Below are 216,410 nucleotides of genomic sequence, written 5' to 3' on the forward strand. Positions count from 1 at the left end.
CGGCGGCGTGTGGCGCTCCCGGGGCGCGGGCGCGGAGATGGTGTCGCCGCCGGAGTTCAACTATCAGGGCGCGACGCTGACGCTGCCGGTGATTCGCGTGACCGGCGGCGCGCAGTCCGCGGGCGGCGCGCCGACCGCTCGCGTGACGGGCAACGAGGCGGCGTCGAACCGCTCGGTGTTCCCGGGGCCGGGGCGGTCGAACCCGCTGGAGAACGGCACCGTCACCGTCGCCGTGGAGAGCGACTACTACCGCGGCTGGGCGTCGTTCTTCCGGTCGCGGACCAGCGGGAACGTCTCCGTGCTCCCCGACCAGAACCGCGTGGAGCTGGAGCTCGTCGCGCGCGGCGGCGGCGGCCAGTTCACGCTCAGCGACACGCCGCGGCGGCTCCGCGGCGTCGCCGAGACCGACCCCATCGAGTCGCTGTCGTTCACGCTCCGCCCGAAGAACCCCTCGGGGTTCCGGCCGATGGACTGGTCGATGGTCCTCGACAACGGCGGCGACCAGCAGTTCCGCGTCCACATCCCGCGCGGGAAGCCCTGCGAGGGCGAGCCGTTGCCCGTGACCGCCACCTACGAGGACGGCGGGACGACGCACACGTGGGAGAACGACTCCGCGGTGAACGAGTCGGGGACCTCGTTCGTCGCCGACTGCGACGGCGACGAGCCGGTGTTGCATCTCGACTTCACCGGGAACACGTCGCTTCCCTACGAGGGCAGTGACCCGCCGATAGCCAACGACTCCATCGGCGCCATCGTCGACTACGCGTTCGCCGAGATGGGGCCGACGGTCGACCTCCGCGTCGAGAAGCAGGGCAACGGCAACTCCGCGGGCGTCCAGCTGGACGAGTCCAGCGGCGAAGTCGTCTACGACTCCTCCGGCGACCGCGTCGTCACGTTCCTCCACGTCACGGAGAACGCGGTGAACGTGACCGTGGACTGACTACGAGAGTTCGACGTCCACGAAGACCGCCTGCACGTAGACGTCGTCGCCGAGCGCGCACTCGACGCGGCCAGTCCGTCCCTCCGCCGGGCCGTCGCAGTTCGCGCCCAACTCCCCTTCTAGGTATCGCTCCCACGCGGCGGCCCGCGGCGACTCGACGGTGAGGTTCGTCGCCGTCGTGAAGCGCTCGACGTCCCGCGAGGCGACGTCGGTCCTGACGAGCAGGCGCCGCGTGCCGTCCGTCGAAATCTCGCGGCTCGCGGCGCGCGTGACGACCAGCGGGACGAGCGTGCGGTCGCCCGCGGAGACGCGCGGCTCGCCGAACAGCACCGCGCGGTCGCCGTACTCCCGGAACAGCGCGCCGTTCGAGTAGACGAGGCGGTCGCCGTCGTCCGCGCGGTAGACGAGCGGGCTGGTGGTGACCTCGTAGTAGCCGCTGTCGGCGGTCGTGACGTTGAACGTGACTTCCTCGCCGAACCCGAGCGCGCCGTCGGACAGCAACACCTCCGTCGTGCGGCTGGGCGCGCCGCGGACCGCGAGGTCGTCCACGTTCGAGTCGAGGACGTCGAACGCGCGCTCGGTGTTCGCGAACTGCTGGGCGTCCCGCGCGCCGGTGAGCGCGTCGTATCCGCCGACGTAGACGACCGCGACGGTGGAGACGATGATGGCGAAGACGAGGACGAACCCGAGCGCGTCGCTGACCCCGCGGTCGCCCGAGGCGCCGCCGACGCGCACGCTACGCATCCTCGACCTCCAGTTGGTCGCCGTCGTAGCCCACGGCGAAGTCGCCGCCCGAGACGGTCGCGTTCTCGACGGGCGTCTCCGTCTGGAACTCGACGGTGACGGTGACGTCCGAGCGGTCGGCGTCGAGGACGACGGTGTCGTTCCCGGACTCGTTGACCCGCACGTCGTACGCGACGCCCGCGACGCGCGGCGGCGCTTCGACGGCGTACCGGACGCTGCCGCCGTCGCTGGCGCGCGCGAGCGTGTCCGCGGCCGCGAGGTCCGCCGCCACGCGGTCGCCGACGACGCGGAGTTCGGTCTCGACGGCGCGGTCGCGCTGGGTCTCCACGAGCGACCCCGCGGAGAACAGCAGCATCGTCACGAGGATGGCGGCGACGCCGATGTTCAACACGTACCCCAGCGCCGTGGAGACGCCGCGGTCGTCGCGGCGCAGGCTCACATCCGCCACAGTACCACCTCCACTTCGACGACGGCGTACGCGTGGCCGGGCGCGTTCGGCGCGAAGTAGCGCTCGCCGGTCGCGTCGTCGACGTCCGCGAGCGTCTTCGCCGTCGGCTCGAAGCGCGTGCCGTTGCGCTCCGTGACCGACTGGTTGTCGTACAGCGTCACCAGCCGCGTCGCCGCCACCGCGTCCGCGCTCGGGTCGCCGTGGTGGACGACCCGGCGGGTGCGGCGGTCACCGTTCGCGTCCACGTAGTAGGCGTTGACGTTGTACGCGACCGCGCGGTCGCCGAACGTCTCCTCGACGGCCAGCAGGAACGACGCGTTCGGCGGCTCGCCGACGTAGTAGCCGTTGGCGCTCCCGTTCGCGAACGACGCGCCGGTGCCGTTCCAGTAGCGCAGCGTCCGCGAGAGATTGCCGTTCGCGCGCTCGGTCTCCAGCAGGCCGGAGGCGGCGCGCTCGTGTTGGGTCTCGATGTGCTGGCTGGCCGTGCTCGCGGTCAGCGGCGTCACCGCGGTCGCCTGAATCGTGAACGCGACCGTCGCGACCACCAGCAGCGCGGCGGCGACGCCCTCCAGCGTGTGCGCTTGCCCCCGCATGCTACCACACCCTCACGACGAGTTCGTAGCGGTCGCCGCCGACGGTGACGCTCCGCCACGCGACGGTGGCGTCGGCGTCCCCGGGAAGCGACTGGCCGGCCGCCGCGCGCACGTCGTCGATGGTCGCCACGTCGCCGGTCGTGTTCGTCAGCGTGACGTTCACCGACTTGTAGTCGCGCATCGCCAGCTCGCCGACGGCGTCGCCGTCCTCGAAGAACGCGGCCGTCCGCTCCGCGTCGAGGTCGTAGGGGTGGTTCGGTGACGCGAGGCGGTCGGTCGCGAGGTCGTCGGCGACGCGGTTCGCGGAGACAGGGTCGCCGACGTCCGGGTCCGCGAACGGCGTGATGATGCCGGGGACGAACGCGAACGCGAACGCCACGGTCACGAGGAAGATGCTGACGCCCGCGGCGAAGTCCATGGTGGTCTGTGCTCGGGACATGTCAGGCGAACGAGAACGCGACGAGCGCGACGGTCGGCAGCGCGACCGCGAACTTCACGCCCGACAGCAGGCTGGCGTCGCGGATGTACCCCGCGACGAACCCGGAGATAACTCCCTGCATCGTCACCGCGTGGAAGAACATCATCCCCAGCAGCTCGGTGTCGATATCCCCGCCGAAGCTCAACTGGCCGCCGGCGCCGCCCGCGCCCCCGGTCGAGGTCTCCAGCCCGCTCATCGTGCCGAGGAACTTCACCTGGAGGATGAGCATCACCGCCAGCAGCGTGAGGTACGTCATGATGATGATGACGACCTGCATGCGGGCCCGCGAGCGGCGCTCGCGCTCGATGTCGTCCTGATTCTCGCTGGCTTGGGCGGCCGTCGAGAGCACCGCCGTAATCTGGCTGGACGCCTCCTGGGCCTTCGTGATGAGCTTGACCGTGCGGGCGAGCCGCGGGATGTGGTACTTGTTGTTGAACTCGACGAGCGCGCGCTTCAGACTCGTGCCGTAGTTCACCTTCGCGTACATCGTCTCGAACTCCTCGCCGAGCTTCCCGCTGGTGGTCTCCGACACCGCGCCGATGGACTCCAGAATCGTCATTCCGGTGTCGTTCGCGGAGGAGAGCTTCCGGAGGTTGTCCGAGAGCTTGTTCGTGATGCGGCGCCGCGAGCGCACGTTCCACTCGCGGAACACCGCCAGCGGGAACCCGACGAGGTACAGCGGGAGGTAGGCGTAGAGGAACGTCCCCCAGATTGGCGCGTCAACCATGCCGTCCAGCGTCGTCGGCGCGAGGCCCGCGAGGAACGCGTTCGCGACGAGCACGAGCGTCACGGGCACGGTGAACGCGAGCGTGAACAGCGGGTTGTCACGGAAGAAGCGCGCGGGGTGGCGCATCACCTGCATCGTCTCGTAGGTGCCCTCGCGGCGCTTCACGCGGTCGAAAATCGAGTACTCGCCGACGAAGCGCTCCACGAGGCCGAGGCTGAGCAGGCCGGGTTCGCGGCGGCCGGCGTCCTCGCCCTCGAACTCGAGGTAGCCGTCCCCGATTTCGTCCTGCTTGACCGTGGAGACGAGCACGAGAAAGCCCAGCCCGACGATGGGCGTCAGCACGTAGACGGTGGCGTAGAGGAGGCGCATCTGGGCCTGCCCGAGCATGCTCATGATGACGAGGATGATGATGAGCAGCAGCGGGAACAGCGACAGCGTCATGTACATCTCGCCGAACAGCTCCAGCGTGTCGAGCGTGAGCTCCTGTTGCTGTTTGGCGGTGCGCATGTGCTTGTCCTTCTTGTCCGAGAGGAACTCCGTCATGTCTCCGCCGGAGTTGATGATGGAGAGCATGTCCGTCAGGAACTGGCTGAGCTCGTCGCTGGGCGTCTCCATCGAGCGGTTCCGCACCGCCGTCCGGTAGTCGGTGTCGAAGTACTCGGTCTCCTGGACGATGCTGCGGAACTCCATGGCGACCTCGCCGTACGTGTCGTCGGCCTTCGCCATCGCCTCCAGAATCTCCAGTTGGTTCATGCCGCCGATGGACAGCGCGTACATGAAGGAGACGGCGTCCGGCAGCAGCATGTTGATCTCGCGCTCCCGGGAGCTGGACCGCATGTACGGTACGGAGAGCAGGCCGCCGAACCCGACGGTGAAGCCGACGAACCCGAACAGGAGTCCGGTGCCGACCACCAGCGCGGGAATCTTCAGCGCCTGCACGATGGCCAAAAGCGTCTCGTTCGGGACGGGGACGCCGATGAGCGTCTCCGTCTCCACGAGCCCGGTGTAGAAGAGGCCGTAGCCGAGCCCGAGCCCGAGCAGCCACAGGAGGACGCCCGCGACGACGCCGACGCCGATGGCGCGGGAGACGAACAGCTCCACGGGGTCGTCCATGCGGGCTTCCGCGAGCTTCGTCTCCACGTCCGCGACGAAGTCGCTGCCGTCGCTGAACGCCCACTGGTAGACGGGGAAGAACGCGTCCGCGACGGCGTCCGCGCCCTCGCCGAACGACTGCGACCCCGTGCTCATTCGGCGTCCTCCTCACGTTCCGCGCGGTCGCCGTCGCCGGCGGCGGGCTCGAACGCCCCGAACCCGTCGGTGTCGCTGACCGGCTCTATCGCGGGTTCGAGGTCGTCGCCCGCGAACGGGTCCGTCCTCTCACGTTCTGCGTCGCTTCGCTCGCTGCCGGGCGCGAACTCGGCGTCGGTCACTTCCTCGATGGCGGCTTCGAGGTCGTCGGCGTCCAGTCCGCGGGTGTCCGCGACCACGTCCTCGTCGGCGGCGTCGGGCGTGAGCGCGGTCGCCAGCGAGTCCGCGGACTCGCCCTCGAACTCCGCGAGCACGCCGCCCTCCTCGCGGGCGGTTTCGAGGATGTCCTCGGCCTCTTCGAGCACGCTCTCGGAGGGGTTCGGGCGCGGGACCATCGCCTCCTTGTCGGGGTCTACGTCGATGAGCACGCTCTCCATCCCGCGGAGGTCCTCTAAGGCGTCCTCCAGTCGGCCGTTGGCGACGAGCGTGAGGATGGTCTCGGGGTCGTTGATGTACGCCTGCGCGGTCGCGGCGACCTGCGCGTACTCGTTGAGCCCCTGCTCGATGAGGTACGCCAGCAGGACGCGGCGCTCCTGCAGTTGGCGGTCGAGTTCCATCTGGGTCCAGCCGCGGTCGAACTTGATGTCCTCCAGCGTCGAGGAGTCCGCGGTCTGCCGGTAGGAGTCGTCCTCGGGCTCCCACTGGAAGACGTCGTTGACGTTGATTTCGTCGTTCTCCGGGTCGTAGCGGTTGATTTCGGTAATCGAGCGGTTTCGCCGGACCTTCTGTCCGCGCACCCGCGTCTGAGACTGCACCGACACGAGGTCCAGCGCCGTGAACAGCGTCTTCGAGACGTTGATGGGTTCGGTGGTGAAGCGCTTGAGGACCTCGCCGACGTTGTCCGCGTGGAACGTCGTGTACGTGGTGTGGCCGGTGGACATCACCTGGAAGAGCGTGCGGCCCTCCTCGCCGCGCACCTCGCCCATCACGATGTAGTCGGGGCGCTGGCGGAGCGCGGCCTCCAGCAGGTCGAACTCGTCGATGTCGCCGGTCTCGTCCTCGCCGAAGCTCGGGCGCGTGACCGACGCAATCCAGTTGCGCTGGGGCAGTTCGACCTCGCGGGTGTCCTCGATGGAGACGATCTTCGCGTTGCTCGGGATGAACAGCGAGACGGCGTTCAGGCTCGTGGTCTTCCCGGACGCGGTGCCGCCCGCGAACACGAGGCTCTTGTGGGACTCGATGCACAGCCAGAGGAACGCCATCTCGTCGAGGCTGAACGTCTGCCAGTTGATGAGGTCCACGGGCGTGAACGGCACGTCCTTGAACTGGCGGATGGTGTAGTTGGTGCCGTGGTCGCTGACCTCCTGCCCGAGCGTCAGCTGGGCGCGCGAGCCGTCCCGGAGGGTGGCGTCCACCTGCGGCTGGCGCTTCGAGATGCCCTTCCCGGAGCGCTGCGCGAGCTTCACCACGAAGTCGTCTAAGCTCTCGCGGCCGTGGTAGACGTTCGTGATGAGGTTCTCGTAGTCGGTGTGGTAGACGAACACCGGCGAGTCGTAGCCGTCGCAGGAGATGTCCTCGACGTTGATGTCGTGCTTGATGCCGTCGATGCGCTCGTAGCCGATGAAGTTCCGCTGGAGGACGTACAGCAGGGTCTCCACCTGGTACTGCGTGAGCGCGTCCGGGTCCTCCGCCAGCACCGCGGGCTCGGGGCGCGCCATGATGCCGTCGAGGTGGGTGTCGTCGGGTTCGACCGGCGGCTCCCCGCGCCCGACGGCCGCCAGCAGTTTGTCGACGAGCGACTGCTCGCGCCCCACCGGGCCGTCGTAGAGGTCGTAGCGCTCCAGCAGCTTCCGCGTCTCGCGCTCGATGACGCCGCGGCGCTCGGCCTCGTCGCCGGCGGCCGCAACGTCGTTGCTGGCGTACTTGATGGCGGTCCGGAGCTTCTCCGTGAGGAACTCCTGGAGGTCCTCCTCGATGGGGTTCCGGTAGGGCTCCACGAGGTAGTACTTCTTCTCGTTCTCGCGGTCGGAGTGGAAGATGACGACGAACGCGTACGGCTTGTTCACCCAGTAGCGCTCGACCTCCCGGAAGTGGCGCTTCTTCTCCATCGGCACCGCCTTCTCCAGGTCGTAGCGGTTCGCGATGGTGGTCTTCCCCTCGATAGTCGAGAAGAACGCGTCCTCGTCGATGTCCTCGTGGATGTCGACCGTGCGCTCGTCTTCGAGGTCGAGCATCTTGTCGGCGGCGTCGTCTTTCACCGAGAGCCACTGCTCGACGTTCTCCGGGTCGAAGCCGAGGTGCTCCACGGGGTCGAAGCGGACGATTTCGCCGTCGTCGTCGCGCGGTCTCGTCCAGTCGTTGTCGCCGACGTAGTAGTACTCGCGCTTGAAGTGCTCCCACATCCACTCGTCTTTCGCGACCGGCGTCGTCTCGGGGTCGGTGAACTCGTCGAAGTAGTCGTGGAAGTTGCTCGCGCGCCGCGCCGCCGTCGCGAGCACGTCGCCCTTCTCGTCGGGGTCGAACCCGAGGTCGCCGCTCGGGTCGGCCTCGACGGCGTCCCACTTCGGCTCCGGCGGGTCCGCGCCGAGTTCGTCCCACTCGGGGTACGGCGGCTCGACGGTCTCCCTCCTGCCCGCGTCGGCGGCCGCGAGCTCGTGTCTCGTGCGCTCGCGGCGCTGTCGGACGCGGTCGGCGGCGTCGTCGTCGCCGTACTCCTCCAGATAGTCCACCCAGGAGTAGTCGCCGACCGTCGCGCCGACGTCGTACTCGCGGACCGCGGGCGCGAGGTCTTCCCAGTCGTAGTCGCGGTTCCGCGCCCCCGGTGTGCCCTCCGCTGGTGTGCCGTCGGTGCCGCCGCCGGTCGTCGCCCCGCCGGCTTCGGCATCGTCGCCTGCCATTGGCTGGTACTGGCCGGGCAGCGTCAAAAAACCCTTGCGACCAATTACCACGCTCCTTGACACGAACCGGCGGCCGCTACCGGTACTCGTCCACCACGGTGACCTCGCCGTCCGACACCTCGATGTCCACCAGCGCCGTCACGTCGTGGGGCGACTCGGCCATCGCGCTCTCCGAGCCGACCTTCCGGATGACCACCACGACGTCCGCGATGTCCGCGCCGATGCCGTCGAGAGCGTCCGTGAGCGCGCGCAGCGTCCCGCCCGTCGATAGCAGGTCGTCCAGCACGAGCACGCGGTCGCCCTCCTCCACGTCGTTGACGTACATCTCGCCCTCCGAGTAGCCCGTCTCCTGGTGGATTTCGACCTCGCCCGGGAGGCCGTACTCGCGCTTGCGCACGACGGTCACCGGGAGGTCCGTCTGCAGGCTCACCGCCGTCGAGATGTGGATGCCCATCGCCTCCGGGGTCACGATTTTGTCCACGCCTTCGAGGTCCGCGACCCGGGTGATGCCGACGACGACCTCCCGCAACAGCGCGGGGTCGAGCATCGGCACGCCGTTGCTAATCGGGAGGACGACGTACTCGTAGCCGCCCTCCTTCTCGATGACGGGCGCCCGCTGGAAGGACTCGCGTAACCGCTCCATACCCCGCGTTCGCCCGTCGAGCCAAAAGGATGCGGGGTTCGTGTATTTTCAGCAATTACGCTGGTTTCACCACTAACGCTCTTTGCGGTGGAGGCCCTACGTCCACCCGAGATGTCCATCGACCGCGAAACCTTCGAGAACGCGAGCGAGGACGAACTCGCGGGACTGTCCGTTCCCGAGCGCGTCCTCGGCTTCCTCGCGAGCCACGACGGCCACGCGTTTGAAGCGAGCGAGATTGCCGCTCGCCTCGAACTCGACGACGGAGCGGTCAGTACCGCCCTCACGCGGCTCAAGGACCGCGACCTCGTCGAACACAAGGCGACCTACTGGGCGGTCACCGACGACGAGCAGCGACTCGCGGCGTACGACGGCTACGAGCGCGCGACCTCGCTGTTCAACGAGCAACTCGGAGAGGAGAACGCGGACGCTTGGCGCGAGCAGTCGCCCGAGGGAGCGCACCCGAGCGTCGACGACGAACAGTGAGCGACGAGGAACCGACGCCGACTTTCGAACCGGGCGACGTCGTCTACGGCGCCGACCCGTTCGACGGTGACAAGCAGGCGCGCCCGTGGCTCGTCCTCTCGAATCACGAGGACCGACCGTTCCACGGCGAACAGTACATCGCAGTCACGCTGACGACGAAGTCGTGGCTGGATGGCCTCCTCGAAATCCCGGACGACGACTGGATACGTGGTGGAACGCCCGAACAGAGCCGCATCGTTTCGTGGGGCGTCCAATCGCTCAGTTCCGACGACATCGCGTTCTGGCAAGGACGGCTGACGCAACGCCTCGTCGACGACGCCGTCGCGTCACTGGTCGACGAACTCCGCCAGTAGCTACCGGGCTGTCGATTCGCCGCTCAGACCGACACGTCCGAGAAGTCGAAGAACGCCGTCTCGTAGCCCTCGTGGCGCGAAATCTGCGGGGGCGTCTCCACGCTCACGGTCGCGTTCTCGATTTCCTCGCCCGCGGAGACGACCGCGCCGTAGTGGTAGCCGAGGTCGGCGTCGAGCGTCGGCACGAGGTCGCCGTCGAAGACGCGCTCGCCGCCCGCGTCGGCGGTCGCGGACAGCGACGCGCTCGGGAGCACGAACCGGTTGTGTGGCGTGCGCAGCGACGCCGCCACGTACGTCTCGTCGTCGCCGGCCGCGAGGTCGCCGAACTCGCTCGTGGTTCCGACGACCAGCTTCGCGCCGCCTGTCTCGCCGCTCCCGATGACCCGAATTGGGAACGAATCCTCCGGAGGCACCTGCGAGAGCGTCGCGCTCTCCATGTCCATCGGGTCGACGGCGCCTTCCGTGCCCTCGCGGTCGGCGGGGATGTCCTCGAACGGGAGGTCGTCGAGCGCGCCGCGGTCGAACGTGAACGAGAAGTCGAACTCCACGGGGTCCGTGGCGACCGACTCGCCGCTCGACCGGCGCGTGGTCGGCGGGACGACGCGCACGGTCACGTCGTAGTTGCCCTCCGGGCCGAGCGCGACGTTGTCGCCGTGGTGGACGCCCATCTGCTGGGAGAGCATCTGCCACGGCGTCACCGACGACGTCTCGTCCTCCGGGCCGGTGTGCTCGATTTCGACGTTCGCTTCCGGTAGCACCGTTCCGGTTTCCGTGTCCCAGACGGCGACCATCAGGTGCACGTCGTCCTCGCCGCGGACGTTCACGCGGTCGGTGTCCGTCGTGCGCACCAGCCAGAAGCGGTGCGGGAACGTGTAGGTGAGCGCGCACGCGTACCGGCCGCTGGTCTGCATCCCCGCCATCTCCATCCCCTCGACGTGCGAGGGGACGTAGGCGGCCTCGGGGCGGTTCTCGGGGAGCGGCGGCTCGCGGGTCGCCCGCTCGGTTTCGAGGAAGCCCAGACAGCCCGCACTCGCGGTCAGTCCCGCAGCGCCCGCGGCCGCGAGGAACGCGCGCCGGCTCGGCTTACGCATCGCCGCCCTCCGGGGTGGGGAGCGCGCGCTTCGACCGCGGCGGCAGCAGGTAGTTGCCGCGGTGGGTGACCGAGAGGTACTGGCGGATGCCGTTGTTCTGCGTGCGCCCGACCGGCGTCTCGCCGCTGACGTCGGTGGCGTTCATCGCCTCGCGGGTGCGCTCGAAGTCCGCGATTTCGCGCTGGAGCGCGAGGAAGTGCACGCCCGCGCGCCCGCCGTCCGTCGAGTCGAAGTCCCGCCGGAGGATGACCGGGCGGCCGTCCTCGCGGACGCGCTGGAGCTTCTGGCCGTGGCCGACGACGCCGCGCTCGCTACCCGTCTCCACAGGGTCGCCACAGCCGCCGAGCTGGGGGCTGTCGCCGAGGTTCTCGCCCGTCTCCTCGACCGCGCCGCTGTCGGCGTGCGCGGGACAGAACATCTGCGCGACGCGGGACTCCCTGTCGTCCTGCTCGTACCACTGCGTGAGGTTCAGGTCGATGTGGGAGACGTGCTGGGTGGTGCCGCCCGCGAACGGCCCCGACTGGATGGTGACGCGGTCCTCGGTCGCCTGACTCTTCTCGAAGTCCGACTTGAAGCCCATGTACAGCGGCGCGTCCTCGGGCACGGGCTCGGAGTCGGGGACGCCGCCGGTGTCCTGATTCTCCGCCGGCAGGCCCTCGCCGACGAACCCGGAGCGCCGGTCAGCGACCGTGAACGCCTCGGTGAGCGCGGCCTTGACTTCGACGCCGTTGGCGGTGTCGCGGTTCCCGCGCATCGCTTCCTCGGCTTCGAGGACGGCGCTGGCGTGGTCGCTGGCGAGGTGGAGGAGCGCGTCGGGGTCGTCCAGCGCGGGGTCTTCGAGGTCCGAGAGCGGCCGCGGCTCCGGGAGGTCCACGGCGTCGGGGAGTTCGGCGTCGAAGCGCTGGAAGTACGCCGGCGAGTAGCCGAGCGTGAACAGCAGGCCGTCGTTCGAGCGCTCGTAGGCGCGTTCGAGCGCGCGGAGCGCGGTTTCGACGGTCTCGCGGGCCTCGTCGGTGGGTTCGCCGTCGAGGTCGAGGTGGACGAGCGCGTGGTGGCGCGGCGGCAGCGCGTTCCCCGCGTCGTCCCGCGAGAGGGCGTCGTTCCACGCGTGCTGGCGCTCGGGCAGCGACGCGGGGTCGTCCACGCCGGCTGGAATGTCGGCGTCCTCGCGGTCCACGCAGGCGGCGAGTGCGCTCGCGCCGCCGATGGCGACCGCGGACTTGAGGAACGCGCGGCGGCTCACGCCGCGGGAGTCCGGGAGCATACGCGAGGGCTAGGCCTTCACGCGAAAAGCCGTTCTGGTGCGCGCGTCGAATTCGACGCGCGCACCAGAACCCGCAAGCCACTGCGCGCGAGAGACCGACTATGCATCCGCTCCGCGCCACGGGCCGCGCCGGCGCCCTCCTCGCCGCCGTCGCCGCGCTCGCGAGCCCGGCCGCCGCCCACTCCGGCACCACGCACGCCGGCACCCCGCACTGGCTGTTGTTCGCGCTCGCGTTCCTCGGCGTCGGCGTCGCCGTCGTCGCGATGGCCGCGTACCGCCGCGGCCGCATCGCCGGCACGACGGGGGCCGCCGCGGGCCTCGTCGCCGCGCTCGCCGGTGGGTTCGGGCTCGTCGGCCTCGTCGAACTGCAGGTCGTCGCCGACACCGGCCCCCAGATTCGCTCCATCTACCCGACGCTGAGTCTCGTCGTCGGCGCCGCGATGGCGGTCGGGAGCCTCGTCGTCGGCCGCCTGCGGTGGCCCGACCGCCCGCGCTACGTCGCGCTCGGCGTGTTGCTCGCGGCGTGGGTCGTCTACCCCGTCGTGATGCCGAACGGCGGCACCTACCACGCCCTCGGCTACGCGCTCGTCGCGACCGTCGTGTTCGCGGTGGGCTACGTCCTCTACAGCGACGCGTGGGGCGTCGTCCAGAGCCTGCGCCGCGACCGCCGGCCGCTCGGCGCGGGCCTCGCCGCGGGCGCGCTGTTCGTCGGCTTCTTCGCGTTCTCCGCGGGGACGCTCACCCTCAACCCCGACGCCGGCATCGGCGCGCCCACGGAGTCACTGGTGGTGTTCCTCCCGGTCGCGGACCCGCTGGTCGCGTGGCCGGCCGTCGAGTTCGTCTTCCCGTCGGTCCCGCTGGCGGGGTTCGTCTCCGTCGGCACCGTCGTGCTGATGGGGCTGCTCGGGAGCCTCGTCGCCGTCAACGTCGGCGTGCTCGTCCAGCAGGCGCGCGCCGACAGCGCCGCGGACGGCGGCACGTCCGCGCTCGGGATGGTCGCCACGACCGGCGCGACCGCGTGCTGTTGCTGTGCGCCCGCGTTCTACGGCGTGCTCTCCGTGCTGTTCGGCGCTGCCGCCACCCCCGCGTACTGGGCGTTCCTCGACCCGACCTCGCCCGTCGGCGGCGTGTTCTTCGCGGCGAGCGTCGTGCTGTTGCTCGGGAGCATTATTCGCGCGACGGGCGGCGCCCGGTCGGTCGCCTAGTCGAGGAAGTCGTCGAGCAGGCGCTCGAAGCGGTCCACGAACCGGTCGGCCACCGAGGGGTCCACGTCGGCGAGCAACTGGACGGTCGCTTCGGGCCGCACGAGGGCCAGCGTGACGCGGTTGCGCGCGTCGCGGCGCTTCTCTACGACGTCGCGGGCGGTGAGCGCGTCGAGGTGGTGTTCGAGCGTCGAGCGCGCGACGCCGACGCCCTCGGCGACCGCGGCCGGCCGCGAGGGGCCCGCGTCGAGGAGGTACGAGAGCGCGTCCCGGGCGGTCTCGCGGCGCGCGAGCGCGACGACGCCGCGCTCCCAGTCGTCGTACTCGGGCGGGAAGTAGTGCGTGCGCCCGGAGACGCGTTCGACCGCGAGGTCGCCCGCGCTGACGAGGCGGCGGGCGTGGTGCTGGACCTGCCCGGGCGCGAGGTCCGTCCCCCGAACGACCGCGTTGAAGTGGACGCCGGGGTCGTCGCGGACGTGCGCGGCGATGCGGTCGCGGGCGTCGGTCACCGCCCGCCACCTCCGGCGGTCGTCGCGGCGACCGAGCGCGCGTACCAGACCGCGGCAATCACCAGTCCCGCCATCAGGACGTCGAGGCCGTGTTCGAGAACGTGGTGGACGTCGCCCGCGAGCAGGCCGCCGACGCTCGCGCCGGCGACGACCGAGCGCGCCAGCAGTGCCGCGAGCGCGAGCGCGACCAGCAGGTAGGGGCGGGAGCGCCGCCGCAGGAACGCCACCAGCGCCGCGGCCGTGAGCAGGGCTGACGCCACGCCGGCGGCGGCGAGCGCAAAAACGAGCGGAACGTCCAGTCCCGCGGTCTGCGCGTGGGCGACGGGGAGCACGCCCGACGGTTGGGCGGCGGCGAGTGTAGGTCGTTCGGTTCCGCGGGCCAGCCCGTGCGCTCGCCTACCGTGGTGGCGGACAACGCTTAACACCACGCGGCGCCACCTTCCGGTATGGACGATATTTTCGTCGGCCGACTGATGTCGGACAGCATCCACACCGTCACCCCGGACACGCTCGTCGAGGACGCCGCCGACGTGATGCGCGACAACAGCATCGGCTCGGTCGTCGTCGTCGACGAGAACGGCCACCTCGAAGGCATCCTGACGAACACCGACTTCGTCACCATCGTCGCCAAGAGCAAGCCGAAGGCCCAGACCACCGTCGAGCGCTACATGACCACGGACGTCGTCACCACGACCGCACAGGAGTCCATCCGCGACGTCGCGGACGCGATGCTCGAACACGGCTTCCACCACATGCCCGTCGTGGACGACGACGACAACGTCATCGGGATGATTACCACGACCGACCTCGCCTCGTACATCTCCACCGTGCAGACGCCCAGCCCCGCCTGACGCGCCGACAGTTCTGCGACCCGGCGAGCCTCGCCGCGTGACCAACTACCACGCCCCCAGCGCGCGAACACGTACTCGCATGGCAGATTCTCACAGTCACGACCACGAGCCGGGCCACCACCACGAACACGTCGATGCGACCGTCGAGGACCACGACGACTGGGCGCGGCGCCGCCGCAAGGGGATACCCACCGACAAGCAGCTGCTGGTCGTCGCGTGCATGGACGAGCGCATCCCCGTCGAGGACGCGCTCGGCATCGAGCTCGGGGACGCCCAGATTTTCCGGAACGCCGGCGGGAAGGTCACCGACGACGTGATTCGCTCCGCGGCGCTGACCACCCAGTTCTTCGACACCGAGGAGATAATCGTCGTCAACCACACCGACTGCGGGATGATGAGCGCGCCCGACGACGCCGTCGTCGAGGGGCTGGAGGAAGCCGCCGGCGGCGACCTCGACGACGTGGACCTCGACCCCGCGCTCTCCGAACTGTCGATTGGCGACGCCTCCGTCGCCGACTGGGTGCGCATGACCGACGACATCGACGAGGCGTGCGCCGCGCAAGTCCGGTACCTCGACGAACACCCGCTCGTGGACGCGACCGTCCACGGCTACGTCTACGAGGTCGAGAGCGGGACGCTTCGCTACCCCGGTGGGCGCATCGCCGAGGACATCAGCACGCGCGTCGAGGACTGACGCTCACTCGGTGGCGAGCAGCCAGCCCGCGAGGACGGCGGCGGCCGCGAGCGCCGCGAACAGCACGCCGAACGCCGCGCGGAAGCCCGCGCGCTCGGAGGCGAACCCGACGACGGCGGGGGCGACCGCGCCCGCGCCCATCAGTATCGTCCGCGCGACGCCGAGCCCGCCGCCCGCCAGCGAGTCCGGCACCACGTCCACGAGGTAGACGCCGCGAACCGGCCGGAAGCCGTGGCTCCCGAGGCCGAACGCCACGACCGTCGCGCCGAGCGCGAGCGGCGAGCCCGCGACAAGCAGGCCGAACAGGCCCGCGGTCGCGAGCGCGAGCGTCGCGGCGACGACCGCGAGCGGGCTGAACCGGTCGCTGAGTTCGCCGGTCGTCAGCTGGACGAGGCTCACCGCGAACAGCGCGCTGTACAGCAGGCTCGCGGTCGCGCCGTCGAGGCCCGCGGCGTCGGCGAGATACAGCGGGAGGAACGCGACGACGCCGTTGTACGCGAACGAGAAGCCGACCGTGACCAGCAGGAACGCGCCGAAGCGCCGGTCGCCGAGCAGCGCGCGGTAGTCCGCGAGCGCCGCGGCGCCGTCGGTCGAATCCCCGGCCTCGTCTCCGTCAGTCGCGGCGACGTCGTCGGGGGTGCGAAGCCAGAACGCGACCGCGAGCGCGAGTCCGGTGACGCCGCCGCCGAGGAAGAGTGCCCGCCACCCGGGGTCGGCCGCGACGGCGACGACGACCGCGGGCGCGACCACGCCGCCGAACGCCCCGAACGTGTCGTGGACGCCGAGCGCGCGCCCGCGCCGCGACGGGTACAGCGTCGCTAGCAGGTCCACCGCGACGGTCTTGTGGACGCCCGTCCCGACGCCGACGAGCACCATTCCCCCGATCAGCACCGCCAGCGGCCCCGGTATCGACAGGAGCAGCGCCGCGACGCCCGCGACTGTCACGCCCGCGGCGACCACGCGCGCGGCCCCCACGCGGTCGGCGACCACGCCCGCGGGGAACTGCAACAGCGCGTACACCAGCATCATCGCCGTGAACGCCGCGCCCAGCACGCCGTTCGAGACGCCGTAGAGGTCGCGCAGCTGCGGGAACAGCGGCGGGAACGCGTACCGCAGGAACTTCGCGAGGAACCAGATGCCCGACGCCACCAACAGCACGTCGAAGCCAGCTCGCTCCCCGTCGGTCGTTCCGGGTGCGTGCATCGGTTCGTGCGGGACCACTCGGGTCGCGCGGAAATACGTCCCGGAGCGATTCCGGGCTGCGCTCCGTTACGTCAGAACCCCCAGCGCAGGCCCGCCATCGTCCCGAGGATGGCGACCATGAGCGCGAGCTCGACGAGGCTCAACATTCCGTACTTCTTGTTCAGCGAGGCGAGGCGCTCGTGGTCCGTGTCGTCGGCGGCGATTTCGTCGAACATCCCGGACGTGAACGTGTGGAGCGGGCCGAAGCCGAGCGCGAGTAGTGCGGCGGCGAGCGCGAGCGCCGCCCACAGCGACGGCGTCGGCGACGCCCACAGCCCCATCATGCTCGCGAGCCCGATGCCGGACCCGACGACGCCGACGGACACCGGCTCCATGAGGAGGTTCATCCGCGGGACGAACCCCGCCGCGAACTCCGCGTTCGCCTCCTCGGAGAGGCTCCCCATGACCGGCCCCAGAACGACGGCGCCGAGCACCGCCGTCCCGAACCAGAACGCCCCGAGGAAGAGGTGGACGGTGAACATGACTCGGGCGTCCCCCGAGACGTACCCGAGCACGGGCAAAATCAAGGGGACGACGACCGCGCCGGCCGCGAACGGCCGGCTGGCGGCGTCGACCATCGAACTGTAGCGTTCGCGCCTGTTCGCGGGTCGCTGTGCGTCCGTCAGTGACATCGATCGAGCCCCCTCACAACGAATGGTAGCTGAACTGACACTCGGATAAGTGATGGGGCTAGAACAACTGTTGGCGGGCTGCGAGCGTCAGTAGAGTCGCTCGGTGGCTATCTCCGCGCCCTCGGCGAGCGCGTCGAGCTTCTTCCACGCGATTTTGGGGTGGACCATGCCGAGGCCGGCCTGCGTGCCGAACCCGCAGTCGGGCGCGGCGACCAGCGGCGTGTCGTCGTCGACGGCGTCGGCGACGCGCTCGATGCGGTCCGCGATGGTCTCGGGGTGGTCGACGACGTTCGTCTTCACGTCCACGACGCCCGGAATCAGATCCCAACCGTCCGGCACGGGGTGTTCGGCGAACGCGCGGTACTCGTGCTGGTGGCGGGGGTTGGCCTGCTCGACGCTGAGGCCCGTGATGTCGGCCTCGTAGATTGCCGGCAGCAGCTCCGCGAGCCCCGTGTCGAGGTGGTGGGGGCCCTCGTAGCTCCCCCAGCAGGTGTGGAGCCGGACCTGCTCGGCGGGGACGTTCGACAGCGCCTCGTTGAGCGCCTCCACGTGGAGGCGGGTCGTCGCCTCGATTTCGTCGAGGGAGGCGTCCGCGTACTCGCCGGTGTGACCGACCGTGAGCAGCTCCGGCGCGTCGATTTGGAGGGTCGTCCCGGTGTCGGCGACGAGCTCGTACTCCTCGGCCATCGCGTCCGCGACGGCGAACAGGTACTCCTCGTAGTCGCCGTAGTAGTCGTCGACGTGCGTCGCGGTGACGACGCTCGGCGACGCCGACGTGACGAACGTGTCCTCGAAGTCCGCATCGACGTCGTCGAGGGCGGCCTCGAAGCCGTCGAGTTCGGCCTTCGCGTCCTCGTGGCCGGTGTACTCGACGGGGCCGGTGACGACCGGCTGCATCGAGAGGTCGATGACGTCCGTCTCGAACGTCTCGGCGGCGTAGTCGGGGAACTCCTGGAGGTCCGCCCACAGCTCCTGCTCGCGCTCGCCGTCGATGCCGCTGAGGCGGTCCGCGACGTACCAGTTGAACGAGACGCGGGACTGCTCGCCGTTGTTCGCGACGTCGAGGCCGACCTCGGCCTGCCGCTCGACGACGTCGCGCGTGGCGTCCGCGACGGTCGCGTCCCACTCGTCGGGGTCGACTGTCTCGCCGTCCTGGCGCCGTTCGAGGAGGTCAAGCAGTGCCGGCGGTCGGGGGAGGCTACCGATGTGCGTCGTGCGAATCCGGTCGTTCGCCGTCATTAGATACTCACGTGAGTAATACGCACTCGAATAAATATAACCAACGGTATTCGAACTCGCCGCCGTCGGGTATTGGTTCGGTCTTCGTGTCGGCGCCGAGAGCGCGGTCGGACCCGCCGAAACACAGCTATTATTGGCGTACGGCCGCCCCCTTCGAGTGTACCTAATGGGTTTACGTACCGCGGTTCGGCGGGAAGTGACGGCGCTGTGGGGCGGCGGGAAGGGCGTCTCCCTCGTCGCCGTCGCCACCGGCTGGGGCCTGCTGAACGGCGGGCGGATGGTCTACCCAGTCATCATCCCCTACCTCCAGACCGACTACGGGCTCTCCCTCACGGTGTCGGGCCTGCTCGTGACCGTGCTGTGGTTCTTCGCGGCAATCGGCCAGCTCCCCGGCGGGATGCTCGCCGACCGGTACGACGAGCGCGCGCTCATGGCCACCAGCACCGTGGTCGTCGCCGCCGCGCTCGGCCTCGTCGTCACCTCGTCGTCGCCGCTCGTCCTGTTCGCGGCGACCGCCGCGTGGGGGCTCGGCCACTCGCTGTACCCCATCGCCCGAATCACGATCCTCTCGAAGCTCTACACGCAGCGCCTCGGCAGCGCGCTCGGCGTCACGATGGCGACCGGCGACATCGGACAGACTGTCCTCCCGCCGATTGCCGCCGCGCTCGCCGCCGCCGTCGCGTGGCAAGCCGGCCTCGGCTTCGTCGCACCGCTGCTCGTCGTCGCCGGCGTTCTCGTCTACGCCACCACGCCCGACGACGCCGACGAGGACGGAGACGCCGACGCGGACGACGACGAGAGCACGCAGTCCCTGCGGGACGCCGTCGACGTCCTCGCGGAACTCCGCACCCCCGAAATCGGGTTCATGACGGTCATCCTCTTCCTCTACATGTCCATCTGGCAGTCGTTCACCGCGTTCTACCCGACCTACCTCACGTCGGTGAAATCCCTGTCCACCCAGCAGGCGAGCGTGCTGTTCGGGTTCTTCTTCGCGGTCGGCGTGCTCGTCAAGCCGCTGGCCGGCGCCGCCTACGACCGCGTCGGGATGCGCCGCTCGCTCATCGGCATTCTGCTCCCGGCCGCCGCGGGCTTCCTCCTGTTGCCCGTCGTCTCCGGCGTCTGGCCGCTCGTCGGCGTCACCGCGCTCGTCAGCACGATGCTCGGCACCGGCGCCGTCACGCAGTCGTTCCTCGCGGAAGCGTTCTCCGAGGCGACGCAGGGCACCGGCCTCGGCGTCATCCGCACGCTCACCGCGTCGCTGGCCGCCGCCGGCCCCGTCGTCTTCGGCGTCGTCGGCGACCACGGCTACTTCGACGAAGGCTACGTCTTCCTCGCGGTCGTCATGGCCGCCGTCATCGCGCTCACGTACCGGATGCCCGAATCGACCTGAGTGCAGGTGCGTGTCGTCCGTTGCTCTGGACGCACAACTCCGTGGTTGTGGACTAATAGGCCTCCTCGAATTCTAAAAAGCTCTGAAGGATATCGAGAAGTAAAATAACAGACATTCCCCAAGCAGCGTGTTTATAGGGCAAGTAGCCGTGGGCAATCTTGTTTCGGATATTCTGACCCGATAGCTCGCAGTATCGGAATTGAATGTATCTGACCCAAGCCTCTCTAACCTCGTCTTCGATTTGATAAACTAAGCTTGATAGGGGCCTACGACCGAGTTCACCAGTCTCTTCATCTCTACTTAGGATGCTTTTTCCATTCGCTGCAGCTAGTTCTCTCGTAACTGCTTCAAATTGAGTCATCCCAAGATGAACCGCCGCAGAATGATTATTCTCAAATAGTTGTATAATGAAATCGGTCAGATAGGCGTGTGTATTAGCGGGAAGAGTCTTCCTTCTATTAAAAAGAATAAACAAGTCGGGCTCAGTAATTAGTCCGCGATTTTGTAACCGATACCAAATGTCCTGTCTGATATTTTGAGTGAACTGGACTGAGAATCTGTAGGTCTGAGGAAATTCTACACCTTGTTCTTGTGAATAAGACTCTCCTGCTTCAGAAATGGTTCTACCCTGTACTATCGACATTATTCCGCCTGACGAACGCCGTCTTGCATCTTCGATACTTGGGACAAGTAAATCTCGATGATTGACAAGCCACTTGATTGCAAAAATGGTACTCCGTTCCTGTGACCATTCCTGAAATTGGTCAACAATATCTTCTACGGCGGAATCTAGTTCATTTAGTTCTTCATCTGATGGGGTATGCGAGAACTCCGCCATTTGCTCAATACTTTTCTTGTTCCCATCAATAAATTCGGACTCCCATTGAGATCTCTGCTGTTGGCTAACCCACTGATCGCATTCAGCTATCGCCTCCCTTGCGGCGGTAGCCCGATGTGAATGATTCCCCTTCTTTTGATAAAATTCAATCTCCCTATTATACGTGTCAATAATCGAGTTAATGGCAACGCGTGCATCTAGTTCCTCATTATCTCGTATTTCGTGTATCTTCCGCCAAATTTCCCGAGAACTTTTGAAATCATTCTGGTTTTGTTTCTTTTCTGCTACTTCATGGAGATGCTGAATTAGCGCCTTTAGAGCTTCCTCACCAGACACAGAATGTATGTTCTCGATGACTGCATCTACGATGTCGAAGACGTATCCAATCGGGATTGAATCTCCTTTTTCAATTAGAAAGTGTATGCCCAATTTGAGTTCCGCGGCTAATTCATTCTCGTGATTCAAACTACTCAATAGCTCGATCCGGGCCGTAATCAGAGTATAAAAAACGGAATCCCAATCCTCTTTGATGGCCTCGTCTATTGATTTACGAAGAGCATCCAGCGCAGGTTCTGCTCCATCTCGATAGTCACCACATTCTATCCATTTTGAAAGTCCAACTATAGAATCGAGAATTGAGTGTTCAATATCGAATTCAATAATATCCGCCCGGATTTCTTCTGGTGAACGACCCCAGTCCTGACGGAGTTCTCTTATGACCGAGGAAAGTGCGACATCAAACTTCGAATTTTGTGGCCCAGAGTTCAGCAAAGACTCTAGTTCTTCTGATAGTCGCATCTTCCTATCTGATAATATTGGAACATTATCGTTCCACCGGTTCAAAAATGGCTTGGTGAATCAATAGAAACGAATTAGCGAATTGGCCCTACAGTGATTCATTCGGATTCTGGTGGCCCTAACATAGCTTCGGTAAAGCCGTAAGTGAGGACGAGAGCGCCCAGTAGCACCCATACCCACACAATATTGGTCATTTGTCCTGAAGATGAAACCTGAACAAGAACACCTGCAATCGACCCACCTAATACAGTTTTTACGGCTTCCCTCGTCAATCTGGCCCAATTCAGATTTCGAGGGCTAACCTTGAAATCGAACATATGCGTTCTGTGAAGCAACTAAAGTTAGAGCTGGCGAATATCTAATCATCCGCACATAGATCGGAGAACCGAACGCGTGAAGTTCCTCACGTGGGCGCGGTAGCGCGCCACGTCGGTTACTGCCGAATTAACACACGCGTAGCTCCGTGACACAAACACACGTGGACTCGTCGGGATTTGAACCCGAGGCCTTCCCCGTGCCAGGGGGATGATCTACCACTGATCTACGAGCCCTCGAACGCATTCCAACGTTTTCCGCGGTCGTTGATAAACCCCGCGAATTCGTCCGGCGGCGTCGCGGGGAGATGAAAACCCTTTACGTGCCCGAGGGCGTTCTCGCCTGTAGGGAACCACACGGCCGTAGATCCGACAGCGCCGCGCTGGCTCGGGCGCAAATTGCGTCCGCTGGCGTGGCTTGGGACTGCGGTAGTGTTCCGGCACCAGTCGGTGCCGTCAGCGTTTCGTGTAGTTCCAATCCGAACAATGGCACGAATGCACACGCGCCGCCGCGGGTCGTCCGGCTCGGACCGCCCGGCGGCAGACGAACCACCGGAGTGGAGCGACGTAGACGAAGACGCAATCGAGGACCGCGTGGTGGAGCTCGCCGAGCAGGGGCACGACCCCTCGCAGATCGGCCTGAAGCTCCGCGACGAGGGCGTGCAGGGCACGCCGATTCCGGACGTCAAACTGGCGACCGGGAAGAAGGTCACCGAGATTCTCGAGGAGAACGACGCCGAACCGGACCTCCCCGAGGACTTCCGGAACCTGCTGGAGCAGGCCGTTCGCCTGCGCGAGCACGTTCAGGAGAACGGGCAGGACCACCAGAACAAGCGCGCGCTCCAGAACACGGAGTCCAAGATTCGTCGCCTCGCGGACTACTACCGCGGCGACGAGCTCGACGAGGACTTCAAGTACTCCTACGAGAACGCGGTCGAACTGCTCGAATAGATGGCGACGACGGGACGCACCACAGCTGCGACCGAGCCCGACGCCGAGTCGGTGCTTGCCGACGCGGAGTTCGTCCGCGTGGCGGCGGCGCCGACCGGCGGGAGCATCGCGGCCGCCGCGATGCTCGCCGGGGCGTGCGGCGAGCACGACGTACCGTATCAGGTGCGCGTGACTCGCACCGCGCCGTCGGCGCCGGACGCGGCAGAGACGTCCCTCGTGGCCGTCGGCGTCGAGTCGCCGGCCGCCGACGCGTCGTTCGTCGAGGACGCGCCGAACGCGGCCTTCGACGCGGCGCGGGAAGCCGGCGCGGACCCCGACCCAGTGGTGGCGTTCGCGGGCGCGCTCGCTGACGGCATGGAGCCGTCCAGCGACGTCCGGGAGGCCGCCGGGTTGACACGGCGTTCAGGCGTCGGGATTCCGACTGCGGACCTCGCGGCTGGTCTCGCGCACTCGACGCGCGTTCACGCGTCGTTCTCGGGGGACGAGCAGGCGGCGGGCGCGACGCTCGCCGAACTCGGCCTCCCGCCGGAACTGGACGAGGCGGCACAGCGCCGCCTCGCCTCGGCAGTCGCGCTCGACGCGACCGGCGAGACGGCGCGCGCCGCAGACCGCGTCGCGGACGTCCTTCGCCCGCACGAGACACCCGCCGGCCCCTTCGAGACCGTCGAGGGGTTCGCGGACGTGCTCGGCGCGCTGGCCTGGGACGCGCCCGGCTTGGGCGTCGCACTTGCGCAGGGAGCGGTCGACGAGCCGACCGCGCTGGACGCGTGGCGCGACCACGCGACCGACGCGCACGCGGCGGTCCGACGCGCGGACCCGTCGCGGTACAGCGCCGTCGAAGTCGTCGAGGCCGACGCCGCGCAGCCGACCGTCGCGCGACTCGTCCGGGACTACCGGGCGCGCGAGCGAGCGGTGCTCGTCGTCGGTGACGACACCGCCGCGCTCGCGACGACCGACGCGGACGCCCGCGACGTCCTCCCGAACGGCGTGGGGACGGCGACGCTGGCGGTCGCAGACGCCGAACCGAATCTCGTAGAGACCGTGCGGGGTGAACTGTGACGCGGCACGCGACGATCACGACCGCGGTACCGAACCCGGAGCTCGTCGCAGCCGCCGTCCGCCCCGACAACACCGCCGAGATGGACACGCAGGTCACCGAGGACGCCGTCGTCACGCGCATCGAGCGCGAGGACACCGGCGGCCTCCAGTCGACCGTCGACGACTACGTCGTGAACGTCACGGTGGCACGCGAAGTCGCACAGCACGCAAACCGACACACGACAAACGAATCATGAGCGAACGTTCCGTATCCAAGCAGAACCAAGAGAAACGGTGGTACACCGTGCTCGCGCCGGAGGAGTTCGACCGGCAGGAGCTCGGCGAGACGCCCGCCGAAGAGCCAGAACAGGTCTACGACCGAACCATCGAGACGACGCTCGACGAACTCGTCGACGGCGGCGAGAACAACGTCAAGCTCACCTTCCAGGTGGACGACGTCGGCAGCGACACCGCCTCGACTGAGTTCGTGAAGCACGAGCTCACGCGGGACTACAAGCGCAGTCTCGTGCGCCGCGGGTCGTCGAAGATCGGCGTGACCATCACGGTCCTCACGACGGACGACTACCGCGTGAAGATTCAGCCGGTCGCGTACACCACGAAGCAGGCCGACCAGAGCCAGCAGAAGGCCATCCGCCGCACGATGATCGACCTCGTCGAGGAAGCCGGCGAGGAGCGCACGTTCGAGGCGCTCATCGACTCCATCACGGAGGGCCGGCTCTCCTCGGCCATCTACGACGAAGCGAACACGATCTACCCGCTTCGCCGCGTGGAAGTCCAGAAGGCGACGCTGGAAGCGCCGCCCGAGGAAGTCCACGAGGAAGAGGAGACGTCCGTCGGCGTCGAAGACGAAGCCTAACCGCTTCCGAACACGTCCAACACTTTTCGCGCGCTACGTCGCCAGCGACGCCGCCGGCGGTCGCGTCACTCGGTGACGACGACCTTCCCGAGCATCCCCGCGCCCTCGTGGGGGATGCAGACGTAGTAGTGGTCGCCGGCCACCTCGAAGGTGTGCTCGTAGGTCTCGCTCGGCCGGACGATGCCGCCGCTGCCGATGCTGTTCTCCCACGCCTCGCGGGCGGCCTGCTCGCTGTCGAAGCCGCCGGACGCCCAGTACTCCGCGCCGTCGGGGATGCCGTCCCCGTAGGCGGTGACGGTGTGGTTCCGGGAGCCGGTGTTCGCCCAGACGACGGTGTCGCCGACTGCCGCCTCGAACGTCGGCACGTCGTTCCCCTCGACGGCGGGCTCGGGGACGAACGCGTTCGACTGCATCCCGATGTCGTACTCGGAGCTGGACAGCGACGGGCCGATACAGCCGGCCAGCGCCGCTGCGACGCCAGCCCCTGCTGTGGCGAGGAACGCCCGGCGTTGCATACTCGACAGTCGGTCCGTCGGCCATTTATACGACGCGGTCGCGCCGACGCGACCCCGAACCGGTGACAGCCCGGCGACACGACGACGGCTGGGATGTAAACACGTAAGGACGCCTGCCGAGATGCGTCGAACATGCAACCCCGCTTCGTCGGCCGGTTGGGCGTCGCGGACGCCGTGACAGCGGCGAACGCGGCGCTCGGCTTCGTGGCCGTCGTGGCGGCGACCGTCGACGTGGCGCTGGCCGCGCGGCTGGTGTTGCTCGCCGCCATCGCGGACGGCCTCGACGGCGTGCTCGCGCGCAAGTACGGCGGGACGCCGGCCGGCGAACACCTCGACTCGCTGGCGGACGTGGCCTCGTTCAGCGTCGCGCCCGCGTTCCTCGTCGCTGTCGTCGCGCGGAACGCGTGGGGCTTCGAGAGCGCGTGGGGGGTCGTCGCGCTCGCGGCGTGCGCGCTGTTCGTCGCCGCGGGCGTCGTCCGCCTCGGGCTCTACACGGCCTACGACACGGGCAACGACCACACGGAGGGCGTGCCGACGACGCTCGCCGCGACCCTGCTGGCGGCGGGCGTCCTCGCCGGCGTCGGCCATCCGCGCATCGTTGTCGCCGCCGTCGCCGTACTCACGCTGCTGATGGTGTCCCGAATCACGTACCCCGACCTCTACTCGCGGGACGCCCTCGCGATGGGCGCCGTGCAGGCCGCCGCCGTGCTCGCGCCCACGCTCGGCCCGCGGCTGTTCCCGCGCGCCCTGCTGGCGTGGGCGACCGCGTACCTCCTCCTCGCACCGCGATTCTACTGGCGGGGCGAAGGGAAACGCTCATAGGCGCGCTAGCGGAAGAACGTAGTATGAGCGACGGGGACGAGGAACCCGAGGAGTCGGCCGACGCGCCGGCCCCGGACGTGGACGTAGAAACGCTTCAGGAGCGTCTCGACGACGCCGCCGACGCCCTCGAGAGCGCCGAGACGGAGGCCGACCTCGACGACGTCGAAGCCATCCTCGACGGCGTCGAGTCGGACCTCGAAGCGGCGGACCTCCCGGAACCCGACGAGGACGACGAGGAGGACCCCGCCGACGAAATCGAGTCCCGGCTGTCCGACCTCCGCGACGACCTCGAAGCCCAGCGTGGGCCGTACGCCGAGGACGTCGTCGCGGCAATCGAGGACGCCCAGTCCACGCTGGAGTCGACGCGCTGGACCGAGCAGGGCGAAGACGAACTGCAGGCGGCGGTCAGCGAGTACCTCGACGCCGCCGCCGACCCGCTCGGCGAAGCGTTCGCCGGCGGCGACGTCGCCGACCCGGAGGCGCTCGCGGAGGAACTCGACGCGGTCGCAGAGGCCGTCGACGCCGCGGGCCTCGACCCCGACGAGGACGCCGAGACCATCGAAGCGCTCACCGAGGCGACCGACGCGCTCACCGCGGGCGTCGAGGACGCCCAGGAGTGGGACGACCTCTCGGTCCGGCAGAAGCTCCGCGCGGAGGGCTACTACGAGGTCATCAACCAGAAGCACAAGGACTTCCCTCCGGAGTGGACGGCGCTCAAGCAGTGGGAGAAGCGCGAGAACGTCGAGATGATTCTGCTGTGCCTCGAACACATGGGCGACTCCGAGTTCATGGAGCGCCACTGCTTGGAGGCGCTCAAGCGCGTCGCCAGCGAGGAAGCCCTCGAGGAGGTCGGGCAGCGCGCCGCGCGCCGCGACACGCTCGCCGTCGAAATCGTCGGCCGCATCGGCAGCGAGGACGGCATCGAGCACGTCGTCGACTTCGTGGACGCCGAGGGCAACCCCGAGCTCCGCACGACCGCGCTGAAGTCTCTGGGCGAAATCGGCAGCGAGGAGTCCACGCAGGACGTCGCCGACCAGCTGGTCGCGGACAACGACAGCGTGCGCAGCCGCGCGGCGCGCTCGCTTGGCCTCATCGGTGACACGCGCGCCATCGACCCGCTGACGGACGTCCTCGCCGACGACGACAGCGACACGGTGCGGGCGTCCGCGGCGTGGGCGCTCGTCCAGATCGGCACCGAGCGCGCGCTCGAAGCCGCCGCCGAGTACGCCGACGACCGCGCGTACATCGTCGAACAGGAGGCGCAGAAGGCCGCCGATGCGCTCGACGCCGACGCCGCCGAAGCCGCCGCGTAGCTCCCTCGTTCTCGCCGAACTTTAAGGCCGAAGCCGGGACCAACCGCTCCCGTGCTCGCGCGCCTCGCGGTCGCCGCACTGCTCGCGTCGGCGACCATCACGGCCGTCGCGCCCAACCCTGCCAGCGACGGCGACGCCGGTGAGTTCGTCGCCGTCACGTTCGACGAGCCGACGAACACGACCGGCTGGACGCTCGCCGACTCCAACGACGCCGCCAACCTCCCGAACCGCACGCTCTCCGGGGCGGTCGCGCTCTCGACGCAGCCAGCGGCCGCCCGCAACCGCACCGACCTCCCGGTCGTCGGGCTGAACGGCTCGCTGGCGCTCGCGAACGGCGGCGAGACGGTCGAACTCCGCGCCGGGAACGCGACCGTGGACGAACTCGCGTACGCGAACGCGCCGACTGCCGAGCGGTGGAACGGGAGCGAGTGGACGCCGCTGGGCGCGTCCTCGTTCGCGCCGTTCGCCGCCGCGAACGTCTCCGTGTCCGCGTTCGCGCTCCCGGACGCCGCCGGCCCGCCGATACAGACGCTCGAATCCGCCGACCAGCGGCTCTTCCTCGCCGGCTACACGTTCACGTCCGCACGCGCCACTCGCGCGCTCGCCGCGGCCGCCGAGCGGGGCGTGGACGTGCGCGTGCTCGTGGAGGGCGGCGTTGCGGGCGGCGCGCCCAGCCCGGAGGACCAGCGCCTCGACGCGCTCCGTGCCGCGGGCGTCGAGGTCCGCGTCCTCGACGGCGAGCGCGCCCGGTACAGTTTCCACCACGCCAAGTACGCCGTCGCCGACGACCGCGCGGTCGTCCTCTCGGAGAACTGGAAGCCCTCGGGCAGCGGCGGCCACGGCAACCGCGGCTGGGGCGTCACGGTCGCTGACTCGACAGTTGCCGACCACCTCGCGGGCGTGTTCCGCGCGGACACGAACTGGGCGGACGCCAAATCGTGGGAGACCGTTCGAGAGAACTTCACCGTCGTGGACGGCGAGCCCGCCACGGAGTCCTACCCCACGCGGTTCCCGCAGGTGGACGCCGAGGCCGACGGCGTCCGCGTGCTGGTCGCGCCCGACAACGCGCGCTCGGGAGTCCGCGACCTCGTCGCGTCCGCCGAGGAGTCGCTGGTCGTCGAGCAGGCGAGCCTCGACCGGAACGGCGCGTTCACGAACTGGACCATCGACGCCGCGCGGCGGGGCGTCCGGGTGCGCGTGCTACTCTCCGGGAAGTGGTACGTTCGCGCGGACAACCGCAACACGACGGAGCGCCTGAACCGCGTCGCCGCCGAGGAGAGCCTGAATCTGGACGCGAAGCTCGTGGAGCCGCGGTCGCGCTTCGAGAAAGTCCACGTCAAGGGCGCCGTCGTGGACGGCGAGCGCGCGCTCGTGGGGAGCCTGAACTGGAACGAGCACGCCGCCACCGAGAACCGCGAAGTCGTGGTCGTCGTTGAGGACGACGCGGTCGCGGACTACTTCCAGCGGGCGTTCCGCGCGGACTGGCGCGGCGGCGCGTGGCGGCTTCCGGTCGCGCTCGCCGCGGTCGTCGCCGTCGCCGCGGTCGCCGCCGCGGCCTGCGCTCGGCGCATCGAGTTCGGCGGCGACAGCGACGTCGGCCGCGACGGCTTCTGGCAGGAGAGCAGAGAGTGACTACCGCTTCGGCGCGGTGTGGAGTTCCTCGTCGAGTTCGGCTTCCGCCATCTTCTCGATGAGCGCGTCCAGCACTTCCTCGCGCATCCCGGGGACGAAGCGGATGGAGCCGACGACGAGGTGGCCGCCGCCGGAGACGCCTGCGCCCGGCAGCTCCTCGTTGAGCTCCTCGACCATCGTCGGGATGTCGAGGCGCACGCCGTCCGACCGGAGGACCGCGAAGTCCGGGCCGTAGCCGATGGTGATGACGGGTTCGCCGGTCTCCTCGACCTTGCGGTCGTGGATTTCGCCCGTGGTCTTTCCCGGCGCGGGGTACGTGAACCGGTGGGCGTGGTTCTCGACGTCGATGCGGTAGAGGTTCGCGCCGTTGGCGACGCGCTCGTGTTCGACGTGCGGGGTCGCCGCGTCCAGTTGCTCGGCGACGTCCTCGGCGGCGCGGTTCGCGAGGAACGGCACGAGCTCGCGGTGGCGCTCCTCGTCGCCGTTCACGTTGAGGATGTCGTTGATGAGCTGCGTGCCGGGGTCGTAGCGCAGCATGTACGCCTCGTAGTCCAGCGCCTCGCTGATGTTCTGGAGGAACTCGTCGTCGTAGCCGGCCTCGCGGGCGAGTTCGAGGTAGTCGGTCATCTCGTCGGCCTTCGAACGGTCCGACAGGCCAGCGACGGCGGGGACGTGTTCGAGCTCCTCGGTGAGCCCGGGGTAGATCATGCGCGCGAGCTCGACGCAGAGCATCCCGGTCGTGATGCGGTAGTCCTCGCCGTGCAGGTAGGGGTTGACGTGCTCCTCGACGAGCGGGTCCACGGCGTCGGGGTCGGGGTGGTGGTGGTCGACGACGACGATGGGGATGTCGTAGTTGTTCAGGGCCTTGTACGCGGGCGTGTCCTCCTCGGTGCTGCCGTTGTCCAGCATGAGGAGCAGGGGGAGCTTCTGTCCGTGGCGCGCGCGGTCCCCCAGCGCGAAGTTGAGGTCGCGGGTGGCGTCCTCCATCTCGTAGTAGGGGGCCTTGCTGGGGAGGCGCTTGAGGAGGTGGCGGGCGGCGTCGGCGTCCTGGTGGGCGTCCTCGATGAACTGCGTGAGCGCGTACTGGACGGGGACGCTGGCGGCCATGCCGTCGCCGTCGGCGTGGTGGCGCATCCGAATCGGGCGCCCTTCCAGTACCGCGCGGCGGAGCGTGCGCGCGACCGACCGAAGCTCCGGCAGCATCCCCTCCAGCGCCGGCCAGTCGACGAGCGGGTCAACGTCGATGGGTTCGGCGCGCTCGGCGAGCGCGGCGTCCAGCCGGCCCGCGACGTCGGCGGCGGTCTCGCCGTCGAGCACGTCGATTTCCGTGACTTCGATTTGGTAGGTGCCCTCGCGCTCCTCGACGTCGCCTTTCACGTGGACGAGGTCGCCGACTTCCACGACCGGGTGCGCGCGGACGCCGGCGGCCTCGAAGGCCGTACACGGGACGGCGCTGGTCTCGTCGCGCACGCGGAAGATGGTCGGGCCGCCGGTCTGCTTGATCTGGACGACCTCGCCCTCGACGTGGACGGTCTCGCCGACGTGGTCGCCGACGGTCTCGGCGTCGATGCGGTCGTAGCTGTGCTCGCGCTCGACGGTCTCGTAGTCGTCGAGGGCAGCGAGTTCGAAGCTCAGGTCGCCGTTCTCCCGGACTTCCGTGAGCTTCACGACGACGTCGTCGTCGACGGCGAGGTCCTGCTCGCCGTCGAACGTGGACTCGTGGACGAGCCCGGAGACGTGCTCGGAGAGGTCGACGAAGACGCCGTAGTCGACGACGCCGTTGACGGTCGCGTGGTAGTACTCGCCGGATTCGACCTCCTGCGTGGTACACGAGGAGTGGAGGTCGACGACGACCGGGCGGTCGGGCCCGTCGCCGGAGGAAGCGTCAGTCATCTTGTGCCTAGATTCGGCGCCGCCGTTTTTAACGCTTTTCAAGGGCGTCTCGCGGGCGAACGCGCAAAACCGGCTGGCGAGCTCCGGCGGTGTTCCGGAAGCCTCAACAGTCACCGCCGCGGAGTATCGGGTATGCTGTTCGGTGGGCGTCCCGACGTCGTCGGCATCGCGCGGGAAGCCCTGGAGTTCGCGATGGAGGCCGCCGAGGACAGCCATCCGAACGAGTACCTCGGCCTGCTCCGCGGCACGCCCGCCAAGGAGTTCGACGCCGGCCCCGACGACGGCTACGTCGTCACGGACGTGTTGATGGTGCCGGGCACGGAAACCAACCCCGTGAGCGCGACGTTCAACTCCAGTCAAGTCCCCAACGACATGCGCAACGTCGGGAGCGTCCACTCCCACCCCAACGGCGTGCTCGCGCCCTCCGACGCCGACCGCGCGACGTTCGGCAAGGGCGACGTCCACATCATCCTCGGCGCGCCCTACGACCCGAACTCGTGGCGCGCGTTCGACAACGAGGGCGAACCCCGGAGCCTCGACGTCTACGACGTCGCGCTCCCCGAACCCGAATCGTTTTTCGACTTCACGCAGGAAGACATCGACGAGGAACTGTGAGACGAGTCGTCGCGCAGGGGACCTTCGATTTGATTCACCCCGGCCACATTCACTACCTGGAGGACGCCGCCGCGATGGGCGACGAACTGCACGTCATCGTCGCGCGCCGCGAGAACGTCACCCACAAGGAACCGCCCGTGCTCCCGAACCGCCAGCGCCGCGACGTCGTCGCCGCCCTCGACGCCGTCGACAAAGCCCGCGTCGGCCACGAGTCCGACATCTTCGCGCCCATCGAGGACATCGACCCCGACGTCATCGCGCTGGGCTTCGACCAGCACCACGACGACGACGCCATCGAAGCCGAACTCGCCGAGCGCGGCGTCGACTGCTCGGTGGAGCGCGCGTCGGCCCGCGAAAAGCGCTACGACGGCGAACTCCTCTCGACGGGCACCATCATCGACCGGATTCTCGAGCAGCGCGGCTAGTCGGGCGGCTCACTCGATGCCGATGCGGCCGACTGCTCGCGGCAGGCACCCCTCCTCGGGCTCGATGTACGAGTAGTGGTCCGCCACCAGGTCCGTGACGTCGACGTCCTCGTAGCCGGCGGGCGCGTTTGCCGACCCTGCGAGTCCGCCGTGACCGACTGCGCGCGTCCCGTCCGAGAGGCGGTAGACCCAGCCGAGGACGCGGTCGTTCCGACTGTGGAAGTTGTAGACGGGCGCATCGACCGCCGCGATGGCGGAGCCGTATCGCCCGTCGGTCCCGACGCTGTCGTTCGGAATCGCCCCGCCGAACAGCGACACCGAGGCGAGGGCATCCGTCTGCCCGCGGTCGGCGAGCCTGCGGAGGGCCGCCCCCGTCACACGGGCGCCGAGCGAGTGCGCGAACAGGTGGAGCGGTCGCCCGTCGTCGTCCGCCCACGCCGCCACCCAGTCGGCGAGCGGGGCGGCGTTGGCGTCCGCGTTCTGCTTCGCCGGCCCCCAGTCCACGTTCGACGTCCACGAGTAGCCGACGACCGGCGGGCCGTCAGCTTCCGCAGTCGCTCCCGCCGCCGCGAGCCCCAGCCGAGCGGTGTAGGCTTGGTCGCGGGCCGACTCGGCGTCCGCGTTGAGCCCGTGGACGTATAGGACCACTTCGTCGGCCTCGTCGAAGTCCCACGAGCCAACTCGCTCTGTCGGGTCCGCGGCGTCGAGTCGCCCCCGGGTCGTCACCATCGGCTGCGTCGCCGGCGCCTCGTACCCGCCGAAGTCGCCGCTCAGCGACTGCGCGACGTAGAACCCGCCGCCCCCGAGGAGGCCGACACCGCCGGCGGCGGCGAGGAGGAGCCGCCGCCGAGTGATGTACCCGTTCGAGTCGTCCTCGTCGTCGTCAGCGCGGTTCGCGTCCGGTGCCTCGGGGGAGGAGGTCGGTCCGTCGGGGTCGTCCATTCGTGTGTTCCCTACGTGGTGTCGGCCTATCGGTTCGTCTAATCAGGCATCATCTGCTGGCTTACTGACAGCCGCGTCCCGGACCCAGCAGGGCGGAGCCGGTCTACAGCCCGAGTTCGCGGCCGATGACGAGGTGCTGAATCTCGCTGGTGCCCTCGCCGATTTCCATGAGCTTTGCGTCGCGGAAGAACCGCTGGGGCGCGAAGTCCGTGGTGTAGCCGTAGCCGCCGAGCGTCTGGACGGCGTCCTCGGCGACCTCGCGGGCGGCCTCGCTGGCGTCGAGCTTCGCGAGCGCGGACTCCCGCGTGACGGACTCGCCGTCGTCGTAGCGCGTCGCGGCCTTGTGCGTGAGGAGGCGCGCGCGCTCGGTCTTGCGGTGCATGGAGACGAGCTTGTTCCGGATGGCGTCGAACTCCGAGATGGGCTGGCCGAACTGCTCGCGCTCGACGGCGTACTCCTTGGCGGCCTCGTAGGCGCCCTGCGCGAGGCCCGTGGAGAGCGCGGCGATGGAGATGCGGCCGCCGTCGAGGGTCTTCTTCGTCTGCTCCCAGCCGTCGCCCTCCTCGCCGAGCAGGCGCTCGGCGGGGATGCGGCAGTCGTCGAAGGTGATTTCGCAGGTGGGGGAGGCGTTCAGCCCCATCTTCTCCCACTCGGTGGTGACCTCGAAGCCGTCGTCCGCCTCGGGGTCGACGATGAACGTGGAGATGCCGCCGTAGCCAGCCTCGGGGTCCGTGACCGCCTTCACGAGCACACTGCCCGCGACGGAGGCGTTCGTGATGAACTGCTTCGTGCCGTTGAGCACGTACTCGTCGCCGTCCTTCTCGGCGGTCGTGTCCATGTCGCTGGCGTCGCTCCCACTATCGGGCTCGGTGAGCGCCCACGACCCGAGGTACTCGCCCTCCGCGAGCGGGCGAAGCCACTTCTCTTTTTGCTCCTCGGTGCCGAACAGCTCGATTGGCTTCGACGCCAGCGAGACGTGCGCGGCGTACGACAGCCCGATGGAGCCCGAGACCCCGCCGAGCTCCTCCGCGACGAGCGCGTACATCAGCTGGTCGCCGCCGAGCCCGCCGTACTCCTCGCTAACGGGCACGCCCATCATGTCGAGGTCCGCGAGCTCCGCGAACACCTCCTCGGGGAACCGGTGTTCCTCCTCGATGTCCCACGCGATGGGCTCGATTTCCGCCTCCGCGAACTCCCTGACGGTGTCCCGAATCATCCGGTGTTCGTCGGGAAGGTCGAAGTCCATACTGCAAGCTTTGCCACCGCCAGCATAAACACACCGGAACGACCGTGAACGATTCCCGCGCTCGTTCGGTATGGCGGGGCTCTGCGGCCGGTCGTGTTGTTCACTGCGCGCTGTCGTCTACGCGGCTCACGGCTCGCTTCGCTCGCCGTTCGCTCTAACGTGGGCTCGCTTCGCTCGCCCACGTCCCCGCCGGAATTTTATTCGCGCGCCCCCTCTCGTCGGTGTGAGCATCCGCCAGTTCGTCCGCGGCACCGTCCCGTGGGACTCCTTGGAGGCCGTCGCCCGCGAGGTCGCCGACCGCTACGACCAGGAGGAAGTCCGGGTGACGTTCCTGGAGACGGACAACTGGCTGTCGACGCCCTGCGTCGTCAACGACCGCTGGTTCGTGAAGGTAATCTCCGGGCAGAACGCGCTCGTCCACGCGCTGTTCACGGGCGCGCGGAACCTCGGCGCGTTCTCCAGCGGCCGCGAGGGGTTCTTCGAGCCGTTCGACGGTCCCGTCGAGATGGCCGAACACGAGCTCGAAGCCACGCGGAAACTCCGCGACATCGGCGTGAACGCTCCCGAGCCCGTCGAGGCCTTCGAGGTCGAGGGGCTCGGCGTGCTCGTCTTGGAGTACCTCCCCGACTTCCGGCCGCTGGACGAACTCCCCGCCGAGGCCGTCGAACGCCACGCCCCGGAGCTGTTCGGCGCGCTCGCGACGATGCACGAGAACGGCGTCGCGCACGGCGACCTGCGCGGCGAGAACGTCCTCGTCTACGAGGACGACCTCTACTTCATCGACGCGACGAACGTCGCGGGCGACGGCCTGGAGGGCGCTCGCGCGTACGACCTCGCGTGCGCGCTGGCCGCGCTCGAACCGCTCGTCGGCGCTCGCACCGTCGTCGAGGTGGCGCTTTCCGCCTACGACACCGGCGACGGCTCGCGGACGCGCGCAGACAACGCCGCGGCGCTGCTGGACGCCCAGGACTTCCTGAGCTTCGTCCAGATTCGGCCCGACCACGCCTTCGACGCGGCGTCGCTGGCGGGCGAAATCGAGAAGGCCGCCAGCGGCCGGGGCGACGCGACGCGGTGACCGGCCGGCCGCACAAGGTGTACCTTTTTCACCACGCCGGTCGCAGTTTTTGCCGATGGCGTACCAGCATTACATCGACGGCGAGTGGGTCGACGGCCACGGGACCGAGACCTTCGAGAGCGAGAACCCCGCGACCGGCGAGACCCTCGGCGAGTTCCACCGCGGCACCGAGGCCGACGTCCGCGAGGCCACCGCGGCCGCAGACGAGGCCTTCGAGGAGTGGCGCGAGCTCTCCCACATCGACCGCGCGGAGTACCTCTGGGACATCTACCACGAGCTCAAGGAGCGCCACGAGGAGCTCGGCGAGGTCGTCACCAAGGAGTGCGGCAAGGAAATCAGCGAGGGGAAAGCCGACGTCACCGAGGCGTGGCACATGGTCGAGTGGGCGGCTGGCGACGCCCGCCACCCGAAGGGCGACGTGGTTCCCTCCGAGATTCCGAGCAAGGACGCCTACATGCGCCGCAAGCCCCGGGGCGTCGTGGGCTGCATCACGCCGTGGAACTTCCCGGTCGCGATTCCGTTCTGGCACATGGCCGTCTCGCTCGTGGAGGGCAACACCGTCGTCTGGAAGCCCGCCGAGCAGACGCCGTGGTGCGGCCAGATCATCGCGGAAATGTTCGAGGAGTCCGGCATCCCGGACGGCGTCTTCAACATGGTACAGGGCTACGGCGACGCGGGCGCCGCCGTCGTCGACGACGACCGCGTGGACACCGTGCTGTTCACGGGCTCGGCGGAGGTCGGCCACGAAATCGCCAGCGAGGTCGCCAGCGACCCCGGGAAGCTCGCGGCCTGCGAGATGGGCGGGAAGAACGGCATCGTCATCACGGAGGAGGCGGACCTCGACGTCGCGGTCCACTCCGCGGTGATGTCCTCGTTCAAGACGACCGGCCAGCGCTGCGTCTCCAGCGAACGGCTCGTCGTCCACGAGGACGTCTACGACGAGTTCAAACAGCGCTTCGTCGAGGTCGCCGAGAAGGTCGCGGTCGGCGACCCGCTCGACGAGGACACGTTCATGGGGCCGGCCATCGAGGCCGAGCACGTCGAGAAGATTCGGGAGTACAACGACCTCGCCCGCGAGGAAGCGACGAACGTGCTCGTCGACCGCACCGAACTCGGCGACGAGGAGATTCCCGACGGCCACGAGGACGGCCACTGGGTCGGCCCGTTCGTCTACGAGGTCGACTACGACCCCGACCTCCGCTCCATCAAGGAGGAGGTGTTCGGACCGCACGTCGCGCTCATCGAGTACTCCGGCGACATCGAGCGCGCGGTCGAAATCCACAACGACACGCCGTACGGGCTCGCCGGCGCGGTCATCAGCGAGGACTACCGCCAAATCAACTACTACCGCGACCACGCCGAAGTCGGGCTGGCGTACGGCAACCTCCCCTGCATCGGCGCGGAGGTCCAGCTCCCGTTCGGCGGCGTGAAGAAGTCCGGCAACGGCTACCCGAGCGCCCGCGAGGTCATCGAGGCCGTCACCGAGCGCACCGCGTGGACGCTCAACAACTCCAAGGACATCGAGATGGCCCAAGGTCTCTCCGCGGACATCAAGACCGAGGACGACTGAGCGGCTTCTCGCCGCTTCTGTTTCTGTAACGCTGACAGCCGCTGCTCGTGAGTACGTGAGAGAGGAAGGCGGAAGGGTGGCGGTTGACTTCCCGCGGACTGCGGCCGTGGGCCGGGACACGGCCGCGTCGGCGGACGCGGAGCGGACGTGGACGCGAGGTTCTTGCCGGTTCGACGAGAAAAGCGTCGACTACCGGCAACTGGTGGTACGCCGCGACGCCACTTAAATTCACGTATCGCGGGTCCGCGGGTCAGTGCCGGCGGTCGTCCAGCGCGGGGAACTCCTCGCGGACCGTCGCGACGCGCTCGGGGTCGAGGTCGGCGTAGACGATGCTCGGCTGGTCGCCGGTGCTCGCGACGGCGTTCCCCCACGGGTCGTACACCGTCGAGCGGCCGACCAGCTCCGCGTCCTCGAAGTCGCCGCTGCCGTTGACGGCGGCGACGTACGCGAGGTTCTCGACGGCGCGCGCCTGCGGCAGGAGCGTCCAGTGTTCGACGCGCGGGTACGGCCACGCCGACGGCACGAGCAGGAGATCGACGCCGCGCTCGACCAGTTCGCGGTACAGCTCCGGGAACCGGAGGTCGTAGCAGGTCGTGACCGCGGCCGTGAACTCGCCGAGTTCGGCGGTCGGCACGCGCTCGCCGGGCGTCAGCAGTTGGGATTCTGCGGACTCGTAGCCGAACAGGTGGTGTTTCCGGTACGCGAGCAGCCGCTGGCCGTCCTCGTCGAAGAGCACGCTCGTGTTCGCCAGCCCCTCCTCGTCGGGGCCGCCCTCGGTCTCCGCGAGGTCCTCGACGACGCTACCTGCCAGCAGCGCGACGCCCTCCTCGGCAGCGGCGTCGCGGACCGCCGACAGCGACGGCCCCTCCAGCGGCTCGGCGGCGCGCTGGTAGGCGTCGAACGCGAAGAAGCCGACGTTGAACAGCTCCGGCAGGCAGACGAGGTCCGCGCCCTCGTCGGCCGCCTCGCGGATGGCCGCCACCGCGCGCTCGACGTTCGCGTCCACGGCGGCGCCCTCGACGTCGATTTGGGCGAGCGCGACGCGCATCTCAGGCGTCCGCCTCCAGCGCGGCCTGCAGGCCGCCGAGTTCGTCGTCGAGGTTCCGCTTGAAGAACCCCTCGACGCCCGGTACCTTGCCGTCGACGACGAACCGGTTGGTCACCCGCGAGCCGCCGTTCGCGGACTCGACCTCGTGCTCGCCGGTGACGTCGAAGATGCGGGAGTTCCCCACGAACTTCACGTACCGCGGCGGCTCCACGTCGACGTCCCGCGTCTCGACGGGTATCGTGCTCCGAACGACGGGAATCGGGAGGCGGACGTGCCACGTCGTCGTGTCGCCCTCGTGCTCGTAGCTGTCCACGACGCTGATGGCGCCCGCGCGCTTCTCGGGGTCGGCGATGAACGCCCACACGTCTTCGGGCGACACCGACACCTCGAACGTGCGCTCGACCCGAACTGTCATACGCGGGGTTTTCCGCCCGCGAGCAAAAAGCCGCCGGTTACGCCGGTTCGACGCGCCACGTCGTCGACTTCGAGCGACTCCACTTCTCGATGTCGACGTCCTCGGTCTTCTCCGCGAGTTCGGGGAGCCGCACACCGACCTGCTTCGAGGAGAGGCCGAGGTGGTTCGCGATGTTCTTCGAGCGGAAGTACCGCTCGCCCTTCTCGACGCTCTCGCGGAGGAACTCCAGAATCCGGCGTTCCTCGTCGGTGTATTCGTCGGTCATTACGACGGAACTACGCACTTTGTCCGTTTATCCCTTGTGTTACCCCCAGACGTGGAGGGCGGCGACGCACAGCGCCGACAGGGTGACGGCGCCGGCGAAGCCGAGTGCGGTCTGGAACTGTCCGGGCGCGACGAACGTGTACGCGGCCGCGGCGACGGCGAGCAGGCCGAACGCGAGGCCGACGCCGACGCCCATGTCCGTTTCCTGCGTGGACCCAGTCGTCATGGCTGGGCGTTGCGTGTGGTATCCCTTAACTGGTTCTACTCGGTGCGACCGCGGAGGCCGACAGGCTTTCACCGTGGAAGCACACCGAATCGAGCATGGACGTCCGCGCGCTGCTGTTCGGGAGCACGATACGGGTCGCCGTCACGCTCGTCGCGGGGCTCGGGCTGGTCGTCGGCGGCGCGTTCGTCGGCGGTCTCCTCGGCGTGCCGAGCGTCGAGCAGATTGACAACCAGTTCGGCGAGGTCAACGACACGCACACCGAGGTCCAGACGGACCTCGTGATTCACAATCCGAACCCGGTCGGCGTCCGGCTCGGGGGGACGAGCGTGAACTACACGGTCGCGATGAACGACATCCGGATGGCCAGCGGGGACAAGCGCGGCGTCGGCGTCGGCACCGGGAACTCGACGGTGAACCTGACGACGTTCCTCCACAACGAGCGCATCTCCGCGTGGTGGGCGAGCCACGTCCGCGGCGGCGAGCACACGAACCTCACCGTCTCCGCGACCGTCCAGCCCGGGTTCGTCGGGCAGTCGGCGACGTTCCAGCCGGCCGCCGAGACCATCGAGACGGACCTCCTCGGGCAGTTCAACTCCACGGAGGACCGCCCGGTGAACGCCGACATGCCGCTCGTCGAAGACCCCGTGCTGGTCGTCCAGCGCACGAACGCCTCGTGGGGGACGGTCACGGACGCCGAGACGCCCATCGACCTCGAGTTCGAGGTCTACAACCCGAAGGCGTCGCCCGTGGTCGTCTCGAACGTCGGCTACGACATCTCGATGAACGACGTGCCGGTCGGGTCCGGCGAACTCGAGGAGACCGAGTCTATCCCGGGGAAGAGCGCCCGCTTGGTGGAGACCCCGACGGTCATCGACAACGAGAACCTCGACGAGTGGTGGGTGACCCACGTCGAGAACGACCAGACGACGGAGCTCCGCATCGAGTTCTACGCCGAACTCGAACTGCCGGGTTCGACGGAGACGGTTCGCGTGCCGCTGGACGAACTGACGTACACGCAGACCATCGAGACCGACATGTTCGGGAACGAGGACGGCTCGGGCGGCGGTGACGGGAGCGGCAACGAGACGGCCGCTGACGGCACGACCACCGCGACCACGACCAGCGACGGTTCGACGACCACCACTGACAGCACGACCACCGACAGCACGACGACTGACGGGACGACTGCGGACGACGGCACCACGAGCGACGACGGGACGACCACCGACGACGGGTTGCTCGCGCGCGGCTCGCTGGCGGCCTGAAGCGCGGTCGCGGTCCGGGGATAGATTTTTACGCGCCGCGTCGCTTCCAGCGAACATGAACCGGAGTACCCAGGCTCCTGGTCGCGTTCTCCGAGGGTGAACAGTCAATCGCCGTCGAGCCCGACGGCACCGAGATTCGCGTCACCGTCGACGGCGACACCATCGAGCTCTCCCGCGAGCACGCCGCCGAACTGCGGGACGCCGTCGGCGACGCGCTGACGAGCCGCGAGGAGTTCTTCCGCACCGCCGCCGTGCACCGCGAGGACGGCAGCTACGTCGTCGAACGCCGCGGCGCCGACTCCACGGGCAACTCCGCCGTCTTCGACAGCTTCGAGGAGGTCCGCCGGCTGTTCGAGCGGCTCCCCGAGACGTTCGGCGCGCAGAACCTCGCGGCGGCCGGCTTCACGGGGTCCCGGCGGCACATGCTCGTGCGGCACTTCGCCGAGCACCCGGCGTTCCCGTGCACGCTGGCCTCGCGGAACCCCCTGCGGGGTGAGAAGACGGACTAGCTGATGGTGGTGTGACTGGACTGCTCGTTGAGCGCGAGGTTCGCCGCGATTTCGGCGTTCCGCATCGCGTACTCGGCGGTGTGCTGGAGGCTCACCAGCACCTCCCGGACTTCGAGGATGTCCTCGTTGTCCATCTCCGGGAGGTCGTCGAGGATGTCGCCCTCGCGGTCGCCCAGTTCCGCGAACAGATCGCGGACCTCGACGGTCGCGTCGTAGTCCCGCGTGACGACGGCTTCGACGGCGGCGGCCGTGATTTCGTCCACTTGGTCGGTGAACTCCCGGATGCGCCGCATCGTGGACTGCTCGACGGCGAGCGTGTTGTCCTCGCTTTCGAGGACGATTTCAGCGATGTCCTCGGCGTTGTCCGCGGTGAGTTCGAGGTTCTTCGCGACCGACCGGTAGCCGATGAGCGGGAAGCCGTCGTCGAGGCCGACGGCGCGCGCGAGGTTCGGGTTCTGGTAGGCGGTGAAGATGAGCCGCAACAGGAGGACGAAGATCTTGTTCGCCTGCCGCTCGCGGTTGAGCGCGCGCTGGGCCATGTCGGGGCTGCCGTGCGCGAGCGCCTTCACGGCCTCCTCGCGCATCGTCGAGCCCGTGCTCTCCAGGCGCTCCAAGAGGTTGTCGAGGTCGAAGTCCTCGGGGTCGACCGAGCACCGGATGGTGATGCGTTCGGGCGTCTCCTCGACGACGCCGAGGCCCATCAGCTGGGTCTCGGCCTTGTAGACGGCGTTGATGTGCTCGGAGTCGAGGGCGTCCTCGCTCTCGACGTGGATGATGCGGCGCCCGAGGACGTACTGGCCGACGATGGCGCGCTCGACGGCGTCGGCGTCGAAGTTCTCGGCGTGAATCGTCGCCTCGGTCTCCTCGCCGTGCGCGGACTCGGGCGTCACCGTCAGCGACCCCTTCCCGCTCTCGCGGACCGTGACCTCGTCGCCCTTCTCGACGTCCTGCTTGCGCGCCCACTCCGCCGGGAGCGTCATCGCCAGCGTAGACGGGCCCAGCCGTTGGACTTTCCGGGTTTCCATACGCCCGGAACGCGCTGGAATGACCTTAATCTTGTCCCTCTAACCTTATACTTGCCTTAAGGTACAAGCAGACGGGCAAAACGGCCCCCAGAATTCCGAGAGCCTTTTGCCCGTCCCGCCCCTGGGAGTAGTCATGGGTTTTGGTAGCTACGACGAGTCCGAGCAGGAGAACCAGAACACGGACATCGACGAGGACGGCGCGGTCAACGTCCACGAGAACGACCACGACGGCAGCGTCAACTTCGACACCGACGCCGACAGCGACGAACTCATCGACCAGCTCCAGTCGATGAAAGACGACTAACGGCTCTCTCTCCGTCTGTTCTGCTCTCCGGCGCCGCTACACCACTTTCATCATTCGCTCCTCGAAGCGACCAGTTCTGACCTTCGTCCAGCCGCGCAGCGACTCGTCGACGGCCTCGTCGCCGGTGTCCACGCGCAGCACGCCGGTCTCGTCGAGCTTCCGCGGTGAGGCGACGACCTGCACCTCGCTGCGCTCGATGACCGCCGGCGAAATCTGGTGGTTGCCCCGGCCGAAGACGAATCCTTGCCCGCCGATGGGGGAGACGAAAATCACGTTCTCGTCGCCGAGCGCGGACAGAATCTCGTCCTCGCTGCCGTCCCGCACGACGAGTTCGCCGTCCCGGTAGACGTCCACGCCCAGCGGCGACCCGTCCACCCCCAGCGCGTCCGCGACGTCGCCGAGCGTCCCGCCGGGGCCGAGCACGTACGTCACGCCCGACTGGACTTCCTCCGCGACCGCTTCGGCGAGCGCGTCCGTGCTCCCCGCGTGGACCTGCTTGGCGGACTGGAGGTCCTCCGCGACCGGCACCTCGACGACGCCCCGGAGTCGCGTGCGCACCTCGCCGCCGCGGTACGCCTCCTCGTCGATGTCGTTGACCTCGCGGGCTTCGGTGTCCTCGAACGTCGCGGCGACCCGGCCCGCCGCCTCCGGGCGCACCGCGAACACCGACGAGTACACTTTCACGCCCGCGGGCACCCCGAGGACGGGAGTCTCCGCGTCCTCAGAACGCGAAGCGTTCTGATGGGCTGCGGAAGACGACTTCGTCGTCTTCCGAACGTCCACCTCGTCGAGTGCGGTCGCGACGTCGGTCGCGGTGCCGTCCCCGCCGACGAACAGAATCAGGTCGACGCCGCGGTCCACGAACGCGCGCACCGCGTCCGTCGTGTCCGCGGCCGTCGTCTCCTCGCTCTCGGGCTCGCCGACGACCTCGGGGTCGAAGCCCGCCGCGCGCGCCTCCTCGGCGCCCATCTCGCCGCCGTACGTCAGAACCTCGGTGTCGGGCGCGCGCTCGCGGAGCGCTTCGAGGGCGTCACGAGCGCGCTCCGGCGCGCGCGGCTCCGCGCCGCGCTCGCGGGCCGCCTCGACGTTCCCGTCCGTCCCCTTCAGACCGACGCGACCCCCCATCCCGGCGATGGGGTTCACGACGACGCCGACAGTTCGCATACTCCAACTAGGGTGTTCCCGCCGAAAAGCCGACCGGTCGGTCCCGCCAAAAGTCTCATTGTGGCCCGGCGTCGTGCCTACGACGATGCCGACTCCTGACACCGACATCGTCGCCGCCCTCCACGACGCTGTCGGAGACGCACTCCGCGTCGCCGGGTTCCACGACGGCACCGAGTGGCACGTCGAGTACATGCGCGAGGACGTCCGCGAGGCGTACGGCGACGCGTCCATCGACGACATCGCCGACGACCTCGTCCTCGACGTGCTCTCCTCGCCCCGCCAGGAGTCGCTGTACGACCTCGGCAGCCTCCAGGCGACCTCCCGGCTCTTCGAGGACGGCCTCGTCGTTCACGTCCCCACCGACGAGCGCTCGGGGTACCTCGTCTCTCTGGACACCGGCAGCGACGCCACCGGTCGGGACGTCGTCGACGTCGTGCGGGACGCGACCGAGTGAACCAACAATTAAGACCGGGCGGCCGGAACTACCGTCTATGAACTACCTGCTGGCTGCAACCGAGGGTTCCGCGCTCCCGATCAACGCCGTCGGCTGGACCGTCACGATAGTCGGCCTCCTGCTCGCGGTCGCGTGGACCGCGTACCTCTACCGCTAGACGCGTTCGCGCAGCCACGCCGCGGCGTCGCGGACCGTCTGCTCGTCCTCGTGTTGAATCTTCACGCGCACGCCGTCGCCCGGGTAGCTGCCGACGGTGACGCCGAACTCCGCCTGTAGCTCCGCCAGCGGCGCCACCAGCGCGCTCTCGGGGGCGTCCACGTAGACGAACTCGACGTGGTTGGTCGTCCCCGTGAACTCGCCGGCGACGGACTCGAACATCGCCTTCATCTCGTCGGGGACGCCCGGGAGCACGTACGCGTTCTCGACGACCGCGCCCGGCGCCACCCCGACCTCGTTCTCCAAGAGCCGCGCGCCCTCGGGGAGGTGGGCGGTGCCGTCCGTGAGCTCCGCGAACTGGTAGCGGTCGTGGTTCTGGAAGTACGAGACCGCCTCCGGGTGTTCGGCCATCTCGCGGTCGAACGCCGCCGCGACGCCGTCCATCGTCACGTCGTCGTGGGTCGGGCCGAGGCCGCCCGTGACGACGACCGCGTCGTAGCGGTCCGACAGCGCCCCGACTTCGCCGGCGATGGCGTCCCGGTCGTCGGGCACCACGAGGACGCGCCGCACGGTCGCGCCCCGCTCGGTGAGCCGCGTGCCCAGCCACGACGCGTTCGTGTTCTCCGTGTCCCCGGCGAGGAGTTCGTCGCCGACTGTGACCACCGCAACCTGCATGCCCGCCCGTAGACGGCGGACGGTGAAAAGTAACGTCCCCGCGGCTATCGCTCGTAGTCGAGGCCGGCTTCCTCGCGCTCGCGCTCCAGCCGCCGGATGCGCAGCCGGTAGTAGACGACGCCGCCGACCGCCACCAGCGACAGCGCGCCGAGGAGGCCCCCGAAGATGTAGAGGTCCCGCACGAGGTAGTAGTCGACGCTGACGGTGGCGCTGGACAGCGACGACCACCGCAGGTGGACGCGGTTGTCCTCAACGGACTGCTCGTAGCCGCCCGGCGAGACGTCACCGAAGACGGGGAACGACACCCGCATTCCCGGCGGCAACACGACCTCGTGGCTCCCCTCGAAGTCGAGGGGCGCGTTCACCGACCGCGTGCCCGCCGACCCCGTGTACGCGAACGTCCCGTTGGCCGCCGGCAGGTCGATCACCGTGCGCTGGTCGCGCGTGGACACGTCTATCGCGTCCGCGCCGACGACGGTGCCGTTCTCGTAGCGGAACTGCACCGCCGAAATCGAGACGGGGTTCCGGGCGGCGAACCCGCTCGTGGACGCCAGCCGCACGCGCTCGCTGCCGTTCACGTCCGCGACGGTCTTGTACTCGCCGCCGGTGACGTTTAGCGTGACGTCGGCGTCGTGGCTCCAGTCGTAGGTCGCGTTCTCGGCGAGCTGCTCGTCGCTGGGCGCGGGCGTGCCGCCGAGACCGGTGCCGGCGCAGCCCGCGAGCGCGACGAGCGCGAGCACGCCCAGCGCCACCTTGAGCCTGCTCATGGAACGACTGCCAGCAGCTCCGAGGGGAGGTACTCCCCGACGGCCGCGAGCAGGCCGGGCGGGTCCGTGCCCTCGCGGCAGACGACGCTCTGTTCGAGCAGGCCGAGGCGTTCGACCGTGACGATGTCCTGGGCGTGGCCGGCGCGGTTGACCGTCGCGCGCACCTCGCCGCGGGTCGCGCTGTTGACGTTCAGCCGGCCGGTGCCGCGCGTCCAGTCGTAGAGGCGGTCCTGCTCGACGTCCGCGAGCTCGGGCGTCTCGCCGTACGTGAACCGCAGCGGCACGTGCTGGACGAGCCCGAAGCGCTCGCGAATCTGAGCCGGCGACCCCGGCCCGAGCCCGAGTTCGTCGGCGGGCACGAGCACGTCCTCGCCCGCGTCGACGACGAACCCGTCGTCGTCCCACGATTCGAGCGTGCCGACGTACGTCTCGCCGTCCTCGAAGCCCTCGGTGATTTCGCCCCACGTCTCCGCGAGGACGTTCCGCGCGGCAACCTCGTCGGGACCCTCCAGCGTCACCGTCGGGAAGTCGTCGTGGCGCACGCCGATGTCGTACTCCACGTCGAGGTCGCCGACGTCGTTGTCCACCTGCGACCGGAGGCTGTCCAGCGCCCGCTCGCGGGCGTCGCCCTCCACGTAGAGCTTGGTTGCGAGGACGACCATCAGGCCCTCACGCCGAGTTCACTGCGGAGGTTCTCGATGCGCTCGTCCATCGCCTCCACGAGGTCGGTGTTCTCCATCGCTTCCACGGGCGACCCGCACTCGGGGCACTCGAAGCCGAGGTCCATCGCCTCCCCGAACTCGAAGCGAATCGAACACACCTCACAGAGGTAGAACTCGTTGTTCAGCTCGTACTCGCGGCGCTCGACGAGCGCCTCCAGCAGCCGGTCCATCTCCTCGCGGAGGTTCTCCGGGACGTTGTCGTACTCGAACGTCCAGAGGTAGGTGAGCCACCCCGAGTCCTCGTCGCGGACGCGGCGGTACGTCGCGAGGTCGTTCTCGTAGAGGATGAACAGCGCCCGGCGCACGTCGTTCAGTTCGAGCCCGAGCCGCTCGGCGAGCTCCTCGTCGGTCACCTCGCCGTCCGGCGGGGACACCGCCACCGGCATCCCCTTCGGCCCGACCAACTCGTGGAGGTACTTCTGAACCACGGGGTCGTCGAGTAGCTCCTCAAAAGCCATTACGTCAAAACGGGGTCCGCGCCGGCATTAAGTCTTGTCACTCCCCCGTCTGACGCCGCGACGCGTCAGTCCGCGCTCGCGGCCGCGGCGTCGGCTGTCTGGTCGTCGCGCCACGTGAAGTAGCTGGCGAGCGCGGGGCCGCTGACGTTGTGCCAGACGCTGAACAGCGCTGGGATGAGCGCGGCCGCGGGCTCGAACAGCGACGTCGCGAGCGCGACCGCGAGCCCGCTGTTCTGGAGGCCGACCTCGAAGGCGGTCGTCCGCACGCGGTCCTCGGACATCCCGAACAGCCGGCCGACGCCGTAGCCCGCGCCCAGCCCGATGCCGTTGTGGATGACGACGGCTGCGAGCACGAGCGCGCCCGCGGTGAGGATGTTGTCGACGTTCGCGCCGACGACGCCCGCGACGATGGCGACGATGGCGGCGACGCTAATCACGGGGAAGACGTCGACGCCGACTTCGGCGGCTTTCGGCGAGTAGCGGTCGAGGACGTACCGAATCCCGAAGCCGAGCACGACCGGGATGATGACGATTTGGACGATGCTCGTGAACATCTCCGCGAACGTCACGTCGATAGACTCCCCGAGGATGAACAGCGTCCACGCGGGCATCACGATTGGCGCCGCGAGCGTCGTCACCGTCGTGATGGCGACCGACAGCGCGACGTCGCCGCGGCCGAGGTACGACATCACGTTCGAGGCGGTGCCGCCGGGCGCCGCGCCGACGAGAATGAGGCCGACGCCGATGGCGTCCGGCAGGTCGAAGAGGAGGTAGAGCGCGTACGCCGCCAGCGGCATCACGAGCCACTGCGTCACCGCGCCGATGCCCACGTCCACGGGGCGCTCGACGAGGCGCTTGAAGTCCGCGGGCTGGAGGGTCAACCCCATCCCGAGCATGATGATGCCCAGCAGGGGGTTGACGTAGTCGAGGACGGGCACGAACGCGCTCGGATAGACGAGCGCGAGGCCCGCCGCCGCAATCACCCAGACGACGAAGTACTTGCTCGCGACCCGTGCCACCCGCGAAATCCCGTCACTGACACTCATACGCACACGGCGGCGGTCCGGGGACAGAAAGCTTCGCCTACTGGCAGTATTGCGGTCCGCGCACCGTCACTCCTCGTCGACGTCCTCAGAAGCGCTCTGCGCTTCTGACGGGCTACGGGAATCGCTTCGCGATTCTCGAACGTCCACGACGTGCTTCCCCAGTTCTTCGGGAACCACGCGACGCTCTGCGTCCTCGTACTCCTGTTCGAGCTCGCGGCCGTCGAACAGCCGGTCGAGGAAGACGGCGAGGCCCGCCACCTCGCTGTGTGGCTGGTTCGTCACCGCGAGGTTCCAGTCGGCGTGTTCGTACACGTCTCCCGGGACCTTCTCGCCGCCGACGACCACGAGCACCGGCTGGTCCACGTGAGCGTCGCGCACGTCCGCCTCGACGTCCTGCACGCGCTCGCCGTACATCGTGAGGTGAACGACGACGCCCTCCCAGCCCTCGATGGTCGCATTCAGCTCCTCCGTGAGTTCGACGTCGAACGGGCCGCCGAACCGGCCCGTGATGTCCCGGACCGTCTCGGCGGACTGCGTGGCGTTGTCCGGGAACAGCACCCGGTCGGCGCCGAGCGCGCGCGCCGTCAGGCCGACGTGCGTGGTCATCCGGTCGTCCCGGCCCGGCCGGTGGCCGTACCGGAGCACCGCGACCTCGGGGTATCCCTGCATACGTCCGCAGAGTCGGCCCGCCGGGGTACGCGTTTCGACTCGCGCGGTCCGCGTCAGTCGTCGGCGTGCGCCAGCTCGAAGGGGTACGGCGGCAGCCGGAGGTCCTCCAGCTCGGGGAGGTGTTTGACGTTGTAGACGACCTGGAGGTCCTCGGTGGTGGGGACGCCGTTGCAGGACAGCCGGATGTCCCGGTCGACGAGCTCCGGGGAGAGGATGTGGTCGGTCGGCTGGGAGAGGTCGCCGTCCACGACCACGACCGCGCAGTTCGCGCACGCGCCGCCCCGGCAGGCGTACGGCCACGCGAACCCGCGGTCCTCGGCGGCCTCCAAGAGTGACTCGCCGGGCGCGACGTCGAACTCGCCGTGGTTCACGGGGTCGAGGCCGGCGTCGGCGGCGCGCTCGAAGAGGTCGTCGTCGCCCAGCGACCAGCCGTAGTCGTCCAGCACGGCGTAGTTCAGGTACTCGACGTGGGACTCCTCCCACGGCCGGAAGTCGCGTTCGGGGTCGACGCCGTAGTCTCTCGGTGACTCCTCCGTGAAGCCGGCTTCCGTGGCGATGTCCGTGCCGTCGTCGGCGTCCTCGCTGGTGACGTTCTCGTAGGCCGCGCGCACCAACTGGAACTCCGCCGCCGACCCGCCCTGGTCGGGGTGGGCTTCCTTGACGCGCTCGCGGTACGCCCGCTCGATTTCTCCCTCGCTGGCGTCCTCGTCGACTCCCAGCACGTCGAAGGGAGAATCCATACACGAGTGGACGGGCCACACGTTGAAAAGTCTCTCCGCGGACGCGCTCGTTGCCGGAGTCCGTCGCGCGCATCGGAAAACCCTTGCCGGCCCGACGGGTGTCGCCTACTATGGACCTCACAGGCAAGCGCGTCGTCGTCACGGGCGCGGCCGGGCTCGTCGGCTCCCACCTCGCCGCCGCGCTCGCGCCCGACAACGACGTGCTCGCGGTGGACAACCTCTCGAAGGGCACCCGGGACCGCGTCCCGGACGGCGTGGAGTTCGCGAAGCGCGACGTCCGCGACCCCGACGACGTCGCGGCCGTCATCACCGAAGACGTGGACGTCGTCTTCCACTTCGCGGCGTACACGGACACCAACTACGGCGAGCCCCGCCAGCTGTTCGAGGAGAACACAGAGATGACGTACAACGTCCTCGAACGGATGCGGGAGGTCGGCGTCGACAAGCTCGCGTTCACCTCGTCCTCGACGGTGTACGGCGAGGCGCCGATGCCCACGCCCGAGGACTACGCACCCCTCGAACCCATCTCGGTGTACGGCGCGAGCAAGCTCGCCGACGAGGGACTGATTTCGACGTACGCGAACTCCTACGGCGTCCAGTCGTGGGTGTACCGGTTCGCGAACATCGTCGGGCCGCGCCAGCGCGGCAACGTCGTCCCGGACTTCATCGAGAAGCTACTGGAAGACCCCGAGACCCTCGAAATCCTCGGCGACGGCCGCCAGGAGAAGTCCTACCTGCACGTCGAGGAGTGCGTGGACGCCATGACCCACGTCGTCGAGCACGCCGACGACGACTACAACGTCTACAACCTCGGCACGCGCACCACCACCTCCGTCAACCGCATCGCGGACATCGTCGCCGACGAACTGGGCGTCGACCCCGACTACGAGTACACCGGCGGCGACCGCGGCTGGACCGGCGACGTCCCGAAGATGCGCCTCTCCATCGAGAAGCTCTCGGCGCTCGGCTGGGAGCCCAGCCAGTCCAGCGACGAAGCCGTCCGCGAGGCCGCCCGCGGGCTCGTCGAGGAACTGCGCGCGGAACGCGCCTGACCTCGTTCCTGTCACTCGGACTACTTCTCGGGAACAAACCATATGGCGAAGCGGCAAAGAGTACGACGTAATGGGCTACGACGCCGCTGCGTTCCTCCCAATCGAGGAAATCCCCGAGGGTTCGAACCTCCTCGTCGGCGGACCGCCGCTGACGGGGAAACGCGAGCTCGCGCTCTCGCTGGTCGACGACGGCTGCGAGCGCGGCGAGGGCGGTATCGTCGTCGGCACGCACGACAGCACGAAGACCATCCGGAAGCGCGCGCCACACGTCTGGGAGCAGGTGAAGAGCGGCCGCGCCGGCATCGTCGACTGCGTCACGCGCCAGCGCGGCGAGTCGGTCCGCGACCAGGACCTCGTGAAGTACGTCTCCTCGCCCGGCGACATCACGGACATGGGCATCCGGCTCGGCGGCCTCTTCCAGCGGCTCGAACGCGACTGCGACCGCGTCCGCTTCGACATCTCCACCATCTCGACGATGCTGATGTACGCCGACGTGCGCCGCGTCTACCGGTTCCTCCACGTCTTCGCCGGCCACGTCGAGCGGCTGGACTGGCTCGGGCTCGGCGTCCTCGACACCAGCAACCGCGAGAGCTTCGACACGCTCGCGCCGCTGTACGACGGCATGATTCAGACGCGCAGCGAGGAAGACGGCCGGGAACTGCGCGTGGTCGGGCTCGACGGGTCGCCGACCGAGTGGGTGTCCTACTAGTCGAACTCGCTGGCGAAGTCGTCGGCCGCCTCGGCGACGTCGCCGTGGTCGGCGAAGTTCTCCTCGACGTACTCCAGGAGCGCGTCGACGAGTCGGCCCGTGTCCTCGATGGTGTCGCGGTCGAAGGAGACGATGACGCCGGACCACTCGTCGAGGGGCACCTGGACGACGACGACCTCGTGGAACCACCGGACGGTCGCGTCGAGGTGGCCGAAGCGCGCGAACTCCGGCTGTTCGAGCGGGTCGTCGAACCCCTTCAGTACGAAGTTCTTCGCGATTTCCTCGAACTCCGCTTCGGTGTACTCCTCCGAGAGGGCCTCGCGCTGGTAGACGGTGTCGAAGTCGTCGCCTTCGTAGTGGACGGCCGACCGGAGGTCACCGGCGTCAAGCTCGCGCAGATAGCTCGCGAGCGATTCGGCGGGCATACGCTACCGTTCGGCGCCACGGATGGTTAATCTTCCGTCGGTCGAGAGACGGAAAATCGCCCGCACAGCCGAAGGTTCAAACGGCCGTCGCACCTTCGCTGGAGTATGCGTATCGAACTGCGGGTGTGCAAACACTGCTACGAGGGCGAACACGGCAACCCTGAGAAGACTGCGGTCACGAAGGACATGGTGACCATCGCGCGCCGCGTCCGCGAGTACAAGGACCTCATCGGACTGGACGCGCTGTACGTCACGATGGTCGAGGAGGGCGACCCCGGCGGCGCCGAGGAACTCCCCGCCATCGTCGCGAACCTCGACCACGACCAGGTGAACCTCGCGGACACCCAGCTCGTGATGGAGGACGACGACGGCAACATGCTCGTCTACCCCGAGCCCGAGGACATCCTCGACGTGCTCACGCGGAACATCGACCAGATCAGCCAGCAGACGCGACAGGACGTCACCGTGGAGCTCTCCGAGGAGTCCGCGGAGCTACTGACGGCGTAGCGACCGCGAGAAGAAACTCGTTTTCCGCGCGATTCAGGCGACCAGCGGCCACGCCAGCGCCACGAGGAACACCGACACCCCGAGCGCGCGCATCAGGTCCGAGGTCGGGTCGATGCCGTCGTCGAGGTCGCGGCCGATCCACCAGACGGTGAACACGCCGCCGACGGCGACGAGCAGTGCGAGCGCGACGTACACGAGGTCGAGTACACCAGCCATGATATCAGCTAACACGACGAGCGACTTAAGCGAACCGGCTGACGCCGAAAAAACGGAGCCGCGGTGTGGTTACTCGTCGCGAGGCTGGCCGCCGTCCGCGGCCGCCTCGGGCTCGGAGTCGTGTTCGTCGCTGGCGACCTGCTGCTCGTAGCGAGCGCGCAGGACGTTGCCGTACGTCGAGAGCACGACGCCCAGCAGCAACACGAACATCCCGACGTTGATGCCGATGGTGAGCAGGACGCTCGTCGGTCCGCCGCCGACCGTCAGGCCGGCGGGAACCGGATAACCGGAGTCGAAGATGCTCCCGACGAGCACGCTCACGATGCCGATGACGACGGCGGCGCCCGCGACGTTCACCGCCCACTTCCACGTGGGGCGCAGCGAGAGCAACTCGATGCCCGTGCCCTCGTGGTCCTCGTGTTCTTCGTGGGGCATCATCGACTTCGGCACGAACGCCTTCATCTCCACGGGGTAGAACGCGGGGTGGAACCCGTGCTCGAAGATGTGGAACATGATGCCCATCACCATCACGACCCCGAGCAGGCCGTGGAAGGTGACGAACGCGGTCGCGGCGGCCTTCGTCTGGAAGAACTGCGCGAGCCCGACCTTGCTCCAGATGAGCAGCCCGGAAATCATCAGGAGGACGAGCTCGACGGTGAAGATCCAGACGACGCCCTTCCCGACGTACGACAGCAGCGGGACCTCGTCAGAGGAGTAGCCCGCGAACTGGCGCGCGTTCGGGTGGCGTTCGTCGGCGCGCCCGAGGACGAACTGCACGTCCTGGATGAACGCCTTTGCGTCCGTCGGCGTCGGCAGGACTGCCTTGAAGTTCTTGCGCCGTCCCGGCCCGATGAGCATCAGCGTCACCCAGAAGACGGTGAGCACGATGAGGCCGAAGCCGGCGATGCGGTGGAGCGCGAGCACGCCGGCGTTGCCGCCCATGAACTCGACCATCCACCAGAGTTCGTCGTTGAACATCACGGAGTAGCCCGTGAAGAACAACAGGAAGACGTCCAGCGCCAGCAGCGAGTGGAAGTACGTCGTGACGCGCGTGAACTTCCCGTGGTCCATGTTCGTCACGCGCTCTCACCTCCGCTGTCGGCGTCGCGGCCGCCGTCCGTGGCGACCTCCGCGGGCTCGTCGTGGTCGCGCATCCGCGCGCCGAGGCGCCGGAACGCGCCCCAGTGCACGAACACGAGCGCGAGGATGAACACGCCCATCAGGACGTCGACCGCGTGGATGACGACGATGAGCGCGTCAAGCAGCGGGTCGGTGTTGCCGGCGACGAAGTCCGCGCCGACGCCGCCGCCCTCGACGGTGGGGTTGACGCGGTACAGCGTCTCGAAGCTCGCGTCGAAGGAGCCGTTGACGTACCAGACGGAGGCGACTGCGACGACGATACCGACGACGGCGCTGACCGCGATGGCGAGCGCCTCCGACATGCCGCGTGCGTCGTCGCGGCGAGCCATCAGTTGAACACCTCCGCGTCCTCCCCGAAGATGACCTCCATCGCCTCGTCGTTGAAGAACGGGTCGCGGTCCCGCTTGTCGAGCTCGTCGGCGATCTGACCGGGCTGGCCGACGAGGATGGCGTCGGTCGCGCACTCCTCGGCGCACGCCGGGCCCTTCCCGACGTTCTGGCGCTCCTCGCACATCGTACACTTGTCCATGATGCCGCCGGTGCCGACGACCGCGTTCCCGCCGTCGTCCTCGTCGGGGAACTGCGGGGCGCCGAACGGACACGCCGACAGGCAGTACTGGCAGCCGACGCAGAGGTCCTCGCTGACCTGCACGAAGTCGTCGTCGTTCTTCTGGAGCGCGTCGGTCGGACAGACCGACACGCAGGGCGCGTTCTCGCAGTGGTAACACTGCATCGGGATGGCGGTCTCGCCGGGGAACGCGCCGTCGTCGAGGGCCTTCGAGCTGTTGGCGTTGTAGCCTTCGTCGGCCTGCTCGCCCTCGAACATCGTGGAGATGCTGATTCGCTGTTCCTCCGGGCCGATGTCCCACGTGCGCTTGCACGCGACGACACAGCCACCGCAGTCGATACAGGCCTCGACGTCGGGGAAGATGCGGGCACCTTCGCCGGTGCTGATGACCCCCTGGCTCAAGACCTCACGTTGTGATTGTTGGTTCGATGACATTGGTTACTGAACGGGCTTGTTCTCCCGGACGTCGAAGTCTTTCTGCCGACCGATGTTGGCCTCGTCCTGGGGGAACGAGAACGTCGACAGGTCGACGTCCATGTTGAGTTCGTCGACCACGTCCTGGGTCGCTTTCCGGACGCGAACCATCGCGGCCTTCGTCTCCTGCATCTGCGTTTCGACGTCGTACCCCGGCGACGTGATGGAGTTCACGCTGTCACCGATGGCGAACGGCGCCATCCCGTCCGGGTACTCTTCGAGGAGGTTCTCCCCCTGGAAGATGCCGCCCCAGTGGTAGGGGAGGAACGTCTCCTCGGCGTTCGGTCGATTCGTCACGCGGGCTTTCACCAGCACCGAGCCGCGGTTCGTCGTCTCGACGACCACGAGGTCGCCGCCGTCCACGCCGAGTTCCTCGGCCATGTCCGGGTGAATCTCCGCGTACATGTGCGGCTGGAGGTCCGCGGTGAAGATGTTCGACCGCGTCTCCGAGCCGCCGCCCTGGTGTTCGACCTGTCGGCCGGACGTCAGGATGGTGTCGATGGCGCCGTCGGAGTCGGCGATGCGGCTCATCGCCCGCGACTGGACCTCCGAGTTGTTCTGGTCCAGCCGGTAGACGTTGTGCTGCTGGCCGTTCGCCGGCCACTCCTCGGTCAGCCCCGGTTCGGGGCTCTCGATGGGTTCGCGGTGGACCGGCGTCGGGTCGAGGAACTCCCACGCGACAGCGCGAGCGCGACCGCGCCCCGTCGGCGGGTCGGGCTGTGCGTTGTCGAACTGCTCCCAGAAGTCGAGGTCGAAGTCGAACTCCTCGCGCTCGTTGAGCGCCACCGCCGCGTCGTACGGCGAGTGGTCCTCGCTGAGCGCGTACTCGAACGGGAGCGACGGTGCCGAGGGGTTGTTGAGGTCCTCCGGGAGCGCCGTCGCGAAGCCCGGATACTCGGGGACGCCCTCGATTTCGCCGTCGTGCCAGTCAGGGGAGAACGACGTCCGGAGCATGTTCAGGGCTTCGTCGCCGCCCTGGTCGTAGGTCTCCTGGAGCGGGTACTCCTTGTCCGTGTCCATCGACGCCCAGTCCTCGGGCGACGGCGCCTCCGTCCCCCAGCGGGAACGGAAGTCCTGGCCGCCCTCGCGGGGGTCGACTTCGTCGGTCCACAGAATCGGCGTGCCGGGGTGGCCGTCACCCCAGCACGGCCACGGGAGACTCCAGTATTCGCCGCTTACCGGGAGGTCCGTGTCGTGCGCCTTCGTGTCCTCCTCGGAGAACGCGTAGTCGTACTCGCGGTGTTGCTGGAGCCGCTCGGGGCTCTGCTGGTAGCCGATGGTGCGCACGCCGAGGTTGATCTCGCGCAGCGCCTCCTCGTACGTGGACTTCCCGTTGAACATCTCGGGGCCCGAACCCCAGTCGAAGTGCTCGCCGAAGCCGAGGCGGTCGGCCAGCTCCTGCATGATCTGCATGTCCGGCTTCGCCTCGTGGCTCGGCGGCCGCACGGGCTCGCTCCACTGCACCGCGCGGTGGGAGTTCGTGACCGAGCGGTAGTGCTCGTACTGGCTGGCCGCCGGCAGCAGGATGACGCCGTCGTCGCGGTCCGGCAGCACGGACGCGAGCGACGGGAACAGGTCCACGACCACGAGCAGGTCGAGGGCCTCCATCGCCTGCCGCATCCGCGGCATCTCCGAGATGGAGTTCGAGGAGTGCCCCCAGAAGAACGCCGCCTTCACGGGGTTCTCCTGGTAGATGGGCGACTCCAGGAGGCGGTCCTCCTGCGGGAGCGCCGCTTCGAACCAGCGGGCGACGGTGAGCCCGTTCTGGTACATCAGCGAGCGGTCCTCCGCGGAGGCGCCCGGGTCGCCGCCCTGCTGTTCGTACAGCTCGGGCGGCATCGTCTCGAACTTCTCGTAGAGGTCGTCGAAGCTGACGTCGCCGGAGGTGGTCGGCGTCTTGTTCCAGACGTCCGCCCAGTACTCCCACGAGCCGCGGCTGGAGACGCCGTAGTAGCCGGGGAGGATGTGGCTGGCGACGCCGAGGTCCGTCGCACCCTGCACGTTCGCGTGGCCGCGCATCACCTGCAGGCCGCCGCCCGAGTGGGCGGCGCTCCCGGAGGCGAGGCTGGTCAGCGCGTACGAGCGGATGTTCTGCGTGCCGTTGTTGTGCTGGGTGCCGCCCATCGCCCACTCGATCTGGACGTTGGGCTTGTTCTCGATGATGAGGTCGCCGAGCTCGCGGACGCGGTCCGCGCTGATCCACGTGATCTCCTCGACGGTCTCGGGGTCGTAGTCGTCGAGTTCGCCCTCGACGTCCGGCCACCCCTGCACGCGCTCCTCGAGCATCTCGTCGTCGAGTTCGCCCTGCTCGCGGAGGTACCGCATCAGCCCCATCATCAGCGCGACGTCCGTCCCGGGACGCAGCCGGTAGAAGTCGTCCGCGTGAGCGGACGTCTTCGTGTACCGGGGGTCCACGGAGACGACCGTGCCGCCGCGGGCCTGCCCCTCGAGGATGTGCTGCATCGCGATGGGGTGGGCTTCCGCGGGGTTCTGCCCGATGATGATGTTGAGGTCGAAGTTCCGGTAGTCGTTGACCGTGTTCGTCATCGCCCCGTACCCCCACGTGTTCGCGAGACCGGTGACGGTCGTGGAGTGGCAGATACGGGCCTGGTGGTCGATGTTGTTCGTGCCCATGAAGGAGGCGAGCTTGCGCGACGCGTACGCCTCCTCGTTGCAGTGGTGGGCGCTCCCGAGGAACATCAGGGAGTCGCGGCCGTACTCGTCCCAGATTCGCTCGAGCTCCTCGGTAATGTGGGAGTACGCCTCGTCCCACGTGATTTTCTTCCACTCGCCGTTTTCTTTCCGCATCGGGTGTTTCAGACGTCGCTCGGAGTGTTCGCTGCCGTAGATGGCAGCCCCCTTCGAGCAGAGCGACCCGTTGTTAATCGGGTTCTCCTCCCAGGGCTCCTGCCCGACGAAAGCATCCCCTTCTCGTTCTCCGCGGAACCCGCAGCCGACCGCGCAGAAGTTACAGATGGTCTTGGTGAGCGTCGAGTCGTCGCCGGAGACGTCGGCGCCACCGCTTTCGCCGTCCTGAGCGAGCGTCTGGCCGGTTATCCCGCCGCCGAGGGCGAGGCCGCCTGCGAGGGCACTCGCCTTCATGAACGACCGACGGTCTAGGTCCAGAGAGACCGGTTGTGTACTCATGGTTTAGAGCCTGTCACCGTGTAACACGATTAATGGTGGAGCAGCCACTTTAGTGTTCCTGCCTGAGTCCGGCATTCTGTCGTCCTGATTACCGGAAGGAAGCGGTCTCTGCTGGTTCTTCGCGGGGGGCAGCCGCAACCCCTTTCGGTGGTCGCGCGTAACGACGAGTGAATGAACGTCGGGGCGTTCGTCTGTGGCTGCGGTGGTTCCGTCGACCTCGACCTCGAAGGCGTCCGCGAGGGCGTCCGCGACGTCGACGTCGTCGCCAGCGGTGCGAACCTCTGTACGGAGGGCTTACCGAAGGTGCGACACGTCGTCGAGGAGTACGACCTCGACCACCTGATAGTCACAGCCGAGAGCGACAACTGCAAGCAACGATACCGAACCGTGCTCGACGACGCCGGGCTCCATCCCGAGGCAATCTCGTTCGTCAATCACCGCGAGCGCGGCGCGTGGGTCCACGACGAGACCGACGCAACCGACCTCGTCGCGCGGAAGATAAACGCCGCGTACGCGGGCCTCCGCGAGGAGGCGCCGCCGCGGTCCGTCTCCCGGGAGGCCGGCGACGACGTCGTGGTCGTCGGCGACCCCGAGGCCGCCGAAGCGCTGTCGGACTCCGCGGACGTCACGCTGCTCGCGGACGGCCGGGACTTCGCGGACGCCGACTACGACCTCCGCGACGTCACGCTCGCCCGCGGGCGCGTCACGGACGTCGACGGCGTCTACGGCGAGTTCGAGATTCAGGTGCAGGCCGGCGTCACCGAGGACTGCATCGACTGCATGGAGTGCGTCAAGCAGGGGCCCGACGAGTACGTCACGAGCAAGCCCGTGGACGTGCTGCCGGGCGCGCCGGACGGCGACTGGGTGGACTGCTGTCCGACCGACGCCATCCACCCCGAGGAGCGCACCATCGAGGCCGACCAAGTGGTGTACCCGGACGCATCCCGGGCGACCCGCGGCGGCCGCATGGGCTTCTACACGGGGCCGGTGGACGCCGCGACGGTCGCGGCCGTCCAGGACCTCATCGGCGGCATCGAGAAGCCGCAGTTCCTCGACGTGGAGATGGACGTCTGCGCGGCGGGCGGGTCCAGCCAGCAGGGCTGTACCGCGTGTTCGGACGCCTGCCCGCACGGCGCCGTCTCCCGCCCCACCATCGACAGCGTGGAGTTCGACGAAGTGGCGTGTGAGGGTTGTGGCGCGTGCACGAGCGCGTGCCCGACCGGCGCGGTGCGCGCCCGCGAACCCTCGAACGAGCGCATCGCCCGCGAGGTCGAGTCGATGCTCGTCGAGACCGACGACTCCGGGCTGCTCTCCTCGTCCGAGGAGGGCATCGAGACCGGCGTCGTGGCGTTCGTCTGCGACGAGCGCGCCGCCCGCGCGCTCGACGACTTCGGCCGCCGCGCCCGCCAGCGGGACGGCATCGAGTACCCGCCCCTGCTCCCCGTCGAGGTGCCGTGCGCGGACACCGTCGGCGAAGCACACGTCCTGCACGCGCTCGCCGCGGGCGCGGACGGCGTCGCCATCGTCGGCTGCGGCGGCGACTGCCTGCACTCCGGCCCGGACCCGAAGGCCGAACTCGTCACGCGCATGAATCAGGCGACCGAGGACCTCGGGCTCGGCAAGCGCACCGCGTTCTTCGCGCCCGAGCCCGGCGAGCCGGAGGCGTTCGTCGAGGACGTCAGCCGGTTCGTCGAACTCGGTCTCGACCCGTCGCCGGTGCCCGCCGGCCACGAGGCCGACGGCGTCGCGGACCCGACGACCGCCAACCCCGAGTTCAACACCCACGACTGGGCGCTGGAGAGCGTGCGCGCCATCGTCCCGCACACCGACCCGCGGGACGTCGTCCGCGGGCTGGAGTCGTTCGGCCGCGTCGAGGTCAACGAGGACTGCACGTTCACGCCGACGTGTTCGAACCTCTGCCCGACGGACGCGCTCCGCCGCGAGGAGGCCGGACTGGAGTTCGACCACGAGCGCTGCGTGAACTGCGGGCTCTGCGAGGAGGGCTGCATGGAGGACGCCATCCGCGTGGACGGCGGCCTCGAACTCGGCCTGCTCCCCGAGAACAACGACGGGGACGCCTGGACGACCGTCGCGGACGGCGAGATGCGGGAGTGCCGCCGCTGCGGCAAGCCGTTCACGAGCGAGGCGTCCGCACAGAAGATCAGCGACGAAGTCGGGGACGTCGTCGCGGGCATCGCGCCCGACGCCGACGGCGACGTCTTCGAGTACTGCAGCGACTGCCGCGCGAAACTCGTCTACGACCGATAACCATGAGCTTGGACCAGCAGGCACTCTACGACGCGCGACTCGAACTCGTCGACTACCTCGTCGACGCACTCTACGACACCCCCGAGGAGGCGTTCGTCGAACAGCTCCTCGACGGCGGCCTCGACACGCCCGCCGACTCCATCAACGACGACCTCGATGCGGGCTTCGAGTACCTCCACGAGTTCGTCGAAGCCAACGAGGGCCGCGACCCCGCCGAGGTGACCGACGAGCTCGCAAAGGAGTTCACGCGCGTGTTCGTCGGGCCGCGGCCGCCCGTCCAGCCCCACGAGACGTACTACCGCGAGGACACCGACTTCCTCTCCTCGGGACTCGCGGAAGTGGACGCCAGCTACGGCGCCGCGGGCTGGAAGGTCCCAGAGGACGTCAGCGAGGAGGCCGACTACGTCGGCGTCGAACTGCTGTTCGTCCGGAACCTCCTGCGCCGCCAGCAGGCCGGCGAGGAGGAAGCCGTCGGCTTCGAGCGCGTGTTCCTCGACGAGCACTTCTCGACGTGGCTGGACGCGTACCTAGACGACGTCGTCGAGAACACGGACGAGCCGTTCTACCTCGCCGCGGTCCACGTCCTGCGTGGGTTCGTCGAGTTCGAACGCGACCTCGTCGCGTAAAAGATTACTCGTCGTCGCTGGGTTCTTTCTCGGCGTCGTTGATTTCGCCGGGGGCGACGGCGTGGTCCGTGACGTCCTCGCCCTTGTACTGCATCGCGCGACCCTTCGGTTTCCAGCCGGACTCCTTGTGTGCCATACAGTAGCGTAGCGGCGGGGGCGTAGAAAACGTTGCGGTCGCCTACTCGACCGGCGGCGCGTTCGGCGGACGCTCCTCCTGGTCGTAGTTGTCGAGGAACACCGTCGCGAACAGGTCGGTGTGCATCGACAGCACGGCCGCGGGCTCGGTGCCCGCTCGTTCGGCCTGCTGGTCGAGGAACGCCGCGAGTTCCTCGGTCGGCTCGTACGTAATCGTCCGCTCGTCGACGTCGAACTCGACGTCCTGCTCGCCGGAGACGAGGTGTTCGACCTCCAGCAGCGCCTGCTCGACTTTCGTCTCGAGGGCGTCCTCGCGGTCGGTCATGCGTCGCTCGGCCCACTCGTCGGCGGCCGCGACGAGGCGGTCGCTGGCTTCGAACTGCATCAGAAGCTCAACCCCTCGCCCTCGAAGGCGACCTGCCACGTCGTCACTTCCTCGCAGACCGGGCACTCGCGGGTCGTCGCGTTCGTCTCACAGCCCGGCATGCGGGTCATGTTCTCGCACTGCGCGCACTCGTACATCATTGCGGCGGGAACGACTCCGGCGTGGGCTCGTTCTCGCCGGCCTCGCCGTAGACGTAGACGACGGCCGCGCCGAACCCGAGCAGCACGAGCAGTCCGAGCGCGCCGCCGACGAACGTCTGCCCGACGTAGGGGCCGGTGACGCCCGAGTACGCCTGCGTGAGGTTCACGACGTTGAGCGCGGTGACGACGGTCCACAGCAGGGCCAGCAGCACCGCGACGGGGAGCCACCCGGTCTGGTCGATTGCGTTTCTGAGACTCATGTCCCGGTGGAAGTGCTCTCGCGTAAAAAATCATTCCCCCGCGGAACGTCGCGCTGCCGTTCAGTCGTCGAGTTCCCAGCCGGCGCTCTCGGCGGCGTCCGCGAGGTCCACGAACTCCCACCCGGCGTCCTCGGCAATCCACTCCTCGCCCTCGGTGCCGACGACGACCATCCGCTCGGAGTAGAACATCGAGTGCTCGCCGATGGCCGCGAGCCGCTCGGCGGGGCCGTCCCCGGAGCCGTTGAAGAAGTCGATGTCCAGCTGGTGCTCGCGCAGGAAGGAGTTGATGGCGTGCGCCGGCACGTCGCCGACCAGCCCAATCCAGTCGGACCACTCGTTGGTCTCCGCGAGCGCGATGCGCGGGTCGTCGAGGCGCTGGATGGCCTCGTACGTGTACGCGGTCGCCATGTCGTCGACGCCGCCGCCGTGCGGGCCGCTCGCTTCGGGCGCTTCCGCGCGGTCCTCCGCTGGCCCGGCGCCGCCGCCAGCGCCACCGTGGTCTTTCGGGATGCCCGCGGGGCTGTTCGAGGACTCGTAGGGGACGTGGGGGATGCGGTCGCCCTGCGAGTCGCCGGCCGGCTCCTCGGACTCCGTGGCCGACCCGCCGCTGCTGGCGCTCTCGCCGGCGGCCGTCTCGCCGACGTCGCCGTCGATGTCGGCAGAGGCGTCGTCGCGCCACAGCCAGTCGCCGTCGTTGCCCTCGTCTTCCTCGGTCTCCACCTCGACGTCGTCTAGGTCGATTCGTTCTGTCACTGTGTAGCCTCCGTCAACTCCAGTCGTTCGAGCGTCGATTCCGTCGGCACGCCCTCACTGTCCCAGCCGCGGGCGTCGTAGTACGCCTCAAGCATCGCGTCGAACCGCTCCCGGTCGATGGCCGCGCCTTCCGCGGGGCCGTCCGGTAGCGGCACGGTCATCGCCTCGGGGAGCGCGTCGTCGTTGCGGTCGTGGCCCTCGCGGACGTTGAACAGCCGCGTGAGGTTCCACGCGCGCTCGCCGAGGTCCGCGAGCGACTCCGCGGTGGCGTCCACGCCGACTGCACGCAGCCAGCGCGCGCCCTGCTCGGGTGCGGCTTCGCCCGCGAAGTCGTCGGCGACCAGACACCAGCGCGCGCTGCGGGCGTTCTGCTCGCTGACGACCGCGCGCACGCGGTCCGCGTCGCTCCACGACTCCGCGGCGACGGCGGCCTCCTCGATGGGGCGAGCGCGCCGGTGGCACGCCCCGCGGTCGCTGGTCGCGTACGCCAGCGCCATCGCGGGCGCCGCCCGCGGGTCGTAGGTCGGCAGTTCCATCGCCTTCACCGCGGGAATCATCTGGTCGAAGCCGAGGCGGTCGGCGGCCGCGACGACGCCGTCCGCGAGCGCGTCCCCGAGGTCGGTCTCGCGGGTGGCGACCTCGCGGATGAGCCGGCGCGCGCCCTCGGGGTCGCCGAAGTCGACGTCCCTGTCGAGGGCGCCGCGCTCGCTCGCGCGGGCGGCGAACGCGACCGCGCTCCCGGCGCTGATGACGTCCACGCCGAGGCGGTCGCAGAGCCCGCCGAGTTCGGCGACCGCGTCGAAGTCGCTGATGCCGAGGCCGGCGCCCAGCGTGATGGACGCCGCGCCCCGCGGCACCGTCTCGCCGTCGCCGTCGGGCACGCGGAAGCCGCCCGGGACGGCCTCGCCCGGCCGCTCGCGCCCGACGCTGGCTTCGCGGACTGCTTCGATGCCGACGCCGTCGGCGCCGTCGAACGTCCCGGACTGCCATCCCCGCGTGGGGAGCGCGCCCACTTCGTCCGCGAAGTCCACGGATTCGAGGGTCTCGCTGGCCGCCTGCCAGCGCCCGACCTCCGCGTCCGCGAACTCCTCGTCGGCGGCGTCCAGTTCCGGCGGCGTCTCCGGCGCGTCGCCGCGCGCGACGACGGCCTTCAGGCCTTTCGCGCCCATCACGGTGCCCGCGCCGCCGCGGCCGGCGTGGTGGTCGCCGCCGTCCGTCGCGACCGTCGCGAACCGGACGCCGTGCTCGCCAGCGGGGCCGACGCACGCGACCGCCGCGTCCGGATACTGGGCGTCGGTCTCGGCGGCGTCCATGCCCGCGAGTTCGGGGGCGTCCTCGATGCGCGCGGTGCCGTCCTCGACGACGAGGACGCCGGGTTCGTCGCGCTCGCCCTCGACGAGGACGAGCAGGCAGTCGTCGAGGCTGCCCGCGAGCCGCGCGGCGAAGTCGCCGCCGGCGTACGAGTCCAGGAACGCGTCCGTGAGCGGGGACTTCGTCACGACCGCGAACCGTGGTTCGCCGGGCGCGCGCCCGGTCAGCGGGCCGACCGCGAACGCGAGTAGATTCTCGGGGCCGAGCGGGTCCACGCCCGCCTCGGTGTCCGCGAGCAGGTACCGGGCGGCGAGCGCCTTCCCGCCGACGTAGCGGCGTCGCCACTCGGGCGGAATCTCCTCGCGCGACACGGTCCCCTCGCCGAGCCGCACGCGCAACACGTGGTCCCCGACCATGCCCGTAGGGAACGGCTTCGCGGGGTTAAGCGTTGTCGCTCCGGAGCGTTCAAGCGGTTGGCGCGCCGACGTTCCCGCGTGCGCTCAGCAGTCGTGCTCGCGGGCGGCCGCTCGACTCGGTACGGCGACGGCGACAAGGCGCTCGCCGACCTCGCCGGCTCGCCGATGCTGCGCCGGGTCGCCGACCGCCTCGCCGACGCCACCGACGAGCTAGTCGTGAACTGCCGGGACGACCAGCGCGACGCCCACCGGGACGCCCTCGACGGCTACCCGAACCCCATCAGGGTCGCTGAAGACCCCGAACCCGACGAGGGCCCGATGGCGGGCATCGCTGCCGGCCTCCGAGAGGCCAGCGGCGAGTACGCGCTCGTCGTCGCCTGCGATATGCCGTTCGTGGACCCAGCGGTCGTCGACCTCCTCTTCGACCGAGCCGCCGGCCGCGACGCCGCCGTCCCCGAGATGGACGACGGCTGGTACCAGACGACGCAGGCGGTCTACCGCGCGGACGCGATGGCCGCGGCCTGCGCGGACGCCCTCGACCGCGGCGACCGCAAGATTCTCGCGCCGCTGGAGTCGCTGGACTGGGTCGCCGTCCCCGAAGCAGACGTGGCGGCGGCTGGCGACCTCGAATCCTTCGAGAACCTCAACACGCGCGAGGCCGTGGCGGAAGCGGCCGAGCGGTTCGCCCCGCAGTAGCGCTGCGAGAACTGTCCCGACTGCATCGGTGAGCGAGCGGAGCGTGGTCCCCCGACATGTTGCGCGATGAGTAGTTTTTACAGCTAGCGCGCCGTCGTCGGAGTGATGGCTACGGAGGCTACCGTCACCGTTCCGTCCGACCAGTTCCCCCTCGACACTGTGTTCGCGCAATTCCCGGACGTGACGGTCGAACTGGAGCGATTGATTCCGTCACAGGACGTCGTCATCCCCTACTTCTGGGTTCGCGGCACGGAAATCGAGGACGTCGAGGCCGCGTTCTCCGAACACCCGGGGGTGAACCGCATCCAACTCGTCGACTCCGTCGAGGACGAGTACCTCCTGCGCGTGGAGTGGTCGCTCGAGTACGACGACTTGCTGAGCGTGCTGACGGAGACCGGCATCCCGCTCATCAACGCGACCGGCACGAACCGACAGTGGACGTTCGACATCCGGGGGGACACGCGAAGCGACATCGCCGCCTTCCACGCTCGCTGTCGAAAGCTGGGAATCCCGATTACGCTGACGGCCCTGCACGAACTGACGCCCGTGGACGCGGACGCGGCGGCCGCGCTCACGGACAAACAGGAGGAAGCGCTGGCGCTCGCCTACGAACGCGGGTACTTCGAGTCCCCCCGGGAGGTGACGATGGGAGAAATCGGCGACGAACTCGGCATCTCCCAGCAGGCCGTCGCCTCCCGCCTCCGGCACGGAATCAAGCACACGCTCGAACAGACGCTCTCGGAGCCCGAGCGGCCGAACCAGTAGTCAGGTAAAAAGCACGTTGTATAGCCAAAATCAACGCTCACCGGACTGGCCGGAGAAGGATGCGTACGGGGAGACGGGTGGGCGGGCACTCGTCGCTCTCGATAACCAACCATGGTCGAATGTCAAGAATGCGGCGGAGGTGGCGCGAGGGTCGTGCGAGTGACGTACACGTCGGGTGAAACCGAGGAGCTGCGGCTTTGCTCGCGTTGTACGGATACATACACGACGGGGGACTTCGTCTCCAGCGTCTCGGCAACTACACCCACTAATGAGTAGCACCGAGCCGAGTCAAGGCGGCGAACCGCAAGCGGTGGCGGAGTGTACGGCCTGTAGTGCGATTTTCCCCGCGCAAGTGACCGGTGACGGCGGCCTCCGACCCATCGGCCTCGAAGACGGAACCTGTACCTGTGGGAACGTGGAGTTCCAGTCGATAATCGAAGCCTAGGCTACCCGTCCGTAGCAGTCGGTTCACCCGCTCGCCGAACGAAGGCGTTAGACGACGGTCTTCACGGGGTCGTCGGCCTTCAGCGACGTGACGACGACGCGGGGGACGTCCGCGCGCTCGTGGACGCCCTCCGCGATTTCGGTGGCGGTCTGGACGAGCGCGGCGTCGTCGGCCATGTTCACGAGCGGAATCACGGTCGCGCCCTCTGGTACGTCTCGCATTCCGCCCTCGGGGTGGGCGAGCACGCGTGCGACGTCCTCGGGGCGAATCTCGTCGCCGACCGAGAGGTCCGTGATGGCGGCGACGCGCTCGGGCCGGTGGGCGACGGCCTCCGAGAGCGGTTCGCCGACCGCGCGCACGCTCGCAATCGGCACCACGACGTCCGCGCAGTCCGGAATCTGTGGCTCGTGTTCGCCCGGCGCCTTCAGCCGGCGGGTGCGCGCACCGTCGGCTTTCACGAGGACGGCGCTCGGGGCGGCGTCGGCGACGCCCGCGATTCGCTCGCGCTCGTAGCCGCGGTAGCGGTCCTCGCGCTCCTGCTCGGGCACCACGCCCAGCGGCCACTCGGCGTTCTCGCGGACGGCCGCGGACGGGTCGTCCGTGACGACGACCCGGGCGACGTGCTCGTCGAAAATCGGGATGCGGACCGTCGCCGTCACGACGGCGCGCTCGATTCGGTCGGCGAGCGCGTACAAAAGCGACTTCTTCCCGCCCGCACCGACCGCGCAGACGACTCCCTCGGCGTCGACGGCGTCTTCGAGCTCCATTCAGTTGGCCAACAGGAGGTGGTCGTCGTCGAGTTCCGCCACCGCGTCACGGACGTAGCGGTTCTCCCACTTGCGGCGCGCGCGCAGCTCGCGGTCGCCGCGCGGCGTGACCCCGTACTCGTTGGTGCGCTCGTCTCGTTGCCCCTTCTCGATGAGGCCCTTCTCGACGAGCGTGTCGAGGTTCGGGTAGAGCCGCCCGTGGTTGATGTCCGACTCGTAGTACTGTTCGAGCTCCTCCTTGATGTCGAGCCCGTTGGGCTCTTCGAGGCCCGCCGTCACGACGAGGAGGTCGCGCTGGAAGCCGGTGAGGTCGTCCATGGGTCTGGTTGCAGGGAGGTCCGGTATCGTATTAAGTTCGGTGGCCACGCGGCCGTCAGAAACCGGCACGAGTCGCCGACTCAGGCCTCGACGCGCGGCGGCGTGAGGAGGTCCGAGTCCGCGAGCGCGGCGCACGCGCCGACGATGGTGAGCACGCGTTCCTCCGTGAAGAACTCCGGCTCGTGGGCTTCGGCGTCGATGATGCCCACTACGTCGTCGCCCGCGAGGATGGGACAGCAGAACTCGCTCTGGACGCTGTCGTCGCACTCGTAGTAGGGGCCGTCGTAGTCTGCGACGTCCTCGACGAGCACGGCGTCGCCCGTGAGCCCGACCGTGGAGTTGTTCGAGCGCTCGGCGAACGACTCGGTGAGCGGGAACTCCGCGCGGGAGTGCTCGCCGACGTAGGCTTCCTTAACGAGCACTTCCTCGCCGTCGGGGTTGGTGGCGCGGCGGTAGACGCCGAGCCAGTCGGGGTTGGTCTCCTCGGCGAGCCGCCGCACCGTCTCGTCGAGCGCGACTAGCCGCGCGGTGTTGGGGTGGTCGCGGAGGCGCTCGGGCTCGTACTCCAGCCCGCAGATGGGCGCGAGGTTGTACGGCTCCTCCGCGAGGCCGACGCCACACGAACCGTCCGGCCCGAGTTCGGGCACGGGGTAGACGTAGCAGTCCTCGACGGTGTCGGCGTCGACGGTCGCGTGCGGCGGGCGGGCGACGAGCGCGGCGCCGCGCTCGGCGGCGTTGGTCGCGCGGTCGGCGTACTCCGGGAGGTCCACGGCCCGGAGGTAGGACTCGTGGTTCATACTGTGTCGTTCGTCGCGTGGACGTATATGAGCGTTCACTCTGGCAAGGCGCCGGCGTCGAGCGCGCGCTGGCCGCGCTCGGTGATGCGGTAGACGACCTCCCCGGTGACCGGCTCGACGAGGTCGCGCTCGGCGAGCACCTCGAAGCGGGCTTCGACGTGCGGGGCGTGCATCCCGATGCGGTTCGCGACGATGGCGGGGTACTCGGCGCTGTGGCCCGCGAGGAACGTCAGGATGGCGACGTCCGCTGGGCGGCTCCACGCTGGTCGGCCCGGCGCTGCCTCGTGCATACCTCAGTATGGGTCGTGCTACCACATAACACTATCGTCGAACGGGACTCCGCTCACGTCGTGACGACGGTGACCGCGCCGTCGAACTCGAGGATGATGCGCTGGGTGACGTCCCCGAAGATGGCCTTCCCGGCGGGCGAGCGCTTGCGGCCCGCGAGGAAGATGTGGTCGGCGTCGCGCTCCTCGGCCAGCGCCAGCACCTCGTCGCCCTTCTCGCCGAGCCGGCCGACCGGCTCGTACGCCACGTCCACGTCCTCGAGGACGTCCCGCCCGACGTCGTTCGCGAACTTCTCCGCGCCGTCGAGCGCGTCGTCGACGGTGTAGTTCACGTCGAGGCTCGGGACGCTCATCATCGACTCCCGGCGCTCGGCGTACTCCGAGTCGGTGGTCACGTGCACCAACAGCAGCTCCGCGTCGACCCCGGCAGCGAGTTCGCCGGCTTCTTCGACGAGGGCTTTCGCGGAGTCGGAGGCTTCGACGACGGCGATTGCTCGGTCCATGTTCCACCGCCGTCGGCGACTCACCTTAAATGCCGGGGGCGGGCCCGCGGTTGGCACGTGGCAGCCGAACGCATTTGTACGAGGGGAGGGACCGTCGATGTATGAGCCTCCGCGAGGTGCTGGAGACGGTCCGGGGGCGCGAGAAGACGCTCACGGTGTACACGGAGCCGGGAACCTGCGTCGTCCCCGAACTCCGGGAGTACTTCGCGTCCCAGAACGTCGCCATCGAGGAAGCCGACGCCGGCAGCGACCCCGAGCACGCGGTGCTGTCCGACGACGGCGAGTTCCTCACCGCGGTCGGCATCGACGCGCTCCGCTCGCTGACCGACGGCAGCCTCCGGTCCGTCGGCGAGAGCGCGGCGTACGGCCGCCTGCTCTCGCACCTCGACCGCACCACGTTCACGTCGTACAACCACCGGCAGATGCTGCAGGCGTCCCGCGAAATCGAGGACCGCGCGTGGCGCACCGGCGAGGGGCGGCTGTACGCGGGCTTCCAGCGGCTGTCGAACTTCGCGGCGGAACGCCCGACCTACGAGCGCCTCGCCGGCACGGGCCTCGACGTGCACGTCTACGGGCTGCCGGACGCCACCACCGGCGTCCCCGACGGCGTGACCTTCCACGGCAGCGCGATTCCGGACGTCGCGTCGCTGTGGTTCGTGGTCTTCGACGGCGGCGACGACCCGCGGCAGGCGTGCGCGCTGCTCGCCGAGGAGCGCGAGAACGGCTTCTACGGCTTCTGGACGTACGACACGAGTCTCGTGGACGACGCGCTGGACGCGCTCGGCGCCGCCCAGCGGTCGGCCTGACCGGAGGGTAACGCTTTCCCAGTGGCGTGCGAACCCCCGCTCATGCGAGTGTTCGACGTCGCACGACTCGTCGACGGGCGCAGCGATGACGCCGTCGAGGACGCCCGACTCGTCGTCGACGACGACGGCACCGTCGCCGCGGTCGGTCCGCGCGAGTCCGTGGACGCACCGCCCGACACCGACCACGTCGAGTTCCCGGACCGCACCGTCGTCCCGGGGTTCGTCGATGCGCACGTCCACCTGCAGGGCGCGCGCTCGATGGACGTCGCCGACTGGACGACCATTCCGGACTCGCTGGCGGCCGCGCGCGCCACCGAGGACCTCCGCTCGCTGGCCCGCGCGGGGTTCACGAGCGTCCGCGACCTCGGCAGCACCGTCGGCGTCGGCCTCCGCGAGGCGGTCGCGGCCGGCGAGATTTCGGGGCCGCGCGTGTTCACGAGCGGGCGCGCCATCTCACAGACCGGCGGCCACGGCGACATCCACGGCCTCCCCCACGAGTGGGTCGCGGACGGCACGCCGCTGTCCACGCTCGCGGACGGCGCCGACGAGTGCCGCCGCGAAGCCCGCAAGCGAATCCGGGACGGCGTCGATTGCCTGAAAATCATGACGACTGGCGGCGTGTTGAGCGAGCGCGACGCGCCCGACCGCCGGCAGTTCACGGACGACGAAATCACCGCGATGACCCGCGAGGCCGACCGCGCCGGCGTCGCCGTCGCCGCCCACGCGCAGGGGAGTGCGGGCATCGAGGCCGCGCTCCGGAACGGCGCGACCACCATCGAGCACGGCTTCTATCTGGACGACGACTGCGTCAGCCTCCTGAAGGAGTGCGGCGGGACGTTCGTCCCGACGCTCTCTATCATGCACCGCATCACCGAGCGCGGCGGCGACCACGGCGTCCCCGAGTGGGCGCTGGAGAAAGCCCGCGACGCCCACGACGCCCACGTCGAGGCCGTCGAGCGCGCGCACGAAGCCAACGCCGCCATCGCCGCCGGCACCGACTTCATGGGGCCGGAGCTGGTCCCCCACGGCGAGAACGCCCTCGAAATGGAGTTGCTCGTGGACGAAATCGGGTTCTCGGAGATGGAGGCGCTTCAGGCGGGGACGCGGGTCGCCGCGCGCACGCTCCCGCGGGACGACGTCGGGACGCTGACGGAGGGCGCTCGCGCGGACTTCGCGGTGCTGGAAGACGACCCGCTGGCGGACATCTCGGCGGTGCGGCGGGTCGAGGCGACGTACGTGGACGGCCGGCGGCTGGACGTGTAGCTACTCGTAGCGCCGCGACCGCACCGCGGTCACGAGCGCGACCAGTAAGACGACGAGCGCGTACGCGCCGACGACAGCCTCGGTGGCGTGGTCGAACGTCTCCGCGACGCCGAACGCGAGCGTGACGAGGCCGAACACGGCCAGCGCCAGCCCCAGCAGGCGCGCGAGCGCGGCGGGGTCGCTTGCGGTCTCGGGGTCGTACAGTGGCACGCCGTCCATCGACTCGCGGCGGCGCAGCGCCAGCCCCGCGGCGACGAGCGCGACCCCGAGCGCGCCGTACAGCACGCCGGCGACCAGTCCCATGCGTGGTAGTTCCGGAGTGCGGGCTTAATGCTTTACTGCTGTCGGGCGACCGCACCGCGAACGTTTACCCGGAGGCGGTGGTAGCCGTCCCCATGTGGGACCTCACGCACGAACTCGGCTCCGGGCTGCCGTACCCCGGCGACCCGCAGGCAGCGGTGACGCCGCACGCGACGCTCGACGCGGACGGCTACCGGGCCGCCGAAATCGAGTGCTCGACGCACTCCGGGACGCACGTCGACGCGCCCGCCCACTTGCTCGCGGACGGCGCGACCCTCGGCGCGTACGACGTCGAGACGTTCGCGTTCGACGCGCGCGTCGTGGACTGCACGGAGTTCGGTGCGCGCGACCCGATTCCCGCCGACCGCGTCCCGGACACCGACGCCGACCTCGTCGTCTTCCACACGGGCTGGAGCCGGCACTGGGGGGAGCGGCGGTACTTCGACCACCCCTACCTGACGGCCGCGGCGGCGGCGCGCTGTGCGGACCGCGGCTGTCACGTTGCCCTCGACGCGCCGAGCGTCGACCCGTCGCCGTCCGAGAACGCCGGCGACGACGAGCCCACCGGGTATCCAGCGCACCACGCGCTGCTCGGGGACGAGCGACTCATCGTGGAGAATCTACGGAACCTCGCGGCGCTCCCGCAGCGGTGTACGATTCGCGCTCTCCCGCTGCGCGTGGACGCGGACGGCGCGCCCGTGCGGGCGGTCGCCGACTAGGCCTGCTCGGCGGTGCCGCGGTCCTGCACGAACCCGGACTTGAACGCGATCCAGCCGAGCACGCTGATGAACAGGATGGGCGGGAGGATGACGAACCCCCACAGCGGGTTCAACCCCCAGATGAGCAGCAGGACGACGTCCGCGATGCCGAGCAGGAGGAACGGGATGATGGCGAGGAGCGCGTACCGGCGGCTCCCGCCGGCGTCGTCGGCGTCAGTCGGTATCGGCGCGTCCATGCCCGAGGGTTCGCGAGCGGCCACCAAAAGCCCACGCTTTGCGCGGCCGCCGACCGCGAGCGCGGATGCTACGCGAACCGACCTATCACACTCCGTAGCCGAGCTCGCGGCCGGGTCGCTGTGAGCGCCGACAACGCCGGCCGTTCGCCCGGCGCAACGCGGCGGTTCGCTCGCCGGTCGCGCTCGCCGGCCGTTCGACTGTAGCTTGTAACGGGTCGCCCGCGCACAACTCGACCCAGTCTTCTTCCGAGCGACGCCCCAGACGCCCGACACGCGATGTCTCGGTACGACTCCGACAACCGCGGCGCCCACGGGACGACGGCCGGCACGGGGACAGAGGGTATCGGGCGGTTCGTCGAACAGAACGCCCTCCCGCTGAAAGTCGCGGCGTTCTACGCCGTCGCACTCGCCGCCGGCCTGCTCGCGCGGCGCGTCGTCAGCGGCCCGAACGTCGAGATACTGCTGTCCATCGCCATCTGGTTCACCGTCATCTTCGCCGCCTGTACCGCGCTGCTGGGCGGCGTCATCAGGCTGTTCAGCGCCGTCCAGCGGCGCCGCCACGACTACGAGTAACCGGCCGGCTTTTAGGCGCGAGCGCCGTGCGTCCGCGTATGCCCGACTACGTCTCCGAGGAGACCGTCGAGACGGTGACCGGGACGGTCGCCCGCGCCGGGGGGACGCGCCGCCACGAACTCCGCCTGCCCGCGGACGCGGCAGACGACTTCCCCGCCGGCGAGGTCGTCCGCGTCGTCCTCGACGGCGACGAGTACCACGCGCAACTCCGCCGCCGCGACGACGGCGCGCCCGTGATTCGCGGCGCGTACGACACGCCCTCGCTCGCCCGCGACCCCGGGAGCGCCACCAACCACCTCGCGGCGTGGCTCGACGACGGCCCGCTGGAGGCCGGGCGCTCCGTCCACGTGGACGTCGTCGAACCCGGCTTCAAGTACGGCGTGCGCGTCCCCGGCGAGTCAGCCACGTACGCCGCGACCGAGCCGCCGGACTCGAGCCTCTCCGCGATTGCGGAGTCGCTGGACGAGTAGTCACCGCAGGTCGCGGAACACGACCCGGTAGTCCCGCGGGTCGAAGCCGTCGGCGATGTCGTCGGCCCTGTCGCGGAGTTCGCGCACGCGCTCGGGGTCGTGTTCGCCCGCCGCGCGGCGCTCGCTGGCCTCGTGTAGCGCCGTCACCGCGTCCACGTACGCCGACAGCGAGCGCAAGCGCTCGACGACCTCGGTCAGGTCGTCCCCCGAGACCGGTTTCCTGAGGTACGCGTCGTACCCGATGCCGACGACGTCCTCGTCGGGCTCGTTCGCCGTCACCATCGCCACCCGGCAGTCGTACCCCTCCTCGCGAATCGCCGCCAGCACGTCGTCGCCCGACACGCCGGGCATCTCCCGGTCGAGCAACACGACGTCGACGGCCTCGTCGATGGCGGCGAGCGCCGCCTCGCCGCCGTGCGCAGTCCGCACCTCGTACTCGTCGCCGAGTCTGTGTTCGTAGACGTCGAGGTACTCCTGCAAGTCGTCGACGGCGAGCACAGTCGCGTCGTCACGCCCCCGGCTCATAGCTAGTCGTCCTGACACGCTACCCCGGACGCTGTAAGTGTTGTCCTACTCGCCACGACAGCCGGTAATCTCGAAGCGGGCGCCGCGGTCGGCGTCGCCGTCCCGCGGCACGGCGTCGATGGTCCAGCCGTGGGCGGCGGCGATGCTCTCGACGATGGCGAGCCCGAACCCCGTCCCGTCCTCGGCGGACGTGAACCCGCGCTCGAACACCTCGTCGTGGCTGCCGTCCGGGAGCCCGGGGCCGTCGTCGGTGACGGCGAACCCGTCCGCGTACGCGGTGACTGTGACTGCGACGCCGTCGTCGTCGGCGTGCTCCACGGCGTCCTCAGAACGCTTCGCGTTCTGGGGGTCTGTGGAACCGTGTTCCACAGCATTTCGGAAGAGGTTCTCGAACAGCTCCTGGAGCCGCGACGGGTCCGCGTCCACGACGAGGTCCGTCTCCACCGCGAGCGTCGCGTCCGGTGCGTCCACGCAGTCCCACGCGTCGGTCGCCACCTCCGAGAGCGCGACGGCCTCGGTCTCGTCCACGAGCCGGCCCTGTCGCGCGAGCTCCAGCACGTCCTCGACGAGCGCCTCCATGCGGTCGAGCGCGTCGCTGGCGCGGTCGAGGTGCTCGTCGTCGCCGCCGTCCGCGAGGTCGAGGCTCCCCTGCGCGACGTTGATGGGGCTGCGGAGGTCGTGGCTGACGACGCTGGCGAACTCGTCGAGGCGCTCGTTCTGCCGTTCGAGGTCGCGCTCGCGGGCCTTCCGCTCGGTGATGTCCCGAATCGAGGCCAGCACCGCGACGTCGCCCTCGTAGTCGATGCTGGTCGCGCTGAACTCGCAGAAGCGCACGTCGCCGTCGGGCCGGCGGATGCGGCTCTCGAACGTCTGCCGGCGGCCGGACTCCGCGGTCAGCTCGCCGACGACGCGTTCGACTTTCACGCGGTCCTCGGGGTGGAACAGCTCGCGGGCGTCGGCGGCGAGCAGTTCCTCGCGGGAGCGCCCGAACAGCGCGGACGCGCGCTCGTTGACGAACGAGAAGCCGCCGTCGGCGTACGTGACGACGGCGTCGTGGCTCTGCTCGACGAGCGTCCGGTACTTCTGCTCGCTCTCCCGGAGCGCGTCCGCCGAGCGCAGCCGGCGCAGCGTCGCGGAGACGTGCGCCATCAACAGCTCGACGAGTTCGACGTCCGACTGGGAGAACGCGGCGTGCTCCCGGGAGCCGGCCTGAAACACGCCGATGTCGTCGATGGGCACGCTCAGGACGGACGTGTAGTCGGGGTTGGCGGGCTCGGCGTCCTCGTGGGCCGCGACGTCGTCGACGACGATAGAGGAGTTCTCCTGGTAGGTGCGGCCGGCGATGCCGCTGTCGGCGGGGAGCCGGTGGGAGTCCCCGGACTCCAGCCCGGTCGAGGTGGCCTTCGGGACGAGGTAGCCGTCCTCGACGACGTCGATGCCGCAGATGTCGAACTCGAGGATGTTCTCGGCGGCGTCGATGGCGAGGTGGTAGATGCTGGTGGCGTCCTCGCAGCCGACCATCGCGGCGGCGATGCTGTGGAGCTTCTCGAACTGCCGGCGCTCGGTGCGCAGCGAGTCCCGCAGGCGGTCGCGCTCGCGGACGGCGTGCAGCCGCGTGACGCCCTGTCCGACGGCGCGGCCGACGGCGGCGAGGCGTTCCCGCTCGGCGTCGGCGGCCTCGCGCTCGTCCGGGCCGAACGCGAGCGTCCCGTAGTAGTCGTCGGCGTCCACGACGGGGACCGCGGCGGCGAACGTGTCGTCGTACGGGACCCACGTCACGGCGCGCTCCGCGACGCCCGGCGAAGCCGCGTCGTCGGCGAGCGGCTCGGGCGTGCCGTGCGCGTCGTCGGACCCGGACGGCGTCGGCCCGCTCGCCGCACTCCCGAGAGTCGGCGTGACCGTCTGCGGCTCGGGCGGTTCGACGTCGGGCTTGCTCGCCGTCGCCGGCTCGCGCTCGGTGTCACAGAAGCAGGCGAAGTCGTAGCCCGCGTCCACGACGGCCTCGCAGACGCCGGCGCGGAGGTCGGGGACCGCGTCGGCTCGCTGGACGGCTCGCGTCACCGCGCCGACGAGGGGGCGGTCCGGCGCCATCTGGTCAGTCGCTGCCCGCGTTCTGGTCGGGGACGTCGCGGAACGCGACGCGGAAGTCGTCGAACCCGAAGCCGTCCACCGTGTCGTCGATGCGGCCCCGGAGCTCCTGGATGCGGGCGACGACCTCCTGGTAGGAGTCGTCGAGTTCGAGGTCGCCGTCTTCGGCCTCGGACTCCAGCAGCGCGCGCTTCGACGCGAGCGCGTACAGCTCCTGGAGGCGGTCGTCGTACGCGGAGCGGTCGAGCAAGGTCTCGACGACGTCGTGGAGGTCCTCGCGGTCGACGGGCTTGAGGAGGTACTCGTCGAAGCCGAGTTCGACGACGTCCGCGTCCGGGCGGACGCCCGTGACCATCGCGACGCGGCAGTCGTACTCCGCGCGGCGGATGCGGTCGAGGACGTCCTCGCCGGAGAGGCCGGGCATCCGTCGGTCGAGCAGGACCACGTCCACGTCGTCGTCGAGCTGGCCGAGGGCGCCTTCCCCGGTGGTCGCGGTCTGGACGGCGTACCGCTCGGAGAGCCACTCGGCGTACACGTCAGTGAGCGCTTCGTCGTCGTCGACCACGAGTACGCGTGCCCCTTGCTCTGTCATGCGTGGGTGTCGGTCTGTCCTGTATCGAGAGTGACCTGAGTTAAAGGTTTCTCAAGCTACGGGTCCCGCTGGAAACACCCCGACGACGCCGGTCGTGGTACCGACTACCACCGTAACAGTTTTGTGTCTTCTCCTTACCCTCCGGTTACCGCGCCCGAATCGTTAGGGCGGCCCAAAAGTCGGCTATTCTCGCTTCTTCTGCGCTCTACTCGCTCTTACGGGTGTGTCAAAGGTGCGCAAAACCACGAAAGGTTTAAGTACTTATCGCTCCTACGAATGAGTACGACAAGTCGGGGGGCGACCGGCGCCCTCCACCCGGCGCTTCAACCATCATGAGTGACACCACAATCCGCACGTACTCCAGTGACCGACAGCAGAACGAGAACGAATCCGAGACCGAGGTAGAGTCTGCCGACGAGACCGTCACCTGTCCCGAGTGTGGCGGCCGCGTCGTCAACGACGAGGAACACGGCGAGTCCGTCTGTGCCGACTGCGGCCTCGTCATCGAGGAGGACAGCATCGACCGCGGCCCCGAGTGGCGCGCGTTCAACTCCAACGAGAAGGACCAGAAGAGCCGCGTCGGCGCCCCCACCACGAACATGATGCACGACAAGGGGCTCTCGACGAACATCGGCTGGCAGGACAAGGACGCCTACGGCAACAGCCTGTCCAGCAATCAGCGACAGAAGATGCAGCGCCTCCGCAAGTGGAACGAGCGCTTCCGCACCCGCAACAGCAAGGAGCGCAATCTGAAGCAGGCGCTGGGCGAAATCGAGCGGATGGCCTCCGCGCTCGGCCTCCCGAAGGAGGTCCGCGAGACGGCGTCGGTCATCTATCGCCGCGCGCTCAGCGAGGACCTGCTGCCCGGCCGCTCCATCGAGGGTGTCGCCACCAGCGCGCTGTACGCCGCGGCCCGACAGATGCAGACGCCGCGCTCCATCGACGAGGTGGCGAACGTCAGCCGCATCGACGCGATGGAGTTCAAGCGGACGTACCGCTACATCGTCCGCGAGCTCGGCCTCGAAGTCGCGCCCGCCGACCCCGCCAGCTACGTCCCGCGGTTCGCCTCCGAGCTGGACCTCCCGGACGAGGTCGAGCGCCGCGCCCGCGAGCTGCTGGACAACGCCAAGGAGGACGGCGTCACCAGCGGGAAGTCGCCGGTCGGCCTCGCGGCCGCCGCGATTTACGCCTCCAGCCTGCTCACCAACCACAAGGTGACCCAGAGCGAGGTCAGCGACGTCACGGACGTCAGCGAGGTCACCATCCGGAACCGCTACCAGGAGCTGCTGGAAGCCACGGAAGTCGCCGCGTAACGCGGCCGACTGCGGTCACTGGTGGTGGTCCCGACGACGTTTTTTCGCGCTTTTCACGCCGCGTAGCCGACGGCTCAGCCCTCGTACGCTCGCTCGCCGGCTCGAACTTCGGCGTCGAGGCGGTTCTCCGCGGGCGGGAGCGCACACGCGAACTGGTCGGCGTACGCGCAGAAGGGGTTGTACGCGAGGTTGAAGTCCACGACGACGTCGTCGCCCTGTTCGGCGTCCGCGGCGTCGACGTCGAGGTAGCGGCCGCGGTGGTACGTCTCCGCGCCGTTGGTCTCGTCGGCGAACGGCACGAACAGCGAGTCCTCGCCCTCGACGCGGTACGCTTCGAGGGTGCGGTGCTCGCCGTCGAGCGTGAACCCGAGCACGCCGACGCGCTGGTACTCCGCGGGCGGGCCCTGTGTCGTCTCCAGGGAGACCTGCTCGGTGCTCTGCGCGCGTCCGAAGCGCGCGACCACCCGGAAGTCGGGGTCGGGCTCGAAGTACGCCAGCCCGTCGAAGTCCTCGCGGTCGCCGACCGGAATCGGCGACTGGGGGTGCTCCGCGAAGAACTCGTCTTTCTCGGCGCGGTGCTCGCGGACGCGCTCGCGCCACGCCGCCTCGTCGAACGCCGGCTCGTCGGCCGTCATGTCCGGTCGTGGGGCCGGGAGCGTGGTAACTGTGGCGACTCCGCGAGGTGACGAATCCCTTTTCACCTCCGAACGCCTCGTACCGGTATGAACATTCTCGACGGGGGCGAGGGCGGCGGCCAGTTGGTCCGCACCGCCCTCGCGCTGTCCGCGGTCACAGGCGAACCGTTCCGGATGCGACACGTCCGGCGCGCTCGCGCGAACCCGGGCTTGCAGGCCCAGCACTGCGCGGCAATCGAAGCAGTCGCGGCCGTCTGCAACGCCGAGACGGGCGGCGTCGAAGTCGGCTCGGAGTCGTTCACGTTCGAGCCCAACGAGGACATCGACGAGGACGCCGACCCGGCCGACCAGGGCGTCCTCGGCGGCAGCGTCTCCGTGGAGGTCGGCACCGCGGGCAGCGTCCCGCTGGTGTTCGACGCCTTGCTCCCGGTCGCGGTCGCGCTCGACGAGTCGTTCACCGCGCGACTGGAGGGCGGCACGGACGCGAAGTGGGCGCCGCCGTTCGACTACTTCCGGCGCGTCAAGCTCCCCGTCCTGCAGGAACACGGCCTCGACGCCGACGTCACCCTGAACCGCCGCGGCTTCTACCCGCGCGGCGGCGGGAAGGCGACGCTGACCGTCGAGCCGTCCACGCTGGACGCCTTCGACGTCACCGAGCGCGGCGAGCGCGAGTCGCTGACCGCGTACTCCGTCGCCGAGGAGTCCGAGAGCGAGGACGACGTGGCGGAGCGGCAGGCCGAGCCCGCGCCCGACGCAGCCGACGTCGAAACCGAGTACGTCGAGGCGGACTGCTCGGGGTCGGCGCTCGTGCTCGCCGCCGAGTACGAGCACTCGACGGCGGGCTTCGCGGAGCTCGGCGAGATGGGCGTCGAACCGGAAACGGTCGGCGAGAACGCCGTCGAGCGCTTCGAGGCCTTCGAGGACGGCGACGCCGCCGTTGACGAGTACCTCGCCGACCAGCTGCTGCCGTTCGTCGCGCTCGCGGGCGGCGAGGTCCGCGCGCCCGAGGTCACCTCGCACGTCGAGACCTGCATCGACCTCCTCGCGGAGTTCGGCTACGACGTGACCGTCGAGGACGAGGGCGACACCGTCCTGCTGTCGGCGTAGTCGCGGCTCCTTTCTACAGAACGAGCGTCGCGAGCCCGGCAGTCGCGGCGCTAATCGCGAGCCAGCCGGCGAAGTTCCACCACGGCACGCCGCGGACGCGCGGCCCCGGTACGTCGTCGGTGTACGTCCAGCGGCCGTCTGCGACGCCGCGGTGATCCACGAGCGCGTCGTAGCCGGTGGCGAGCGCGGCCGCGAGCGCGACCGCCGGCCATCCACTCGTGACCAACAGCGCCGCGCGAAACGCGACGTAGACCGCGCCCGTCCACCCGAACAGCACGTAGACCGGAACGCCGACGACGTTCGGGCCGACGTGGTGCTCCAGCCACCCCAGATTGACGACGACGGCTTCGGCGACGAACGCGATAGCGGCGCCGCCAGCGAAGAACACGAGGACGGCCGCGGGCGGCCACGTCAGCGCGGCGTGCCCGAGCGCGACGAGGCCGACGGCGGCGACGCTGGCGGCGAACGCGCGATTGCTCGGCATACCGGGAATCGGAGAGCGGCCGGGAAAAAGCTAGTCGGTGAGGCCGTAGCCGCGCCGGAACAGCCAGACGTCGACGGCGAGCACGGCGACGGTGAGCGCGGACAGCACGACGAGCGCGGTGTCGGGCTCGATGTCGGAGACGCCGATGATGCCGTAGCGCACGCCGTTGACCATGTAGACCATCGGGTTCAGGTAGCTCGCGGTGCGCGCGAGCCCGTCGAGGGCGTCGAGGCTGTAGAAGACGCCGCCGAAGAACACCAGCGGCCGGAGGATGAACTGGTTCAGGACCGTGAGGTGGTCGAAGTCCTCCGCGACGAGCCCGCCGATGACGCCGAACGCCGCGAACAGCGTCGTGATGACGCCCAAGAACGCCACCGCGTAGAACGGGTGGGCAAGCGTTCGGACGGGCGTGAACAGCGCGCCGATGACGGCGATGAGAATGCCGATGAGCACGCCCCGGAGCGCCGAGGACACGACGTACGCGACGACCATCTCCCAGTACGCCATCGGGCTGGTGAGGGCTTCGTGAATGTACTCGTTCCAGCGCCCGTGGAAGATGGAGAACGAAGCGTTCTCGAAGGCGTTCGACACCGCGCCCAGCACGGCCAGCCCGGGGAGGATGAACTGGATGTAGGGGACGCCGCCGATGTCGCTGATGCGCGCGCCGAGGATGACGCCGAACACGCTGAAGTAGAGGACGTTCGTGATGAGTGGCGGCAGGAACGTGTTGTACGGCCGCCGGACGAACCGCAGAATCTCGCGGCGCGTCAGCGCCTTCAGGCCCGTCGAGAGGCTCACGGCGACACCTCCTGTGTCTCGCCATCCCGCTCGCCGTCGTCGTGGGTGCCGGTGCTGCCGTCGGTGGCGTCACCGCCAGTCCGGGTGATGTCCACGAAGACGTCTTCGAGGCTGGTGCGCGCCACGTCCACGTCGACGACGCGGTGGCCGGCGGCCTCCAGTTGGCGGACGGCGACCGGGACGACTTCGCTGCCGCTGCTCGCGCGAAGCGTGACGGTGCGGCCGTCCACGGCGACGCTGTCCACGCGGTTGTCGTCGATTGCGGGGGTCGCGGCGGGCGCGGCGTCGAGCGTGAGCGTCACCTCGTCGGTGCCGCGCTCGGTGAGCTGGTCGGGCGTCGCAACCGTCACCTTCCGCCCGGAGTCGATGATGGCGACCTCGTCGCAGAGGCGCTCGGCCTCCTCGATGTAGTGGGTGGTGAGGAGGATGGTGGTGCCATCGTCGTTGAGCCCGCGGATGACCTCCCAGAGGTCGTGGCGGAGTTCGACATCCACCCCGGCCGTGGGTTCGTCGAGGATGAGGAGGTCGGGGTCGGTGACCATCGCTCGCGCGAGCATGAACCGGCGCTTCATCCCGCCGGAGAGCCAGTCGAAGCGCGTCTCGGCCTTCCCGTCCAGCCCCACGGTTTCGAGGGCTTCGGCGGCTCGTTCGGCGGCCTCCTCGTCGGAGACGCCGTGGTAGCCGGCCTTGTGCATCAGCACCTCGCGAATCGGGAAGAAGCGGTCGACGTTGTACTCCTGGGGCGCGAGCCCGATGGCGTCTCGGGCCTCCCGGTAGTCGTCCTCGACGTCGTACCCGAACACTTCGGCGGTGCCACTGGTCTTGCGGACGAGCCCGACGAGCGTGTTGATGAACGTCGTCTTCCCCGCGCCGTTCGGTCCGAGCAGCCCGAAGAAGGAGCCCTCCGGGACCGTGATGGAGAGCCCGTCGAGCGCGCGGACGTCCCCGTACTCCTTGACGAGGTCGTCGGTGCGTATCGCTGGCGGCATTTAAAATACGGGAGGACGGTGACGCGGTTAAGGCCACGGAAGTCGGCGGCGGGTTCTGCGTCAGCCCGTGTTCTGCATCCCCGCGGCGACGCCCATCACGGACAGCCGGAGCGCGCGCTCCGCGCTGGGACTGCGGTGTTTACGGTCCAAGAGTTCCACTTGCAGGAAGTTCAGGGGATCGACGTAGGGGTTGCGGCGGTCGAGGCTCTCGCGGAGCCACGCGCGGTCCACGAGGTCGTCGCGGCCGGTCACCGCCAACACCTCGTCGCGGGCCTGCTCGTACTCGGCGTCGATGCGCGGCTGGAAGCGCTCGCGGAGGTCGTCGGGCGCGAGCGCGGCGTACTCGTGGGTGATTTCGGGTTCGCTGCGCGCGAGCGCGAGCGCCGCGTTGTCCAGCGTCGTCCGGAAGAACGGCCACTCCTCGTACATCTCTTCGAGGAGGGCGTCGTCCTCGCAGGCGGCCAGCCCCGCGCCGAGGCCGTACCAGCCCGGAATCACGCACCGCGTCTGCGTCCACGAGAACACCCACGGAATCGCGCGCAGGTCCTCGACGGCGCGCTCGCCCGTCCGGGAGGCGGGCCGCGACCCGAGGTTGAGGTCCTCGACGACGTCGATGGGCGTCACCGCCTCGAAGTACTCCACGAACCCCTCGGAGTCGAGGAGGTCGCGGTACGCCTCCCGGGCCGTCTCGGCCATCTCTTCCATTGCCGCGACCCACTCGTCGGGAACGTCTGGGTCGTCCTCGGCGATGGCGGCGTGGCGCGCCCGCACTTGGGCGTTCAGCATCTGTTCGAGTTCGCGCTCGGCAATGCGGGGGTTGCCGTACGTCTCAGCGATGGACTCGCCCTGCTGGGTGAACTTCACGTCGCCGGTGACCGTCTCCTTGGGGAGCGCGAGCAGCGCCTCGTTCATCGGGCCGCCGCCCCGCGAGATGGAGCCGCCGCGGCCGTGGAAGAAGCGCACGTCCACGCCGTGGTCCTCGCAGATGGCGGCGAGGTTGCGCTGCGCACGGTCCAACTGCCAGTTCGCCGCGAGGAAGCCGTTCTCCTTGTTGGAGTCCGAGTACCCCAGCATAATCTCCTGCGTACTCTCCCGAGCCTCGACGAGCGCGCCGTACGCCTCGTTCTCGAACAGCGTCCCCAGAATCTCGCGGGCGTTCGACAGCGCAGAGCGGGTTTCGAGGAGCGGCACGACGTCGAGGCCGGCGTGGTCGGGCAGCGAGAGCACGCCCGCCTGGTCCGCGAGGAAGACGACCTCCAGCACGTGACTGGGCTCCTCGGTCATGCTGATGCAGTACGCGTCGATGGCGTCCGGGCCGTACTCGCGGTGCCAGTCCGCGAGCGCGTCGAAGCGCCCGAGCACGCGCGCCGTCTCGTCGTCCACGCCCTCGGTGTCTTCGAGGTCCACCACGGGGTCGTCCTGCAGGACGGCTTCCGTGAGGAACTCCACGCGCTCGTCCTCGCTCATCCCGTCGTAGTCGATGCCCTCGCGGGCGAGCGCCTCGCCGACCGCGTGCGTGTGCTTCTCGCGGTGGTCGCGGAGGTCCAGCGCCGCGAGGTGGAAGCCGAACGTCTTCACGCGCCGCAGGAACGGCGCGACGTGCTCGTCGGCGACCTTACCCAGTCCGGCCTCGCGGAGGCCGTCCTCCAGCGCGCGCACGTCCGCCAGCAGTTCGTCAGCGTCCGCGTAGCCGCCCGGCTGCACGTCGGTCACGCGGTCCACGCGCTCCCGGACGACGGCGACGACCTGCCGGAACAGCTCGTCGGGGTAGCGCTCGGCGACCTGCTCGACCACCCGGGGAACCTCGTCGCTGGCGTCGTCGAGGAGGTCGGCGGCCGCCGCGCTGTCCACGCGCGTGCCGTCCATCGAGAGCGCGCCGAGCAGGTCGTCGAGGTCGTCGAGGTAGCGCTCGGTGACGAGGCGGCGCTGGCGGTCCAGCACGCGCTCGGTCGTCTCGGTGGTGACGTAGGGGTTGCCGTCGCGGTCCGAGCCCGCCCACGACCGGAACGCCAGCACTTCCGGAACTTCGGGCGGGTCGTCGTAGCGCGCGGCGAGCGCGTCGTCGAGGTCCGCGTACACGTCCGGTACCACGTCGTAGACCGCGTTCGCGAGGTAGAACTGGACGTCCCGGGCCTCGTCGAACGGCGTCGGCTGGCGCTCGCGCACGCGCCGGGTCGTCCACAGCGACTCGACGTTCGCCTCGACGCGCCGCCACGTCCGCTCGCGCTCGCGGGGCGTGAGCCGGTGTTCGTCGAGCTCTTCGAGGAGTTCGCGGATGCGCTTGAGGTGGGCCTTGACGGTCTTGCGCCGCGCTTCGGTCGGGTGCGCGGTGAACGTCGGGACGACGTGGACGTCGTCGAGAATCTCGCCGACCTCGTCGGCGCTGGCGCCCGCGTCCGCGAGCACGTCCACCGCGCCGCGCACGCTGTCCGCGAGCGTGCCTTCGGCCTCGCTGCGGCGGAGTTCGCGGACGCGCTCGCGCTCCTCCGCGAGGTTCACGAGCTCGAAGTAGCCCGCGAACGCTCGCGCGAGGTCCTCGTAGCCGTCCACGTCGGCGTCGGCGACGACCGCGCGGAGGGCGTCGCGGTCGTCGCTGTCGCCGCGTCGGTAGTCGATGGCGGCGGTGCGGGCGGCCTCCACCGCGTCGTAGGCCGCCGGCGACTCGTGGGCGCGCATCGCGTCGCCGAGCGTGGCGCCGAGTTCACGGACGTCCTCGCGGACGCTTCGGCTGTGCAAATCCATACCACGCAGGTGGTCGTCCGGGGTTTTCAAAACCCGGGTACCCACGCCATATTGCCACTCGATTGCGAGTAAAGAATTAGTCGGGGCTCGCCCACGGCGCGGGCGACGGGGACGACTCGGGCGCCACGGAGACGTTCGTCTGGTAGGTCACGCGGTCGTCCCGCACGGTGACGTCCACGGTCGCGCCGTAGAGCGCCGGCACCGCCGTCGGCGACCCGCTCCCGCGGCTCGCGTACGTCCCGCTCGGTACGTCGGCCTCCGCATCTGGGACGTCCACGACGAACCCGTACCGGCCGCTCGCGTTCCCGCCGTTCTCGACGCTGACGTCGTAGGGCGCGCTGACGTTCTCGGCGAACGTCCAGTTCGCGACCCGCGTCCCGTTGACCGTCCCCTCGGTGACGTCGAGCGCGACGGTCTCGGCGGTCCGCGTGTGCGTCGCCACCAGCGAACCGTTCCGGAACGCGGAGACGTTCGTCGCCGAGCCCTCGTCGATGACCGCGACGCGCCACGACGCACTCCCGTCGGAGACCTCGAAGGTCAGCGGGTCGCCGCTGGCCGGCGTGACGACCGCCTCGAAGCGCCGCGTCTCGTTCACGTCCACGGCCGCCGTCCAATCGTCGGCGCCGCTGTCGTTCGAGAAGTTCCGCGCCGTCGGCTGGGCGATTCGCGTCCCGTTCTCGACGCTCTGGACGGAGGCCGCCGTGATGGTGCCGCTGCTGGCGGTCAACAGCGACGCGTTCGCGTCCCACCGCCCAACGCCGGCTTCCAGCGCCGCGCGCACGGTCGTCGCGTTCGCGTCGTCGTACGTGTTCGCCTCCACGAGCAACCCCCCGACTCCGGCCTCGACGGCGCGCTCGTGGCCGACCACGTCGTCGGTCTCGCCGTGGTTCCGGGTCGCGAGGTTCTCCGTGAACACGACCGCGTTCAACACCAGCGCCAGCACCACGAACGCCAGCGCCAGTCCGAGCCCCGCGACGAGCAACAGCTGGCCGCGGTCCCGGTTCATGTCTCGGGGAGAAGCGGCCGGCGCACAAAAGGATTGTCGCGCTACCCCGTGCGCGCGGTGCTGACGAGCGCGACGCCGACGCCCATCACGACGCCGCCGACGGCGAACCCGGGGCCGAGCGCCTCGCCGAGCAGGAGCGCGCCGAGCACGCCGCCGACCAGCGGCTGCGCGAAGAAGCACGCCGCGACCACGGTCGCCGTGGTGCGCTCGACGCCGCGGTACCAGAGGAACCACGCGGCCGCCGTGCTCGCGACCCCGAGGTACGCGACCGCCCCGACGACGCCCGGCGTGACCGGGACCGTCGCGCCGGTCACCGCGAGTTCGACGGCGGCGAGCGCGCCGAGCATCGGGACCGCTGCCAGCGAGCTGTACGTCGCCGCGACGAGCGCGCCGTGCGTCCGGACGAGGCGCGCGCCGTCCACGGTGTAGGCGGCCCACGCCGCGCTCGCGACGAACAGCACCGCGACGCCGACCGCGTTCCCGCCGCCGATGGAGAGCCCGTACTGGCCCGCGACCACGAGCGCGGTGCCGACGCCCGCCAGCGCCATCCCGACCGTCGAGCGCCACGTCAGCCGCTCGTCGAGCATCGTGACGCCGAGCAGCAGCGTGAACACGGGCGTCAGCATCGTCAACAGCGACCCCTGACTGGCGGTGGTGCGGTCGGTGCCGACGAACTGCGTCGCCAGCGTCAGCGCCACCCACGCGCCCAGCCGGAGGAAGCCGCGGCGGTCCCGCGCGGAGAACGACGGCGACCGACCGAGCGCGCGCAAGGCGGCGTACAGCGCGACGGCGCCGACCACGATTCGGAGGAACGCCAGCGTCACCGGCGGCACGGCCGCGAACCCCCACTTGCTGACGACGTACATCCCGCCCCAGAGGCCGGCGGCGGTCAGCGGCGCGGCGGCGTCCCGGAGTCCCATACTCGCCCCGCAGACGCCCGCTCCCTAAGTCCCATCGAACCCCGGGAGGCTTTACCGACACCGGCCGTACCGCCGGCCATGCGAATCGTCGTGTTGGGCGCGGGGTCGCTGGGGTCGCTGCTCGCGGGCGCGCTCGCCGCGGCGGACGCGGACGTGACGCTGCTCGGGCGCGAGGGCGAGCACGTCCGTCGCGTCCGAGCCGACGGCCTCCGGTTCACGCACCCGGACGGCCGCGAGGAACAGATTCCGCTGGACGCGGCGACCGACCCGGCGGCCGCCGCGGACGCCGACCTGCTCGTCGTCTGCGTGAAGAGCTACGACACCGGCGACGCGCTCGCCGGCGTCGCCGACCACCTCGACGACGCCGACGTGCTCACGCTCCAGAACGGGCTCGGGAACGCCGAGACCATCGCCGAGTACGTCCCCCGGGAGCGCGTGCTCGCGGGGACGACGACCCACGGCGCGGTCCGCGAAGCCCCCGGCCACGTTCGGCACGCCGGCCGCGGCGACACCACTGTCGGCCGCTACTTCGCCGAGAACGACGCCCGCGTCGAGGCCGCCGCGGACTGCCTGACTGCGGCGGGCATCGAGACGACCGTGACCGACGACCCCGAATCGGCGGTGTGGACGAAAGTGCTCGTGAACGTCGGCATCAACGCGGCGACAGCGCTCGCGCGCGTGCCGAACGGCGCGCTCGTCGAGTCCGAGAGCGGCGAGCGCGTGCTTCGGCGCGCCGTCGAGGAGGCCACCGCAGTCGCGCGCGCCGAGGGCGTCGCCGTGCCCGAGGACGCCGTCGAGCGCACCCGGGCGGTCGCCGAGCGCACCGCGACGAACCCCTCGTCGATGCGCCAAGACGTCGAGCGCGGCCGGCGCACGGAAGTCGAGGCGCTGCACGGCGCGGTCGTCCGGCGCGGTGCCACGCACGGCGTGGAGACGCCGGTCAACGAGACGCTCGCGGACCTCGTGCGGCTCGCCGAAGAAAAGTGAACTGCGGGCCGCCTACGACTCGTTGCGGACGATTTCGTAGGAGAACTGCATCGCGTTCTCCGGCATGACTTTCACCGACCAGTCGCCGGACTCGGGGTCGGGGAGCCGGTACTCGAAGGTTTGGCTCTCGCCGCCGTTGGCGTACGTGCCGTCGGTCGCCGCGCGCTGGCGGGAGCTCCCGAGGTCGACGCTCCCGCGGTTGGAGACGCTGACGCGCTCGGCGCTGACCTCCGTGCCGTTCGGCGAAACGAACGTCACGTCGAAGTTCGCGGGCTCGCTGTCCGCGCTCCGGTACCGATTCGCGGACAGGTCGAGGGTGACGTTCTCCGCGTCGTCGCTCACCTCGAACGACGTCTGGAACGGCTCGTCGGGCTGGGTCCACACCTGGAACCGGACGCTGACGCGCTGCCAGTGCGTGGACTGGTCCGAGCGCGCCGGGTCCTTCAGCCCGAGGTCCAGTTCCGCGCGGTAGTCGCCGCGGTCGGCGTCACTCGGCGGCGTCACCGTGACCGAGATGGTCGCGGTCTCGCCGGGCGCAATCTCGTTGGGGGCGCTGATGTCAACCCACGAGCGTTCGAGCGTGTCCCGGTCGTTGTACGGCCGGTACTGGTCCTCGGTGACGAGTTCGGGGCTCACCGGGACCGCCTGGTCGCCGGTGTTCTCCACGACGATCTCGCGGGTGAACGAGTCGCCGGCCTGCACCTGCGAGTGGACGTACGTGTCCGAGACGACGCGGACGTTGGGCTCCTGCCAGACCTCGACGTTCAGGGAGACGCCGTTGACCGGCTGGGCGGGCCGCCCGGGGTAGGAAATCGTCTCGTTCGTGAGCGCGATTGTGCCGCCGTAGCGGTTGAGCTCGGCGCCCTCGGGGACCGAGACGGTGACCTCGAACTGGCGCTCCTCGCCGGCGCCGATTTCGAGGTCGGAGCTCCCGATGGAGACCCACGACTCCTTGACGGGGCGCTCCCCGCGCGGCGGCACGAACAGGTGCGGGGAGATGGTCACGGTCTCGTCCTCGCCGTTCTCGACGGTTATCGTGACCGTGTCGCTCTCGCCGGGCTTGAGCCGGAGGCTGCGGTACTGTTCGTCGACGTACAGTCGCGTGTAGTTCGTCGCGCCGTCGGACTGCTGGGCCGCGTCCGCGTCGGTGTCTGCTGCGGGCGCGGGCGAGTCGGCGGCGGGGCTGTTCGGCTGGGCGAACGCCGTCGCGCCCGCTGCCGAGACGACGAGCACGGCAGCGACGGCGACGGCGGTGATGGTTCGCGCGTTCATGTGTAGCTGCCAGTCCCGGCAGCGCTGTCGCTGTGTCGCGGTACCAATCAGGGCTCGCGGGGACCAGCGTGCGTACTGTCGGGAGTTCGACTATTAGTAGTTCGGTTAGGTCAAACGCCCGTAGAACGTGCGACAGGCTCTTGTAGGTGCGACGGTCGTCCGACGTCAGGCCTCGCTCGGACGCGGGCAGTCGTAGGTGTCGCGGACGGTGTCCGCCAGCACCGAGTCCTTGTGCAGGACGAGATAGACGATGACGAAGTCGTGCTCGAGCGGCCGGAAGACGAACACCTCGTGCTCGCAGTCCTCCTCCTCGTCGAGGCGGTCGACCAGCGGCTCAAGCGGGAGTGCGCCGGTCCGTATCTCCTCGAAGACGTCGCGCTCGCCGGGCTGTTCGGCGAACGCGTACACCGCGCCGTTCGGTTCGCCGTCCGCGCTGAACGTCGGGCGGCCCTGCACGCCGGCGCCCTCCTGTCGGGCCTGCTCCATCGTGTCGAGGGCGGCCTCGAACAGCCCCGTGACGGCGTCGGCGTACGTGAACAGCGTGCGCTTGCGGACGTCGACGGCGGCGAAGCGCGCGTCGCCGTCGTCCCACGCGAGCGTGGCGTCGACGAGGTAGCCGGGTCGGAGCGCGTCCACGTCCTCGGCGAGGTCGTCGTAGCCGGTGGCGGCGACGCGGACCGGCTCGTGGTCGGCGCGGTCGAGCAACAGGAGGTCGTCGGCGTGCCCGGGGGCGGCGCCGAGCACGCGGAACGTGCTCTCCGTCGTAGTCTCCATGCGCCGGGATTGCGCGCGAGAAGGGATAAGGGCGTCCGTCCGCGTCAGTCCGCGGAGACGCGGCCGGCGTCGTCGCCGTTGGCGGCGCGGCGGCGCTCGGTGTCGACGACGCGGAGGTCGCCGTCCAGCGTCACGTCCATCGCTTCGTCGTCCAGCACGATGGTCACCGTCACTCGGGTCGGGTCGGCGTCGTAGGTGGTCGAGGCGTCGGTCACGCACCACGGGAGCGTCCAGTGTTTCCGTGTGTCGAGTTCGACGCCGTGGTCGGCGTGGAACGCCACCACCGCGGAGTTGTCAAGGAGGGAGAGGCCGACCGGCGAGGTGATGGTGTGCTGGCACTGCCGGCACGTGTGGTCGACGCGCACGTCCAGCCCGAGCGCGTCCTCGTCGTCGGGGACGACGTTCGTGTCCACGCGGCCACCGCACTCCGGGCAGACGCCGTCGGCGGCCAGACAGTGGAGGTGACGCACGCGCTGGTCGAACGCCGCCTCGATTTCGGTCGTCGAGCGGTCGCGGAGCCCTCCCGGAGGGAACGCGTACCGCCCGTAGACGCTCTCGCAGTCCGCACACCGGACGGTCAGGCGCTCGTCGGCGTACGCCGCTTCCAGCGAGCCGCCGCAGTCGAAGCACTCGCCGGTCACCGGGAACTCCAGTTCGACGCGCTCCGTGAACGTCCCCGCGAGGATGGCGCGCACGACCTTCTCGCCGGCGTACTGGAACTCGTAGCCGCCCTCGACCTGCCGCACGAAGTGGTCGGTGAGCTTCGAGAGGTGGTAGTTGAACTGCGCGCTGTCCTTCATGCCGACGCGCTTGCGCAGGTCGGAGAACGCGACCGGCTGGTCGGGCGCCAGCCACAGCTCCTGGAGGATGGTGATTCGGGTCTCGTTCCCGAGCAGCGCGAACGCCTCGGCGGGCGGCAGGCTGTCGTCGAGACTGCCGTCCGGGTCGAGGGGCGCGCCGTCGAGGGGCGTGTCGGAGCCGCTCATGCCCACACGTACGCGGACTCCCGGCATAAACGCTGGCAAAGCCGCGACTCAGGCGACTTGGACGGCCAGCGCCGCCGCGGCCGCCGTCGCGAACACGCCGAGGGCGAACAGCCCGACGTTCCAGCCGGTGCTGTCGGCGGTCGTCACTCCCAGCGAGTAGCGCTTGCTCGACGCCGGCCACAGCGCGGCGACGCCCATCGGCGTGAGCGCGTCCGCCAGCAGGTGCGCGAGAATCGCGAACGCCGCGGCCCCGCCGGCCCCGACGGCGAGTACGACTGCCTGCGCTGGTGCAACCGCGAGGCCGGCCGGGCTCGCGAGCAGCCACGCCGCGCCGCCGGCGGCGACGCCGACGACGCCCGCGAACAGCAGCGTGTGGGTGACGCCGCGGTGCGAAATCAGCGGGAGGTCGTGGTCGGCGTCGGGCAGCGGCGTCAGCGCGAGCACGACCGCCAGCCCCGCTCCGGCCGCGACGACGCGGTCCAGCGACCCCAGCACGAACAGGACGGGAGCGTACGCGAGCAACGCGACGCCGTAGTGACCACTCCGGTACACAGTGGGTCCTCGGGCCAGAGCAAGTAGAGCGTTCCGAGCGTCAGGGCTGGCGCACGAGCAACACCGCACCGGCGACGAACGCCAGCACGTACGCGGGGTGGCCCTGCGCGTACGCCACCACTTCCGGGAGCGCCGTGCTCACGTCGCCGGTCGCGACCGCCGCGTCCAGCGCGTGGTCGGGCGCCTGCGCCCACAGCCCGAAGTGTGCAATCGCGGCGAGGCCGAACACCACGCCGATGAGCTGGTACGCCCGTCCCGCGAGCGCGTTCCCGAGCGTCTCCGTGATTCCCATGCGTGAGTGGTGGCGCCGCCGGTAGAAAAACCGTGCGCAGTCGCGCGGCTCGCGGCTCGAAGTCTACCGGGTACGCATAGCGGGCGCTGCGTCGCGTCGCGTCTCAAAGAAAGTAAACGTCGGCCGTCACTGAGAGCGACGGCGGATAGGACTTAGTTGCGGACGAGGTTCGTCGCGCGCGGGCCCTTCGGGGAGGACTCGATGTCGAACTCGACTTCCTGACCCTCTTCGAGGTCCGGACCGCCGACGTCCTCCATGTGGAAGAACACGTCCTCGTCGTCGTCCACGTCGTCGCTGTCAGTCGAAATGAAACCGTAGCCGCCAGTGTCGTTGAAGAAGTCAACCTTGCCTTCTGCCATTACAAACAACCGTAGGGCCGCTCGCGGGATAACCCTTCCGAGAGTCGAGTTACCACGACCCCCCGGTGGACGTTCGTCGCCGGCGTCGCCGTCAGCGGCGCCACTCGACCACTGTTAAGGGCGTCCGCGAGCGAGCTACCGGCATGTCAGCGTTCGAGGCGCGCACCCGCGAGTGCCAGCAGCGGCTCCGGGAGCGCGGCGCCGGCGGCGTCGTCCTGTTCCCGAGCCCGAACCTCTACTACCTCGGCGGCTTCCGCGAGGAGCCCGGCGAGCGCCACTTCTTCCTGTTCGTGCCCGTGGAGGGCGACCCGGCGTTCGTCGCGCCCGAGCTGTACGGCGACCAGCTCCGGGCGGCGACGTGGGTCGAGGACGTCCGGCTGTGGGGGGACGCCGAGGACCCCACCGAACTGGTCGCCGAAGCGGCGAACGACCTCGGGATGACCGACGGAGAACTGCTCGTGGACCCGACGATGTGGGCGCGGTTCACGCAGGACCTCCGCGCGACGCTCCCGGACGCGACGTGGGGGCTCGCCGACGAGGTGCTCGGGCCGCTGCGCGTGCGGAAGGACGACGCCGAACTGGACGTGCTCGGGCGCGCCGCGGACGCCGCCGACGCCGCGATGGCGGACGTCCGCGACCTCGGCGCGGACGCGATTGGAATGACCGAGCGCGAACTCGCGGGCTTCGTCGAGGACCGCCTCGCCGCGCACGGCGGTGACGGCACCGCCTTCGAGACCATCGTGGGGAGCGGGCCGAACGGCGCGAAACCCCACCACCACCGCTCCGAGCGCGAGGTCGAGCGCGGCGACCCCGTGGTGTTGGACTTCGGGACGCGCGTGGACGGCTACCCCAGCGACCAGACGCGCACGGTCGTCTTCGACGGCGACCCACCGGCGGAGTTCGAGCGCGTCCACGAGGTCGTTCAGGAGGCCCAGCAGGCCGCGGTCGAAGCGGTCGAACCCGGCGTGTCCGCGGAGGACGTAGACGCCGCCGCGCGCGAGGTCATCGCCGACGCCGGCTACGGCGAGGCGTTCGTCCACCGCACGGGCCACGGCGTCGGCCTCGACGTCCACGAGGAGCCGTACATCGTCGAGGGCAACGACCGCGCGCTCGCGGAGGGGATGGTGTTCTCGATAGAGCCCGGCGTCTACCTCGGCGGCGAGTTCGGCGTGCGAATCGAGGACTTGGTGGTCGTCACAGAAGACGGCTGTCAGCGGCTCAACGACACGCCCCGGGGCTGGCGCGCGTAGCGCTGGGGCCGCGAGCCCGTATTTCGCTCCGAAATAGTTGCGCTTTTGTCCGGGCCACGCCGACCACGAGGTAGTCGTGGTCCCGAACCCGTTCAGTCGGCTCCTCCGCGAAATCGGGCTGGCGCTGGCGCGCCTCGGCCTCATCTCCGAGGAGCGCGCGCGCCGGACGTCGGAGCTGGCGTGGCCCCGCATCGTCACCGGCGTCGCGCGCATGTCCAAGAGCGCCGCGGACGTCGCGATGGTCGGCGTCGTCCTCGGGGGGACGGCCATCGCGGGCGTCGGGTACGCCGGCCCGTTCTGGGGCGCGGCGTTCAGCCTCGGCGGCGGGCTCGCGGCCGGGACCATCGCGCTGGTCTCCCAGCGGTTCAGCGCCGAGGCCTACGACGAACTCGGGCAGGCGATTCGGTCGAGCACGCTGCTGGTGTTCGCGACGACGCTCCCGGTCGCCGCGCTGTTCTACCTCTTCCCCGTCGAGCTCATCGACCTGCTGACCGACGACCCGGTCGCGGTCGCGTACGGCGCCGACTACCTCCGCGTGCTCGCGTTCGGCGTGCCGTTCGCGGGCCTCAACCTCGTCGGCAGCCGCGCGCTCATCGGCGCCGACGACGCGTGGACCGCGATGGTGTTGCGCGCGGGCGGCGCGGTCGTCAACGTCGGCCTGAACGCCGTGTTCATCTTCGCGCTCGGCTGGGGCGTCGAGGGCGCGGCGCTGGGGACCGTCGTCAGCAACGTCGTCATCGTCGCGGCGTTCGTCGTCGGCATCACGCGCGGCCGCCTGCCGCTGGTCGGCGCGTTCCCCGTCACCGTCTCGCCGTTCGGCGGCTACTGGGACCGCGAGACCTGCAGGGACGTTGTCACCATCGGCCTCCCCGTGGTCGGCCGCAACTCCGTCTGGACGGGCGCGCGCTTCCCCCTGCTGGCGTTCGTCGGCCTGATTAGCTCCGAGGCCGTCGCGGCGTACGTCGTCACGCGGCGCATCTGGGGCATCATGAACGCGCCCGGGTGGGGGTTCGGGCTCGCGGCGTCCAGCCTCGTCGGGCAGGAACTCGGGAAGGGCGACGAGTCCACCGCGGAGGCGTACGGCCGCGAAATCGTCGTGTTCTCGGTCGCCACGTACGCGCTGTTCGCCGCGCTCGTCGCGGTCTTCGCCCGGGACATCGTCGTGTTGTTCGTCGAGGACCCCGCCTCCGCGAGTGTCCCCATCGCGGTCGGGATGGTGTACGCGGCCGCGCTCGCCATCATCCCGCAGGGCGTCACCGCGGCCGTCGCGGGCGCGCTCGACGCCACGGGGGACACGCGCTGGCCGTTCTACAGCCGCGTCTTCGGGATGTTCGGGCTGGCGATTCCGCTCGTCTACCTCGGCGCCACCACGTCGCTGGGCATCTTCGGGGTCTACCTCGCGTTCTTCGCGGAGACGGTCGCGCCCGCGGTCATCAACTACTACCGCTTCGCGACCGGGAAGTGGAAGGCCATCAGCCGCGGCTACCGGCCCGAGGCGGCCGCCGACGACTGACCGGTCGGACTTCTGGGTGCGCTCGACCGGGCGGCCGGCGCCCAGCGAAAGAAATACAAACTAGATTGTTCTAACTCAACTTAGTCTGATGACAGCGACAGAGACCGTCCACGACCGCGTCGACTTCGCGACCGAGAGCCTCACGCCCGCCCAGATAGCCGCCGGGCTGGCGTTCGTCGCGCTCGCGGGCTTCGCGCTCCTGTTCGCGCAGGACCCGATGGTCCACGACGCGATGCACAACTTCCGCCACGCGGCCGGCGTCACCTGCCACTAGCGATGCTGTACGACTACCTGAAGCGCGGGACGAAAGCCGGCGCCGTCGGCGGCCTCGCGTACGGGCTGTTCGTCGCGTTCGTCGGGAACGCCCTCGTCGCGTTCGCCGAGACCTTCGAGGGCGGCCACTCTCACGCGCCCGCCGTCCCCGCGGCCGCGACGCAAGCCGTCAGCGTCGCCGCCGGCGTCGCCTTCGGCGTCCTGCTCGGCGCGGTCGCGTTCGGGGTCGCGTACTACTTCCTCGAACCCGCCATCCCCGGCGCCGCCGACACGAAGCGCTACGTCCTCGCCGCCGCCGGCTTCCTCACCGTCTCGGGCGCGCCGTGGGTCCTGTTCCCGCCGCAGCCGCCGGGCGTCTCCCAGTCGCTGCCCACGGACGCGCGACTGCTGTGGTACGGCGCCATGATGGTCACCGGCGCCGTCGCGTCGGCCGCCGCGGTCTACGCGTACCGCCGCGCGAGCCGCGCGTTCCCGACGCCCGCCGCCGCAGTTCTCGCGCTCGCGCCGCTGGCGCTCGTCCCCGCCGTGGCGCTGCTCGCGCCCGCTAACACGGTCACGAGCCCGGTCCCGGACGCGTTCGCCAGCGCGTTCCGCGCCGTCACCGCCGTCGGCCAGCTCGGCCTCTGGGTCGTCACGGCGAGCGCGCACGTCTGGCTCGGGCGCCGCGCCGACGACGCCTCGCACGCCGACCGCGAGGAAGCGCCCGACGCACAGCCGCTCGGCGCGCGATGAACGAGCGCACCTCGGAGGTGCTCGCGGAGGGGTTCACCGACCTCGTGGTCGTCTGCACGAACGACCGCGACGCCGACTACGCCTGCTGCGGCGGCGTCGGCGGCGACGAGGTCGCGGCGGCCGTCCGCGAGTGGCTCCGCGAGCGGGACGCCTTCTGGACGCACGTCTACGTCGTCGAGACGTCCTGCCTCGGCCTCTGCAGCAGCGACGGCGCCGCGCTCGCAGTCCAGCCGCGCAACGAGTGGTACTCCGGCGTCGCCGCCGACGAGGTGCCGGCGCTGCTGGCATCGGTGTTCGGCGCGGACGCCACCGACCTCGGCGCGCCCGCCTGAGAAGAGCCGTGGGGGGGAGTCGAACCCCCGACCGGTCGATTACAAATCGACTGCTCTGGCCACTGAGCTACCACGGCGCGCGTCGCCACTTCGACGTACAGGCAACGACGAAATAACCCCTTTGATACCCGCCGGGTTCGCCGGTCGGGACCGCCCGCGGGGGCGCGAAGAGTACGGCATTTACGCCACCGCCACCTTCTCCGGGTATGGTCGCGCCGCTCGCCGTCGACATCGACGGCACGCTCAGTCGCCCGGACCGCTCCATCGACAGCCGCGTGCTGGACGTGCTCCGGGAGTGGGACGCGCCGGTCGTCGTCGCCACCGGGAAGGCGCTGCCGTACCCGGTCGCGCTCTGCCAGTTCGTCGGCGTCGAGGAGCGCGTCATCGCGGAGAACGGCGGCGTCGCGTACGTGAACGACGAGCTGTTCTACTTCGGCGACAGGGACGCCGCCGCGGCCGTCCGCGAGGGGTTCGCGGACGCGGGCTTCGACCTCGGCTGGGGCGAGTCGGATCTGATGAACCGCTGGCGGGAGACCGAACTCGCGGTGAGCCGCGAGCGCCCGCTGGACGTGCTGACGGACCTCGCCGACGAGCACGGCCTGAGCGTCGTGGACACGGGGTTCGCGTACCACGTGAAGGCCACCGAGCCGAGCAAGGGCGCGGCGCTGGAGGTCGTCGCGGCGGAACTCGGCTACGAGCCCGCGGACTTCGCAGCGGTCGGGGACTCCGCGAACGACGTGGAGCTGTTCGGCGTTGCCGGCGAGTCGTACGCCGTGGCGAACGCCGACGACGCCGCCCGCGGCGCCGCCGACGTGGTGCTCGACGAGTCGTACGCCGACGGCTTCCTCGAAGCCGCGCGCCGCGTCCGCGGCGAGTAGCGAATCGGGGAACCGTTTAGTGGCGCCGGACGAACCCCCGGACATGGACTTGGCCGCGCGGCTCGCGGACGCCCCCTCGCCGACGATGACGATGCTGCCCGACGGGAGCATCGACCGACGGTTCGGCGTGCTGAATCGGGGCCACGCCCCGGAGAGCCGCGAGGCGTTCGTCCGGGAGCTGTCGGGCGGCCAGCGCTCGTTCGTCACCGAGCACCGCGGCGTCGAACCCGGCGGGCAGGCCGTCAACGCCGCGATACAGGGCCACGAGCTCGGCGCCGACGTCGCCCTCTACGGCCACCTCGACCACGAGGTGTTCGGCGTACTCGACGCGGACGCGCACTCGATGGGTGCGCCCGCGTCCGTGAACGTCTACGAGTTCGAGGACGCCGCGATGATGCTCACCACCGAGTCCACGGACATCCGCACGTGGACGTACGACGACCTCGTCGCCGCGGGCGGCGAGACGGCGCTGGACGCCGACGCCGTGGTGTGGACGAACTGGTCGTCGCTGGCGAACTCCACGGACGCGCTCCGTCGCGCGGCCGACCGTCCGGGCGAGGGCGGCGTGCTCGTCCTCGATCCGGGCGGCGTCGCGGTACGAACGCCCGCCGAGCGCGAGGAGTTCGTGGACGCGCTGGGCGCGCTCGCCGGCCGCTACAGCGTCGTCGTCAGCGCGAACGACGAGGAACTCGATTCGCTGGCGTCGGCGGTCGGCGTCGAGAGCGGCGTCACCGAGCAGGCCGAGAGACTCCGCGAACTCGCGGGCGTCACGGGGGTCGTGATGCACGGGGACGAGCGCGCGGTCGCCGCCACGCCCGGGGGCGTCGTCGCCGCGCCGAACTTCGAGACGGCGGACGTCTCCCGGTTCACGGGCGCCGGCGACCGCTTCTCGGCGGCGCTGGGGTTCGCGCGAGCCTGCGAGTGGGACTGGGGGCCGTCGCTCCGGTTGGCGAACGCGTGCGCGTCCTTCTACGTCGGCACGGGGCTGACCGGCGACCGCGCCGCCATCGCGGAGTACGCCGCCGAGGCCGCGACGCTCTCCGGCGGGAGCCACAACGATTAACGGCGAGTGTCCCGATAGAATTGCTGATGAGCGGTGACGCGAGGCGCTCCGGCGGCGCGCCCGCCACGGGTGGACGCCGCGAGGGGGCGACGCTCGTTCTCGGCGACGCGGACCACGACGCCGCCTGTCGCCGGCTCGCCGGAGACAGCCCCGACTCAGCGTACCGCATCCGCGCGACCACCGACGCCGCCGGCGGGCGCTGCTGTGCGGACGTCGCGGACCTGTACGACACCGGGGTCTACGACGACCTCGCGCTCTCGGAGGCGGGCGTCGTGGTGTCGGACACGATTGCGAACCTCGACGCGGCGGCCGGCCGGCTCGTCGTCTGCGTGGACGGCCTGCCGCGCCCGACCGACGAGTCCGGCCGCCGCCAGCTCCTCCAGTTCCTCCACGCCGTCACGCACCGCGTCGCGGACGCGGACGGCCGCTGTCACGTCCACCTCGCCGCCGACGCCGACGACGACCTCGCGGCGGTCGTCGAACCGCTGTTCGAGACGGTCGTGGACGCCAGCGACTAGTCGTCGGCCGCGAGGTCGTCGGCGCGGTCGTCCTCAAACTCCGCGCTCTCGGGCACGTCGCTGGTGTCGTGGACGCCGACCGGCGGGAGGTTCACGTCCGCGGCCGGCGACGCCGAGAGGTCCGTGTCGGCGTCGATGTCCTCCATCTCACCGTCGGCGTCGCGGGCGTCCTGGTCGATGCGCATCGAGCAGAACTCCGCGCCGCACATCGAGCAGAAGCGCGCGTCCTCGTAGTTGTCCCCGGGCAGCGTCTGGTCGTGGTAGTCGCGGGCGCGCTCGGGGTCGAGCGCGAGGTCGAACTGCCGGTTCCAGTCGAAGTCGTAGCGCGCCTCCGAGAGCGCGTCGTCCCAGTCCCGGGCGCCCGGGAGGCCCGCCGCGACGTCGCCGGCGTGCGCGGCGATGCGGTAGGCGGCCATCCCGTCCCGCACGTCCTCGGCGTCCGGGAGGCCGAGGTGTTCTTTCGGCGTGACGTAACACAGCATCGCGGCGCCCGCGCGGGCCGCTTCCGTGGCGCCGATGGCGCTCGTGATGTGGTCGTAGCCGGGCGCCACGTCGGTCACGAGCGGCCCGAGGACGTAGAACGGCGCGCCGTCGCAGACCTCCTGCTGGCGCTCGACGTTCTCCCGAATCTCGTCCATCGGGACGTGGCCCGGTCCCTCGACCATCACCTGGACGCCGTGGTCCCACGCGACCCGCGTGAGTTCGCCGAGGGTGTCCAGCTCCGCGAACTGGGCGTCGTCGCCGGCGTCGGCCAGCGACCCCGGCCGGAGGCCGTCGCCCAGCGAGAACGTCACGTCGTGCTCGCGGAATATCTCGCAAATCTCCTCGAAGTGCGTGAACAGCGGATTCTGCGCGCCGTTCTCCTCCATCCACTGCGCGAGAATCGACCCGCCGCGGGAGACGATGCCGGTGGTGCGGCCGTCCGTCAGCGGGAGGTGTTCGGCGAGCACGCCCGCGTGGACGGTCATGTAGTCGACGCCCTGCTCGGCCTGCTTCTCGATGACGTCCAGCAGGAGGTCGGGCGTGATGTCGGCCACGTCGTCGACGCGCGTGACGGCCTCGTAGATGGGGACCGTCCCCACCGGGACCGGCGAGTGCTCGATTTGCATCTCCCGGATTTCGTCGAGGTTCGCGCCGGTCGAGAGGTCCATCACGGTGTCCGCTCCATAGTGGACCGCCGTGTGGAGCTTCTGGAGTTCCTCCTCGCGGCTGCTGGTGGTCTCGCTGTTCCCGATGTTGGCGTTCACCTTCGTGGCGAACTCCCGGCCGATTATCATCGGGTCGAGCGAGGCGTGTTCGTGGTTTTTCGGGACGACGGCCTGCCCGTCGGCGACCTGCTGGCGGACGAACTCTGGGTCGCGGTTCTCGCGCTCGGCGACTCGTTCCATGGCGGGCGTGACCGTCCCGTCGCGGGCGTGTTCGAGCTGCGTCGGCATAGATAACTAGGTTGTAAAACTAGGTAATAAAACGTGGTGGTGGCCCGGGCCGAGACGCGCGAGCGCGGGAGAAAGCGGGTCCTCAGGCGTGCGGTTCGAACACTTCCTCGTGGAGCCGGTCGGCGACCGTATCGAGCAGCGTCTGGAGGTTCTGGGTGTCGTAGCGGTTGTACTCCACGAGCCGGTCGAGGGCGGCCTCGTCGCCGTCCTCGTAGCGGTGCCAGAGCCGCACGGCCTCGCGGCCGTCGACGTCCATCCCGCCGCGGTCGATGCCGAGGTCCTGCTCGACCTGCTTGAGCCCGCCCGTCAAGTCGAGGCGGCGACAGAGGTACATCAAGTCGAGGTGCGGGGCATCGAGTTCCACGTCGTAGTTGTGCTCGACGAACGGCTGGTCGAAGCGCTTCCCGTTGAACGACACCACGAGCGAGGCGTCAAGCAGTTCCGCGAGGTTCTCGCTGGTGAGGTCGTCGCCGCGCACGAGCGTCTTCGTGCTGTTGCCGCGGTGGACGCTCACCGTCGTCACGTCACTGGAGCGCTTGTCGAGACCGGTGGTCTCGATGTCGAAGTACGCCACGTCGTCGGCGACGTTCTCGTAGAGCCGCCAGAGCGCGTTGTTCGGGAACGCCTCCGCGAAGAAGTGGGTGTCGCCGGCGTCCAGCGCCGCGCGGGCGTCGTCGATGAACGCGTGGACGTTCTCGGCGGTCGCCTCGCCGACGCCGGGGGCGCTGGCGTCGAAGTCGTCCCAGTGCGTGACGCCGTGCTCCCAGAGCCGCCGCTCCGTCGTCTCACCGACGCCGGGCGCGGGGATGAACGAGTTCTCGACGCGCATACTACTCGGTGGACGCCTGCGGTACAAAGGCGTCGCGGTCCCGCGGTCGCGCCTATCAGTCGAGGGCTTCCCGCACGAACGTCTTGACGCCGCGTCGGAGGCGCTCGCTGGCCGCCTGCGGGGAGACGTCGAGGTCGTCGGCGACGTCGGACAGCGACGCCTGCCGGGGGACGTCGTAGTAGCCCAGTTCGGCCGCGGTCACGAGGGCTTCGCGCTGTTTCGCGGAGAGGCCGTACTCGTCGCCGAGCGCGCTCTCGGTGTCGCTGTAGACGCCGCGCAGCGTGGCGTCGACGCCGCGGGCCTCCACGCGCGGCCGGAACTCCGAGAGGCTCTCCCGGTCGGGGAAGCGGAGTCGCGCGTCCACGCCGTCCGCCGAGGAGGTGACGTCGAGGCGCGAGGCCTCCATGCGGTCGTCCACCGGGTACAGCGAGACGGGCGTCTGCTCGCTGACCGCGACGCGGTAGAGCCGGTGGTCGCCGGCGTCCTCGACGAGCGTGTACTCCGCGACCGTCTCGTCGCGCCCGAGGGCGGCCTCGAACTCGTCGAGGTCGCCGTCCGACGCCCACACGAACAACACGGGCTCGTCGGGGTCGGCGGCGACGGCCTGTTCGACGTCGAGACGGACGTCGCTCTCCTCCAGCGACGACATCAGCGGCAGTCCCGGGTGACGGAACGTGAATTCGGCGATGACCCCCACGTCCTCACCGAGAACCCGCTCACGGATATATCAAACGGCTGTTATTATTCACGATAATTAGGGCGGCGGAGTGGACGGACGTTGCAGAAACGGGCCACGGCCAGCCCGCGTGACTACGAACGTCGAATCGTGGGACTGCGACGGCCCTGAACCTCATCCCTTCCCAGTAATGGATTCAAGTACGGGTGGCGAGCACGACCTCTCTGGTCGCTGTCTCGTCGCCGCCCGTTCGGCGGAAGGCTTCAGTTCGTGCGCCCCCTAGGTCGCGGCGTGCGTCGCATCGCCCTCGCCGTCGTCGTCGGCGTCCTCGCGCAGGCCGCGCTCCTCGCTGTCGTCTCCGGGATGCCGCACCACCACCCGAGCACCGCGACCCTCGCGTTCCGCGTGGTCACGGTCGGCGGCGTCGGCGGCTTCGTCGCGGCGACCGTCGCCGGGCGCGCGCCGTTCCGCACGGCCACCGCGACCGGCAGCCTCGCCGGCGCCGGCGTCGGCGCGTCGTTCTGGTGGCTGTTGTTCTACGGCGACACCACCGGCGTCTTCCACCACCTGCACTACGCGCTCGCGACGACGACCGCGCTCGTAGACCCGCTCGTCGCCGCACCCCGGGTCCTCGCTGCGAGCGTCGCGCTCGCCGTCGCCGCCGCATTCGCCGCCGGCGGGCTCGTCGGCGGCTACGCGGCGGACCGCCGCCCGTAGTCACGCCGTCGCCGCGCGCGACGCCACTAGTCCGCCCAGCCACGTGCCCACGAGTCCGACGACCGTGCCCGCTGGCTCGCCGGCGACCGCGCGCACGCCGGTCGAAACGAGCAGGTAGCACGCGCCGACCGCGCCGCAGGCCGCCAGCGCCCACGCGACGCCCGCGAGCCGGCTGTCGAGGCGCTCGGTCCACGAGTCCGCGTAGACGTTCGGGACCGCGACGCCGGTGAGAATCACGAGCGCGAACGCGTCTCGCTCGCCCGGCACGTGCGAGAACAAAAGCGAGACGGCGGCGAGCGCGACGGCGACCGACGCGGCCGTCACCGCGAACTCGACGCTGCCGAGCCACGACCGGAACCGCGCGAGCGCGTTCATACCGTCCAGTTTCGCGCCGGCGGCTTCAACGTAGCGGCGAGTCGCGCGGCGCGCGGTGAGACCGCAACGCGTTAGGGGCGGAGGCGTCGTACGTGGTGACGGTATGACGCTACTGTCCGCCGACGCGGTCGTCTGCGACGCCGAGCGGGTCATCGAGGACGGCGCGGTCGTCGTCGCCGGCGACCGCATCGAAGCCGTCGGCGACCGCGGGGACCTCGCGGACGCGTACCCGGACCACGAGCGCGTCGAGTGCGACGTGCTCGCGCCCGGGCTCGTCGGCGCGCACGTCCACTCCGTGCAGAGTCTCGGCCGCGGCATCGCCGACGACGAGGAGCTACTGGACTGGCTGTTCGACCACGTCCTCCCGATGGAGGCGTCGATGGGCGCCGACGAGATGCGCGCGGCCGCAGACCTCGCGTACCTCGAACTCATCGAGTCGGGGACGACGACGGCCATCGACCACCTCTCGGTCGCGCACGCCGAGGAGGCGTTCGACGCCGCCGCCGACGCCGGCGTCCGCGCGCTGATGGGGAAGGTCCTGATGGACAAGGACTCCCCGGACGGCCTGCTCGAAGACACGGACGCCGCGCTCGCCGAGACGGAAGACCTCATCCAGCGCTACGACGGCACCGACGGCGGCCGCATCCGGTACGCCGTCACGCCCAGATTCGCCGTCTCCTGCACCGAAGCGTGTCTGCGCGGCTGTCGTAACCTCGCCGACGAGTACGGCGTGCGCATCCACACGCACGCCAGCGAGAACCGCGGCGAAATCGAGACCGTCGAGGACGAGACCGGGATGCGCAACGTCCACTGGCTCGATGAGGTCGGCCTCACGGGCGAGGACGTGGTGCTGGCCCACTGCGTGTGGACCGACGAGACCGAGCGCGAAGTGCTCGCCGAGACCGGGACGCACGTCACGCACTGCCCGTCCTCGAACATGAAACTCGCGTCCGGCGTCGCGCCCGTCCGGGACTACCTCGACCGCGGCATCAACGTCGCGCTCGGCAACGACGGCCCGCCGTGCAACAACACGCTGGACGCGTTCACGGAGATGCGGCAGGCCAGCCTCCTCGGGAAGGTCGAGGAGCTGGACCCGACCGCGATTCCCGCGCGCACCGTCTTCGAGATGGCGACCCGCAACGGCGCGGCGGCCGCGGGCTTCGACGACGTCGGGAAGCTCCGCGAGGGATGGAAGGCCGACGTGGTGGGGCTCACGACTGACAACGCGCGCTCGACGCCGATTCACGACCCCTACTCCCACCTCGCGTTCGCGGCGCACGGCGACGACGTGACGCTCACGGTGGTCGACGGCGAGATTCTGTACCGGGACGGCGAGCACGTCCGCATGGACGACGCCACCATTCGGGAGCGTGCCCGCGAGTTCGCCGAGGCGTACTGACTACTCGCCGGGCCGGGGGTCGATGTGGTGGGCGGCGTCCGGGGAGACGAGCCGCCCGGAAGGGAGTTCGACCCAGCCGTTCGGCAGCACTCGCGCGGGACCCTCGTGGAGCACGACATCGCCGTCGCGGTCGCCGTAGACGACCGCGTCGTCGTACTCGCGCAGCGAGTCGTCGGGGAACTCGTCCCAGAGCGACGTGGTGGAGACGACCATGCGCGAGACGTCGGCCGCGTTCCACAAAAGCTTCGCCCACAGTTCTATTTGGTAGCCACCCGCACACTGGGTATGGGCTACGCCGAGGAGATATGCGACATCGTCGTCTCGCACGCCGGTCAGAAGGTGCGCTTTTTCGTCCGCATCGACCCCGACACCCGCGAGCAGGACGTCCTCCACGAGCGCGAGGACTTGGAGTGGACCGAGGCGGACGCCGACGCCGCCGACGACGAACTCCAGGAACTCGTCGCGAAGACCGCCTACGAGGCGCAGATGGGCGCCGAGAACGTCACCCAACTCGTGAAGGTCGCCGACGACATGGTGCTGTTCACGGGGTTCATCGAGGACGAGGTGGTCGTCGTCTCCTTCGAGCGCGGGATTCTCGGCGCGCTGCCGGCGATGGTCGGGGAGTTCCGCGAGTACATGCTCGACCACGACGTGGAGTTCACGGCGCTGGCGGCGCCCGAGCAGTCCGCGGACGGCTGAGGGGGCACCACGCTTTTCGGGCCGGCGACCGCACCCCTAGACGTCGATGACCGACAGCGAGCCTGTTCAGTGTCCGATTTGCGGCTGGACCGGGCACGCGCCTGACCTCGACGAGACGCCCTCGGGGTCGGCGTGCCCGACCTGCGGTGAGCCCGTCAGCGCGCCGTCGGCCTGACGGCCAGCCGCGACCTTCTCTCGTTTTTCGCGTCGCTCGGCGTGGACTGCGGCGTCGCCGCGCCGACCTCGAACCAGAGTGACACGAGCGCGGGGCGGCGATAACAACGTTTTCAAGCGCACCGGTCGGAGGTGAGCGTATGGACCGCGGTCTGGCGCCTTGGGTTGTCGGGTTGCTCGTCGTGGCGTCGGTCGCCGCGCCAGCGGCGGGAGCCGGTGCGCCGACCGGCCCGTTCGGCGTCGCACAGGAGGAGTTCGACCCGGACGACGTGACGCTGTCGGCGGCGATCGACGAGGACGGGAGCGCCGCGTGGTCGTTCAAGTACCGGATGGAACTGACCACGGACAACGAGACGCAGGCCTTCGAGGAGCTACAGGCGGACATCGAGGCGAACCGCTCGGCGTACGTCGATCGGTTCCGCACGCGCATCGCATCGACGGTGACGTCCGCGGAGAACGCCACCGGCCGCAACATGAGCGTCGCGAACGTCTCCGTGCGGGCGTTCCAGCAGAGGAGCGCGGAGTTCGCCGACTCCTACAGCTTCGTCGAGTACACCTTCGAGTGGGATGGCTTCGCCGCGACCGACGGCGAGCGCGTCGTCGCCGGGGACGCGCTGGAGGGGTTCTACCTGAACAACGAGACCTCGATGCAGTTCTCGTGGCCGGACGGCTACGCGGCGACGGACGTCGACCCGGTCGCCGACGAGGAGACGGCGACGTCCGTGCGGTGGACCGGCCCAGCGGACTTCGGCACCGGCCAGCCGCGCCTTGTCCTCGAACCGGCGCCGACGACGACCGAGCCGAGCGAGCCCACCGAGACGACGACCGCGGCCGCGTCCAGCGGGGAGAGCGGCGTCGTGCTGCCGGCGCTCGTCGGCGCAGTCGTGGCAGTGTTCGTCGTCGGCGCGGCGGGCTGGCTCTACCTGCGCCGCGAGGACAACGGCGGGGGCGGAGCCGCGGAGCCGACCGACGCCGGCGGCGGTGGCGGCGCCGGTGACGCCGCGACCGGCGTCGAGGAATCCGCCGGGGAGGCGGCCGCGACCGCGGGCGCGGCGTCGGAGACCGAGCCCCCGGAGGAGCTGTTGAGCAACGAGGAGCGCGTCGAGCGGTTCCTCCGCGAGCAGGGCGGGCGCGCGAAACAGCAGGACGTCGTGGAGGCGATGGGCTGGACGGAGGCCAAGACCAGCCAGGTCGTCAAGGAGATGCGCGAGAACGACGACCTGGAGTCGTTCCGCATCGGCCGCGAGAACGTCCTGAAGCTCCCGGACGCCGACGTGAGCGAGGAGTAGCGACCGGACGGCAGCGACGCTTTCTGGGCCAGTTTTCGCCGCTGCGGGCGAACCAGTTCCACGGTGGCCGCAATGCGGCACCTCCTTATGCAATGCGCAAATACTGCCGAGACATGACAGAGAGCGGCCCACTTGACAACATGCTCGCGCAGATGGAGCAGGCGCGGGAGTACGTGGACATCGACGACGGCATCTTCGAGCGGCTGAAGTACCCCGAGCGGACGCTGTCGGTGAGTCTCCCCGTGGAGATGGACGACGGCTCCGTGGAGGTGTTCGAGGCCTACCGCTGCCAGTTCGACGGCGCGCGCGGGCCGTTCAAGGGCGGCATCCGCTACCACCCGACTGTCTCCGAGGAGGAGGTCTCCGCGCTGGCGGGCTGGATGACGTGGAAGACCGCGCTCGTGGACCTGCCGTTCGGCGGCGCGAAGGGCGGCATCATCTGCGAGCCCAAGGACCTCTCCCAGTCCGAAATCGAGCAGCTTACCCGCCGCTACACGGAGGGCATCCGCCGCATCATCGGCCCGGACACGGACATTCCAGCGCCCGACGTGAACACGAATCCGCGCACGATGGCGTGGATCATGGACACGTACTCCGTCTACCAGGGGTACGCCGTCCCCGAGGTCGTCACGGGGAAGCCCCCCGAGGTCGGCGGGACCGCGGGCCGCGTGGAGGCGACCGGCCGCGGCGTCACCATCGTCACCGAGGAGACCTTCGAGTACCTCGGCACGGACGTCGAAGACGCCGACGTCGCCATCCAGGGGTTCGGGAACGTCGGCAGCGTCACGGCGCGCCTGCTCGACGAGCGCGGCGCGAACGTCGTCGCCGTCTCCGACGTGACGGGCGCGCTCTACGACCCCGACGGCCTCGACATCGACGACGTGGGGGCGTACGTCGCGAGCAACGACGGCCGCCTCGAAGGCTACCCGGAGGCCGACCGCATCTCCAACGACGACCTCCTGACGCTGGACGTGGACGCGCTCATCCCCGCGGCCATCGAGGACGTCATCACGGTGGACGTCGCCGAGCGCCTCGAAGCGGACGTCGTCGTGGAGGCCGCGAACGGGCCGACGACGTTCGACGCCGCGAACGTCCTCACGGAGCGCGACGTCCCCGTCGTGCCGGACATCCTCGCGAACGCAGGCGGCGTCATCGTCTCCTACCTCGAGTGGGTGCAGAACAGCCAGCAGTATTCGTGGGAGCTCGAGGAGGTCAACCGCGACCTCGAAGCGCGGCTGACGACGGCGTTCGACGAGATGCTCGCGGCCTACGAGCAGAAGGACATTCCGGACCTGCGGACCGCGGCGTACACCATCGCGCTCGAACGCACCGCGGACGCCCACGAGTACCGCGGGCTGTTCCCGTAGCGAGCGCGCTCAGTTGCGGCGCGTGAACTGCGCGAGCAGGAACGTGACGAGCACGAGCGCACCGAACCCGCCGACGGCGAACCACAGCCCCGCGACCTGCGGCGTGTCCACCAGCTCGGGCGTGAACAGCCAGACGACGGTGGCGACGCCCGCGAACACCAGCGCGTACACGTACGCTCGAACGAGGTCGTAGGCGACGCTCACGCGGTCCATACCCGTCAACTACTGTTGGGAAACTTAGGAGTTCGGATGCGGGTCACGCTTTAGCCGCGGGCAGGCCAACCCGGAGTCGTGAGTGCCAGCGACGCCGGGTCGTTCTACGACCGCCGGGCGCGAGCGGACGACTGCTTCTGCCGGGTCCTCCCGGGATTCGCGCGGCTGTTTGCCGGGGAACGCGCGCCGTGAAACCGCGCGGCGTCGCGGCGACGGCGCGAAAACTCGAAGCACTTTAACGCCAGCGCGGTGACGAGCGTAGTATGACCGACGTAGACGTGGCCATCGTGGGCGGCGGGCCGGCGGGCTCGGCTGCCGCGCGGGCGGCCGCCGAGCGGGGCGCGAACGCCGTCGTCTACGAGAAGGGCGTGCCGCGGGACGACCGCGACCGAATCGGCCCGGACTCGACGGACGCCGCCGGCTTCCTGGACTACTGGCTGGAGGTCGCGGACCTCGACTTCGCGGACATCCCCGAGGACGTCGTCGAGCAGGAGCTCGCGGACGCCGAGTTCATCGGCCCTGACGAGGAAGTCGTCGTGGACCGCACGGGCATCGACGCCGACTACGACGAGTTCGGGTTCACGTTCCACCGCGCGAAGTTCGACGACTGGCTGCGCGAGCGCGCCGAGGACGCGGGCGCCGACTACGTCGCCGGCACGAGCGTCAAGGCCGTGGACACGGACCTCTCCGGGGGCCACGAGCACACGCTGACGCTCGGCGACGGCGAGGAAGTCACCGCGGAGTACCTCGTGCTCGCCGACGGCCCGCAGCGACAGGTCACGATGCGCGTGCTCGACCCGCTGCTTCCCGACGGCAAGCGCGCCAGCGAGGTGCTCAGCCCGCCGTCGGCGAACCACATCGCCTACCAGGAGTACCGCCGGTTCCCCGAGGAGCTGTTCGACGAGGACACGCTGAAGTTCTGGTGGGGCTGGATGCCCGGCGAGACCGCCTACCCGTGGGTGTTCCCGAACCGGGACGGCGTCGCGCGCGTCGGCCTCACGATGCCCATCGGCCTGGACATCGACGACTTCGACAAAAGCGAGTGGCGCCTGCTCCGCGAGGACGACGACCGCATCCCCTCCGGCGACGAGTACCTCCGGCGGCTCCTCGAGGAGCTGTACGGCGACGAGTACGACGTCGAGGAGGACTTCCCGCTCGTGGACGGCCACGGGAAGTCCAACAGCACGGAGACGTACGCCATCTCCTCGACGCGCCCCATCGAGTCCCCGACCGAGGCCGGCATCGCGGTCGTCGGCGGCGCGATGGGCGCGACGTCGTCGTTCCACGAGGGCGGCGACCACGTCGCCCACCGCACTGGGAAGCTCGCCGGCAAGCTCGCCGCCGAAGGAAATCTCGGGGAGTACAACGCCGCGTGGCACGACGCCATCGGCGACGAGATTCGGCGGAACGTCGCGATGGCGGACGTCGTCGCGGAGTTCGGTCCGGCCGACTGGGACAAGACCATCCGCATCACCCGACAGATGCTCGACTCCAGCGACAGCGGGACGATTATCTCGAAGTCGAACGCGCGCTCGGCGGCGGGCGGCCTCCGCCTGTACACGAAGTACAAGCGCGCGAAGTTCCGCTACCGGAAGCGCAAGTACGCCCAGATTCGGGAGTCGGACTACTCGCTGTAGCTCGCCGCGACCGCAACTGGTTCCCCGGGGGAAGCCGAACTCCGGGTATGCTCTCGGAAGGCGAACCCGCGCCCGACTTCGAGTTGCCGAACCAGGACGGCGACACCGTGTCGCTGTCGGACTACGGCGGCCAGTACGTCGTCGTCTACTTCTACCCGCGCGCCGACACCCCGGGCTGCACCACCGAGGCGTGTAGCTTCCGGGACAACTGGGACGAGTACAGCGACCGCGGCGTCCCCGTGTTCGGCGTCAGCGACGACCCCGTCGAGGACCTCAAGGACTTCGCGGAGAAGTACGACCTCCCGTTCGACCTGCTCAGCGACGAGGACGGCTCCGTCTCGACCGCCTACGACTCCTACGGCGAGAAGAACGTCTTCGGCAACGAGGTCGAGGGCGTCTTCCGGAACACGTACGTCGTCGGGCCGGACGGCGACGTCGTCGCGGCGTTCGAGGGCGTGGACCCCGACGAGCACGCCGAGGAAGTGCTCGAAGTCATCGACTAACCCCAGTCGCCGCCGACGCGCTCGACGCCCTGCATCTGCGCGCCGGCGTGCTCGGTGAACACGACTTTCAGATTCTGTTCGGGGACGTCGAAGCGCTCGGCGGCCTCGGCCATCACTGCGGTCGCGAACTCGCGTTTCGTCGCCTCGTCGCGGCCCGCGCGCACGTCCGCCGAGCAGAACACTTGCCGTCCGGCGACCGCGCGGCCCAGCGAGAGGTGGCAGTCGTCGCGCACGACGACCGCGACGTACGACCGGTCCGCGTCCATCGTCTCGACGTACAGGTCGGTGACGGCGTCGGCGAACGCGTCGGCGTCCGCCTCCGAGACCGGGAAGTCGGCGTCGAACTGGAGCAGTGGCACGGCTCCGGCGACGGGCGCCGCCCACGAGTTCCTGTCGGTGCGCGGCGGGCGACTGCCACAAAGCACTTCGGCCGCGCGCAGTTCGCTTCCGAACGCACGATGACTACTACAACCCGCTTTACTGCCCTTCTCGTCGCGCTCGCAGTCGTCGCTAGCGCGACCGTCGGCGTCGCCGCTGCGGCGTCCGACGGGTCGATTTCCGCCGACCCGGCGTTCCCCAGCGGCACGTCGACACACACCGTCACCGCGACCGCCGGCAACGACACCGCCGGTTCGTGGAACGGCTTCGCCGTCGACTACTCGAACTCCGGGGTCGACGCCAGCAACGTCAGTCAGGACGACGTCGTGACGATTGGCATCGACCGCGGCGACGACGCCGCCGGCGACGCGGTAGACGTGAACGTCTCCGACGACCTCGACAGCGTCAGTGCGTCCAACGAGGGCCACCTGTTGACGCTCGGCCTCGGCGGCAGCTACGACCTCGACGCCGGCGACGAAGTGGTCGTCGTCTACGAGGACGCCTACCACCCGATGGTGCAGGGGAGCTGGGAGACGCCACTGGACGTCAATCCGCAGTCCAGCGGCGGCGAGACGACCGCGACGCTGACCATCGAGTCCGCCAGCACCAGCGACGACACGCCGACCACCGAGGGCGACGAGCAGACGTCCGAGTCCACGACTGACGACGCGACGACCGACGGAACGACGGCCGGCACGACCGACGACGGTAGCACGGGCGGGACCTCGTCCGGCTTCGGGCTCGCCGTCGCCGCCGTCGCGATCGTCGGAGCCGCCCTGCTCGCGTCCCGCGACTGACTACCCTATCGTTTCACGCTGACCGAGATACCCTCGCCGAGCGGCACGAACGCCGTCTCGAAGCCGGGGTCGTCGCGGACGTGTGCGACGTACTCGGCGATAGCCTCGGTGTGGTCGTCCACGGGCTCCGCGCCGTCGAGCGCGGCCGTGACGTTCTCCGGTTCGACCGGCCCCGCCATCACGTTGTCCGCGACGACCACGCCGCCGTCGGCGAGCTTCTCGCGGGCGTCCTCGAACGCCTCGACGTACAGCGGCTTGTCGTGGTCCAACAGTACCACGTCGAAGGGGCCGTCGTAGTCCTCGAACGTCGCCATCGCGTCGCCGGCCTCGTAGTGGGCGGTCGCGCCGTCCTGCCGGTCGAGGAACTCGCGGGCGGTCGCGAGGTTCGACTCGTCGTAGTCCGTGAGCACGATGTCGCCGTCCGCGGGGAGCGCGGTGCGGAACCACGCCGCCGAGTAGCCGAAGCCCGACCCGAACTCGAAGACGCGCTCGGCGTCCGCGAGCGTCGCCGCCACGCGGAAGAACTGGCCGACGTCCGGCCCGACGATGGGGAACTCCTGCTCGCGGCCGTATTCGGTCATCTCTCGGAGTAGTTCGGGCGGTTCGGGGTTCGCGGCGTCGAGGAGGGCGTCGATGGTGTCGCTCAACACGCGGTTCATGGGTGCGCCGTCGGGGGCGGCGCCCATAGCCGTACCGGAGTCAGCGGTTCCGGCTGACGGGGAACTTCACGCGCTCGGGGTGCTCGTTGAACGCTTCGAGGACGCGCTCGTAGAGGTCGTTGCGGACGCGCTGGGCGCGCTTCGGGCTGACGAGGTAGCGCACGCGGAGTTCCACCCACGACTCGCCCTGCTTGACGTTCACGCTCGGGCGGTCCTGCACCTCCAGTTCGACGGGCGTCTCCGCGAGCTGGCGGCGGAAGCGCTCGACCTCGCGGGCCATCGTCTCGCCGAGGTACTCCTCGGTGGTCTCCTGGAGCAGGGTCTGCGCGAACTCCAAGTCCGTCTCGTAGGCGACCTGCACGGGGAGCTCGTTCCAGACGTACGGGAACTCCTCGCGGCTGAAGTTCACGACGTGGCTGGTCAGCACGACGCTGTTCGGCACCGTGATGTGCCGGCCGGATGGCTGATTGGTGGAAACGAGTTCGCCGTTGACCTCCCACAGCGTCGTCACGAGGTAGTCCACGTCGATGACGTCGCCCTTCGAGTCGTCGATGCGCACGCGGTCCCCGACCTGATACGGCTGCTTGGTCATCACGTACACCCACCCGAGCAGGCTCAACAGCGGCTGCTGGAGCGCCAGCGACACCGCGACGCCCGCGACGCCCAGCGAGACGAGCGCGGGCACCCAGCGGTCCGTGGCGACGCCCAGCACCGCGATGGCGGCGACGACGAGGAACGCCAGCCGGAGCACGGACTGCGCGCGGTGGCGGCGGCGCTTGTCCATCGTCGCGGACAGCGCCAGCGACACCGCGACGTGGTAAGCAGCGCCGACGGCGAACGCGGTGCCGAACACGGCGAACGCGCGAGCGACGACGACCGCGAGGGGGTAGCCGCCGACCGTCGCCGCGCCGACGAGTTCCGGCGTCGTCGCCGACAGCACGCCACACGCGAGCGCCGCGAGAACGAGGACCGTCGCGCGTCGAGTCACGGCGGACGGACGGCCCGCCCGCTCAAAGAACTACCGTCCGCTACGCGTCGTGCCACTTGATGGAGCAACCCCGGGAGGGCCGCCACTCCTTCTCGACGGGGTCGCCCGCGAGGATGCTGTCGATGGCGTCGCGGACGTCGCCGCCCGGCCGCGTGGGCTCGTCGCTGGGGTTGAGCGCGTCGTCGAGGCGGCCGTTGTAGACGACCTCGAAGCCGTCGCCGGTGTTCCGCAGGAGGAACGGGTCCGGCGTGCAGACCGCGCCGTACGCGCGAGCGACGTCCTGCGATTCGTCGCGGAGGTAGGCGTCGTACTGGATGGTTCCGTCCTCGACGAGTTCCTGCATGCGCTCGAAGGAGTCGTCGGGGTACTCCTCGGCGTCGTTGGGGTTGACGCCGACGACCGCGGCGTCGTCGTAGTCCGCCGCGACGTCGTTGAGCACGTCGAACTTCGCCTTCGCGTACGGACAGTGGTTGCACGTGAACACCAGCAGGACCGCCTCGTAGTCGGCGAAGTCGTCGAGGCCGTACGTCTCGCCGTCCGTCCCCTTCAACTGGAAGTCGGGCGCGGGGTCGCCGGCGTCCAGTTCCGTCTCGGATTCCATCTCGACCATACCCGAGAGCACGGCCGCGAGCGGCAAAGTAGCCGGGGTTGCGGCACCCTCACGCGGGCGCGTAGCCGTCCGGCGTTCTCTCGACGGCGCCCTCGCGGACGAGGTGGTCGAGGTGGGCGTACGCCTCGCCGGGGCCGTGGAGGACGTGGATGCCCGACAGCGAGCCGAACAGCTCCGCGCTGACCTCCCACGCCGTCGCAGGCGCGAGGTCCGTGACGGCCCGCTCGACGCGCGCGGTGCGCTCCTCGTGGTGGGCGGCGATGTCGCGGGCGCGCTCGCTCGGCGCGAAAATCGGGCCGCGATGGCCGGGCCACGCGCGGTCCAGATTCAGGGACTGCACGCGCTCCAGGCTGTCGAGGTACCGGGCGAGCGGGCGCTCGACGCGGACGTCCGCGCCGCCGACGTTCGGCGTGTACTTCGGGAGAATCGCGTCCCCGACGAACGCCTCGCGGCGGCCCTCGCGCTCGACGGCGTACGCGACGAGGCCGGCGGCGTGCCCGGGGAGGTGGACGACTTCGGCCTCGAACGGGCCGAGCGCGACGGTGTCACCGTCCGAGACTTCCGTCACGTCCGCGGGCTCGCCGGCGAGGTCGCTGTGCTCGTCGTTGAACGCCAACAGCCCCTCGCGCTCCTTCTCGGGGAGGCCCCAGTCGTGGAGCGCGGCTTCCTGCGCGTCCCGGAGGTCCTCGCGGGCGCTCCCTCGCTGGGCGACGAGGTCCGCGTCGGCCTCGTGGACGAAGACGGCGGCGCCGCTCTCGTTCTGGACGGCGCCCGCGAGGCCGGCGTGGTCGTGGTGCCAGTGCGTGAGCAGTACGCGGTCCACGTCCGCGAACGCGACGCCGCGGGCGTCGAGGGCGGCCCGCAGTTCGGCTTCCACGTCGGGCGTCGCGACGCCCGTGTCCACGAGCGTCGTCGGCGCGGCCGCGTCGCCGTCCCCGAGGAGGTAGACGCTGTTGCGCCCCTCGAAGGCGGCGTTCGACAACTGGATGTGGTGCACGCTCCCGGCTACGCGACTGCCGGACAAAGAGCTACCTGACGCGGTACGGCTCGGGGCCGACGAGGAACCGCCCGAGGTCAGCCTCGCGCTCGTAGTCCGTCTCCCGGAGGTCGCGGAGCGCGTCCACGTACGCCGCTTCCTCGTCGTCGGTCCACTCGTCAGGGTCGAGTGCCGGCACGACCAGCCAGCCGCTCCCGTGGAGTTCCTCGCCGTGGACCTCCGCGAGGTCGACCTCGTCGGCGACGATGGCGGTGTACGTTTCGAGGACGTGGCGGGTCGCGCGCTCCCCCACGGGGAGCAGGACGTGCGCGGTGATGGCGCGCAGCTCCGCGTCGAAGAACGGCTCCATCTCCGTGTAGTCGCGTTCCGTGGGTTCGCCGTCGGGGACGCAGGCGTGGAGGTACGAGAGGAAGAGTTCGACCGGCTCGCCGTCGTCGAGCAGCCCCGCGGCCGTCAGCGCGCGGCGGAAGCGCTCGGCGCCGGGCGTTCCCGTGAACGGCACGCCGGAGTCGGCGCCGCCGTGGACGCCCGGGTGGTCGCCGACGACGTGGAAGTCCGCGTTCGCGTCGCCGTACCCCGGGACGAACGACTCGCAGGGCGGCTGCATGCCGAACGGGTTGCTCGTGCGGTCCGTGACGTTCTGCACGCCGCGCCGTAGGCGACACCCGGACTTAAGCGCCCCGAGACTGGCCGTCGTTGCCGGGCGCTGGCTGGCCCGCCCACAGACATTTGGCGGCCGCGGCCGACGCTCCCGCCATGACTGCCGTCTGGGTGCTCGGCGACCAGCTCTCCCGGGAGCGCGGCCCGCTCGCGGACGACCCCGACCGGGTGCTGTTCGTGGAGGCCAGCGAGTTCGCGCGGCGGCGCCGCTACCACCCCCAGAAGCTCACGCTCGTGTTCGCCGCGATGCGCAACCTCGCCGACGACCTGCGCGCCGACGGCGTGGACGTCGTCTACGAGCGCGCGGACTCCTTCGCGGCGGGGCTGGACGCGTACTTCGACGCCCACCCCGGCGACGAACTGGTGGTGCAGCGGCCCGCGACCCACGGCGCCGCCGACCGGCTCCGCGAACTCGTGACCGAACGGGGCGGGAGCCTGCGCGTCGTGGAGAACGAGCAGTTCCTCTGCTCGCCCGACGACTTCGACGAGTGGGCCGACGACCGCGACGGCGACGCCTACAGCCACGAGGCGTTCTACCGCTGGATGCGCCGCGAGACGGGCTACCTGCTGACCGACGGCGACCCCGAGGGCGGCGAGTGGAACTACGACGAGCAGAACCGCGAGACGCCACCTGACGACTACGAGAGCGCGCCGCTCCCGGAGTTCGAGTACGGCGAGCGCGTTCCCGAGGTCCGGGAGTGGGTCGCCGCGGAGTTCGACACGTGGGGCGACCCCGACGGGTTCGGCTGGCCGGTCGCCCGCCAGCACGCCGAGCGCGCGCTCGACGACTTCCTCGACCACCGGCTCGCGGAGTTCGGCCCCTACGAGGACGCGATGCTCGCCGACGACTGGCACCTCGACCACAGCCTGCTGTCGGCCGCGCTGAACGTCGGCCTGCTCGGCCCGCGGGAGGTCGTGGAGGCCGCCATCTCGGCGTACCGCGAGCGAGAGGACATCCCGCTGCACTCCGTCGAAGGGTTCGTCCGCCAAGTCGTCGGCTGGCGGGAGTTCGTGCGCCACGTGTACCGCCGCGAGATGCCCGAACTCGCGGACGCGAACCAGCTCGACCAGACCCGGGAACTGCCGCCGCTGTACTGGGACCCCGACGCGACCGAGATGGCCTGCGTCGGGACCGCCGTGGGGCGCGTCCACGACCGCGGCTACACCCACCACATCGAGCGGCTGATGGTGCTGTCGAACTTCGCCCTGCTGTACGGGACTAGTCCACAGGCGCTCAACGAGTGGTTCTACGGCGGGTTCGTGGACGCCTTCCACTGGGTCGTCACGCCGAACGTCGTCGGCATGGGGTCGTTCGGCACCGCGGCGTTCACGACGAAGCCGTACGCCGCGTCCGCGAACTACGTGGACCGCATGAGCGACTTCTGCGCGGGCTGTCGCTACGACCCCGACAGTACGACCGGCGCGGACGCCTGCCCGTTCAACAGCCTCTACTGGGACTTCCTCGCCGCCCGCGAGGACGACCTCCGCGCGAACCACCGGATGGGCCTCGTCTACAGTCACCTCGACGACAAGCGCGACGCCGGCGACCTCGCGGCGATTCGCGAGCGCGCCGACGCGGTCCGCTCGCGTGCGGCGTCCGGCGACCTCTGAGCCGTCACCCGGCCACCGCGTTCATAGGCGGGGCGGCGCTCACGGCCACTATGGCAGGCATCAACCCGAGCGCGCCGACGGACCCGCTCACCGACGTCCCCGAACGCGTCGAGGGCGCGCGACTCGTCGGCGTCGATGCGACGGGCACTCCCGTCTACTTCGACGAGGCGAACGAGCGGGCCTTCGAGGCCGTCGAGCGCGACGGCGAGTGGGTGGTCGGCGAGGAGCGCACCCGCGGCGCGCTCGCGGACGTGGTCGACGACGTCGGCACGCTCACGGGCTGGCGGGGACTGTCGGCGTTCGGCCGCGGCGAGGAGTGAGCGGTCGTCGCGGCCCGCCGAGCGGATTACGATTACGTAAGGGGCTATCGTTAGGTAGCCTTAACTGGCGGTCGGCCCTACCGAGGGACATGAGCGAAAGCGAGCAGTTGCCCGCGTGGTGTCCCGGCGACGGCTGGTGTTCGATTACCGCGACGGCGTCTCTCGTCGGGAAGAAGTGGCACCCGGTCATCATCCACCGGCTGCTCACGCGCGGCCCGCTCGGCTTCAACGCCCTCCAGGAGGAAGTCGACGGCATCTCCAGCAAGGTGCTCTCCGAGAGCCTCGACGACCTCGAAGAGAAGCAGGTCGTCTCCCGGACCATCGTCAGCGAGAAGCCGGTCCGCGTCGAGTACGCGCTCACCGAGCTGGGCGAGTCGCTGGAGCCGGTCGTGACCGCGCTCGAAGACTGGGGGAACGAACACCTCGAACCGGTCGAGGAAGAAGCGGCTTCGGTCGTCTGAGTCAGCGACCGCGGAGAATTACGTGGTTGTGCGCGTACCGGGCGCGACGACCGGCGGGACCGCTAGTCGAGGACGGCTTCGGCTTCCGGTTCGGCCGCTTCCTCGGCGTCCTCCTCGCTCTCGTCGAGGGAGAGCCGGTAGAGGTTCTGACGGGCGTCCGGGATGTAGATGTCCTTCTCGACGACGTCGGCCTCCTGCAGTCGGTCGAGGGCGTCCCGCACCGTTCGCTGGGACAGCCGGGAGTTCTCGACGATCTGCTTCTGCGTGAGGCCGCCGTTGTACTCCAGTACTTTCAGCACGAGCTTCGCACTCGGGGGCAGGTCCTGAACGAGTTCGTCGGTCGTCGTCATCTAATCGTACTGTGGACCGCCACCCCCTTTAGCGCTCGGTAACGGAGGTGTGAGCCAGTTACCGCGAGGTAACCGCCCCCTCGAAACGCGCCGCCGGCGACGGCGAAGGGCCGCGAAAATCCGAGGCGTGGAGCCGCCTAGACGGTGTCCGGTTCGACGTCTTCCGTGTACGTGCGCTTCCACGCGAGGACGTCCTCGATGGCGTCGCGGCCCGCGTCCGTGATGCGGTAGTAGTTCGTCCGGGAGTCCCGTTCGCCCTTCTCGACGAGACCGCGCTCGGCCAGCGAGTCGAGGTTCTGGTAGACGCGGGCGTGCAACACCGCCGAGCCGTAGTACTCCTCCAGTTCCGACTGAATTTCCATGCCCTTCGGGTCGTCGAGCCCGCAGAGCACGCAGAGGACGTCGCGCTGGAATCCCGTCGTCTCGTCTCGCTGTCCCATGCGCGACCCAACTCCTCCTAAAATTATAACTATTTCGACGCTAACTTAACGCCGGTCAGTCCGCAATCTCCGCCTCGTAGCCCGCGAACTCCACGGATTCGAGGAGTGCTTCGGTGTCCGCGTCGCCCTCCACGGTCGCGACGCCGTCGGCCTCGTCGGCGTCGGCGTCCTCGACGCCGTCGACGCCTTCCAGCGCGTTCTCGACGATGTCCTCGCAGCCCTCACAGCCCATGCCTTCGACGGTGAGTGTCGTCGTCATGTCGTCGCTACGTACGCGGCCCGCCGGCTAGGGCTTTTCGGCTTCCGGCGAGGCCGCCGGGAGAATCGTGGCGGACTCCGTTACCGGCCGAACAGCCGGTAGTCCTCGTCGGGGGAGTACCTGCGGAACAGCAGGCTGTTCGTGAGCACGCTGACGCTGGAGACGGCCATCGCGGCGGCCGCCAGCACCGGCTGGAGCAGCCCGAGGGACGCCAGCGGAATCATCGCGGTGTTGTACCCCAGCGCCCAGAAGAGGTTCTGCTTGATCTTCGAGAGCGTCCCCTCGCTGACGCGGATGGCCTTCACGACGTCGTAGGGGTCGTCGCGCATCAGCGTGACGTCCGCGGCCTCGATGGCGACGTCCGTCCCGGAGCCGATGGCGACGCCGACGTACGCCGTCGCGAGCGCGGGCGCGTCGTTGACGCCGTCCCCGACCATCATCGCCTGCGTGCCGTCCGCCTGGATGTCCTCGACGGCGTCGGCCTTCTCGTCTGGGAGCACGCCCGCGCGGACGTTCTCGGGGTCCACGCCGACCTGCTCGGCGACGGCGCGCGCGGTGCGCTCGTTGTCGCCCGTGATGACGTGGACGTCCACGCCGCGCTCGCGGAGGTCGGCGACGGCGCGCGCGGAACTCTCCTTGACGGTGTCGGCGTCCGCGACGACGCCCGCGACGCGGCCGTCCACGGCGACCAGCATCGCGGTCTTCCCCTCGCGTTCGAGGCGCTCCATCTCGCTCTCGGCGGGCGCGACGTCCACGCCCGCGTCTTCGAGGAGCTTCCGGTTGCCGACCAGCACCTCGCGGCCGTCCACGGTCGCTTTCACGCCCTGTCCGGGGACGTTCTCGAACTCCTCGGCGTCGCCGACGTCGACGCCGCGCTCGCGTGCACCATCGACGATTGCCCGGCCAAGCGGGTGCTCGCTGCCGGACTCGGCGGCCGCGGCCATCCGCAGGACGAACGACTCGTCGACCTCGGGGGCCGCGAGCGCGCCGCCGTCCGGGGCCGCGCGCTCGTCGTCCACCACGACCACGTCAGTCAGCTCCATCTCGCCGGTCGTGAGCGTGCCCGTCTTGTCGAAGACGACCGTGTCCACGTCGCGGACGCGTTCGAGGACGTCGCCGCCCTTGAACAGGACGCCGTTCTGCGCGCCGATGCTGGTGCCCACCATCGTCGCCGCGGGCGTCGCCAGCCCGAGCGCGCAGGGACACGCGATGAGCACCGCGGACGCGAACACGACGACGCTGAACTCGAAGACGCCGACCGCCGCGGGGCCGCCGACCACGACGCCCCACAGCGGCAGCGCGCCGATGAAGTTCGCCAGCGCCTCGGGGAATGCGTACCAGACGACCGCCCAGAAGACGGCGTTGAGGATGACCGCGGGCACGAAGTACGCGGAGATGCGGTCGGCGACGTTCTGAATCTCGGGCTGGCGGGACTGGGCCTCCTTGACCGTCTGGACGATTTGCTGGATGGCGGTGTCCTCGCCGACCTTCGTCGCCTCCACGACGAGCACGCCGTTCTCGTTGACCGTGGAGCCGACCACCTCGTCGCCGGGCTCCTTCGAGACCGGAACGGACTCCCCAGTGACCATCGACTCGTCGACCGCGGACTCGCCCTCGACGACCACGCCGTCCGTGGGGATCTTCTCGCCGGGCCGCACCTTCATCCGGTCGCCGACTTCGACCTCGGAGAGCGGGATTTCCTCCTCGGTGCCGTCCTCGCGGACGACGGTCGCGGTGTCGGCCTCCATCTCCAGGAGCTTCCGGAGCGCGTCGCTGGCCTGGCTCTTCGAGCGCGCTTCGAGGTAGTTCCCGAGCGTGATGAACACGAGGATGAGCGCGGCCGTGTCGAAGTACAGCCCCGCCTCCGGGAGGATGCCGAGCAGCGCGACGACCGAGTAGACGTACGCGGTCGTCGAGCCGAGCGCGATGAGCACGTCCATGTTCGCGGTCCGGTTCTTCACGAGCGCCTTGTAGGAGTTCTCCAAGAACTCGCGGCCGAGCACGGCGTACACCGGCGTCGCGAGCAGGAACTCCACCCAGCCGAAGCGCGCGCCGAAGACGGTCTCCGGGAGGACGCCGCCCCCGAGGAGGTGGGTCTCCACGACAAAGAACAACAGCGGCGCGGACAGCAACGCGCCGAACAGCGTGAGGTTCCGCTGGTGGCGGGTTTCGGCCTCGCGCGCCGCGTCCGCGGCGCTCCGACTGTCCTCCGTGTCCTCACCGCCCTCGCCGCCGTCCTCGCGGACGGGCGAGTAGCCGGCGTCCTCGATGGCGTCGTAGACCGCCTCGAAGTCCACCTCGGCGGGGTTGTAGCGGACGCTCACCTCGTCGGTGGCGTAGTTCGCGTCCACCGAGACGACCCCCGGGACGTCGCCGACCGCGTCCTCGATGGTGGTCGCGCAGTTCGCACACGACATGTCCGTCACCGTCATCGTGCGGTCGTCGTCCACCGGGTCGTAGCCGGCGTCCTCGATGGCCGCGTAGATTTCCCCGAGCGACACCACTTCCGGGTCGTACTCGACGGTCCCGCCGTCCGTGGCGAAGTTCACGTCGGCGTCGCGGACGCCGTCGAGGGCGGTAACCGCGTCCGCGACGGTGGACGCGCAGTTCGCGCACGTCATCCCCGAGACGTCGACGTGGATTCGGCGCTCTGTCATTACGTGCTAGTACGTTCTAATGGTTCAAGCGAGTTGCCCCTTCGAACGTTCGACAAGCGCGGCCCTGAACTTTCGATTCCGAAGCCGCCGGTCAGTGGGCGGGCGCGTAGCTCTCGGACACGACGTTCAACACGAACACGCCCGTCAACAGCAACGCGACGCCGAGGAGCGCGGCGGCGTCCACGCGCTCGTCGAAGAACACGGCGCCAGCGCCGACCGCACCGACGATGCCCACCGCCGACCAGGTCGCGTACACCAGCCCGACGGGCAGCGTCTCCAGCGTGCGCCCGAGGAAGTAGAACGAACACAGGTAGCCGACGACCACCGCGCCGGTCGCGGCGGGATTCGAGAAGCCGTCGGAGAACTTCAGCGCGGTCGTCCCCGCGATTTCGGCGGCGATGGCCGACGCCAGGTAGACGTACGCGTTCATGCGTCGGCGGTCGCTCTAATCGAAGATAACGGTTCGCTCGGACTGCACGCCGCGAGAACGCGCGCGTTCAGAAGTGCAGTATCGTGAACGCGGCCGCGAGCCCGGCGAGCGCGACGAGGTTCAGGCCGACGGACTGCTTGTGGTAGCGCGCGAACGCGTCCGAGCCGGCGGCCTCCATCTTCGGAATCAGCTGGTAACGCGCGTAGAGGTTCGCGAGGAACGCTGCCACGACGCCGACGTCCGCAATCAGCGGCGGTTCGCCGACGTCCGCCACGAGCGGGCCGACGGCCCACGCGACGAGCACGATTGCGCCCATCCAGATGCCGAACGAGTAGTAGCGCGGGAAGACGACGTTGACCGCGTCGCCGGCGCGCTCCTCGCCGAGCTCGTCGAACAGCGCGGGCGCGGCGACGAACGAGAAGAAGACGATGCTGCCGAGCCACATCCCGAGCGCGGCGTGCACGAACAGGGAGACGACGCTCATGTCCCAGTCCTCGGCGGCCACCCATCTCAACGTTCGGGATTTAAGTCTCGGGCGCGGGTACGACCGTGCAATGTCGAGACAGGGGCGCCGCGTGCTCGCGTACGCCGGCCTCCTCGCGGCCGTCGCGGCGACGTACACCGTCGCGTTCAAGCACGGGATGGCGTTCTTCGAGGGCGACGAGCTGACATACGTCGAGTCCCTCCAGTTCGTCGGGCAGACGTTCACCACCACGGGGTACGGCGAGTACGCGCCGTGGACGTCGAACGTGATGCTGATTACGGTGGTCGTGATGCAGCTCAGCGGCGTCTTCCTCATCTTCCTGACGCTGCCGCTGTTCGTCGTGCCGTGGATAGAAGAACGGTTGGAGGTCGAGCCGCCCCGCAGCGTGGACCTCGAAGGCCACGTCGTCATCTGCGGGTTCGGCGCGCGCGACGAGACGCTCGCCGCGGAGCTGGACGCGCAGGGCGTCGAGTACGTCGTCCTCACCGACGACCGCGAGACCGCGCTGTCGCTGTACGAGGACGGCTGGCAGGCGGTCCACGGCGACCCCGAGACCGAGCGCGGCCTCGAACGCGTGAACGTCGCGGACGCCCGCACGGTCGTCCTCGACGAGAGCGACGAGCGCAACGCCACCATCGCGTTGACCGTCGGGGACCTCGCGCCCGACGTCCAGACGGTGTGTTTCGTGGAGGACCCGTCGCTGGCGGAGTACCTCCGGTACGCGGGCGCGGACCGCGTGCTCGGACCACGAGAGATTCTCGGCCGCAGCCTCGCGCGAAACGTCACGACCACTATCTCCTCCCGGCTCGGGGACGCCGTCGAAATCGGCGAGGACTTCGAAATCGTGGAGATGCCAGTCCAGTACGGCAGCGACCTCGACGGCGCGACGCTGGGCGACACCGACCTCCTCGAACCCGGCGGCGTGAACGCGGTCGGCGCGTGGTTCGCCGGCGAGTTCGTCGGCTCCCCGGACCCCGACCGGGAACTCACGCGCAACACCGTGTTGCTGGTCGCGGGCCGCGAGGACGAACTCGAAGCCTTCGAGGGGCGGACGCTCGCGCCCGACGAGCGGGGCGGCGAGCACGTCGTCGTCGCGGGGTACGGCGAGGTCGGCTCGACCGTCCGCGAGGTGCTCGACGAGGAGGACATCGACACGACGGTCGTGGACGTCGAGGACCGCCCCGGCGTGGACGTCGTCGGGGACGCCACCGAGGGCGGGACGCTCCGGAGCGCGGGCATCGAGGACGCGACCGCGCTCGTGCTCGCGCTCGGCGACGACACCTCGACGGTGTTCGCCACGCTCGTCGCGCGCGAGGCCAGCGAGCGCGTGGAGATTCTCTGCCGCGCGAACGACACCGAGAGCGCCCGCAAACTGTACGCGGCGGGCGCCGACTACGTGCTGTCGCTGGCGACCGTCGCCGGCCGGATGCTCGCCCAGACCATCCTCGACGAGGACGTGATGGCCCTCGACAAGCAAATCGACGTCGTGCGCACCGAGGCACCCGCGCTCGTCGGGCAGACGCTCGCCGAAGCCGACGTCCGCGCCCGCACCGGCTGCACGGTGGTCGCCGTCCAGCGCGGCGGGGAGGTCGTCTCCCAGCCGGACGCGAGCTTCCGCGTCCGCGACGGGGACGCGCTGGTCGTGGTCGGCGCGGACGCCGACGTCGCGCAGTTCAACGAGCTGGCGGGCGTCCACGCGACGCCGCCGTAGCCGCGCCCGAAAACGGTGCGAGAACTGATACGTCACCGCGAGTCGCGCGGGCCGCCGCCACGGGCCGAGCGCCGTGTCGCGATTCTCGACCGCTGACAGCGGCACACGAGCCCCTATCCCGCACATACTTATGTGCCTCCGTCCAACTATCAGCAAGCGGAACAGGCCGAAGTGACGTCGGTTTCGCCCGTACAAATGACGTACAACGTCGACGGGGTGCTCCCCACCGGGCTGGTCTCGGGGTTCGACGACGGCACGAACCTCCTGTTGAGCGGCCCGGCGATGTCCGGCAAACGCGACCTCCTCCTGTCGCTGCTGGCGCGCGGTGAGGCCGACGGCGACGGCGCCGTCATCGTGACCGCCCGCGACCCGGCCGAGGAGGTGGCCGCGGAGTACGCCGACGCGGTCGCCGCGGAGCCGCGGTTCCTCCGCATCATCGACTGCGTCAGCGCGCAGAGCGGCAGCGCTACGAACGGCGACAACACCCACTACGTCTCCTCGCCCGGCGACCTCACGGGGATGGGCATCGAGTTCTCGGAGGTCGCGCGCGCCGCCGGCGACGCCGGCGTCGACCGGCTCCGCGTCGGATTCGACTCGCTGTCCCCGCTGTTGATGTACGTGGACCTCCAGCGGCTCTTCCGGTTCCTCCACGTGTTTACCAGTCAGATACAGTCGCAGGGCTGGCTGGGCGTGTTCTCCGTGGACCCGGAGAGCCACGACGAGCAGACCATCAACACCATCAGCCAGCTGTTCGACGGCGTCGTGGACGTCCGGCTGACCGACGCCGGCGACCGCGAAGTCCGCGTGCGCGGCGTCTCCGAAGGGCCGACCGAGTGGACGGTCGTGGAGTGACCTACGACTCCCGCTCGTGACGCGCCGCGGCGACGTCCGCGACTTGCTCCCGCTGAGGGCTGTACGCGAGGTGTGCGGGACAGTCGCAGTCCGACGCGCCCAGCCCCGATAGCGGCGTTCCAGCGTCGTTGAGCGCCCGCGCCGTCTCGCACTCGATGTCGTCGTTCTCGGTGACGTAGACAGCGACGACTCGGCTGTCGGGGTGGCCCAGCAGGTAGTCGACGTGCCAGTGGCGGGCGTCGGACTCCCCGCGCGCGAGCCGCCGGTGGCGCTCGACGCGCTTCAGGCCGCCAGCGCCGAACGCCGATCCCGTGTACGCGTACCAGCCTTCGTCGAGGTCGTACTCGCCGCGCGCGCCGAACTCGACGGTCGCCGGCTCGGGCAGTTCGACGAGCAGCGTGTACGTGCCCGGCTCCATCTCACTCGTGGCCCGAGACCGGCACCGGCTCGTAGGGCGCTTCGAGGTAGTCGATGTCCGAGTCCGAGAGGTCGATGTCGAGCGCTTCGACGGCGTCTTCGAGGTGTTCGATGCTCGTCGTGCCGACGATGGGAGCGTCCACGCGGTCCTTGTGGAACAGCCACGCGAGTGCGATTTGCGCCATCTTCACGTCCTTCTCGTCGGCGAGCTCCTGCACGCGCTCGTTGACCGCCGGGCCGCCGCCCTCCCGGTAGGGGTGCTCGTAGAGGCGCTTCTCGCTGGCGCCGCGCTCGGTCGCCTTCACGTCCTCGTGGGGGCGCGTGAGGTAGCCCCGCGCCATCGGCGACCACGGCATCACGCCGACGCCCTCCTTCTCGCAGAGCGGCAGCATCTCGCGCTCCTCCTCGCGGTAGACGAGATTGTAGTGGTTCTGCATCGTCGCGAACCGCTCGTAGCCCTCGCGGTCGCTGGCGTGCAGCGCCTCCGCGAACTGGTGGGCCCACATCGAGGACGCGCCGACGTACCGCGTCTGCCCGCGGCGCACGGCGTCCGTGAGCGCCGCCAGCGTCTCGTCGATTGGCGTGTCGTAGTCCCAGCGGTGAATCTGGTAGAGGTCCACCGTCTCCATCCCCAGCCTGTCCAGCGAGTTCTCCAACTCCTGTTCGATTGCCTTCCGGGAGAGCCCGCCCGAGTTCGGGTTGTCCTCGTCCATCTGGAAGTACCCCTTCGTCGCGACGACGTGCTCGTCGCGGTCGTACTCGGCGAGCACGTTCCCGAGCACGCGCTCGCTCTCGCCCTCGGAGTACATGTTCGCGGTGTCGAAGAAGTTCACGCCCAGCTCGATGGCGCGCTCGATGACGGGCCGCGCGTCTTCTTCGTCTAACACCCACGGCCGCCACTCCGAGGAGCCGAAGCTCATGCAGCCCAGACAGATTCGGGAGACCTCCATCCCGGTGTCCCCGAGCGTCGTGTACTCCATGCGGGAACCGTCGGCCGCGTGGCTCAAAGGCGTTCGCCCGCCGGAAATCACCGGGGACCACTCCGAACGCCGACCTATCCGCGCAGCAGATCGGCGTCCGCGCGAATCTCCTCGTAGACTCCCTCGGCCCACTCGACGGCCCGTGGCTCGTCGTTCCGGACGACGCCGGCGATGCCGTGGTCGTCGAACACGAGCGCGCAGACGACCGTCCGTGCGGGCTGTTCGGCGAGCACGAGCCCGTAGTCGAGCACCGTGGACGCCTCCCGGAGCGTCAGCCGCCCGGTCGCCAGCGCCTCCTCGACCACGTCGGCGTGCGAGGAGACGAGTTCCGCCAGCGCCGCCGGGGCGACCGTGAGGTCCACGGGCGTCTCCGCTTCGACGATGCGGTCGCGGAACCGCACGACGTTCCCGTCGAGGACCGCGGGCGCGAACCCCCGAACCGCGGTCGCGTCCTCGAGGACCGACTGGTACGCGACGTAGGGTCGCTGGGGCGCGACCGGGTCCGACAGCACGACGTCCGCGCCGCGCAACAGCGCGCCGTCCAACCGCGCGTCCGCCGGCAGCACGTCCAGCAGTTCACTCGCGGCGTCGAGGGCGTCCAGCGTCGCCGCGAACTCCTCGTACGCGTCGAGCGCGAGCCGGCCGCGCAGCGTCAGGGAGACGCCCCCGTCGCGCTCGACGAATCCGTCGCCCTCCAGCGTGCGGACCGCGCGGTCGACGGTCGAGCGGGACGCCGACAGCGCCCCCACGAGGTCGGGCTTGGACTGCGCGCCGTCTCGAAGCGAGCGCAGTAGCTCCGCGCGCCGCGCGAGCACCGCCACCGAGTCGTCGGCCGGCGTCATCGTAGCACCGAATTAGTTCCTCCTACCAGTCGTAGGTACATAAATGGCCGTCAGAGTTAACACGCAATCCCCGACTGGCGGTGACGTGTGCAAACGGTAAGGTGAAGGGGACCGCCTATCGACAGTCTAGTGCTGGTGTACGAACACCGGCTGTGCCTCTGACATGCTCCACGCCGCCGGCCCCTCGCCGGCGGCTATCGGAGCGCCGACACCACACCGCCCAGCGGCTGTCCTGCGGTAGAGACCTTCGTCGCCCAGTTACGCGACCGGCTCGACGAGCTCCGGGCGGTCGTTCGCCGGATTGTTCACTGCTTCCGACACCGGCCACGCCTCGAAGTCCACGCCGCTCGGTTCGAGGAGGTCGCGGGGGTCCTCGGCGGACAGCCACCGCTCGCCCGCCTCGGGATCGAGGACGACCGCCATCCGGTGGTGGTAGTCCTCGAGGAAGTCGTTGGGCTCGGTCGTGACGACGGTGAACGACTGCACCGGCTCGGCCTCCCGACTGGGGCCGCCGCCCGCGAACTCCCCGAGCCCGGTCTGCTTCTGCTCGGGCGTCCACGTCTCCCAGAGGCCCGCCAGCAGGAGCGGCTTCCCGTCCGTCCGGGAGACGAAGTACGGCTGCTTACCGTCGTCGGTCTCGGTCCACTCGTAGAAGCCGTCTGCGGGGACGAGACACCGCCGCTGCTCGTACACCTCCGCGAACAGCCGGTTCTCGGTCAGCGACTCGGCGCGAGCGTTGATTGGGTCGGGGCCGTCCTTCGGGCCCTCCGACCACGACGGCACCAGCCCCCAGCGCGCCGTCGAGAACTCGGTCGAATTCTCGTCCAGAATCACGGGCAACTCCTCGGATGGCGCGGCGTTGTACGTCGCCTCGTAGCTGGCGTCGTCCAAGTCGAACTCCGCGGCGAGCTCGTCGGGGTCGCTGAACAGCGCGTACCGGCCACACATACCCGAGCGGAAGTGCCGGACGGTAAAAGTCAGTCCGGTAGCGCGGCCTCGAGGTCGTCGAGGACCGACTGGTTCCCGACGAACGTCGGCACGCGCTCGTGGAGGCTGTCCGGTTCGACGTCGAGCAGCGACTGCGAGCCGTCGCTGGACGCGCCGCCGGCCTGTTCGACGACGAACGCGATGGGCATCGACTCGAAGTGCGCGCGGAGCTTCCCCTCGGGGCGGGACTGCAGGCCCGGATACCCGAAGACGCCGCCGTACGTCAGCACCTGGTTCACGTCCGCAATCATCGCGCCGCCGTACCGGAGCTTCAGATCGTCCTCGACGTCGCGGACGAACCCCTCGAAGTCCGCGGTCCAGTCCGGCACGCGCCCGCCGAACCCGTAGACCACCGGGTCCGCGGGGAGTTCGACGGGACCGAGGTTCGTGCGCCCGTCTTCGCCCACGAGGTATTCGGTCACGTCGTCGTCGCGGGCGACGACCATCGTCGTCGTCGGGCCGTACAGCACGAACCCCGCGGCGACGAGGCTCCGCCCGGAGGAGGGCAGTTGCTCGTCGTAGACGCCGACGACCGTGCCGCAGGGGTTGTTCGACTTGACGTTCGAGGAACCGTCCAGCGGGTCCACGGCGACCGCGTAGCCGTCGTCGGCGTCCCCGACGACGTCGAGGTCGTCGCGCTCCTCGCTGGCGTACCAGTTCACGCCGTCGAGGTCCGCGAACTGCTCGAACAGCAGGTCGTCGGCCCACACGTCCGCCTCCAACTGGACGTCCCCGGAGACGTTCTCCGTGGCCGCCTTCGCGCGGCGCTTCGGGAGCCCGTCCCGAATCTCGGGCGCGGCGTCGGCGACGACGTCGAAAACTGCCTCGACCACCATCAGATGCGGTCCAGCGCCTCGTCGACGCTCGTCTCCTCGTAGATGACCGCTTCGAGCGCATCGAGGAACGGCTCGGGCTCCTCGCGCTGCCAGACGTTGCGCCCGACCGCCAGCCCCTTCGCGCCCGCGTCCACGGCGCCCTTCACGCTCTCGAGGAAGTCGCGGTCGCTGGTCTTCGACCCGCCGGACATCACGACGTCCGTCGGCCCCGCCATGTCCACGGCGAACGACATCGCCTCCGTGCTACCGGGGTACTTCACCTTCGCGACGTCCGCGCCGAGTTCCAGCGCCTGCCGCGCCGCGTACGCGATGGTCTCCGGCGACGTGTCGTCCTTGAGGCCCTGCCCGCGCGGGTACGACCACATCACGACCGGGAGGTCGTAGTCCCGGGCGGCCTCCTGCGCCCGCCGGAACTCCTCTGCCATCTCTATCTCGTGGTTCGAACCGCCGTACAGCGTGAACCCGATGGCGTCCGCGCCGAGCTCCGCCGCGTAGTCGACCGACCAGTTCACCGCCGAGTCCGGCTCGCCCATCCAGAGGTTCGACGTGCCGTTGAGCTTCGCGAGCAGGTTCACGTCGTCCTCGTAGGAGGGGTAGTACGCCTCCGCGATGCCCTTCTGGACGGCCATCGCCGACACCGCGTCGTGGGTGGCGATGTCCCAGACGTTCCCGGGGTCCATCGTCTCGGGCACTTCCCTGAAGTCCACCGGGCCGTGTTCGAGCCCGTGGTCGTACGCGAGAATCAGTACCTTCCCGTCGCGCGAGATCGGAGAGTCCTCGAAGGGACGCATCACGTGAACGTGCGGCGAGGACGTATAAGTGTCTAACTGTCCGCGAGCCGGTCCGAGGCGCCGAAATTCCGTATTTTTACTGCGCTCCGAGTAACTACTGCTCGTGGTCGACGGCGGCCCGCTTCCACGCCGCGACCGCCTCCTCGGAGACGCCCAGCGAGTCCGCGACGTGCTCGACGTGCGCGGTTGCGAGGCTCCGAACGGAGGTCACGCCCGCGCGAGCCAGCAACCTCGCGTCCGCCTCGTCCACGCCCTCGACTGCGGTGACGGGCGTCGGCGTCGACTGCTCGCGCCACTCTCGCTCGTCGCGCTCGGGCGACGCCTCGCCGTCGTCGCCGTTCGGCCACGACCGATCGCGCCACGCAGCCTCCTCCTCGGTTTCGTCGATGCCGGTCTCCGCGCCGTCGCTCGGAGTAACGGGTTGCTCTCGCCACGCCGACTCCTCGGCGGTCGCGTCCCCGCTGCCGTCGGCGGACGCCTCATCGTCGCCGTAGCTCGCGGCGACCCACTCGCGCTCCTCGTCGTGGAGGCCACGCACTTGCTCGGCGCGCTGGTCGAGGTCCTGTCCGCCCTCGAACGACCACTGGAGGGAGTGCTCGCGGCGGATGCGCGCGGCGACCCCGGGGTTGACGCCGACCTCGACGAGTTCCGCGTGCGAGACCGCCTTCGATTCGAGGTCGCGGGCGTCCACGCCGGCGTCGATGAGGACGTCCGCGGTCGCTGGCCCGACGCAGCTCAACGACAGCAACGCGTCCCGCGTGTCCTCGTCTGCCACAGTTGCTGGGACGAAGCCCCCGAAGGTGCTTGAGTGTTTCCACGTTCCGGCACGCTTAGGTGAGCGCCAGCCGGAGTCGCGACTATGCGAGACCTCCAAGACATCGAGACGGTCGGCGTCGTCGGCGCCGGCACGATGGGCGCCGGCATCGCGCAGGTCGCCGCGACCGCCGGCTACGACGTCGTGATGCGGGACATCGAGGCGGAGTTCGTCGAGCAGGGCTTCGACCGCATCGAGGACTCCCTCGACCGCCTCGCAGAGAAGGGCGAGGTCGATGCAGACGAGCGCGACGACGTCCTCGACCGCATCACGGGGACGACCGACCTCGGAGACTTCTCGGACTCGGACCTCGTCGTGGAGGCGGCCGTCGAGAACATGGACATCAAGCGCGACATCTTCTCGGAGCTGGACGACGAGGTCCCCGACGACGTGCCGCTCGCGACGAACACCTCCACGCTCTCGATTACGACCATCGCCGCCGCGACCGACCGCGAGGAGCGTATCGTCGGCCTCCACTTCATGAACCCCGTGCCCGTGATGAAGGGCGTGGAGGTCGTCGTCGGCGAGAAGACCAGCGAGGCGGTGGTCGACCTCGCCCACGACTTCGCGGAAGCGCTCGGCAAGGAGACGTGGGAGTCCGACGACAAGCCCGGGTTCGTGACGAACCGCATTCTGATGCCGTGGATCAACGAGGGCATCCGCGCGTTCGACGAGGGCGTCGCCACGAAGGAGGACATCGACAAGGGGATGAAACTCGGCACGAACGTCCCGATGGGTCCTCTCGAACTCGCCGACCACATCGGCCTCGACATCTGCTTGGACGCCAGCGAGACGCTCCACGAGGAGCTCGGCGACCGCTACAAGCCCGCGTACCTCCTCAAGCGCAAGGTCGACGCCGGTGACCTCGGCAAGAAGACCGGGAAGGGGTTCTACGAGTACGACGACGAGTCGTAAGCGGACGAGTTGTTACTGGGGCTTGCAGGCGGCGAACTCTTCCGGCGTGCGCTGCCGCCGTTCCGCGTCCGAGCACACCGGCTGGCTGTCAGGTCACGCGCCGGGGTGGTCCCGGCTTCCTACTTGAACCTACGTAGCCGACGAGCCAGTATCCGCGAGCCGAGCGGTCCGAAGGACCCGAGGCGAGCGGTTCACCGCGCGAACGAAGTGAGCGCGGGCCGACGAGCGACCGTAGGGAGCGAGGAGTGCTTTTTCCGCAAGTTTTTGCAAGCGACGGCGCGCGTAGCGCGCCGAGCGCTGGAAAAAGTGCGTTTAGAAGCTACTCTTCAGTTTCTCGAAGAAGCCCTGTTCGACGTCGATTTCTTCGCCGCCGGCTTCCGCGAACTGCTCTAAGGCTTCGCGCTGTTCGTCGTTGAGGGATTCCGGCGTGACGACTTGGACAGTGACGTAGAGGTCGCCGCTGCCGCGGCCGCGCAGGCGGGGCATCCCCTTGCCTTTGAGGCGGAAGGTTTCGCCGCTCTGGGTGCCGGCTTCGAGGTCGAACGTGGCGCCGCCGTCGAGCGTGGGGACTTCGATTTCGTCGCCGAAGACGGCTTGGGGGAACGAGACGGCGTGGCGGTGGTGGAGGTCGTTGCCGTCGCGTTCGAAGTCCGGGTGGTCTTCGACGTCGACTTCGACGAGCAGGTCGCCGTTGCGCGCGCCGCGGTCGCCGGGCGCGCCTTCGCCGTCCATGCGGAGCGTCTGTCCGGAGCGGATGCCTGCCGGCACGTCGACCGTGAGCGTCGCCTGTTCGCGAACCTGGCCCTGTCCGCTGCAGGTCGAACACGTCTCGGAGGCGAGTTCGCCGTCGCCACCGCAGCGCGAACACTCCTGGGTCTGCTGGACGCGACCCAGCGGCGTCTGCCGGACCTGCGTCACCTGCCCTTGGCCGTCGCACTGTGGGCACGTCCGCACGTCGGCGTCGTCGGGGTAGCCCGCGCCGTCACAGTCGGGACAGGCTTCGGGCCGCCGGACGGTGACCTGCTTCTGGACGCCCTCGTAGGCTTCTTCGAGCGTGATAGTGAGTCGGGTGCGGAGGTCGCGGCCGGGCTGGGGGCCGCCCTGCTGGCCGCGCCCGCCACCGCCGAAGAACTGGTCGAAGATGTCGCCCATGCCGCCGGCGCCACCGCCGCCAGCGCCGCCGAACGGGCCGCCGCCCGCGCCGCCACCGGCGCCGCCGCGCTTCTCGGCCTCCGTGAAGCGTTCGTGGCCGAGCTGGTCGTAGCGCTGGCGCTTCTCCTCGTCGGTGAGGACGTCCTTGGCGGTCTGTATCTTGTTGAACTTCTCTTCGGCGTCGGGGTCGTCGTTGACGTCCGGGTGGTACTCCGAGACCTTCTCGCGGTACGCCCGCTTGATTTCCTCCTCGGAGGCGTCCCGGGAGACGCCGAGAGCTTCGTAGAAGTCCTCGCTCATCAGTTGTGCGTACGTATCCGGTTGAGACACTTGAAACGCGCGCTTGTCGGCGTTGGGCGCTGCGACGCCGCCGAATCCGCCGGTTCCCCCGCCCTCGTGCTATTCGGTCCGGTCGGTGAGTTCGTCGTGGTGGACCTCGTAGACGGTGACCGCGTCGTTCCGGTAGACCGCCTCGATGCCGGGGTCGTCGCCCAGCGAGGCGAGGTCGTACTCTTCGCGTTCGAGCGGCCCGACCCAGACGTACTGGACGTCGTACTTGTCGAGGAGGACGGCCCGCGAGCGCGCGTCCGTCGTCTCGTAGAGGATGCCGACGTCGTCGACGCGCTGGTAGTAGGGGTCGTCGCCGCGGTAGCCGGTCTCGTGGAACCAGCCCGCCACCGTCGGGAGGCCGGTGAGCGTGGAGACGGGGTTCTGCCAGCCGCGACTCAACCCGGGCTTCTCGACGAACGTCGGCGTCCCGGTCTCGCGTTCCATCCACAGCACCGACTGCGTGGCGCTCACCTCGTCCTCGAACCACTCCATCGCGGCGACCTCCTGCGGGTGTGCGTCGCGGTGGTCGGCGTAGCCGTTCAGCGACGGCTCCTCGCCGTCTTGATACGGGCCAACGACGTCCGTCGCGACGACCAGCGGCGCGAACAGCGCCGACGAGACGAGCACGACCGCGAGCACGACCGAGACGGCGGTCGTGGCGGTCGCCGCGCCGGACTGTCGAACCTCGTCCAAGGAGGGTGCGGCGGCCCGAACGTCACCCACGAGAATCGCGGCGACGGGGCCGGCGGCGAGCCCGCAGAACACCCACCCCTGGATGGCGACTTTCAGCGTCGTGTTCCAGCGCGCGAGCTCGAAGGGGTGGACCTTGGCGTGGACGAGTTCCATCGCGAGCACGAGGCCGACGCCGCCCACGACCAGCATCGCCTCGAAGCCCGCCGACTCCCGGAACCGCATCGCGAGCCACGCGCCCGCGACGACCGGCAGGAGCACGACGATGGCGCCGAGGTCCCCGACGAGCGCGCCGGCCGCGACCACGAGCGCAGTGACCACGAGCGCTTCCAGCACGTCCGTCGCCTCGCCGTCCTCGACGGCCCTGAACCGCGTGAACAGGTACGTCGCGAACAGCGCGAGCAGCGCGCCGTAGATGAGCAACACGCCGGCGGCCGTCGTGCGCGGCGGGAACAACCCGATGCCGTCGTTCGGCGGCACGCTCGCGAGCAAGAACGGCGACGCGAGCGCGTACCCGACGACGCCGACGCCAACCGCGACGACCGCCGCGAGCACGGTCCGCCACGCCTCCGCGAGCACCAGCGAGCGTCGCGACTCGTCGCGGTCGGGCGCGACAGCCTTGAGCCGTTCCCCGACGCTGCCCGGGACGAGCGTCGCGGGGTGCGGGCCGGCGTAGACGACCGCCAGCCACGCCATCCCAACGGCGCTCGGTAGCGACCACGTGTTCGTCACGCCGAAGTAGCCCGCGACCGCGCCGAGCCCGCCGAACAGCAGGCCGGCGCGGCGCTTCCGCGCTGTCGCCGGCGCCTGCACGTACGCGTACGCCAGCGCCGCGGACAGCACGAGGAAGCCGGTCGTCACGGTGTGGCCGTGCATGTCGGCCTTCACGAACGAGTACAGCGGGAACTCCTGGAGCGTGCCCTCGACGACGTAGCGGGTGTCCCACCAGCCCCACGAGGACAGCGACGACTGCTCGAACAGAATCTGGGGGTAGTCCGAGCGGTTCAGATTGAACGCCGCCCGCCCCCACTTCACGGCGAGGTCGCGGGGGAGTTGGCCGAGTGCGAACCGCACGGCGGTGACGGCGTTCCCGGCGAACGCGACGAAGAATACGCCGAGCGCGCCGCCGAGCCGCCGCGAGTAGCCGCGGTCCCGGGTAATCCACCCGCACAGCGAGTACGCGCCCACGACGAGCGTCCCGAAGTAGCCCGCGAGCGCGACGTTGTGGACGTACTCGACGCTCGTGTCCGTGAGGAACGCCGCGACCGCGTTGAACACGGGGAGCCCGTAGTAGTAGCGCACCGGCTTCCCCGCGTACCACATGTCCTCGGGCGGCAGCGCCTCCGCGCGCAGCACGGCGTTCAACAGCCCCGTGTGGAGGAACTTCTCGCCGCCCCACCCGCTCATCACGGGGTTCATCGACCGCAGCGCGAGCACGAACCCGAACCCGACCGCGAACACCGCGAACGCGCCCGCGACCCGGTTCCAGTCGTAGTCCGCGAGCCCGCGGCGCTGCGCGAGCCGGTGGCCCACCGCGCCGAGCGCGACCAGCGCCGCGACCGCCACCAGCGCCGTCCACGGCCCGAACCTGAACTGCCCGACGTAGAACGCGACCATCGTCACCACCACGGTGGCAATCGGAATCGCAAACCCCGCGCCGTCGTCGGGCGCCGAGGGGAACAACAGCCGCGCTATCGGGAGCGCGGCGACGAGGAACGCGCCGTACAGCAGCAGCCAGCGGAGGACGACGGCGACGTCTGACATATCCAAGTGGCGGACCACGCCGCGCATAAACCTTCTGTCCTCGGGGCCTCAGCACGGCTCTCGAACGTGGAAGAACGGCAGCGAAAAGTTTCGTCCGGTGGGTCGCGGCGTCAGTTTCGGTCAGTCGTCCGCTTCGAAAACCTCGCTGCGCTCGGTTTTCGAAACACCGGGAGGCTCACTCCGTTCGCCTCCCGAGCGGAAGAGCACGCCTCGACTCGCGTTACTCGTCTGCGTCGTCCTCTTCGAATTCGAGACGTTCGCTGGCGCTCACGTCTCGAAACACCGGAAGACTCGCTACGCTCGTCTTCCGAGCCGAGGAAGACAGCGAGTCGCGTTACTCCTCGCTGTCTTCTTCGACGTCTTCGAAGTCGGCGTCCACGAACTCCTCGTCGTCGACGTCGGCGCCCGCGCCGGGGCCGGCGCCGCCCATGCCGCCCATGCCGGCACCGGCCGCGCCAGCGCCGCCCGCGCCAGCCTGGGCTTCCTGCTGGTAGGCCTGCTTGCCGATTTCCTGCAGGGTCTTGCTGAGGGACTCCGTGGCCTCTTCGAGGTCGTCGGGGTCCACGTCGTCCTCGTCGAGGAGGTTCTGCACGTTCTCGATTTCGTCGTTCACGTCGGCTTCGAGGTCCTCGTCGACGAGCTCCTCGTTCTCTTCGAGGAGGCTGTTCGCGCGCTGAATCGCGGTCTCGGCCTCGTTGCGGGCCTCGATGCGCTCGCGGCGCTGCTCGTCCTCCTCGGCGTGCTGTTCGGCTTCCTCCTGCATCTCCTCGATCTCCTCGTCGCTGAGGCCGACGCCGCCCTCGATGGTGATGGACTCGGCGTTGCCCGAGCCCTTGTCCTCGGCTTCGACGTTCACGATGCCGTCGGCGTCGATCTCGAACGTGACCTCGATTTCGGGGGTGCCCGCGGGCGCCGGCGGGATGCCCGTGAGGTGGAAGTCACCGAGCAGTTCGTTCTCCTCGGCGATTTCGCGCTCGCCCTGGAAGACGCGAATCTGGACGCTCGTCTGGTTGTCCGCGGCGGTCGTGAACACCTTCGACGCCTCCGTCGGGATGGCGGTGTTCTTCTCGATGAGCCGCTCGAACAGCCCGCCCTTCACCTCGATGCCGAGCGAGAGGGGTGTGACGTCCACGAGCACGATGTCGTCGACTTCGCCGGAGAGCACGCCGCCCTGGACGGCCGCGCCGAGCGCGACGGCTTCGTCGGGGTTGACGTTCTTCTTGGGCTCCTGGCCGACGAGGTCCTCGACTTTCTCCTGGACCTGGGGCATCCGCGTGGAGCCGCCGACCAGGATCACTTCGTCGATGTCGCTCTTCGAGAGGCCGGCGTCTTCGAGCGCCTGCTCCGTCGGGCCGACCGTGCGCTCGATGAGGTCCTCGGTGAGGCTCTCGAACTTGGCGCGCGTGATGTCCTGTTCGAGGTGGACCGGACCGGAGTCGGTCGCGGTGACGAACGGGAGGTTGACGGTCGTCTCCTTCCGGCTGGAGAGTTCGATTTTGGCTTCCTCGGCGGCGTCCTTGAGCCGCTGGAGGGCCTGCTCGTCGTCGCGCAGGTCGATGCCGTGCTCGTTCTCGAACTCGTCGGCGAGGTAGTCGATGATGGCCTGGTCCCAGTCGTCGCCGCCGAGGTCGTTGTCCCCGTTGGTCGCGACGACCTCGTAGACGCCCGCGCCGAGGTCCAGAATGGAGACGTCGAAGGTGCCGCCGCCGAGGTCGTAGACGAGGACGGTCTGGTCCTGGTCCTCGTCGAGGCCGTACGCCATCGACGCGGCGGTCGGCTCGTTGACGATGCGTTCGACCTCGAAGCCCGCGATTTCGCCGGCGTCCTTCGTGGCCTGGCGCTGCTTGTCGTTGAAGTACGCGGGGACCGTGATGACCGCCTTCTCGACGTCGTGGCCGAGGTACTCCTCGGCGTCGTGCTTGATCTTCTGGAGAATCATCGCCGAGATCTGCTCCGGCGTATACTCCTCGCCGTCGAGTTCGACCGTGTAGTCCTCGCCCATGTGGCGCTTGATGGACGCGACCGTCTGGTCGGAGTTCTGGACGGCCTGATTCTTCGCGGGTTTGCCGATGAGGCGCTCGCCGTCGTCGAACGCGACCACCGACGGCGTCGTGCGGTCGCCCTCGCTGTTGACGATGATTTCGGGGTCTCCACCTTCCATCACCGCGAACGCGCTGTTCGTGGTGCCGAGGTCGATGCCCAAAATCTTCTCACTTGCCATGTTACCCGTGTCTAAGCCGCGTTTTCCCTTTAAGCCTTGCTAGTGCCACCGAGTGCCACGAACGAGCGGGTCGCTGCCGTCTTGCGGTTTCGGCGACTACCGGAAAAACGGGCCGGCGGATTTATCACGAACCGGCGGGCTATCGGTTCGCCGTCGGTCGGAACCGAGCTACTCGTCGCCGGTGCCTTCGCTGACCGTGACCTGCGCGGGCCGGAGCACCTTCCCGCCCATCTCGTAGCCCGACCGGTAGACGTCCGCGACCGTGCCCTCGGGCTGGTCGCTGTCCACGCGCATCATCACTTCGTGGCGCTGCGCGTCCACTTCGGCGCCCTCCTCGGGCGCTATCTCGGAGACGCCCTCCGCGTCCAGCACGCGGTCGAACTCCTTGCGCGTGAGCTTCACGCCCTCGCGGAGGCTCTCCACGTCGCCGGACTCCTCCTCGAGCGCGCGACCGAGGTTGTCCCGGACGTCCAGCAGGCGCTCCACGAGGTCTTCCGTGGCGCGCTCCCTGATGTCCTCCTGGCGCTGCTTCGCGCGCTGCTTGTAGTTCTGGAAGTCCGCCTGCTTGGCCTGCAGTCGCTCCGTCAGGTCCTCGACTTCGTCCTCCGCCTCCGAGAGGTCGTCCTCCAGTTCCGCGACGCGGGCTTCGAGGTCCGCGACCTCGTCGCCGAGGTCCTCGTCGTGCTCGCGGACGCGCTCGGCCAGCGACTCCCCGCTGGCGTCCTCGGCGTCCGCGTCGGCGTCGGCGGCCTGCTCGGCGTCGTTGCTCATGTGCGTGGGAAACGGATACTCGGGTTTACGGATTTCGGGACGCCGGCGCTGGCTACGACATACAGAGCGTTCGACGAGCTGCTCGCTCTCTCCATCGACGTCCCTCCGGCAATCGGTGAGGGCGCTGGGTCGTCGCTTAGCTGTTGGCCATGCTCCGGCAGGATTCGGCGCACTTCTCGAGAACGTCGGCGCACTCCTGGCAGTGGTCGGCGTCGTGTTGCTCGCACTCCTCGGCGCACGCCTCGCAGGCGTCCGCGCAGACCGCCGCGAGGTCGCCGCTGTACTGCGAGTCGCGCGCCATGAAGCGGGCGTGCAGCGACGTGAGGTCGGCGACGTCCCGACAGAGGCGCGCGCACTCCTCCATCTCGGGGTCACCGAGGCACTCGTCGGCGCACCACTCGCAGATTTCGGCGGCTTCGTTACAGTTCTCGATGCACTCTCGTTGCTCGTCGTTCAGGCCGTCGATGTTCGAGACGGTCTCGGAAAGGGACATTCCGTCGTAGTGGACAGCCAGCAACCGTGTAAGCGACAGCCTTGCCCTCGAAAGGAACTAAACGCGGTCTAACTGCTACTGTCTATCCCGCACTCACAGAGATAGATTCCAGTGTCGGAGCAGCAAGTCCGTGGCGAGCTACGTACGCACGCCCGCTCACCGATTCAGCCGTTGCACGTTCAGGCATCGTTCTGGATAGAGAGACCGCGCTAGCAACTGCTGGAAGCGCCTCCGGCGAGTCCGACGACTAATTAGCGTCCGCTCCCTACGTCCGCGCGTGACAGTCCGGCTGGGGTTCGAGGACGGCACGCTCCGCGTCGAGCACGACGGCGACGGCCCGCCCACGAACGGCGTCGCCAGCCTGCCCGGCGTCGAGTACGACGAGCGCACGGAGACGGGCCGAGCCCCCGCGATGGCGTACGCCGACCTCGTCGCGTACCTCGACGCGCGCGAAATCCCCTACGAGGACGACGCGCTCCACGCCGAATCGCTCGCCGTCGAATCGGCGTACGAACTCCGGGACTACCAGCAGGACGCCCTCGACGCGTGGACCGCCAACGACCGTCGCGGAGTACTCGAACTCCCCACCGGCTCCGGGAAGACGGTCATCGGCCTGAAGGCCATCGAGGCGGTCGGTCAGTCGGCGCTCGTCGTCGTGCCGACCATCGACCTGCTGACCCAGTGGAAGCGCGAACTCGGCACCGAGTTCGACTGCGACATCGGTCAGTTGGGGGGCGGCGAGCAAGAAGTGGGGCCGATTACGGTCGCGACCTACGACTCGGCGTACCTCCGCGCGGACGACCTCGGCGACCGGTTCGGGCTCGTCGTCTTCGACGAGGCCCATCACCTCGGCGGCGAGGAGTTCCAGAACATCGCGCGCTTGCTCGCCGCGCCCGCCCGGCTCGGCCTCACCGCGACGTTCGAGCGCCCGGACAACGCCCACGAGGTCGTCGCGGAACTGGTGGGGGACGTCGTCTACCGGCTCTCCGCGGACGACCTCGCGGGCGACCACCTCGCCGAGTACGACGTCAAGCGCCTCGAAGTCCCGCTCACCGCCGACGAGCGCGAGCGCTACGAGGCCGCGCAGGGGACGTTCACGGACTACCTCCAGCAGTCGAACGTCCAACTGCGCTCGGGCAGCGACTACCAGGAGCTCGTGAAGCGCTCGGGCAACGACCCGCAGGCGCGGGAGGCGCTGCTCGCGAAACAGCGCGCGCGCCGCATCGTCCGCGAGAGCGACGCGAAAGTCCAACGCCTCGAAGGCATTCTGGACCGGCATCGCCGCGACCGCGTCATCGTGTTCGCGGCGTCCACGGACCTCGTCTACCGGCTCTCCGAGAAATTCCTCCTGCCCGCCATCACGCACGAGACGGGCGCCAGCGAGCGCCGCACGATTCTGGAGAAGTTCCGGAGCGGCGACTACTCGCGGGTCGTCACGGCGAACGTCTTGGACGAGGGCGTGGACGTGCCGGACGCGAACGTCGCGGTGGTGTTCGCGGGCAGCGGCAGCGAGCGCGAGTTCACGCAGCGGCTCGGGCGCGTGCTCCGGCCGAAAGAAGACGGCGGGCGGGCGCTGCTGTACGAGCTCGTGAGCGCCGACACCGCGGAAGAGCGCGTCGCCGACCGCCGCCGCTAGTCCTCGACGATGTCGGTGTTCCAGCTGGCGTTCGTGACGTCGTCGTAGGCGACGTCGTACTCCACGCGGACGACGGTCGTCTCGTTCGGGCCGAGCGTGATCTCCCGGACGCGCGTGTAGGACTCGTCGTCGAACTCGGTGTTGACGTACAGCGTCCCCGACGCCTCGCGCCCGGAGGGATTGCTGACGGTGGCGACGACCACGGCGTTGCCGTTCTCGCCTTCCTCGTACGTGGACTCGGCGACCGTCAGGCCGGCCTCGTCGTTGCCGCTTCGCAGGCAGCCCGCGAGCGGGAGGGCGACGCTCGCGGCGGCCGTCCGTCGGAGCAGCGTCCGCCGGTTCATACGTCTCGGTCCGGGCGTACCGGCAAGAATCTTCTGTATCCTTTTGTGCGCGCGCCGCCAATCTCGGAGCGTGCTGACGAAGGACCTCCTGCGCGTGTCCCGAGCGGGCGGCGGCTACCAGCCGCAGTTCGCGGCCGAGGGCGACGAGGCGCTCGCGGCGCGCGTGCTCGGCACGTTTCAGGGGCACGTCGGCGAAGAGCGCGCGGACCTCCGCGAGTCGCTGACGGAGTTAGAGCGGGAGGCCGAGGACTTCAAGCTCGTGCGCGGGCTCGCGCACCTCGTCGAGCGCGACGCGACGTTCGAGGTGCAGTCCGCAGTCGACCCCCGCTCCGCGCGCCGCGCGGCGTTCGCGGCCGCCGAGGACGTGGGCGTCGTCCACGCGGACGAGCGGGAGGAGGCTCTCGCGGCGGCCGCCGAGGGGTTCCCCGGCGACGTGACGCCCGACGACCTCGCGGCCTCGCTGTACGCCGACCGCGAGACCCGCGAGGTCCTCACCGAGGTCGCCTCGCGCTGGACGCCCGCGTCGCTGGTCGCCCAGTACAATCTCTCCTTAGCGCAGACCGCGCTGTTCGACGCGACCGAGATGCGCGTGCGCTCCTCGGACCCCCGCGGGCTCGTCTCCGCGGTGAAGCGCCTCGGCCTGCTGTACGAGGTGATTCCCGTCGAGGACGGCGAGGGCCGCGAGGTCGTGCTCACCGGCCCGGACGCGCTGTTCCAGCGCTCGCGGCGGTACGGCACGCGGTTCGCGCGCGTCCTCCGCACGGTCGCGAAGGGCGACGACTGGGAAGTCGAGGCCACCATCGACGACCGCGGGCGCGAGCGCCTGCTGGAACTCTCCGCGGGCGACTTCGACGTCCCGGACGCCGACCCCGTGACGGAGGTGGAGTACGACAGCGGCGTCGAGCGCGAGTTCGCCGCGCGCTTCCAGTCACTCGATTTGGACTGGGAGCTCGTCCGCGAGCCGGACGTGCTCGCGGCGGGCGACCGCCTGATGGTGCCGGACTTCGCGTTCGACTACGCGTTCGGCGACGAGCGCGTCTACTTCGAGATTATGGGGTTCTGGACGCCCGAGTACGTCGAGAAGAAGCTCTCCCAACTGGACGCCACCGACGAGACGCTCCTCGTGGCCGTGGACGCGAGCCTCGGCGTCGGCGAGGACGTCCAGTCCCGCGACCACCGCGTCGTGGAGTACACGGGCTCCGTGCGCGTCAAAGACGTGGTGGACGCGCTCCGCGACCTCGAAGCCGACCTCGTCGCCGAGTCCGCCGCCGACCTCCCGGACGAACTCGCGCCCGACGCGGACGCAGTCACGCTCGCGGACCTCGCGGCGTCACGCGGCGTCAGCGAGGACGCCATCGAGGACGTGGCCTTCCCCGAACACGAACTCGTGGGACGCACGCTCGTCCGCCCCGACGTGCTGGACGACGTAGCCGCAGAACTGGAGGCAGGGATGTCGAAAGACGACGCCGAAGCGGTCGCCGAGAGCTACGGCATCGACGACGCGAGCGCGCTGTTCTCCCGGCTCGGCTACCGCGTCGAGTGGGAGGGACTGAGCGGCGGAACGCTACGCGAGAAAGACTAAACGTCCCGGCGGCGGCCCTTCGGCACCATCGACTTGAGGTCGCCGTACGTGTAGAGGCCGACGCCGATGGGTTCGACGCCGCCCGCGAGGTCGTGGGCGACGACGAGGTAGCCCCAGTCGCCGTCCCACTCGATTTCCTGCTCCTCGCCGGCGAGGAAGCGCTTGGCCTCCGGCTCGTCGAGCACGATGACGTTCTGCTCGGCGTCGCGGCCGAACCGCTGGACGGCGTCCGTGGTGGGCTTCCAGTGCTCCTGTCGCGTGCGCAGGATTTTCAGGCCGAGCGCCTCGACGGGCACCGGCTCCCCGGGGTCGTAGGGGAGCGCCCAGACCTTCCCCTTGCCCTTCTCCCAGAACGTGTACTCGTCGAAGGTGTCCTCGGGGACGGCGAACCGGTCCACCCACCAGTCCACGACGGCCCCGCGAGTCGGCCGACCTTTGACCGTCCGGTCGGCGTCCGTCTGGGGGAGGCGGTCGAACTGGCCGCTCCTGTTCCGGCGGAAGTGGTCGATGCCGCCGTCGCTCTCGTCGGAACCGTGGTCGTCGTCAGTCACGCCGTCACCTCCAGTTTCGCGGCGAAGAACCCGCCCGTGTCGTTCTGGTGGGGGTAGTAGCGGCGCGTCTTCGTCAGCGAGTCGTCGTACGTCTCGTCGTTCCACGCCGTGATTCCGGGCGAGGATTCGAGGCCGGTGTCGAACTCCACGAGCCGACAGTCGCCGTCGGAGAGGGCGCTGTCGACGACGGCCTCGTTCTCCTCGGGGGCGAACGTGCACGTGGAGTACACCACGGTCCCGCCCTCGCGAGTGAGTTCGATGGCGCGTTCGAGGATGTCCGACTGGAGCGCCGCGAGGTTCCGGCTCGCGCTCGCTCCTGCGCCGTCGAGGGCGTCGGCGTTCTTGCGGATGGTGCCCTCGCAGGTGCAGGGCGCGTCGACGAGCGCGCGGTCGAAAGCGTCCACGTCCGGAAACGGGTCGAGTGTCGCGCGGCGCGCGTCCGTGTTCGTCACCGCGGCGCTCGTGACGCCGAGGCGGTCGCAGTTCCCGCGCAGCGCGGAGAGGCGGCCGAGGTTGTCGTCGTTCGCGACGACCAGCCCCTCGTCGTTCATCTCCGCCGCGAGCTGGGTGGTCTTCCCGCCGGGCGCGGCACACGAGTCCCAGACGACCTCCCCCGGTTGCGGGTCCAGAATAGCGGGCGGCACGGCCGACACTTCCTCCTGGCCGTGAATCCAGCCGTGGACGTAGGGCCACGTGTTCCCCGGCTTGCCGGTGGCGACGCCCAGCACGTCGCTGTTCCAGTCGCGGCCGTAGACGTCGATGCCCTCGGCTTCGAGGGCCTCGACCGCGCGGTCCCGGGTCGCCTTGATAGAGTTGACCCGGACCGTCGTTGGGAGGTGGCGTTCGCAGGCGTCGAGGAACGCCTCGAAGTCGTCGATTATCGGCTCGTATCGCGAGAGCGCGTCCATTACCCCGTCGTACGGCGGAGGGGCGCTTGTGGGTTACGTTCGCCGCTGCTCCGACCCGGGCCGCCCCCGAGTTTAAGCCGTCTCCGGGAGACGGGCCAGCCATGGCGAGCATTCGCACCAAAACCGAGCTCGACCTCGACAGTCCGACGCTCGTCGAGGGACTGCCGGGCGTCGGCCTCGTCGGCAAAATCGCCACCGACCACCTCGTCGACGCCTTCGAGATGGAGTACGTCGCGAGCGTGGACTGTCAGAACATCCCCCGCGTCTCCGTCTACGAGGCGGACGCCCGCGACGTCCTCCCGCCCGTCCGGCTGTACGCCGACGAGCAGCGGGACCTGCTCGCGCTCCAGTCGGACGTGCCGCTGGCCCGCGACACCGGCGGCGAGTTCGCGGACTGCGTCACCGAGTGGGTCGCGGACAACGACGCCACGCCGCTGTACCTCAGCGGCCTCCCGATGCAGAACCTCGACCGCTCGACCGCCCCCGAGGTGTTCGGCATCGCCAGTGGCGACGCCGCGGCCCGCCTCGACGCCCACGATATCGACACGCCGCCCGAGCGCGGCCTCGTCAGCGGTCCGACGGGCGCGCTCATCAACCGGGCGGCCGAGAGCGGCACCGACGCCGTCGGCCTCGTCGTGGAGTCCGACCCGCAGTTCCCCGACCCCGCGGCCGCGAAGCAGCTCATCGACGACGCCATCGAGCCGCTGGCCGGCGTCGACGTCCCCACGGAGAAGCTCGTCGAGGAAGCCGAGGAGATTCGCGAGCAGAAGAAGCGCCTCGCCCAGCGCATGCAGGAAGCCGAAGAGAACGAGTCCACGCAGGCGCGCCCGATGCGGATGTTCCAGTAGTTTCCGCGGGCCGACACGTAGCGGCACCCTCAAGGCGCGCGCGACCGTCTAGGCGATAACGCTGCAGATGGACTCCGACGACACACTCGCCGTGCTCTTCGTCGACGACGACGCCGCCCGCGCCGCCGACGCCGCCGCACGCCTCGAAGCCGCCGACTCGCGAATAGCCACGCGCACCGCGACCGCGGGCGGCGACGCGCTCGCGGTCGTCGACGCCGGCGTCGACTGCGTCGTCAGCCGGTGGGCGATGGCGGGCGTCGACGGCGTCGAGTTCCTCGAAGCCGTCCGCGCCAGCCACCCCGACCTCCCGTTCGTCCTGTTCGCCGCCGACGCCGACGAGAGCGTCGCCAGCGACGCGGTCGCCGCCGGCGTCACCGAGTACGTCACCGACGGCCGCGACGCCGACCGGTTCGCGGACCTCGCGCGTCGCGTCCGCATCGCCGTCGAGCGCGCCGACGCCACCCGCGACGAGCGCGCTGACCGCGAACGCGTCCGCTGCGCCCTCGACGGCGCGCCCGACCCGATTCTGGTCGCCGCCGACGGCGCGTTCACGTACGCGAACGCCGCGGCCGCCGACCGCCTCGACGCCGCCGACGCCGACTCGCTGGTCGGCACTGCCGTCGCGGCAGTCGAGGAACTCGACGACGCCACGACGTCCGCGTTCGACGCCGCCAGCGACCTCGACTCCGCGTGGCGGACTCTCCACACGCTCACCGGGGAGGCGTTCTCCGCCACGGTCACCACGCGCGTCATTCCGTGGGGGGACCGCACGGGCGTCGTCGCCATCGTCCGCGACGCCGTCGGTGACGACACCCGCGAGCACACGCAAGCCCGGTACCGGGCGACGTTCGAGGGCGCGATGGACGCGATGGTCGTCGCGGACGACGACGGCCGCTACATCGACGCCAACGAGAGCGCCTGCGAGCTGTTCGGACTCTCGCGGGCCGAACTGCTCGGCCGCCGCGTCGCCGAGTTCGCGCCCGACGACTACGACTTCGACGACGCGTGGGCGGACTTCGAGACGAACGCCACCGACTCCGGGTCGTTTCCGCTCGTCCGCCCCGACGGCGAGCGCCGCCTCGTCGAGTACGCCGCCACCGCGAACGTCGTGCCCGGCGAACACCTCTCCGTGCTCCGGGACGTCACCGAGCGCACCCGCCTCCAGGAAGCGCTCCAGTCCGAACAGGCGGCGCTCCGCGAGATGTACCGCATCACCGCGGACCGCGAGGCCGACTTCGAGACGAAGCTCCGCGACCTCCTCGACCTCGGGTGCGACATCCTCGACGTCCCCCACGGCTTCCTCACCGAAATCGAGGACGGCACACAGCGCGTCGTCGAAGCGCGCGGCGACCACCCGCTGCTCCAGCCCGGCGACACTTGCCCGCTCTCGGACGCCTACTGCCGGAAGACTATCACCGAGGACGAACTGGTCACCGTCCAGAACGCGGTCGCGGAGGGGTGGAGCGACGACCCCGCCTTCGAGCGCTTCGGCCTCGGCTGTTACGCCGGCGCCCAGGTCGTCGTCGACGGCGAGACCTACGGCACGTTCTGCTTCGCGGACACCGACGCCCGCGAGGAGCCGTTCTCGGAGACCGAGCGCACGTTCGTCGAACTGATGGCGCGGTGGGCGAGCTACGAGATCGAACAGCGCCGCGCGACCGAGCGCCTCCGCCGGCAGAACGACCGACTGGAGGAGTTCGCGTCGATGGTCAGCCACGACCTCCGCAGCCCGCTGAACGTCGCGCGCGGCTTCCTCGACCTCGCCCGCGAGGACGGCGACCCCGAGCACTTCGACCGCGCCAGCGACGCCCTCGACCGCATGGAGCGCATCGTCAGCGACGTCCTCTACCTCGCCCGCGAAGGCGAGGAAATCGGGGACGCCGAACCGGTCGCCCTCGGCGACGCAGTCGCTCGCTCGTGGGCGGCGGTCGCCGGCGACGACACCGCCGCCAGCCTCGCGGTCGCGGACGACCTCGGGGACGTCGTCGCCGACGACGACCGCCTCTGCCAGCTCCTGGAGAACCTCTTCCGGAATGCTGTGGAACACGGTTCCACGGACCCTGCCTCGCAGGCTCGGCAGGATGCTGTGGAACACGTCGGCCCCGACGTCACCGTCCGCGTCGTCCCGACTGAGGACGGCTTCGCGGTCGAGGACGACGGCCCCGGCCTCCCGTCGGGCGACCACAGCGACCTCTTCGAGCGCGGCGTCACCACCGAGGACGACGGCACCGGCTTCGGGCTCTACATCGTCCGCAAAATCGCGTCCGCCCACGGCTGGACCGTCGAAGCCACCGACAGCGAGAGCGGGGGCGCGCGCTTCGAGTTTTCCGGCGTCGAACGCGGCGCGACCGCCACGCGGTAGCGTCGCTGTCGGTCACTTTTTCGACAGAAATGCACCGACCGGGAGTGAGCAGTCCGGAGGACTGCGAACGCCGAAAGACGCTCTTGCGTCTTTCGGGATTTGAACCGTTGTGAGACGTTCCTGCTCGCTTTGCTGCGCGGGCTGCGACTCACAGGGTTCAGAATCCCTGTGTATTTCGTCTCGCTTCGCTCGACAGAAATGCACCGACCGGGATTTGAACCCGGGCCATGAGCTTGGAAGGCTCAGGTCCTAGCCACTAGACCATCGGTGCGCTGCGCTTCGCTTGCGCACCGTGGCTCGCAAAACCTTCGGTTTTGCTCACCATCGGTGCTCACGTGCCAGTTTCCCCCGGTCGCTTAAGGGCGTTACTCTTCGCCGTGGACGACGGCGTAGCAGTTCCCGCTGGCGGTGAACGTCTCTCCGACGGCGAGCGCGCTCGCTCGGAGGTCCGCGCGGAACTCGTCGGGGTCGTAGACGTGGTAGAACCGGGGGACCGTCTCGCCGCCGGGGAGCGTCCAGTCCACGGTCGTGTCGAAGCCCTCGGTCCGGTCGAACTTGTCGTGAGTGGTGCTCCACGCGCTCACGAGGGCGTCCCCGTCCACGGTGAGCACGCGCGCGAGTTCGTCGAGGCTGGCGACGCGCGCGTCCCGGTCGGGGAGGTGGTGGATGGTCGCGACGTACACCGCGAGGTCCGCGACATTTGCGGCGAGCGGGAGGCGCTCGGCGTCGCCGGCGACGAGGGCCGCGTCGAAGCCGCGGTCGGTGGCGCGGTCGCGGGCTTCACGGAGGAGGCCGCGGCTGGCGTCCACGCCGATTGCGCGGTCGGCGTTCGCGGCGAGCAGTTCGGTGTGGCGGCCGTTCCCGCAGCCGACGTCGACGGCGACGGCGCCGGTGCGGTCCGCGAGGAACTCCTCGATTTCCGGCCACGGGTACTCGCGGGTCTTCGAGAAGTGCTCGGCGATGCGGTCGTACGTGTAGTGGACGTCAGTCACGAGAGTCACCCGAGGACGAGGAACGTGCCGTACGCGATGGCGAGCATCAGCGTGGCGTGTTTCGCGCCGGCTTTCACGCTCCCCTGTCCCATCTGTCCGGCGACCAGCCCCGAGCAGACCGCCTGCACGAGGCCCGTGTGGAAGAACACCAGACTGTACGAGTCCTTCGTCGCCTGCGTGAGGTTGGCGGTCCGCGAGAACGCGCCCGAACTCCCGCCCGCGGGGAGCTGGCCGGCCGGCGCCGTCGTCTCCACGACGGGGATGTTCGGGATGAAGATGACGTCGAGCGCGACGATGATGGCGAGGAACACGAAGAAGGCGATGTAGATGACGACGAGGTACGTCAGCAGTTCGCTGCGGCGGTCGCGTTCGAGGCGCCGCGTCGCCTTCGCCTCGTTGGCGGCGATGCGCAACACGGGGCCGAGGTCGCCGCTGGCCCGCATCGCGTTCGTCGTCAGCGTCACGACCCGGGAGATGGCGGGCGTGGCGGTGCGGTCGCGGAACCGGCCGAGCGCGTGCTCGATGCGCGCGCCCCACTGCACGTCCGCCCACGTGCGTTCCAGTTCCGTGGTGAGCGCGCCGAGGTCGCTGCCGACGACGCGCCCGAAGCTCTGGACGACCGGCATCCCCGCCTCGTTCGTGGACGCGAACCGGTCGAGGAAGTCCGGCACGCCCGCCTCGATGGCTTTCACGCGGCGCCGGTGGAGCTCGTACGCGACCGTGAACGTCCCGAGCACGAACAGCGTCGCGTGCACGAGCGGGTCGTCGTACGCGGTGAGGTCGGTGACGCCCGCCGACGCGAGCGGCCACCACTGGACGAGCAGGTAGAGCGCGGCGAGCGGCACGGTCGCGTACAGCAGCACCGTCGGGGACTCGCGCACGACCGACACGGGGTTGCGCAGCCGGTAGAGTATCGGCCGCAGCGCCTCGTAGGTGGCGAGGCGCTCGCGGTTCTGTTCGGTGGCCGCACCGGCCGTCTGGCCGCCGTCCGCGCGCGCCGCTCGCTGGGGGATGGACTGGAAGCGCGTCCCCGCCTCCGAGCCCTCGTCGCCGGTGACCTCGCCGCCGGTCGCGGTCCCCGTGATGCTGTCGAGGTAGACGACGAACCCTACGGTCGCCATCGGAATCAGCAGGTACGCGGTGAACTGCAGGAACGTCAGCGTGTCCGCGAGCGTGAGCCCGACGACGACGAGGATGGTGATGAGGAACAGCGGCCCGGCGACCAGCAGCGTGACGTACGCCTCCGCGAGCGTCGCGAGCAGTTCGAGGAACTGCTCCTGCTGGGCTTCGGCTTCCTCGGCGTAGTAGTCGTACTGGCGCTTCAGGAACCCCGGGAGGTCGCGGCCGCTCTGGAGGACGCTCGTGAGGTTCTCCGAGAACTCCGCGAGCTCCTCGCTGGGCGTGCGCTGGCCGAGCCGGCCGAGCGCGCGGAGGATGTCGGCGCCGTACATGTCCACGTCCTTGACGGCGACCGCCATCTCCTCGGCGCTCTCCCCGTAGACCTCGCGGTTGCGCGAGAGAATCCGCAGCACCTCGGGGAGCGCCATTCCGCTGCGGGAGAGCGCGTACAGGAACGCGACTGTGCGCTCCATCGACGCGTCGATGCGGCGCTCGCGCTCGCCCGCCCGGTAGCTCGGCATCGTCCACCGGGACTGGTAGGCGGCGTACGCCGCGAGCACGCCCAGCGTCGCGCCCGACGCGAGGAAGAGCGCGAACAGTTCGCCGCCGGAGAAGCCGCTGACACTCTCCACGAACAGCCCCTGTACGGCCGCGGGGAACTGCGACTGGAGGCTCTCGGACGCGCTCCCGAGGAACACGAGCACGCTCGCGACGAGGTAGACGCCGAGGATGCTGCCCGCGAGCGCGCCGACGGTCGCGTAGAGGAACGTCCGCGAGGCGTACACGCGGTACGTCTGCGGGACGTGGGCGCCCTGTAGCGCGGCGACCTGTCCGGGGTTGGCGTCTCGGCGCCGCCGCGCGAACCCGCCGAACGCCGCCAGCGACAGCCGGGAGACGAGCCGGTCTATCGGGGCGAACACCGGCGCCGCCGCGAGCGCGAACAGGACCGCCAGCACCGCGACCAGCGGCGCGAAGACCAGCGGCGACGCCATGCTACTCGCCGACACCCGGCGCGTTCACGACGACGTCCTCCTCGAGCTCCGAGCGCACGCGCTCGACGACCCGTTCGGGGTTCGCGTAGTACTCGTTGACGACGGCCGTGAACTGGCGGTAGTCGGTGACGTCCTTCTGCGTGAGGTACTGGAGGACGCGCTTGCGGTTCCGCAGCTCGCGCAACAGCTCGCCCCGCGACCAGCCGCGCTCGTCGCGAATCTCGTCGAGGACGACCGAGTCCCGCTGCTCGAAGTCGTCGTTGCCGGGGTTCCACTCGAACGCCGTCGAGTAGTCGAGGTCGCCGGTGCGCTGGTCGATGCCCTCGATTTCCGCGATGACGCGGTTCCGGCGGACGCGCTCGCCGCCGACGTGCGTGAGCGTCTGCACGCAGAGCACGTCGAGGCTCTGAATCATCGCCCGCGGGACGTTGATGGGCTCGTTCTCTAGCCGATTGATGACCGTCTGCACGCTGTCGGCGTGCATCGTCGAGTACGTCGTGTGGCCGGTGTTCATCGCCTGGAACAGCGTCATCGCCTCGTCGCCGCGCACCTCGCCGACGATGATGTATTCGGGGCGGTGCCGGAGCGCCGACCGGAGCAGGTCGTACATCGTGATGTCCTCGCCTTCACCGATTGACTCCCGCGTGACCGACGACAGCCAGTTCTCGTGGAACAGCGTCAGCTCGCGGGTGTCCTCGATGGTGAGCACTTTCGAGCGCGGCGGCACGAACATCGAGATGGCGTTCATCGACGTGGTCTTCCCGGACGCGGTGCCGCCCGCGAACAGCAGGCTCTTGTTGGACTCGATGGCGAGCCAGAGGTACGCCATCTGGTCGAGGTCGAACGTGTTGTAGTCCACGAGCGTCGCGGGCGTGAACGGGTCCTCGCTGTACTTCCGAATCGTGAACGCCGACCCGCGGGGCGTGACCTCCTCGCCGAGCGCGAGCTCCGCGCGGGAGCCGTCCGGGAGCGTCGTCTCCGTCACGGGGTCGCCGATGGAGATGTGGCGGCCGGACTGCTGGGCGAGCCGCACCACGAAGCCGTCCAGTTCCTCCTGCTCGTAGGAGACGTTCGTCTCGACGTCCGTGTACTGGTCGTGGTAGACGAACAGCGGCACCTCGTAGCCGTCACAGGAGATGTCCTCGATGTGGGGGTCACGCATCACCGGGTCGAGCTTCTCGAACCCCTCGAAGGTGCGGTGGAGGTAGTAGAACAGCCGGTAGAAGGCGTTCGGGTCCACGTCGATGCCGTACTCCTCGATGAGCCGCTTCATCTGCCGCTTCAGCACGGCCTCGGGGTCGTCGGGCTCGTACTCGGCGTCGTAGATGAGCGCGTCCCGGATGTCGTCGTACAGCGTCTCCAGCAGGTCCCGCTCGAAGTCGTCGAGCCCGGGTTCGACGACGTGGTAGCGGTACTCGTCGTTGTCGGCGTCGTGGCCGACGTAGACGAACGCGTAGGGCGCGTGCACCCAGTAGCGGTCGACCTCCTCGTAGCCGTCGAGGCCATCGAACTCCACGAGCGGCCCGTGGGCGGCGGGGTCGTACTCGACGAGTTCGACCGTGGAGCCGCGGACGACGTCGACGACGCGCTCGGCGCGCTCTCGGAGAGTCTCGAACTGTCGTTCGAAGTCCGCGAGGAAGTCGGCGGGCATCGATTACTACCTCCACGTTCGCCCGCGTCACCTTAAAGGCTGGCTGCCGAGTCGTCGCCGGGTTCCACGACGGCGTTCGCGAGGCGCTCGCCGGCCGCGACGCGGCGGACGTTCTCCCGGACGAGCGCGGCCATCCGCTCGGCGTAGTCGCGGGTCGCCGCGGCAGCGTGCGGCGTCACCACCACTTCGTCCAGCTCCCAGAGTGGCGAGTCCTCAGGCAGTGGCTCGGCCTCGAAGACGTCCAGCGCCGCGCCCGTGAGTTCGTCGCCCTCTAACGCGTCCACGAGCGCGTCCTGCTCGACGACGGGGCCACGCGCGACGTTCACCAGCACCGCGTCGTCGCGCATCGCGTCGAGTTCGGCGTCGCCAATCATCCCCGCTGTGTCGTCGGTCAGCGGCACCGCGAGCGCGACGAACTTCGCATCCGCGATGGCCTCGTGGAGGTCCGCACGCGGGTAGACGGTATCAACGTGGTCGACGGGCGTCGGCGTGCGCTTGACGCCGACGACGTCCATCCCGAGCGCGTCCGCTCGCGCCGCGATGCCCTGCCCGAGCGTCCCGAGGCCGACGACACACAGCGAGGAGCCGTCGAGCGTGAACGGGTCCTGCCACGCCGGCCACGCCCACTCCGTTCGCTCCTGCTTGCTGCGGTACTCGTGGAGCCGGCGCGCGAACGACAGCATGTAGCCGGCGACCGTCTCGCCGACGCTGTCGCCGTGCGTGCCCGTGCTGTTCGTCAGGCGGACGCCAGCGGCTTCGAGGTCCTCGAACGGGAACCGGTCCACGCCGGACTGCACGGAGTGAATCCACTCCAGACCGCTGTCGAGAAAGGCGTCGTCGTACGCGAACGTCACGAGCGCGTCCACGCCGTCGAGGTCGTCGGACGTGACCACGGTCACTTCGGGGTCGACGTCGTCGAGCTCGTCGACCAGCACTGTCGGCGGGAACAGCGTCTCCACGGACGCGTGAATCCCGATGCGCGTTACCATACGCGGGGGTTGCCGGGCCGCCCTCTACAGTGTGTCGGTGCCGGCGGCTCACCGCGTCGCGACGTAGGAGACGGTGAAGATGAGGACGGCCGCGGTCGCCACGTTCACGAGCGTGAACGCCGCCGCGCCGATGAACTCCAGGCCACCGACGACGACGAGCGCGAACAGCGTCGACAGCACCGCATTGATTCCCTGCGCGACCCACGGGCTCCCCTCCGAGCGCGCCGCGGCCTCGCCGAACCCCGCCTCCTCGCCCGCGCCGCGTTCGTCTTCGCTCATACGTCGAAGCCCGGGAGTCCTGCACTTAGCTCTTGGCCGACGAGACCCGGGAACTAAGGCAGTCGAATGCTATCCACACGCATGGGCATCGTCAACAGGGTTTCGGCCGCGCTGTCGGGGAGCGCGGAGATGGACGACGTGGACGTCGACGCCTCGCGGGGCGCGTACTGGTGCGACGACTGCAACGTGTGCGTGCGGGACGTGACTGTCGACGAGGAGGGACTGGACCGCGACGAGGCGGGCACGCCGCTGTGCCCGGACTGCGGCGACCCGATGCGCTTCGAGCGCTCCTACGAGGACGGCTGCGCCTGCTGACTACCGGGTCGCGGGCTCGGGCTCGCGCAACACGACTTCCGCCTCGTTCTCCGTGGCGAACGGCCCGTTCGGGAGCGCCGCCACGTTCTCCCACTCCTCGTCAGTGACGAGTGCGTCGTCGAGCCGCTCTCGGAGCGCCGCTTCATCGACGTCCGTGCCGATGACGACGAACTCCGTGCGGCGGTCGCCGTGCTCGTCGTCCCACTCCAGGTTCGGACGGTTCGACCGGTAGAGGTCCTGCTCGACCTCCGGGAGCGACGCGATCCACGGGCCGCGCGCGGTCACGCGCACCGACGGCCCCGCCTGCCCGACGGTCTGCCTGAGATCGTTGCCCGCGACCCACAGCGTCCCCTTCGAGCGTACCACGCCCTCGGGGAGCGTTCGCAGCACCTCGGCGACCCGCTCGGGGTGGAACGGCCGCCGCGCCCGGTACGTGAACGACGAGACGCCGTACACCTCGTCGGGATGGCGGTGGCCGTGGTCGTCCTCGCCGTGGTCGTGGCCCTCGTCGTCCGATTCGAGCGCGCGCTTCCAGCCGGGGAGGTCGCCGACCTCGCTCTCGTCGAAGCGCTCGACGTCCAGTAGCCACGACGGCTCTACCTCGGAGAACGACGTGCGGACGGTGTCCGCCTCGGGCTGGAGTGCCGCCACCAGTGCCTCGGCCTCGTCGAGTTCGGCGTCCGTGCAGAGGTCCGCCTTGTTCAGTACGACCGCGTTCGACACCTCGATTTGCTCCACGAGCAGGTCCGACAGCGGGCGGCCGTCCTCGTCAGTGCCGACGCGCTCGGGCGTGCCATCGCCGCCGAACGTGTCCACGAGTAGCCGGCTGTCCACGACCGTCACGAGCCCGTTCACGCGGTACTTCGCGGCCACGCGGGACTCGGTGGTGAACAGCCGCGCGACGGGCGCGGGCTCCGAGATTCCCGAGGACTCCACGACGAGGTGGTCGAAGTCGCGGTCCTGCGCGAGCCGCACCACCGCGGTTTCGAGGTCGTCCTGGAGCTCACAGCAGATACAGCCGTTCGACAGCTCCGCGACGCCCTCGGCGACGTCCAGCTCCGACCCCTCCGCCACGAGGTCGGCGTCGATGTTCACGTCGCCCATGTCGTTGACGAGGACGGCGACGTCGCGGTCGCCCGAGTTGGCGAGCAAGTGATTCAGCAGCGTCGTCTTCCCGGCGCCGAGACTCCCCGACAGTACCGTCACCGGAATCCGTTCGCCCATGCGTGTGAGTACGTGGCAGTCGCCTTGAACCTCGTGCTTCTCGGGGACGCTGGCGGGCGCGCGACCGCGACAGCTTTTACCGCGAGAAGCCGTACCACCGACACGATGAACGTCGCCGAGCGAATCGCGGCCTACCGGGAGGCCGTCGAGGAGTGGCTGCGCGGCCTCTACCACGGCATGGTAAGCCACCCGGCCTACGAGAAAATCGAGAAGGAGGCCGAGGACATCGAGGACGCGTTCCTGCTGGCCTGTTTCCCGGACGCCTTCGGCATTCCCTCGCCGGTCTCGTACTACACCGCCGAGATTCTGCCGTACATCGAGGACGAGTTCGAGGCGTGGGAGCGACGCCTCTGGGACCGCGAGACGATGCTCGAACGCAAGGGCCAACAGTACCACTTCTGATGACCGCGACACCAACACGCCGACCGCTCGCATCGCGACCGACCGACAGCCCGACCGCGGAGGCACACCTGTGAAGCCGTTCGTGTTCTTCGGCGGGAAGGGCGGCGTCGGCAAGACGACCGTCTCGTGTGCGTACGCCCGGAAGTGCGCCGACGCCGGCGTCGAGACGCTCGTCGTCTCCACGGACCCCGCCCACTCCGTCTCGGACGTCTTCGACCAGCAGTTCGGGGACAGCCCGGAGCCCGTCGAGGGTATCGACGGGCTGTCGGCGCTCGAAATCGACCCCGACGAGGAGGTCACCGCGCACCTCGACGACATCCGCAACCGGCTCTCCGACCAGGTGTCGGCGTCGATGGTCAACGAGATCAACAAGCAACTGGAGATGGCCCACCAGACGCCGGGCGCCTACGAGTCCGCGCTGTTCGACCGATTCGTCGAGGTGATGCGCAACAGCGACCCCTACGACCGCGTCGTCTTCGACACCGCCCCCACCGGCTCGACGCTACGACTGCTCGGCCTGCCGGAGTTCCTCGAATCGTGGGTCGAGCGCCTGATGCACAAGCGCCGGCAGAGCATCGACCTCTTCGAGAAGGCCGCGGTCGGCAACAACGAGCCCCGGCGCGTGATGGACGGCGACCCCGTGCTCGCGCGACTGCAGGAGCGCAAGGAGTTCTTCGAGTTCGCGGGCGGCGCGCTCCGCGAGGACGCCGCGTTCTTCCTCGTGTTGAACCCCGACCAGCTCTCCGTCAACGAGACCGAGCGCGCCATCGCGGACATGGCCGACGAGGACCTCGAAGTCCGCGGGCTCGTCGCGAACAAGCTCACGCCGTCCCCGGACGACGACGAGAACGGCCGCGGCGCGCGCTACCTCCGGGACCGCGTGGAAACCGAGAACGAGCGGCTCGCGACCGTCCGGGAGTCACTGGACGCGCCGCTGGTCGCCGAAATCGAGTCCCGCACCCGCGAGGTGAAAGGTGACCTGCTGGCGGAGGTCGCCGGCGAACTCGACGTCGAGGTCGCCGCCGAAGACCCGGCGTTCGTCTGAGGCGGGGGTCGCGCCGTCGAGCGATTATTTCGACGCCGGGGACACTCATTAAGAGGCGAACGTTTAAGTGGGAGTTCGGTAATCAGTGTCACGAAGGTACGTTACAAATGACACAGGTAATATGGATTGTGGCGGCGGTCCTCGTCACGTTCTCACTGGGGTACGTGGGGTACTCGAAGTACCTCTCCCGGTTCGTCGACATCGACGACTCGCGTGACACGCCCGCCCACAAGTACGAAGACGGACAGGAGTACGTCCCGGCGAAGAAACCAGTGCTGCTCGGCCACCACTTCTCCAGCATCGCGGGCGGCGCGCCCATCGTCGGCCCCATCACGGCCGGCGCCATCTGGGGATGGGCGCCTGCGCTCGCGTGGGTCGCCATCGGCAACCCGCTGATGGGCGCCGTCCACGACTTCATCTCGCTGTCCGGCTCGATGCGACACGAGGGGAAGTCAATCGGCTACATCATCGGCGAGTACGTCGGTGAGCGCGGGAAGAATATGCTGCTGTGGTTCGCGTTCCTCACCATCATCCTCGTGGTCGCGGTGTTCGCGCTCGTCGTGGGCATCGTGTTGAACGCGTACCCGTCGGCGGCCACCGCGAGCTTCGTGTACATCGCGCTCGCCGTGGTGTTCGGCGTCTACCTCTACCAGCTCGACGGCCCGTTCATCCCCGGCACCATCGTGTTCGTCGCCGGCGTGTTCGCGGGCGTCTGGCTCGGCATCCAGTACCCGTTCGCGTTCTTCGAACTCGCCGGCGAGGCCGCACACCCCGCGGGCACGTTCATCCTCTTCGACGGCACGGGCTCGTGGGTACCCGGCGCCGGCGCGCTCGGCGGTAACACCGCCGCGTGGGTGCCCGTGATTCTGGTGTACGCCGCGGCCGCCAGCGCCCTCCCGGTGTGGGTGCTGCTCCAGCCGCGCGACTATCTCTCGTCGTTCCTGCTGTACGCGGGCGTCGGCGGCGCGCTCGTCGCCATCGTCGTCGGGACGTTCCTCGGCACGTCCAGCGAGCCGCTGGTCATCGCCGACAGCATCCAGCCGTTCACCGGCTTCCTCGGCGTCGAGGGACGGGCGCCGTACCCGCTGTTCCCGATGCTGTTCGTGACAATCGCGTGCGGGACCATCAGCGGCTTCCACTCGCTGGTGTCCTCCGGGACGACCGCCAAACAGCTCAACAAGGAGAGCGACGCCCGCCTCATCGGCTACGGCGGCATGCTCGGCGAGGGCCTGCTCGCCGCGGTCGCGCTGTCCACGCTCGCCATCGCCGGCCTCGGCTCGACGGTCATCGAGCAGGGCGGCGGCATCGGCGGCGCGCTCCCGAACTTCGCGGCGGGCGGCGGCGTCATCCTCACGAGCCTCGGCATCCCCGCCAGCTACGGCGGCCCGTTCATGGCGCTCGTGCTCGTGAGTTTCCTGCTCACGTCCACCGACACGGCCGCGCGCCTCGGCCGCTACATGATGGAGGAAATCGTCGGCACGCAGGGCAGCGGCACCGACACCGGCTTCTCGGGCGGCGTCGGTTCGTTCGCCCGCGGGCGGTACACGAACCCCGCCGTCCAGTGTCTCGTCGCGTACGTGCTCATCATCTCCGGCGAGTGGTCGACGCTGTGGGCGCTGTTCGGCAGCGCCAACCAGCTGCTCGCCGCGCTCGCGCTGCTGACCGGCACCGTCTGGCTCGCCAACTGGGACGAGACCAAACAGCTCGTCTCCACGGGCGTCCCGATGGCCGTCATGGTCGTCATCACGGTGCTCGCGCTGGGGTTCCTCGCCGGCTACCAGTGGCTGTACGTCGGCCTGATTCAGGGCACCGCCGGCGGCATCGGCGGACAGATTTCGATGGCCGTCCGCATCGTGCTCGCCGTCGTGCTCGTCTACCTCGCGCTGTCGCTGGTGCGCATCGGCTACGGCAACATCAGTGACGTCCGCGGCGGCCGCGAACCCGCCGCCGAACCGAGCGACGACTGACCGCTCCACGGTCCCCTCTACCTGTCCCTCCCTCGAAACCGCGTGGCCGTAGCGCCGCGGCCGCCGGCTACGTCCAGAAGCGCTTCGCGAACCGCGAGAGGAACCCCTCGGACTCGCGCTCGACGTCGCCCCAGAGCGCGAACGCGTCCGCGACGTCCGCCTTCTCGCTGGCGACCGCCGCCTCGTCGTCGGGCGCGACGACGGCGAGGTTCACCTCGTAGTGGCCGTAGTAGCCGTACTTCAACAGCGTGCGGTCGCGGAAGCCGTCCACGAACGACGCCACCGCGTCGGGGAGTTCGTCGGCGACGAGGACGAACGTGAACTTCGTCTCGTAGTGCTCCTCGTCGGCCTTCACCCAGTCGTCGGCGAGGTCGTGGCCGAGTTCGACCAGCGATTCGAGGTCCGCGACCGTCGGCCGGCCGGCTCGGCGCGCGAAGACGTGCTCTTCGGTCTCGTGGTCGGCGTAGCTCAGCGCCGGGTGGAAGAACTGCTTCTGGTTGAGCACGCGGAACTCCCCGTACAGGTCGAAGGTCTCGCCGCGGACGTCGTAGTCGCGTTCGAGGTCGTAGCTGTACATCAGCCGGTCGCTGACGCGGTCGAAGTACTCGTCGTCCCACGTCGGCACCGCCTCCCGGATTTCGGCGGGGAGGTCGGCGGGCTCCCGGCCGTCGGCTTCAGTCATCTTCGCCGGGGTCGTACGCGACCGCGTCGTCGGGCGCCGGCGGCGCGCCGACCGCCAGCAGTTCGACGCGCTCGTCGGCGTCCTCGGGGTTGTGCGCGCGCTGGGGGCTCTCCGGGTCCACGGTGAAGAGGTGTCCCTCCGGTACCTCGTAGGTCCGCTCGGGCGTCTCCACGAACAGCGTCCCCGAGAGCACGAAGAAGGCCTCCTCCTGCTGTTCGTGGTAGTGGTACGCCAGCGGCACCTGCTCGCCCGGTTCCGCGCGGAACAGGTTCACCGCCATCTCGTCGAGGTCGCCGGCCTCGGTCAGCGAGCGGTACTCGCACGGCCGCCCGTCCGGCACTTCGACGTCGTCGGGGTCGACGATTCGGTAGCCCATGCCTGTAGATACCACACGCGGGTTAAAAGCCCGTCGCGTCGCCGCGGTCACCCCTCTAGCGGGCGCTCGTCGCCGGTGACGCTGTCCACGAGGACGTCGCCGTCCTCGCGGTCGGCAATCCAGAACAGCTTGTGCGCGGCGACCGATTCCGCGAGGTCGATGTCGGGCGCGCCGCCCAGCGACCGCGACCGCAGCGTCCACTCGAAGACCGCGTCACGGGCCATCTCGCGGGCCTGCTCGCGGGAGACCTCCGCGGGGAGCACGAGCACGTCCTCGACGGTCCGCTGTTCCGTCTCGGGGTGTTCGTCGGCGCGCAACGCGAGCCGCCGCGACCGGTCGAGGCTGACGACGTACTCGGTCTCGCGGTCGTCGAGGAACCGCCGCGGAATCGTCGCGGTCGCCCGGTAGACGAGGTACGGGTACGCGACCGCGCCCACGCGGCCCGCCGACTCGACGGACTCGCGCTCGATTGCGGGCTCGACCACGTCGAGGGTCGCGCGCTCGCGGACGCGGTCGTCGCCGGTCATCTCACTGTTCGTCCCAGTAGTCGCTGTCCGCGACGTGCCCGCGGACGTTGTCCAGCTCCGTGACCGCCTTCGGCTCGGGCGTCCCGCCGTCGGTCGCGTAGTCGTCCTCGACGACCGCGGACAGCGGCTGGCGCATCACGTCGAAGTCCTCCGCGAGGGCCTCGCGGTCCGGCGGCGTCGTCGCCAGCGACACCACCACGAGCACGAGCGCGGACAGCACGAACGCCGGGAACAGCCCGTACACCGTGAGCAGTCCCGACAGCGCGGTGTGGAGGCCCTCGATGGTGGCTTCGCCGAGGATGGTCGTCCACTGCGTCCACAGAATCATCGTCGTCGTGCCCGTCACCATGCTCGCGACCGCGCCCGCGACGGTGACGCGCTTCCACCACAGCGCCGCGATGAGCAGCGGGCCGAGGCTCGCGCCGAGGCCACCCCACGCGTAGTCGAGGACGAGCGTGTAGATTGGCGTCTCGCGGGCGACGTACGCGAACCCGATGGACGCGAACCCGATTGCGAGGGTGACGTACCGCGAGTACCGCACGAGCTGCTCCTCCGTGGCCTGCTCGTTGAGGAAGCCGTGGTAGACGTCTTCGACGACGGCGCTGGTCGCGACCAAAAGCTGGGAGTCCGCGCTCGACATCATCGCCGCGAGCGCGGCCGCGAGCACGACGCCGGCGAGCGCGCCCGGCAGCAGTTCCAGCGTCACCATCGGCATCGCGTTGTCCGTGTTCGCGAGGTCGCCGAACTGCACGAGCGCGTAGAGGCCGACGAGCGCGGCGCCGACGTACGCCACGAACATGAACAGCTGGGCGACGACCGCCGCCGTGCGGACGTTCTCCACGCGGTCGATGCCCATGAACCGCACCATGATGTGGGGGTTGCCGGGGACGCCGAGCCCGATGGCGGCGTACGAGATGATGCCGAACAGCGCCGCCCAGCCGGTCGCGCCGCCGGTGACGCTCGTGAGCGAGGCGCCGTTGTCCATCGCCGCGAGGTCGCCGAACGGCAGTCCCCACGTCGCGTACGCGATAATCGGGAGGACGGCGAACGCCGCGAGGATGATGGCGCCCTGGAAGTAGTCCGACCACGCCACCGCGAAGTAGCCGCCGAGCATCGTGTACCCGACGACGATGACGCCGCCGGCGACGATGCCGACCCACATCTCGATGCCCGTCAGCACGCGCAGCAGCGTGCCCGCGGCGACGATTTGCGCGCCGACGTACCCGCCCTCGAAGACGATGAGCACTATCGAGGAGACGGCCTTCACGAGCCCGGTGTCGTCACGGAGCCGCGTCGCGAAGAACGTCGGCAGCGTCACCGCGCGCACGATTTCCGAGTACTTGCGGAGGCGCTTGGCGATGCCCGCCCACGCCAGCAGGTCCGCGGGAATCATCCCGAGGCCGTTGTAGAACGCCATGACCCCCGAGGAGTAGGCGTCCGCGGGCACGCCCAGCGTCAGCCAGCCGCTCATCTCGGAGGCGCGCTCGCTGAACCCCGTGACGACGGGGCCGATTTCCCGGCCGCCGACCACGTAGTCGCCGACGGTGTCCATGAACTTGCTCGCCCACACGCCGATGCCCACGAGGACGACGAGGTAGGCGGCGAACGTCCCGAGCACCCACGCGCCCGCGCCGCCTGCGATGGCTTCAGCCACGGTTCACCTCCCGGTCGTGTTCCTCGCGCAGCCGCCGCTCGCGGCGCCCCTCCCAGACGTAGTAGACCGCCAGCGCGAGGAGGTAGACGACGAACGGGACGACCAGCGCGAGCCAGTCGAGCGTCGATACCGCCATGGTACGTTTCGGGCACGGCCCGCGGGCAATATGAACGTTCGGGGCTCGCGACGGCAGAACTATGTTCGTTCGCGTGTGAGTTGTACGCATGGTAGAGGAGCAGTCGACGGAGGCCTGCGGCCGCTGTTCGATGACGACCGTGGTGGACGCGGTCGACGCGAACAGCGACGACGGGCTCCGGGACCCGTTCGGCGACGACCGCATCGAGGTCGAGGAGTCAGCCGTGCGGCGCGTCTCCCCGGTCGCGTGGCTGCAGACGGCGACCGCGCGCCTGAACGCCGCCGTCCAGCGGCTCGCGTACGGCCAGTGACCGACACCCAGATGGGGCGTTACGTTCATTTCCCCGTCCGCCCTATCCACCCGTAGGGAATGCGCCGGGATTACTTCGAACTGGACGTCGAGCACGTCGACTGGGTCGACGAGGACGGTGACCCCGAGAAGCCGAACGTCACCATCGAGTTCACGGGCGCGGCCGCGGAGCTCGAAGACCGACTCACGGACCGGGACGGCGACCGCCTCGACGCCGAGGAGACCGACGCCACGTTCCGACTGACCGACGACGTCGACGACCCGGACGCCGGCGGCGTCGTCGCCGTCACGAACCGCATCACCGGGGAGTTCGTCCTCGAACTGAACCAGGACGCCGACGACGTCCTGCAGTTCGTGCGGGCGGCGCGCCGGTACGGCGAGGCGACCGGCGACGACGGCCAGTACCGCGTCGAGATTCGCGTCGACGGCGAACAGCTGGTCGTCTACGAGAAGTCCACGTTCCTCGTCTACAGCGAGGACGGCGACCTCCTCCGCAGCCACAGCCTCATCCCGAGCGGCATCGAACTCTGATTCTGCGCTCGCCCGGGAACAGCGGAACCTAAGTGAACGCGGGCGCTCCCCCCGCGTATGGACCTCTTCGGCACGGCAGGGATTCGAGGGAGCGCGGTCGCCGACGTGACCCCGGAGCTGGCGGTCGCGGTCGGCGCCGCGGCCGGCGCGGACGCCCGCGGCGACGACAAGGCGTTCGTGGTCGCGCGAGACGGCCGCGAGACGGGGCCGGCGCTCGCGGCGGCGATGAGCGCGGGCCTCCAGGCCGGCGGGATGCGCGTGCTGGACGCGGGCGTGTTGCCGACGCCGGCGCTGGCGTACGCCTCGCAGGGCCGCCGCGGCGTCCAATTGACCGCGAGCCACAACCCCCCGGAGGACAACGGCATCAAGCTGTTCGTGGACGGCTCCGAGTACGACCGCGAGCGCGAGCTCGCCATCGAGGACCGCGTGGACAGCGACCCCGAGTACGCGTCGTGGGCGGACTGGGGCGAGACCGAATCCATCGAGGTGCTCCCGGACTACCGGGAGGCGGTCGCCGAGTACGCCCGCGAGCACGGCGCGCCCCTCGACGGCCTCACCGTCGCCGTGGACTGCGGGAACGGCGTCGCGGGGCTGGCGACGCCGCAGGTGCTGCGGGAACTCGGCGCGCACGTCGTCACGCTGAACGCGAACGTGGACGGCCACTTCCCCGGTCGCCCGAGCAAGCCGACGCCGGAGACCATCGGCGACCTGATGAACTTCGTCGCGGACGGCGACGCCGCGTTCGGCATCGCGCACGACGGCGACGCCGACCGCATCGTCGTCGTGGACGGCGACGGCGAGGTCGTCCACGAGGACACGGTACTCGCGATTCTCGCAGAGCACTACACCCGGGACAGCGACGCCGCCGACCCGGTGGTCGTGACGACGCCGAACGCCTCCGCGCGCATCGACGAGCGCGTCGGCGAGGCGGGCGGGCGGGTCGAACGGGTTCGCCTCGGCGCGCTCCACGAGGGCATCGCGGCGGCCCGCGAGGACGGCGGCGACGTCGTGTTCGCCGCGGAGCCGTGGAAGCACGTCCACGCCGCGTTCGGCGGCTGGATCGACGGCGTGGCGTCGGCGGCCGTCCTCTCGCGGCTGGTCGCGGACGCCGGCGGCCTCGCGGCGCTGCGCGAGCCCGTGACGGAGCGCCCGTACCGGAAGGTCAGTGTCGAGTGCCCAGACGCCGCCAAGGAGGCGGTGATGGCGCGACTCGCCGAGGACTTACCCGCCGAGTTCCCGGACGCCGACGTGGACACCGAGTACGGCGTCCGGCTGGAGTTCCCGGACGCCTCGTGGACGCTCGTGCGACCCAGCGGCACCGAGCCCTACGTCCGCGTGTACGCCGAGGCCGACGACGTCGACGACCTCGTGGAGTCGGTCGCGGGCGTCGTCGAAGACGCCGTCGCTGAGGCCTGACAATGCGCCCACGTTTTGCCGCTATCCCCCACAAACGACGGCTTTATCACCGTACGAATGTCTCCTTTGACGCAAGTATGTCCAACTTCGACAGGCGGGAGTTCATCAAGGCGACGGCGGGCGCTGGCGCAATCGGTCTCTCGGGACTGGCGGGCTGTACGGGCGGTCCCTCCGGCGGCGACGAGACGGAGACGACCACCGAAGGGTCCAGCGGCACGACCGAGGACTCCAAGGGGACGACCACGGGGTCGGACACGACGCACGTCGGGATGGTGTACGCGACCGGCGGCCTCGGCGACGGGTCGTTCAACGACCAGGCGCAGTCCGGCATCCAGCAGGCCCGGGAGGACTTCGACCTCGAGTTCAGCGAGTCCCAGCCGGGCGCTGTCTCCGAGTTCGGGAACTACCAGCAGCAGTACGCGGGCTCCTCGAATCCCGACTACGACCTCGTCTCCTGCATCGGCTACCTCCACGCCGACTCGCTGTCGGAGACCGCCGCGAACTACCCCGAGCAGGACTTCCAGATCGTCGACGAAACCGTCGACGCGGACAACGTCGGCAGCTACGTGTTCCGCGAGCACGAGGGCTCGTACCTCGTCGGCGTGCTCGCCGCCCACCTCACGTCGATGAGCTTCAGCGCTGGCGCCGGCTCCACGAAGCCCGACTCCACGAACGTCGGCTTCGTCGGCGGCCGCGAGAGCGCGCTCATCCAGAAGTTCGAGGCCGGGTTCACCGCGGGCGTCAAGGCGACCAACGACGACATCGACGTGCAGACGTCGTACATCGGCAGCTTCAACGACACGACGGCCGGGCAGGAAGCCGCGCTCTCGATGTACAACTCCGGCAGCGACATCGTCTTCCACGCCGCCGGCAACACCGGCACCGGCGTCTTCCAGGCCGCACAGGACAAGGGCCGCTTCGCAATCGGCGTCGACCGCGACCAGTCCGTCACGAAGAGCAGCTACGCGGACGTCATCCTCGCGAGCATGGTCAAGCGCGTGGACACCGCCGTCTACAACGCCGCGGAAGCGAAGGTCAACGGCAACTTCGAGACCGGCACGACGACGACGCTCGGCCTGCAGGACGACGGCGTCGCCTGCGTCTACGGCGACCAGCTCGAATCCGAGATTCCCGAGGACGTCAGGACCGCCGTCAGCGACGCCCGCCAGTCGATTATCGACGGCGACACCTCCGTCCCGCAGAACCCCTCCGACGCCTGACCGCGGCGCCACCCCCAAATATATTCTGCACGAATGACACAAACGGATACGGCTGTCCGACTCGAAGACATCACGAAACGCTTCCCGGGCGTCGTCGCGAACGACAATGTCGACCTGCACGTCGAGCGCGGGTCAGTCCACGCCCTGCTCGGCGAGAACGGTGCGGGGAAGACGACCCTGATGAACGTCCTCTACGGGCTCTACCAGCCGAACTCCGGGCGCGTCGTCGTCGACGGCGAGCCCCGGGAGTTCGACTCCCCGCGGGACGCCATCGACGCCGGCATCGGGATGATTCACCAGCACTTCATGCTCGTGGACACCATGACGGTCGCCGAGAACATCGCGCTCGGCAACGAGCCCCGCAAGTGGGGCGGGCTCGCCGTCGACCGCGAGGCCGCGCGCCGCGAAGTCGTCGAGCTCAGCGAGCGCTACGGGTTCGACGTCGACCCCGACCAGACCATCGCCGACGTCAGCGTCGGCGTCCAGCAGCGCGTCGAGATTCTGAAGGCGCTGTACCGCGGCGCGGACGTGCTCATCCTCGACGAGCCGACCGCCGTGCTCACGCCACAGGAGGTCGAGGACCTCTTCGGCGTCCTCGACGAGCTCACCGACCAGGGGAAGACGGTCATCTTCATCACGCACAAGCTCGGCGAAGCGATGCACGCCGCCGACGACGTCACCGTCCTCCGGGACGGGGAGAACGTCGGCACCGTCGACGCCGACGAGACCACCCGCGAAGAGCTCGCGGAGCTGATGGTCGGCCGCGAGGTCGTCCTCGACGTCGAATCGACGCCCCCGGACGTCGGCGAGACGGTCCTCGACGTGGACTCGCTCTCCGTGCTCGACGACCGCGACGTGCCCGCCGTCACGGACGTCTCCTTCGCCGTCCGCGAGGGTGAAGTGTTCGGCGTCGCGGGCGTGGACGGCAACGGGCAGGCCGAACTCGTGGAAGCGATTACGGGCCTGCGCGAACCGGAGGCCGGAACCGTCGAGTTCGACGGCCGGGACTTCACCGACGCGCCCCGCCGCGAGCGCATCGACGGCGGGATGGCGTACATCCCCGAGGACCGCCAGGAGCGCGGGCTCGTGATGGACTTCGACCTCGTGGAGAACGGCATCCTCGGCAGCCAGCACGGCGAGCCGTTCGCGGGGAGCGGCACCATCGACTGGGACGCCTCCCGCGAGCACGCCGAGGCCATCGTCGAGGAGTACGACGTGCGGCCGCCGAACGCGGACAACGACGCCGTCTCGCTGTCCGGCGGCAACCAGCAGAAGTTCATCGTCGGCCGCGAGTTCGAGCGCGACCCGCGGCTCGTCGTCGCCACGCACCCGACGCGCGGCGTCGACATCGGCTCCCAGGAGTTCATCCACGACCGCCTGCTCGAACTCCGCGACGAGGGCCGGGGCGTCCTGCTGGTCTCCTCGAAACTCGACGAGGTGCAGGGGCTCTCGGACCGCCTCGCCGTGATGCACGACGGCGACGTGATGGCGGTCGTCGACCCCGACGACGTCACCGAGGAGGAACTCGGACTGCTGATGGCCGGCGAGCACCCCGAAGGGTACGAGCCGCGTAGCGAGCGCGACGCCAAGGGGGTGGCGCAGTGAGCGCCGCCGACCGCGCCCGCGACCTGCTCGGGCGCCTCGTCCGCGCGTCGGCGTTCGAGCGCTTCCTCATCAGCATCTCCGCGCTCCTGCTGTCGGTGTTCATCGGCGCGCTCATCATCCTCGGCGCCGGCCGGATGACCGACTGCTCCAGCGCCGCCTACACCATCGCCGTCCCCGGGAAGTTCGTCACGCAGTTCGTCGGCGGCAGCTCGGTGTTCGCGATGGGGTTCTGTTACGACCCGTTCGCGGTGTACGACCTGCTGTTCCTCGGCGCGCTCGGGGACGTCCTCAGCAACCCGCTGAACGGCCAGTTCGCCACGACGCTCGCCGAGACCACGATTCTGATGTTCACGGGCGTCGCGGTCGCGGTGGCGTTCCGCGCGGACATCTTCAACATCGGCGTGCAGGGCCAGCTCGTCGTCGGCGCGCTCACCACGGGCGTCGTGCTCGCGTACGTCGCGCCGCCGCTGGCCGACCTCGGCGTGCTCGCGACCGTCGTCTTGCTCCCGCTGGGCCTCCTGCTCGGCGGCGTCGCGGGCGGCGCGTACGCCGCGGTGCCGGGCGCGCTGAAGGCGTACGCGGACGCCAACGAGGTCATCACCACCATCATGCTGAACTTCGTCGCGACCTCCGTCGCGCTCTTTCTGGTCTCCCGCGAGAAGTACTTCAAGGACCCCGAGAGCTTCGCGAACCAGACCGTCCCGCTGCCCGACGTCGCGATGTTCCCCGACTTCCTGTTCAGGCCGCGGGACGACGTCTCCCTGCTCGCGCTCGCGTTCGCCATCGCGGTGCTCGTCGGCATCTGGTATCTCCTCCAGCACACGTCGTTCGGCTACGACCTGCGGACGAGCGGCCTCCAGCCGGACGCCGCCGAGTACGGCGGCGTCGACGCCGACCGCACCATCGTCTCCAGCATCACGCTGTCGGGCGCGCTCGCCGGCATCGGCGGCGCCGTCTACGTGCTGATGATGTTGGGGAACTTCCAGACCGGCGTCCCGGACTACGGCTTCGACGGCATCACCGTCTCCATCCTCGCCGGCAACAACCCGCTCGGCGTCGGGTTCGCCGCGCTGCTGTTCGGCGTGCTCAAGAGCGGGTCCGTCGTCGTGCAGGTCGGCTCTGACGTGCCGCCGACGCTGGTCGGCGTGCTCCGCGGGCTCATCATCCTGTTCGTCGCGATGCCGGAGTTCTTCCGGATGATCGGACGGAAGTTCGGCTCGTTCGACCAGCCCGGCGAGCCAGTGGCCGCCGACGGCGCCACCGGAGGTGGGAGCGATGAGTGACGGCTCCCGGGTCGCCGGCACCGCTCGAAGCGCGGTCGTCGGCGCCTACGACCGGCTGTTCGTCGGCCGGAGCCGCCTCCAGCAGGCGGTCGTCGGCGTCGTCCTGCTCGCCGCGCTCGGCCTCACCGCCGCCGGCGTGTTCGCGCCGCAGTCCGACGCCGGCCGCCTGTTCGCCGTGCTCACCGCCGACTCCACGCTCGCCGCGACGCTGCGGCTCTCGGTGCCCATCGCGTTCGCCGCGCTCGGCGGCATCTTCGCCGAGAAGTCCGGCGTCATCAACATCGGCCTCGAAGGCCTGCTCATCATCGCCGCGTTCGTCGGCATCTGGGCGACCGACGTGACCGGCAACGTCTGGTACGGCCTGCTCGGCGGCGTTCTCGCGAGCACGCTGCTGGCGCTGCTGTTCGCCATCGTCTGCATCGAGTTCCGCGCCGACCAGATTATCGCCGGCCTCGCGGTCTGGCTCATCGCGCTCGGCCTCGCGCCGTTCCTCTCGTCGGTCATCTACGGCTCGAAGAACACCGTCAGCGTCGATACGTTCCCGACGCTCACCCAGATGGGGATTCCGTTCGTCTCCGAGTTCGTCACGTGGGAACTCGGGTTCGTCGTCGACCTGCCGGACGTCGGGGTCGACTTCGTGCCGAACGTCATCGACCTCCAGTCGTCGCTCGTCGGGCTGCCGTTCTTCGGCGCGCTGTTCGACGCCAGCCCGCCCGTCTACTTGATGCTGCTGGCGGTCGCGCTGTCGTGGTACACGCTCCACCGCACCGCGTTCGGCCGCTGGGTCGAAGCCAGCGGCGAGAACCCGAAGGCGCTGGACACGGCGGGCGTGAACGTCCACCGCGTCCGGTACGGCGCCGTGCTGCTGTCGGGCGTGCTCGCGGGCGTCGGCGGCGCCGCGCTCGCGCTCGGCGTCGGCCAGTTCACGGGCAACGGCCCGACGATGGTCAACGGGAAGGGGTTCATCGCCATCGTCGCGTACCTCTTCGGGAACTACCACCCCGTCGGGGCGCTCGGCTCCACGATGCTGTTCGCCGGCCTCGACGCCACGCAGCTCACGCTGCAGGCGCGGGACGTCTTCCAAGTGCCCACGGAGCTGGTGCGCACCATCCCGTACATCACCGTCATCGTCGTGCTCGCGGTGTTCGGCCGCACGCGCATCCCGTCCGCGGGCGGCGAGCACTACGAGTCCGGCGAGGACGAGTAAGCCGAACGCGCGGTCTTTTTGTCGCGGCTGCTCGAAGGACGCGTATGGATGACGACGAACTGCTGGACGCCGCTCGCGACGCCCTACAGGAAGCCTACGTGCCGTACTCGGAGTACCCGGTCGGCGCCGCAATCGAGACCGCCGACGGCGAGGTGTACGTCGGGACGAACGTCGAGAACGCGAACTTCTCGAACAGCCTCCACGCCGAGGAGGTCGCAATCGGCTCCGCGGTCCGCGACGGCCACCGCGAGTTCGCGAAGGTCGTCGTCACCTCCGAAGCCCGGGACGCCGTCACGCCGTGCGGGATGTGCCGGCAGACGCTCGCGGAGTTCTGCGACGACGACGTGCCCGTGCTCTGTGACACCGGCGACGGCTACAAGCGCTACACCATCGGCGAGCTCATCCCGGACACCATCACGCCCGAGATGCTCGGGCACTGAAAAGCGAGCGCAACGCGCGCCGGTTCAACAGGACGAACCCCGCCGCGATGACGACGAAGCCCGCGGCGGTCACGGGGCCGATTGCCCGCCCGAGCAACACCCAACTGGAGACCGCGGTGACGACCGGGACGGCGTAGGAGACGAGGTTCGCGCGCACCGGCCCGACCGCGCCGACGAGTTCGAAGTACGCCGGGTAGGCCAGCGCCGTCGAGGCCACGCCCACGTACGCGATAGCGCCGAGCAGCGACGGCGACGCCGGCAGCGACTGCGGCTCGCCCAGCAGGAGGCTGGCGGCGTGGACGAGGACGGCGCCGAACGCCAGCCCCCACGCGGTCTCCGCGAGCGAGTCGAGGTCGCTGTCCAGCCGGGCGACGACCACGCTCCCGAGCGCGAGGCTCGTCGCGCCCGCCAGCAACAGTAGTTTCCCGGTCGTCCCGGCGGCGAGCGCGCCCGGCGACGGCCGCACGACGACGGCGACGCCGGTGAGCCCGACCACGAGGCCGACGACTTCGACGCGGTCGAGGCGCTCGGACGGCGCGAGCGCGGCCGCCAGCCCCGCCGCGATGACGGGGTTCGTGGAGAACAACACGGATGCGACCCCGCCCGTGGCGTGCTGCTGGCCGGCGAACAGGAACGCGTTCGTCAGCGCTGCGACCGTCGCGCCGCTGACCGCGGCGGCCGCGACCTCCCGGCGAGTCCGGGGGACGAAGCGGTCGCAGACGACGTACGCCGCCGGGAGCGCGACGACCGCAGCGGTCTCCAGCCGGTACGCAGCGAACAGCAACGCTGGCAACTCCCGCAGGCCGACGTCGATGGCGACGTACGACCCGCCCCACGCGAGTGCGACCACGCCGAACAGCGCCGCGACTCGACTCCGGTTCACGGCGGACGAAGGCGTTCGTCGGCGAAGTGCCTTCGCCTCCCGGAACACGAAGACACTTTGCCCGTCGCCGGCCAACTCGGTGCCATGCCCGGCGACAGCGAGGACCCGAACGACGAGGTCCAGTATCACGTCGAACTCTCCACTGGGGACATCGCGGACGCCGTGTTGCTCCCCGGCAACCCCGAGCGCCTCGACAAAATCACGCCGCTGTGGGACGACCACGAGGAGGTCGCCCACCACCGCGAGTACCGCACCGCTACCGGCAGCTACGACGGCACGCCCATCTCCGTGACCTCCACGGGCATCGGGTCGCCCTCGGCCGCCATCGCGGTCGAGGAGCTCGCGCGCATCGGCGTGGACACGTTCATCCGGGTGGGTTCCTGCGGCGCGCTCCAAGCCGAGATGGAGCCCGGCGACCTCGTCATCACCCGGGGCGCCGTCCGGCAGGAGGGCACCAGCGACGAGTACGTCCGCGAGGACTACCCCGCGGTCGCGGACAACGAGGTCGTCTCCGCGCTCGTCGCCGCCGCCGAGCGCCTCGGCCACGACTACCACGTCGGCCTCACGATGAGCTCGGACTCCTTCTACGCGGGACAGGGCCGGCCCGGCTTCGAGGGCTTCGAGGCCGTCGGCAGCGACGACCTCATTCAGGAGCTCAAGGACGCCAACGTCGCGAACGTCGAGATGGAGGCGTCGGCCATCCTCACGCTCGCGAACGTCTACGGCCTGCGCGCGGGCGCCGTCTGCTCGGTGTTCGCGAACCGCGAGACCGGCGAGTTCCTCACCGAGGGCGAGTCCAACGCCGCCGAGACCGCGAGCCTCGCGGTCCACCTGCTCGCGAAGATGGACGAGAAGAAAGCCGAGGAAGGCGTCGACCAGTGGCACGCCGGCATGAGTCTGGAGTAACGCAACAGAGCGTTTACGGCGCGTACTCGGGGAGCGCGCGGTCGAGTACGTCCTCGACGAACGCACTCTTCTCGGCTGTGTACGCTTCTCGATTCTCCGGATACTCTGCGGCCAACTCGCGCTTCAGCGCGGCGTACGCGGTTGCCACGGCCGAGTGGTCGCGGAGGTAGTCGCGGAACGCGACCTGTTCGCGGTGGCAGTCGCTGTCTGATTCGACCAGCGAGAGGTAGTGCGTCCGGCAGTCCGGCGGCCCGCGCGCGAGGAAGACGCGGTCGGGCACGTCGTCGTTCGGCCGGCGGTCGTAGCCGTTCGCTCCCAATTCGGCGGCCACTGCGTCCGTCTGCCCGTCGCCGACGACGACCAGCACGTCGATGATTGGCTTCGCGGGAATCCCCGGGACGGCGGTGCTGCCGACGTGCTCGATTGCCTCGACGCGGTCGCCGACGAGCTTGCGCAGTCGCTGTGCTTCCTCGCGGTAGGTCTCGCGCCACGACGAGTCGTGGGCTTCGAGTGCGACCTCGTTCCGGGAGAGTCCGACCATCCGACTGTCACTCGCCGCCTCTCGCGTCCCCCGAGAGGAAGATGCTCTCCTCGCCGGCGTGGAAGCGGTCGAGCGCGCGCATCGTCCCGATGTACGACCCGATGGCGACGACCGTGACGGCGGCGAGGAGGACGAACCCGTAGTAGACCAGTTGGGCAGCCATATCTGGACTGAGGCCGGCGTCCGCCTTCAACGTTCGGCGAGACTTCCAGAAGGCCCCGTTGGTAGTCGTCGTTCGGAAAAACAGCGGAGTTATCGCGGTTACAGCGCGTCCCAGGCCTTCATCGCGCGCGACCACGACGTGATCTTCGCGATCCAGCGCGCGGCCGCGGCCTTCTTCAGCATCTTCGCGGGCGTGCCGTTGAACGTGCGGACGGGCGCGCCGAACCCGTTTATCTGGACGTCGTGGGCGATGGCGGTCTCGCCGATGGACACCAGCGTCCCCTGGTCGTCGTACGTCCACGTGCGCAGCGGGCGGCCGTCGATGGCCCGCGAGATGTTCTCGGCGGCGACGTCGGCGGCCTGCCACGCGGCCTGCGCGGTCGGCGGCGCGACCTCGTCGTCGGGCTGGTCGACCAGCGAGCAGTCCCCGACCGCGAACACGCGGTCGTCCTCCGTCTGGAGGTTCGAGCCCGCCTGCAGGCGGTTGTGTTCGGCGTCGAGGTCGACGTCGGCGAGTTCGCCGGGGCCGGTGACGCCGCCGGTCCACAGGAACACGTCGTAGTCGAGGTCGTCGCGCTCGTCGAACTCGATGTGGTCCTCGGTGGCCGCCGTAATCGGGTCGTCGGTGAGAATCTCGATGTCGCGCTCCTCGAGGCGGTGGCGGAGCGCGCCCTGAATCTCGCTGTCGCCCGGCGGGAAGATCTCGGGGAGCGCCTCCACGAGCGTCACGTCGATTGGCGCGTTGTGGCGGTCGCGGAACTCCGCGAGCTCGCCCGCGCTCTGGATGCCCGAGAGGCCCGCGCCCCCGACGACGACCTGCGCGGGGTCGTCGCGGGTGGCTTCCTTCGCGGCGGCCCTGACGTCCTCGTGGATGGCGAGGGCGTCGTCGAGGCCCTTCAGCGTGTGGGGGTGTTCGCCCATCCCCTCGATGCCGTAGGTCGCCGTCTCCGACCCGATGCCGACGAGGAGGTAGTCGTAGGAGAGGTCGTCGCCGTCCGCGAGTTCGACGGTGCGGTCGTCGACGTCGACGTCGACGACTTCGTCGTGGACGAACCGCGTCCCGCGGGACTTGACGTCCTCGACGGGAATCGTGATCTTGTCCTCGACGCCCGGGTCGCGGATGACGCGGTGGGCCTCGTGGAGGACGAGGTGGTAGTCGGTGTCGGAAACCCAGACGAGTTCCGCGTCGGGACCGAGTTCGTCTTCGAGCTTCGACACGGCGCCGGCGCCAGCGTACCCGGCACCCAGGACGACGACCTTGGTTGTCATACGGAACTCTGCGTGACCCGGTGATACAAAGGCTTTGAAACGCCGCGCGTCAGTGTTCGGGTTCCTCGGCGGGGGCTTCCATCGAGTCGATCTTCAGGATGAGGATGTTCGCGGTGTCGTCTTTGCCGTCCAGCGTCCCCTCGATGACGAGCTTCGACAGCGGCGTCGGCCCGACCGTGACGCTGTCGCCCTCGTGGAACTCCCGGATGGAGCCGCGGAGGTGAATCTCCGCGCGGCACAGCTCGGGGTGGTGGACGCTCGTCAGCCCGACCTCCTCGACGTTCGCGTCCTCGACGACCTCGCCCTCGTGGCGGACGGGGACCTCGGCGGTCGTGTCCAGCTTCTGGATTTCCAGCGCCTCGTAGGCGTTGACGGTCGGCTTGTAGCCGCCCTTCGGACCGGGGACGCCCTCGACGAGCTGGAGGGCTTTGAGGCTCTGCATCTGGTTCCGAATCGTGCCCGGGTTGCGGTCGACCTCCTCGGCGATGTCCTCGCCCTTGACGGCCTGCTCGCGCTCCGTGTAGAGGTCTACGAGCGCTCGCAGTATCGTCTTCTGGCTGGAGGTCAGTTCAATCGATGACATACGATTGGTTTGGCCGGTGTTTTCCATAAATCCCCCGATGGGGAGCCCGACGGGGACCGGCGAAACGGTAGGTTTTACGGCCCGACCGTCAATCCACGTCTATGGACGGAAACCGCGTTCTCGTCACCGGTGGCGCGGGGTTCATCGGGTCGAACCTCGCGAACCACCTCGCCGCGGACAACGACGTCGTCGCGCTCGACAACGGCTACCTCGGCACGCCCGAGAATCTCTCCGACGCCGTCGAGTACGTCGAAGCGGACGTGCTCGACGACGACCTCCCGACCGACGTCGACGTCGTCTACCACCTCGCCGCGCTGTCCAGCCGGCAGATGCTCGAAGAGAACCCCCGAGAGGGCGCGCGCGTCAACATCGAGGGGTTCGTCAACGTCGTCGAGCAGGCCCACGCCGACGGCTGCGACACCATCGTCTACGCCTCGACGTCGTCCGCCTACGGCAGCCGCACCGAGCCCAGCCCCGAGGACATGGACTTGGAGGCCGCGACCGGCTACGACGCGTCGATGCTCGGCCGCGAGCGCTACGCGGAGTACTACAACAACTTCTACGACGACCTCTCGTGCGCTGGGATGCGGTTCTTCTCGGTGTACCAGGGTTACGGCGGCAACGAGGCACACAAGGGCGAGTACGCCAACACGATTTCGCAGTTCGCGGACAAGATTGCGAACGGCGAGTCGCCCGTGCTGTGGGGCGACGGCTCCCAGACGCGGGACTTCACGCACGTCGACGACATCGTGCGCGGACTCGTGACGACCGCCGAGCACGAACTCACGGGCGTCTACAACCTCGGCACCGGCGAGGCGCACTCGTTCAACGAGATGGTCGAGCTCATCAACGACGCGCTCGGCACGGACGTCGAACCGGAGTACGAGCCGATTCCGCTGGAGAACTACGTCCACGACACGTGCGCGGACATCTCCAAGATAACGGAGGCGACCGGCTGGGAGCCCCGGATTTCCTTCGAGGAGGGCGTCGAGCGCGTCGTCGAACCGTACCGCGACTAGCTACCGGCTGACGAGGGTTCGCTCGACGAGCTTCGTCGCGACCACCGAGGACGCGACCAGCGTCCCGCCGAGGAAGAGCCCGACTGCCAGCGCCGACGCCGCGAACGGCACGACGTTCCGCGGGAAGTACGCGTACACCCACGCCGCAACGAGCGCGTAGCACGCCAGCGGCGCGAGCGACGCCACCGCTTCCGCGGGCCGGAGTCGCTTCAAGTCGCCGTACGTGCGGTCGTGCCACGGATTCCCGGTCAGCGGCAGCCACGCCAGCCAGCCCACCAGCCGGAACGCGAGGTATCGGAGTTGGCGTCGCTTGGCGGGCACGCCCGCTACGTCGAGCGATTCTGACATAAACGCTTCGCCGGCGCAGAACGGGACCCACTAAAGGCCGATGTGCGTACCACATGTATGGCCAAGACCGTCCACGTCATCGGCGCACCGATGGACTACGGCTCGGACCGACGCGGCGTCGACATGGGGCCGTCGGCGATTCGCTACGCCGACCTCGCCGCACAGCTGGACGCCGCGGGCGTCGACGCCGTCGACACCGGCGACCTGCTCGTGCCGCGCGCGGAGGAGCGCGACCCCGATGGCGCCAACGCGAAGTTCCTCGACGAAATCGAGGACGTCTCCCTCCGGCTCGCCGCCGAAGTCGCGGACACGCTCGCCGAGGGCGCGTTCCCGCTCGTGCTCGGCGGCGACCACGCGGTCGCCATCGGGTCGCTGGCGGGGAGCGCGCGCGACGCCGAAATCGGCGCGCTCTGGCTGGACGCCCACGGCGACTTCAACACGCCCGCCACCTCCCCGAGCGGGAACGTCCACGGGATGCCGCTGGCGGCGGCGCTGGGCCGCGGCGAGTTCGCGGACACCGAGTGGGCGAACGCCACCGGCCTCCGCGAGGAGAACGTCGCGCTCGTCGGCCTGCGGAACCTCGACCCCTCCGAGCGCGAAGCCATCCGGGAGAGCGAGATGACCGCGTTCACGATGAGCGACATCGACGAGCGCGGCGTCACCAGCGTCGTTGACGAGGCCCTGGACATCGTGACTGCGGGCACCGACGGCGTCCACGTCTCGCTGGACGTCGACTGGCTCGACCCGGACGAAGCCCCGGGCGTCGGGACGCCCGTGCGCGGCGGCGCGACCTACCGGGAGGCGCACGCGGCGCTGGAAGCGATTGCGCAGCGGGACGCGGAAGAAGAGTTCCTCCGCTCGCTGGAAGTCGTGGAAGTGAACCCGATTCTGGACGAGTCGAACCGGACCGCGGACATCGCCGCGGAGCTGGCCGCGAGCGCGCTCGGCAAGCGAATCCTCTGACTCAGAGCGCGGTGGTCGCGACGGCGTACACGAGCCCCGCGCCCGCCGCCGCGAGCGCGGCGTGCCCGAGCGCGCCGAACACGACCGCGGCGCCGGCGAGTATTCGGTCGAGTGGTTTCAGTTCCTGTCCGAAGACCTCCCGTTCGCGTTCGGCGACAGCCATCGTCGTTCACCCACTTGGGGATACGACGGGCGGGGGGACAATCCCCCGGGGCGGTTCCTACGCAGTCGCAACCGCTCCCACTCGGTGGGAATCCGCGGAAAAAGTTACCCGGCGGCTACTCCTCGCTCGCCTCGTCCTCGTCGCTCTCGCTGGGCCGGTAGACGGAGACGGCGGCGACCTCGTCGCCGTCCTCGACGTCCATCACTTTCACGCCCTTCGTGTTCCGGCCGACCGTCGACACCTCGTCGACGGGGAGCCGGATAATCTGGCCGGCCTCGCTCATCGCGACGAGGTTGTCGTCGTCGCTGACCGTGTCCAGCGAGACGACACTGCCGTTGCGCTCGCCGGTCTTGATGTCCACGAGTCCCTTGCCGTTCCGTGACTGCTTGCGGTACTCCGACAGCGGCGTGCGCTTCCCGTAGCCGTACTCGGTGACGGTCAGGAGGGTGCGCTCGTCGTCGGGTTCGACCGGCGCGAGGCCGGCGACCTTGTCGTCGCCTTCGAGGTCCATCCCGCGGACGCCGCGGGCGTTGCGGCCCATCGCGCGGACGTCCGTCTCGTCGAACCGAATCGCCATCCCGTGCTCGCTGCCGAGCACGACGTCGTGGCTGCCGTCCGTGACCTCGACGTCTGCGAGCTCGTCGCCGTCTTCGAGGCTGATGGCGATGATGCCGGTCGAGCGGATGTTCTCGAACTCGCCGACGGTCGTGCGCTTCACGTAGCCGTGGCGGGTCGCCATCGTGAGGTACTCGTCGTCGCTCTCGAAGTCGAGGTCGTCGGCGGTGACGACCGCGGAAATCTCCTCGCCGTCGTCGAGGTCGAGGATGTTCACGGCGGAGGTGCCCCGCGCCGTGCGGGACATCTCCGGCACCTGGTGGACCTTCAGCCGGTAGACCTGCCCCTGGTTCGTGAAGCAGAGCAGGTAGTCGTGCGTGGACGCGGTGAACACCGCGGAGACGCGGTCCTCGTCCTTGAGGTCCGTGCCGATGATGCCCTTCCCGCCGCGGTGCTGGGCGTCGAAGGTGTCCGCGGGCACGCGCTTGATGTAGTCGCTCTCGGAGAGCACGACCACGACGTCCTCCTCGGGGATGAGGTCCTCGTCGGTGACCGTGCCCGTGTCCTCGATGAAGGACGTGCGGCGCTCGTCGGCGTACTCCTCCTTGATGTCGCGGAGCTCCTCCTTGATGACAGAGAGGAGTTCCTCCTCGCTGCCGAGAATCTCCTCAAGGCGCTCGATGCGGTCGGTGACCTCCTCGTACTCGGACTCGATTTCCGCGGCCTCCATCGACGTGAGGCTGCCGAGCTGCATCCGGACGATGTGGTCGGCCTGCGCCTGCGTGAATCCGAAGTCGTCCTTGAGCGCCTCTTTGGCGTCGTCGCGGTCCTCGGCGTTCTGGATGGTCTCGACCACGTCGTCGGCCTGCTCTAAGGCCTTGAGACGACCTTCGAGGATGTGCGCGCGGTCCTCGGCTTCCGCGAGGTCGTGCTCGCTGCGCCGCCGCACCACTTCCTTGCGGTGGGCGACGTACTCTTCGAGCATCTCCTTGAGCGTGAGGACCTTCGGCTGGCCGTCCACGAGCGCGAGGTTGATGACGCCGAACGTGCGTTCGAGATGCGACTCCAGCAGGTGGTTCTCCACGACGTCCGTGTTCGCGTTCCGCTTGAGTTCGACGACGATGCGGATGCCGTTCCGGTCGGACTCGTCGCGGAGGTCGCGCACCCCGTCGAGGTCGCCGTCGCGCACGTCATCGGCGATGCGCTCGACGAGCTTCGACTTGTTCTGCTGGTAGGGGAGTTCCGTGATGACGATGCTGTCGCTGGAGTCGCCCTCCTCGACGTGGTACTCGGCGCGCACCCGGACGCGCCCCCGTCCCGTCTGGTAGGCCTGCTTGACGTCCGAGCGCCCGACGATGTTCCCCGCGGTCGGGAAGTCCGGCCCCTTCACGTAGTCCATCAAATCGACGACCGTGCAGTCGGGGTTGTCGATGAGGTGGACAGTCGCGTCGATGACCTCGCCGAGGTTGTGCGGCGGGACGTTCGTCGACATCCCCACCGCGATGCCCGACGACCCGTTCACGAGCAGGTTCGGGAACGCCGACGGAAGCACCTCGGGCTCGGTCAGGCGGTCGTCGTAGTTCGACTGGAAGTCGACCGTGTCCTTCTCGATGTCCGTCAGCAGCTCCTCCGCGATGGACGCCATGCGGGCCTCCGTGTACCGCATCGCGGCCGCGGGGTCGCCGTCCACGCTGCCGAAGTTGCCCTGGCCGTCCACGAGCGGGTACCGCATCGAGAAGTCCTGTGCCATCCGCACGAGCGCGTCGTAGATGGCGGAGTCGCCGTGCGGGTGGTAGTCGCCCATCGTGTCTCCGACGATGTTCGAGGACTTCCGGTGGCTGGAACCGCTGGAGACGCCCGCCTCGTGCATCGCGTAGAGAATGCGGCGGTGGACGGGCTTGAGGCCGTCCCGGACGTCCGGAAGCGCCCGGCCCGCGATGACGCTCATCGCGTAGTCGATGTACGACTGCTCCATCTCCTCGTCCACGCGGACGTTCTTCACGCGGTCCGCGACCTCGTCGGGTGCGTCTGGGTCTGGTGCGTCCGAACTCATGTTAGATATCCACCCACTCTGCGTCCGTGGCGTGGTCCTGGATGAACTGCTTGCGCGGCTCGACGGCGTCCCCCATCAGCACGGAGAACATCTTGTCCGCGGCGGCGGCGTCCTCGACGGTGATGCGCTTGAGGATGCGGTTCTCGGGGTCCATCGTGGTGTCCCAGAGCTGCTGGGGATTCATCTCCCCGAGGCCCTTGAACCGCTGGACCTGCGTCGGGTTGCCGTCGCACTTCTCCTCGATGATGCGTTCGCGCTCCTCCTCGGTCATCGCGTCGTAGGTGTTCCCGCGGTACCGGATGCGGTACAGCGGCGGCTGGGCGGCGTACACGTAGCCGGCCTCCAGCAGCGGCTTCATGTGCCGGTAGAAGAACGTCAACAGGAGCGTGCGGATGTGCGCGCCGTCGACGTCGGCGTCCGTCATCATCACGATCTTCTTGTACCGGATGTCGTCGATGTCGAACTCGTCGCCGATGCCCGTGCCGAGCGCGGTGATGATGTGGCGAATCTCGTCGTGTTCCAGAATCCGGTCGAGGCGGTGCTTCTCGACGTTCAGAATCTTCCCGCCGAGCGGGAGAATCGCCTGGAACTCGGGGTTGCGGCCCTGCTTGGCGGAGCCGCCCGCGGAGTCGCCCTCCACGATGAACAGCTCGGCGTCGTCGGGGTCTTTCGTCTGGCAGTCAGCGAGCTTTCCCGGGAGGCTCGTCGAGGACAGTGCGCTCTTGCGGCGCGTGAGCTCCTCGGCCTTCTTCGCGGCCTTCCGGGCCTTCGCGGCCTCGACGGCCTTCCGCACGACGGCCTCGGCGGTGTCGGGGTTCTCCTCGAAGTACGTGCCCAGTCCCTCGTGGACCGTGCCCTCGACGATGCCCCGGACCTCGCTGTTGCCGAGTTTCGTCTTCGTCTGCCCCTCGAACTGCGGGTCGGGGTGTTTCACGGAGACGACCGCGGTGAGGCCCTCGCGGATGTCCTCGCCCGTGAGGTTCTCGCCGTCGAGCTCCCCGAGCAGGTTGTGCTCGTTGGCGTAGTCGTTGACCGTGCGCGTGAGCGCGGTCTTGAACCCCGTGAGGTGAGTGCCGCCCTCGCGGGTGTTGATGTTGTTCGCGAACGCGTGCGTCGAGGATTGGAGGTCGTCGGTCGCCTGCATCGCGATTTCGACCTGAATGCCGTCCTCCTCGCTCTCGAAGTAGATGACGTCCTCGTGGAGCGCCTGCCGGCTCTCGTTGAGGTACTCGACGAACTCGCGGATGCCGCCCTCGTACTCGAACGTCGAGGACTCGGCTTCGTCGCCGCGCTCGTCGGTGAGCGTGATTTCGACGCCCGAATTGAGGAACGCCAGCTCGCGCAGGCGGTTCTCGAGCGTGGAGTAGTCGAACTCCAGCGTCTCGAAGATGTCGGCGTCCGGGCGGAACCGAATCAGCGTCCCGGTCTCGTCGTCGCCGACGTCGTCGATGCGCTCGAGGTCCGTGACGGGTTCGCCGTGCTCGAACTTCTCGCGGTACTTCCCGCCCTCGCGGGAGACCTCGACCGCGAGGCGCTCGGAGAGCGCGTTCACGACGGAGACGCCGACGCCGTGGAGCCCGCCGGAGACCTGGTAGGACTTCGCGTCGAACTTCCCGCCGGCGTGCAGGACGGTGAGGATGACCTCGACCGCGGGGCGGTCGTACTCCTCGTGGGTGTCTATGGGGATGCCGCGACCGTCGTCCTCCACGCTGACCGAGCCGTCCTCGTGGAGCGTCACCTCGATGTGGTCGCAGTATCCGGCCAGTGCTTCGTCGATGGAGTTGTCCACGACCTCGTAGACGAGATGATGGAGGCCACGAGCGTCAGTGGAACCGATGTACATCGCCGGCCGCTTCTGGACGGCTTCGAGCCCCTCCAGAACCTGGATTTGGCCAGCGCTGTACTCGCTTTGGTCAGACATGAACGTTGCATCTCCCTAGGCTCCCCGCCGGTAAAAAAGACTCGCACGCGTGCGCGCGAAAACCCGCGATTGTCTTGCGTCCGTCTGCCGTCGTGCGTTCAGTTTCACTTTCACCCCGCACACCGCTGGGGTTTTACCCGCCGAACGGGAACTACGGGTATCGAATGACGTCCTTCCAGTCGACGCTCGGCGAGGAGGAGGGCATCGCGGAGGAGCTCGCCGCGAGCCAGCGCGAGATCTCCATCGCCGAGTTCTTCGAGAAGAACAAGCACATGCTCGGCTTCGACAGCGGAGCCCGAGGGCTGGTCACGGCCGTCAAGGAGGCCGTGGACAACGCCCTCGACGCCACCGAGGAGGCCGGCATCCTCCCGGACATCTACGTCGAAATCGAGGAGGGCCGCGACTACTACACCCTCGTCGTCGAGGACAACGGGCCGGGCATCACCAAAGAACAGATCCCGAAAATCTTCGGGAAGCTCCTGTACGGCTCGCGGTTCCACGCCCGCGAGCAGTCCCGCGGCCAGCAGGGCATCGGCATCTCCGCGGCCGTCCTGTACTCCCAATTGACCTCGGGGAAGCCGGTGCGCATCGAGAGCCGCACGCAGGATTCGGGCGTGTCGAACTACTACGAGCTCATCATCGACACGGACACCAACGAGCCCGAAATCAGCGTGGAGAAGGAGCTCTCCGCGGCGGAGAGCGACCTCCGCGGCACGCACGGCACGCGCATCGAGATGGACCTCGAAGCGAACATGCGCGCCCGCGGCCAGCTCCACGACTACGTCAAGCACACCGCGGTCGTCAACCCCCACGCGCGCATCGAACTGCAGGAGCCGAAGGGCGAAATCAAGGCCGAGCGCGCCGAAGACGCCGGTCTCCCCGAGGAGACCGAGGAGATTCGCCCCCACCCCCACGGGGTCGAACTCGGGACGCTCATCAAGATGCTCGGCGATACGGATTCGCACTCCGTCTCGGGGTTCCTCCAGTCGGAGTTCACGCGCGTCGGGAAGAAGACCGCCGACGGCATCGTGGACGCGTTCCGCGACCGCCACTACGGCCGCGAGCTGCGGTGGCGGCCGCCCGGAATCGATTCGGAGACGGACCTCGAAGCCGCCGTGGTGGACGCCGTCTCGAACAAGGGCGCCGACGACACCGCGGCGTTCGCCGAGCGCGTCGCCGACGCCGTCGAGGACGCGGAGCGCGTCGCGTACTCGGAACTCGAAGCACTGGTCGCCGACGCCGCCGCGGAGTCCGAGGCGGCCTCGGGCAAGACGTTCGGCGACACCGTGCAGGAGCACGTCGTCGACGCGGTGTGGGACGCGCTCACCGAGGACCGCGCGGCCGACATCTTCGTCGCGGTGGACGCCGCGACGACCGTCCAGAAAGACGACGCGACGGTGCGCGGGCTCGCCGAGCGCATCGCCGACAAGTTCGGTAGCGACACGCCCCGCGACCGCGTGACCCGCGCCGAACTCGCCGAGTTCGTCCACCGCGCCGCGGAGATGACCGAGGAAGTCGAGGACGCGACCGTCGGCGACACCGCCCGCGAGAACGTCGTCGAGGAACTCTGGTCGGACATGGCGACGGTCCCCGACGACCTGCCGAAGACCAAGGACGTGGCGGGCGACCGCGACACCGCCAGCAAACTGCTGGACGCGATGGCGAGCGTAGACGTGATGGCGCCGCCGACCTCCTGCCTGTCGCCCATCAAGGCCGACCTCGTGGAAGCGGGCCTCCGCAAGGAGTTCGACGCCGAGTTCTACTCCGCGGCCACCCGCGACGCCGAAGTCCACGGCGGCGACCCGTTCATCGTGGAGGCCGGCATCGCGTACGGCGGCGAACTCGAAGACCAGGGCGGCGTCGACCTGCTGCGGTTCGCGAACCGCGTGCCGCTGGTCTACCAGCGCGGCGCCTGTGCGACCACGAACGTCGTCAAGGACATCGGCTGGCGGAACTACAACCTCGACCAGCCCGGCGGCAGCGGCCTCCCGCAGGGTCCCGCCGTCATCATGGTCCACGTCGCCTCGACGAACGTGCCGTTCACCAGCGAATCCAAGGACGCCGTCGCGTCCGTCGAGGAAATCGAGGACGAAATCGAGCTGGCGGTCCGGGAGGCCGCCCGCGACCTCAAGTCGTTCCTCAACAAGCGCCAGTCGATGCGCAAGCGCCAGCAGAAGCAGAACGTCATCATGGACATCCTCCCCACGATGGCCGAGAAGGTCTCGGACATGACCGACAACGAGCCCCTCGACGTCGAGGACTCGCTGGCGCGCATCATGAACAACGTCCTCGTCGAGCGCGACCTCGACGGTGACGAGGTGACCCTGCGCGTCGAGAACCACGGCGACACCGCCGCGGACGTCGACGTCACCGACATCGTCACCGCCGAACCCGCCGACCCCACCGACGGCAACGTCGTGGAGATGGACGGCGAGTGGTTCGTGAAGTGGTCGCCGTCGGTCTCCGGCGGCGACACCGCGGAACTGACGTACAGCGTGGACGACGACGCGGAGTTCGACCTCTCCGTGCAGGGCGTCGAGGACGCCCGCCTCACCATCAACCAATGAGCGACGCAAACACCCCAGACACGCCGAAGGGCGACGACGCCCGCGACCAGCTCGTCGAGCTGGCCGAACAGTTCTACGACCAGTTCGCGGACGGGTCGGTCCCGAAGATGACCCTGCCCACGCGCTCGAAGTCCAACATCGAGTACGACGACGACTCCGACGTGTGGGTGTACGGCGACCGCACGAGCACGCGCTCGGCGAACTCCGTGCGGGGCGCGCGCAAGCTGTTGAAGTCCATCTACACCATCGACTTCCTCGCCCAGCAACTCGACGAGGACCGCTCTTCGACGCTGCGTGAGTTGTACTACCTCTCGGAGTCCTGGGACGAGGAGGAAGCCCAGTTCAACGACCAGAGCGAGTCCGACAAGCTCGTCGAGGACCTCGAAATCGTCTCCGGCGTGAAGCGCGAGGACTTCCACATGCGCCCCGAGGAGTCCGGCGCGAAGGTGATGGGGCCGCTGCGCATCCGCGAGCAGACCAACCGCGGCGACCGCGAGATTCACTGCCAGGACGACGTCGGGCAGGGCGGCTACCAGATTCCGAACAACCCCGACACCATCGAGTTCCTGGACTGCGACGCGGAGTTCGTGATGTGCGTGGAGACCGGCGGGATGCGCGACCGCCTCGTCGAGAACGGCTTCGACGACGAGTACGACTGTCTCGTCGTCCACCTCGGCGGCCAGCCGGCGCGCGCGACCCGCCGCCTGACCAAGCGCCTCCACGACGAACTCGGCCTCCCCATCACCGTGTTCACTGACGGCGACCCGTGGTCGTACCGCATCTTCGGCTCCGTCTCCTACGGCTCCATCAAGTCCGCACACCTCTCGGAGTATCTCGCCACCCCCGAAGCGCAGTTCGTGGGCATCCGCCCGCAGGACATCGTCGACTACGACCTGCCGACGGACCCGCTCTCGGATTCGGACGTGAACGCCCTCGAATCCGAGCTGGAGGACCCGCGCTTCCAGAGCGACTTCTGGACCGAACAGATAGAGCTCCAGCTCGACATCGACAAGAAGGCCGAACAGCAGGCGCTGGCCTCCCGCGGCCTCGATTTCGTCACGGACACCTACCTGCCCGAGCGCCTCGACGAGATGAATGTAATTTAGTCTATTAAATGGGACAACGAGATTTCGTTGCACCGTTTCTGCTAATCATTTCAAGCCTGGCTGGATTAGCCGATTATCTGCTTCCCATCGTTTTTGTTTGGAGGCCTGAAATCTCTCCAGTTGTTCAGACCTTTCTTTTTGCCTTGGCAGTAGCAGAGTATGCACCTGATTTTACAAGACAAGGAAACTACTGGGTATATCAGTTAGGGAAGATTTTATCTGCAGTTGCGATTTTTGGGTTGGTGACTTTTCATACTATACTTGTGCCTTTTTTAATTTCAATTATATACTTCCTGATTTCACTGAACAAAAGCCCGATACCAACCTCTGCTAAAGCAATAGTCAGATTCCTTGCCTATGTCCTATTAACTTCTTTCTTAGTTGGCGTCGGAGACGTTTTTTCTCCGGTTTTCGAAATATTACTGTTTATCGCTGGTATGTCGATATTGTTTAAATACTTCCCTGTGAAAAAGCCCAAAACTTCACTCGATAGTCAGATGGTTCGCGCTATTGGTGATATTATATACACGCCCTTTCTGACGGTGCTCTCTGCAGTGCTCCTTGCTACTATTTTCATTTCCCTCTCTTATAGCCAGGAATTTTTCACAATGTTAGTAGTGGCATTTCTCCCGAACTTCCTAGCTCTTTTCGTTGGCTCACCTGTTGCTGCAGTGTCTGCGGTCGCAAATATTCTATTCCTATTTATCATCTCTTTCTACTTCGCTTATCTATTGGTGGGCGTTTCGGAGATCTGGATTCCAGAGCGGTCATTAGAGGGCAATATCCCAGGACTCTACGGGACGGCTATCATTCCAATATTTGGATATATATTCACTCGGTTACCACACCACAATACGGGCGTGGTTTCCGCCAATTATAGTATATTTGGAGTTTTGGCTTCACTCCTTGGAATAATCCTTTTGCTGGTCTACTCTTCCGCTATATTCCCTCCAATCAATCGGAAATTCTCTTATACTATGCACTTCACTGTCCCCAGCGATGATCTAGTAAGTGGTAAAAAACACTTGACCATCTCGTTGTTTACGATGTTTTTATACATATCGTATCTGGTCAGAGATGATGTACTTCTCATGGTGTACTTTGCTTGGTTATTGTGGTTCCCAGTTTTATGGGTTCGAAATAGCGGGGTGGCTGGCAGAACCTTCTGGGTCTTAGTGATGGTCTTGCTCGATATCCTGTTTATCCAATCTGGCCAAGGGGGTGTTGCTGATCATATAATGCTGGGTGGTGTGGTCATACGAAATGTTGGGATTCTTGGAATAGTCTGCCAAATAATAGAAGAATATCAGACTGATTGAACCATCTGAAATCGCTTCTAACTACAGCCCATATTAGCGATGGTGCGAGAGAAGTATACAGTGTATTGACAAGATAGGCGTCATCTAAGCACCGCTATTCTCCGGCCAGCAGGCCCGGGACGTCCGAAAGCGAGTCCAGCACGTAGTCCGGCTCGACGTCGCTGTCCGCGAGGTCCGCGTCGGTGCTGACGCCCGTGCGAACTAGGACCGTGGTCATCCCCGTCCGCTCGCCCATCGAGACGTCCGTGTCGAGGCGGTCGCCGACGAGCACGCACTCGTCGGTCGGGACGCCGAGGCGGTCGGCGGCGAGGCGCGCGGTCGTCGCCGACGGCTTCCCCAGCACCGCGTCGGGCTCGCGTTCGGTGACGCCCGCGACCGCGCGGATGATGGCTCCCGACCCCGGCGAGCGACCGTCTTCTGTGGGAATCGTGGCGTCGCGGTCCGTGCCGACGAACGCCGTCTCGTCGTCGAGCGCGTCGATGGCGGCCTGCAGGTCGCGGTAGTGGAACTCCCGGTGGTAGCCCGCGACGACCACTTCTGCGGTCTCGGGGTCGTCGGTCAGCGCCACGCCGGCGTCCCGCAGTTGGTCCACGATGGAGGCTTCCGCAATCGGGAACGCGGGTTCGCCGGCGTGGTTCTCGCGAAGGTACGCGACCGTCGCGTCCGTGGACGTGAGCACGTCCTCGGCGGCCGCGTCGATGCCCAGCTCGCGCAGCCGCGCGGCGTACTCGCGGGGCGCAACGGTGGGGTTGTTCGTCAGGAAGAGCACGCGGTCGAGGCGCTCCCGGAGCGCCGTGACTGCGTCGGCCGCGCCCGGCAGCAGCGTCTCGCCGCGGAGGACGGTACCGTCGAGGTCCACGACGGCGCCACGAACGTTCATACCACTCCTTGCGTGGCTGGCGTGTTCAACGCTCCGCCGTCAGCCCTGCTGCTCGGCGAGGCGTTCGACGCGCTCGATGGTGTCGGCGTCCTCCGGGGGTTTGTCCTCACGGACGGTGACGAATCGCGGGAACCGGAGCGCGTACCCCGACTCGTAGGTCGGCGACGTCTGAATCTCCTCGTAGCCGACCTCGAAGACGACGGCGGGTTCGAGGTCCACTTCCTGTCCGTCCTCCGAGCGGATGTGTGGCTCCAGGAGGTCCGTGAGGTCCGCGAGTTCCTCGTCGGTGATGCCGGTGGCGACCTTCCCGATGGTCGCGTACTCGCCGGTTTCCTCGTCGCGCGCGGAGAGCACGAACGTCCCGAGGAACGACGCGCGCCGGCCCTCGCCCCACTCCGCGCCCGTCACGACCAAATCGAGCGTCTCCACGTCGGGCTTGCGCTTCAGCCAGTGCTTCCCGCGGTCACCGGGCGTGTACGCCGCGTCGGGGTCTTTCAGCATGATGCCCTCGTGGCCGGCTTCGAGGGCGCGCTCCTCGAAGGCCGCAATCTCGTCGGCGTCGTCCGTGACCAGAATCTCCGAGACTGCGGAGTCGTCGTCGACGACGTCGCGGAGGCGCTCGTGACGCTTCCGGAACGGTTCGTCCAGCAAGTCCTCACCGTGGGCGTGCAGACAGTCGAAGGCGTTCAGTTCGACGCGAATCTCGTCGCGCATCTCGGCGACGTCGTGCTTGCGCCGGAAGCGCTTGAGAATCTCTTGGAACGGCAGCGGGCTCCCGTCGTCGTCGACCGCGACCACCTCGCCGTCCAAAATTACGGGCGCGTCGACGTGCTCCTCGACGAACTCCACGAGTTCGGGGAGCGCGTCCGTGACGTCCTCCATGTTCCGCGAGTACAGCGACACCTCGTCGCCGTCCCAGTGGACCTGGACGCGCGCGCCGTCGAACTTCGTCTCCACGGCGGCCTCCTCCCACTCGTCGAGGGCGTCGGTGACCGTGCCGGCCTGCGCGAGCATCGCCTGCACGGGCCGCCCGACTTCCAGGTGTAGCTCGTCGAGGCCGTCCTCGCCCTCGTCGCGGGCGGTCACGGCCACGAGCCCGTAGTCGTTCGAGACTTGGAGCGCGCGCTCGGCAGCCTCGACGGGCACGTCGAACGCTTCCGCGATGGCGTCCCGGACCGCGCCCTCGCCGACGCCGATGCGCATCTCCCCGAGCACGAGCCGCGCGAGGTATCGTGCTTCCTCGCCCGAGCAGTCGTTGAACAGCCCGAAGAGGAGGGTGACTTTCTCGTCCTGGCTGCCGTCGCCCTCCGCGGCCGCCAGCGCAGTCAAGTCCTCGTACACCTCGGCGACGGTCAGGTCGTCGTCGCCGCTGTCCGCCGCGAACGCGCCCAGTCCCGCCTGTCCGCCGAGGTCGAGGTTCGCAGCGACCTCGCCGATGTCACCCGTCTCGGCGAGCCGGTCCTCGACGTCCTCGACGGTGACGTTCGTGGACGCCGCGCGCGCCAGCGCCTCGTAGCAGAGCCGCGGCCCGATGTCGAGTTTCGTCTCCGAGTGCGCCGGGAACACCCGCCCCTGGACGAACCGCGCGACCACCGCGAGGTCGTCGCCGGCCTCGCCGAACAGGGCCGCGACCTTCGCGACGACGTCGAGGTCCGCGTCCGTCGCCTCCACGTCGGCGGCGTGCGCGGCGAACGAACCGAATTCCATTACCGTCCGGTAGCCAGTTCCCGCAGTTAAAACGCGCGAACCGCGCTCACCCACCCACCGCGCTTATTAGGCGCGGGGCGAGAAACCCCACGCCATGACAGGCCCGGACCTCGTGGAGCGAGTGCGCGACACCCTGAACGTGGACGCCGAGGCGTTCCAACAGCAGGTCCGCGAGGACGCCGAGGTCGTGAAAGCCGAAATCGCCGCCGGCACGTTCGACAACCCGCAGGCAATCGTCGGCCTGGAGTACGAGTTCTACGCGGTCAACGACGAGGGCTCGCTGGCGCGCGTCCCCCGTCGCGTCTTGGAGTTCGTCGGCTTCGAGAAGGAGCTGGGCCTCCACAACGCGGAGATGACGACCAGCCCGCAGCCGCTGAACGAGCACGGGCTGCGCGCCCAGGAGATGGAAGTGCGGGCGAACCTCGACGCCGCCGAGGGGCCGATGGACGCGGAGGGCCTGCACCTCGTCAGCGACGGTATGTGGACGATACCGCCGGAGGGCGAGACCGCCCGCGACTACCTCACGGACAGCGTCTCCCGTGACGGCGTCGAAATCGCGACGAACATGTCGGCGTCCGCGCGCTACCACGCGATGGCCAACACCGACCAGCCCGCGGGGATGCGACTGGACGCCCCGCACGTCTCCCTGGAGGCGGACACGGTGATGCCGGAGGCGCTCATCACGTCCGTCCAGCCCCACTACCAGGTCCCGCAGGCGGTGGACCTCCCCACCTACTTCCGGTACGCGCTGCGGTTCGCGGCGCCGCTTTTGGCGCTGTGCGTGAACTCGCCGCTGTTCCCGCCGGACCTCTACGACGACGACGCCACGCCCGAGGAGATTCTCGTGGACGGCTGGCAGGAGTCCCGCATCGACGTGTTCGAGACCGTGCTGAACGTCCCTGGCGAACAGCAGAAGGTCCGGTTCCCCGACGACTTCGAGAGCGTCGAGGACGCCGTCGACCGCGTCGCCGCGGACAACACCATCGTCCCGATGCCCGTCTCGGAGGGCGGGCGCTTCGACGACGAGTTCGCGCACTGGCGGCGCAAGCACGGCACGTTCTGGCGGTGGGTGCGCCCGGTGTTCGGCGGCTCCTCGAAGGAGAACGCCAACGCCCGCATCGAGTTCCGCCCCATCGCCGGCCAGCCGACCGTCCGGGACACCATCGCGGTGCAGGCGGCGTTCGCGGGACTGCTGGAGAACCTCCCGCGGACCGAACATCCCCTCTACGACCTCGACTGGGAGACGGCCCGCGAGAGCTTCTACGACGCCGCGCGCAACGGCCTCGGTGCGGACCTCGCGTGGATTACCAGCGACGGCGACCGCACGGACGACACCGCGGACATCTACGCGGACCTCTTCGAGCAGGCGGAAGCGGGCCTGCGGCGGCGCGGCCTCTCGAACGAGCAGGCCGCGAAGTACCTGTGGCCGCTGCGCCAGCGCGCCCGCCACGAGACCACGCCCGCGTCGTGGAAGCGCGAGCGCGTGCGCAGCGCGCTCTACGAGGGCAACTCCTTCGAGAACGCCGTCTACGCGATGCAGTGCGAGTACTTCGAGAAGCAACGCGAGACGCTGCTGGACGGGAGCTTCGCGGACTGGCTCGGCCGGGGCGACAACCTCGACTGACCGCGGACGCGCCGCTGGCGAGCGTGAGAAAAACGGAGGAGAGGGAGACGAAGCGGCGGCCGTTACAGGACGTCGTCGACGTCCTTGTGGCCGATGATTTCGACGTTCTCGCGCGTGATCTTCGTGACGTGGATGCCGTTGCCGGAGGCGGTGTCGCGCTCGCTGGCGGAGTCGATGGCCTGTGCGGCCACCTGGACGGCCTCGTCGGTGGTGAGGTCGTCGGTGAACTCCTGTTCGAGGACACCGAGCGCGTACGGCATACCCGAGCCCTGCGCGGTGTAGGTGTCCGAGAGCGAGCTGCCCGACGGGTCGAGGCTGAAGACGTGGCCGCCCTCGTCGTCGACGCCGCCCAGAATCGGGACGACGCGGAAGAACGGGCCGCCGCGGAGGAGGTTCGACGCCATCGTCGCGAGCGCGTTGATGGACATGTACTCGCCGCGGCGGGCCTCGTAGAGGTTCGCTTCCGCGCGCAGCGACCGGATGAAGCTCTGGGCGCCGCCGACGGAGCCGGACATCGACAGCGCCGCGTTGGGCTGAATCTCCTCGACCTTCTGGACGTCCTTGTTGGAGACGACGCGGCCGCCGAGGCTCGCGCGCATGTCGGAGGCCATCACGACGCCGTCCTCGGTGGTGAGGCCGACGATGGTGGTGCCGGTCTTGTTGACGTACTCGTCGTCAGCGCCCGAGTTGCCGTTGTCGGGAAGGGAGCCGACTTCCGGCTCGTAGGGGTTCTGGGTGCCGCCGAACCGCGCCTGGTTCCGGGCGAACTCCGAGCCCTCGTTGCTGTTGAACATTACCAGACGTTACCAGTCCGGGACGGATAAAACCATCTCTTCCGGGGATTCGCGACGCGGGAGAATCAGGTGGTAGCGGCCGTCTCCGCCGGATGTTCAGTTCGCGGCGCGGGCCTTGTACGCCTGCTCGGTGCGCTCGACGAGGCGGCGCACCGGGAGCGTGACGCCGGCGCGGCGAGCGAGCACGGCGACGGGCAGCAACGCGATGCCAACGGCGAGGGCGGACTGGTACAGCGTGAACAGCGCGAGTCGGGTGGCGCGGTCGAGCATCGGGATGGTAGCCGCCAAGGCGTATCCGTATAAATACTTTCCGGACGGGAAGACGGCCGTGACCCGCCGCTGTCTTGCGATTATCTGCTCGGGGAGTTCGACCGGGACACAGCCCCGCCGCAGTCGCCGCGAATCGTAACCGCGCCGTTGCTGGTGCGACACCACTCGATAAGTTATGCCGACGTTTCCCGTCACGTCCGCTCGGGGAGGCCAAACCACAAAGCACGACATTCCGCGCCCCGTTGGACGAGTATGAGCAACTACGTCGTTGCGATGGAAGCCGCGTGGCTGGTCCGTGACGTCGAGAACTCCGACGACGCCATCGGCGTCGCCGTGAGCGAAGCCGGCAAACGACTGAACGACCAAGACCTCGACTACGTCGAAGTCGAGGCCGGCGTCACCACCTGCCCCGCGTGTGGCGAACCGCTCGACGCCGCGTTCCTCGCGGCGAACACCGCGCTCGTCGGGCTCGTCCTCGAACTCACCGTCTTCAACGCGGACAGCGTCGAGCACGCCGAACGCATCGCCAAGAGCGAGGTCGGCGGCGCGCTCCGCGACGTCCCCCTCGAAGTCATCGAGGTCGTCGAGGAGGGTGGCGAGGAAGGCGAGGCCGAGCGCGACGACGAGTAACCTCCCGAACCTTTATCAATAACTGTCGGTTATTCGGAGGCATGCGTTTGCCGACGCCGAAGGACCTGCGCGAACGGCGCACCTCCCTGGAGCTCACGCAGAGCGAACTCGCCGAGCGCGCGGGCGTCTCACAGCCGCTCATCGCCCGCATCGAGGGCGGCGACGTCGACCCCCGGCTCTCGACGCTGCGCCGCATCGTCGAGGCGCTCGACGAGGCCGAGGGCGACGTCGTCCGCGCGAAGACCCTAATGCACGAGGACGTCATCAGCGTCGCGCCCGACGACGCCGTCAGCGACGCCGTCCAGAAGATGCAGGACGCCGGCTACTCCCAGCTCCCGGTCATCACGAACGGCGTCCCCGTCGGCTCCATCAGCGACAGCGACGTCGTTCACGCCGGCGAGGACGTCGGCGACCACCCCGTCCGGGACGTGATGAGCGAGAGCTTCCCGACCGTCTCCGAGGACGCCACGCTCGAAGAGATTTCGAGCCTGCTGGACCACTACAAGGCCGTGATGGTCACCCACGACGGCGAGACGGTCGGCATCATCACGCAGGCCGACGTGGCGGCGCGTCTCAGCTAGAGTTCGAGCCCGCGAATCTCGACGCTCGACTCCTCGCTCTCCGCGACTTCGCCGATTCTCTCGCCGTCAGTCGCTTCGACGAGCGCGTCGGCGTCCGCCGGGTGGACGGCGGCGACGAACCCGGTGCCCATATTGAACGTGCGGTGCATCTCCTCGTCGCTGACGTTGCCCGCGTCCTGCACGAAGTCGAAGACGTCCTGTGCCGGGAGGGGGTCCGTGACCTCGTAGCGGAACGCGCCCATGCGTTCGAGGTTCGTCCAGCCGCCTCCGGTGACGTGGGCCGCGGCGTGTACGTCGTATTCGTGTAGCGCATTGAGCAGGTAGGTGTAGATGCGGGTGGGCTCCAGTAGCGCCTCGCCCACGGTGTCGTAGCCGTCGCCGGGGAACGGCTCGTCGAAGCCGCCGGCGCGGTCGGCGGCCTCCCGCGCGAGCGTGAGGCCGTTCGAGTGGATGCCCGACGACGCGAATCCGACGAGCACGTCCCCAGCCTGTGCCTCCCCAGCGAGCAAGTCGTTGTCGGTCGCGATGCCGGCGACCGTGCCCGCGAGGTCGAAGTCGTTGACGACCTCCGGCATCACCGCCGTCTCGCCCCCGACGAGCGCGACGCCCGCCTCCTCGGCGCCCGCCGCCAGTCCTTCTCCCAACTCCGCAGCGCGCGCCTCGTCGGGCACGTCCACCGCGAGGTAGTCCACGAACGCCGCGGGCTCGACGCCCGCCGCCACGAGGTCGTTGACGTTCATCGCGATGCAGTCGATGCCGACTGTGGAGTAGTCCTCCATCGCGACCGCCACGAGCAGTTTCGTGCCGACGCCGTCGGTCGCGAGCGCGAGGTACTGGTCGCCGAGGTCCACCAGGCCCGCGTACTCGGTGGTGTCCCCGACCTCGGAGACGGCGCCGACCAGCGCCGCGGTCGCCGCCTCGCTGTCCTCGATGTCCACGCCCGCCTCGGCGTACGTGAGTTCGTCGTCGCTCCCGTCGCTCATACACGAGCGTGCGCATGTCGGGGCGAAAAGCGTGCCGGTCTATGCGCGGACGACTATATTACGAAGAGGAACAGCAGCGCCGGCCCGATGGTGACCACGGCGGCAGCCGCGTACGCGGGCTTGCTCCACTCCAGCACCGTCGCGCCGTCCAGCGGCCCGAACGGAATCATGTTGAACCCCGCCAGCAGCACGTTGATGAACAGGCCGCGCCAGCCGACGTTCGGCGCGACCGTCAGCATCACGCCCAGCGAGAGAACGGCGAGCGCGACGTTCGTCAGCGGGCCCGCGAGCGCGATGAGGCCGTGCTCGCGGGGCGTGATGCGGCCGCGGTGGTGGACCGCGCCGGGCGCCGCGAACAGGAACCCCGCGAGGCCGCCCGCGACGGCGAGCGCCAGCATCCCGAAGTCCGCGCGGAACTCCGCGTGCTGGCCGAACTTGACGGCGACCACTTTGTGCGCGAGTTCGTGCAGGAGGAACGCGACGCCCACGGTCGCGAGGCTCAGCGCGAACTCCTCGAGGAACGCCGCGCTCGCCAGCACCTCGGTGAGATTCGTCGCGGAGACGGGGACGTACAGCAGGCTGAACGCCAGCCCGAGCGCCAGCCACGCCACGAGGAGGTCCCGGAGTTCGCGGCCGCTGAAGTTCACTGTACCAGCCTCCAGATGGCGTCCGCGCTGTTCTGTGCGCCCCGCACCATCGCGTCGCTGACCGCGCCGAGGCTGTCGAAGGGACCGCCGATGAGCGGCAACACGACGAACGGGAAGAGGACGCTGGCGACGATGCTCCCGATGTTCGTCATCGCGACCACCGCGATGAGCCGGAACAGCGGCACGTCTATCATCTGCTGAAGGAGGTCACGAATCGGCGTCTCTTGGTCGTCCATGAGCTCGTTCAGCGTGCCGATGTCGGCGACGCGCACCGAGAGGTAGCGCAGTTCGACGTAGCCCGCGAACCAGCCGGGCGCGAGCAGCGGGTTGATGCTCGTGAGCCACGCGACTGCGCCGCCGACGCCCGCGCTCGTCCAGTGCGCGCCCGCGAGCTTCGCCGCGCCCAGCGAGATTATCCCGTTGAACAGAAACCACGCGCCGAACACCTGCAGGAGGACGGTGTTTCCCACCCCCGCCATCACCAGCAGGCCGAAGAACGCGAGGAAGCCGACCGTAATCAGCAGGCCGAAAACGCGTGCGACCGAGACCCGCTTCTTGCGGGTGCCGGTCAGCGACTCCATCGGCGGCAGTTCCTCGGGGTGGTCGAGGTAGCGTTCGACGCCCTCGCGGTGGCCCGCGCCCAGCACCGCGACGACGTGTTTGCCCTGCGAACGCAACGCGACGAGGTTGTGCGCGATGTAGGCGTCGCGCTCGTCGATGAGCGCTTCCGCGCCCGCGGGGCTGAACCGCCGGAACTCCTCCATCATCGCCGACACCACGTCCGCGTCCGTCAAATCGTCCATCGTGAACTCCTCGACGTCCTCCTCGGGGGCGGCGCGCGCGAACAGCACGACGAACACCGCGCCGAACACGAGCGCGCCGGCGCCCGCGAACAGCACGGCCTCCGCAAGCCCCGAGAGCACGACCAGTGCCGTCTCCACGACGCCAATCGTCGCGGGCGGCGGCGGCAGCAGGAACGGCCCGGCGACGAACTCCGCGACGACGCCGAGGAGGAAGCCGACGAACGCGCCGACGCCCATCCCGAGCGTGCGGCTGTCCGTGACCCCCAACGCGAGTTCGCCGACCAGCCGGAGCTTCTCGACGGCGGTCATGCGCGCCCAGAAGCGCTGAATCGTCACCTGGATGTCGCGGTCGACGAGCGCGACGTCCGCGCCGATGCGCTCGGCGGCGTCGATGCCCGCCTTCATGTCCGCGCCCGGCTCGATGCCGAACTTGTCGCCGAGGCGCTGCTGGACGTACGACAGCAGCCAGTACGCCAGGAACTGGAACGCCATGCTCCCCTTCAGGAGGTCGCTGGCGTCGAGGTCCTCGGGCGCGTCGCCCTGCATCTGCCGGTAGCGTCCCTCGTCGAGTTCGACGGCGACCGTGTCCGGGTTCTCCTCCTCGACGACCCGCTCGACCTCCTCGACGCTGTCCGCGGAGACGTGGGCGGTCCCGACGACCCGAACGGAGCCCTCCCGGGTCGCCGCGGATTCCTCGCTCATTGCGTGGACGTTAGGCGTGGCGGCCTTACGCTTGTCGGAAAGGCGACGTGCCGGGCGCTGTCCCGGGGTTCGTCCCCACTCGGAAGGCTTCAAGCCGCTCGGCGCAGAACCACGACCCATGACCGAATCCGCACGCCTGATGGACTCCTACACGGAGATGACCGAGTTGCTGTTGCCCAACGATACGAACAACCTCGGCCGCGCGCTCGGTGGCGCGGTCCTGCACTGGATGGACATCTGCGCGGCCATCGCGTCGATGCGGTTCTCCGGCCGGCAGTGCGTCACCGCCTCCATGGACCACGTCGACTTCATCGCGCCCATCGAGATGGGCGAGGTCGCGGTCGTGGAGGCGTTCGTCTTCGACGTCGGGCAGTCCAGCATCGACGTGAAAGTCGAGGTGCGCGCCGAGGACCCCGTGGAGGGCACCGAGCGCAAGACCACGACGTCCTTCTTCACGTTCGTCGCGCTCGACGACGACGGCACGCCGACGGCGGTGCCGCGGCTGGCCTGCGAGACGGAGGCTGAGGAGGCGCTCCGGCAGGACGCCCTCGACGCCCACGCCGAACAGCGGTAGCTAGTCGAGCCGCGGCACGTCGAGCGTGACGACGGTACCCGTGGGCTCGTTGTCCGCGAACGTCACGCGGCCGCCCGCGATGTCCGTCCCCCAGTGAATCAGCCACAGGCCGAGCCCGCTGGCGTGGTGCAGCGGCGTCTCCGTCCCGCTCTCGAGGGCGGCGTACTCGCTGGCGTGGACGCCGGGACCGTCGTCCGCGACGCGAAGCTCCACGCGGTCGTCGGTGGCTTCGACCTCGACCTCGACGTGCGGGTCGTCGCTCGTGTTGTGCTCGGCGGCGTTCTCCAGGACGTTCCAGACGACGGGGCCGAGCGTCGCCGGCACGGTGCAGTTCGCGGGATATTCCGAGACGCCGACGGTCACCGCCGGGTACGCGGTGCGGAGTCGCTGGACGCGCCCGTCGAGCAGTTCGTGGAGGCTCACGGGCACTCGCGGCCCCTCCTCGCGTTCGAGCAGGTCGACGATGACGCGGGCCTTCTCACCGAGCGCCGCGATTCTGGTCGCGCGCTGCTCGACGATGCCCACGGCCTCGCGCTCCTCGTCGGTGTCCGGGGACAGCTGGCCCGCGTACCCGAGAATCATCTGGGTGTCGGTGCGGACGTTGTGCCGGAACGCGCGGTTCAGCACTTCGAGGCGCTGCTTCTGTCGGAGGTACCGGCTGACGTCGTGGAACGTGACGACGCGCCCGATGAGCCGCTCGCGGACGTCCCGCACCGGCGTTATCGACACGTCGAACGGCGTCTCGTCGCCGTCCACGTCGATGGCGACGTGTTCGGGGCGGCAGTCGGCGTCCAGCGGCCCCAGCGACGGCAGCATCGACGCCACCGGCTCGCCGATTGCGTCGCGGCGGGCGCGACCCAGCAGCGCTTGCGCGCTCTCGTTGGCGTCCACGACGTAGCCGTGACTGTCCACGACGATTGCGGCGTCGTCCATCCGGTCGAAGACGAGCCGGCGCGCCCGCCAGTTCGGCGCGGGGCTGGCGTCGAACAGCTGGAACCGCGTGACGGCGCCGAGAAACGCCACGCCCGTGACGGCGAACGCAATCGGCGTCGGGTCGAACTCCGGGAGCGGGAGCACGCCCGCGACCGAGAGGATGTTCGTCACCCACGGCGTCAGCGACCCGAACAGGAGGGCGGCGCTCTGCCCGCGGAACAGCACCGCGTTGCTCCGAATCAGCCCCAGCAGCGGGACGAACCCGAGCGCGCCGAGGACGTACGTGTACGCCGCGACCACCCAGTACCACGGGCCGCCCGTGCGTTCGAGCAACACGAGGTCGCCGTAGGAGACCACCGTCGTCGAGCGATACAGCAGGTCGTGGGCGTTGCTGGTCGCCGCCAACACCACGGTCACCGCGGGGACGACCGCGAGGACGGCGACCACCTGCGGGCGGACGTACTCGTCGCGGCCCGTGTACGCGAGCGCGAACAGCAGCCACGCGACGGGGATGACGACGACGCCGACCCACTGGACGTCCGACCAGAGTATCTTCCGGGCGACCGTCGAGGCCTGCAGTTCGAACACGAGGAACGCCGCCCACCAGACGACCCCGGCGAGCATGAGGACGATCGCGGACGCACCGGGCTCCGGGCGCTCCCGCCACGCCAACAACGCGGCCGCGAAACTGGCCGCGATGCTGACCAGTAGCACGGCCGTCAGGCCGTCGACGAGGGTGACCACAGTTTGTTCGGACTGGTCCCGCACTTGTAAAAGGAGTGCCGGTCAGCGAAGGTTGCCGTGCGGGACCGCGAGCGGGCTACGCGAGCGCGACCACCGAGAGCGCCGCCCCGGCGACGACGTACTCGAGTTCGGGCGCGACAGTCAGCCACGCGCGGTCGGCGTACCGCGCCAGCACGCTCGTGACGGCCAGCGAGTACGCGAGCCCCGCGCCGAGCGCGAGCGCGACCGCTACCGAGAGGTAGCCGGCGGCGACGGCGTACGCGAACACCGCGGCGGTGGCCACGTCGACCGCGTAGAGGACGTACCGCGTTCCTCGGAGGCCGACCACGACGGGGAGCGTGCGGACGCCCGCGTCCGCGTCGCCCGCGCGGTCGCTGACGTTCGGGAGTTCGGCGTCGACGAACGACCGGAGGAAGAAGTACGCGAACACGACCACGACGGTGGGGGTCACGCCGCGGTCGGCGAACGCCAGCGGCAGGAACGTCAGCGACACCGACCAGGCCAGCGCGACGACGGCGGTGTTGACGACGAGGATGTCTTTCAGCCGGCGCAGGCCCGCGCCGAGCCGCGGCAGCCAGTCGCTCGCGTACAGCACCCAGAACGCGCCCGGGAGCAGCGCCAGCGCCAGCGCCAGCGGCCCGCCGAGCATCGCCAGCGAGACCGCGAGGCCGTACGCGACCGCAGCGGCGACGTACAGCGCGTTCTCGTGGCGGCGCACGAACGCGACCTGCCCGGGCTTGTCGCGGGCGTCGTCGTCGGCGTCGGCGATGCGGTCGTTGGCGTAGACGGCGAACGTGAGCAGGCCGACCACCGCGGGCGCGGGGCTCGGCGGCAGCGACAGCACGACCATCGCGATGCCGACCTCGACGACCGTGACAACCGAGAGGTACGCCGAACTGTACAGCAGGACCGTCCAGAGTTGTTTCGCGCCCGCGAGGAGGCGAGCGAGCTGTGCGGGGAACCGCGTCGAGTCGCCGGGGTGAACCGCCCGGCGGTCTTGTTTCCGTACCATTGTAGCCGTCAGTCCGACGGCGATCGCCGCCGGTCTGACGTCGCAGACCACTCACCTACACCGGGTTAGTATTATGTTCATTTTATCACTTATCAAGTGAGAAAATACACCTGCCCCACAGGCTTATCCGCGTAGTCGGCGTCCGTTCACGCGTGACGATGACAGTATACGAACAAGAGCGAGGCGGACAATGACCGAGCACGCCAAGAAGCTGCTGCGGAACATCGACGAGACGGCCGTGACCGTCCTCGACCTCGCGGACCGCGAGCGCGCCAAAGAGCGGGCCGGCTCCCAGCGCAGCGCCTACGAGAAGGGCCTGAACGAGGTCGAGCGCATCGCCGGGAAGCCGCAGGCCCGCGACCTCGCGGAGTGGATTCAGGACCAGATTCGCCAACGGGAGACGTACCCCTCCGCGCGCGAAGTCCGCAACCACGGCGCCCAAATCTGCCGGACGAGCGGCCACGAGATATCGACGAACGACTGGCTGGGCGCCTGACCGGCGGCGACGCGCAGGCTTTTCCCCGGCGACCCCCTACCGCCGGCCATGGCTCTCGACGCGCCCGCACCCGACCCGCCCGAGCTAGACGGCGACCCCGACGAGTACGACGACGTCACCGTTCAGGGAACCGACTACCACCGCGACGACCTCCAGGAGTTCCTCGAAGACGGCGCGTGGGAGGAAGCCTTCGAGACGTGGGCGACCGAAACAGACCTCTCCCGGGAGGCGTTCGACATCGCCGTGGACCTCGGGATGTTCGACCGCTTCGACTTCTTCTGGGATGACTTCGCGGACCGCGTGGGCTACCACGCCCCCGGCCTCCCGGAGACGTGGCGCGAGCGCGACATCCACCCCGAGCTGAACTCCTGGGAGACCGTCTCCGCCATCAACGCGTCGCTGGCGGAACTCGGCGCGGAAGCCTCGCGGCTGCTCAAAGACGAGTACGTCGACTGGGAGGCCGAGTACGACGCGCCCGACGACCTGCCGGACTTCTAAACGCACTTTTTTCGCTGCGGGCGCGCTCCGCGCGCCCTCGGCAAAATCTCCACCAAAATCGCGCCTGCTCCCTTCGCGCGCCGACGGCGCGCGGCGGTCCGCGGGCGCGACCGCTCGCTGCGCTCGCGGAGAATTCGTAGTACTCTGGGACCGCAGTTAGAGGGGAAACTACTCCTCGACCGCAGCGGCGGCGTTGATAATCGTCTCCTCGCCGAACGCCGGGCCGACGAGCTGGAGGCCGACCGGGAGGCCGTCGGCGTCGCCCGCGGGCACCGAGATGGCGGGGAGGTTCGCGAGGTTCACGGGCGTCGTGTTGGCGTCCGCGAGGTACATCTTCAGGGGGTCGTCGAGGCTCTCGCCCAGCTCGGGCGGGAGAATCGGCATCGTCGGGGACGCCAGCACGTCCACGTCCTCGAACGCCTCGTCGAAGTCCTGTTTCACCCACGCGCGGGCCTCCTGCGCCTGCTTGTAGTACTTGTCGTGGTAGCCCGCGGAGAGCGCGTACGTCCCGAGGAGGATGCGGCGCTTGACCTCGTCGCCGAACCCCTCCGAGCGCGCTTCCGAGAAGGACTCGTTCCAGTTGCCGTCGTAGCCCCCGGAGTTGCCGTACCGCACGCCGTCGAAGCGCGCGAGGTTCGACGAGGCCTCCGACATCGCGATGACGTAGTACGCCGCGACCGCGTACTCGACGGAGGGGAGGCTGACTTCCTCGACGGTCGCGCCCTGCTCGCGGAGGTCCTCGATTGCCGCGTCGAACGTCTCCACCACGGCGTCCTCTGCGCCCTCCACGAGTTCCGTGGGGACGCCAATCGTCAGGCCCTCGACGTCGCCGTCGGCGGCGCTCGCGAAGTCCGTGTCCGCGCCCTCCTCGCGAGTGGTGCCGTCGTTCTCGTCGGGACCCGCGACGACGTCCAGCAGCGCCGCGGCGTCCTCGACGGTCGGCGCGATCGGGCCGATCTGTTCGAGGCTGTTCGCGTACGCGACCAGCCCGTACCGGGAGACGAGGCCGTACGTCGGCTTGATGCCGACGACGCCGCAGAACGCGGCGGGACACCGAATCGAACCACCAGTATCCGTGCCGAGCGCGAGGTCCGCGTCGCCGGCCGCGACGACCGCCGCGCTCCCACCGGAGGAGCCACCCGGCACGCGGTCCTCGTCCACCGGATTCTTCGTCGCGCCGAAGTACGACGTCTCCGTGGTCGTCCCCATCCCGAACTCGTCCATGTTCGTCTTCCCGGGGATGGTCGCGCCCGCGTCCTTGAGGCGCTCGACGACCGTGGCGTCGTAGGGTGGGACGTACTCTTCGAGCATCTTCGACCCGCAGGTCGTGCGGACGCCCTCCGTGGAGATGTTGTCCTTGACGGCCACGGTCTTCCCCGCCAGCGGGCCGTCCGCTTCGCCCTCGATTTCCTCGTCGGTGATGTACGCGTTCAGGCTCATCACGACACCTTCGGGCCCTTGAAGCGCCCGTCCTCGCTGTCGTCGGCGTTCCGCAGGGCCTCCTCCTGACTGAGGCTCTCCTCGACCTCGTCGCTGCGCATCACGTTCACGAGGTCGGGTTCGGCCTCGACTTCGGGCACCTCTTCGAGCGCTTCGAAGTGTTCGAGGATGTCGCCGAACTGGTCGGCGAACTGCGCGCGCTCCTCGTCGTCGAGGTCCACGCGCGCGAGGTCCGCGACGTGCTCGACCTCGTCGGCGTCCACAGAATCGCTCATGTCTCCGGAGTCGCGCGTGGCGTCGGTAAGCGTTTCGATGCCCCACGACTCACACCCGTATGCGAGTTTCTGCCACAGTCCTTTAGTGCGGTCGGCCCCTCCCTCCACACGTATCCGACGTTCTCAGGACCACAGAACCCGCCCACAGCCCCCATGAGTGACAACACGCGAACCCGCGAAACGCGCGAAGACGCCGAGAGCGAGAGCGAAGACGAGCGCGAAGACGCGGACGCCGACCTCCAGTGCCCGGAGTGCGGCGGTCGCCTCACCGTCGACGAGGAGCGCGGGGAGACCGTCTGCGAGGACTGCGGTCTCGTGGTCGAGGAGGACAGCATCGACCGCGGCCCCGAGTGGCGCGCGTTCGGCAGCGAGGAGAACGACCAGAAGAGCCGCGTCGGTGCCCCCACCACGAATCTGATGCACGACAAGGGGCTGTCGACGAACATCGGCTGGCAGGACAAGGACGCCTACGGCAACACCCTCTCCGGCCGGCAGCGACAGAAGATGCAGCGCCTCCGCAAGTGGAACGAGCGCTTCCGCACGCGAACCTCGAAGGAGCGCAATCTGAAGCAGGCGCTCGGCGAAATCGAGCGGATGGCCTCCGCGCTCGGCCTCCCGAAGAACGTCCGGGAGACTGCGTCCGTGATTTACCGCCGCGCGCTCGATGAGGACCTCCTCCCCGGCCGCTCCATCGAGGGCGTCGCCACCAGCGCGCTGTACGCGGCCGCCCGGCAGGCCGGCACCCCGCGGAGTCTCGACGAGGTGGCGAACGTCAGCCGCGTCGAGCGCGACGAAATCGCGCGCACCTACCGGTACGTCGCCCGCGAGCTCGGCCTCGAAGTCGCGCCGACCGACCCGGCCAGCTACGTCCCGCGGTTCTGCTCGGACCTCGGGCTCTCCGACGAGGTCGAGCGCCGCGCCCGCGACCTCCTAGAGAGCGCCGAGGACGCCGGCCTCTACTCCGGGAAGTCGCCGGTCGGCCTCGCGGCCGCCGCGGTGTACGCCGCCAGCCTCCTCGTGGACGAGCGCATCACGCAGAGCCAGGTCAGCGACATCGCGAACGTCAGCGAGGTCACCATCCGCAACCGCTACCACGAGATTCTGGAAGCCGGCGGCGAGACGAACGTCGAGGCGTGACCGACGCCTCCCGGGGCCGCTACTCCACGTCGTAGCCCAGTTCGCGGACCGTCGACTCGATTTCCTCCGTCGATATCAGCGCCTCGCCGTGCCGGACCTCCACGAGCCCGGTCTCCGGGTCGAACGCCGCCAACTGGACGCCCTCCCGCTCGTGGAGTGCGTCCTCGATGGTCTCGCCGTCGGCGTCCTTCGACACCGTGAACTCCGCGCGGCTATTCGACACGGGCCGTCACCCCGCGTCCGCCCGTCGCCAGTCGGTCTGAGTGATTGGACACACGCGGACAGTCGGCGACGGCCCGAATACGCGTTCTGTCGGAGTAGTTACCGACTAGTGTCGGCGGCCTCCCGCGACCGAGACCCGAACCGATTTGAGCGCGTCGCACCTCCTCGCCCGCATGGAGACGACCCGCCACTTCACGGCGACCGTCTACGTCGTCAACGACGGCGCCACCGCGCTCCACGAGCACGACCGCCTCGGCCTCACGATTCCGCCGGGCGGCCACGTGGACCGCGACGAACTCCCGCACGAAGCGGGCAAACGCGAAGTCGAGGAGGAGACCAGCTTGGAGCCGACGCTGCTCGGCGAGGCACCCGAGGTTCCCGCGCCCGACGGCTTCGCGCTGCCGTCGCCGCGCTACCAGCTCTGTTACGACATCAACGTCCACGAGGACGGCACGGTCGGCCACCAGCACATCGACCACGTCTACTTCGCGACCGTGCCCTCCCGAGACATCGACCCCGCGGACGGCGAAGCCGGCCCGGAGGCGTGGGCGTGGTACGACCCCGACGACCTCCGCGACAGCGACCTCGACGCCGACACCGTTCAAATCGCGCTGGAGGCCATCGAGGCCGCCAGCGAGGCGTAGTCAGTCCAGCCGGCTCACGGGTTCGCTCCGCTCCCCGCTCGCACTGTCTGTGGACTCCCTTCGGTCGTCCACACGGCTCTGGACGTACTTCGTGACGTGGTCGTCCATCCGGCGCTTGAATCCGGCCTGCCGGGCGAGCCGGTCGACCTCGCGCGCGACGAGACTGCCGTACTGGACGGCCTTCTTCTCGCGGGCGCAGACCGCGTCCGGGAGTCGCTCGCGGGCCGCCTCCCGGAGCGCGCGCTTCCGCGTCTCCCCGGCGACCAGCCACTCCTCGGGGAGTTCCAGCGCGGCGCGCACCACGTCGTCGTGGAGCAGCGGCGTCACGGGCTCGACGCCCGCCGCGCGAATCGCTCGCGTGTCCCGCTCTAGCTGTTCGGGCAGCGTCTCTAGGACTTCGCGGCGCGCGCCCCGAATCGTGTCCGCGTCCGTCCGCGGGTCGTCGGGCGCGGCCGCGACCTTCGCGTAGCCGCCGAACAGTTCGTCCGCGCCCTGCCCGAGCGCGAGCCGCGAGAAGCCGTCGCTGGCGACTCGCTCGGCGACGAGGTAGAGGGGGAGCGCAATCTGGACGTCCATCGCGTTCGTGCGGCCGATGGCGCGCGCCACCTCGGGGACCGCGGCCTCGATGTCGTCCAGCGTCACCTCGTGGACGCGCAGGTCGTCGGCGCGCCCCATCGCGGCCGCGGACTCCCGGGCTGCTTCGATGTCCGCGCAGCCCTCGTAGCCGACGACGTACAGCGGCGCGTCCAGTTCCGCGGCGACGAGCGCGGAGTCCACGCCGCCGGAGAACGCCACCGCGAGGTCGTCGCTCGGCACGTCGAGCGCCTCGTCGAGCGCGCCCCGGACGCTCCTCACCGGGTCGTCGTGGCTCGCGGGCGGGTCCGGGAGTCGCCACGCGCGCCGCGTCTCGCCGTCCTCGCGGACGTGGCCCGCGGGCAGCAGCGTCGGGTCCGCGAGGTCGTCGGGGTCGCGGCTCCACGCGTCGCCGTCGTAGTAACAGCGGTCGCGCCCCAGCACGTCGCGGACGAGCCGGCCGTCCGGCAGTTCGCCCGCGAAGCCGTACGTGCCCGGGAGCGGGTCGCTCTCGTCGAGCGCGCGGCGGACGGTCGCGGCGAGCGCGTCGTCCATCCCTCAGAAGAACTCCGCGAGGCGGTTCTTCACGCGGCGCTTCGCACCGCCGGCGGCCTGCCGGAAGCTGATGTGCCACGGCGTGCGCTTGCCCTCGACGCTCGTCCGCCCGTCGCGGATGGCGTCGAGGATGGCCTCCAGCGAGCGCTCGTCGGCGCCGACGCGCGTCACCGCCTGCCCCACCATCTCCGCGATGTGGGCGTCGCTGCCCGCGGTCATCGGGCGGTTGTGGCTGCGCGCGAACCGCTCGGCTTTGCGGTTCGCGCGGCCCGTGAGCAGCCGCGAGTTGTACACCTCGATGGCGTCCGCGGAGGCGAGCGTCGCCGTGGAGACGTTCGGCGCGACGCCGCTGCGCGAGGACTGGAACGGGTGGGGGACGATGGCGATGCCGCCGCGGTCGCGAATCGCGTCGAGCGTGTCCACGAACGGCTCGCCCGACGGCACCGCCTCCTCGACGCCGATGGCGAGGACGTGGCCGTCGGCGCTGGTCACCTCCATCCCCGGGATGCCGACGAGCCCGTACTCCTCGGCGAGGTCGGCGGCCCGCAGGCTCGCGTCGATTTCGTCGTGGTCGGTGACAGCGAGCGCGTCGAGCCCCACCGCCCGCGCCTGCTCTAAGAGCATCTCGACGGGGTCGCGGCCGTCGTAGGAGAGCTCGGAGTGCGCGTGGAGTTCGACGGAAAGCACGCCTCCAGATTACGCGGGGGTGGGCAAAAGCGCCCCGGTCCGGAAACGTCGGGCGGGAGCTCCGACCGAGACTGTTCACGTCTGTGCATATAGAAACGACTAAACGCTCGCAGAAGGACCACGAAGGTGAATGCCACTCGCCGACTCGGACCGACGCCTCGTCGAAGCAGAACTGGGACGGGACCCGACGCGGGCGGAGGCCGCGCTGTTCGAGAACCTCTGGAGCGAGCACTGCGCGTACCGCTCCTCCCGGCCGCTTTTGTCCGCGTTCACCACCGACAGCGACGACGTGGTCGTCGGGCCGGGCGACGACGCCGCCGTGGTGTCGGTCCCCGGCACGGACCAGCTCGTGACGTTCGGCGTCGAGAGCCACAACCACCCCTCCTACGTGGACCCCTACGATGGCGCCGCGACGGGCGTCGGCGGCATCGTCCGCGACACGCTCTCGATGGGCGCGTACCCCGTCGCGCTCGCGGACGCGCTGTACTTCGGCGGCTTCGACCGGGACCACTCTCGGTACCTCCTCGACGGCGTCGTGGAGGGCATCAGCGACTACGGGAACGCCATCGGCGTCCCTACCGTCACGGGGAGCACGCAGTTCCACGACGGCTACGAAGGGAACCCGCTCGTGAACGTCGCGTGCGTCGGCCTCGTCACCGAGGACCGGCTCGTGACGGCGGCCGCCAACGAGCCCGGGAACAAGCTCGTGCTCGTCGGGAACGCGACCGGCCGCGACGGCCTCGGCGGCGCGAGCTTCGCCAGCGAGGACCTCGCGGAGGACGCCGAGACGGAGGACCGGCCCGCGGTGCAGGTCGGCGACCCGTACACGGAGAAACTGCTCGTGGAGGCCAACGAGGCGCTCGTCGACGAGGACCTCGTGATGGCAGCCCGCGACCTCGGCGCGGCGGGGCTGGGCGGCGCGTCCTCTGAGATGGTCGCGCAGGGCGGCCTCGGCGCGCGCATCGACCTGGGGGCGGTCCACCAGCGCGAGCCGAATATGAACGCGCTCGAAATTCTGCTCGCGGAGTCCCAGGAGCGGATGTGCTACGAGGTCCGCCCCGAGGACGTCGAGCGCGTGCGGGAAATCGCGGAGCGCTTCGACCTCGGCTGCTCGGTCATCGGCGAAGTGACGGACGGGAACTACGTCTGTGAATTTGAAGGGGAAACAGTCGTCGATGCCCCCGCGGAGTTCCTCGCGGACGGCGCGCCGATGAACGACCTCGAACGCGAGGAGCCCAGCGAGCCGGAGACGGACCTGCCGGACGTCTCCGTTGGCAAGGCGTTCGACGCGGTGCTGTCGAGCCCGAACACTGCGAGCAAGCGCTGGGTGTACCGCCAGTACGACCACGAGGTCGGCAACCGGACGCTCCGGCGGCCCGGCGAGGACGCCGCCGCGCTGACGCTCCCGGCCGCCGACGCGCTGACGCTCCCGGCCGCCGACGGCGAGGTGGCGCTGGCGTTCTCCGCTGGCGCGAACCCGAACTGGACCGACGCGTCGCCGTACCGCGGCGCGTACGCGACCGCCGTGGAGAACGCGACGAACCTCGCGGCCGTCGGCGCGGAGCCGCTCGCGGCGGTGGACTGCCTGAACGGCGGCAATCCCGAGAAGCCCGACGTCTACGGCGGGTTCGCGGCGGCCGTGGACGGGCTCGCGGACGGCTGTCGCGCGGTGGACGCGCCGGTCGTCGGCGGGAACGTCAGCCTCTACAACGACTCCGCCGCGGGGCCGGTGCCGCCGACGCCGACGCTCGCGATGCTCGGCGTCCGGCAGGGCTACGACGCGCCCGGGATGGCCACCGTGGGCGACGGCGACCTCGTGCTCGTCGGCGGCCACGACGAGACGCTCGGCGGGAGCGAGTACCTCGCGCAGTTCGACGGGAGGGCGCCGTTCCCCGACGTGGCCGACGACGGCGTCGCGGCGGTCCGCGCGGCGGCGACCCACGACGCGACGCTCGCCGTCCACGACGTCAGCGACGGCGGGCTCGCGGTCACGCTCGCCGAGATGGTCGGCGAGGACGCGGGCGTCGCGGTAGACGTGCCGAGCGTCGGCGCGCTGTTCTCGGAGGCGCCGGGGCGCGCGGTCGTGGAGACCACGGACGCCACGGCGCTCCGCGACGCGGTGGACGCGCCGGTCGTCGACCTCGGCGAGGCGACCGGCGACGGCGCGCTGTCCGTCGCTGTGGCTGGCGAAGTCGTGGACTACGGCTTCGAAGAAATCGTGGACGCGCGCCGCGTCCTCGAACGCGAACTGGACTAGAGGAACGCCGGCACGAGGTACGCCACCGCGAGGCCGACCAGCAGAACGAGGAAGCCGGTGCCGACCTGTCCCGTGGAGAACTCCTGCATCGGTGCGGTGACGCGGCCCGAGTCGTCGTGAGCGTGGTCGTCTGTCATGCGCGGCGATTGGGTGGGGGCCTACTTGGCAGTACCGAACCCGCGTCAGTCCACGTGGCGGACGATGTGGACGTCGTAGCGGTCGTCCGCGGAGACGTTCTGTCCGACCGACGTGATGCCCCCGACCATCCGGCCGGCGTTGTCGCTGCCGATGAACACGACGGTCGCGTCGCGTTCGACGGCGAGTTCGCGGACCTCGCGGCTCACGCGGCCGCGGGGCGCGTACTTGTCCACCACCCGATACGCGAACTCGACGCCCGGGTCAGCGTCGGCCACGCGCTCGGTGAGATTCTGTGCGACCTGTTCGACGCTGAACGACTCGCTGCCCCCCAGCCAGCCGCGCTCGCGCGCCGTCTCGGTGTCCCGGGGAATCGCGGTGACCGCGACGACAGACTCGTCGGTCGCTCCCGAGAACGCGACCGCGCGGCCGAGCGCGGCCCGCGAGAGCGGCGAGTCGTCGAACGCGACGACGTACGTCATGACGTATCCCTCACGGCCGGTCGTTGGATGCCGGAGACGAAACCACTATCGGAGGCTCCCGCGAACTGCGAACTATGCTGACCAAGCGCGTCATCCCGTGCGTCGACGTCGACTTAGACGACGACGGGAACGCCGCCGTCTACACGGGCGTGAACTTCGAGGACCTCGAGTACACGGGCGACCCCGTGGAGATGGCGAAACGGTACAACGAAGCGGGCGCCGACGAGTTCGTCTTCCTCGACATCACCGCGAGCGCGGAGGGCCGCGCGACGATGCTGGAGACCGTCGAGCGCGTCGCCGACGAGGTGTTCATCCCGCTGACCGTCGGCGGCGGCATCCGCGAGAAGGCCGACATCAAGGAGACGCTGCGCGCGGGCGCCGACAAGGTTTCCATCAACACGGGCGCGCTCGAACGCCCCGAGCTCATCACGGAGGGCGCGAAGGCGTTCGGCAACCAGTGCATCGTCATCAGCGTGGACGCGCGCCGGCGCTACGACGAACAGGGCGAGCACTACGAGCAGGTCGATGGCGAGTCCTGCTGGTTCGAGGCGACCGTGAAGGGCGGCCGCGAGGGGACCGGCCGCGACGTCGTCGAGTGGGCGCGCGAGGCGGAGGAGCGCGGCGCTGGCGAGCTGTTCGTGAACTCCATCGACGCCGACGGCACGAAGGACGGCTACGACCTGCCGCTGACGGGGGCGGTCTGCGACGCCGTCTCGACGCCAGTCATCGCCTCCTCGGGCTGCGGGTCGCCACAGGACATGGTGGACGCCTTCGACGCGGGCGCGGACGCCGCGCTCGCGGCCTCGATTTTTCACTACGGGGAGTACAGCATCGAGGAGACCAAGCAGTACCTCGACGACCACGGCGTCCCGGTCCGCCGCTGACGGCGTAACGCGCCCATCTACGGTTTCTCGGCAACGCTTGCGCTCGCCGCTCGTTGATGCTGCGAATGATTTATCACCGAAGTACAACACATTGAGGACATGTCTCACTCTGGCGCACCCGGGTCGGGGGACCCGGGAACGGCCCAGTGCTCGGCCGACGGACCGCTCGACCCGGGGCGTTCGGCGGTGGAAGCCGTCGAATGCGACTCCGCGCGGTTCGTGAACCTCTCGCACACCAGTGGGGGAGTACAGCCGACGTACCTCGTGTTGACCGACAGCGACGCCGACGCCACGCAGCTGTCGCTCACGGACGTGCTGTCGATGCCGGAGATACAGAACGCGGTCGCGTACTTCGGCGCGGACACCGAGAGCGTCCGCGTCCGCACGCAGTCCGGGCGCCGCGTCGCCCTCGAAGAACACGTCGAAGCGCTCGCCGAGCGCAGCCCGGACCCGGCCTTCGAGTTCGGCGGGCGGCGCTTCGAGCTGTCGGTCGTCCTCGGTTAAGCCGCCGCCTCGAACGCGTCCGCGAAGTCGCGGAGCTCGTCGCCCATCCGCTCGGCCGCCGACTGCAGCGCGTCGAGGGGGTCGGTGCCGTCCTCGGTCTTGATGGTGAGCACCGGCTCGGTCTGCCCGCCGGACTGCTCGGGGTTCATGTCGTACGAGGCCGCGGCGACGCCCTCGGTCTCGAGGAGCGAGCCCTTCAGCCCGTTCATGAACGTGTGGTCCTCCCCGGCAATCTCGATAGTGAGTTCCGCGTCTCCCTTCTCGATAACCCGCAGGTCCATGCGCGTAGGTTCGCTCGTGGCGCGTTTCAACGTTTCGAAGCGACGGCTCGCGGGCGGACTGTTTATGCCGCCGGGGCCAGCCACGTAGAGGTATGAACGTCTCGCCGGTGGTCGTCGTCGCCGCGACCACGCTGGCCCTCCTCGCGGTGACCGCCGCGGTGCCGCGGTTCCGTCGGTTCTCGTCGCTCGCGCGCGCCGCGCCCGTCGCCGTGCTCGTCGGTATCGCCGCCGCGGCGGCGCTGGGAACGCTCGACGCCTGGACGGCCGCCGCGTACGCGGCCGTCGTCACCTTCGTCGCGACCGGCATCGCCGTGCTGTCGGTCGGCGAAGGCCGTGCCGCCGTCCGCCGCGTTCGCGGTCGGCTCCTGTTCGGGATTCCGTGGGGGACGCTTCTGGTCGTCGCCGGCGTCGCCGCGTTCTACCTGGTCGTGCAGTTCGGCGCCGCGGGCTCGCCGCTGGTCGTGCCGTTCGTCTCGTGGTCGTACTTCTACCCGCTGGGCATCGTCACGTCGGCGTTCGCGCACGCCAGCCTCGGCCACGTCACGGGGAACCTCGTCGCGACCGTCGCGCTCGCGCCGCTGGCGGAGTACGCGTTCTCCCACTACCCGACCGAGCGCGGCCAGTCCTCGTTCGGGTCGCTTCGCACGAACCCCCACGTCCGCGCGCTCGTCGTCTTCCCGGGGGTCGTCCTCGCGGTCGGCCTGCTGACCGGCGTGTTCTCGTGGGGCGCGACCATCGGCTTCTCCGGCGTCGTCTACGCGTTCGCCGGCTTCGCGCTCGTGCGCTTCCCGCTGGCGACCGTGCTCGCGGTGTCGGTCCGCGAGGTGCTGTCGCTGCTGTGGACGGTCGTCCACGACCCCATCACGTACGCCTCCGCGTCGTCGTCGTTCTCGACGCCGTGGTGGGCGGGCGTCTCCGTGCAGGGCCACATGTTCGGGTTCCTCGTCGGCGCCGTGCTCGCCGCCGCGCTCGTCGTCCGCCGCGAGAACCGGCCGTCGGCGGCCCGCATCTGGTTCGGCGCGGTCGTGCTCGCGGCGTCGATGTCGCTGTGGGCGGTGTGGTGGTACGGCGCCGCCGACGAGTACGTGCTGTTCCGCGCGCTCGGCGTGCTGCTGGTCGCCGCGCTCGCCATCGTCCTCACCGCGGCCGTGCGCGCCGACGCGACCACGCTGGTCCGCGACGTGTCCACGCGGAAGGTCGCGTTCCTCGTGTTGCTGTTGCCCGTCGTGACGATGTCGATGGTCGCCGTGCCGGTGAACCTCACCACCGTCGCGGACGCCGACCTCCCCGGCGACCCCGTGGAGGTCCGCGGCTACGAGGTGACTTACGCCGAGGACGTCACCAACGAGCGCGTCGCGGGCGTGGACCTCCCGTACTTCTCGCAGGCGACGAACGTCACCGCCAGCGGCGTCATCGTCGCCAGCCCCGAGCGCGAGGTCTGGACCGAGGAGGTGAGCGCGAGCAGACTCGGCTTCTACGGCGACCAGTCAGTCACGGTCGGCGGCGTCGGCTGGAAGGAGTCCGTCGGCGTCCACCGCCGCGGCTGGGTGCCCGCGGGCGCCAGCGCCGTCTACAACGTCTACGTCACGCCGCCCGAGGGCGAGACGCGCCACGTCTACAGCTCCGGGAACGCCACGGCCGCGCCCGTCGTCGCCGGCCGACAGGTGCGCGTGACGTCGTCGAGCGGCGGCTTCGACCTCGACGTGTTGCGCAACGAGACAGTCGTGGACTCGACGGGGATTCCCGGTCGGAACGAGACCGCGGACGCGGGCGGCCTGACGTTCGTGCGGAACGGCAGCCGGGTGTTCGCCGAGTACGGGAACACCACCGTCAGCATCGCCAGCCCGGAGACCTACGAGTAGCCCGCCCACTCGATGCGGAAGACTTCGACGTCCAGCGCTTCGCGCTCGCTGGTGTGGAACTCGAACTGCCGTTCGACGTCGAACTCGGCGGCGAACGCGTGCGTGACTTCGCCGCCCTCGTCGGCGGCGAACGACTCCACGAACGACTTGCTGCCGGCGTTGTGCACGGAGTAGGAGACGCCCGCGACTTCGGCGGTCGCGGCGAGGAACGCGCGGTCGGCGTGCTCGCTGCCGCGCTGCGCGCCGAACGGCGGATTCATCACGACCGTATCTACCTCCGCCAGCGGCGGCCGCGTCGCGTCCCCGAGCAGCCAATCGACGCCGACCGGTGGTTCGACGCGCGGTTCGTTCTCGCGGGCGACAGCGAGCGCGGCCGGGTCGCGCTCGACCGCGAGGACGCGCTCGGGCTCGCGGGTGGCGGCGCCGAGCGCGAGCATCCCGGTGCCGGTGCCGAGGTCCGCGACGGTGCGGCCGGCGATGTCGCCGTGGAGGTCCGCGAGGTGGAGGAGGTGGGCGGCGAGGGCCGCGGGCGTCGGGTACTGTTCGAGCGCGGCGCTCGGGTCGCGGAACCCTTCGACCGCCGAGAGGCGCCGTTCGAGCGCGCGCTTCATGCCCGGGCCGAGGGCTCCGGGGGCGAAGAAAGCTCCGTCACGAAAGAGAGAACGTCAGTTCAGCGAGAGGCCGTCGACATCGACGACGAGACCGTCGCGGCGCGCGCGCTCGGCGACCGCGGAGAGCGCGGGGCGGACCTTCTCGGGGGCGGCGGCCTCCCGGACGTCGACGGTGAGGCGGTTCGCGCCGAGGAACGCGGCGTTCTCGACGAGCTCGCGGAGGCGGTCGGCCTCGCGCTGGGTGGCAAGCGAGCAGTCCTCGTCGAAGGCGGCGTCGGCGGCGACCTCGGCGGGGACGTAGCCCTCGTCGGCGAGGTCGTCGGCGAGCGCGCGGAGGTCCTCGCGGGACGCGTCTGCGATGGTGTCCGCGTCGACGGTGACGGGAGTGGAGTCGGTGGGGCGACAGCCCTCGGTGGGGCTGGTTCGGCGTGACGTGCTCATCTTGCTCACACATACATGGGGGAAATACAAAAAGCTTTGCTAATGTCCAGTAGTAATTTCTCGGCTGGGGGCGACCCCGTCGTTATTTGCTGAGACGGCCCGATGTGGGCCCATGGCCGCCGGGACGACCGCGACGGGCGGGTCGATACGCGTCCTCCACGTGGACGACGACGCGTTCGGCGACCTCGCCAGCACGTACCTCGAACGCGTCAACGCGCGCCTCGACGTCACGACGGTGACCAGCACGACGGACGCGCTCGACCGCCTCGCCGCGCGGGACTACGACTGCGTGGTCTCCGACTACGACATGCCCGAGCAGAACGGCATCGAGTTCCTCGAAGCCGTCCGCGAAGACAATCCCGACCTCCCGTTCGTCCTCTTCACCGGGAAGGGCAGCGAGGAGGTCGCCAGCGACGCGATTTCCGCCGGCGTCACCGACTACCTCCAGAAGGAGACCGGCACCGAGCAGTACGCGGTGCTCGCGAACCGCGTGGAGAACGCCGTCGAGAAACGCCGCTCGGAGCGCGCCCTCGACGAGCGGAACCGCCGCCTCGAAACACTCATCAGCAACCTCCCCGGGATGGTGTACCGGTGTCGGAACGAACCCGACTGGCCGATGGAGTACGTTGGCGGCGAGTGCGAGCAGCTCACGGGCTACGCGGCGGCCACGCTCGAAGCCGGCGACGTGGTCTGGGGCGAGGAAATCATCCACCCCGACGACCGCGAGGCGACGTGGGACGCGGTGCAGGACGCCCTCGACGCGGGCGAGCACTTCGAGGTCACGTACCGCATCCGGACGCGGTGTGGCAACCGCAAGCACGTCTGGGAGCGCGGCCGCGGCATCTACGACGCCGACGGCGACCTGCGGGGCATCGAGGGGTTCATCACGGACATCACCCAGCAGCGCGAGCGCCAGCACCGCCTCGAACGCAACACCGAGCGCCTCGAAGCCCTCTTCGAGAACTCCCCGGACATGGTGAACATCCACGACGCCGACGGCGTCATCGTCGACGCTAACGAGCGCATCTGCGAGGAACTCGGCTACGCGCACGACGAACTCGTCGGGAAGACCGTCTGGGACGTGGACGCGACGACCGACCGCGACTCGGTACTCCAGATGGAGTCCGCGATGGAGCGCGGCGACGTCCGCCGCTTCGAGGCCGAGTTCGAGCGCGCGGACGGCTCGACGTTCCCGGTCGAAGTCCACCTCGCGAAGCTGGCGGTCGCCGGCGAGCACCAGTTCCTCGCCATCAGCCGCGACGTCAGCGAGCGCGAGGCCCGCGAGGCCGAGCTCCGCCGGCTGAAACGCCAGTACGAGACCGTCTTCGAGAACGCGCAGGACGGCCTGTTCCTGCTGGAGGTCGTCGAGGACGGCGACGACGCCGAGTTCGTCTACCGCCAGCTCAACCCCGCCCACGAGGCGATGAGCGGGCTCTCCGCGGAAGACATAATCGGGAAGACCGGCCGGGAGGCCTTCGACGGCGGCCTCGGCGAGCAGACCACGTCGTACCACCGCGAGTGCTACGAGCGCCGCGAGCCCGTCCAGTTCGAGGAGGTCTTCGAGTTCCCCGCCGGCGACATCGTCGTCTCCGGCACCGTCTCGCCGGTCGTCGTCGACGGCGAGGTCACGCACCTCGTCGGCGTCACCCGGGACGTCACGGAGTTCAAGGAGCGCGAGCGCGCGCTCCGCCGCGAGCGCGACCGCTTAGAGGAGTTCGCGGACATCCTCAGCCACGACCTCCGTAACCCCCTGAACGTCGCGGAGGGGAACCTCGAACTCGTCCGCGAGCGCCGCGACAGCGACCGCCTCCAGACGGTCGCGGACGCCCACGATCGGATGCGCACGCTCATCGACGACGTCCTCGCGCTCGCGCGGCACGGCCGGACCGCGACCGACCTCGACGACGTGCGGCTGGACGCCGCCGCCGAACGCGCGTGGGCGACCGTGGAGACGGAGACGGCGACGCTCGTCGCGGACTCGGGGCTGACGGTGCGCGCCGACGAAGGCCGCCTCGCCCAGCTACTGGAGAACCTCTTCCGGAACTCGGTCGAACACGCCGCCGAGAACCCGCCGGAGGACTGCGTGACGGTCCGCGTCGGCGACCTCGCGGACGGGTCGGGGTTCTACGTCGAGGACGACGGCCGCGGCATCCCGGACGGCGACCGCGAGCGCGTCTTCGAGTACGCCTACTCGACGACCGACGACGGCACCGGGCTCGGCCTCAGCATCGTCGCGGAACTCGTCGACGCCCACGGCTGGAGCGTCGAAGTGACCGACGGCGAGGCGGGCGGCACGCGATTCGATATTACGGGCGTCGAAACCGCAGAATAGCGCTACCAGGTGCCGTGGAACGTGTCGAACGAGAGCTCGTCGAGGGGCTTGTTGCCCACCGCAATCTCGTACTCGCCGGGGGTCAGCATCGGCTTGTGGAACTGCGGGCCGTCGTCGGTCGTTATGCGCGGACAGCCCGTGTTCACGAACGCGTCCATGTCGAAGTTCCGGAGGCGGTCCGGCGTCACCTCGTCCATCGTGATGAGGTAGGCGTTGTCGTTGTTCTCCACGATCTCGTTGGCCTGGTCCCAGCGCCCCTGCCCGATTTTCGTGCAGAAGATGACGCCCCACTTCTCGGCGTCCATCGCCTTGTGGACGGTGGCGTAGCGCTGCTTGAGGAACTTCTCGGTGTCCGCGACTGAGACGGAGTTGTTCACGGGGTCGGCGATGACGACCTTCTTCTCGGGGTGCTCCATCGCGAGCCCGAGCGGGTGGAACTTCCCGCCGCCGACGTACAGCACCTGGTCGGCGTCGATGTCCGCGCTCGCGTAGTTACAGCCCAGCACCTGCCCCTCGTGAGTGAGGCGGTCGTCGCCTTTCCGCGTGTGGACCTCGAAGCCGCGCTCGGTCAGCCACTCTTTCATCTCCGGGAAGAGGTTCATGTGCTGGGCGGTCGTGACGAGCCCGACGTCCCCGACCTCCAGCTTCTCGAGGGACTGCTCCATGATGGGCTCGACGTCGACGTTCGAGAACAGCGGCACGTAGATGATCTTCTCGGACTCCTTCATCGGGGAGTGCCCGAAGTGGACGAAGACGTCCGTCCGCCGCATCATGTACGTGTCGAGGTCGCAGGCGCCGTAACACGGCTGCCCCGAAATCAGCACGCGCGTGTCGTCGGGGAGGAGCTTCCGGAGGTCGTCGGCGACCCCGGGTGCGCTGCGCTTCAGTCCCTCGGGGAACTGCAGGCCGACCTTCTCCGCGTCGCGCTCCTCGACCGCCTCCACGATGCGGTCGAGTTCGTAGTCCCACGTCCGGTCGTGTTTCAGGGAGAGTCCGGTGTTCCGGAGGTCTCCCGCCGAACGCGTCTCTTCGTGACTCATTACAGCGGCGTACGGAGTCACGCCGTTTAACGTCGGCGTTTCCCCCCGCTACCGCCACGACACCAGACGGAGCGAGACGCCCGAAAATCCTTGTTGTGGACTCTCATGGAGGAGTGTTGATGCCATCACTGTTTTATGTCGCACTTCGTTTGAGCCCGGGTATGTCAGGCAACGGCCTGGACAACACGGGCGAGAATCGAGACACTAGACACAGCTCTGCGAGCCGCCGAGCGTTCCTCGGTGCGGCCGGGACCGCCGGTGCGAGCGCGCTCGCGGGCTGCACAGGGATGCTCGGCGATAGCGGCGGACCGCAGACGCTCCGCGTTACAGTCTGGAGCGGCAACTACGTCGAGCGCTTCGAGGAAGCCATCCGTCCCATCTTCGAGTCCCGGTTCGACGCCGAGCTCGAGTTGGTCTCCGGGTGGAACTCGCTGCTCGCGAAGATCAAGTCAGCGCCCGCCGACGACCCGCCGTTCGACGTGACGGTCGCATGCGAACCCATCTACTACAACGGCCGGTCGCAGGACCTCTTCGAGGAGCTCCGGTACGAGGACCACATCCCGAACATCGACAACGTCATTCAGCACTACAAGGACATCCGTCCGTACTCCCACGGCGCCCCCGTCGACGGCGCGCCGCTGAGCATCCTCTACAACACGGACCTCGAGGAGCCCGTGGAGACCTGGAGTGACTTCACCAGCTTCGTCGTCCAGCAATCTAACGGCGTCGGCGTCGACTCCGGGTTCTGGATCTATCCGCTGCTGGCCGCCGGCGTCGGCACGGACGCCGCACCCGGCGCACAGGAACTCTACGAAGAACAGCACCACGACGCGCTCATGGACACCATCGAAGCGTGGCCCATCGAGGGGTGGGCGTCCTCCGGGACGGACGTCTGGCAGCAGTTCCAGAACGGCATCGTCGACGCCGCACAGTGGTACTTCGACCAGGTCTACTACGACATGGAGGACCACCCGAACGTCGAGTTCGCGATGCCCGAGCAGAACGCCGGCTGGATGAACAACTGGGCGGTCGTCCGCGGCACGGACAAGCGCCAGCTCGGCGAGGAGTTCATCAACATGCTCCTCGACCCCGAAGTTCAGAGCAAGTGGGCCGAAGACCACCCGCTGTTCTTCACCACGTCGGGGATGTCCTACCCCGACGACCTCGCGCAGTACCTCCCGACCACCGCCGAGGAGGCCGAGCAGTGGTCGATTCCGCAGTGGGAGGAAGTCGCGCCCTACTCCGAGCAGTTCTCGAACAAGTTCAAGCAGATGAAAAACCAGTAAGCCGATGGCTTCCGTCACACTCGCCGACCTGACCAAGGAGTACGGCGACCTGACTGCCGTGGACGGCCTCGACCTCGACGTAGACGACGGCGAGCTACTGTGCCTGCTCGGGCCGTCAGGCTGCGGGAAGTCCACGACCCTGCGGATGCTCGGCGGCCTCGAGACGCCGACCGACGGCGACGTCTACATCGGCGACGACCGCGTCACCGACGAGCCGCCGTACGAGCGGGACACCTCGATGGTGTTCCAGTCGTGGGCGCTGTTCCCGCACAAGAGCGTCATCGAGAACGTCGCGTTCGGCTTGAAGATGGACGGCGTCGGCGAGGCCGCACGCCGCGAGCGCGCCCGCGACGTCCTCGACGTCGTCGAGATGGGGGAGTTCGCGGACGCCGACCCCGAGGACCTCTCCGGCGGTCAGAAGCAGCGCGTCGCGCTCGCGCGGTCGCTGGCCATCGAACCGGACGTCCTCCTGCTCGACGAGCCGCTGTCGAACCTCGACAAGCGGCTGCGCGAGCAGATGCAGCTCGAGCTCCGCAACATCCACGACGAGGTCGAGACGACGTTCGTCCACGTTACCCACGACCAGAACGAGGCGTTCACGCTCGCGGACAGCATCGCCATCATGAACGACGGCGACGTCGAACAGGTCGGCGAGCCGCGGGAGGTCTACGACGACCCCGTGAGCCTGTTCGTCGAGGAGTTCCTCGGCGACACGAACCTCGTGGACGCGCGCGTCGAGTCCGAAATCGACGGCGGCGTCGTCGCAGCCACCGAATTCGACGAGTCCATCGAGGTACCGACGGCGGGCGGCGACGTCGCCGCCGGCGACCCGCTGACCATCTCGTTCCGACCGGAGGAACTCGACGTCTCCCGGGCCGCCGCCGACGGCGGGCAGTCCGCCGCGGTCGCGTCCGAGGACGTGACGACCTCCCTCGAGGGTACCATCACGGACGTCCTCTACCGCGGTTCGTCGGTCCGGTTCTACGTCGAAATCGGGGAGACGAGCGTCTTCTTCGAGCAGAGCGTCGGGGACCAGTCGGACTTCGAGGTCGGCGAA

237 protein-coding genes, 3 tRNA genes and 1 pseudogene (2 of these 241 cut by a window edge) are annotated in these 216,410 nt (G+C 69.3%); 98 read left to right on the top strand and 143 right to left on the bottom strand.

Annotated features, from left to right (window positions below):
• Positions 1 to 940, top strand: partial view of a DUF7289 family protein gene (locus tag HHUB_RS03930; RefSeq protein ID WP_059056295.1) — the 3' portion only. Its footprint begins 371 nt before the window's first position; only the last 940 of its 1,311 coding nucleotides appear in the window; its start codon lies beyond the left edge, outside the window; the stop codon is at positions 938 to 940.
• Here HHUB_RS03930 and HHUB_RS03935 read toward each other — a convergent pair whose 3' ends face one another.
• The 7 genes and pseudogenes from HHUB_RS03935 to hpt all read right to left on the bottom strand — a co-directional run bounded on the left by HHUB_RS03935 (position 941) and on the right by hpt (position 8,718).
• On the bottom strand, positions 941 to 1,684 hold the full coding sequence (locus tag HHUB_RS03935; RefSeq protein WP_059056296.1) for a DUF7289 family protein: 744 nt from the start codon (positions 1,682 to 1,684) through the stop codon (positions 941 to 943).
• Entirely contained in the window at positions 1,677 to 2,132 is a 456-nt protein-coding gene (locus HHUB_RS03940) for a DUF7266 family protein (RefSeq protein ID WP_143416408.1), read from the bottom strand. The genes HHUB_RS03935 and HHUB_RS03940 overlap by 8 nt, the downstream gene beginning before the upstream one ends.
• Positions 2,120 to 2,725, bottom strand: a complete 606-nt coding sequence (locus HHUB_RS03945; RefSeq protein ID WP_059056298.1) for a DUF7288 family protein — start codon at positions 2,723 to 2,725, stop codon at positions 2,120 to 2,122. Before HHUB_RS03945 ends, HHUB_RS03940 begins: the two co-directional genes overlap by 13 nt.
• A gap of 1 nt (position 2,726) precedes the next feature.
• Positions 2,727 to 3,164, bottom strand: a complete 438-nt coding sequence (locus HHUB_RS03950) for a DUF7287 family protein (RefSeq protein ID WP_449271432.1) — start codon at positions 3,162 to 3,164, stop codon at positions 2,727 to 2,729.
• Position 3,165: 1 nt separating this feature from the next.
• The gene (locus tag HHUB_RS03955; protein ID WP_059056300.1) at positions 3,166 to 5,178 is read right to left on the bottom strand and encodes a type II secretion system F family protein; all 2,013 of its coding nucleotides are present in this window, start codon (positions 5,176 to 5,178) and stop codon (positions 3,166 to 3,168) included.
• A 20-nt stretch (positions 5,179 to 5,198) separates the two neighbouring features.
• A pseudogene (locus HHUB_RS03960) lies at positions 5,199 to 8,075 on the bottom strand (type II/IV secretion system ATPase subunit); the annotation flags it as partial.
• Between the two features lie 76 nt (positions 8,076 to 8,151).
• Positions 8,152 to 8,718, bottom strand: coding sequence for a hypoxanthine/guanine phosphoribosyltransferase (hpt, locus tag HHUB_RS03965; RefSeq protein WP_059056302.1), 567 nt, complete (start codon positions 8,716 to 8,718; stop codon positions 8,152 to 8,154).
• 111 nt (positions 8,719 to 8,829) lie between these two features.
• Here hpt and HHUB_RS03970 point away from each other — a divergent pair, with 111 nt between their 5' ends.
• Together HHUB_RS03970 and HHUB_RS03975 are read left to right on the top strand one after the other, a co-directional pair.
• On the top strand, positions 8,830 to 9,201 hold the full coding sequence (locus HHUB_RS03970) for a MarR family transcriptional regulator (RefSeq protein WP_059056303.1): 372 nt from the start codon (positions 8,830 to 8,832) through the stop codon (positions 9,199 to 9,201).
• A complete protein-coding gene (locus HHUB_RS03975; RefSeq protein WP_059056304.1) occupies positions 9,198 to 9,554 on the top strand; it encodes a type II toxin-antitoxin system PemK/MazF family toxin in 357 nt (118 codons plus the stop codon). The genes HHUB_RS03970 and HHUB_RS03975 overlap by 4 nt, the downstream gene beginning before the upstream one ends.
• A gap of 23 nt (positions 9,555 to 9,577) precedes the next feature.
• On the opposite strand, the gene HHUB_RS03980 is transcribed toward HHUB_RS03975, so the two are convergent.
• A complete protein-coding gene (locus HHUB_RS03980) occupies positions 9,578 to 10,645 on the bottom strand; it encodes an iron transporter (protein WP_059056305.1) in 1,068 nt (355 codons plus the stop codon).
• A complete protein-coding gene (locus HHUB_RS03985; RefSeq protein ID WP_059056306.1) occupies positions 10,638 to 11,909 on the bottom strand; it encodes a DUF7405 family protein in 1,272 nt (423 codons plus the stop codon). Before HHUB_RS03985 ends, HHUB_RS03980 begins: the two co-directional genes overlap by 8 nt.
• A 101-nt stretch (positions 11,910 to 12,010) precedes the next feature.
• Here HHUB_RS03985 and HHUB_RS03990 point away from each other — a divergent pair, with 101 nt between their 5' ends.
• Entirely contained in the window at positions 12,011 to 13,114 is a 1,104-nt protein-coding gene (locus HHUB_RS03990; RefSeq protein ID WP_059056307.1) for a hypothetical protein, read from the top strand.
• Here the strand turns inward: HHUB_RS03990 and HHUB_RS03995 are convergent.
• Together HHUB_RS03995 and HHUB_RS04000 are read right to left on the bottom strand one after the other, a co-directional pair.
• Positions 13,111 to 13,620: a winged helix-turn-helix transcriptional regulator gene (locus HHUB_RS03995; protein WP_059056308.1), complete on the bottom strand. Its 510-nt coding sequence runs from the start codon at positions 13,618 to 13,620 to the stop codon at positions 13,111 to 13,113. The genes HHUB_RS03990 and HHUB_RS03995 overlap by 4 nt on opposite strands.
• Complete coding sequence (locus tag HHUB_RS04000; RefSeq protein WP_059056309.1) at positions 13,617 to 13,952, bottom strand: DUF7471 family protein; 336 nt, start codon at positions 13,950 to 13,952, stop codon at positions 13,617 to 13,619. Before HHUB_RS04000 ends, HHUB_RS03995 begins: the two co-directional genes overlap by 4 nt.
• Positions 13,953 to 14,066: 114 nt before the next feature.
• On the opposite strand from HHUB_RS04000, the gene HHUB_RS04005 reads away from it, so the two are divergent.
• On the top strand, positions 14,067 to 14,471 hold the full coding sequence (locus HHUB_RS04005; protein ID WP_059056310.1) for a CBS domain-containing protein: 405 nt from the start codon (positions 14,067 to 14,069) through the stop codon (positions 14,469 to 14,471).
• Positions 14,472 to 14,550: 79 nt separating this feature from the next.
• Entirely contained in the window at positions 14,551 to 15,165 is a 615-nt protein-coding gene (locus HHUB_RS04010) for a beta-class carbonic anhydrase (RefSeq protein WP_059056311.1), read from the top strand.
• A 3-nt stretch (positions 15,166 to 15,168) separates the two neighbouring features.
• Here HHUB_RS04010 and HHUB_RS04015 read toward each other — a convergent pair whose 3' ends face one another.
• The 3 genes from HHUB_RS04015 to HHUB_RS04025 all read right to left on the bottom strand — a co-directional run bounded on the left by HHUB_RS04015 (position 15,169) and on the right by HHUB_RS04025 (position 18,278).
• The gene (locus HHUB_RS04015; RefSeq protein ID WP_059056312.1) at positions 15,169 to 16,368 is read right to left on the bottom strand and encodes an MFS transporter; all 1,200 of its coding nucleotides are present in this window, start codon (positions 16,366 to 16,368) and stop codon (positions 15,169 to 15,171) included.
• Positions 16,369 to 16,439: 71 nt separating this feature from the next.
• Positions 16,440 to 17,039 (bottom strand): hypothetical protein, encoded by a 600-nt coding sequence (locus tag HHUB_RS04020; protein ID WP_059056313.1) that lies wholly within the window; start codon positions 17,037 to 17,039, stop codon positions 16,440 to 16,442.
• 87 nt (positions 17,040 to 17,126) lie between these two features.
• Complete coding sequence (locus HHUB_RS04025; protein ID WP_059056314.1) at positions 17,127 to 18,278, bottom strand: cobalamin-independent methionine synthase II family protein; 1,152 nt, start codon at positions 18,276 to 18,278, stop codon at positions 17,127 to 17,129.
• 166 nt (positions 18,279 to 18,444) lie between these two features.
• On the opposite strand from HHUB_RS04025, the gene HHUB_RS04030 reads away from it, so the two are divergent.
• Positions 18,445 to 19,668, top strand: a complete 1,224-nt coding sequence (locus HHUB_RS04030; RefSeq protein ID WP_179204582.1) for an MFS transporter — start codon at positions 18,445 to 18,447, stop codon at positions 19,666 to 19,668.
• 52 nt (positions 19,669 to 19,720) lie between these two features.
• Here HHUB_RS04030 and HHUB_RS16525 read toward each other — a convergent pair whose 3' ends face one another.
• Together HHUB_RS16525 and HHUB_RS04035 are read right to left on the bottom strand one after the other, a co-directional pair.
• Entirely contained in the window at positions 19,721 to 21,304 is a 1,584-nt protein-coding gene (locus tag HHUB_RS16525) for a hypothetical protein (protein ID WP_143416410.1), read from the bottom strand.
• Positions 21,305 to 21,783: 479 nt separating this feature from the next.
• Positions 21,784 to 21,855 (bottom strand) — tRNA-Ala (locus tag HHUB_RS04035).
• A gap of 249 nt (positions 21,856 to 22,104) precedes the next feature.
• Here HHUB_RS04035 and HHUB_RS04040 point away from each other — a divergent pair.
• The 4 genes from HHUB_RS04040 to HHUB_RS04055 are packed head-to-tail and all read left to right on the top strand — an operon-like array spanning position 22,105 to position 24,484.
• Positions 22,105 to 22,569, top strand: coding sequence for a 30S ribosomal protein S15 (locus HHUB_RS04040; RefSeq protein ID WP_059056315.1), 465 nt, complete (start codon positions 22,105 to 22,107; stop codon positions 22,567 to 22,569).
• A complete protein-coding gene (locus HHUB_RS04045) occupies positions 22,570 to 23,628 on the top strand; it encodes a hypothetical protein (RefSeq protein WP_059056316.1) in 1,059 nt (352 codons plus the stop codon).
• Entirely contained in the window at positions 23,625 to 23,864 is a 240-nt protein-coding gene (locus HHUB_RS04050; RefSeq protein WP_059056317.1) for a KEOPS complex subunit Pcc1, read from the top strand. The genes HHUB_RS04045 and HHUB_RS04050 overlap by 4 nt, the downstream gene beginning before the upstream one ends.
• Entirely contained in the window at positions 23,861 to 24,484 is a 624-nt protein-coding gene (locus HHUB_RS04055; protein ID WP_059056318.1) for a 30S ribosomal protein S3ae, read from the top strand. Before HHUB_RS04050 ends, HHUB_RS04055 begins: the two co-directional genes overlap by 4 nt.
• A 65-nt stretch (positions 24,485 to 24,549) precedes the next feature.
• Here the strand turns inward: HHUB_RS04055 and HHUB_RS04060 are convergent, their stop codons facing one another.
• On the bottom strand, positions 24,550 to 24,999 hold the full coding sequence (locus HHUB_RS04060; RefSeq protein ID WP_059056319.1) for a plastocyanin/azurin family copper-binding protein: 450 nt from the start codon (positions 24,997 to 24,999) through the stop codon (positions 24,550 to 24,552).
• A gap of 132 nt (positions 25,000 to 25,131) precedes the next feature.
• On the opposite strand from HHUB_RS04060, the gene HHUB_RS04065 reads away from it, so the two are divergent.
• From HHUB_RS04065 to HHUB_RS04075, 3 genes are read left to right on the top strand one after another with little or no spacing between them, the layout of a single operon-like run.
• A complete protein-coding gene (locus tag HHUB_RS04065; RefSeq protein ID WP_059056320.1) occupies positions 25,132 to 25,821 on the top strand; it encodes a protein sorting system archaetidylserine synthase in 690 nt (229 codons plus the stop codon).
• Positions 25,822 to 25,844: 23 nt separating this feature from the next.
• Positions 25,845 to 27,134, top strand: coding sequence for a HEAT repeat domain-containing protein (locus tag HHUB_RS04070; protein ID WP_059056321.1), 1,290 nt, complete (start codon positions 25,845 to 25,847; stop codon positions 27,132 to 27,134).
• 51 nt (positions 27,135 to 27,185) lie between these two features.
• Positions 27,186 to 28,766 (top strand): phospholipase D-like domain-containing protein, encoded by a 1,581-nt coding sequence (locus tag HHUB_RS04075; RefSeq protein ID WP_059056322.1) that lies wholly within the window; start codon positions 27,186 to 27,188, stop codon positions 28,764 to 28,766.
• On the opposite strand, the gene HHUB_RS04080 is transcribed toward HHUB_RS04075, so the two are convergent.
• A complete protein-coding gene (locus HHUB_RS04080; protein ID WP_059056323.1) occupies positions 28,767 to 30,659 on the bottom strand; it encodes a DHH family phosphoesterase in 1,893 nt (630 codons plus the stop codon).
• A gap of 132 nt (positions 30,660 to 30,791) precedes the next feature.
• Between HHUB_RS04080 and HHUB_RS04085 the strand changes: the two genes are divergently transcribed.
• Both HHUB_RS04085 and HHUB_RS04090 read left to right on the top strand, forming a co-directional pair.
• Positions 30,792 to 31,274, top strand: a complete 483-nt coding sequence (locus HHUB_RS04085) for a Mov34/MPN/PAD-1 family protein (RefSeq protein WP_059056324.1) — start codon at positions 30,792 to 30,794, stop codon at positions 31,272 to 31,274.
• Positions 31,271 to 31,699 carry an adenylyltransferase/cytidyltransferase family protein gene (locus tag HHUB_RS04090; protein WP_059056325.1) on the top strand — a complete coding sequence of 143 codons (429 nt, stop codon included), beginning with the start codon at positions 31,271 to 31,273 and terminating at the stop codon, positions 31,697 to 31,699. The genes HHUB_RS04085 and HHUB_RS04090 overlap by 4 nt, the downstream gene beginning before the upstream one ends.
• Before the next feature lie 9 nt (positions 31,700 to 31,708).
• Here the strand turns inward: HHUB_RS04090 and HHUB_RS04095 are convergent, their stop codons facing one another.
• Positions 31,709 to 32,428 (bottom strand): DUF726 domain-containing protein, encoded by a 720-nt coding sequence (locus HHUB_RS04095; RefSeq protein WP_059058188.1) that lies wholly within the window; start codon positions 32,426 to 32,428, stop codon positions 31,709 to 31,711.
• 316 nt (positions 32,429 to 32,744) lie between these two features.
• A complete protein-coding gene (locus tag HHUB_RS04100) occupies positions 32,745 to 33,887 on the bottom strand; it encodes an acyl-CoA dehydrogenase family protein (protein ID WP_059056326.1) in 1,143 nt (380 codons plus the stop codon).
• A gap of 223 nt (positions 33,888 to 34,110) precedes the next feature.
• On the opposite strand from HHUB_RS04100, the gene HHUB_RS04105 reads away from it, so the two are divergent.
• Positions 34,111 to 34,962, top strand: coding sequence for an RIO1 family regulatory kinase/ATPase domain-containing protein (locus HHUB_RS04105; protein ID WP_059056327.1), 852 nt, complete (start codon positions 34,111 to 34,113; stop codon positions 34,960 to 34,962).
• Between the two features lie 55 nt (positions 34,963 to 35,017).
• Positions 35,018 to 36,532: an aldehyde dehydrogenase family protein gene (locus HHUB_RS04110; protein ID WP_059056328.1), complete on the top strand. Its 1,515-nt coding sequence runs from the start codon at positions 35,018 to 35,020 to the stop codon at positions 36,530 to 36,532.
• A gap of 250 nt (positions 36,533 to 36,782) precedes the next feature.
• Here HHUB_RS04110 and HHUB_RS04115 read toward each other — a convergent pair whose 3' ends face one another.
• Genes HHUB_RS04115 through HHUB_RS04130 form a run of 4 tightly spaced genes read right to left on the bottom strand, consistent with a single transcriptional unit; the run spans position 36,783 to position 38,485 of the window.
• Positions 36,783 to 37,580, bottom strand: a complete 798-nt coding sequence (locus HHUB_RS04115; RefSeq protein WP_059056329.1) for a carbon-nitrogen family hydrolase — start codon at positions 37,578 to 37,580, stop codon at positions 36,783 to 36,785.
• A 1-nt stretch (position 37,581) separates the two neighbouring features.
• Positions 37,582 to 37,995: a CoxG family protein gene (locus HHUB_RS04120; protein WP_059056330.1), complete on the bottom strand. Its 414-nt coding sequence runs from the start codon at positions 37,993 to 37,995 to the stop codon at positions 37,582 to 37,584.
• A gap of 37 nt (positions 37,996 to 38,032) precedes the next feature.
• The gene (locus HHUB_RS04125) at positions 38,033 to 38,260 is read right to left on the bottom strand and encodes a DUF7123 family protein (protein WP_059056331.1); all 228 of its coding nucleotides are present in this window, start codon (positions 38,258 to 38,260) and stop codon (positions 38,033 to 38,035) included.
• Positions 38,261 to 38,299: 39 nt separating this feature from the next.
• The gene (locus HHUB_RS04130) at positions 38,300 to 38,485 is read right to left on the bottom strand and encodes a DUF7525 family protein (protein ID WP_058982012.1); all 186 of its coding nucleotides are present in this window, start codon (positions 38,483 to 38,485) and stop codon (positions 38,300 to 38,302) included.
• Positions 38,486 to 38,580: 95 nt separating this feature from the next.
• On the opposite strand from HHUB_RS04130, the gene HHUB_RS04135 reads away from it, so the two are divergent.
• Positions 38,581 to 39,750, top strand: a complete 1,170-nt coding sequence (locus tag HHUB_RS04135) for an LEA type 2 family protein (RefSeq protein ID WP_059056332.1) — start codon at positions 38,581 to 38,583, stop codon at positions 39,748 to 39,750.
• A 104-nt stretch (positions 39,751 to 39,854) separates the two neighbouring features.
• On the opposite strand, the gene HHUB_RS17315 is transcribed toward HHUB_RS04135, so the two are convergent.
• Complete coding sequence (locus tag HHUB_RS17315; RefSeq protein WP_238324004.1) at positions 39,855 to 40,007, bottom strand: hypothetical protein; 153 nt, start codon at positions 40,005 to 40,007, stop codon at positions 39,855 to 39,857.
• On the opposite strand from HHUB_RS17315, the gene HHUB_RS04140 reads away from it, so the two are divergent.
• On the top strand, positions 39,942 to 40,259 hold the full coding sequence (locus HHUB_RS04140) for a DUF7528 family protein (protein ID WP_353635370.1): 318 nt from the start codon (positions 39,942 to 39,944) through the stop codon (positions 40,257 to 40,259). The two genes, HHUB_RS17315 and HHUB_RS04140, sit on opposite strands and share 66 nt — an antisense overlap.
• Here HHUB_RS04140 and HHUB_RS04145 read toward each other — a convergent pair.
• Positions 40,256 to 41,284 (bottom strand): phosphate signaling complex PhoU family protein, encoded by a 1,029-nt coding sequence (locus tag HHUB_RS04145; RefSeq protein ID WP_059056334.1) that lies wholly within the window; start codon positions 41,282 to 41,284, stop codon positions 40,256 to 40,258. The two genes, HHUB_RS04140 and HHUB_RS04145, sit on opposite strands and share 4 nt — an antisense overlap.
• Before the next feature lie 133 nt (positions 41,285 to 41,417).
• Between HHUB_RS04145 and HHUB_RS04150 the strand changes: the two genes are divergently transcribed.
• Complete coding sequence (locus HHUB_RS04150) at positions 41,418 to 41,588, top strand: DUF5786 family protein (protein ID WP_058982021.1); 171 nt, start codon at positions 41,418 to 41,420, stop codon at positions 41,586 to 41,588.
• A 36-nt stretch (positions 41,589 to 41,624) separates the two neighbouring features.
• Here HHUB_RS04150 and HHUB_RS04155 read toward each other — a convergent pair whose 3' ends face one another.
• Positions 41,625 to 42,752, bottom strand: a complete 1,128-nt coding sequence (locus HHUB_RS04155; RefSeq protein WP_059056335.1) for an ATP-NAD kinase family protein — start codon at positions 42,750 to 42,752, stop codon at positions 41,625 to 41,627.
• Between the two features lie 85 nt (positions 42,753 to 42,837).
• Between HHUB_RS04155 and HHUB_RS04160 the strand changes: the two genes are divergently transcribed.
• On the top strand, positions 42,838 to 43,206 hold the full coding sequence (locus HHUB_RS04160; RefSeq protein WP_059056336.1) for a DUF7522 family protein: 369 nt from the start codon (positions 42,838 to 42,840) through the stop codon (positions 43,204 to 43,206).
• Positions 43,207 to 43,359: 153 nt separating this feature from the next.
• On the opposite strand, the gene HHUB_RS04165 is transcribed toward HHUB_RS04160, so the two are convergent.
• The 7 genes from HHUB_RS04165 to fer all read right to left on the bottom strand — a co-directional run bounded on the left by HHUB_RS04165 (position 43,360) and on the right by fer (position 48,439).
• Complete coding sequence (locus tag HHUB_RS04165) at positions 43,360 to 44,037, bottom strand: competence/damage-inducible protein A (protein ID WP_059056337.1); 678 nt, start codon at positions 44,035 to 44,037, stop codon at positions 43,360 to 43,362.
• Between the two features lie 44 nt (positions 44,038 to 44,081).
• Positions 44,082 to 44,804, bottom strand: coding sequence for a DUF5803 family protein (locus HHUB_RS04170; RefSeq protein ID WP_059056338.1), 723 nt, complete (start codon positions 44,802 to 44,804; stop codon positions 44,082 to 44,084).
• A complete protein-coding gene (locus HHUB_RS04175; RefSeq protein WP_059056339.1) occupies positions 44,801 to 45,466 on the bottom strand; it encodes a DUF2110 family protein in 666 nt (221 codons plus the stop codon). Before HHUB_RS04175 ends, HHUB_RS04170 begins: the two co-directional genes overlap by 4 nt.
• Positions 45,466 to 45,984 (bottom strand): transcription factor E, encoded by a 519-nt coding sequence (gene tfe, locus HHUB_RS04180; protein WP_059056340.1) that lies wholly within the window; start codon positions 45,982 to 45,984, stop codon positions 45,466 to 45,468. Before tfe ends, HHUB_RS04175 begins: the two co-directional genes overlap by 1 nt.
• A gap of 65 nt (positions 45,985 to 46,049) precedes the next feature.
• Complete coding sequence (locus HHUB_RS04185; protein ID WP_179204584.1) at positions 46,050 to 47,030, bottom strand: bile acid:sodium symporter family protein; 981 nt, start codon at positions 47,028 to 47,030, stop codon at positions 46,050 to 46,052.
• 66 nt (positions 47,031 to 47,096) lie between these two features.
• The gene (locus HHUB_RS04190) at positions 47,097 to 47,699 is read right to left on the bottom strand and encodes a tRNA (cytidine(56)-2'-O)-methyltransferase (protein WP_059056341.1); all 603 of its coding nucleotides are present in this window, start codon (positions 47,697 to 47,699) and stop codon (positions 47,097 to 47,099) included.
• 53 nt (positions 47,700 to 47,752) lie between these two features.
• Complete coding sequence (gene fer, locus HHUB_RS04195; RefSeq protein ID WP_059056342.1) at positions 47,753 to 48,439, bottom strand: ferredoxin Fer; 687 nt, start codon at positions 48,437 to 48,439, stop codon at positions 47,753 to 47,755.
• Positions 48,440 to 48,549: 110 nt separating this feature from the next.
• Between fer and HHUB_RS04200 the strand changes: the two genes are divergently transcribed.
• Positions 48,550 to 49,491 (top strand): NAD-dependent epimerase/dehydratase family protein, encoded by a 942-nt coding sequence (locus HHUB_RS04200; RefSeq protein ID WP_059056343.1) that lies wholly within the window; start codon positions 48,550 to 48,552, stop codon positions 49,489 to 49,491.
• Between the two features lie 70 nt (positions 49,492 to 49,561).
• Complete coding sequence (locus HHUB_RS04205; RefSeq protein ID WP_059056344.1) at positions 49,562 to 50,200, top strand: RAD55 family ATPase; 639 nt, start codon at positions 49,562 to 49,564, stop codon at positions 50,198 to 50,200.
• On the opposite strand, the gene HHUB_RS04210 is transcribed toward HHUB_RS04205, so the two are convergent.
• Positions 50,197 to 50,625: a DUF7522 family protein gene (locus tag HHUB_RS04210; protein ID WP_059056345.1), complete on the bottom strand. Its 429-nt coding sequence runs from the start codon at positions 50,623 to 50,625 to the stop codon at positions 50,197 to 50,199. The two genes, HHUB_RS04205 and HHUB_RS04210, sit on opposite strands and share 4 nt — an antisense overlap.
• Positions 50,626 to 50,730: 105 nt before the next feature.
• On the opposite strand from HHUB_RS04210, the gene HHUB_RS04215 reads away from it, so the two are divergent.
• Entirely contained in the window at positions 50,731 to 51,132 is a 402-nt protein-coding gene (locus tag HHUB_RS04215) for a hypothetical protein (protein WP_059056346.1), read from the top strand.
• A gap of 33 nt (positions 51,133 to 51,165) precedes the next feature.
• On the opposite strand, the gene HHUB_RS04220 is transcribed toward HHUB_RS04215, so the two are convergent.
• From HHUB_RS04220 to HHUB_RS04240, 5 genes are all read right to left on the bottom strand, one after another.
• Entirely contained in the window at positions 51,166 to 51,348 is a 183-nt protein-coding gene (locus HHUB_RS04220; protein ID WP_059056347.1) for a hypothetical protein, read from the bottom strand.
• A gap of 69 nt (positions 51,349 to 51,417) precedes the next feature.
• Complete coding sequence (locus HHUB_RS04225; RefSeq protein WP_059056348.1) at positions 51,418 to 52,428, bottom strand: cytochrome b/b6 domain-containing protein; 1,011 nt, start codon at positions 52,426 to 52,428, stop codon at positions 51,418 to 51,420.
• Positions 52,425 to 52,817, bottom strand: a complete 393-nt coding sequence (locus tag HHUB_RS04230) for a hypothetical protein (protein ID WP_059056349.1) — start codon at positions 52,815 to 52,817, stop codon at positions 52,425 to 52,427. Before HHUB_RS04230 ends, HHUB_RS04225 begins: the two co-directional genes overlap by 4 nt.
• Complete coding sequence (locus tag HHUB_RS04235; RefSeq protein ID WP_059056350.1) at positions 52,817 to 53,491, bottom strand: 4Fe-4S dicluster domain-containing protein; 675 nt, start codon at positions 53,489 to 53,491, stop codon at positions 52,817 to 52,819. The genes HHUB_RS04230 and HHUB_RS04235 overlap by 1 nt, the downstream gene beginning before the upstream one ends.
• Positions 53,492 to 53,494: 3 nt before the next feature.
• A complete protein-coding gene (locus HHUB_RS04240) occupies positions 53,495 to 56,677 on the bottom strand; it encodes a molybdopterin oxidoreductase family protein (protein ID WP_059056351.1) in 3,183 nt (1,060 codons plus the stop codon).
• Positions 56,678 to 56,848: 171 nt separating this feature from the next.
• On the opposite strand from HHUB_RS04240, the gene HHUB_RS04245 reads away from it, so the two are divergent.
• The gene (locus HHUB_RS04245) at positions 56,849 to 58,945 is read left to right on the top strand and encodes a hydrogenase iron-sulfur subunit (protein WP_059056352.1); all 2,097 of its coding nucleotides are present in this window, start codon (positions 56,849 to 56,851) and stop codon (positions 58,943 to 58,945) included.
• 2 nt (positions 58,946 to 58,947) lie between these two features.
• Positions 58,948 to 59,571 carry a TorD/DmsD family molecular chaperone gene (locus tag HHUB_RS04250; RefSeq protein ID WP_059056353.1) on the top strand — a complete coding sequence of 208 codons (624 nt, stop codon included), beginning with the start codon at positions 58,948 to 58,950 and terminating at the stop codon, positions 59,569 to 59,571.
• Positions 59,572 to 59,575: 4 nt separating this feature from the next.
• Here HHUB_RS04250 and HHUB_RS17490 read toward each other — a convergent pair whose 3' ends face one another.
• The 5 genes from HHUB_RS17490 to HHUB_RS04270 form a co-directional block, all read right to left on the bottom strand.
• Entirely contained in the window at positions 59,576 to 59,707 is a 132-nt protein-coding gene (locus tag HHUB_RS17490) for a hypothetical protein (RefSeq protein WP_256943874.1), read from the bottom strand.
• A gap of 42 nt (positions 59,708 to 59,749) precedes the next feature.
• Complete coding sequence (locus tag HHUB_RS04255; RefSeq protein WP_059056354.1) at positions 59,750 to 60,091, bottom strand: hypothetical protein; 342 nt, start codon at positions 60,089 to 60,091, stop codon at positions 59,750 to 59,752.
• Positions 60,092 to 60,227: 136 nt separating this feature from the next.
• Positions 60,228 to 60,491: a hypothetical protein gene (locus HHUB_RS04260; RefSeq protein ID WP_059056355.1), complete on the bottom strand. Its 264-nt coding sequence runs from the start codon at positions 60,489 to 60,491 to the stop codon at positions 60,228 to 60,230.
• Positions 60,492 to 60,551: 60 nt separating this feature from the next.
• Complete coding sequence (locus tag HHUB_RS04265) at positions 60,552 to 61,244, bottom strand: DUF7124 domain-containing protein (protein WP_059056356.1); 693 nt, start codon at positions 61,242 to 61,244, stop codon at positions 60,552 to 60,554.
• Positions 61,241 to 62,971, bottom strand: a complete 1,731-nt coding sequence (locus tag HHUB_RS04270) for an aldehyde ferredoxin oxidoreductase family protein (protein WP_059056357.1) — start codon at positions 62,969 to 62,971, stop codon at positions 61,241 to 61,243. Before HHUB_RS04270 ends, HHUB_RS04265 begins: the two co-directional genes overlap by 4 nt.
• Positions 62,972 to 63,049: 78 nt before the next feature.
• On the opposite strand from HHUB_RS04270, the gene mobA reads away from it, so the two are divergent.
• The 3 genes from mobA (at position 63,050) to HHUB_RS16530 (ending at position 64,877) form a co-directional block, all read left to right on the top strand.
• On the top strand, positions 63,050 to 63,667 hold the full coding sequence (mobA, locus tag HHUB_RS04275; RefSeq protein WP_059056358.1) for a molybdenum cofactor guanylyltransferase: 618 nt from the start codon (positions 63,050 to 63,052) through the stop codon (positions 63,665 to 63,667).
• 105 nt (positions 63,668 to 63,772) lie between these two features.
• Entirely contained in the window at positions 63,773 to 64,432 is a 660-nt protein-coding gene (locus tag HHUB_RS04280; protein ID WP_059056359.1) for a helix-turn-helix domain-containing protein, read from the top strand.
• Positions 64,433 to 64,700: 268 nt separating this feature from the next.
• Positions 64,701 to 64,877, top strand: a complete 177-nt coding sequence (locus tag HHUB_RS16530; protein WP_157533977.1) for a hypothetical protein — start codon at positions 64,701 to 64,703, stop codon at positions 64,875 to 64,877.
• A gap of 47 nt (positions 64,878 to 64,924) precedes the next feature.
• On the opposite strand, the gene yqeC is transcribed toward HHUB_RS16530, so the two are convergent.
• The 5 genes from yqeC to HHUB_RS04305 all read right to left on the bottom strand — a co-directional run bounded on the left by yqeC (position 64,925) and on the right by HHUB_RS04305 (position 67,549).
• Complete coding sequence (yqeC, locus tag HHUB_RS04285) at positions 64,925 to 65,644, bottom strand: selenium cofactor biosynthesis protein YqeC (protein ID WP_059056360.1); 720 nt, start codon at positions 65,642 to 65,644, stop codon at positions 64,925 to 64,927.
• Positions 65,645 to 65,962 (bottom strand): helix-turn-helix transcriptional regulator, encoded by a 318-nt coding sequence (locus HHUB_RS04290; RefSeq protein WP_059056361.1) that lies wholly within the window; start codon positions 65,960 to 65,962, stop codon positions 65,645 to 65,647.
• 80 nt (positions 65,963 to 66,042) lie between these two features.
• Positions 66,043 to 66,759, bottom strand: a complete 717-nt coding sequence (locus tag HHUB_RS04295; protein WP_059056362.1) for a GAF domain-containing protein — start codon at positions 66,757 to 66,759, stop codon at positions 66,043 to 66,045.
• A 35-nt stretch (positions 66,760 to 66,794) separates the two neighbouring features.
• The gene (locus HHUB_RS04300; protein ID WP_059056363.1) at positions 66,795 to 67,049 is read right to left on the bottom strand and encodes a hypothetical protein; all 255 of its coding nucleotides are present in this window, start codon (positions 67,047 to 67,049) and stop codon (positions 66,795 to 66,797) included.
• Positions 67,050 to 67,102: 53 nt separating this feature from the next.
• Positions 67,103 to 67,549, bottom strand: coding sequence for a universal stress protein (locus tag HHUB_RS04305; RefSeq protein ID WP_059056364.1), 447 nt, complete (start codon positions 67,547 to 67,549; stop codon positions 67,103 to 67,105).
• A gap of 101 nt (positions 67,550 to 67,650) precedes the next feature.
• Between HHUB_RS04305 and HHUB_RS04310 the strand changes: the two genes are divergently transcribed.
• Both HHUB_RS04310 and HHUB_RS04315 read left to right on the top strand, forming a co-directional pair.
• Positions 67,651 to 68,355, top strand: coding sequence for a DICT sensory domain-containing protein (locus HHUB_RS04310; protein WP_059056365.1), 705 nt, complete (start codon positions 67,651 to 67,653; stop codon positions 68,353 to 68,355).
• A gap of 42 nt (positions 68,356 to 68,397) precedes the next feature.
• Positions 68,398 to 69,618 carry a metal-dependent hydrolase family protein gene (locus HHUB_RS04315; RefSeq protein WP_059056366.1) on the top strand — a complete coding sequence of 407 codons (1,221 nt, stop codon included), beginning with the start codon at positions 68,398 to 68,400 and terminating at the stop codon, positions 69,616 to 69,618.
• On the opposite strand, the gene HHUB_RS04320 is transcribed toward HHUB_RS04315, so the two are convergent.
• Positions 69,619 to 69,921 (bottom strand): hypothetical protein, encoded by a 303-nt coding sequence (locus HHUB_RS04320; protein WP_059056367.1) that lies wholly within the window; start codon positions 69,919 to 69,921, stop codon positions 69,619 to 69,621.
• A 92-nt stretch (positions 69,922 to 70,013) separates the two neighbouring features.
• Between HHUB_RS04320 and HHUB_RS04325 the strand changes: the two genes are divergently transcribed.
• Positions 70,014 to 70,637: a cyclase family protein gene (locus tag HHUB_RS04325; RefSeq protein WP_059056368.1), complete on the top strand. Its 624-nt coding sequence runs from the start codon at positions 70,014 to 70,016 to the stop codon at positions 70,635 to 70,637.
• On the opposite strand, the gene HHUB_RS04330 is transcribed toward HHUB_RS04325, so the two are convergent.
• Entirely contained in the window at positions 70,634 to 70,873 is a 240-nt protein-coding gene (locus HHUB_RS04330; protein WP_059056369.1) for a hypothetical protein, read from the bottom strand. The genes HHUB_RS04325 and HHUB_RS04330 overlap by 4 nt on opposite strands.
• Before the next feature lie 276 nt (positions 70,874 to 71,149).
• Here HHUB_RS04330 and HHUB_RS04335 point away from each other — a divergent pair, with 276 nt between their 5' ends.
• Positions 71,150 to 71,446 (top strand): hypothetical protein, encoded by a 297-nt coding sequence (locus HHUB_RS04335; RefSeq protein WP_059056370.1) that lies wholly within the window; start codon positions 71,150 to 71,152, stop codon positions 71,444 to 71,446.
• Between the two features lie 38 nt (positions 71,447 to 71,484).
• A complete protein-coding gene (locus tag HHUB_RS04340) occupies positions 71,485 to 71,916 on the top strand; it encodes a DUF7112 family protein (RefSeq protein ID WP_059056371.1) in 432 nt (143 codons plus the stop codon).
• Here HHUB_RS04340 and HHUB_RS04345 read toward each other — a convergent pair whose 3' ends face one another.
• Genes HHUB_RS04345 through HHUB_RS04355 form a run of 3 tightly spaced genes read right to left on the bottom strand, consistent with a single transcriptional unit; the run spans position 71,917 to position 75,121 of the window.
• On the bottom strand, positions 71,917 to 72,441 hold the full coding sequence (locus HHUB_RS04345; RefSeq protein WP_082687164.1) for a response regulator: 525 nt from the start codon (positions 72,439 to 72,441) through the stop codon (positions 71,917 to 71,919).
• 45 nt (positions 72,442 to 72,486) lie between these two features.
• Positions 72,487 to 74,532 (bottom strand): PAS domain S-box protein, encoded by a 2,046-nt coding sequence (locus tag HHUB_RS04350; protein ID WP_059056373.1) that lies wholly within the window; start codon positions 74,530 to 74,532, stop codon positions 72,487 to 72,489.
• A gap of 4 nt (positions 74,533 to 74,536) precedes the next feature.
• Positions 74,537 to 75,121 (bottom strand): HalX domain-containing protein, encoded by a 585-nt coding sequence (locus tag HHUB_RS04355; RefSeq protein ID WP_059056374.1) that lies wholly within the window; start codon positions 75,119 to 75,121, stop codon positions 74,537 to 74,539.
• A gap of 332 nt (positions 75,122 to 75,453) precedes the next feature.
• On the opposite strand from HHUB_RS04355, the gene HHUB_RS04360 reads away from it, so the two are divergent.
• Positions 75,454 to 76,434, top strand: a complete 981-nt coding sequence (locus tag HHUB_RS04360; RefSeq protein WP_059056375.1) for a transcription initiation factor IIB — start codon at positions 75,454 to 75,456, stop codon at positions 76,432 to 76,434.
• Between the two features lie 74 nt (positions 76,435 to 76,508).
• Here the strand turns inward: HHUB_RS04360 and HHUB_RS04365 are convergent, their stop codons facing one another.
• Positions 76,509 to 77,069: a DUF1684 domain-containing protein gene (locus HHUB_RS04365; protein WP_059056376.1), complete on the bottom strand. Its 561-nt coding sequence runs from the start codon at positions 77,067 to 77,069 to the stop codon at positions 76,509 to 76,511.
• 87 nt (positions 77,070 to 77,156) lie between these two features.
• Here HHUB_RS04365 and rtcA point away from each other — a divergent pair, with 87 nt between their 5' ends.
• A complete protein-coding gene (gene rtcA, locus HHUB_RS04370) occupies positions 77,157 to 78,176 on the top strand; it encodes an RNA 3'-terminal phosphate cyclase (protein WP_059056377.1) in 1,020 nt (339 codons plus the stop codon).
• Positions 78,177 to 78,189: 13 nt separating this feature from the next.
• Here rtcA and HHUB_RS04375 read toward each other — a convergent pair whose 3' ends face one another.
• The 6 genes from HHUB_RS04375 to HHUB_RS04400 all read right to left on the bottom strand — a co-directional run bounded on the left by HHUB_RS04375 (position 78,190) and on the right by HHUB_RS04400 (position 85,115).
• A complete protein-coding gene (locus HHUB_RS04375; RefSeq protein WP_059056378.1) occupies positions 78,190 to 78,660 on the bottom strand; it encodes a carotenoid biosynthesis protein in 471 nt (156 codons plus the stop codon).
• Positions 78,661 to 78,690: 30 nt separating this feature from the next.
• A complete protein-coding gene (locus HHUB_RS04380; protein ID WP_059056379.1) occupies positions 78,691 to 79,458 on the bottom strand; it encodes an ABC transporter permease in 768 nt (255 codons plus the stop codon).
• The gene (locus HHUB_RS04385) at positions 79,455 to 80,447 is read right to left on the bottom strand and encodes an ABC transporter ATP-binding protein (protein ID WP_059056380.1); all 993 of its coding nucleotides are present in this window, start codon (positions 80,445 to 80,447) and stop codon (positions 79,455 to 79,457) included. The genes HHUB_RS04380 and HHUB_RS04385 overlap by 4 nt, the downstream gene beginning before the upstream one ends.
• A 60-nt stretch (positions 80,448 to 80,507) precedes the next feature.
• Positions 80,508 to 83,189, bottom strand: a complete 2,682-nt coding sequence (ppc, locus tag HHUB_RS04390) for a phosphoenolpyruvate carboxylase (RefSeq protein ID WP_059056381.1) — start codon at positions 83,187 to 83,189, stop codon at positions 80,508 to 80,510.
• A gap of 76 nt (positions 83,190 to 83,265) precedes the next feature.
• Positions 83,266 to 84,195, bottom strand: coding sequence for a hypothetical protein (locus tag HHUB_RS04395; protein ID WP_059056382.1), 930 nt, complete (start codon positions 84,193 to 84,195; stop codon positions 83,266 to 83,268).
• 41 nt (positions 84,196 to 84,236) lie between these two features.
• The gene (locus HHUB_RS04400) at positions 84,237 to 85,115 is read right to left on the bottom strand and encodes a DMT family transporter (RefSeq protein ID WP_059056383.1); all 879 of its coding nucleotides are present in this window, start codon (positions 85,113 to 85,115) and stop codon (positions 84,237 to 84,239) included.
• Between the two features lie 78 nt (positions 85,116 to 85,193).
• Here HHUB_RS04400 and HHUB_RS04405 point away from each other — a divergent pair, with 78 nt between their 5' ends.
• Positions 85,194 to 86,102 carry a ketopantoate reductase family protein gene (locus HHUB_RS04405; RefSeq protein ID WP_059056384.1) on the top strand — a complete coding sequence of 303 codons (909 nt, stop codon included), beginning with the start codon at positions 85,194 to 85,196 and terminating at the stop codon, positions 86,100 to 86,102.
• Between the two features lie 12 nt (positions 86,103 to 86,114).
• Here the strand turns inward: HHUB_RS04405 and HHUB_RS04410 are convergent, their stop codons facing one another.
• From HHUB_RS04410 to HHUB_RS04435, 6 genes are all read right to left on the bottom strand, one after another.
• Positions 86,115 to 87,374 (bottom strand): hypothetical protein, encoded by a 1,260-nt coding sequence (locus HHUB_RS04410; RefSeq protein WP_059056385.1) that lies wholly within the window; start codon positions 87,372 to 87,374, stop codon positions 86,115 to 86,117.
• 165 nt (positions 87,375 to 87,539) lie between these two features.
• The gene (locus tag HHUB_RS04415; RefSeq protein ID WP_059056386.1) at positions 87,540 to 88,148 is read right to left on the bottom strand and encodes a DUF6663 family protein; all 609 of its coding nucleotides are present in this window, start codon (positions 88,146 to 88,148) and stop codon (positions 87,540 to 87,542) included.
• 44 nt (positions 88,149 to 88,192) lie between these two features.
• On the bottom strand, positions 88,193 to 89,134 hold the full coding sequence (locus HHUB_RS04420; RefSeq protein ID WP_059056387.1) for a winged helix-turn-helix domain-containing protein: 942 nt from the start codon (positions 89,132 to 89,134) through the stop codon (positions 88,193 to 88,195).
• 48 nt (positions 89,135 to 89,182) lie between these two features.
• Complete coding sequence (locus tag HHUB_RS04425; protein WP_059056388.1) at positions 89,183 to 89,686, bottom strand: metal-dependent hydrolase; 504 nt, start codon at positions 89,684 to 89,686, stop codon at positions 89,183 to 89,185.
• A 40-nt stretch (positions 89,687 to 89,726) separates the two neighbouring features.
• Positions 89,727 to 89,978 carry a hypothetical protein gene (locus HHUB_RS04430; protein WP_059056389.1) on the bottom strand — a complete coding sequence of 84 codons (252 nt, stop codon included), beginning with the start codon at positions 89,976 to 89,978 and terminating at the stop codon, positions 89,727 to 89,729.
• A gap of 152 nt (positions 89,979 to 90,130) precedes the next feature.
• A complete protein-coding gene (locus HHUB_RS04435) occupies positions 90,131 to 90,337 on the bottom strand; it encodes a cold-shock protein (protein WP_058982123.1) in 207 nt (68 codons plus the stop codon).
• 143 nt (positions 90,338 to 90,480) lie between these two features.
• Between HHUB_RS04435 and HHUB_RS04440 the strand changes: the two genes are divergently transcribed.
• The 5 genes from HHUB_RS04440 (at position 90,481) to HHUB_RS04460 (ending at position 94,437) form a co-directional block, all read left to right on the top strand.
• Positions 90,481 to 91,587 (top strand): M24 family metallopeptidase, encoded by a 1,107-nt coding sequence (locus tag HHUB_RS04440; RefSeq protein WP_059056390.1) that lies wholly within the window; start codon positions 90,481 to 90,483, stop codon positions 91,585 to 91,587.
• Between the two features lie 76 nt (positions 91,588 to 91,663).
• Positions 91,664 to 93,100 carry an MATE family efflux transporter gene (locus tag HHUB_RS04445; protein ID WP_059056391.1) on the top strand — a complete coding sequence of 479 codons (1,437 nt, stop codon included), beginning with the start codon at positions 91,664 to 91,666 and terminating at the stop codon, positions 93,098 to 93,100.
• Between the two features lie 88 nt (positions 93,101 to 93,188).
• Positions 93,189 to 93,374 (top strand): CbtB domain-containing protein, encoded by a 186-nt coding sequence (locus HHUB_RS04450; RefSeq protein ID WP_059056392.1) that lies wholly within the window; start codon positions 93,189 to 93,191, stop codon positions 93,372 to 93,374.
• 2 nt (positions 93,375 to 93,376) lie between these two features.
• A complete protein-coding gene (locus HHUB_RS04455) occupies positions 93,377 to 94,105 on the top strand; it encodes a CbtA family protein (protein ID WP_059056393.1) in 729 nt (242 codons plus the stop codon).
• Positions 94,102 to 94,437: a (2Fe-2S) ferredoxin domain-containing protein gene (locus HHUB_RS04460; RefSeq protein WP_059056394.1), complete on the top strand. Its 336-nt coding sequence runs from the start codon at positions 94,102 to 94,104 to the stop codon at positions 94,435 to 94,437. Before HHUB_RS04455 ends, HHUB_RS04460 begins: the two co-directional genes overlap by 4 nt.
• Positions 94,438 to 94,441: 4 nt before the next feature.
• Here HHUB_RS04460 and HHUB_RS04465 read toward each other — a convergent pair.
• Positions 94,442 to 94,514: transfer RNA gene (locus HHUB_RS04465), tRNA-Thr, on the bottom strand.
• A gap of 129 nt (positions 94,515 to 94,643) precedes the next feature.
• Here HHUB_RS04465 and HHUB_RS04470 point away from each other — a divergent pair.
• From HHUB_RS04470 to HHUB_RS04480, 3 genes are read left to right on the top strand one after another with little or no spacing between them, the layout of a single operon-like run.
• Positions 94,644 to 95,315 (top strand): phosphoglycolate phosphatase, encoded by a 672-nt coding sequence (locus HHUB_RS04470; protein WP_059056395.1) that lies wholly within the window; start codon positions 94,644 to 94,646, stop codon positions 95,313 to 95,315.
• A 43-nt stretch (positions 95,316 to 95,358) separates the two neighbouring features.
• Positions 95,359 to 96,378 carry a carbohydrate kinase family protein gene (locus HHUB_RS04475; protein ID WP_059056396.1) on the top strand — a complete coding sequence of 340 codons (1,020 nt, stop codon included), beginning with the start codon at positions 95,359 to 95,361 and terminating at the stop codon, positions 96,376 to 96,378.
• A gap of 26 nt (positions 96,379 to 96,404) precedes the next feature.
• The gene (locus HHUB_RS04480; protein ID WP_059056397.1) at positions 96,405 to 96,896 is read left to right on the top strand and encodes a DUF7504 family protein; all 492 of its coding nucleotides are present in this window, start codon (positions 96,405 to 96,407) and stop codon (positions 96,894 to 96,896) included.
• Here the strand turns inward: HHUB_RS04480 and thiC are convergent.
• The 3 genes from thiC to HHUB_RS04495 form a co-directional block, all read right to left on the bottom strand.
• The gene (thiC, locus tag HHUB_RS04485) at positions 96,893 to 98,332 is read right to left on the bottom strand and encodes a phosphomethylpyrimidine synthase ThiC (protein ID WP_082687166.1); all 1,440 of its coding nucleotides are present in this window, start codon (positions 98,330 to 98,332) and stop codon (positions 96,893 to 96,895) included. The genes HHUB_RS04480 and thiC overlap by 4 nt on opposite strands.
• An 82-nt stretch (positions 98,333 to 98,414) precedes the next feature.
• On the bottom strand, positions 98,415 to 99,161 hold the full coding sequence (locus tag HHUB_RS04490; RefSeq protein ID WP_059056398.1) for a ribonuclease H-like domain-containing protein: 747 nt from the start codon (positions 99,159 to 99,161) through the stop codon (positions 98,415 to 98,417).
• Between the two features lie 55 nt (positions 99,162 to 99,216).
• Complete coding sequence (locus HHUB_RS04495; RefSeq protein WP_089649754.1) at positions 99,217 to 99,858, bottom strand: helix-turn-helix domain-containing protein; 642 nt, start codon at positions 99,856 to 99,858, stop codon at positions 99,217 to 99,219.
• Between the two features lie 270 nt (positions 99,859 to 100,128).
• Between HHUB_RS04495 and HHUB_RS04500 the strand changes: the two genes are divergently transcribed.
• The gene (locus HHUB_RS04500; protein ID WP_059056399.1) at positions 100,129 to 100,554 is read left to right on the top strand and encodes a hypothetical protein; all 426 of its coding nucleotides are present in this window, start codon (positions 100,129 to 100,131) and stop codon (positions 100,552 to 100,554) included.
• Here HHUB_RS04500 and HHUB_RS04505 read toward each other — a convergent pair whose 3' ends face one another.
• A complete protein-coding gene (locus HHUB_RS04505) occupies positions 100,555 to 100,929 on the bottom strand; it encodes a hypothetical protein (RefSeq protein WP_059056400.1) in 375 nt (124 codons plus the stop codon).
• 103 nt (positions 100,930 to 101,032) lie between these two features.
• On the opposite strand from HHUB_RS04505, the gene HHUB_RS04510 reads away from it, so the two are divergent.
• Positions 101,033 to 102,328, top strand: coding sequence for a 5'-deoxyadenosine deaminase (locus tag HHUB_RS04510; protein ID WP_059056401.1), 1,296 nt, complete (start codon positions 101,033 to 101,035; stop codon positions 102,326 to 102,328).
• Here the strand turns inward: HHUB_RS04510 and HHUB_RS04515 are convergent, their stop codons facing one another.
• Positions 102,329 to 102,541, bottom strand: coding sequence for a hypothetical protein (locus tag HHUB_RS04515; protein ID WP_059056402.1), 213 nt, complete (start codon positions 102,539 to 102,541; stop codon positions 102,329 to 102,331). It abuts the gene before it with no gap.
• A gap of 72 nt (positions 102,542 to 102,613) precedes the next feature.
• Here HHUB_RS04515 and HHUB_RS04520 point away from each other — a divergent pair, with 72 nt between their 5' ends.
• The 4 genes from HHUB_RS04520 to HHUB_RS04530 all read left to right on the top strand — a co-directional run bounded on the left by HHUB_RS04520 (position 102,614) and on the right by HHUB_RS04530 (position 105,857).
• Entirely contained in the window at positions 102,614 to 103,027 is a 414-nt protein-coding gene (locus tag HHUB_RS04520; protein WP_059056403.1) for a hypothetical protein, read from the top strand.
• A gap of 46 nt (positions 103,028 to 103,073) precedes the next feature.
• Positions 103,074 to 103,202: a hypothetical protein gene (locus tag HHUB_RS17495; protein ID WP_256943875.1), complete on the top strand. Its 129-nt coding sequence runs from the start codon at positions 103,074 to 103,076 to the stop codon at positions 103,200 to 103,202.
• 139 nt (positions 103,203 to 103,341) lie between these two features.
• Complete coding sequence (locus HHUB_RS04525) at positions 103,342 to 104,490, top strand: helix-turn-helix transcriptional regulator (RefSeq protein WP_059056404.1); 1,149 nt, start codon at positions 103,342 to 103,344, stop codon at positions 104,488 to 104,490.
• Between the two features lie 113 nt (positions 104,491 to 104,603).
• Positions 104,604 to 105,857 carry a Glu/Leu/Phe/Val family dehydrogenase gene (locus HHUB_RS04530; RefSeq protein ID WP_059056405.1) on the top strand — a complete coding sequence of 418 codons (1,254 nt, stop codon included), beginning with the start codon at positions 104,604 to 104,606 and terminating at the stop codon, positions 105,855 to 105,857.
• Between the two features lie 9 nt (positions 105,858 to 105,866).
• Here HHUB_RS04530 and HHUB_RS04535 read toward each other — a convergent pair whose 3' ends face one another.
• Positions 105,867 to 106,070 carry a hypothetical protein gene (locus HHUB_RS04535; protein WP_059056406.1) on the bottom strand — a complete coding sequence of 68 codons (204 nt, stop codon included), beginning with the start codon at positions 106,068 to 106,070 and terminating at the stop codon, positions 105,867 to 105,869.
• A 263-nt stretch (positions 106,071 to 106,333) separates the two neighbouring features.
• On the opposite strand from HHUB_RS04535, the gene HHUB_RS04540 reads away from it, so the two are divergent.
• Positions 106,334 to 107,707 (top strand): NAD(P)/FAD-dependent oxidoreductase, encoded by a 1,374-nt coding sequence (locus HHUB_RS04540; protein ID WP_059056407.1) that lies wholly within the window; start codon positions 106,334 to 106,336, stop codon positions 107,705 to 107,707.
• A 47-nt stretch (positions 107,708 to 107,754) separates the two neighbouring features.
• The gene (gene bcp / locus HHUB_RS04545) at positions 107,755 to 108,210 is read left to right on the top strand and encodes a thioredoxin-dependent thiol peroxidase (protein ID WP_059056408.1); all 456 of its coding nucleotides are present in this window, start codon (positions 107,755 to 107,757) and stop codon (positions 108,208 to 108,210) included.
• On the opposite strand, the gene HHUB_RS04550 is transcribed toward bcp, so the two are convergent.
• Positions 108,207 to 108,569 (bottom strand): tautomerase family protein, encoded by a 363-nt coding sequence (locus HHUB_RS04550; RefSeq protein ID WP_059056409.1) that lies wholly within the window; start codon positions 108,567 to 108,569, stop codon positions 108,207 to 108,209. The genes bcp and HHUB_RS04550 overlap by 4 nt on opposite strands.
• A 99-nt stretch (positions 108,570 to 108,668) precedes the next feature.
• On the opposite strand from HHUB_RS04550, the gene HHUB_RS04555 reads away from it, so the two are divergent.
• Positions 108,669 to 109,385, top strand: a complete 717-nt coding sequence (locus tag HHUB_RS04555; protein ID WP_059056410.1) for a hypothetical protein — start codon at positions 108,669 to 108,671, stop codon at positions 109,383 to 109,385.
• 5 nt (positions 109,386 to 109,390) lie between these two features.
• On the opposite strand, the gene HHUB_RS04560 is transcribed toward HHUB_RS04555, so the two are convergent.
• The 5 genes from HHUB_RS04560 to HHUB_RS04580 are packed head-to-tail and all read right to left on the bottom strand — an operon-like array spanning position 109,391 to position 113,285.
• Positions 109,391 to 110,044, bottom strand: a complete 654-nt coding sequence (locus tag HHUB_RS04560; RefSeq protein ID WP_059058196.1) for an O-methyltransferase — start codon at positions 110,042 to 110,044, stop codon at positions 109,391 to 109,393.
• A gap of 40 nt (positions 110,045 to 110,084) precedes the next feature.
• On the bottom strand, positions 110,085 to 111,032 hold the full coding sequence (locus HHUB_RS04565) for a mechanosensitive ion channel family protein (protein WP_059056411.1): 948 nt from the start codon (positions 111,030 to 111,032) through the stop codon (positions 110,085 to 110,087).
• Between the two features lie 40 nt (positions 111,033 to 111,072).
• Complete coding sequence (locus HHUB_RS04570; protein WP_059056412.1) at positions 111,073 to 111,642, bottom strand: thioredoxin family protein; 570 nt, start codon at positions 111,640 to 111,642, stop codon at positions 111,073 to 111,075.
• 49 nt (positions 111,643 to 111,691) lie between these two features.
• Positions 111,692 to 112,639, bottom strand: a complete 948-nt coding sequence (locus HHUB_RS04575; RefSeq protein ID WP_082687167.1) for an MBL fold metallo-hydrolase — start codon at positions 112,637 to 112,639, stop codon at positions 111,692 to 111,694.
• A gap of 31 nt (positions 112,640 to 112,670) precedes the next feature.
• Positions 112,671 to 113,285: a uracil-DNA glycosylase family protein gene (locus HHUB_RS04580; RefSeq protein WP_059056414.1), complete on the bottom strand. Its 615-nt coding sequence runs from the start codon at positions 113,283 to 113,285 to the stop codon at positions 112,671 to 112,673.
• A gap of 110 nt (positions 113,286 to 113,395) precedes the next feature.
• Here HHUB_RS04580 and HHUB_RS04585 point away from each other — a divergent pair, with 110 nt between their 5' ends.
• The 3 genes from HHUB_RS04585 (at position 113,396) to HHUB_RS04595 (ending at position 115,691) form a co-directional block, all read left to right on the top strand.
• Complete coding sequence (locus HHUB_RS04585; protein WP_059056415.1) at positions 113,396 to 114,910, top strand: cryptochrome/photolyase family protein; 1,515 nt, start codon at positions 113,396 to 113,398, stop codon at positions 114,908 to 114,910.
• A gap of 50 nt (positions 114,911 to 114,960) precedes the next feature.
• Entirely contained in the window at positions 114,961 to 115,230 is a 270-nt protein-coding gene (locus HHUB_RS04590) for a hypothetical protein (protein WP_059056416.1), read from the top strand.
• A gap of 89 nt (positions 115,231 to 115,319) precedes the next feature.
• Entirely contained in the window at positions 115,320 to 115,691 is a 372-nt protein-coding gene (locus tag HHUB_RS04595) for a winged helix-turn-helix transcriptional regulator (protein WP_059056417.1), read from the top strand.
• Positions 115,692 to 115,753: 62 nt separating this feature from the next.
• On the opposite strand, the gene HHUB_RS04600 is transcribed toward HHUB_RS04595, so the two are convergent.
• The 6 genes from HHUB_RS04600 to HHUB_RS04625 all read right to left on the bottom strand — a co-directional run bounded on the left by HHUB_RS04600 (position 115,754) and on the right by HHUB_RS04625 (position 120,311).
• Entirely contained in the window at positions 115,754 to 116,041 is a 288-nt protein-coding gene (locus HHUB_RS04600; RefSeq protein WP_059056418.1) for a MarR family transcriptional regulator, read from the bottom strand.
• Positions 116,042 to 116,178: 137 nt separating this feature from the next.
• Positions 116,179 to 116,481: a PadR family transcriptional regulator gene (locus tag HHUB_RS04605; protein ID WP_059056419.1), complete on the bottom strand. Its 303-nt coding sequence runs from the start codon at positions 116,479 to 116,481 to the stop codon at positions 116,179 to 116,181.
• 55 nt (positions 116,482 to 116,536) lie between these two features.
• Entirely contained in the window at positions 116,537 to 116,740 is a 204-nt protein-coding gene (locus tag HHUB_RS04610; RefSeq protein ID WP_059056420.1) for a heavy-metal-associated domain-containing protein, read from the bottom strand.
• Between the two features lie 80 nt (positions 116,741 to 116,820).
• A complete protein-coding gene (locus HHUB_RS04615; RefSeq protein ID WP_059056421.1) occupies positions 116,821 to 119,397 on the bottom strand; it encodes a heavy metal translocating P-type ATPase in 2,577 nt (858 codons plus the stop codon).
• Between the two features lie 91 nt (positions 119,398 to 119,488).
• Positions 119,489 to 119,827: a DMT family transporter gene (locus HHUB_RS04620; RefSeq protein ID WP_059056422.1), complete on the bottom strand. Its 339-nt coding sequence runs from the start codon at positions 119,825 to 119,827 to the stop codon at positions 119,489 to 119,491.
• Positions 119,828 to 119,894: 67 nt separating this feature from the next.
• Positions 119,895 to 120,311, bottom strand: a complete 417-nt coding sequence (locus HHUB_RS04625; RefSeq protein ID WP_082687254.1) for a DUF4149 domain-containing protein — start codon at positions 120,309 to 120,311, stop codon at positions 119,895 to 119,897.
• A gap of 70 nt (positions 120,312 to 120,381) precedes the next feature.
• Here HHUB_RS04625 and HHUB_RS04630 point away from each other — a divergent pair, with 70 nt between their 5' ends.
• Positions 120,382 to 122,022, top strand: coding sequence for a potassium channel family protein (locus tag HHUB_RS04630; RefSeq protein WP_059056424.1), 1,641 nt, complete (start codon positions 120,382 to 120,384; stop codon positions 122,020 to 122,022).
• Between the two features lie 195 nt (positions 122,023 to 122,217).
• On the top strand, positions 122,218 to 122,874 hold the full coding sequence (locus HHUB_RS04635; protein WP_059056425.1) for an RAD55 family ATPase: 657 nt from the start codon (positions 122,218 to 122,220) through the stop codon (positions 122,872 to 122,874).
• A gap of 1 nt (position 122,875) precedes the next feature.
• On the opposite strand, the gene HHUB_RS04640 is transcribed toward HHUB_RS04635, so the two are convergent.
• The 7 genes from HHUB_RS04640 to HHUB_RS04670 form a co-directional block, all read right to left on the bottom strand.
• On the bottom strand, positions 122,876 to 123,292 hold the full coding sequence (locus HHUB_RS04640) for a GIY-YIG nuclease family protein (RefSeq protein ID WP_059056426.1): 417 nt from the start codon (positions 123,290 to 123,292) through the stop codon (positions 122,876 to 122,878).
• A 1-nt stretch (position 123,293) separates the two neighbouring features.
• Positions 123,294 to 124,271 (bottom strand): aldo/keto reductase, encoded by a 978-nt coding sequence (locus HHUB_RS04645; protein ID WP_059056427.1) that lies wholly within the window; start codon positions 124,269 to 124,271, stop codon positions 123,294 to 123,296.
• Positions 124,272 to 124,345: 74 nt separating this feature from the next.
• On the bottom strand, positions 124,346 to 125,113 hold the full coding sequence (locus tag HHUB_RS04650; protein ID WP_059056428.1) for a helix-turn-helix transcriptional regulator: 768 nt from the start codon (positions 125,111 to 125,113) through the stop codon (positions 124,346 to 124,348).
• A gap of 258 nt (positions 125,114 to 125,371) precedes the next feature.
• The gene (locus HHUB_RS04655) at positions 125,372 to 126,061 is read right to left on the bottom strand and encodes an SOS response-associated peptidase (RefSeq protein WP_059056429.1); all 690 of its coding nucleotides are present in this window, start codon (positions 126,059 to 126,061) and stop codon (positions 125,372 to 125,374) included.
• A 29-nt stretch (positions 126,062 to 126,090) separates the two neighbouring features.
• Positions 126,091 to 126,936 (bottom strand): class 1 fructose-bisphosphatase, encoded by an 846-nt coding sequence (locus HHUB_RS04660; RefSeq protein ID WP_059056430.1) that lies wholly within the window; start codon positions 126,934 to 126,936, stop codon positions 126,091 to 126,093.
• The gene (locus HHUB_RS04665) at positions 126,936 to 127,727 is read right to left on the bottom strand and encodes a class I fructose-bisphosphate aldolase (protein ID WP_059056431.1); all 792 of its coding nucleotides are present in this window, start codon (positions 127,725 to 127,727) and stop codon (positions 126,936 to 126,938) included. The genes HHUB_RS04660 and HHUB_RS04665 overlap by 1 nt, the downstream gene beginning before the upstream one ends.
• A 94-nt stretch (positions 127,728 to 127,821) precedes the next feature.
• On the bottom strand, positions 127,822 to 128,502 hold the full coding sequence (locus HHUB_RS04670; RefSeq protein WP_082687168.1) for a helix-hairpin-helix domain-containing protein: 681 nt from the start codon (positions 128,500 to 128,502) through the stop codon (positions 127,822 to 127,824).
• Between the two features lie 84 nt (positions 128,503 to 128,586).
• Between HHUB_RS04670 and HHUB_RS04675 the strand changes: the two genes are divergently transcribed.
• Positions 128,587 to 129,456 (top strand): 3-hydroxyacyl-CoA dehydrogenase family protein, encoded by an 870-nt coding sequence (locus HHUB_RS04675; RefSeq protein ID WP_059056432.1) that lies wholly within the window; start codon positions 128,587 to 128,589, stop codon positions 129,454 to 129,456.
• Between the two features lie 312 nt (positions 129,457 to 129,768).
• Here HHUB_RS04675 and dnaJ read toward each other — a convergent pair whose 3' ends face one another.
• The 5 genes from dnaJ to HHUB_RS04700 form a co-directional block, all read right to left on the bottom strand.
• A complete protein-coding gene (dnaJ, locus tag HHUB_RS04680; protein WP_059056433.1) occupies positions 129,769 to 130,908 on the bottom strand; it encodes a molecular chaperone DnaJ in 1,140 nt (379 codons plus the stop codon).
• Between the two features lie 99 nt (positions 130,909 to 131,007).
• Positions 131,008 to 133,392, bottom strand: coding sequence for a DUF2298 domain-containing protein (locus HHUB_RS04685; RefSeq protein WP_059056434.1), 2,385 nt, complete (start codon positions 133,390 to 133,392; stop codon positions 131,008 to 131,010).
• Between the two features lie 334 nt (positions 133,393 to 133,726).
• Complete coding sequence (gene dnaK / locus HHUB_RS04690; RefSeq protein ID WP_059056435.1) at positions 133,727 to 135,613, bottom strand: molecular chaperone DnaK; 1,887 nt, start codon at positions 135,611 to 135,613, stop codon at positions 133,727 to 133,729.
• 168 nt (positions 135,614 to 135,781) lie between these two features.
• A complete protein-coding gene (gene grpE, locus HHUB_RS04695) occupies positions 135,782 to 136,384 on the bottom strand; it encodes a nucleotide exchange factor GrpE (RefSeq protein WP_059056436.1) in 603 nt (200 codons plus the stop codon).
• Between the two features lie 136 nt (positions 136,385 to 136,520).
• Complete coding sequence (locus HHUB_RS04700; RefSeq protein ID WP_059056437.1) at positions 136,521 to 136,877, bottom strand: four-helix bundle copper-binding protein; 357 nt, start codon at positions 136,875 to 136,877, stop codon at positions 136,521 to 136,523.
• 277 nt (positions 136,878 to 137,154) lie between these two features.
• Here HHUB_RS04700 and HHUB_RS04705 point away from each other — a divergent pair, with 277 nt between their 5' ends.
• Positions 137,155 to 138,513: a DEAD/DEAH box helicase gene (locus HHUB_RS04705; RefSeq protein WP_082687170.1), complete on the top strand. Its 1,359-nt coding sequence runs from the start codon at positions 137,155 to 137,157 to the stop codon at positions 138,511 to 138,513.
• Here the strand turns inward: HHUB_RS04705 and HHUB_RS04710 are convergent.
• Entirely contained in the window at positions 138,510 to 138,857 is a 348-nt protein-coding gene (locus HHUB_RS04710) for a hypothetical protein (protein WP_059056439.1), read from the bottom strand. The genes HHUB_RS04705 and HHUB_RS04710 overlap by 4 nt on opposite strands.
• 70 nt (positions 138,858 to 138,927) lie before the next feature.
• On the opposite strand from HHUB_RS04710, the gene HHUB_RS04715 reads away from it, so the two are divergent.
• Positions 138,928 to 140,439: a DUF790 family protein gene (locus HHUB_RS04715; RefSeq protein ID WP_059056440.1), complete on the top strand. Its 1,512-nt coding sequence runs from the start codon at positions 138,928 to 138,930 to the stop codon at positions 140,437 to 140,439.
• On the opposite strand, the gene HHUB_RS04720 is transcribed toward HHUB_RS04715, so the two are convergent.
• Together HHUB_RS04720 and HHUB_RS04725 are read right to left on the bottom strand one after the other, a co-directional pair.
• Entirely contained in the window at positions 140,436 to 140,990 is a 555-nt protein-coding gene (locus HHUB_RS04720) for a DUF7122 family protein (protein ID WP_082687171.1), read from the bottom strand. The two genes, HHUB_RS04715 and HHUB_RS04720, sit on opposite strands and share 4 nt — an antisense overlap.
• Positions 140,987 to 141,898 (bottom strand): RsmB/NOP family class I SAM-dependent RNA methyltransferase, encoded by a 912-nt coding sequence (locus tag HHUB_RS04725; protein WP_059056441.1) that lies wholly within the window; start codon positions 141,896 to 141,898, stop codon positions 140,987 to 140,989. Before HHUB_RS04725 ends, HHUB_RS04720 begins: the two co-directional genes overlap by 4 nt.
• A 101-nt stretch (positions 141,899 to 141,999) precedes the next feature.
• Here HHUB_RS04725 and HHUB_RS04730 point away from each other — a divergent pair, with 101 nt between their 5' ends.
• Together HHUB_RS04730 and HHUB_RS04735 are read left to right on the top strand one after the other, a co-directional pair.
• Positions 142,000 to 142,746, top strand: coding sequence for a proteasome assembly chaperone family protein (locus HHUB_RS04730; RefSeq protein WP_059056442.1), 747 nt, complete (start codon positions 142,000 to 142,002; stop codon positions 142,744 to 142,746).
• 67 nt (positions 142,747 to 142,813) lie between these two features.
• Positions 142,814 to 145,108: a hybrid sensor histidine kinase/response regulator gene (locus HHUB_RS04735; protein ID WP_059056443.1), complete on the top strand. Its 2,295-nt coding sequence runs from the start codon at positions 142,814 to 142,816 to the stop codon at positions 145,106 to 145,108.
• 199 nt (positions 145,109 to 145,307) lie between these two features.
• Here HHUB_RS04735 and HHUB_RS04740 read toward each other — a convergent pair.
• From HHUB_RS04740 to HHUB_RS04765, 6 genes are all read right to left on the bottom strand, one after another.
• Positions 145,308 to 145,397, bottom strand: a tRNA-Gly gene (locus HHUB_RS04740).
• Positions 145,398 to 145,473: 76 nt separating this feature from the next.
• On the bottom strand, positions 145,474 to 146,100 hold the full coding sequence (locus HHUB_RS04745) for a class I SAM-dependent methyltransferase (RefSeq protein WP_238324008.1): 627 nt from the start codon (positions 146,098 to 146,100) through the stop codon (positions 145,474 to 145,476).
• A gap of 5 nt (positions 146,101 to 146,105) precedes the next feature.
• Positions 146,106 to 148,211, bottom strand: coding sequence for a type II secretion system F family protein (locus HHUB_RS04750; RefSeq protein ID WP_082687172.1), 2,106 nt, complete (start codon positions 148,209 to 148,211; stop codon positions 146,106 to 146,108).
• Between the two features lies 1 nt (position 148,212).
• A complete protein-coding gene (locus HHUB_RS04755) occupies positions 148,213 to 149,862 on the bottom strand; it encodes a type II/IV secretion system ATPase subunit (protein ID WP_059056445.1) in 1,650 nt (549 codons plus the stop codon).
• Between the two features lie 32 nt (positions 149,863 to 149,894).
• A complete protein-coding gene (gene ddh, locus HHUB_RS04760; protein WP_059056446.1) occupies positions 149,895 to 150,851 on the bottom strand; it encodes a D-2-hydroxyacid dehydrogenase in 957 nt (318 codons plus the stop codon).
• Between the two features lie 48 nt (positions 150,852 to 150,899).
• A complete protein-coding gene (locus tag HHUB_RS04765; RefSeq protein WP_059056447.1) occupies positions 150,900 to 151,130 on the bottom strand; it encodes a hypothetical protein in 231 nt (76 codons plus the stop codon).
• A gap of 66 nt (positions 151,131 to 151,196) precedes the next feature.
• On the opposite strand from HHUB_RS04765, the gene HHUB_RS04770 reads away from it, so the two are divergent.
• Positions 151,197 to 151,445: a hypothetical protein gene (locus tag HHUB_RS04770; RefSeq protein ID WP_238324009.1), complete on the top strand. Its 249-nt coding sequence runs from the start codon at positions 151,197 to 151,199 to the stop codon at positions 151,443 to 151,445.
• Here HHUB_RS04770 and HHUB_RS04775 read toward each other — a convergent pair whose 3' ends face one another.
• The gene (locus tag HHUB_RS04775) at positions 151,446 to 152,669 is read right to left on the bottom strand and encodes a CobW family GTP-binding protein (protein ID WP_059056449.1); all 1,224 of its coding nucleotides are present in this window, start codon (positions 152,667 to 152,669) and stop codon (positions 151,446 to 151,448) included.
• Between the two features lie 105 nt (positions 152,670 to 152,774).
• Here HHUB_RS04775 and HHUB_RS04780 point away from each other — a divergent pair, with 105 nt between their 5' ends.
• The 3 genes from HHUB_RS04780 (at position 152,775) to HHUB_RS04790 (ending at position 156,083) form a co-directional block, all read left to right on the top strand.
• Positions 152,775 to 153,071, top strand: coding sequence for a hypothetical protein (locus HHUB_RS04780; protein ID WP_059056450.1), 297 nt, complete (start codon positions 152,775 to 152,777; stop codon positions 153,069 to 153,071).
• A 70-nt stretch (positions 153,072 to 153,141) separates the two neighbouring features.
• Positions 153,142 to 154,116, top strand: coding sequence for an ArsA family ATPase (locus HHUB_RS04785; protein ID WP_059056451.1), 975 nt, complete (start codon positions 153,142 to 153,144; stop codon positions 154,114 to 154,116).
• A 107-nt stretch (positions 154,117 to 154,223) separates the two neighbouring features.
• The gene (locus tag HHUB_RS04790) at positions 154,224 to 156,083 is read left to right on the top strand and encodes a carbon starvation CstA family protein (RefSeq protein WP_059056452.1); all 1,860 of its coding nucleotides are present in this window, start codon (positions 154,224 to 154,226) and stop codon (positions 156,081 to 156,083) included.
• Between the two features lie 67 nt (positions 156,084 to 156,150).
• Here HHUB_RS04790 and HHUB_RS04795 read toward each other — a convergent pair whose 3' ends face one another.
• The 5 genes from HHUB_RS04795 to HHUB_RS17015 all read right to left on the bottom strand — a co-directional run bounded on the left by HHUB_RS04795 (position 156,151) and on the right by HHUB_RS17015 (position 159,458).
• The gene (locus HHUB_RS04795; protein WP_059056453.1) at positions 156,151 to 156,765 is read right to left on the bottom strand and encodes a hypothetical protein; all 615 of its coding nucleotides are present in this window, start codon (positions 156,763 to 156,765) and stop codon (positions 156,151 to 156,153) included.
• Positions 156,758 to 157,141: a cupin domain-containing protein gene (locus HHUB_RS04800; protein ID WP_059056454.1), complete on the bottom strand. Its 384-nt coding sequence runs from the start codon at positions 157,139 to 157,141 to the stop codon at positions 156,758 to 156,760. The genes HHUB_RS04795 and HHUB_RS04800 overlap by 8 nt, the downstream gene beginning before the upstream one ends.
• A gap of 47 nt (positions 157,142 to 157,188) precedes the next feature.
• Positions 157,189 to 157,668: a hypothetical protein gene (locus tag HHUB_RS04805; protein ID WP_059056455.1), complete on the bottom strand. Its 480-nt coding sequence runs from the start codon at positions 157,666 to 157,668 to the stop codon at positions 157,189 to 157,191.
• A gap of 1 nt (position 157,669) precedes the next feature.
• A complete protein-coding gene (locus HHUB_RS04810) occupies positions 157,670 to 159,220 on the bottom strand; it encodes a sodium/proline symporter (RefSeq protein WP_370683885.1) in 1,551 nt (516 codons plus the stop codon).
• Positions 159,221 to 159,314: 94 nt separating this feature from the next.
• On the bottom strand, positions 159,315 to 159,458 hold the full coding sequence (locus HHUB_RS17015; protein ID WP_169793388.1) for a hypothetical protein: 144 nt from the start codon (positions 159,456 to 159,458) through the stop codon (positions 159,315 to 159,317).
• A gap of 88 nt (positions 159,459 to 159,546) precedes the next feature.
• On the opposite strand from HHUB_RS17015, the gene HHUB_RS04815 reads away from it, so the two are divergent.
• The 8 genes from HHUB_RS04815 to cdd all read left to right on the top strand — a co-directional run bounded on the left by HHUB_RS04815 (position 159,547) and on the right by cdd (position 167,469).
• On the top strand, positions 159,547 to 159,768 hold the full coding sequence (locus HHUB_RS04815; protein WP_059056457.1) for a hypothetical protein: 222 nt from the start codon (positions 159,547 to 159,549) through the stop codon (positions 159,766 to 159,768).
• 59 nt (positions 159,769 to 159,827) lie between these two features.
• Entirely contained in the window at positions 159,828 to 160,298 is a 471-nt protein-coding gene (locus HHUB_RS04820) for a DUF5793 family protein (protein ID WP_059056458.1), read from the top strand.
• A 57-nt stretch (positions 160,299 to 160,355) separates the two neighbouring features.
• Positions 160,356 to 161,714: a phosphohexomutase domain-containing protein gene (locus HHUB_RS04825; RefSeq protein WP_059056459.1), complete on the top strand. Its 1,359-nt coding sequence runs from the start codon at positions 160,356 to 160,358 to the stop codon at positions 161,712 to 161,714.
• A gap of 77 nt (positions 161,715 to 161,791) precedes the next feature.
• Positions 161,792 to 162,934, top strand: coding sequence for a BMP family lipoprotein (locus tag HHUB_RS04830; RefSeq protein WP_059056460.1), 1,143 nt, complete (start codon positions 161,792 to 161,794; stop codon positions 162,932 to 162,934).
• 33 nt (positions 162,935 to 162,967) lie between these two features.
• A complete protein-coding gene (locus tag HHUB_RS04835) occupies positions 162,968 to 164,539 on the top strand; it encodes an ABC transporter ATP-binding protein (RefSeq protein ID WP_059056461.1) in 1,572 nt (523 codons plus the stop codon).
• On the top strand, positions 164,536 to 165,822 hold the full coding sequence (locus tag HHUB_RS04840; protein WP_059056462.1) for an ABC transporter permease: 1,287 nt from the start codon (positions 164,536 to 164,538) through the stop codon (positions 165,820 to 165,822). The genes HHUB_RS04835 and HHUB_RS04840 overlap by 4 nt, the downstream gene beginning before the upstream one ends.
• Positions 165,815 to 167,029, top strand: coding sequence for an ABC transporter permease (locus tag HHUB_RS04845; RefSeq protein WP_059056463.1), 1,215 nt, complete (start codon positions 165,815 to 165,817; stop codon positions 167,027 to 167,029). Before HHUB_RS04840 ends, HHUB_RS04845 begins: the two co-directional genes overlap by 8 nt.
• 44 nt (positions 167,030 to 167,073) lie before the next feature.
• Positions 167,074 to 167,469, top strand: coding sequence for a cytidine deaminase (gene cdd / locus HHUB_RS04850; protein ID WP_059056464.1), 396 nt, complete (start codon positions 167,074 to 167,076; stop codon positions 167,467 to 167,469).
• Here the strand turns inward: cdd and HHUB_RS04855 are convergent.
• Entirely contained in the window at positions 167,444 to 168,352 is a 909-nt protein-coding gene (locus tag HHUB_RS04855; RefSeq protein ID WP_238324011.1) for a DMT family transporter, read from the bottom strand. The two genes, cdd and HHUB_RS04855, sit on opposite strands and share 26 nt — an antisense overlap.
• An 84-nt stretch (positions 168,353 to 168,436) precedes the next feature.
• On the opposite strand from HHUB_RS04855, the gene HHUB_RS04860 reads away from it, so the two are divergent.
• Positions 168,437 to 169,258, top strand: coding sequence for a nucleoside phosphorylase (locus tag HHUB_RS04860; RefSeq protein WP_059056466.1), 822 nt, complete (start codon positions 168,437 to 168,439; stop codon positions 169,256 to 169,258).
• A gap of 13 nt (positions 169,259 to 169,271) precedes the next feature.
• Here HHUB_RS04860 and HHUB_RS04865 read toward each other — a convergent pair whose 3' ends face one another.
• The 4 genes from HHUB_RS04865 to HHUB_RS04875 form a co-directional block, all read right to left on the bottom strand.
• Positions 169,272 to 169,799, bottom strand: a complete 528-nt coding sequence (locus HHUB_RS04865; protein WP_059056467.1) for a GrpB family protein — start codon at positions 169,797 to 169,799, stop codon at positions 169,272 to 169,274.
• 7 nt (positions 169,800 to 169,806) lie between these two features.
• Positions 169,807 to 169,962 carry a hypothetical protein gene (locus HHUB_RS16535; protein ID WP_157533978.1) on the bottom strand — a complete coding sequence of 52 codons (156 nt, stop codon included), beginning with the start codon at positions 169,960 to 169,962 and terminating at the stop codon, positions 169,807 to 169,809.
• A gap of 98 nt (positions 169,963 to 170,060) precedes the next feature.
• Positions 170,061 to 171,230 carry an NAD(P)/FAD-dependent oxidoreductase gene (locus HHUB_RS04870; RefSeq protein ID WP_059056468.1) on the bottom strand — a complete coding sequence of 390 codons (1,170 nt, stop codon included), beginning with the start codon at positions 171,228 to 171,230 and terminating at the stop codon, positions 170,061 to 170,063.
• 49 nt (positions 171,231 to 171,279) lie between these two features.
• Positions 171,280 to 171,813, bottom strand: coding sequence for an Rrf2 family transcriptional regulator (locus HHUB_RS04875; RefSeq protein WP_059056469.1), 534 nt, complete (start codon positions 171,811 to 171,813; stop codon positions 171,280 to 171,282).
• A gap of 101 nt (positions 171,814 to 171,914) precedes the next feature.
• Here HHUB_RS04875 and HHUB_RS04880 point away from each other — a divergent pair, with 101 nt between their 5' ends.
• The gene (locus HHUB_RS04880) at positions 171,915 to 172,832 is read left to right on the top strand and encodes an NAD-dependent epimerase/dehydratase family protein (protein ID WP_059056470.1); all 918 of its coding nucleotides are present in this window, start codon (positions 171,915 to 171,917) and stop codon (positions 172,830 to 172,832) included.
• Here the strand turns inward: HHUB_RS04880 and HHUB_RS04885 are convergent, their stop codons facing one another.
• Entirely contained in the window at positions 172,833 to 173,153 is a 321-nt protein-coding gene (locus HHUB_RS04885; RefSeq protein ID WP_143416411.1) for a hypothetical protein, read from the bottom strand.
• A gap of 84 nt (positions 173,154 to 173,237) precedes the next feature.
• Here HHUB_RS04885 and rocF point away from each other — a divergent pair, with 84 nt between their 5' ends.
• Entirely contained in the window at positions 173,238 to 174,143 is a 906-nt protein-coding gene (rocF, locus tag HHUB_RS04890) for an arginase (RefSeq protein ID WP_059056472.1), read from the top strand.
• Position 174,144: 1 nt separating this feature from the next.
• Here the strand turns inward: rocF and HHUB_RS17020 are convergent, their stop codons facing one another.
• The 3 genes from HHUB_RS17020 to gyrB all read right to left on the bottom strand — a co-directional run bounded on the left by HHUB_RS17020 (position 174,145) and on the right by gyrB (position 178,835).
• The gene (locus HHUB_RS17020; RefSeq protein ID WP_169793389.1) at positions 174,145 to 174,306 is read right to left on the bottom strand and encodes a hypothetical protein; all 162 of its coding nucleotides are present in this window, start codon (positions 174,304 to 174,306) and stop codon (positions 174,145 to 174,147) included.
• A 115-nt stretch (positions 174,307 to 174,421) separates the two neighbouring features.
• Positions 174,422 to 176,914 carry a DNA gyrase subunit A gene (gene gyrA, locus HHUB_RS04895; RefSeq protein WP_059056473.1) on the bottom strand — a complete coding sequence of 831 codons (2,493 nt, stop codon included), beginning with the start codon at positions 176,912 to 176,914 and terminating at the stop codon, positions 174,422 to 174,424.
• Between the two features lies 1 nt (position 176,915).
• The gene (gene gyrB / locus HHUB_RS04900; RefSeq protein ID WP_059056474.1) at positions 176,916 to 178,835 is read right to left on the bottom strand and encodes a DNA topoisomerase (ATP-hydrolyzing) subunit B; all 1,920 of its coding nucleotides are present in this window, start codon (positions 178,833 to 178,835) and stop codon (positions 176,916 to 176,918) included.
• A 164-nt stretch (positions 178,836 to 178,999) separates the two neighbouring features.
• Between gyrB and HHUB_RS04905 the strand changes: the two genes are divergently transcribed.
• The 3 genes from HHUB_RS04905 to HHUB_RS16540 are packed head-to-tail and all read left to right on the top strand — an operon-like array spanning position 179,000 to position 183,827.
• Positions 179,000 to 181,402: a DNA topoisomerase VI subunit B gene (locus HHUB_RS04905; RefSeq protein WP_059056475.1), complete on the top strand. Its 2,403-nt coding sequence runs from the start codon at positions 179,000 to 179,002 to the stop codon at positions 181,400 to 181,402.
• Positions 181,399 to 182,508 carry a DNA topoisomerase IV subunit A gene (locus tag HHUB_RS04910; protein WP_059056476.1) on the top strand — a complete coding sequence of 370 codons (1,110 nt, stop codon included), beginning with the start codon at positions 181,399 to 181,401 and terminating at the stop codon, positions 182,506 to 182,508. Before HHUB_RS04905 ends, HHUB_RS04910 begins: the two co-directional genes overlap by 4 nt.
• 8 nt (positions 182,509 to 182,516) lie before the next feature.
• Entirely contained in the window at positions 182,517 to 183,827 is a 1,311-nt protein-coding gene (locus HHUB_RS16540; RefSeq protein WP_157533979.1) for a hypothetical protein, read from the top strand.
• A 94-nt stretch (positions 183,828 to 183,921) separates the two neighbouring features.
• Here the strand turns inward: HHUB_RS16540 and HHUB_RS04915 are convergent, their stop codons facing one another.
• Together HHUB_RS04915 and ligA are read right to left on the bottom strand one after the other, a co-directional pair.
• Complete coding sequence (locus HHUB_RS04915; protein ID WP_059056477.1) at positions 183,922 to 184,707, bottom strand: HAD-IIA family hydrolase; 786 nt, start codon at positions 184,705 to 184,707, stop codon at positions 183,922 to 183,924.
• Between the two features lie 39 nt (positions 184,708 to 184,746).
• Positions 184,747 to 186,414, bottom strand: a complete 1,668-nt coding sequence (ligA, locus tag HHUB_RS04920) for an ATP-dependent DNA ligase LigA (RefSeq protein WP_059056478.1) — start codon at positions 186,412 to 186,414, stop codon at positions 184,747 to 184,749.
• 94 nt (positions 186,415 to 186,508) lie between these two features.
• On the opposite strand from ligA, the gene HHUB_RS04925 reads away from it, so the two are divergent.
• Complete coding sequence (locus HHUB_RS04925) at positions 186,509 to 188,038, top strand: hypothetical protein (protein ID WP_059056479.1); 1,530 nt, start codon at positions 186,509 to 186,511, stop codon at positions 188,036 to 188,038.
• Between the two features lie 62 nt (positions 188,039 to 188,100).
• Here the strand turns inward: HHUB_RS04925 and psmB are convergent, their stop codons facing one another.
• Both psmB and HHUB_RS17025 read right to left on the bottom strand, forming a co-directional pair.
• On the bottom strand, positions 188,101 to 188,832 hold the full coding sequence (gene psmB / locus HHUB_RS04930) for an archaeal proteasome endopeptidase complex subunit beta (protein ID WP_059056480.1): 732 nt from the start codon (positions 188,830 to 188,832) through the stop codon (positions 188,101 to 188,103).
• A 96-nt stretch (positions 188,833 to 188,928) separates the two neighbouring features.
• A complete protein-coding gene (locus HHUB_RS17025) occupies positions 188,929 to 189,102 on the bottom strand; it encodes a hypothetical protein (RefSeq protein WP_169793390.1) in 174 nt (57 codons plus the stop codon).
• Between the two features lie 252 nt (positions 189,103 to 189,354).
• Between HHUB_RS17025 and HHUB_RS04935 the strand changes: the two genes are divergently transcribed.
• Together HHUB_RS04935 and HHUB_RS04940 are read left to right on the top strand one after the other, a co-directional pair.
• Complete coding sequence (locus tag HHUB_RS04935) at positions 189,355 to 189,732, top strand: DUF555 domain-containing protein (RefSeq protein ID WP_059056481.1); 378 nt, start codon at positions 189,355 to 189,357, stop codon at positions 189,730 to 189,732.
• Positions 189,733 to 189,773: 41 nt separating this feature from the next.
• On the top strand, positions 189,774 to 190,313 hold the full coding sequence (locus tag HHUB_RS04940; protein ID WP_059056482.1) for a CBS domain-containing protein: 540 nt from the start codon (positions 189,774 to 189,776) through the stop codon (positions 190,311 to 190,313).
• Here the strand turns inward: HHUB_RS04940 and purM are convergent.
• From purM to HHUB_RS04955, 3 genes are read right to left on the bottom strand one after another with little or no spacing between them, the layout of a single operon-like run.
• On the bottom strand, positions 190,310 to 191,296 hold the full coding sequence (purM, locus tag HHUB_RS04945; protein ID WP_059056483.1) for a phosphoribosylformylglycinamidine cyclo-ligase: 987 nt from the start codon (positions 191,294 to 191,296) through the stop codon (positions 190,310 to 190,312). The genes HHUB_RS04940 and purM overlap by 4 nt on opposite strands.
• Before the next feature lie 53 nt (positions 191,297 to 191,349).
• Positions 191,350 to 191,943, bottom strand: coding sequence for a zinc metalloprotease (locus tag HHUB_RS04950; protein WP_059056484.1), 594 nt, complete (start codon positions 191,941 to 191,943; stop codon positions 191,350 to 191,352).
• Complete coding sequence (locus HHUB_RS04955; protein ID WP_059056485.1) at positions 191,940 to 193,448, bottom strand: TraB/GumN family protein; 1,509 nt, start codon at positions 193,446 to 193,448, stop codon at positions 191,940 to 191,942. Before HHUB_RS04955 ends, HHUB_RS04950 begins: the two co-directional genes overlap by 4 nt.
• Positions 193,449 to 193,566: 118 nt before the next feature.
• On the opposite strand from HHUB_RS04955, the gene HHUB_RS04960 reads away from it, so the two are divergent.
• Positions 193,567 to 194,022, top strand: coding sequence for an acyl-CoA thioesterase (locus tag HHUB_RS04960; RefSeq protein ID WP_059056486.1), 456 nt, complete (start codon positions 193,567 to 193,569; stop codon positions 194,020 to 194,022).
• Here the strand turns inward: HHUB_RS04960 and HHUB_RS04965 are convergent, their stop codons facing one another.
• Together HHUB_RS04965 and HHUB_RS04970 are read right to left on the bottom strand one after the other, a co-directional pair.
• Positions 194,023 to 195,699 (bottom strand): histidine kinase N-terminal 7TM domain-containing protein, encoded by a 1,677-nt coding sequence (locus HHUB_RS04965; RefSeq protein WP_197570634.1) that lies wholly within the window; start codon positions 195,697 to 195,699, stop codon positions 194,023 to 194,025.
• 76 nt (positions 195,700 to 195,775) lie between these two features.
• Positions 195,776 to 196,711 carry a UbiA family prenyltransferase gene (locus HHUB_RS04970; protein ID WP_059056487.1) on the bottom strand — a complete coding sequence of 312 codons (936 nt, stop codon included), beginning with the start codon at positions 196,709 to 196,711 and terminating at the stop codon, positions 195,776 to 195,778.
• Positions 196,712 to 196,901: 190 nt separating this feature from the next.
• On the opposite strand from HHUB_RS04970, the gene HHUB_RS04975 reads away from it, so the two are divergent.
• Entirely contained in the window at positions 196,902 to 197,207 is a 306-nt protein-coding gene (locus HHUB_RS04975) for a hypothetical protein (protein WP_059056488.1), read from the top strand.
• A gap of 48 nt (positions 197,208 to 197,255) precedes the next feature.
• Positions 197,256 to 197,705: a hypothetical protein gene (locus tag HHUB_RS04980; RefSeq protein ID WP_059056489.1), complete on the top strand. Its 450-nt coding sequence runs from the start codon at positions 197,256 to 197,258 to the stop codon at positions 197,703 to 197,705.
• 168 nt (positions 197,706 to 197,873) lie between these two features.
• Here the strand turns inward: HHUB_RS04980 and gatA are convergent, their stop codons facing one another.
• Positions 197,874 to 199,145 carry an Asp-tRNA(Asn)/Glu-tRNA(Gln) amidotransferase subunit GatA gene (gene gatA, locus HHUB_RS04985; RefSeq protein WP_059056490.1) on the bottom strand — a complete coding sequence of 424 codons (1,272 nt, stop codon included), beginning with the start codon at positions 199,143 to 199,145 and terminating at the stop codon, positions 197,874 to 197,876.
• The gene (gene gatC / locus HHUB_RS04990; protein ID WP_059056491.1) at positions 199,145 to 199,420 is read right to left on the bottom strand and encodes an Asp-tRNA(Asn)/Glu-tRNA(Gln) amidotransferase subunit GatC; all 276 of its coding nucleotides are present in this window, start codon (positions 199,418 to 199,420) and stop codon (positions 199,145 to 199,147) included. Before gatC ends, gatA begins: the two co-directional genes overlap by 1 nt.
• A gap of 153 nt (positions 199,421 to 199,573) precedes the next feature.
• Between gatC and HHUB_RS04995 the strand changes: the two genes are divergently transcribed.
• Positions 199,574 to 200,557, top strand: coding sequence for a transcription initiation factor IIB (locus tag HHUB_RS04995; protein WP_059056492.1), 984 nt, complete (start codon positions 199,574 to 199,576; stop codon positions 200,555 to 200,557).
• Between the two features lie 19 nt (positions 200,558 to 200,576).
• On the opposite strand, the gene HHUB_RS05000 is transcribed toward HHUB_RS04995, so the two are convergent.
• Positions 200,577 to 200,780, bottom strand: a complete 204-nt coding sequence (locus HHUB_RS05000; protein ID WP_059056493.1) for a heavy-metal-associated domain-containing protein — start codon at positions 200,778 to 200,780, stop codon at positions 200,577 to 200,579.
• Positions 200,781 to 200,952: 172 nt separating this feature from the next.
• On the opposite strand from HHUB_RS05000, the gene HHUB_RS05005 reads away from it, so the two are divergent.
• Positions 200,953 to 201,423: an NUDIX hydrolase gene (locus tag HHUB_RS05005; protein WP_059056494.1), complete on the top strand. Its 471-nt coding sequence runs from the start codon at positions 200,953 to 200,955 to the stop codon at positions 201,421 to 201,423.
• Here HHUB_RS05005 and HHUB_RS05010 read toward each other — a convergent pair whose 3' ends face one another.
• Positions 201,424 to 202,551 (bottom strand): asparagine synthase C-terminal domain-containing protein, encoded by a 1,128-nt coding sequence (locus tag HHUB_RS05010; protein WP_082687174.1) that lies wholly within the window; start codon positions 202,549 to 202,551, stop codon positions 201,424 to 201,426.
• 3 nt (positions 202,552 to 202,554) lie between these two features.
• Positions 202,555 to 203,238 (bottom strand): PHP domain-containing protein, encoded by a 684-nt coding sequence (locus HHUB_RS05015; RefSeq protein WP_059056495.1) that lies wholly within the window; start codon positions 203,236 to 203,238, stop codon positions 202,555 to 202,557.
• 130 nt (positions 203,239 to 203,368) lie between these two features.
• Here HHUB_RS05015 and purL point away from each other — a divergent pair, with 130 nt between their 5' ends.
• The gene (gene purL, locus HHUB_RS05020; RefSeq protein ID WP_059056496.1) at positions 203,369 to 205,495 is read left to right on the top strand and encodes a phosphoribosylformylglycinamidine synthase subunit PurL; all 2,127 of its coding nucleotides are present in this window, start codon (positions 203,369 to 203,371) and stop codon (positions 205,493 to 205,495) included.
• Here the strand turns inward: purL and HHUB_RS17030 are convergent.
• Together HHUB_RS17030 and HHUB_RS05025 are read right to left on the bottom strand one after the other, a co-directional pair.
• A complete protein-coding gene (locus tag HHUB_RS17030; RefSeq protein WP_169793391.1) occupies positions 205,492 to 205,632 on the bottom strand; it encodes a DUF7550 family protein in 141 nt (46 codons plus the stop codon). The two genes, purL and HHUB_RS17030, sit on opposite strands and share 4 nt — an antisense overlap.
• Before the next feature lie 45 nt (positions 205,633 to 205,677).
• Entirely contained in the window at positions 205,678 to 206,112 is a 435-nt protein-coding gene (locus tag HHUB_RS05025) for a universal stress protein (protein WP_059056497.1), read from the bottom strand.
• Positions 206,113 to 206,186: 74 nt separating this feature from the next.
• On the opposite strand from HHUB_RS05025, the gene hisF reads away from it, so the two are divergent.
• Positions 206,187 to 206,996 carry an imidazole glycerol phosphate synthase subunit HisF gene (hisF, locus tag HHUB_RS05030; protein WP_059056498.1) on the top strand — a complete coding sequence of 270 codons (810 nt, stop codon included), beginning with the start codon at positions 206,187 to 206,189 and terminating at the stop codon, positions 206,994 to 206,996.
• Between the two features lie 99 nt (positions 206,997 to 207,095).
• Positions 207,096 to 207,500 carry a hypothetical protein gene (locus HHUB_RS05035; RefSeq protein WP_143416413.1) on the top strand — a complete coding sequence of 135 codons (405 nt, stop codon included), beginning with the start codon at positions 207,096 to 207,098 and terminating at the stop codon, positions 207,498 to 207,500.
• Here the strand turns inward: HHUB_RS05035 and HHUB_RS05040 are convergent.
• Positions 207,497 to 207,781, bottom strand: a complete 285-nt coding sequence (locus HHUB_RS05040) for a DNA-directed RNA polymerase subunit L (protein ID WP_059056500.1) — start codon at positions 207,779 to 207,781, stop codon at positions 207,497 to 207,499. The genes HHUB_RS05035 and HHUB_RS05040 overlap by 4 nt on opposite strands.
• A 92-nt stretch (positions 207,782 to 207,873) precedes the next feature.
• Between HHUB_RS05040 and HHUB_RS05045 the strand changes: the two genes are divergently transcribed.
• Complete coding sequence (locus HHUB_RS05045; RefSeq protein ID WP_059056501.1) at positions 207,874 to 209,643, top strand: rhomboid family intramembrane serine protease; 1,770 nt, start codon at positions 207,874 to 207,876, stop codon at positions 209,641 to 209,643.
• Here HHUB_RS05045 and HHUB_RS05050 read toward each other — a convergent pair.
• Both HHUB_RS05050 and HHUB_RS05055 read right to left on the bottom strand, forming a co-directional pair.
• Positions 209,634 to 210,254 (bottom strand): METTL5 family protein, encoded by a 621-nt coding sequence (locus HHUB_RS05050; protein WP_059056502.1) that lies wholly within the window; start codon positions 210,252 to 210,254, stop codon positions 209,634 to 209,636. The genes HHUB_RS05045 and HHUB_RS05050 overlap by 10 nt on opposite strands.
• Positions 210,255 to 210,308: 54 nt before the next feature.
• Positions 210,309 to 210,695: a hypothetical protein gene (locus HHUB_RS05055; RefSeq protein ID WP_059056503.1), complete on the bottom strand. Its 387-nt coding sequence runs from the start codon at positions 210,693 to 210,695 to the stop codon at positions 210,309 to 210,311.
• A gap of 112 nt (positions 210,696 to 210,807) precedes the next feature.
• On the opposite strand from HHUB_RS05055, the gene HHUB_RS05060 reads away from it, so the two are divergent.
• On the top strand, positions 210,808 to 213,027 hold the full coding sequence (locus HHUB_RS05060; protein WP_059056504.1) for a PAS domain S-box protein: 2,220 nt from the start codon (positions 210,808 to 210,810) through the stop codon (positions 213,025 to 213,027).
• 2 nt (positions 213,028 to 213,029) lie between these two features.
• Here the strand turns inward: HHUB_RS05060 and dph2 are convergent, their stop codons facing one another.
• A complete protein-coding gene (gene dph2, locus HHUB_RS05065) occupies positions 213,030 to 214,067 on the bottom strand; it encodes a diphthamide biosynthesis enzyme Dph2 (protein ID WP_059056505.1) in 1,038 nt (345 codons plus the stop codon).
• A 161-nt stretch (positions 214,068 to 214,228) separates the two neighbouring features.
• On the opposite strand from dph2, the gene HHUB_RS05070 reads away from it, so the two are divergent.
• Together HHUB_RS05070 and HHUB_RS05075 are read left to right on the top strand one after the other, a co-directional pair.
• Complete coding sequence (locus HHUB_RS05070) at positions 214,229 to 215,353, top strand: ABC transporter substrate-binding protein (protein ID WP_059056506.1); 1,125 nt, start codon at positions 214,229 to 214,231, stop codon at positions 215,351 to 215,353.
• Between the two features lie 4 nt (positions 215,354 to 215,357).
• Positions 215,358 to 216,410 carry the 5' portion of an ABC transporter ATP-binding protein gene (locus HHUB_RS05075; protein ID WP_059056507.1) on the top strand. The gene runs 78 nt beyond the window's last position, so only the first 1,053 of its 1,131 coding nucleotides appear in the window; the start codon lies at positions 215,358 to 215,360; its stop codon lies beyond the right edge, outside the window.

This window comes from Halobacterium hubeiense, assembly GCF_001488575.1.
In the GTDB taxonomy this organism is placed as follows: Archaea; Halobacteriota; Halobacteria; order Halobacteriales; family Halobacteriaceae; genus Halobacterium; species Halobacterium hubeiense.

Excerpts from the sequence above, each read along its gene's own strand:
- HHUB_RS04255 (WP_059056354.1), bottom strand. The coding sequence starts at position 60,091 with ATGCAGTTCGAAGCCAGCGACCGCCTCGTCGCGGCCGCCGACGAGTGG.
- HHUB_RS04395 (WP_059056382.1), bottom strand. The coding sequence starts at position 84,195 with ATGAACCGGGACCGCGGCCAGCTGTTGCTCGTCGCGGGGCTCGGACTG.
- HHUB_RS04020 (WP_059056313.1), bottom strand. The coding sequence starts at position 17,039 with ATGTCACTGACGGACGCACAGCGACCCGCGAACAGGCGCGAACGCTAC.
- HHUB_RS04065 (WP_059056320.1), top strand. The coding sequence starts at position 25,132 with ATGCAACCCCGCTTCGTCGGCCGGTTGGGCGTCGCGGACGCCGTGACA.
- HHUB_RS04300 (WP_059056363.1), bottom strand. The coding sequence starts at position 67,049 with ATGCACGAGGCAGCGCCGGGCCGACCAGCGTGGAGCCGCCCAGCGGAC.
- HHUB_RS04290 (WP_059056361.1), bottom strand. The coding sequence starts at position 65,962 with ATGGACGACCTCACCGGCTTCCAGCGCGACCTCCTCGTCGTGACGGCG.
- HHUB_RS04330 (WP_059056369.1), bottom strand. The coding sequence starts at position 70,873 with ATGGACGCGCCGATACCGACTGACGCCGACGACGCCGGCGGGAGCCGC.
- HHUB_RS04535 (WP_059056406.1), bottom strand. The coding sequence starts at position 106,070 with ATGGACCGCGTGAGCGTCGCCTACGACCTCGTTCGAGCGTACGTGTAC.
- HHUB_RS04820 (WP_059056458.1), top strand. The coding sequence starts at position 159,828 with ATGCGCCGGGATTACTTCGAACTGGACGTCGAGCACGTCGACTGGGTC.
- yqeC (WP_059056360.1), bottom strand. The coding sequence starts at position 65,644 with ATGGAGCTCGAAGACGCCGTCGACGCCGAGGGAGTCGTCTGCGCGGTC.
- HHUB_RS04475 (WP_059056396.1), top strand. The coding sequence starts at position 95,359 with ATGGACTTGGCCGCGCGGCTCGCGGACGCCCCCTCGCCGACGATGACG.
- HHUB_RS05060 (WP_059056504.1), top strand. The coding sequence starts at position 210,808 with ATGGCCGCCGGGACGACCGCGACGGGCGGGTCGATACGCGTCCTCCAC.
- HHUB_RS04595 (WP_059056417.1), top strand. The coding sequence starts at position 115,320 with ATGAGCGAAAGCGAGCAGTTGCCCGCGTGGTGTCCCGGCGACGGCTGG.
- HHUB_RS04605 (WP_059056419.1), bottom strand. The coding sequence starts at position 116,481 with ATGGGACAGCGAGACGAGACGACGGGATTCCAGCGCGACGTCCTCTGC.
- HHUB_RS04925 (WP_059056479.1), top strand. The coding sequence starts at position 186,509 with ATGACAGGCCCGGACCTCGTGGAGCGAGTGCGCGACACCCTGAACGTG.
- ddh (WP_059056446.1), bottom strand. The coding sequence starts at position 150,851 with ATGGTAACGCGCATCGGGATTCACGCGTCCGTGGAGACGCTGTTCCCG.
- HHUB_RS04355 (WP_059056374.1), bottom strand. The coding sequence starts at position 75,121 with ATGACAGAGCAAGGGGCACGCGTACTCGTGGTCGACGACGACGAAGCG.
- HHUB_RS04975 (WP_059056488.1), top strand. The coding sequence starts at position 196,902 with ATGACCGAGCACGCCAAGAAGCTGCTGCGGAACATCGACGAGACGGCC.
- HHUB_RS04320 (WP_059056367.1), bottom strand. The coding sequence starts at position 69,921 with ATGGGACTGGTCGCCGGCGTGCTGTACGGCGCGCTCGGGGTCGCGCTC.
- HHUB_RS04450 (WP_059056392.1), top strand. The coding sequence starts at position 93,189 with ATGACAGCGACAGAGACCGTCCACGACCGCGTCGACTTCGCGACCGAG.
- HHUB_RS04585 (WP_059056415.1), top strand. The coding sequence starts at position 113,396 with ATGACTGCCGTCTGGGTGCTCGGCGACCAGCTCTCCCGGGAGCGCGGC.
- HHUB_RS04030 (WP_179204582.1), top strand. The coding sequence starts at position 18,445 with ATGGGTTTACGTACCGCGGTTCGGCGGGAAGTGACGGCGCTGTGGGGC.
- HHUB_RS03970 (WP_059056303.1), top strand. The coding sequence starts at position 8,830 with ATGTCCATCGACCGCGAAACCTTCGAGAACGCGAGCGAGGACGAACTC.
- HHUB_RS04250 (WP_059056353.1), top strand. The coding sequence starts at position 58,948 with ATGAGCTTGGACCAGCAGGCACTCTACGACGCGCGACTCGAACTCGTC.
- HHUB_RS04815 (WP_059056457.1), top strand. The coding sequence starts at position 159,547 with ATGGTAGAGGAGCAGTCGACGGAGGCCTGCGGCCGCTGTTCGATGACG.
- HHUB_RS04130 (WP_058982012.1), bottom strand. The coding sequence starts at position 38,485 with ATGACGACTGGGTCCACGCAGGAAACGGACATGGGCGTCGGCGTCGGC.
- HHUB_RS04630 (WP_059056424.1), top strand. The coding sequence starts at position 120,382 with ATGTCGAGACAGGGGCGCCGCGTGCTCGCGTACGCCGGCCTCCTCGCG.
- hpt (WP_059056302.1), bottom strand. The coding sequence starts at position 8,718 with ATGGAGCGGTTACGCGAGTCCTTCCAGCGGGCGCCCGTCATCGAGAAG.
- HHUB_RS17030 (WP_169793391.1), bottom strand. The coding sequence starts at position 205,632 with ATGACAGACGACCACGCTCACGACGACTCGGGCCGCGTCACCGCACCG.
- HHUB_RS04685 (WP_059056434.1), bottom strand. The coding sequence starts at position 133,392 with ATGTCAGACGTCGCCGTCGTCCTCCGCTGGCTGCTGCTGTACGGCGCG.
- HHUB_RS04420 (WP_059056387.1), bottom strand. The coding sequence starts at position 89,134 with ATGAGCGGCTCCGACACGCCCCTCGACGGCGCGCCCCTCGACCCGGAC.
- dnaJ (WP_059056433.1), bottom strand. The coding sequence starts at position 130,908 with ATGAGCGAGGACTTCTACGAAGCTCTCGGCGTCTCCCGGGACGCCTCC.
- HHUB_RS04970 (WP_059056487.1), bottom strand. The coding sequence starts at position 196,711 with ATGGTACGGAAACAAGACCGCCGGGCGGTTCACCCCGGCGACTCGACG.
- HHUB_RS04055 (WP_059056318.1), top strand. The coding sequence starts at position 23,861 with ATGAGCGAACGTTCCGTATCCAAGCAGAACCAAGAGAAACGGTGGTAC.
- HHUB_RS04845 (WP_059056463.1), top strand. The coding sequence starts at position 165,815 with ATGAGTGACGGCTCCCGGGTCGCCGGCACCGCTCGAAGCGCGGTCGTC.
- HHUB_RS04775 (WP_059056449.1), bottom strand. The coding sequence starts at position 152,669 with ATGGGCGAACGGATTCCGGTGACGGTACTGTCGGGGAGTCTCGGCGCC.
- HHUB_RS04525 (WP_059056404.1), top strand. The coding sequence starts at position 103,342 with ATGGACCGCGGTCTGGCGCCTTGGGTTGTCGGGTTGCTCGTCGTGGCG.
- HHUB_RS17020 (WP_169793389.1), bottom strand. The coding sequence starts at position 174,306 with ATGGCTGTCGCCGAACGCGAACGGGAGGTCTTCGGACAGGAACTGAAA.
- HHUB_RS04170 (WP_059056338.1), bottom strand. The coding sequence starts at position 44,804 with ATGAGCAGGCTCAAGGTGGCGCTGGGCGTGCTCGCGCTCGTCGCGCTC.
- HHUB_RS04125 (WP_059056331.1), bottom strand. The coding sequence starts at position 38,260 with ATGACCGACGAATACACCGACGAGGAACGCCGGATTCTGGAGTTCCTC.
- HHUB_RS04335 (WP_059056370.1), top strand. The coding sequence starts at position 71,150 with ATGTCTCGGTACGACTCCGACAACCGCGGCGCCCACGGGACGACGGCC.
- HHUB_RS04145 (WP_059056334.1), bottom strand. The coding sequence starts at position 41,284 with ATGGAAACCCGGAAAGTCCAACGGCTGGGCCCGTCTACGCTGGCGATG.
- HHUB_RS04590 (WP_059056416.1), top strand. The coding sequence starts at position 114,961 with ATGGCAGGCATCAACCCGAGCGCGCCGACGGACCCGCTCACCGACGTC.
- HHUB_RS04295 (WP_059056362.1), bottom strand. The coding sequence starts at position 66,759 with ATGAACCACGAGTCCTACCTCCGGGCCGTGGACCTCCCGGAGTACGCC.
- HHUB_RS04905 (WP_059056475.1), top strand. The coding sequence starts at position 179,000 with ATGACGTCCTTCCAGTCGACGCTCGGCGAGGAGGAGGGCATCGCGGAG.
- HHUB_RS04810 (WP_370683885.1), bottom strand. The coding sequence starts at position 159,220 with ATGGACACCGTCGGCGACTACGTGGTCGGCGGCCGGGAAATCGGCCCC.
- HHUB_RS04825 (WP_059056459.1), top strand. The coding sequence starts at position 160,356 with ATGGACCTCTTCGGCACGGCAGGGATTCGAGGGAGCGCGGTCGCCGAC.
- HHUB_RS04115 (WP_059056329.1), bottom strand. The coding sequence starts at position 37,580 with ATGCGCGTCGCGCTCGCCCAAATCGACGTCGAGGGCGCCGCCGTGGAC.
- HHUB_RS04310 (WP_059056365.1), top strand. The coding sequence starts at position 67,651 with ATGAGCCTCCGCGAGGTGCTGGAGACGGTCCGGGGGCGCGAGAAGACG.
- HHUB_RS04230 (WP_059056349.1), bottom strand. The coding sequence starts at position 52,817 with ATGGCTCGCCGCGACGACGCACGCGGCATGTCGGAGGCGCTCGCCATC.
- gatC (WP_059056491.1), bottom strand. The coding sequence starts at position 199,420 with ATGAGCGATTCTGTGGACGCCGACGAGGTCGAGCACGTCGCGGACCTC.
- HHUB_RS03985 (WP_059056306.1), bottom strand. The coding sequence starts at position 11,909 with ATGCTCCCGGACTCCCGCGGCGTGAGCCGCCGCGCGTTCCTCAAGTCC.
- HHUB_RS04205 (WP_059056344.1), top strand. The coding sequence starts at position 49,562 with ATGGGCTACGACGCCGCTGCGTTCCTCCCAATCGAGGAAATCCCCGAG.
- HHUB_RS04085 (WP_059056324.1), top strand. The coding sequence starts at position 30,792 with ATGCTGTTCGGTGGGCGTCCCGACGTCGTCGGCATCGCGCGGGAAGCC.
- HHUB_RS04430 (WP_059056389.1), bottom strand. The coding sequence starts at position 89,978 with ATGGGAATCACGGAGACGCTCGGGAACGCGCTCGCGGGACGGGCGTAC.
- HHUB_RS04755 (WP_059056445.1), bottom strand. The coding sequence starts at position 149,862 with ATGCCCGCCGACTTCCTCGCGGACTTCGAACGACAGTTCGAGACTCTC.
- HHUB_RS04635 (WP_059056425.1), top strand. The coding sequence starts at position 122,218 with ATGACGTACAACGTCGACGGGGTGCTCCCCACCGGGCTGGTCTCGGGG.
- HHUB_RS17490 (WP_256943874.1), bottom strand. The coding sequence starts at position 59,707 with ATGGCACACAAGGAGTCCGGCTGGAAACCGAAGGGTCGCGCGATGCAG.
- HHUB_RS04730 (WP_059056442.1), top strand. The coding sequence starts at position 142,000 with ATGGCGAGCATTCGCACCAAAACCGAGCTCGACCTCGACAGTCCGACG.
- HHUB_RS04360 (WP_059056375.1), top strand. The coding sequence starts at position 75,454 with ATGAGTGACACCACAATCCGCACGTACTCCAGTGACCGACAGCAGAAC.
- HHUB_RS04540 (WP_059056407.1), top strand. The coding sequence starts at position 106,334 with ATGACCGACGTAGACGTGGCCATCGTGGGCGGCGGGCCGGCGGGCTCG.
- gatA (WP_059056490.1), bottom strand. The coding sequence starts at position 199,145 with ATGAGCCTGAACGCGTACATCACCGACGAGGAAATCGAGGGCGAAGCG.
- HHUB_RS04860 (WP_059056466.1), top strand. The coding sequence starts at position 168,437 with ATGCCCGGCGACAGCGAGGACCCGAACGACGAGGTCCAGTATCACGTC.
- HHUB_RS03945 (WP_059056298.1), bottom strand. The coding sequence starts at position 2,725 with ATGCGGGGGCAAGCGCACACGCTGGAGGGCGTCGCCGCCGCGCTGCTG.
- psmB (WP_059056480.1), bottom strand. The coding sequence starts at position 188,832 with ATGTTCAACAGCAACGAGGGCTCGGAGTTCGCCCGGAACCAGGCGCGG.
- HHUB_RS04045 (WP_059056316.1), top strand. The coding sequence starts at position 22,570 with ATGGCGACGACGGGACGCACCACAGCTGCGACCGAGCCCGACGCCGAG.
- cdd (WP_059056464.1), top strand. The coding sequence starts at position 167,074 with ATGGATGACGACGAACTGCTGGACGCCGCTCGCGACGCCCTACAGGAA.
- HHUB_RS04875 (WP_059056469.1), bottom strand. The coding sequence starts at position 171,813 with ATGTCATCGATTGAACTGACCTCCAGCCAGAAGACGATACTGCGAGCG.
- HHUB_RS04620 (WP_059056422.1), bottom strand. The coding sequence starts at position 119,827 with ATGAACGCGTACGTCTACCTGGCGTCGGCCATCGCCGCCGAAATCGCG.
- HHUB_RS04110 (WP_059056328.1), top strand. The coding sequence starts at position 35,018 with ATGGCGTACCAGCATTACATCGACGGCGAGTGGGTCGACGGCCACGGG.
- HHUB_RS04200 (WP_059056343.1), top strand. The coding sequence starts at position 48,550 with ATGGACCTCACAGGCAAGCGCGTCGTCGTCACGGGCGCGGCCGGGCTC.
- HHUB_RS04410 (WP_059056385.1), bottom strand. The coding sequence starts at position 87,374 with ATGAACGCGCGAACCATCACCGCCGTCGCCGTCGCTGCCGTGCTCGTC.
- grpE (WP_059056436.1), bottom strand. The coding sequence starts at position 136,384 with ATGAGCAACGACGCCGAGCAGGCCGCCGACGCCGACGCGGACGCCGAG.
- HHUB_RS04835 (WP_059056461.1), top strand. The coding sequence starts at position 162,968 with ATGACACAAACGGATACGGCTGTCCGACTCGAAGACATCACGAAACGC.
- HHUB_RS05005 (WP_059056494.1), top strand. The coding sequence starts at position 200,953 with ATGGAGACGACCCGCCACTTCACGGCGACCGTCTACGTCGTCAACGAC.
- HHUB_RS04940 (WP_059056482.1), top strand. The coding sequence starts at position 189,774 with ATGCGTTTGCCGACGCCGAAGGACCTGCGCGAACGGCGCACCTCCCTG.
- HHUB_RS16525 (WP_143416410.1), bottom strand. The coding sequence starts at position 21,304 with ATGCGACTATCAGAAGAACTAGAGTCTTTGCTGAACTCTGGGCCACAA.
- HHUB_RS04070 (WP_059056321.1), top strand. The coding sequence starts at position 25,845 with ATGAGCGACGGGGACGAGGAACCCGAGGAGTCGGCCGACGCGCCGGCC.
- HHUB_RS04025 (WP_059056314.1), bottom strand. The coding sequence starts at position 18,278 with ATGACGGCGAACGACCGGATTCGCACGACGCACATCGGTAGCCTCCCC.
- HHUB_RS04015 (WP_059056312.1), bottom strand. The coding sequence starts at position 16,368 with ATGCACGCACCCGGAACGACCGACGGGGAGCGAGCTGGCTTCGACGTG.
- HHUB_RS16540 (WP_157533979.1), top strand. The coding sequence starts at position 182,517 with ATGGGACAACGAGATTTCGTTGCACCGTTTCTGCTAATCATTTCAAGC.
- HHUB_RS04615 (WP_059056421.1), bottom strand. The coding sequence starts at position 119,397 with ATGACAGAGCGCCGAATCCACGTCGACGTCTCGGGGATGACGTGCGCG.
- rtcA (WP_059056377.1), top strand. The coding sequence starts at position 77,157 with ATGAACATTCTCGACGGGGGCGAGGGCGGCGGCCAGTTGGTCCGCACC.
- HHUB_RS04210 (WP_059056345.1), bottom strand. The coding sequence starts at position 50,625 with ATGCCCGCCGAATCGCTCGCGAGCTATCTGCGCGAGCTTGACGCCGGT.
- HHUB_RS04870 (WP_059056468.1), bottom strand. The coding sequence starts at position 171,230 with ATGACAACCAAGGTCGTCGTCCTGGGTGCCGGGTACGCTGGCGCCGGC.
- HHUB_RS04660 (WP_059056430.1), bottom strand. The coding sequence starts at position 126,936 with ATGGTGGTCGAGGCAGTTTTCGACGTCGTCGCCGACGCCGCGCCCGAG.
- HHUB_RS04770 (WP_238324009.1), top strand. The coding sequence starts at position 151,197 with ATGCTATCCACACGCATGGGCATCGTCAACAGGGTTTCGGCCGCGCTG.
- HHUB_RS04185 (WP_179204584.1), bottom strand. The coding sequence starts at position 47,030 with ATGAGTGTCAGTGACGGGATTTCGCGGGTGGCACGGGTCGCGAGCAAG.
- HHUB_RS03955 (WP_059056300.1), bottom strand. The coding sequence starts at position 5,178 with ATGAGCACGGGGTCGCAGTCGTTCGGCGAGGGCGCGGACGCCGTCGCG.
- HHUB_RS04865 (WP_059056467.1), bottom strand. The coding sequence starts at position 169,799 with ATGGTCGGACTCTCCCGGAACGAGGTCGCACTCGAAGCCCACGACTCG.
- HHUB_RS04010 (WP_059056311.1), top strand. The coding sequence starts at position 14,551 with ATGGCAGATTCTCACAGTCACGACCACGAGCCGGGCCACCACCACGAA.
- HHUB_RS04655 (WP_059056429.1), bottom strand. The coding sequence starts at position 126,061 with ATGTGTGGCCGGTACGCGCTGTTCAGCGACCCCGACGAGCTCGCCGCG.
- HHUB_RS04280 (WP_059056359.1), top strand. The coding sequence starts at position 63,773 with ATGGCTACGGAGGCTACCGTCACCGTTCCGTCCGACCAGTTCCCCCTC.
- HHUB_RS04260 (WP_059056355.1), bottom strand. The coding sequence starts at position 60,491 with ATGAGTCTCAGAAACGCAATCGACCAGACCGGGTGGCTCCCCGTCGCG.
- HHUB_RS04610 (WP_059056420.1), bottom strand. The coding sequence starts at position 116,740 with ATGACGACGACACTCACCGTCGAAGGCATGGGCTGTGAGGGCTGCGAG.
- HHUB_RS04345 (WP_082687164.1), bottom strand. The coding sequence starts at position 72,441 with ATGAGCCGGGGGCGTGACGACGCGACTGTGCTCGCCGTCGACGACTTG.
- HHUB_RS04100 (WP_059056326.1), bottom strand. The coding sequence starts at position 33,887 with ATGGACTTCGACCTTCCCGACGAACACCGGATGATTCGGGACACCGTC.
- thiC (WP_082687166.1), bottom strand. The coding sequence starts at position 98,332 with ATGCCGACGCAGCTCGAACACGCCCGCGACGGGACGGTCACGCCCGCC.
- HHUB_RS04980 (WP_059056489.1), top strand. The coding sequence starts at position 197,256 with ATGGCTCTCGACGCGCCCGCACCCGACCCGCCCGAGCTAGACGGCGAC.
- HHUB_RS04175 (WP_059056339.1), bottom strand. The coding sequence starts at position 45,466 with ATGGTCGTCCTCGCAACCAAGCTCTACGTGGAGGGCGACGCCCGCGAG.
- dnaK (WP_059056435.1), bottom strand. The coding sequence starts at position 135,613 with ATGGCAAGTGAGAAGATTTTGGGCATCGACCTCGGCACCACGAACAGC.
- HHUB_RS04555 (WP_059056410.1), top strand. The coding sequence starts at position 108,669 with ATGACTACTACAACCCGCTTTACTGCCCTTCTCGTCGCGCTCGCAGTC.
- HHUB_RS04325 (WP_059056368.1), top strand. The coding sequence starts at position 70,014 with ATGTGGGACCTCACGCACGAACTCGGCTCCGGGCTGCCGTACCCCGGC.
- hisF (WP_059056498.1), top strand. The coding sequence starts at position 206,187 with ATGCTGACCAAGCGCGTCATCCCGTGCGTCGACGTCGACTTAGACGAC.
- HHUB_RS04190 (WP_059056341.1), bottom strand. The coding sequence starts at position 47,699 with ATGCAGGGATACCCCGAGGTCGCGGTGCTCCGGTACGGCCACCGGCCG.
- HHUB_RS04795 (WP_059056453.1), bottom strand. The coding sequence starts at position 156,765 with ATGACTGAAGCCGACGGCCGGGAGCCCGCCGACCTCCCCGCCGAAATC.
- HHUB_RS04470 (WP_059056395.1), top strand. The coding sequence starts at position 94,644 with ATGGTCGCGCCGCTCGCCGTCGACATCGACGGCACGCTCAGTCGCCCG.
- HHUB_RS04995 (WP_059056492.1), top strand. The coding sequence starts at position 199,574 with ATGAGTGACAACACGCGAACCCGCGAAACGCGCGAAGACGCCGAGAGC.
- HHUB_RS04505 (WP_059056400.1), bottom strand. The coding sequence starts at position 100,929 with ATGAACGCGCTCGCGCGGTTCCGGTCGTGGCTCGGCAGCGTCGAGTTC.
- HHUB_RS04375 (WP_059056378.1), bottom strand. The coding sequence starts at position 78,660 with ATGCCGAGCAATCGCGCGTTCGCCGCCAGCGTCGCCGCCGTCGGCCTC.
- HHUB_RS04520 (WP_059056403.1), top strand. The coding sequence starts at position 102,614 with ATGGGCTACGCCGAGGAGATATGCGACATCGTCGTCTCGCACGCCGGT.
- HHUB_RS05070 (WP_059056506.1), top strand. The coding sequence starts at position 214,229 with ATGTCAGGCAACGGCCTGGACAACACGGGCGAGAATCGAGACACTAGA.
- HHUB_RS04480 (WP_059056397.1), top strand. The coding sequence starts at position 96,405 with ATGAGCGGTGACGCGAGGCGCTCCGGCGGCGCGCCCGCCACGGGTGGA.
- HHUB_RS04150 (WP_058982021.1), top strand. The coding sequence starts at position 41,418 with ATGGGTTTTGGTAGCTACGACGAGTCCGAGCAGGAGAACCAGAACACG.
- HHUB_RS04155 (WP_059056335.1), bottom strand. The coding sequence starts at position 42,752 with ATGCGAACTGTCGGCGTCGTCGTGAACCCCATCGCCGGGATGGGGGGT.
- HHUB_RS04440 (WP_059056390.1), top strand. The coding sequence starts at position 90,481 with ATGTCAGCGTTCGAGGCGCGCACCCGCGAGTGCCAGCAGCGGCTCCGG.
- HHUB_RS03935 (WP_059056296.1), bottom strand. The coding sequence starts at position 1,684 with ATGCGTAGCGTGCGCGTCGGCGGCGCCTCGGGCGACCGCGGGGTCAGC.
- HHUB_RS05050 (WP_059056502.1), bottom strand. The coding sequence starts at position 210,254 with ATGAAGCGCGCGCTCGAACGGCGCCTCTCGGCGGTCGAAGGGTTCCGC.
- HHUB_RS04060 (WP_059056319.1), bottom strand. The coding sequence starts at position 24,999 with ATGCAACGCCGGGCGTTCCTCGCCACAGCAGGGGCTGGCGTCGCAGCG.
- HHUB_RS04510 (WP_059056401.1), top strand. The coding sequence starts at position 101,033 with ATGACGCTACTGTCCGCCGACGCGGTCGTCTGCGACGCCGAGCGGGTC.
- HHUB_RS03980 (WP_059056305.1), bottom strand. The coding sequence starts at position 10,645 with ATGCGTAAGCCGAGCCGGCGCGCGTTCCTCGCGGCCGCGGGCGCTGCG.
- HHUB_RS04570 (WP_059056412.1), bottom strand. The coding sequence starts at position 111,642 with ATGGTCGAGATGGAATCCGAGACGGAACTGGACGCCGGCGACCCCGCG.
- HHUB_RS04040 (WP_059056315.1), top strand. The coding sequence starts at position 22,105 with ATGGCACGAATGCACACGCGCCGCCGCGGGTCGTCCGGCTCGGACCGC.
- HHUB_RS04405 (WP_059056384.1), top strand. The coding sequence starts at position 85,194 with ATGCGAATCGTCGTGTTGGGCGCGGGGTCGCTGGGGTCGCTGCTCGCG.
- HHUB_RS04340 (WP_059056371.1), top strand. The coding sequence starts at position 71,485 with ATGCCCGACTACGTCTCCGAGGAGACCGTCGAGACGGTGACCGGGACG.
- ligA (WP_059056478.1), bottom strand. The coding sequence starts at position 186,414 with ATGGAATTCGGTTCGTTCGCCGCGCACGCCGCCGACGTGGAGGCGACG.
- HHUB_RS05035 (WP_143416413.1), top strand. The coding sequence starts at position 207,096 with ATGTCTCACTCTGGCGCACCCGGGTCGGGGGACCCGGGAACGGCCCAG.
- HHUB_RS04235 (WP_059056350.1), bottom strand. The coding sequence starts at position 53,491 with ATGTCATCGAACCAACAATCACAACGTGAGGTCTTGAGCCAGGGGGTC.
- HHUB_RS04645 (WP_059056427.1), bottom strand. The coding sequence starts at position 124,271 with ATGGAGTACACGACGCTCGGGGACACCGGGATGGAGGTCTCCCGAATC.
- HHUB_RS04910 (WP_059056476.1), top strand. The coding sequence starts at position 181,399 with ATGAGCGACGCAAACACCCCAGACACGCCGAAGGGCGACGACGCCCGC.
- fer (WP_059056342.1), bottom strand. The coding sequence starts at position 48,439 with ATGGATTCTCCCTTCGACGTGCTGGGAGTCGACGAGGACGCCAGCGAG.
- HHUB_RS04710 (WP_059056439.1), bottom strand. The coding sequence starts at position 138,857 with ATGAACCGGCGGACGCTGCTCCGACGGACGGCCGCCGCGAGCGTCGCC.
- HHUB_RS04735 (WP_059056443.1), top strand. The coding sequence starts at position 142,814 with ATGGACTCCGACGACACACTCGCCGTGCTCTTCGTCGACGACGACGCC.
- HHUB_RS04350 (WP_059056373.1), bottom strand. The coding sequence starts at position 74,532 with ATGGCGCCGGACCGCCCCCTCGTCGGCGCGGTGACGCGAGCCGTCCAG.
- gyrA (WP_059056473.1), bottom strand. The coding sequence starts at position 176,914 with ATGAGTTCGGACGCACCAGACCCAGACGCACCCGACGAGGTCGCGGAC.
- HHUB_RS04245 (WP_059056352.1), top strand. The coding sequence starts at position 56,849 with ATGAACGTCGGGGCGTTCGTCTGTGGCTGCGGTGGTTCCGTCGACCTC.
- HHUB_RS04215 (WP_059056346.1), top strand. The coding sequence starts at position 50,731 with ATGCGTATCGAACTGCGGGTGTGCAAACACTGCTACGAGGGCGAACAC.
- HHUB_RS04750 (WP_082687172.1), bottom strand. The coding sequence starts at position 148,211 with ATGGCGTCGCCGCTGGTCTTCGCGCCGCTGGTCGCGGTGCTGGCGGTC.
- HHUB_RS17015 (WP_169793388.1), bottom strand. The coding sequence starts at position 159,458 with ATGGCGGTATCGACGCTCGACTGGCTCGCGCTGGTCGTCCCGTTCGTC.
- HHUB_RS04270 (WP_059056357.1), bottom strand. The coding sequence starts at position 62,971 with ATGGTCGGGGACCACGTGTTGCGCGTGCGGCTCGGCGAGGGGACCGTG.
- purM (WP_059056483.1), bottom strand. The coding sequence starts at position 191,296 with ATGAGCGACGGGAGCGACGACGAACTCACGTACGCCGAGGCGGGCGTG.
- HHUB_RS04725 (WP_059056441.1), bottom strand. The coding sequence starts at position 141,898 with ATGGACGCGCTCTCGCGATACGAGCCGATAATCGACGACTTCGAGGCG.
- HHUB_RS04625 (WP_082687254.1), bottom strand. The coding sequence starts at position 120,311 with ATGAGCGTCGTCTCCCTGTTCGTGCACGCCGCGCTCGGGATGTGGCTC.
- rocF (WP_059056472.1), top strand. The coding sequence starts at position 173,238 with ATGGCCAAGACCGTCCACGTCATCGGCGCACCGATGGACTACGGCTCG.
- HHUB_RS04915 (WP_059056477.1), bottom strand. The coding sequence starts at position 184,707 with ATGAACGTTCGTGGCGCCGTCGTGGACCTCGACGGTACCGTCCTCCGC.
- HHUB_RS04700 (WP_059056437.1), bottom strand. The coding sequence starts at position 136,877 with ATGTCCCTTTCCGAGACCGTCTCGAACATCGACGGCCTGAACGACGAG.
- bcp (WP_059056408.1), top strand. The coding sequence starts at position 107,755 with ATGCTCTCGGAAGGCGAACCCGCGCCCGACTTCGAGTTGCCGAACCAG.
- HHUB_RS04455 (WP_059056393.1), top strand. The coding sequence starts at position 93,377 with ATGCTGTACGACTACCTGAAGCGCGGGACGAAAGCCGGCGCCGTCGGC.
- HHUB_RS04415 (WP_059056386.1), bottom strand. The coding sequence starts at position 88,148 with ATGGAGACTACGACGGAGAGCACGTTCCGCGTGCTCGGCGCCGCCCCC.
- HHUB_RS04530 (WP_059056405.1), top strand. The coding sequence starts at position 104,604 with ATGACAGAGAGCGGCCCACTTGACAACATGCTCGCGCAGATGGAGCAG.
- gyrB (WP_059056474.1), bottom strand. The coding sequence starts at position 178,835 with ATGTCTGACCAAAGCGAGTACAGCGCTGGCCAAATCCAGGTTCTGGAG.
- HHUB_RS04080 (WP_059056323.1), bottom strand. The coding sequence starts at position 30,659 with ATGACTGACGCTTCCTCCGGCGACGGGCCCGACCGCCCGGTCGTCGTC.
- HHUB_RS05055 (WP_059056503.1), bottom strand. The coding sequence starts at position 210,695 with ATGAGCACGTCACGCCGAACCAGCCCCACCGAGGGCTGTCGCCCCACC.
- HHUB_RS04765 (WP_059056447.1), bottom strand. The coding sequence starts at position 151,130 with ATGAGCGAAGACGAACGCGGCGCGGGCGAGGAGGCGGGGTTCGGCGAG.
- HHUB_RS05025 (WP_059056497.1), bottom strand. The coding sequence starts at position 206,112 with ATGACGTACGTCGTCGCGTTCGACGACTCGCCGCTCTCGCGGGCCGCG.
- HHUB_RS05010 (WP_082687174.1), bottom strand. The coding sequence starts at position 202,551 with ATGGACGACGCGCTCGCCGCGACCGTCCGCCGCGCGCTCGACGAGAGC.
- HHUB_RS04515 (WP_059056402.1), bottom strand. The coding sequence starts at position 102,541 with ATGGTCGTCTCCACCACGTCGCTCTGGGACGAGTTCCCCGACGACTCG.
- HHUB_RS04135 (WP_059056332.1), top strand. The coding sequence starts at position 38,581 with ATGGACGTCCGCGCGCTGCTGTTCGGGAGCACGATACGGGTCGCCGTC.
- HHUB_RS04665 (WP_059056431.1), bottom strand. The coding sequence starts at position 127,727 with ATGCGTCCCTTCGAGGACTCTCCGATCTCGCGCGACGGGAAGGTACTG.
- HHUB_RS05040 (WP_059056500.1), bottom strand. The coding sequence starts at position 207,781 with ATGGACCTGCGGGTTATCGAGAAGGGAGACGCGGAACTCACTATCGAG.
- HHUB_RS04780 (WP_059056450.1), top strand. The coding sequence starts at position 152,775 with ATGAACGTCGCCGAGCGAATCGCGGCCTACCGGGAGGCCGTCGAGGAG.
- HHUB_RS04560 (WP_059058196.1), bottom strand. The coding sequence starts at position 110,044 with ATGAACCGCGTGTTGAGCGACACCATCGACGCCCTCCTCGACGCCGCG.
- HHUB_RS16535 (WP_157533978.1), bottom strand. The coding sequence starts at position 169,962 with ATGGCTGCCCAACTGGTCTACTACGGGTTCGTCCTCCTCGCCGCCGTC.
- HHUB_RS04805 (WP_059056455.1), bottom strand. The coding sequence starts at position 157,668 with ATGACCGGCGACGACCGCGTCCGCGAGCGCGCGACCCTCGACGTGGTC.
- HHUB_RS04240 (WP_059056351.1), bottom strand. The coding sequence starts at position 56,677 with ATGAGTACACAACCGGTCTCTCTGGACCTAGACCGTCGGTCGTTCATG.
- HHUB_RS04790 (WP_059056452.1), top strand. The coding sequence starts at position 154,224 with ATGACACAGGTAATATGGATTGTGGCGGCGGTCCTCGTCACGTTCTCA.
- purL (WP_059056496.1), top strand. The coding sequence starts at position 203,369 with ATGCCACTCGCCGACTCGGACCGACGCCTCGTCGAAGCAGAACTGGGA.
- HHUB_RS04120 (WP_059056330.1), bottom strand. The coding sequence starts at position 37,995 with ATGACAGTTCGGGTCGAGCGCACGTTCGAGGTGTCGGTGTCGCCCGAA.
- HHUB_RS04600 (WP_059056418.1), bottom strand. The coding sequence starts at position 116,041 with ATGACGACGACCGACGAACTCGTTCAGGACCTGCCCCCGAGTGCGAAG.
- HHUB_RS04165 (WP_059056337.1), bottom strand. The coding sequence starts at position 44,037 with ATGCAGGTTGCGGTGGTCACAGTCGGCGACGAACTCCTCGCCGGGGAC.
- dph2 (WP_059056505.1), bottom strand. The coding sequence starts at position 214,067 with ATGAGTCACGAAGAGACGCGTTCGGCGGGAGACCTCCGGAACACCGGA.
- HHUB_RS04460 (WP_059056394.1), top strand. The coding sequence starts at position 94,102 with ATGAACGAGCGCACCTCGGAGGTGCTCGCGGAGGGGTTCACCGACCTC.
- HHUB_RS04160 (WP_059056336.1), top strand. The coding sequence starts at position 42,838 with ATGCCGACTCCTGACACCGACATCGTCGCCGCCCTCCACGACGCTGTC.
- HHUB_RS04880 (WP_059056470.1), top strand. The coding sequence starts at position 171,915 with ATGGACGGAAACCGCGTTCTCGTCACCGGTGGCGCGGGGTTCATCGGG.
- HHUB_RS04955 (WP_059056485.1), bottom strand. The coding sequence starts at position 193,448 with ATGAGCGAGGAATCCGCGGCGACCCGGGAGGGCTCCGTTCGGGTCGTC.
- HHUB_RS04675 (WP_059056432.1), top strand. The coding sequence starts at position 128,587 with ATGCGAGACCTCCAAGACATCGAGACGGTCGGCGTCGTCGGCGCCGGC.
- ppc (WP_059056381.1), bottom strand. The coding sequence starts at position 83,189 with ATGGATTTGCACAGCCGAAGCGTCCGCGAGGACGTCCGTGAACTCGGC.
- HHUB_RS03950 (WP_449271432.1), bottom strand. The coding sequence starts at position 3,164 with ATGTCCCGAGCACAGACCACCATGGACTTCGCCGCGGGCGTCAGCATC.
- HHUB_RS17025 (WP_169793390.1), bottom strand. The coding sequence starts at position 189,102 with ATGCTCGACCGCGCCACCCGACTCGCGCTGTTCACGCTGTACCAGTCC.
- HHUB_RS04315 (WP_059056366.1), top strand. The coding sequence starts at position 68,398 with ATGCGAGTGTTCGACGTCGCACGACTCGTCGACGGGCGCAGCGATGAC.
- HHUB_RS04830 (WP_059056460.1), top strand. The coding sequence starts at position 161,792 with ATGTCCAACTTCGACAGGCGGGAGTTCATCAAGGCGACGGCGGGCGCT.
- HHUB_RS04365 (WP_059056376.1), bottom strand. The coding sequence starts at position 77,069 with ATGACGGCCGACGAGCCGGCGTTCGACGAGGCGGCGTGGCGCGAGCGC.
- HHUB_RS03990 (WP_059056307.1), top strand. The coding sequence starts at position 12,011 with ATGCATCCGCTCCGCGCCACGGGCCGCGCCGGCGCCCTCCTCGCCGCC.
- tfe (WP_059056340.1), bottom strand. The coding sequence starts at position 45,984 with ATGGCTTTTGAGGAGCTACTCGACGACCCCGTGGTTCAGAAGTACCTC.
- HHUB_RS04490 (WP_059056398.1), bottom strand. The coding sequence starts at position 99,161 with ATGCGCGTCGAGAACTCGTTCATCCCCGCGCCCGGCGTCGGTGAGACG.
- HHUB_RS04640 (WP_059056426.1), bottom strand. The coding sequence starts at position 123,292 with ATGGAGCCGGGCACGTACACGCTGCTCGTCGAACTGCCCGAGCCGGCG.
- HHUB_RS04095 (WP_059058188.1), bottom strand. The coding sequence starts at position 32,428 with ATGGTGACGACCCGGGGGCGACTCGACGCCGCGGACCCGACAGAGCGA.
- HHUB_RS17495 (WP_256943875.1), top strand. The coding sequence starts at position 103,074 with ATGACCGACAGCGAGCCTGTTCAGTGTCCGATTTGCGGCTGGACCGGG.
- HHUB_RS04400 (WP_059056383.1), bottom strand. The coding sequence starts at position 85,115 with ATGGGACTCCGGGACGCCGCCGCGCCGCTGACCGCCGCCGGCCTCTGG.
- HHUB_RS04305 (WP_059056364.1), bottom strand. The coding sequence starts at position 67,549 with ATGGACCGAGCAATCGCCGTCGTCGAAGCCTCCGACTCCGCGAAAGCC.
- HHUB_RS04935 (WP_059056481.1), top strand. The coding sequence starts at position 189,355 with ATGAGCAACTACGTCGTTGCGATGGAAGCCGCGTGGCTGGTCCGTGAC.
- HHUB_RS04385 (WP_059056380.1), bottom strand. The coding sequence starts at position 80,447 with ATGCCGCCAGCGATACGCACCGACGACCTCGTCAAGGAGTACGGGGAC.
- HHUB_RS04435 (WP_058982123.1), bottom strand. The coding sequence starts at position 90,337 with ATGGCAGAAGGCAAGGTTGACTTCTTCAACGACACTGGCGGCTACGGT.
- HHUB_RS04005 (WP_059056310.1), top strand. The coding sequence starts at position 14,067 with ATGGACGATATTTTCGTCGGCCGACTGATGTCGGACAGCATCCACACC.
- HHUB_RS05045 (WP_059056501.1), top strand. The coding sequence starts at position 207,874 with ATGAACGTCTCGCCGGTGGTCGTCGTCGCCGCGACCACGCTGGCCCTC.
- HHUB_RS04650 (WP_059056428.1), bottom strand. The coding sequence starts at position 125,113 with ATGACGCCGGCCGACGACTCGGTGGCGGTGCTCGCGCGGCGCGCGGAG.
- HHUB_RS04960 (WP_059056486.1), top strand. The coding sequence starts at position 193,567 with ATGACCGAATCCGCACGCCTGATGGACTCCTACACGGAGATGACCGAG.
- HHUB_RS16530 (WP_157533977.1), top strand. The coding sequence starts at position 64,701 with ATGAGTAGCACCGAGCCGAGTCAAGGCGGCGAACCGCAAGCGGTGGCG.
- HHUB_RS04220 (WP_059056347.1), bottom strand. The coding sequence starts at position 51,348 with ATGGCTGGTGTACTCGACCTCGTGTACGTCGCGCTCGCACTGCTCGTC.
- HHUB_RS04800 (WP_059056454.1), bottom strand. The coding sequence starts at position 157,141 with ATGGGCTACCGAATCGTCGACCCCGACGACGTCGAAGTGCCGGACGGG.